This window comes from Woodsholea maritima DSM 17123 (assembly GCF_000382325.1).
GTDB lineage: Bacteria > Pseudomonadota > Alphaproteobacteria > Caulobacterales > Maricaulaceae > Woodsholea > Woodsholea maritima.
Map to the genome: position 1 here is coordinate 966,770 of NZ_KB908056.1, position 189,454 is coordinate 1,156,223.

188 protein-coding genes, 4 tRNA genes and 1 CRISPR repeat array are annotated in these 189,454 nt (G+C 55.5%); of the genes, 80 read left to right on the forward strand and 112 right to left on the reverse strand.

Going from position 1 to position 189,454, the window contains the following annotated elements; all coding sequences use genetic code 11:
* Positions 1-41: 41 nt before the first annotated feature.
* Positions 42-962, forward strand: coding sequence for a LysR family transcriptional regulator (locus H151_RS0104575; RefSeq protein ID WP_019960464.1), 921 nt, complete (start codon positions 42-44; stop codon positions 960-962).
* Positions 963-980: 18 nt separating this feature from the next.
* Here the strand turns inward: H151_RS0104575 and H151_RS0104580 are convergent, their stop codons facing one another.
* Complete coding sequence (locus tag H151_RS0104580; protein ID WP_019960465.1) at positions 981-1,760, reverse strand: SDR family oxidoreductase; 780 nt, start codon at positions 1,758-1,760, stop codon at positions 981-983.
* Positions 1,761-1,930: 170 nt separating this feature from the next.
* Between H151_RS0104580 and H151_RS0104585 the strand changes: the two genes are divergently transcribed.
* The 3 genes from H151_RS0104585 (at position 1,931) to H151_RS0104595 (ending at position 3,935) form a co-directional block, all read left to right on the forward strand.
* Positions 1,931-2,800 (forward strand): isoaspartyl peptidase/L-asparaginase family protein, encoded by an 870-nt coding sequence (locus H151_RS0104585; protein ID WP_019960466.1) that lies wholly within the window; start codon positions 1,931-1,933, stop codon positions 2,798-2,800.
* 83 nt (positions 2,801-2,883) lie between these two features.
* A complete protein-coding gene (locus tag H151_RS0104590) occupies positions 2,884-3,408 on the forward strand; it encodes an RNA methyltransferase (RefSeq protein WP_019960467.1) in 525 nt (174 codons plus the stop codon).
* Positions 3,409-3,431: 23 nt separating this feature from the next.
* Positions 3,432-3,935, forward strand: coding sequence for a hypothetical protein (locus H151_RS0104595; RefSeq protein WP_019960468.1), 504 nt, complete (start codon positions 3,432-3,434; stop codon positions 3,933-3,935).
* Here H151_RS0104595 and H151_RS0104600 read toward each other — a convergent pair.
* From H151_RS0104600 to H151_RS0104645, 10 genes are all read right to left on the reverse strand, one after another.
* Positions 3,925-5,205, reverse strand: a complete 1,281-nt coding sequence (locus tag H151_RS0104600) for a UbiH/UbiF/VisC/COQ6 family ubiquinone biosynthesis hydroxylase (protein WP_019960469.1) — start codon at positions 5,203-5,205, stop codon at positions 3,925-3,927. The two genes, H151_RS0104595 and H151_RS0104600, sit on opposite strands and share 11 nt — an antisense overlap.
* A 69-nt stretch (positions 5,206-5,274) precedes the next feature.
* A complete protein-coding gene (gene xth / locus H151_RS0104605; protein WP_019960470.1) occupies positions 5,275-6,087 on the reverse strand; it encodes an exodeoxyribonuclease III in 813 nt (270 codons plus the stop codon).
* Positions 6,088-6,107: 20 nt separating this feature from the next.
* A complete protein-coding gene (locus H151_RS0104610) occupies positions 6,108-6,731 on the reverse strand; it encodes a hypothetical protein (RefSeq protein ID WP_019960471.1) in 624 nt (207 codons plus the stop codon).
* Between the two features lie 370 nt (positions 6,732-7,101).
* Positions 7,102-7,614, reverse strand: a complete 513-nt coding sequence (locus H151_RS0104615; RefSeq protein ID WP_019960472.1) for an invasion associated locus B family protein — start codon at positions 7,612-7,614, stop codon at positions 7,102-7,104.
* Positions 7,615-7,786: 172 nt separating this feature from the next.
* Positions 7,787-8,119, reverse strand: coding sequence for a gamma-butyrobetaine hydroxylase-like domain-containing protein (locus H151_RS0104620; protein ID WP_019960473.1), 333 nt, complete (start codon positions 8,117-8,119; stop codon positions 7,787-7,789).
* A 3-nt stretch (positions 8,120-8,122) separates the two neighbouring features.
* A complete protein-coding gene (locus H151_RS0104625; protein ID WP_019960474.1) occupies positions 8,123-8,326 on the reverse strand; it encodes a Trm112 family protein in 204 nt (67 codons plus the stop codon).
* Positions 8,323-8,973: an LON peptidase substrate-binding domain-containing protein gene (locus H151_RS0104630; protein WP_019960475.1), complete on the reverse strand. Its 651-nt coding sequence runs from the start codon at positions 8,971-8,973 to the stop codon at positions 8,323-8,325. The genes H151_RS0104625 and H151_RS0104630 overlap by 4 nt, the downstream gene beginning before the upstream one ends.
* A gap of 74 nt (positions 8,974-9,047) precedes the next feature.
* The gene (gene trxA, locus H151_RS0104635; protein ID WP_019960476.1) at positions 9,048-9,968 is read right to left on the reverse strand and encodes a thioredoxin; all 921 of its coding nucleotides are present in this window, start codon (positions 9,966-9,968) and stop codon (positions 9,048-9,050) included.
* A gap of 98 nt (positions 9,969-10,066) precedes the next feature.
* Positions 10,067-10,612, reverse strand: coding sequence for a prolyl-tRNA synthetase associated domain-containing protein (locus tag H151_RS0104640; protein WP_019960477.1), 546 nt, complete (start codon positions 10,610-10,612; stop codon positions 10,067-10,069).
* Positions 10,613-10,656: 44 nt separating this feature from the next.
* Positions 10,657-11,097, reverse strand: a complete 441-nt coding sequence (locus tag H151_RS0104645) for a group III truncated hemoglobin (protein WP_019960478.1) — start codon at positions 11,095-11,097, stop codon at positions 10,657-10,659.
* Positions 11,098-11,322: 225 nt separating this feature from the next.
* Between H151_RS0104645 and H151_RS0104650 the strand changes: the two genes are divergently transcribed.
* Positions 11,323-11,397 (forward strand) — tRNA-Gly (locus H151_RS0104650).
* Between the two features lie 24 nt (positions 11,398-11,421).
* Entirely contained in the window at positions 11,422-11,628 is a 207-nt protein-coding gene (locus H151_RS0104655; protein WP_019960479.1) for a hypothetical protein, read from the forward strand.
* A 23-nt stretch (positions 11,629-11,651) separates the two neighbouring features.
* Here H151_RS0104655 and H151_RS16855 read toward each other — a convergent pair whose 3' ends face one another.
* Complete coding sequence (locus tag H151_RS16855; protein WP_169336704.1) at positions 11,652-12,767, reverse strand: ROK family transcriptional regulator; 1,116 nt, start codon at positions 12,765-12,767, stop codon at positions 11,652-11,654.
* A 194-nt stretch (positions 12,768-12,961) separates the two neighbouring features.
* Here H151_RS16855 and H151_RS0104665 point away from each other — a divergent pair, with 194 nt between their 5' ends.
* From H151_RS0104665 to H151_RS0104695, 7 genes are all read left to right on the forward strand, one after another.
* Positions 12,962-15,595 carry a TonB-dependent receptor gene (locus tag H151_RS0104665; protein WP_169336705.1) on the forward strand — a complete coding sequence of 878 codons (2,634 nt, stop codon included), beginning with the start codon at positions 12,962-12,964 and terminating at the stop codon, positions 15,593-15,595.
* Between the two features lie 134 nt (positions 15,596-15,729).
* Positions 15,730-16,689 (forward strand): glycerophosphodiester phosphodiesterase family protein, encoded by a 960-nt coding sequence (locus H151_RS0104670; RefSeq protein ID WP_169336706.1) that lies wholly within the window; start codon positions 15,730-15,732, stop codon positions 16,687-16,689.
* 165 nt (positions 16,690-16,854) lie between these two features.
* The gene (locus H151_RS0104675) at positions 16,855-17,478 is read left to right on the forward strand and encodes a DsbA family oxidoreductase (protein WP_156823361.1); all 624 of its coding nucleotides are present in this window, start codon (positions 16,855-16,857) and stop codon (positions 17,476-17,478) included.
* A gap of 12 nt (positions 17,479-17,490) precedes the next feature.
* Entirely contained in the window at positions 17,491-17,811 is a 321-nt protein-coding gene (locus H151_RS0104680) for a DMT family transporter (RefSeq protein WP_019960484.1), read from the forward strand.
* Between the two features lie 42 nt (positions 17,812-17,853).
* Entirely contained in the window at positions 17,854-18,240 is a 387-nt protein-coding gene (locus H151_RS0104685; protein WP_019960485.1) for a DMT family transporter, read from the forward strand.
* 91 nt (positions 18,241-18,331) lie between these two features.
* Positions 18,332-18,820, forward strand: coding sequence for a nucleoside deaminase (locus H151_RS0104690; protein ID WP_019960486.1), 489 nt, complete (start codon positions 18,332-18,334; stop codon positions 18,818-18,820).
* A 77-nt stretch (positions 18,821-18,897) separates the two neighbouring features.
* On the forward strand, positions 18,898-19,308 hold the full coding sequence (locus H151_RS0104695; protein WP_019960487.1) for a MarR family winged helix-turn-helix transcriptional regulator: 411 nt from the start codon (positions 18,898-18,900) through the stop codon (positions 19,306-19,308).
* A gap of 1 nt (position 19,309) precedes the next feature.
* Here H151_RS0104695 and H151_RS0104700 read toward each other — a convergent pair whose 3' ends face one another.
* Both H151_RS0104700 and H151_RS0104705 read right to left on the reverse strand, forming a co-directional pair.
* The gene (locus tag H151_RS0104700; protein WP_019960488.1) at positions 19,310-19,882 is read right to left on the reverse strand and encodes a class I SAM-dependent methyltransferase; all 573 of its coding nucleotides are present in this window, start codon (positions 19,880-19,882) and stop codon (positions 19,310-19,312) included.
* Between the two features lie 333 nt (positions 19,883-20,215).
* Positions 20,216-21,436 (reverse strand): aspartyl protease family protein, encoded by a 1,221-nt coding sequence (locus tag H151_RS0104705; protein WP_019960489.1) that lies wholly within the window; start codon positions 21,434-21,436, stop codon positions 20,216-20,218.
* Between the two features lie 155 nt (positions 21,437-21,591).
* Here H151_RS0104705 and H151_RS16860 point away from each other — a divergent pair, with 155 nt between their 5' ends.
* The 4 genes from H151_RS16860 to H151_RS0104725 all read left to right on the forward strand — a co-directional run bounded on the left by H151_RS16860 (position 21,592) and on the right by H151_RS0104725 (position 25,229).
* Positions 21,592-22,014: a MarR family winged helix-turn-helix transcriptional regulator gene (locus H151_RS16860; protein WP_156823362.1), complete on the forward strand. Its 423-nt coding sequence runs from the start codon at positions 21,592-21,594 to the stop codon at positions 22,012-22,014.
* Positions 22,015-22,117: 103 nt separating this feature from the next.
* Entirely contained in the window at positions 22,118-22,543 is a 426-nt protein-coding gene (locus H151_RS0104715; RefSeq protein ID WP_019960491.1) for a hypothetical protein, read from the forward strand.
* A 78-nt stretch (positions 22,544-22,621) separates the two neighbouring features.
* Complete coding sequence (locus H151_RS0104720; RefSeq protein ID WP_019960492.1) at positions 22,622-24,442, forward strand: copper resistance system multicopper oxidase; 1,821 nt, start codon at positions 22,622-22,624, stop codon at positions 24,440-24,442.
* Positions 24,435-25,229, forward strand: coding sequence for a copper resistance protein B (locus tag H151_RS0104725; RefSeq protein ID WP_019960493.1), 795 nt, complete (start codon positions 24,435-24,437; stop codon positions 25,227-25,229). Before H151_RS0104720 ends, H151_RS0104725 begins: the two co-directional genes overlap by 8 nt.
* Before the next feature lie 32 nt (positions 25,230-25,261).
* Here H151_RS0104725 and H151_RS0104730 read toward each other — a convergent pair whose 3' ends face one another.
* Positions 25,262-25,957, reverse strand: a complete 696-nt coding sequence (locus H151_RS0104730; protein ID WP_019960494.1) for a hypothetical protein — start codon at positions 25,955-25,957, stop codon at positions 25,262-25,264.
* A 102-nt stretch (positions 25,958-26,059) separates the two neighbouring features.
* On the opposite strand from H151_RS0104730, the gene H151_RS0104735 reads away from it, so the two are divergent.
* A complete protein-coding gene (locus H151_RS0104735; protein WP_233354511.1) occupies positions 26,060-26,605 on the forward strand; it encodes a MarR family winged helix-turn-helix transcriptional regulator in 546 nt (181 codons plus the stop codon).
* Positions 26,606-26,671: 66 nt separating this feature from the next.
* Here the strand turns inward: H151_RS0104735 and H151_RS0104740 are convergent, their stop codons facing one another.
* Positions 26,672-27,793, reverse strand: coding sequence for an AAA family ATPase (locus H151_RS0104740; RefSeq protein ID WP_019960496.1), 1,122 nt, complete (start codon positions 27,791-27,793; stop codon positions 26,672-26,674).
* 188 nt (positions 27,794-27,981) lie between these two features.
* Here H151_RS0104740 and H151_RS0104745 point away from each other — a divergent pair, with 188 nt between their 5' ends.
* Complete coding sequence (locus H151_RS0104745; protein ID WP_019960497.1) at positions 27,982-28,188, forward strand: hypothetical protein; 207 nt, start codon at positions 27,982-27,984, stop codon at positions 28,186-28,188.
* A gap of 20 nt (positions 28,189-28,208) precedes the next feature.
* Here the strand turns inward: H151_RS0104745 and H151_RS0104750 are convergent, their stop codons facing one another.
* The gene (locus H151_RS0104750) at positions 28,209-28,649 is read right to left on the reverse strand and encodes a hotdog fold thioesterase (protein ID WP_019960498.1); all 441 of its coding nucleotides are present in this window, start codon (positions 28,647-28,649) and stop codon (positions 28,209-28,211) included.
* 553 nt (positions 28,650-29,202) lie between these two features.
* A complete protein-coding gene (locus H151_RS0104755; RefSeq protein WP_019960499.1) occupies positions 29,203-29,898 on the reverse strand; it encodes an SDR family oxidoreductase in 696 nt (231 codons plus the stop codon).
* A 191-nt stretch (positions 29,899-30,089) separates the two neighbouring features.
* On the opposite strand from H151_RS0104755, the gene H151_RS0104760 reads away from it, so the two are divergent.
* Positions 30,090-35,009 carry an NAD-glutamate dehydrogenase gene (locus H151_RS0104760; protein WP_019960500.1) on the forward strand — a complete coding sequence of 1,640 codons (4,920 nt, stop codon included), beginning with the start codon at positions 30,090-30,092 and terminating at the stop codon, positions 35,007-35,009.
* 54 nt (positions 35,010-35,063) lie between these two features.
* Here H151_RS0104760 and H151_RS15470 read toward each other — a convergent pair whose 3' ends face one another.
* The 7 genes from H151_RS15470 to htpX form a co-directional block, all read right to left on the reverse strand.
* Positions 35,064-35,924 (reverse strand): dienelactone hydrolase family protein, encoded by an 861-nt coding sequence (locus H151_RS15470; RefSeq protein WP_019960501.1) that lies wholly within the window; start codon positions 35,922-35,924, stop codon positions 35,064-35,066.
* A gap of 25 nt (positions 35,925-35,949) precedes the next feature.
* On the reverse strand, positions 35,950-37,548 hold the full coding sequence (gene purH / locus H151_RS0104770) for a bifunctional phosphoribosylaminoimidazolecarboxamide formyltransferase/IMP cyclohydrolase (protein ID WP_019960502.1): 1,599 nt from the start codon (positions 37,546-37,548) through the stop codon (positions 35,950-35,952).
* A 49-nt stretch (positions 37,549-37,597) separates the two neighbouring features.
* Positions 37,598-39,514, reverse strand: coding sequence for a UDP-N-acetylglucosamine 4,6-dehydratase family protein (locus tag H151_RS0104775; protein WP_019960503.1), 1,917 nt, complete (start codon positions 39,512-39,514; stop codon positions 37,598-37,600).
* Positions 39,515-39,526: 12 nt separating this feature from the next.
* Positions 39,527-41,275, reverse strand: a complete 1,749-nt coding sequence (locus H151_RS0104780) for a heparinase II/III family protein (protein WP_019960504.1) — start codon at positions 41,273-41,275, stop codon at positions 39,527-39,529.
* A gap of 5 nt (positions 41,276-41,280) precedes the next feature.
* Complete coding sequence (gene rpe, locus H151_RS0104785) at positions 41,281-41,943, reverse strand: ribulose-phosphate 3-epimerase (RefSeq protein WP_019960505.1); 663 nt, start codon at positions 41,941-41,943, stop codon at positions 41,281-41,283.
* Between the two features lie 60 nt (positions 41,944-42,003).
* Complete coding sequence (locus tag H151_RS0104790; protein ID WP_019960506.1) at positions 42,004-43,353, reverse strand: RsmB/NOP family class I SAM-dependent RNA methyltransferase; 1,350 nt, start codon at positions 43,351-43,353, stop codon at positions 42,004-42,006.
* Between the two features lie 85 nt (positions 43,354-43,438).
* On the reverse strand, positions 43,439-44,407 hold the full coding sequence (gene htpX / locus H151_RS0104795; RefSeq protein ID WP_019960507.1) for a zinc metalloprotease HtpX: 969 nt from the start codon (positions 44,405-44,407) through the stop codon (positions 43,439-43,441).
* A 101-nt stretch (positions 44,408-44,508) separates the two neighbouring features.
* On the opposite strand from htpX, the gene H151_RS0104800 reads away from it, so the two are divergent.
* Positions 44,509-44,718 (forward strand): DUF1674 domain-containing protein, encoded by a 210-nt coding sequence (locus tag H151_RS0104800; RefSeq protein ID WP_019960508.1) that lies wholly within the window; start codon positions 44,509-44,511, stop codon positions 44,716-44,718.
* A 198-nt stretch (positions 44,719-44,916) separates the two neighbouring features.
* On the opposite strand, the gene H151_RS0104805 is transcribed toward H151_RS0104800, so the two are convergent.
* The 3 genes from H151_RS0104805 to H151_RS0104815 form a co-directional block, all read right to left on the reverse strand.
* Entirely contained in the window at positions 44,917-46,266 is a 1,350-nt protein-coding gene (locus H151_RS0104805) for a Fic family protein (RefSeq protein ID WP_026353827.1), read from the reverse strand.
* A 105-nt stretch (positions 46,267-46,371) separates the two neighbouring features.
* Complete coding sequence (locus tag H151_RS0104810; RefSeq protein ID WP_019960510.1) at positions 46,372-46,647, reverse strand: DUF2061 domain-containing protein; 276 nt, start codon at positions 46,645-46,647, stop codon at positions 46,372-46,374.
* A 373-nt stretch (positions 46,648-47,020) separates the two neighbouring features.
* A complete protein-coding gene (locus H151_RS0104815; RefSeq protein WP_407703488.1) occupies positions 47,021-49,111 on the reverse strand; it encodes a M3 family metallopeptidase in 2,091 nt (696 codons plus the stop codon).
* Positions 49,112-49,560: 449 nt separating this feature from the next.
* Here H151_RS0104815 and H151_RS0104820 point away from each other — a divergent pair, with 449 nt between their 5' ends.
* The gene (locus H151_RS0104820; protein ID WP_019960512.1) at positions 49,561-51,972 is read left to right on the forward strand and encodes a methyl-accepting chemotaxis protein; all 2,412 of its coding nucleotides are present in this window, start codon (positions 49,561-49,563) and stop codon (positions 51,970-51,972) included.
* A gap of 48 nt (positions 51,973-52,020) precedes the next feature.
* Here H151_RS0104820 and H151_RS0104825 read toward each other — a convergent pair whose 3' ends face one another.
* The 5 genes from H151_RS0104825 to H151_RS0104845 all read right to left on the reverse strand — a co-directional run bounded on the left by H151_RS0104825 (position 52,021) and on the right by H151_RS0104845 (position 55,322).
* The gene (locus H151_RS0104825) at positions 52,021-52,428 is read right to left on the reverse strand and encodes a response regulator (protein WP_156823363.1); all 408 of its coding nucleotides are present in this window, start codon (positions 52,426-52,428) and stop codon (positions 52,021-52,023) included.
* Between the two features lie 58 nt (positions 52,429-52,486).
* Positions 52,487-53,413: a bifunctional methylenetetrahydrofolate dehydrogenase/methenyltetrahydrofolate cyclohydrolase FolD gene (gene folD, locus H151_RS0104830; protein WP_019960514.1), complete on the reverse strand. Its 927-nt coding sequence runs from the start codon at positions 53,411-53,413 to the stop codon at positions 52,487-52,489.
* The gene (locus H151_RS0104835; protein ID WP_019960515.1) at positions 53,410-53,736 is read right to left on the reverse strand and encodes a DUF167 family protein; all 327 of its coding nucleotides are present in this window, start codon (positions 53,734-53,736) and stop codon (positions 53,410-53,412) included. The genes folD and H151_RS0104835 overlap by 4 nt, the downstream gene beginning before the upstream one ends.
* 6 nt (positions 53,737-53,742) lie before the next feature.
* Positions 53,743-54,042, reverse strand: a complete 300-nt coding sequence (locus H151_RS0104840) for a YggT family protein (RefSeq protein ID WP_019960516.1) — start codon at positions 54,040-54,042, stop codon at positions 53,743-53,745.
* Positions 54,043-54,143: 101 nt separating this feature from the next.
* On the reverse strand, positions 54,144-55,322 hold the full coding sequence (locus tag H151_RS0104845; RefSeq protein ID WP_083918418.1) for a sensor histidine kinase: 1,179 nt from the start codon (positions 55,320-55,322) through the stop codon (positions 54,144-54,146).
* A gap of 238 nt (positions 55,323-55,560) precedes the next feature.
* On the opposite strand from H151_RS0104845, the gene H151_RS16865 reads away from it, so the two are divergent.
* Positions 55,561-56,040, forward strand: coding sequence for a flagellar basal body-associated FliL family protein (locus H151_RS16865; protein WP_019960518.1), 480 nt, complete (start codon positions 55,561-55,563; stop codon positions 56,038-56,040).
* Here the strand turns inward: H151_RS16865 and H151_RS0104855 are convergent.
* Positions 56,037-56,315 carry a 4a-hydroxytetrahydrobiopterin dehydratase gene (locus H151_RS0104855; protein ID WP_040758766.1) on the reverse strand — a complete coding sequence of 93 codons (279 nt, stop codon included), beginning with the start codon at positions 56,313-56,315 and terminating at the stop codon, positions 56,037-56,039. The two genes, H151_RS16865 and H151_RS0104855, sit on opposite strands and share 4 nt — an antisense overlap.
* Positions 56,316-56,587: 272 nt before the next feature.
* On the opposite strand from H151_RS0104855, the gene H151_RS0104860 reads away from it, so the two are divergent.
* Complete coding sequence (locus H151_RS0104860; protein WP_156823364.1) at positions 56,588-56,860, forward strand: histidine kinase; 273 nt, start codon at positions 56,588-56,590, stop codon at positions 56,858-56,860.
* Here the strand turns inward: H151_RS0104860 and queG are convergent.
* Genes queG through H151_RS0104875 form a run of 3 tightly spaced genes read right to left on the reverse strand, consistent with a single transcriptional unit; the run spans position 56,857 to position 59,679 of the window.
* Positions 56,857-57,987, reverse strand: a complete 1,131-nt coding sequence (gene queG / locus H151_RS0104865; RefSeq protein WP_019960521.1) for a tRNA epoxyqueuosine(34) reductase QueG — start codon at positions 57,985-57,987, stop codon at positions 56,857-56,859. The two genes, H151_RS0104860 and queG, sit on opposite strands and share 4 nt — an antisense overlap.
* Positions 57,988-57,993: 6 nt before the next feature.
* Positions 57,994-58,671, reverse strand: a complete 678-nt coding sequence (gene fzlA / locus H151_RS0104870) for an FtsZ-binding protein FzlA (RefSeq protein ID WP_019960522.1) — start codon at positions 58,669-58,671, stop codon at positions 57,994-57,996.
* A 42-nt stretch (positions 58,672-58,713) separates the two neighbouring features.
* Positions 58,714-59,679 (reverse strand): cation diffusion facilitator family transporter, encoded by a 966-nt coding sequence (locus tag H151_RS0104875; RefSeq protein WP_019960523.1) that lies wholly within the window; start codon positions 59,677-59,679, stop codon positions 58,714-58,716.
* 114 nt (positions 59,680-59,793) lie between these two features.
* Between H151_RS0104875 and H151_RS0104885 the strand changes: the two genes are divergently transcribed.
* Positions 59,794-60,594: an undecaprenyl-diphosphate phosphatase gene (locus H151_RS0104885; RefSeq protein ID WP_019960525.1), complete on the forward strand. Its 801-nt coding sequence runs from the start codon at positions 59,794-59,796 to the stop codon at positions 60,592-60,594.
* A 42-nt stretch (positions 60,595-60,636) separates the two neighbouring features.
* A complete protein-coding gene (locus tag H151_RS0104890; protein WP_019960526.1) occupies positions 60,637-61,506 on the forward strand; it encodes a CPBP family intramembrane glutamic endopeptidase in 870 nt (289 codons plus the stop codon).
* A 47-nt stretch (positions 61,507-61,553) separates the two neighbouring features.
* On the opposite strand, the gene H151_RS0104895 is transcribed toward H151_RS0104890, so the two are convergent.
* The gene (locus H151_RS0104895) at positions 61,554-62,540 is read right to left on the reverse strand and encodes a complex I NDUFA9 subunit family protein (RefSeq protein WP_019960527.1); all 987 of its coding nucleotides are present in this window, start codon (positions 62,538-62,540) and stop codon (positions 61,554-61,556) included.
* Positions 62,541-62,751: 211 nt separating this feature from the next.
* On the opposite strand from H151_RS0104895, the gene H151_RS0104900 reads away from it, so the two are divergent.
* Positions 62,752-62,838, forward strand: a tRNA-Leu gene (locus H151_RS0104900).
* A gap of 382 nt (positions 62,839-63,220) precedes the next feature.
* Here H151_RS0104900 and H151_RS0104905 read toward each other — a convergent pair.
* The gene (locus H151_RS0104905) at positions 63,221-63,613 is read right to left on the reverse strand and encodes a hypothetical protein (protein ID WP_019960528.1); all 393 of its coding nucleotides are present in this window, start codon (positions 63,611-63,613) and stop codon (positions 63,221-63,223) included.
* A gap of 78 nt (positions 63,614-63,691) precedes the next feature.
* Positions 63,692-64,081, reverse strand: a complete 390-nt coding sequence (locus H151_RS0104910; protein ID WP_019960529.1) for a hypothetical protein — start codon at positions 64,079-64,081, stop codon at positions 63,692-63,694.
* Between the two features lie 202 nt (positions 64,082-64,283).
* On the opposite strand from H151_RS0104910, the gene H151_RS0104915 reads away from it, so the two are divergent.
* From H151_RS0104915 to H151_RS16875, 10 genes are all read left to right on the forward strand, one after another.
* Positions 64,284-64,898, forward strand: a complete 615-nt coding sequence (locus H151_RS0104915; protein WP_026353830.1) for a ribonuclease D — start codon at positions 64,284-64,286, stop codon at positions 64,896-64,898.
* Positions 64,899-64,979: 81 nt separating this feature from the next.
* Positions 64,980-65,705 (forward strand): LPS export ABC transporter periplasmic protein LptC, encoded by a 726-nt coding sequence (gene lptC, locus H151_RS16870; RefSeq protein ID WP_019960531.1) that lies wholly within the window; start codon positions 64,980-64,982, stop codon positions 65,703-65,705.
* Positions 65,702-66,304, forward strand: coding sequence for an LptA/OstA family protein (locus tag H151_RS15485; protein ID WP_019960532.1), 603 nt, complete (start codon positions 65,702-65,704; stop codon positions 66,302-66,304). The genes lptC and H151_RS15485 overlap by 4 nt, the downstream gene beginning before the upstream one ends.
* A 45-nt stretch (positions 66,305-66,349) precedes the next feature.
* The gene (gene lptB / locus H151_RS0104930) at positions 66,350-67,120 is read left to right on the forward strand and encodes an LPS export ABC transporter ATP-binding protein (protein ID WP_019960533.1); all 771 of its coding nucleotides are present in this window, start codon (positions 66,350-66,352) and stop codon (positions 67,118-67,120) included.
* 8 nt (positions 67,121-67,128) lie between these two features.
* Positions 67,129-68,643, forward strand: a complete 1,515-nt coding sequence (gene rpoN / locus H151_RS0104935) for an RNA polymerase factor sigma-54 (protein WP_019960534.1) — start codon at positions 67,129-67,131, stop codon at positions 68,641-68,643.
* A gap of 162 nt (positions 68,644-68,805) precedes the next feature.
* Positions 68,806-69,432 carry a ribosome hibernation-promoting factor, HPF/YfiA family gene (gene hpf, locus H151_RS0104940; protein ID WP_019960535.1) on the forward strand — a complete coding sequence of 209 codons (627 nt, stop codon included), beginning with the start codon at positions 68,806-68,808 and terminating at the stop codon, positions 69,430-69,432.
* Between the two features lie 30 nt (positions 69,433-69,462).
* Entirely contained in the window at positions 69,463-69,933 is a 471-nt protein-coding gene (gene ptsN, locus H151_RS0104945) for a PTS IIA-like nitrogen regulatory protein PtsN (protein WP_019960536.1), read from the forward strand.
* Between the two features lie 94 nt (positions 69,934-70,027).
* Positions 70,028-71,149, forward strand: a complete 1,122-nt coding sequence (locus tag H151_RS0104950; protein WP_019960537.1) for a helix-turn-helix domain-containing protein — start codon at positions 70,028-70,030, stop codon at positions 71,147-71,149.
* A gap of 155 nt (positions 71,150-71,304) precedes the next feature.
* Complete coding sequence (locus H151_RS0104955; RefSeq protein ID WP_019960538.1) at positions 71,305-72,087, forward strand: MipA/OmpV family protein; 783 nt, start codon at positions 71,305-71,307, stop codon at positions 72,085-72,087.
* A 3-nt stretch (positions 72,088-72,090) separates the two neighbouring features.
* Positions 72,091-72,882 carry a CPBP family glutamic-type intramembrane protease gene (locus tag H151_RS16875; protein WP_019960539.1) on the forward strand — a complete coding sequence of 264 codons (792 nt, stop codon included), beginning with the start codon at positions 72,091-72,093 and terminating at the stop codon, positions 72,880-72,882.
* A 40-nt stretch (positions 72,883-72,922) separates the two neighbouring features.
* On the opposite strand, the gene H151_RS0104965 is transcribed toward H151_RS16875, so the two are convergent.
* Both H151_RS0104965 and H151_RS0104970 read right to left on the reverse strand, forming a co-directional pair.
* Positions 72,923-73,180, reverse strand: coding sequence for a DUF1150 family protein (locus H151_RS0104965; RefSeq protein WP_019960540.1), 258 nt, complete (start codon positions 73,178-73,180; stop codon positions 72,923-72,925).
* Between the two features lie 80 nt (positions 73,181-73,260).
* A complete protein-coding gene (locus H151_RS0104970) occupies positions 73,261-74,988 on the reverse strand; it encodes a hypothetical protein (RefSeq protein WP_019960541.1) in 1,728 nt (575 codons plus the stop codon).
* A gap of 146 nt (positions 74,989-75,134) precedes the next feature.
* Here H151_RS0104970 and H151_RS0104975 point away from each other — a divergent pair, with 146 nt between their 5' ends.
* The 4 genes from H151_RS0104975 to H151_RS0104990 all read left to right on the forward strand — a co-directional run bounded on the left by H151_RS0104975 (position 75,135) and on the right by H151_RS0104990 (position 78,219).
* Positions 75,135-75,836 carry a response regulator transcription factor gene (locus H151_RS0104975; RefSeq protein WP_019960542.1) on the forward strand — a complete coding sequence of 234 codons (702 nt, stop codon included), beginning with the start codon at positions 75,135-75,137 and terminating at the stop codon, positions 75,834-75,836.
* Positions 75,805-77,469 (forward strand): stimulus-sensing domain-containing protein, encoded by a 1,665-nt coding sequence (locus tag H151_RS0104980; RefSeq protein WP_019960543.1) that lies wholly within the window; start codon positions 75,805-75,807, stop codon positions 77,467-77,469. Before H151_RS0104975 ends, H151_RS0104980 begins: the two co-directional genes overlap by 32 nt.
* Before the next feature lie 77 nt (positions 77,470-77,546).
* Positions 77,547-77,951, forward strand: a complete 405-nt coding sequence (locus H151_RS0104985) for a PTS sugar transporter subunit IIA (protein WP_019960544.1) — start codon at positions 77,547-77,549, stop codon at positions 77,949-77,951.
* A 4-nt stretch (positions 77,952-77,955) separates the two neighbouring features.
* Positions 77,956-78,219: an HPr family phosphocarrier protein gene (locus H151_RS0104990; protein WP_019960545.1), complete on the forward strand. Its 264-nt coding sequence runs from the start codon at positions 77,956-77,958 to the stop codon at positions 78,217-78,219.
* Between the two features lie 106 nt (positions 78,220-78,325).
* Here H151_RS0104990 and H151_RS0104995 read toward each other — a convergent pair whose 3' ends face one another.
* Positions 78,326-80,746 carry a hypothetical protein gene (locus tag H151_RS0104995; protein ID WP_019960546.1) on the reverse strand — a complete coding sequence of 807 codons (2,421 nt, stop codon included), beginning with the start codon at positions 80,744-80,746 and terminating at the stop codon, positions 78,326-78,328.
* Between the two features lie 306 nt (positions 80,747-81,052).
* Here H151_RS0104995 and ahcY point away from each other — a divergent pair, with 306 nt between their 5' ends.
* Entirely contained in the window at positions 81,053-82,471 is a 1,419-nt protein-coding gene (ahcY, locus tag H151_RS0105000; RefSeq protein WP_019960547.1) for an adenosylhomocysteinase, read from the forward strand.
* A 390-nt stretch (positions 82,472-82,861) separates the two neighbouring features.
* On the opposite strand, the gene H151_RS0105005 is transcribed toward ahcY, so the two are convergent.
* The 4 genes from H151_RS0105005 to polA form a co-directional block, all read right to left on the reverse strand.
* On the reverse strand, positions 82,862-83,353 hold the full coding sequence (locus H151_RS0105005) for a hypothetical protein (protein WP_019960548.1): 492 nt from the start codon (positions 83,351-83,353) through the stop codon (positions 82,862-82,864).
* Between the two features lie 13 nt (positions 83,354-83,366).
* Positions 83,367-83,744 (reverse strand): hypothetical protein, encoded by a 378-nt coding sequence (locus H151_RS0105010; protein WP_019960549.1) that lies wholly within the window; start codon positions 83,742-83,744, stop codon positions 83,367-83,369.
* A 105-nt stretch (positions 83,745-83,849) separates the two neighbouring features.
* Positions 83,850-84,416, reverse strand: coding sequence for an outer membrane protein (locus H151_RS0105015; RefSeq protein WP_019960550.1), 567 nt, complete (start codon positions 84,414-84,416; stop codon positions 83,850-83,852).
* Positions 84,417-84,505: 89 nt separating this feature from the next.
* Positions 84,506-87,280: a DNA polymerase I gene (gene polA, locus H151_RS0105020; RefSeq protein WP_019960551.1), complete on the reverse strand. Its 2,775-nt coding sequence runs from the start codon at positions 87,278-87,280 to the stop codon at positions 84,506-84,508.
* 200 nt (positions 87,281-87,480) lie between these two features.
* Here polA and H151_RS0105025 point away from each other — a divergent pair, with 200 nt between their 5' ends.
* Positions 87,481-87,807, forward strand: a complete 327-nt coding sequence (locus tag H151_RS0105025; protein WP_019960552.1) for a hypothetical protein — start codon at positions 87,481-87,483, stop codon at positions 87,805-87,807.
* A gap of 3 nt (positions 87,808-87,810) precedes the next feature.
* On the opposite strand, the gene H151_RS0105030 is transcribed toward H151_RS0105025, so the two are convergent.
* Both H151_RS0105030 and H151_RS0105035 read right to left on the reverse strand, forming a co-directional pair.
* Positions 87,811-89,316 carry an SLC13 family permease gene (locus H151_RS0105030; protein WP_019960553.1) on the reverse strand — a complete coding sequence of 502 codons (1,506 nt, stop codon included), beginning with the start codon at positions 89,314-89,316 and terminating at the stop codon, positions 87,811-87,813.
* A gap of 23 nt (positions 89,317-89,339) precedes the next feature.
* On the reverse strand, positions 89,340-89,540 hold the full coding sequence (locus H151_RS0105035) for a zinc-finger domain-containing protein (RefSeq protein ID WP_019960554.1): 201 nt from the start codon (positions 89,538-89,540) through the stop codon (positions 89,340-89,342).
* Positions 89,541-89,763: 223 nt separating this feature from the next.
* Between H151_RS0105035 and H151_RS0105040 the strand changes: the two genes are divergently transcribed.
* Positions 89,764-90,732, forward strand: coding sequence for an ABC transporter ATP-binding protein (locus H151_RS0105040; protein ID WP_026353832.1), 969 nt, complete (start codon positions 89,764-89,766; stop codon positions 90,730-90,732).
* A gap of 103 nt (positions 90,733-90,835) precedes the next feature.
* The gene (locus tag H151_RS0105045) at positions 90,836-91,105 is read left to right on the forward strand and encodes a hypothetical protein (RefSeq protein WP_156823365.1); all 270 of its coding nucleotides are present in this window, start codon (positions 90,836-90,838) and stop codon (positions 91,103-91,105) included.
* A gap of 28 nt (positions 91,106-91,133) precedes the next feature.
* Here the strand turns inward: H151_RS0105045 and H151_RS0105050 are convergent, their stop codons facing one another.
* Positions 91,134-91,616 (reverse strand): response regulator, encoded by a 483-nt coding sequence (locus tag H151_RS0105050; RefSeq protein ID WP_019960557.1) that lies wholly within the window; start codon positions 91,614-91,616, stop codon positions 91,134-91,136.
* Between the two features lie 368 nt (positions 91,617-91,984).
* On the opposite strand from H151_RS0105050, the gene H151_RS0105055 reads away from it, so the two are divergent.
* The 6 genes from H151_RS0105055 (at position 91,985) to H151_RS0105080 (ending at position 96,238) form a co-directional block, all read left to right on the forward strand.
* Positions 91,985-92,061: transfer RNA gene (locus tag H151_RS0105055), tRNA-Arg, on the forward strand.
* A gap of 478 nt (positions 92,062-92,539) precedes the next feature.
* On the forward strand, positions 92,540-93,211 hold the full coding sequence (locus H151_RS16880) for a TetR/AcrR family transcriptional regulator (protein WP_156823366.1): 672 nt from the start codon (positions 92,540-92,542) through the stop codon (positions 93,209-93,211).
* Complete coding sequence (locus tag H151_RS0105065; RefSeq protein WP_019960559.1) at positions 93,211-93,687, forward strand: DoxX family membrane protein; 477 nt, start codon at positions 93,211-93,213, stop codon at positions 93,685-93,687. The genes H151_RS16880 and H151_RS0105065 overlap by 1 nt, the downstream gene beginning before the upstream one ends.
* Before the next feature lie 60 nt (positions 93,688-93,747).
* Positions 93,748-94,809, forward strand: coding sequence for a LysR family transcriptional regulator (locus H151_RS0105070; protein ID WP_019960560.1), 1,062 nt, complete (start codon positions 93,748-93,750; stop codon positions 94,807-94,809).
* A gap of 137 nt (positions 94,810-94,946) precedes the next feature.
* Positions 94,947-95,531, forward strand: coding sequence for a TetR/AcrR family transcriptional regulator (locus H151_RS0105075; protein WP_026353833.1), 585 nt, complete (start codon positions 94,947-94,949; stop codon positions 95,529-95,531).
* 137 nt (positions 95,532-95,668) lie between these two features.
* Positions 95,669-96,238: a carboxymuconolactone decarboxylase family protein gene (locus H151_RS0105080; RefSeq protein ID WP_019960562.1), complete on the forward strand. Its 570-nt coding sequence runs from the start codon at positions 95,669-95,671 to the stop codon at positions 96,236-96,238.
* A gap of 182 nt (positions 96,239-96,420) precedes the next feature.
* Here H151_RS0105080 and H151_RS17875 read toward each other — a convergent pair whose 3' ends face one another.
* On the reverse strand, positions 96,421-96,732 hold the full coding sequence (locus H151_RS17875) for an ArsR/SmtB family transcription factor (protein WP_019960563.1): 312 nt from the start codon (positions 96,730-96,732) through the stop codon (positions 96,421-96,423).
* Positions 96,733-96,808: 76 nt separating this feature from the next.
* On the opposite strand from H151_RS17875, the gene H151_RS16885 reads away from it, so the two are divergent.
* The 10 genes from H151_RS16885 to H151_RS0105135 all read left to right on the forward strand — a co-directional run bounded on the left by H151_RS16885 (position 96,809) and on the right by H151_RS0105135 (position 105,898).
* Entirely contained in the window at positions 96,809-97,327 is a 519-nt protein-coding gene (locus H151_RS16885) for a DUF6428 family protein (RefSeq protein ID WP_019960564.1), read from the forward strand.
* A 169-nt stretch (positions 97,328-97,496) separates the two neighbouring features.
* Positions 97,497-98,252 (forward strand): SDR family oxidoreductase, encoded by a 756-nt coding sequence (locus H151_RS0105095; protein WP_019960565.1) that lies wholly within the window; start codon positions 97,497-97,499, stop codon positions 98,250-98,252.
* A 133-nt stretch (positions 98,253-98,385) separates the two neighbouring features.
* Positions 98,386-99,030 (forward strand): DNA oxidative demethylase AlkB, encoded by a 645-nt coding sequence (alkB, locus tag H151_RS0105100; RefSeq protein ID WP_026353834.1) that lies wholly within the window; start codon positions 98,386-98,388, stop codon positions 99,028-99,030.
* A gap of 75 nt (positions 99,031-99,105) precedes the next feature.
* Positions 99,106-100,170 carry a bifunctional DNA-binding transcriptional regulator/O6-methylguanine-DNA methyltransferase Ada gene (gene ada / locus H151_RS0105105; RefSeq protein ID WP_026353835.1) on the forward strand — a complete coding sequence of 355 codons (1,065 nt, stop codon included), beginning with the start codon at positions 99,106-99,108 and terminating at the stop codon, positions 100,168-100,170.
* A complete protein-coding gene (locus H151_RS0105110; RefSeq protein WP_019960568.1) occupies positions 100,167-100,883 on the forward strand; it encodes a 2OG-Fe(II) oxygenase in 717 nt (238 codons plus the stop codon). Before ada ends, H151_RS0105110 begins: the two co-directional genes overlap by 4 nt.
* Positions 100,884-101,050: 167 nt before the next feature.
* Positions 101,051-102,202, forward strand: a complete 1,152-nt coding sequence (locus H151_RS15505; RefSeq protein ID WP_019960569.1) for an MFS transporter — start codon at positions 101,051-101,053, stop codon at positions 102,200-102,202.
* Positions 102,203-102,215: 13 nt separating this feature from the next.
* Positions 102,216-103,109 carry a LysR family transcriptional regulator gene (locus H151_RS0105120; RefSeq protein ID WP_019960570.1) on the forward strand — a complete coding sequence of 298 codons (894 nt, stop codon included), beginning with the start codon at positions 102,216-102,218 and terminating at the stop codon, positions 103,107-103,109.
* 104 nt (positions 103,110-103,213) lie between these two features.
* Positions 103,214-104,407, forward strand: a complete 1,194-nt coding sequence (locus tag H151_RS15510) for an MFS transporter (RefSeq protein WP_019960571.1) — start codon at positions 103,214-103,216, stop codon at positions 104,405-104,407.
* Positions 104,404-105,156 (forward strand): sulfite exporter TauE/SafE family protein, encoded by a 753-nt coding sequence (locus H151_RS0105130; RefSeq protein WP_019960572.1) that lies wholly within the window; start codon positions 104,404-104,406, stop codon positions 105,154-105,156. Before H151_RS15510 ends, H151_RS0105130 begins: the two co-directional genes overlap by 4 nt.
* Positions 105,157-105,349: 193 nt before the next feature.
* Positions 105,350-105,898, forward strand: a complete 549-nt coding sequence (locus H151_RS0105135) for an AAA family ATPase (protein WP_019960573.1) — start codon at positions 105,350-105,352, stop codon at positions 105,896-105,898.
* A gap of 447 nt (positions 105,899-106,345) precedes the next feature.
* Here H151_RS0105135 and H151_RS0105140 read toward each other — a convergent pair whose 3' ends face one another.
* Positions 106,346-107,512 (reverse strand): nitrilase-related carbon-nitrogen hydrolase, encoded by a 1,167-nt coding sequence (locus tag H151_RS0105140; RefSeq protein ID WP_019960574.1) that lies wholly within the window; start codon positions 107,510-107,512, stop codon positions 106,346-106,348.
* Positions 107,513-107,739: 227 nt separating this feature from the next.
* Here H151_RS0105140 and H151_RS0105145 point away from each other — a divergent pair, with 227 nt between their 5' ends.
* On the forward strand, positions 107,740-108,375 hold the full coding sequence (locus H151_RS0105145) for a TetR/AcrR family transcriptional regulator (RefSeq protein WP_019960575.1): 636 nt from the start codon (positions 107,740-107,742) through the stop codon (positions 108,373-108,375).
* Positions 108,376-108,527: 152 nt separating this feature from the next.
* Here the strand turns inward: H151_RS0105145 and H151_RS0105150 are convergent, their stop codons facing one another.
* The 19 genes from H151_RS0105150 to H151_RS0105245 all read right to left on the reverse strand — a co-directional run bounded on the left by H151_RS0105150 (position 108,528) and on the right by H151_RS0105245 (position 125,017).
* Positions 108,528-108,749 (reverse strand): DUF2274 domain-containing protein, encoded by a 222-nt coding sequence (locus H151_RS0105150; protein ID WP_019960576.1) that lies wholly within the window; start codon positions 108,747-108,749, stop codon positions 108,528-108,530.
* Positions 108,746-109,960, reverse strand: coding sequence for a TrbI/VirB10 family protein (locus tag H151_RS0105155; RefSeq protein WP_019960577.1), 1,215 nt, complete (start codon positions 109,958-109,960; stop codon positions 108,746-108,748). Before H151_RS0105155 ends, H151_RS0105150 begins: the two co-directional genes overlap by 4 nt.
* Positions 109,957-110,940, reverse strand: coding sequence for a P-type conjugative transfer protein TrbG (gene trbG, locus H151_RS0105160; protein WP_051088942.1), 984 nt, complete (start codon positions 110,938-110,940; stop codon positions 109,957-109,959). Before trbG ends, H151_RS0105155 begins: the two co-directional genes overlap by 4 nt.
* On the reverse strand, positions 110,937-111,626 hold the full coding sequence (gene trbF / locus H151_RS0105165; protein WP_019960579.1) for a conjugal transfer protein TrbF: 690 nt from the start codon (positions 111,624-111,626) through the stop codon (positions 110,937-110,939). The genes trbG and trbF overlap by 4 nt, the downstream gene beginning before the upstream one ends.
* The gene (gene trbL, locus H151_RS0105170; protein WP_019960580.1) at positions 111,623-112,918 is read right to left on the reverse strand and encodes a P-type conjugative transfer protein TrbL; all 1,296 of its coding nucleotides are present in this window, start codon (positions 112,916-112,918) and stop codon (positions 111,623-111,625) included. Before trbL ends, trbF begins: the two co-directional genes overlap by 4 nt.
* Before the next feature lie 3 nt (positions 112,919-112,921).
* Positions 112,922-113,206, reverse strand: a complete 285-nt coding sequence (trbK-alt, locus tag H151_RS0105175) for a putative entry exclusion protein TrbK-alt (RefSeq protein WP_019960581.1) — start codon at positions 113,204-113,206, stop codon at positions 112,922-112,924.
* Between the two features lie 2 nt (positions 113,207-113,208).
* Complete coding sequence (gene trbJ / locus H151_RS0105180; RefSeq protein ID WP_019960582.1) at positions 113,209-113,979, reverse strand: P-type conjugative transfer protein TrbJ; 771 nt, start codon at positions 113,977-113,979, stop codon at positions 113,209-113,211.
* Positions 113,979-116,432: a conjugal transfer protein TrbE gene (gene trbE / locus H151_RS0105185; protein ID WP_019960583.1), complete on the reverse strand. Its 2,454-nt coding sequence runs from the start codon at positions 116,430-116,432 to the stop codon at positions 113,979-113,981. The genes trbJ and trbE overlap by 1 nt, the downstream gene beginning before the upstream one ends.
* Positions 116,433-116,436: 4 nt before the next feature.
* The gene (locus H151_RS0105190) at positions 116,437-116,706 is read right to left on the reverse strand and encodes a VirB3 family type IV secretion system protein (protein ID WP_019960584.1); all 270 of its coding nucleotides are present in this window, start codon (positions 116,704-116,706) and stop codon (positions 116,437-116,439) included.
* Positions 116,706-116,999: a TrbC/VirB2 family protein gene (locus H151_RS0105195; RefSeq protein ID WP_233354529.1), complete on the reverse strand. Its 294-nt coding sequence runs from the start codon at positions 116,997-116,999 to the stop codon at positions 116,706-116,708. The genes H151_RS0105190 and H151_RS0105195 overlap by 1 nt, the downstream gene beginning before the upstream one ends.
* A gap of 35 nt (positions 117,000-117,034) precedes the next feature.
* On the reverse strand, positions 117,035-118,018 hold the full coding sequence (gene trbB / locus H151_RS0105200; RefSeq protein WP_019960586.1) for a P-type conjugative transfer ATPase TrbB: 984 nt from the start codon (positions 118,016-118,018) through the stop codon (positions 117,035-117,037).
* A gap of 158 nt (positions 118,019-118,176) precedes the next feature.
* Positions 118,177-118,602 carry a ribbon-helix-helix domain-containing protein gene (locus H151_RS0105205; RefSeq protein ID WP_019960587.1) on the reverse strand — a complete coding sequence of 142 codons (426 nt, stop codon included), beginning with the start codon at positions 118,600-118,602 and terminating at the stop codon, positions 118,177-118,179.
* Between the two features lie 11 nt (positions 118,603-118,613).
* Positions 118,614-120,620, reverse strand: a complete 2,007-nt coding sequence (locus H151_RS0105210) for a conjugal transfer protein TraG (RefSeq protein WP_019960588.1) — start codon at positions 120,618-120,620, stop codon at positions 118,614-118,616.
* 23 nt (positions 120,621-120,643) lie between these two features.
* Complete coding sequence (locus H151_RS0105215; RefSeq protein WP_019960589.1) at positions 120,644-122,398, reverse strand: relaxase/mobilization nuclease domain-containing protein; 1,755 nt, start codon at positions 122,396-122,398, stop codon at positions 120,644-120,646.
* A 250-nt stretch (positions 122,399-122,648) separates the two neighbouring features.
* The gene (locus tag H151_RS17310) at positions 122,649-123,284 is read right to left on the reverse strand and encodes a lytic transglycosylase domain-containing protein (RefSeq protein WP_083918428.1); all 636 of its coding nucleotides are present in this window, start codon (positions 123,282-123,284) and stop codon (positions 122,649-122,651) included.
* 3 nt (positions 123,285-123,287) lie between these two features.
* A complete protein-coding gene (locus H151_RS0105230; RefSeq protein WP_019960592.1) occupies positions 123,288-123,800 on the reverse strand; it encodes a S26 family signal peptidase in 513 nt (170 codons plus the stop codon).
* Complete coding sequence (locus H151_RS0105235; protein WP_019960593.1) at positions 123,797-124,255, reverse strand: DUF2840 domain-containing protein; 459 nt, start codon at positions 124,253-124,255, stop codon at positions 123,797-123,799. The genes H151_RS0105230 and H151_RS0105235 overlap by 4 nt, the downstream gene beginning before the upstream one ends.
* A gap of 5 nt (positions 124,256-124,260) precedes the next feature.
* A complete protein-coding gene (locus H151_RS0105240) occupies positions 124,261-124,542 on the reverse strand; it encodes a helix-turn-helix transcriptional regulator (RefSeq protein WP_019960594.1) in 282 nt (93 codons plus the stop codon).
* A gap of 157 nt (positions 124,543-124,699) precedes the next feature.
* Positions 124,700-125,017: an abortive infection family protein gene (locus tag H151_RS0105245; RefSeq protein WP_156823368.1), complete on the reverse strand. Its 318-nt coding sequence runs from the start codon at positions 125,015-125,017 to the stop codon at positions 124,700-124,702.
* Positions 125,018-125,044: 27 nt separating this feature from the next.
* Between H151_RS0105245 and H151_RS0105250 the strand changes: the two genes are divergently transcribed.
* Positions 125,045-125,500: a hypothetical protein gene (locus H151_RS0105250; protein WP_019960596.1), complete on the forward strand. Its 456-nt coding sequence runs from the start codon at positions 125,045-125,047 to the stop codon at positions 125,498-125,500.
* Positions 125,501-125,603: 103 nt separating this feature from the next.
* Here H151_RS0105250 and H151_RS16890 read toward each other — a convergent pair whose 3' ends face one another.
* The 3 genes from H151_RS16890 to H151_RS0105260 all read right to left on the reverse strand — a co-directional run bounded on the left by H151_RS16890 (position 125,604) and on the right by H151_RS0105260 (position 126,723).
* On the reverse strand, positions 125,604-126,230 hold the full coding sequence (locus tag H151_RS16890) for a DUF2285 domain-containing protein (RefSeq protein WP_019960597.1): 627 nt from the start codon (positions 126,228-126,230) through the stop codon (positions 125,604-125,606).
* Positions 126,151-126,318, reverse strand: coding sequence for a transcriptional regulator domain-containing protein (locus tag H151_RS17755; RefSeq protein WP_233354513.1), 168 nt, complete (start codon positions 126,316-126,318; stop codon positions 126,151-126,153). Before H151_RS17755 ends, H151_RS16890 begins: the two co-directional genes overlap by 80 nt.
* Before the next feature lie 135 nt (positions 126,319-126,453).
* Positions 126,454-126,723 carry a DNA -binding domain-containing protein gene (locus H151_RS0105260; protein ID WP_019960598.1) on the reverse strand — a complete coding sequence of 90 codons (270 nt, stop codon included), beginning with the start codon at positions 126,721-126,723 and terminating at the stop codon, positions 126,454-126,456.
* Between the two features lie 168 nt (positions 126,724-126,891).
* Here H151_RS0105260 and H151_RS0105265 point away from each other — a divergent pair, with 168 nt between their 5' ends.
* Entirely contained in the window at positions 126,892-127,113 is a 222-nt protein-coding gene (locus H151_RS0105265) for a helix-turn-helix domain-containing protein (RefSeq protein WP_019960599.1), read from the forward strand.
* Positions 127,114-127,164: 51 nt separating this feature from the next.
* Here the strand turns inward: H151_RS0105265 and H151_RS0105270 are convergent, their stop codons facing one another.
* The 10 genes from H151_RS0105270 to H151_RS0105320 form a co-directional block, all read right to left on the reverse strand.
* Entirely contained in the window at positions 127,165-127,488 is a 324-nt protein-coding gene (locus tag H151_RS0105270) for a DUF736 domain-containing protein (protein ID WP_019960600.1), read from the reverse strand.
* A 514-nt stretch (positions 127,489-128,002) separates the two neighbouring features.
* A complete protein-coding gene (locus tag H151_RS0105280) occupies positions 128,003-128,491 on the reverse strand; it encodes a hypothetical protein (RefSeq protein ID WP_019960602.1) in 489 nt (162 codons plus the stop codon).
* A 130-nt stretch (positions 128,492-128,621) separates the two neighbouring features.
* On the reverse strand, positions 128,622-129,563 hold the full coding sequence (locus H151_RS0105285) for a DUF2493 domain-containing protein (RefSeq protein WP_019960603.1): 942 nt from the start codon (positions 129,561-129,563) through the stop codon (positions 128,622-128,624).
* 295 nt (positions 129,564-129,858) lie between these two features.
* Complete coding sequence (locus tag H151_RS0105290) at positions 129,859-130,941, reverse strand: DUF7146 domain-containing protein (protein ID WP_019960604.1); 1,083 nt, start codon at positions 130,939-130,941, stop codon at positions 129,859-129,861.
* A 196-nt stretch (positions 130,942-131,137) separates the two neighbouring features.
* On the reverse strand, positions 131,138-133,189 hold the full coding sequence (locus H151_RS0105295) for a ParB/RepB/Spo0J family partition protein (RefSeq protein ID WP_019960605.1): 2,052 nt from the start codon (positions 133,187-133,189) through the stop codon (positions 131,138-131,140).
* A 134-nt stretch (positions 133,190-133,323) separates the two neighbouring features.
* Complete coding sequence (locus tag H151_RS0105300) at positions 133,324-134,517, reverse strand: hypothetical protein (RefSeq protein WP_019960606.1); 1,194 nt, start codon at positions 134,515-134,517, stop codon at positions 133,324-133,326.
* A 260-nt stretch (positions 134,518-134,777) separates the two neighbouring features.
* Positions 134,778-136,343: a caspase family protein gene (locus H151_RS15525; RefSeq protein WP_019960607.1), complete on the reverse strand. Its 1,566-nt coding sequence runs from the start codon at positions 136,341-136,343 to the stop codon at positions 134,778-134,780.
* Positions 136,340-137,200, reverse strand: coding sequence for a pPIWI-associating nuclease domain-containing protein (locus tag H151_RS0105310; RefSeq protein WP_026353842.1), 861 nt, complete (start codon positions 137,198-137,200; stop codon positions 136,340-136,342). Before H151_RS0105310 ends, H151_RS15525 begins: the two co-directional genes overlap by 4 nt.
* 60 nt (positions 137,201-137,260) lie before the next feature.
* Entirely contained in the window at positions 137,261-137,872 is a 612-nt protein-coding gene (locus H151_RS0105315) for a hypothetical protein (protein WP_019960609.1), read from the reverse strand.
* The gene (locus H151_RS0105320) at positions 137,869-138,882 is read right to left on the reverse strand and encodes a restriction endonuclease (RefSeq protein WP_040758806.1); all 1,014 of its coding nucleotides are present in this window, start codon (positions 138,880-138,882) and stop codon (positions 137,869-137,871) included. Before H151_RS0105320 ends, H151_RS0105315 begins: the two co-directional genes overlap by 4 nt.
* A gap of 140 nt (positions 138,883-139,022) precedes the next feature.
* On the opposite strand from H151_RS0105320, the gene H151_RS0105325 reads away from it, so the two are divergent.
* From H151_RS0105325 to H151_RS0105340, 4 genes are read left to right on the forward strand one after another with little or no spacing between them, the layout of a single operon-like run.
* Positions 139,023-139,823: a type IV toxin-antitoxin system AbiEi family antitoxin domain-containing protein gene (locus H151_RS0105325; RefSeq protein WP_233354515.1), complete on the forward strand. Its 801-nt coding sequence runs from the start codon at positions 139,023-139,025 to the stop codon at positions 139,821-139,823.
* The gene (locus H151_RS0105330) at positions 139,820-140,698 is read left to right on the forward strand and encodes a nucleotidyl transferase AbiEii/AbiGii toxin family protein (RefSeq protein WP_019960612.1); all 879 of its coding nucleotides are present in this window, start codon (positions 139,820-139,822) and stop codon (positions 140,696-140,698) included. The genes H151_RS0105325 and H151_RS0105330 overlap by 4 nt, the downstream gene beginning before the upstream one ends.
* Before the next feature lie 49 nt (positions 140,699-140,747).
* Positions 140,748-142,514 (forward strand): SIR2 family protein, encoded by a 1,767-nt coding sequence (locus H151_RS0105335; protein ID WP_019960613.1) that lies wholly within the window; start codon positions 140,748-140,750, stop codon positions 142,512-142,514.
* A complete protein-coding gene (locus tag H151_RS0105340) occupies positions 142,511-143,947 on the forward strand; it encodes an argonaute/piwi family protein (RefSeq protein ID WP_019960614.1) in 1,437 nt (478 codons plus the stop codon). Before H151_RS0105335 ends, H151_RS0105340 begins: the two co-directional genes overlap by 4 nt.
* A gap of 79 nt (positions 143,948-144,026) precedes the next feature.
* Here H151_RS0105340 and H151_RS0105345 read toward each other — a convergent pair whose 3' ends face one another.
* Positions 144,027-145,352, reverse strand: a complete 1,326-nt coding sequence (locus H151_RS0105345) for a tyrosine-type recombinase/integrase (protein WP_019960615.1) — start codon at positions 145,350-145,352, stop codon at positions 144,027-144,029.
* 142 nt (positions 145,353-145,494) lie between these two features.
* On the opposite strand from H151_RS0105345, the gene H151_RS17500 reads away from it, so the two are divergent.
* Positions 145,495-145,577, forward strand: a tRNA-OTHER gene (locus H151_RS17500).
* 123 nt (positions 145,578-145,700) lie between these two features.
* Here H151_RS17500 and H151_RS17880 read toward each other — a convergent pair.
* The 6 genes from H151_RS17880 to H151_RS15535 all read right to left on the reverse strand — a co-directional run bounded on the left by H151_RS17880 (position 145,701) and on the right by H151_RS15535 (position 152,482).
* Entirely contained in the window at positions 145,701-145,976 is a 276-nt protein-coding gene (locus tag H151_RS17880) for a helix-turn-helix transcriptional regulator (RefSeq protein WP_019960616.1), read from the reverse strand.
* Positions 145,977-145,987: 11 nt separating this feature from the next.
* Positions 145,988-146,359, reverse strand: coding sequence for a hypothetical protein (locus tag H151_RS0105355; RefSeq protein ID WP_019960617.1), 372 nt, complete (start codon positions 146,357-146,359; stop codon positions 145,988-145,990).
* A gap of 299 nt (positions 146,360-146,658) precedes the next feature.
* Positions 146,659-147,402 (reverse strand): hypothetical protein, encoded by a 744-nt coding sequence (locus tag H151_RS0105360; protein ID WP_156823369.1) that lies wholly within the window; start codon positions 147,400-147,402, stop codon positions 146,659-146,661.
* A 1,324-nt stretch (positions 147,403-148,726) separates the two neighbouring features.
* Entirely contained in the window at positions 148,727-149,098 is a 372-nt protein-coding gene (locus tag H151_RS0105375) for a hypothetical protein (protein WP_026353843.1), read from the reverse strand.
* 1,081 nt (positions 149,099-150,179) lie between these two features.
* Positions 150,180-151,484 carry a tyrosine-type recombinase/integrase gene (locus H151_RS0105390; RefSeq protein WP_019960624.1) on the reverse strand — a complete coding sequence of 435 codons (1,305 nt, stop codon included), beginning with the start codon at positions 151,482-151,484 and terminating at the stop codon, positions 150,180-150,182.
* 131 nt (positions 151,485-151,615) lie between these two features.
* Positions 151,616-152,482 carry a recombinase zinc beta ribbon domain-containing protein gene (locus H151_RS15535; protein ID WP_019960625.1) on the reverse strand — a complete coding sequence of 289 codons (867 nt, stop codon included), beginning with the start codon at positions 152,480-152,482 and terminating at the stop codon, positions 151,616-151,618.
* A 235-nt stretch (positions 152,483-152,717) separates the two neighbouring features.
* On the opposite strand from H151_RS15535, the gene H151_RS17715 reads away from it, so the two are divergent.
* The gene (locus H151_RS17715) at positions 152,718-153,866 is read left to right on the forward strand and encodes an Asp23/Gls24 family envelope stress response protein (RefSeq protein ID WP_019960626.1); all 1,149 of its coding nucleotides are present in this window, start codon (positions 152,718-152,720) and stop codon (positions 153,864-153,866) included.
* Between the two features lie 4 nt (positions 153,867-153,870).
* Here the strand turns inward: H151_RS17715 and H151_RS0105405 are convergent, their stop codons facing one another.
* Positions 153,871-154,713 (reverse strand): hypothetical protein, encoded by an 843-nt coding sequence (locus H151_RS0105405; RefSeq protein ID WP_019960627.1) that lies wholly within the window; start codon positions 154,711-154,713, stop codon positions 153,871-153,873.
* Positions 154,714-154,868: 155 nt separating this feature from the next.
* Between H151_RS0105405 and H151_RS0105415 the strand changes: the two genes are divergently transcribed.
* Positions 154,869-155,240 (forward strand): hypothetical protein, encoded by a 372-nt coding sequence (locus H151_RS0105415; protein WP_019960629.1) that lies wholly within the window; start codon positions 154,869-154,871, stop codon positions 155,238-155,240.
* Positions 155,241-155,253: 13 nt separating this feature from the next.
* Here the strand turns inward: H151_RS0105415 and H151_RS0105420 are convergent, their stop codons facing one another.
* The 3 genes from H151_RS0105420 to H151_RS0105430 form a co-directional block, all read right to left on the reverse strand.
* Entirely contained in the window at positions 155,254-156,867 is a 1,614-nt protein-coding gene (locus H151_RS0105420) for a type IV secretory system conjugative DNA transfer family protein (protein ID WP_083918430.1), read from the reverse strand.
* 74 nt (positions 156,868-156,941) lie between these two features.
* Positions 156,942-157,076, reverse strand: coding sequence for a hypothetical protein (locus tag H151_RS17800; RefSeq protein WP_019960631.1), 135 nt, complete (start codon positions 157,074-157,076; stop codon positions 156,942-156,944).
* 25 nt (positions 157,077-157,101) lie between these two features.
* Entirely contained in the window at positions 157,102-157,392 is a 291-nt protein-coding gene (locus tag H151_RS0105430; protein WP_019960632.1) for a hypothetical protein, read from the reverse strand.
* 168 nt (positions 157,393-157,560) lie between these two features.
* Here H151_RS0105430 and H151_RS0105435 point away from each other — a divergent pair, with 168 nt between their 5' ends.
* On the forward strand, positions 157,561-158,244 hold the full coding sequence (locus H151_RS0105435; RefSeq protein WP_019960633.1) for a hypothetical protein: 684 nt from the start codon (positions 157,561-157,563) through the stop codon (positions 158,242-158,244).
* Here the strand turns inward: H151_RS0105435 and H151_RS0105440 are convergent.
* Positions 158,241-158,612 (reverse strand): hypothetical protein, encoded by a 372-nt coding sequence (locus tag H151_RS0105440; RefSeq protein WP_019960634.1) that lies wholly within the window; start codon positions 158,610-158,612, stop codon positions 158,241-158,243. The genes H151_RS0105435 and H151_RS0105440 overlap by 4 nt on opposite strands.
* A gap of 1 nt (position 158,613) precedes the next feature.
* Positions 158,614-158,904 (reverse strand): hypothetical protein, encoded by a 291-nt coding sequence (locus H151_RS0105445; RefSeq protein WP_019960635.1) that lies wholly within the window; start codon positions 158,902-158,904, stop codon positions 158,614-158,616.
* A 280-nt stretch (positions 158,905-159,184) separates the two neighbouring features.
* Here H151_RS0105445 and H151_RS0105450 point away from each other — a divergent pair, with 280 nt between their 5' ends.
* Positions 159,185-159,730, forward strand: a complete 546-nt coding sequence (locus tag H151_RS0105450) for a recombinase family protein (protein WP_026353844.1) — start codon at positions 159,185-159,187, stop codon at positions 159,728-159,730.
* Between the two features lie 56 nt (positions 159,731-159,786).
* Here the strand turns inward: H151_RS0105450 and H151_RS0105455 are convergent, their stop codons facing one another.
* Both H151_RS0105455 and H151_RS0105465 read right to left on the reverse strand, forming a co-directional pair.
* Positions 159,787-160,572 carry a Hint domain-containing protein gene (locus H151_RS0105455; RefSeq protein WP_019960637.1) on the reverse strand — a complete coding sequence of 262 codons (786 nt, stop codon included), beginning with the start codon at positions 160,570-160,572 and terminating at the stop codon, positions 159,787-159,789.
* Positions 160,573-161,230: 658 nt separating this feature from the next.
* Positions 161,231-165,061, reverse strand: coding sequence for a hypothetical protein (locus H151_RS0105465; RefSeq protein ID WP_019960639.1), 3,831 nt, complete (start codon positions 165,059-165,061; stop codon positions 161,231-161,233).
* A 345-nt stretch (positions 165,062-165,406) separates the two neighbouring features.
* Between H151_RS0105465 and H151_RS0105470 the strand changes: the two genes are divergently transcribed.
* On the forward strand, positions 165,407-165,910 hold the full coding sequence (locus H151_RS0105470) for an antirestriction protein ArdA (RefSeq protein WP_019960640.1): 504 nt from the start codon (positions 165,407-165,409) through the stop codon (positions 165,908-165,910).
* A gap of 577 nt (positions 165,911-166,487) precedes the next feature.
* Here H151_RS0105470 and csx16 read toward each other — a convergent pair.
* Entirely contained in the window at positions 166,488-166,790 is a 303-nt protein-coding gene (csx16, locus tag H151_RS0105475; protein WP_026353845.1) for a CRISPR-associated protein Csx16, read from the reverse strand.
* Positions 166,791-166,859: 69 nt separating this feature from the next.
* Between csx16 and H151_RS0105480 the strand changes: the two genes are divergently transcribed.
* The gene (locus H151_RS0105480; protein WP_019960642.1) at positions 166,860-168,173 is read left to right on the forward strand and encodes a hypothetical protein; all 1,314 of its coding nucleotides are present in this window, start codon (positions 166,860-166,862) and stop codon (positions 168,171-168,173) included.
* A gap of 12 nt (positions 168,174-168,185) precedes the next feature.
* On the opposite strand, the gene cmr6 is transcribed toward H151_RS0105480, so the two are convergent.
* The 6 genes from cmr6 to cmr1 are packed head-to-tail and all read right to left on the reverse strand — an operon-like array spanning position 168,186 to position 175,159.
* The gene (cmr6, locus tag H151_RS0105485) at positions 168,186-168,938 is read right to left on the reverse strand and encodes a type III-B CRISPR module RAMP protein Cmr6 (RefSeq protein ID WP_019960643.1); all 753 of its coding nucleotides are present in this window, start codon (positions 168,936-168,938) and stop codon (positions 168,186-168,188) included.
* A gap of 4 nt (positions 168,939-168,942) precedes the next feature.
* Positions 168,943-169,338: a type III-B CRISPR module-associated protein Cmr5 gene (locus H151_RS0105490; protein ID WP_019960644.1), complete on the reverse strand. Its 396-nt coding sequence runs from the start codon at positions 169,336-169,338 to the stop codon at positions 168,943-168,945.
* Positions 169,335-170,186, reverse strand: coding sequence for a type III-B CRISPR module RAMP protein Cmr4 (gene cmr4, locus H151_RS0105495; protein ID WP_019960645.1), 852 nt, complete (start codon positions 170,184-170,186; stop codon positions 169,335-169,337). Before cmr4 ends, H151_RS0105490 begins: the two co-directional genes overlap by 4 nt.
* A complete protein-coding gene (locus H151_RS0105500; protein ID WP_019960646.1) occupies positions 170,186-171,376 on the reverse strand; it encodes a type III-B CRISPR module-associated Cmr3 family protein in 1,191 nt (396 codons plus the stop codon). The genes cmr4 and H151_RS0105500 overlap by 1 nt, the downstream gene beginning before the upstream one ends.
* The gene (locus H151_RS0105505; protein ID WP_083918434.1) at positions 171,369-173,552 is read right to left on the reverse strand and encodes a Cas10/Cmr2 second palm domain-containing protein; all 2,184 of its coding nucleotides are present in this window, start codon (positions 173,550-173,552) and stop codon (positions 171,369-171,371) included. The genes H151_RS0105500 and H151_RS0105505 overlap by 8 nt, the downstream gene beginning before the upstream one ends.
* Positions 173,549-175,159, reverse strand: coding sequence for a type III-B CRISPR module RAMP protein Cmr1 (gene cmr1, locus H151_RS0105510; protein ID WP_019960648.1), 1,611 nt, complete (start codon positions 175,157-175,159; stop codon positions 173,549-173,551). Before cmr1 ends, H151_RS0105505 begins: the two co-directional genes overlap by 4 nt.
* A 200-nt stretch (positions 175,160-175,359) precedes the next feature.
* A CRISPR array of direct repeats spans positions 175,360-175,746; the repeat unit is 36 nt; unit sequence GTTTTGATCAGCTCTGCTGAAAGATTCGAGCAGAGC.
* A gap of 166 nt (positions 175,747-175,912) precedes the next feature.
* Here cmr1 and cas1 point away from each other — a divergent pair.
* From cas1 to cas6, 3 genes are all read left to right on the forward strand, one after another.
* Entirely contained in the window at positions 175,913-177,874 is a 1,962-nt protein-coding gene (cas1, locus tag H151_RS0105515) for a CRISPR-associated endonuclease Cas1 (RefSeq protein ID WP_019960649.1), read from the forward strand.
* Positions 177,875-177,876: 2 nt separating this feature from the next.
* Positions 177,877-178,158 (forward strand): CRISPR-associated endonuclease Cas2, encoded by a 282-nt coding sequence (gene cas2, locus H151_RS0105520; RefSeq protein WP_019960650.1) that lies wholly within the window; start codon positions 177,877-177,879, stop codon positions 178,156-178,158.
* Positions 178,159-178,235: 77 nt separating this feature from the next.
* Positions 178,236-179,063 (forward strand): CRISPR system precrRNA processing endoribonuclease RAMP protein Cas6, encoded by an 828-nt coding sequence (gene cas6 / locus H151_RS0105525; protein ID WP_019960651.1) that lies wholly within the window; start codon positions 178,236-178,238, stop codon positions 179,061-179,063.
* A gap of 480 nt (positions 179,064-179,543) precedes the next feature.
* On the opposite strand, the gene H151_RS0105530 is transcribed toward cas6, so the two are convergent.
* The 4 genes from H151_RS0105530 to H151_RS0105550 all read right to left on the reverse strand — a co-directional run bounded on the left by H151_RS0105530 (position 179,544) and on the right by H151_RS0105550 (position 184,625).
* Complete coding sequence (locus H151_RS0105530) at positions 179,544-180,866, reverse strand: relaxase/mobilization nuclease domain-containing protein (RefSeq protein ID WP_019960652.1); 1,323 nt, start codon at positions 180,864-180,866, stop codon at positions 179,544-179,546.
* Positions 180,863-181,282: a hypothetical protein gene (locus H151_RS0105535; protein ID WP_019960653.1), complete on the reverse strand. Its 420-nt coding sequence runs from the start codon at positions 181,280-181,282 to the stop codon at positions 180,863-180,865. The genes H151_RS0105530 and H151_RS0105535 overlap by 4 nt, the downstream gene beginning before the upstream one ends.
* Positions 181,283-181,553: 271 nt before the next feature.
* Entirely contained in the window at positions 181,554-183,842 is a 2,289-nt protein-coding gene (locus H151_RS0105545) for an ATP-binding protein (RefSeq protein WP_019960655.1), read from the reverse strand.
* Positions 183,843-184,028: 186 nt separating this feature from the next.
* Positions 184,029-184,625: a TetR/AcrR family transcriptional regulator gene (locus H151_RS0105550; protein WP_169336709.1), complete on the reverse strand. Its 597-nt coding sequence runs from the start codon at positions 184,623-184,625 to the stop codon at positions 184,029-184,031.
* 444 nt (positions 184,626-185,069) lie between these two features.
* On the opposite strand from H151_RS0105550, the gene H151_RS15545 reads away from it, so the two are divergent.
* The gene (locus H151_RS15545; RefSeq protein WP_019960657.1) at positions 185,070-186,722 is read left to right on the forward strand and encodes an alanine/glycine:cation symporter family protein; all 1,653 of its coding nucleotides are present in this window, start codon (positions 185,070-185,072) and stop codon (positions 186,720-186,722) included.
* Between the two features lie 59 nt (positions 186,723-186,781).
* Here H151_RS15545 and H151_RS15550 read toward each other — a convergent pair whose 3' ends face one another.
* Together H151_RS15550 and H151_RS16895 are read right to left on the reverse strand one after the other, a co-directional pair.
* The gene (locus H151_RS15550) at positions 186,782-187,240 is read right to left on the reverse strand and encodes a GNAT family N-acetyltransferase (RefSeq protein ID WP_019960658.1); all 459 of its coding nucleotides are present in this window, start codon (positions 187,238-187,240) and stop codon (positions 186,782-186,784) included.
* Positions 187,233-187,694 (reverse strand): VanZ family protein, encoded by a 462-nt coding sequence (locus H151_RS16895; protein WP_019960659.1) that lies wholly within the window; start codon positions 187,692-187,694, stop codon positions 187,233-187,235. The genes H151_RS15550 and H151_RS16895 overlap by 8 nt, the downstream gene beginning before the upstream one ends.
* On the opposite strand from H151_RS16895, the gene bioB reads away from it, so the two are divergent.
* Entirely contained in the window at positions 187,693-188,691 is a 999-nt protein-coding gene (gene bioB / locus H151_RS0105570; protein ID WP_019960660.1) for a biotin synthase BioB, read from the forward strand. The two genes, H151_RS16895 and bioB, sit on opposite strands and share 2 nt — an antisense overlap.
* Positions 188,692-189,454: the final 763 nt, after the last annotated feature.

Below are 189,454 nucleotides of genomic sequence, written 5' to 3' on the forward strand. Positions count from 1 at the left end.
TTGGGATATATTATTGCTGATGAGCAATAATGGAGTGCGCCATGGCGGCTTGGGATGGCATTGCGGAGTTTCTGTGCGTCGTGGAGACGGGGGGGTTCACCGCGGCGGCTAAGCGCCTGGGGGTCTCGACCTCTCATGTCTCGCGCCAAGTGGCGCAGCTGGAAGACCGGTTGGGCGTGAAACTGTTGGCGCGCTCGACCCGCTTGGTGCGTGTAACCGAAGCCGGCGAGATTTATTTCGCCCGGATGAGCGATATCGCCAGCGCCATGGCCGATGCCGATCAGGTGGTAGCGGGCTTAGAGGCGCATTTAAGGGGTAAAATTCGTGTGTCCGCCGGTGGGGCGATGGCGGAATATTATGTCGCCCCGGCTTTGGCGCAATTTGCCGCCCAAAATCCCGGCGTTGAGATTGAGCTGGATTTTAATGCGCGTAATGTGAATTTGATTGATGAAGGCTTTGATTTCGCAATCCGTTATGGCGTGCTGGCGGAAAATGGCTTGATTGCGCGCAAGCTCTGTACACGCGATATGGTCTGTGCTGCGGCTCCGGCCTATCTGGCGCGCGCTGGGATGCCGCGCCATCCTGATGAGCTGAAGCATCATGCGTGCCTACGCACCAATCAAGCCGTGTGGACCTTTCAAGATATTGAAACCCAAGTCCCTATTGATGTGCGGGTAAAAGGCCCCTGGATCACGAATAACGCCAGCGCGCTGTGCACAGGCGCGATGGCGGGCCTGGGCGTGGTCTATACCCCGCGCGAAAGTTTGCGTGAAGCGCTCGCGGCCGGTGCCCTGACCCCAATCTTAGAGGGTTATGAGGATAAGACCCGTTCCAGCTGGATCGTCTATCCAGAGCGCCGACACATGCCCTTGCGGGTGCGCCGCGCCATTGATCATGTGTTCGATACGGTCAAGGCCGCGAAAGCCATGAAAAAAGCCGCTGAGGCGTCCCCAGCGGCTTAGATCAATGCATAAGTAGCCTTATTTTGGCGGCATGCGCGCACCCGCATCCAGGCGGACGCATTCAGCATTGATATAATCATTGCTGACCATGAAATGGACCAGGTCCGCATATTCCGCGGGCGTGCCAAAGCGGTTGGGATATTGCAGATGCGCGACCAGGCTGGTTTTCACTTCCGGCGGCATTTGTTCGTAAATCGGGGTTTCAAAGAAGCCCGGCAGGATGGTGTTGACGCGAATGCCTTCGCGCGCCAGATCCCGTGCCATCGGTAGGGTCATGGCATAGATGCCGCCCTTGCTGGCCCCATAGGCGACCTGACCCATCTGGCCATCTTGCGCTGCGACGGAGGCGGTGTTGACGATGACGCCGCGCCCCGCGCCTTCAATAGGATCAAGGTGCAACATGCCTTCAGCGGATTTTGCCGCGCAAATGAAAGAGCCTATCAGATTGATATTGATGACTTTTTTGAAGCCTTCAATGCGGTGGCCCATAATCTCTCCGCTTGAGGAGCGACGTGCGGTTTTTTCTGCCCAGCCAATACCGGCGCAATTGACCATGATGCGTTCTTGACCATGGGCGGCGCGCGCAATCTCAAAGCCGGCGGCGACGCTGGCTTCATCAGAGACATCTACCTTGGCGAATGCCCCGCCGATCTCTTTGGCGACGGCCTGGCCGCGCTCTTCATTCAAATCAAACAGGGTGACTTTGGCCCCTTCGGCGGCCAGGCGGCGCGCAGTGCCTTCGCCCAAACCCGATGCACCACCGGTGACAACGGCGGCGATTGAACTGTCTAATTTCATGATGTCCTCCCTTGGGGGTCCAGCCCCTGAAAGGGGCCTTGTCGCTATGGACTTTACTCTATGATGAAGGTGATAGCGCGCCTATCTGATAAAGCAACAGGTCAAACGGTTTTATCCCGATCAGGTTTAGTGTTAGATGCGCACAGCAATTCATCCGTATGGGGGTAAGTATGGCTGAGACACGTCCAACAGCTTTGGTTTTGCATGGCGGAGCCAGCGTGGTCGCGGATAAATCCTATGAGGCGGAGCTGACGCATCTGCGCGAAGTGGCTGAAAAGGGCAAATCCCTGCTGGCCGAAGGCATGAGTGCGCTGGATGTGTGTGTGGAGGTCGTGAAAGACCTTGAAGAGGCCGGGCTTTATGTCGCGGGCAAAGGCTCATCGCCCAATCAGGTCGGTCGGTATGAGCTGGATGCCGCCTTGATGGAAGGTCATACCCGTAAGGCGGGCTCGGTGGCCTCTCTGGTCGGGTATCGCCATCCCATCGCGGTGGCCCAGCGGATGATGATCACCATTCCCCATGTGATGTTGGTGGGTGAGGGCGCAGCCGCCTTCGCCAAAGAACAAGGCATGGAAGAAATCACCGATCCTGAGAGTTATTATACCCCGGCGGCGGTGCCCGATGGGCGTGAAATCGCGGTCGGCACGGTGGGCTGTGTGGCGCTGGATCAGGCCGGGCATTTGGCCGCTGCGACCTCTACCGGTGGCACGATCAATAAGCGCTGGGGCCGGGTTGGCGATAGCCCCTTGATCGGGGCGGGCACCTGGGCCGATAGCCGCATTGCGGTCTCGTGCACCGGTCAGGGCGAGTATTTCATCCGCGCCGTGGCGGCGGCCGATGTGGCCGCGCGGGTGGCGTATGGGGGTGCGTCCCTGGATGTGGCTGTGATTGGCGCGCTGGGCGATGTGAAGCGCCTGGGCGGGGATGGCGGCATGATCGCGGTTGCCCGTGATGGCTCGGTCGTGGCGCGCTTTACTTCGCAAGGCATGAAACGCGCAATCGTCCATCCCAGTGGGAAGATCGAGGTTGGCGTCGCCTAAGTCCTTTTAGGGTTAAAACAGCCCCAAAGCTTGCCACAGGGCGCTTTGCCTATTAAGGCCTCTCACCCCAGAAAGGGAGTTCCATGAGAGGCTATTTTGCAATCGGCGTGGAGGGCATTTCGAAGGCGATGAATCTGGGTGCGATCATGCGCACGGGCCATGCCTTTGGGGCCAGTTTTGTCTTTACCGTCAATGCCGCGCACCATCTGCGTGAGATTAACCGTGCAGACACATCACGCACCCTCAATCACGTGCCTTATTATGATTGGGAAACTTTAGACGATATGGCCCTACCCAAGGGGTGCCAGCTGGTGGGGGTTGAGTTGACCGATGATGCCATCGACCTTCCCACTTTCAAGCATCCCAAGGCGGCGGCCTATGTGCTGGGGCGTGAACGGGGCTCTTTAAGCCCTGAAATGCAAGAGCGTTGCAGTCATATTGTGAAAATTCCCACCAAATTCTGCGTGAATGTCTCGGTGGCGGGCGCCTTGACGCTTTATGATCGTACCATCTGTATGGGCGGGTATCCCAAGCGTCCAATCATGCCCGGTGGTCCGCAAATCGGCGAGCCCCATACCTGGGGTCCGCCCAAACAACGCCGCGCGTAAAGTTTTTAACAAAGGGACATGCGATGAGCTCGCCTTTATGGATCCAGCATATTCATACCCGCTTTAGTGTGAACACACCTAAAGATGATCCCAATCTCACGCGCATGGCGTTGCCCTTTCCCAATGCGCGGATAACGACCAAGACGGCCAAGACCACAATCCTGCATCAGGCGGCCTTCTTTGAAGAGGATGATTTCACCTATCATACGGCCCTGCACCCAAAGGCTGATCCCAGCCAATGGCCGTATCTGGTGATCCGACGTCTGAAAGATACGTTGGAAATCCGCACCAATCGCACCGCGCAATTCATTCCCCCGCGCCCGCGCCTGAAAGACCATGTGGAGATTGTGCCGGAAGGGCAGTTTTTGCGCTTTATCATCAATACCAAAACCGATGATCCCAAGCATCGCGGCCAGGTCTTTGACCAGCACGTCTTTAACATCTTGCTCGACATTGCCCCGCCGCAGGACGATCAAAAGCCCGATGTCTTGATGGATGAGCGCGTCTCGCTCTTTGCTAAACGCTAAGCGGCTCACCGCGCAGTAAGGTGGGAAGATCGCCGGTCTCTCCCCCCGCGGTTCGGGCAAAAAAGCGCCGCGCCAGAGGGATTTGATCGACCATTTGCATGCCCAAACCCCGGCCCAAACGGATCAGGCTGTGATCATTGGAATAGAGCCGGGTGAAGAGATCGGTTCCCGCGACCAAAGCCAGCGAGTCTGTTTTGCGCCAACGCTCATACCGGCTCAAAACGGGTTGAGAGCCGAGATCAAGCCCGGTGCGCTTGGCCTCTACCAAAATGTCCGCCAGCGCTGCGCCATCACGCACGCCCAGATTAAAGCCCTGACCTGCGATGGGGTGAATGGCGCGCGCGGCATCGCCAACCAGCACCAGACGCTCATCAATGAAACGCTCAGCCAGTTTCAGGCCTAAGGGATAGCACCAGCGCGGGCTATCTAAGCTTACTTCACCCAGGAAATCACCAAAGCGGGCGCGCAGCGCCTCGTGAAACGGCTCTATATCCATGGTCTGCAAGGCTTCAGCCGCCTTGGTGCGTTCGGTCCACACCAGGCTGGAGCGATTACCCGGCAAGGGCAAAATCGCAAATGGCCCGCCGGGCATGAAATACTCATAAGCCACGCCCTGATGGGGCTGATCATGCTGGACCGCGCAGACCAGACCAGACTGGCCATAGCTCCAGCCCGTGGTGCGAATGCCCGCCTGATCCCGAAGGGTGGAGTATTTGCCATCACAGGCAATGATGACTTGGGCGCGCAGGACTTTCCCACTGGCCAGATGCAGATCTGCGTGCGAGGCATGCGCGTTCATGTGCAGCGCACGATCAGGCGCGAAGACGCTAAGCTTAGCCTCTTCACTGGCTTTGGCGAGCGCCATCCGGGTATGACGATTTTCCGCCATATAGCCCAAAGGCTCACCGTCATCTTTGGGGTGAATTTCACGCCGATCAAAATGCAGGCAGAAGGGACCAGGCCCGCCGGCTTTCACCCCATCTTCGGGGCGACCATCGACGACCAGAATATCTTCAATGCGCTGGGTGTGGGGTCGCAGATGCACCCCGGCTCCGACCGCATCCAGCATGCGAAATGACGTATAGGCCAGCGCAGAGGAGCGTCCGTCAAAAATCTCTTCCAGCTGGGTATCAATGGGTAGACCATCGGCCACGCCAACGCTGAGACCGGCTTTATGCAGCGCCAGGGCTAGGGTGAGGCCCGCTAAGCCCCCGCCCGCAATCACGACATCGCCTTCGAAATCAGGCTGGAGAGAGGTGTGTGTGCTCATGGGTGCATCATAGCTCAGCAAAGGGCGTCATGTCTTGGGGGTCAATGTGCGTTGGAACGTCGCGAGGACCTAAAGCTGTAGGGTCAAGGTGACGGGCGCATGATCGGAGGGTTTTTCCCAATCCCGGCATGTGTCCCAGATCTGATAGCCCTCACGCCCGCCTTTTAAGGCCGCATCGCGCAAAGGCTCACTGATCCAGATATGATCCAGGCGCCGGCCCCGGTTGGAGGCGCGGAAATCTTTGGAGCGATAGCTCCACCACGTATAGAGCTTTTCTGGTTCTGGGATCAGCGCGCGCGCGGCATCAATAAAGCCACCAGCTTTACGAATACGCTCCAAGCCTTCGGTTTCAATCGGCGTGTGAGAGACCACTTTTAAAAGTTGTTTATGCGACCAGACATCATGTTCATAGGGCGCAATGTTGAGATCACCCACCACCACCATTGGCGTGGGGTTTTTCGCACGATCGGTAAAATAGGCTTCCAAACGCTCCAGGAAATCCAGCTTATGGGCAAAGCGTGGATTAATCTCCGGGTCGGGTTCATCGCCGCCAGCGGGAATATAATAATTCTGGATCTCAATGCCTTTAATTTTCACGCTTTGCGCGCGCGCTTCAGCTTTTGAACAGACCTCGCCATTGGGAAGGGCTTCGATGGGATGGCGTGAAACGGTGGCGACGCCATGCATGCCCTTCTGGCCTGTGACATGGATATGGGTATAGCCCATTTCCGCAAAGGCTTTGACGGGGAATTCCTCGTTACGGCACTTAATTTCCTGCAGGCAGATCACATCGGGATCGGCCATTTTGGCAAAGTCTGCAACTTGCGGCGCACGCAGGCGCACCGAGTTAATATTCCAGGTTGCGATTTTCAGCGTGCTCATGGGCTCAGTCTCTTTATGCGTTAAAGGATATTGTAGGTGGATCCGGCAAGGCCGATGGGCCAGCGCCCGCGCATGAACAGCCGCCAGCGCGCCAGGAAGGGATGGGGTGGGGTATCGTCTTCACGCTCGGCCAGGATGACCAGCATGGCATTATGGGCGGCCTGGATCAGGCCCCCGGCGGCGGCATTGATCAGATGCTCATCATAGATGTCATCATAACTGGCCGCAGCCTCAGCCGCTTCACGCGCCAATTCACCGATTTTGGAGGAGAGATAGGTCGCCGCAGTGTGCAAGGCCTCTTCATCCAGGCGCTCTAAGACCGCTTCGATCAGGCCCGCGCGCAGCATTTCTTCTGCATCCCAGCTGATCGGATCATGGTCGAGCGCTTCGGCCGCATCTCCGGCTTCCTGCCAATCAGAAATCAGGGCGGGATCGGCATGGGGAAAGCCCAGACCGCTGACATAAGCTTCACCCAGGCTGCGCTCACGGGTATCCAAGGGTTCGCCCAAACGGGTGAAAAACGCGCTCTGTCCCAGGCCATCGGCAAAGGCGCGCGCTTTATACAGCAGCGGAATTTCTTCGAGCAGGCGGACAATCATGTCCTCGCCATCGCCGCTCTCATCTGGATCGTCATACATCATCATAGAGAGGCTTTTACCCCCTTTAGCACGAGGGGCCTAGACCAGCTGACAGGCGGGCATGCAATCATTGGCCAGCCTAGCTGCCAACCGTGATTATGCAAGGGTGGATATAAGCGCGCCCAGCAGATGGGGGACTATCTGCTGGGCGCTAAAGCCGCCTTCTTGGATTCGCGCAAGGTGCTGGGAGGGGATTGTTCCAGCACTGGCTCTTAAACTGGACGGTCTGCGGGGGGACGACACCGAACCAGAGCCTGTCGACGGCTTACCCGTGTATTTATGCCACAAGCTTTGGCGGGTCTCAAGAAGAAAAGAAAAAATATTTGATCGTTGTTAAAAAGTCACAACCGAATCGGCTTGACATATACAACCTATTTTATTCGCACAGTCTTTCAACTTCGCGTAAGGAGGCGGTAACCCCGCTGAGCGAGAAGGTGTAGGCCGTTGCTGTACCGCGCTGGGATACAGCTTCTACGCGCATATCAGACCCGCGCCGCATCGCGCTGACCAGGCGGTTTTCTTGCGCAGGTTCTTCGATGAAACTTTCATTTTCCGAGACGAACATCGCGAAACGATCCGAGCCAACGCGCACATTGGGTGGGCTATCGGGACGCAAAGTATAGCCGGCGAAGAAATTGGGTTGCTCTTTGGCGGAATTATTTTTCCAGGTCGAGACCAGGAAATAGACATCGCCATGTTCAACATTTCCGGGGCGCGCATCTGTGGGCCGGGTCAGGGCATAACAGACCATGGCGTCGCCTTCACCGCGGGTGAAGACCATCCAATCATTGAAATCCCCGCGAAATTGCGCCTCCTGGGCCTGGGCGCCGCACGAGAGCGCAAGCAGCAGGGAGCCCGCTGCGAGAAGACCAAGGGGTGAAAATTTCATGATGCGACCTCATTTTGGCTGTAACAGGCACATGCGTTGAGCATGTCGACAAGACCTAGGTTTAACCTTGTCTTCGCGGCAGTTTCAAGGCGTCAGAACGGGTAAATTTTTATCGCGTTAAGTGTGGGCTGAAGCCTATGAATGGGGCCTGAAAATCGGGCTTAGGTCAGATTTAGCCCCGGCTATGATGGGCTTTGAGCAGGGCTTTGCCATTCTCACCCAATTCGCGCAGATAATCCCAGGAATAAATGCCCGATGCATGGCCGTCATCAAAGCCCAGGCGAAGGGCATAGCGCCCGACGCGTTCAGCCTGCGTCACCACAACCTTCGCCTTATCCTTGAGCCATTTTTTTTGACCCGGCCCATGACCTTGAACCTCAGCCGAGGGGCTTTCCAGACGCAGAAGCTCGAAGGGAATGGTGAATCTCTCGCCATCATCAAAATCAATGACGAGGTGTTTTTTACGGCGATAAAAACTCAGGCGCGTGGGCCAGACTTGGGACATGCTTTAATCTTCCAATTCGCGGGCTTCTTCGGGCAGCATGATCGGCACGCCCTCGCGAATAGGATAGGCAAGCTTGGCCCCGCGGGAAATGAGTTCCTGTGACGCACGATCATAGTCCAGGGTTTCACGCGTCACCGGGCAGACCAGGACCTCTAATAATTTCGGGTCCAGATCTTTGGCAGCGGGTTTAGTAGTGGTTTCGTTCATGATTTATATTCCTCAGGCCCGCAGGCATCACTGGTATTGAGGCTTTCTTCCATCAGGCTTAACAGCGTAGCGACCCGTAAAGCCGGATCGGGCGCTTCTAACAAAGCCTGTTTATCTTCGGGGCGGAAGGGGGCCGACATCGCCACCTTGTCCGCGATGGTGGTCAGCGGCGCAGCCTCAACCGCATCCCAGTCGGTTTCTACGCGGTTGGCATCAAAAAACTCACGCAAAGTGGCCATGAAGTGCGCGCGATCAATCTCTGGCGTTAGAGCCATCGGCGCAATGTCATGGGTGAAGTCGTGATAATCGACCCGGGCCTGGCGATAGGGGGTCATCAAGAACATTTCTTCAATGATGCGAAAGCGGATCCCGCCCTGAAGGACGATCAGATAGCGCCCATCTTCACTTTCGGTGAAGGAAATGACCCGGCCTAAAGTGCCGATGGTTTCAAGATGTGGGGCATCGGCGCGTCCACCGGGTTTGGGTTGAATAATCCCCAGCGCGCCATCACCGTCCATGACATCATCGAGCATGTTGAGATAGCGCGGTTCAAACACATTGAGCGGCAACATCTCGCCCGGTAACAGGATGCAGCCTGAAATCGGGAACAGCGGCAGTACGCTCGAAGGGATAAAGGTTTCGCTCATGACCTTAAATCTAGCAAGGCCAAGGGCCCGCGCCTAGGGGCGGGCCGCACCTTCTGCCTAAGGTCTTTTCAGTGTTAAGAGAATAACAGCGAAGAGAGCTTGCGCCGGCCCTGTTTGGCGATCTCAGAGCTTGGACCGGCCGCATCAAACACTTTCAAAAGGAGGAGGCGAGCCTTGCCACCTTCCCATTCGCGATCCAGACTGATCGAGGTGAGTAAATGGTCGCTGGCTTTGGCTAAATCCCCTGCGGCGATATAGGCCCCGGCGAGATCATAGTGATGGCTTGCAGAGTTGGGATCGTCATCCACTGCGCTTTGCGCACTGGCAAGATCAGGCGCATCGGCGACTTCATCTTTCAAGCTTAAAGCGGCGAGCAGGCTGATCACGGCGGGATGTTTTTTCTGCGCTTCAGTGGCGCTGTCTAAAATCTGCTGGGCTTGATCATGATCACCATTGGCGAGATTGACTTTCACCATGCCAACAAAAGCCAGCGGATTTTCAGGATCGGCCTGTAAGACGGTGGCATAATCTTGTGCCGCACCGCCCAGATCGCCTTGAAGCAGGGCCTCATCTGCGCGCGCGATCAAAGCTTCAATGGCTTCTTGGTCCTGCTCACCGGTCAGGCGATTGATGAAATCCTTGATCTGGCTCTCAGGCAGAGCGCCCATGAAACCATCAACGGGCTGGCCATTTTGAAACGCAAAGACGGCCGGGATGGATTGCACGCGCAATTGCCCGGCGATCCCTGGATGTTCATCAATATTGATTTTGACCAGCTTGATCTTGCCTTGGGCGCCCAGCACGGCCTTTTCGATGATCGGGCCAAGCTGGCGGCATGGCCCGCACCAGGGGGCCCAGAAATCCACCAGAACCGGAACCTCTTTCGAAGGCTCGATCACATCTTGCATGAAATCCTGATCACTGCCGTCCTTGACCCAATCGCCTTGGGGGTTGGCTTGGGTGAGCGTAGGTTTGCTTTTATCGCCGAATAACATGGGACATCTCTCTTAAAGATCGAAGGGGCCGGACCATGGCCTTAGGTGGACGTTTTATAGCCGCGATGCAAGTCCAGGCGCGCATTGTGCCGCACGTCTCAAACCTGCGCATCCAGATCCAGCTGGGTGAAGTCTATCACTTCTGGCGTACGCCCCAAGGCCGTGATGAAGGTCAGAAGATCGTCTGGGGACATGGCGGTGGTGGCGTCATTTTTTAAGGGGTGGAAATTCACCCGCTCATACTTCATCAAAGCCGCATCCAGAATGAAGCGTACGCGATGGTTGGGATCATTGATGATGGCATAGGCGGTCACCGAGCCGGGGGTCACGCCCAAACACGCTTCGAGTAAATCCGCATTGCCAAAGGAAAGCCGTCCACACCCCAGCGCGCGGTGAAGGTGTTTCAGGGGGATCTCGCTGGATTGCAGGGCCGAGATCAAAAGAATATTGCCCTTTTTATCCTTCAAAAACAGATTTTTGGAATGCCCGCCGGGCATATCGACCTTGAGATGTTCGCCCTCTTCCACCGTGAAGATCGGGATATGATCATAGGTCGTATGGCGAAGACCTAAGTCATCAAAAAAGCCAAGCAGGGCTTCACGCGATACGGGCGGGGTGGGAAGGGCAGGGATCAGTGTGTTCATAAGACCCGCCTTAGCGTTAAAGCGGGGCTTGGATCAAGCGCGTTTTAAGCCGAATAGACCTTCGCCGGATCATAGAACATGTGCGATTGGAAACTGTGGGCGATGCGCTGGGCGCGCTCCAAGAAAAAGGCTTTGGTTTCTGGGTTGGGCGCAATATCGTCCAAAGTGGCTTCAAACAGGGCTAGCCATTGGGGGAAATGCTCGGGCCGAATGGTTTTGATCTTAACATGGGCGGGCATCGGCCGGCCGGAATATTCCCCGGTTTGTAACGCAATCGCCGCCCAAAACGTTTTCATAGTGTCTAAATGCGGGCCCCACTGATCGCCGATCACAGCATCAAAGATCGGGCCGAGTTCTTGATCGGCGCGGATGCGGGTATAAAAGTCATCCACCAGCTGGGCGATGAAGGCGTGGTCAATCCCCATCGCTTCACAGGCTTGGCGTTGGGCATGACGGGCCGCAAGGGCATGGGGATGGGTTGGCATACTGGCTCCTTGATAATCAGGGTCCCTTGTCATGATTTATGGGAAGGGCGATGGTGAAAAGCGATAGGCCAAGCTGTCGCAAGGGGGCTTTTCTGGCCTCTTCAGGATTAAAAACAAAGGCTTGCAGCTGTGACTGAAAAATCCTGCACCCCGGGTCTTGCCAAAGCGTGCTATTTGCGCGATATACCGCGCCTCTTCGGTGCCCAGCACCGCTACCCATATTGAGCGGGCGTAGCTCAGGGGTAGAGCGTCACCTTGCCAAGGTGAATGTCGTGAGTTCGAATCTCATCGCCCGCTCCATTTTCTCTTATATGTAAATTCAAGATGTTATCGCGCCACAAAGTGCTAGATGCGGTCCTGTTTAACAGCGCGCTCAGCGTTTCACGCTCGTCTTGGCTTAAACACGCTTCGATTTCCGCCTTTATCGCGGGCTTCTATAATGCCAAGGATGAAGCAAGCTTTGAGCAAAAGCGCCTTGAGCTGCGCGATAAATTCGTCCTGCGCATCAGCTATACGCAGCCGATGACGTAGAGCGGGGCAGGGGAACAATATTTTTAAGGGGCTGGGGTGTAAAATCGCGGCTCAAAAGTGAGCGCGCCCGCCCCGATGACGCCGCCCGCATCGCCCAATTCAGAGGCTATAAGGCGAGGTAGAGGCAAGACACCATTATCATGGGCGCAAAATCCCCCGTTTTCGATGCGTGAAATCAAACCATGGACCAAGGGAAGAGGCAGGCGACCGCCGATGATGATCGCTTCGGGATCAAAGGCCCGGGCCAAAACGCTCAGCATTGGCGTCAGTTGTGCGCTGGCCCGGTCTAACCACTTGATAAGGGCGGCATCACTTGTGGGATCAAGGGCTTTTAAGTCTTCGAAATCCTCTACCGGATACCCTTGGGCCTGCAAGGTGCGTAGTAGATCTGCACCTGATGGGCGCGGCGCGTTGAGATCGGGATAGGGCGCGCCAAACGCACCAGCATTCCCATGATGACCGCGAAAAAGACGCCCATTGATCACTAAGCCGCCGCCAATACCATGACCAATATGCAAGAATAAAAAACTTTTGAGGGTTTTGCCTGCCCCAAGAAGAGTTTCTCCCCAGGCAGCGCTGGTGCTGTCATTTTCGATACACACCGGGCGGTTTAAGGCTTCGCTCATGGCCAGCGTAAGGTCGACCCCGGCGAGATTGGGAAAATAAACGGCATTAATAATGCGACGATCTTCGATGAAATCACCGGGTACAGACAGGCCAATGCCGCACAGACGCTTTTTTGACACCCGCAACTTCGCCACGGCCATATCGCTAAAGGCTGAAATCGCTTCGCTGAGTGCTTTTGGGCTGGGCTGGGAGAGGGGGTGAGTTTGGCGCAATTTCAACTGACCCGCCCAGTCAATCAGGCCTATCTCAATATAGTTTTGGGTAAAAGTTGCCCCGATCGCATATGTCGCCTGCGGGCGTAGACGAATAAGGCGGGTCGGCTGTCCTTTGGCCCCTTGCAGCTGGGGTTCTTCCTCGATCAATTCTTTTGCAGCCAGCTCACGCGTGACATTGGTGGCATGGGCGCGCGTAATTCCCAAAGTCTGTGCAATGCCGGCACGCGTTAATCCGCCTTGGCGACGAATAGCGTCTAAGGCAAGGCGTTCATTCTCAGTAAGATCTTGAAAATTCATATATGACATCGAATGCAAGGACGGGCCGGGCGCAGGTTTTAAGCGTGTTCTTAACGCGCAATTTTAGTAAAGCAAGATAATTTAATACGATTAAATCATTTGATTTAATAAAACTGACGCATAAAAGCGCTATCTCCCACAGCCATCGGATGCGCTTGGCGTATCTCTTGACCTTTGGTCCAATGGGGGAAGTTATGAACCGGACTGTAATTATGGGCTCTGTAGCCCTAAGTGTACTGAGCCTTGCCATCGTCAGTGAGAGCCAGGCGCAGGCTCAAACCGAGGCCAATGTGGCCCCAGCCGACACGATCGTGGTGACGGGTGTGCGTTTGCAGAACCAGCGTGCCATGGAGCAAAAGCGCAATGCTGAGCGCATTGTTGATGTTATCACGGCCGATGATGTTGGCTCCTTGCCGGATTATTCAGTCGCTGAGGCTTTGACGCGCATTGCAGGCGTATCTGTTGAAGGGCGCAATGGCGATTCAGAATTTATCGTGGTGCGTGGTTTGCGCTCTGATTTCAATTATCTTTCAATTGATGGCGGTATTGTCCCTTCGACCCGTAATGGTGGCCGAGCAACCCAGACCAGCGTGATCCCATCTTATGTGATTAAAAGTACCGATGTGGTCAAAAGCTTTAGCGCCGATTTAGATGGCAATGCCATTGGTGGCCATGTGAATGTGACAACACGCAGTGCCTTTGACCAAGATGAGACCTATTTTGCCGCACGCGGAGCATTAGGGTATTTTGAAAATAATGATGGTCCTGTTGATCTGGATCAATCCGCCCGTGCGGATTTTGCCTATACTCAGCAATTTGGCTCTCAGGATCAATTTGGTCTTGTTTTATCTGCCAGTTATTTGATGCAGGATTATTATACGTTCTTACCGGGTGGTAATTGGACCGAAAATCAGTTTCAAAATGCTGATGGGTCTTTGGTGAAGTTGGTGGAAGACGCTGAAGCGGGGGCAATCCGCGTTCCTGCAGGAAACCAATTCTATCAGTATAAAAATACGATTGAGCGTTTAGGGGGGTTGGCCAAATTTGAGTGGGCTCCGCGCGAGAATATGTATCTGGCCTTGACCGCCTATCACTTTGAAGAAGACGATTCAGAAGATCGTTGGGCGACCTCAGTCTATCATGACTTCAAACACTTAGATGAGGTCAATGCCACATCTGGCCATGTCACTCAAGGTAAGCTTTATCAAGCTTATTTTGACCAGGGCGATACCAATACCCTCAATAGCGTGTCTTTGACCGGTCATTGGGCGCCGGACAATATTGGTGAGTTCGACCTGATGGTCGTTAAAGCGCATGGCAAGCGTGAAAATCCGTTTAAGGAATACCGCTTCTACGCGACGCAAAATGATTTGGCGTTCTCTTATGATACAACGGGACAATACACGGTTGTAAAATTTGATAATCCAGACGCCTTCACCAATGCAGGACGGTCTTTTGGGTTCAACAACCATCGCAATCGTTTGGATGTGAATGAACAGGATTCATTCCAAGCGCGGTTTGATTTCTCGCGCCATATGGATCAGCCTGGCTTTGGCTTTAAAACGGGTTTGAGTTATCGCACTGATACGCGAACCCAAGATCAGCCTTTCGAGCATGAATACCGCTTGAAGCGGGGTGCACCCAGCTTCACAACTGAGCCATTCTTAAGCGGGTATAGCGCGCGTTCGCAACCTGATCTCTATTCAGGCCTGGCTGTGTCCTATCTCGATCCGAATAGTTTTTTTGAGTATTTCAAAAATAATCAAGATGACTTTGAAGATCGTAAAGACCAAAGCGTTGAATCTTTGAGTTCTCAGTATGAGATCCGCGAGGATATTAGCGCGGGTTATGTGATGGGGCGCTATGAAACGGACTCATTAATCCTTTCTGCAGGCGTGCGTTACGAGGAAACCGAGCTTGAGTCAGCCGGTTACCGTAAAGTTGATGGGGATTATGTTTGGGTCATTGAAGCGGCGAGCTATGGCAAATGGTTGCCATCTGCCCATGCGATTTGGGACTTAAATGAAAACTTCCGCCTGCGTGCTGCGTATAGCCGGAGTTTAGGGCGCGCAGAATATGGGGACTTGGATGTCTTGGGAAGTCAAACCCAAGATGACGCTCAGCAAACCATCTCCATCAGTTCAGGTAATCCACGTCTGTTGCCTCGGATTTCTGATAACTTTGATATTTCAGCTGAGTATTACTTCCCTACCATTGATGGCATGGTGTCAGTAGGGCTGTTCCACAAAGACATCGCCAATGAGATTTTCTCTCGCAAAACTCAGTCAGAGCGCGAAATTGGCGGCGTGACTTACACAGTAACGCAAACGCGTCCGGCCAATGCTAATTCGGCAGAGGTCAAGGGTATTGAATTGGGCTTGTTTTTAAACTCATTCGATTTCATCAATCCGGTTTTAGAAGATGTTGGTATGCATTTGAATTATGCGCATATCGAAAGCCAGTTTGATATTGAGATGAATGATGACAGCTTGCGCACGCTTTACGGTTTGAACCGTCAGCCGCGTAACATCCTCAATGCATCGGTATTCTGGACCCCAGGCGATTTCGAGTTCAAGGCGGCCTATCGCTATACCGACAAGAATTTGATTTCTACTAATGCCTCCTCGCCAACCTATGATGAATTTATCGGCGAGCGTGAAAGTGTGGATGTGCAAGCGCGCTATCGCTTGGGCGCGCAATGGAAAGTCTTCTTGGATCTGCGTAATGTGACCAATGATGGCACCCCGCGCGATCTGTCTTATGGCGTGACCACATGGTCACGTAACTATGGTCGTTCAGCCTGGTTGGGCATGACCTATAAATACTAAGTAGAGACACGATAGCGCCCCTGAACGCTCAGGGGCGCTATTTGACTTTTAGGCCCTTGTGGGCAAATGGGACGTATAAAATGAAAAGCTTGGACAAGATTCTATCTCAGGCCAGACAAGGGCTCAGGGCGGTGATGGCAATGGGTTTGGCCTTGGGGGCCGGGGTCGCAGCATCCGCTCAAACAGGCGATGGGGCCGATCTGATCGCGCGCTTTGCTGAGACCGATCGCGGCGATGTGTTTGTTGTTGCCCATCGTGGATGTTGGTCAGCAGCACCAGAAAACAGCGTGGCAGCTATTGAAGCGTGCGCGCGTATAGGCGTGCGCGCGGTTGAAATTGATGTCCAAATGACCCGTGACGGGCATTTGATTGTGTTCCATGACAGCACGTTGAAGCGTATGACAAATGGCTGGGGCTATATCGCCGACCATACATTAGAAGAGTTACGCGCCCTTCGTCTTTATGAGCGTGATGGATCACCGACCCAGCAATATAACCGCCCCTTCCTGACCGATATGACGATCTCGACGCTGGAAGACGTGCTGGAGGCGGCACGCGGTCACGTCATGATCAATCTGGAAATTAAAACCAACCATGGTGCCAATTTCGAAACCACATTTAACCGCGCTGTTGAAGTGGCCCAGGCCATGGATATGGCCGATCAGGTGTTTTGGAAAATTCCACCGGCTGTACGCGGGGTTTCACAAACCGATATCCCAGCCGATCAAAAATATCAGGCTTTGAAGACTGAAGGTTTGCGCTTTGTGACGCCGATTATTTGGCAGGCCCAAAGATCATTTGAGGATCAGATCGCTGATTTTAACGATGATCGCGTGCATAGCTTTGAAATTGTTGCCCATGACTTGGACTATTGGCCCTTGGGGGCGGATGGCCGCATCGAGGGGGCTGATCAATATCGCTACATGATCGTTGGGGTTTTACCGCGCTGGGGTGCAGGTTTATCCGATGAAATGGCCATGGCCGACCCGGATGCGATTTGGGGGCGGATGGTTGATATGGGGGCTGATCTGATTATGACCGATCGCCCTGAACAATTGGTCAGCTATCTGCAATCGCGTGGATTGCGGCCTTAAGTCCTTCAATAATCGACCTATTGAAGACGCAATCTTTGCCCCGGCCTTTGGTCGGGGTTTTTTTTATCAAGACAGAAGGGGTAATATATTTGTATGCGCAAACAAATTTATTGACTCCAGGCTTAGCGACATTATATGCATGCACATGCAATTAATGAGGTGCCCATGGCTGAGATCAAAATTTATTCTGACTTTGTCTGTCCCTATTGCCTGCTGGCCGAACATGTTGTCAGCGAAGCAATTGGGGAACGTGACATAAAAATTCGCTGGCACGCGTTTGAGCTACGCCCCGAACCTGTGCCCACTTTACGCCCTGAAGATCCCTATCTTCCCACCATATGGGCGCGTTCAGTTTACCCTTTGGCCGATCGCTTGGGTGTTCCTATCCAATTGCCGTCCATCTCCCCCCAACCGCGCACAGCCAAGGCCTTTGAAGTCCTGGTGATGGCTGAGGATCAGGGCCTGGCCCATGCCTTTGCCCTGCGGGTGATGCGCGCCTTTTTTCAAGAGGATCAAGATATCGGCGATGTCGAGATTTTAGCCTCGCTGGGCGATGAGGTCGGGCTTAACGGCGAAGACATTCGCGCGGCCCTGAGCGATGGGCGTTATCGCGCGCGCCATCGCGAGGCCCTTCGCCATGCTAAAGACGATATGGCCATTACATCTGTTCCCACTTTGGTCATTGGCCCGCATGTCTTTCGCGGCACCCCGCCCTTAGACGCTTTAAAGGCCGCGCTCGATGAGCTGGTCGCACAACCCCAAACCCCTGTCATCACAGCTGTTTCATAAAGGAAAACCCCCATGCATTGGTTCTATCTGGCCATCGCCGTCATCTTTGAAATTGCCGTTGCCATTTCTGCAGGTAAAGCCAAAGGCTTTACGAATATTCCCTGGACCATCGCGACCCTGATCAGCGGCGCGATTGCCACCTTCTTTCTCAGCCTGGCCTTGCTGACCTTTGATGTCGGGATTGGCTATGCGCTGTGGACCTCAATTGCGGGTGTCGGGATCGTCATTCTGGGCGCGCTGTTCTTTGGAGAGCGTTTGGAGTGGAAAAAAATGATCGGGATCGCCCTGGTCATTGGCGGTGTTGTGGGCCTGCGTCTCAGCGGTGCGGCTTAACAGTGGTCCTAATCTAATATCATGAACATAAAAGGAAATATGATGTCTACTCAAGGTGAGACGACCCCTTCGACTACGCGCGCCTGGCTTATGCTCTTGCTCGCGGGCGCGTTTGAAATTGGCTATGCGCTGAGCGTGGATGGCAGCGAAGCTTTCACGGTGCTCAGCTGGTCTATCTCGGCGCTGATCTTCTTCCTTCTGACGCTTTATTGTCTCAGCGTGGCGCTGAAAACCATTGATGTTGGCATTGGGTATGCGGTGTGGGCCGGGATTGGCGCGGTGGGCGCGGCCAGTTTTGGCAGTGTGCTGCTCGATCAGCCTCTTACCCTGGTTCAAGCGAGCTGGTTGGCGGTGATCATCTTGGGTGTTGTTTGGCTGAAACTGGCTGACAGCATCAAATGGCCTGGCTCCAAGCCGGTTATTGCCTAGGCCCTTTTTAGGATGGCTTTGGGTGGCGTAAGAGCCGTTATGGCCCGTGATCCAAAGCCATTTCCTCTCCCTCTTAAATAAAGGACACAGCATGTCACAATGCGTTGACCATCACCTGCGCCAGATGATGGCAGAGACCCTTCATTATTGCCGTGATCATGTGAAAAACGGGGGTATCCCGTTCAGTGCTTATATCTTGAATGACGCCGGTGATATTTTGGGCCGCGGGGTAAATCGCGTGCGCGAGCATCATGACCCCACCGCCCATGCAGAGGTCGACGCCATCCGTGATGCGTGCTTTCAACAGGGCGTCCCCTATCTCACTGGTGCGATATTATTGGCCTCGGGTGAGCCCTGCGCGATGTGTTATATGAGTGCGCTTTATGCTGGGGTATCGCGGATTTATTATGCGGTTGATCGCGATGAAGCCGCCGCCCATGGGTTTGATTATCGCGGCGGATATGATCTGTTCGCGAACGATCCGACCCATTGGCGCGCACCACGGGTTGAAAAACTGGTTGTCGACGGCGCGCTTGAACCCTTTCAGGATTTTCATCGTGTTCGGATGCCCTCTCGTTAGGCTTGGGCCTTGCTCACCCGCTTGCATGGGCATACATATATCAAATTCAGAGGTGTTGATTGAAAGACGGCATTGACATGGCGAGTTACGCGCAATCTTGGTTGGGGCTGGTTCGGGTGATCCATCAGGTCGAAGCAGAGCTGGCGCGCGTCATGCAAAGCGCGCACGGCCTGGGCCTATCTGAGTATCGCGCGCTGGCCGCGTTGGCCAAGGCCCCCGATAGCGAATTACGCATGCAGGATCTGGCCACGCATTTACAGCTCAATCAAAGTTCCGTCTCCCGCATGGTTGAGCGCCTGGAGCGTGCAGAGCTAAGCGTGCGTGATGTGTGCCCGGATGATAAGCGCGGCGTCTATACCGTGTTGACGCAAAAAGGGCGCGCGTGCCTGGCCGCCGCTGAAGTGGATTATGAAAAAACCCTGGAAGCGGCGATGAAGGCCCATGGTTGCCAGGCGTGGCTTTCGGTGGCGATGGCCCACGCGCAATGATTTAAGTCTTACGATAGATCATCATATCCATGGTCTCACCGGCAAAACGCTGGGCCGGCTTTAAGTCTTGGGGGCGATAAAGATCGGGGTCGGCGGCTTCAGGGTGGTCTGGGTCGCGTTGCCATAACTCTTCTAGCATGGTCTTTGTGGGTTCAAAGATGACAATGGCTCCGCCCTTTTTCGTGATACGGTAGGCTTCGCTCAGACTAGGTTGACGCTCTTGCTCGGCGATATGATGGAGCACGCCGAAGAAAAATACCGCAGCAAAATAATCATTATCAAAGGGCATCTTCGCCGCATTAAAGCTTTGGAATTCAATTCTATCATCGACTTCCATAAGTCGTGCATCATCACGCCAGGGTTGACGCGCATAGAGCCCATCATCCTCAAGGGGCTCACCTGTCGTGACGCTTAGTCCCTTTTGTGCCAACGCGATTGCGAAATAACCCTTTCCGGTTCCGATATCGAGCACAGCGGTGTTTTTTTCCAGGGCAAGAAGGGCTAAAGCGCGCTCTGCTTCGGCGCGGGTGCGTAGATATTTTGCACCCAAAGCATCGCTGGATAGGGGGGTCATAAGAAGATCCTTTCATAAATGTGCGTGCGCACGCATATGATGGTCGGGCTATGCTTTGTCAAGGGGAGGGAGGCAAAAGGGGCATGAAGGGCGCGCGGCGCGCTGTGTTAGGTCAGAGCTTAGGCGTGCGCGCGTCCGCGCGCATACAGGGGGCAGCGGCTATACTGAAAACCAAAGAGTAAATCAGCCGATCTTGATATCGTCATGGGCTACCCTACGCTTCAGGATGGCGGCGCAGGAAGATCGTAGAAGGGGTGTTAAGACGCAGAGCGAAGTGTGGCTCATAAGCCATGCCCTCGCCCTGGCGCAGGGCAGGACCGGGCTAGCCAAGCCTTAGTTTTGCGCCGGGATCAGCACCGTTTCACGCGTGCCCTCACGCTCTACAATCAACGTGGTTTCGTCGTTCGGATCAAAGTCTTGCGCGAGCCAGCGTGCGGCTTCGCACCGGGCTTCAAAGCTATCGTGCTCAAGCGGGTGATCATTGATGGCGATCACATGATCATGCAGCTTCAATCCAGTTTCGGCGGCGCGGGAGTTGGAAAACAGCTGCACGATCTGGGCTTCTTCGCCGACATAGGCAACGCCAAAGCTGGGCGATGGCGGATCGGCGCGCGGACCATCATGCGCGCTCAAGACCATCGCCCCAGCCGGATAATCCAAGGTGATCTGATAATAATCGAGTAAGCCATAACCGATCAGGCTGGGGGGGATGGATCGGGTTTGCGCCGGTAAAGGCCCCAGATCGGTGTCATCGAGATAGAAGTGTTCTAGGGTCATGCGCACTAAAGGCGTGACATTGCCGCGTCCCCCCGCCGATACCCCTTCATAGCCTTCGCCTAGGCGGACTGATCCGCGCTGAATATCGCCATGGACGGAGGGCGTATCTGCAACACGAGAGAAAAGCGAGATCGCCCGCGCGCTGCCGGTATCGAACAGGGCCTTATCATTCACATCACCAATGCGATAATCCACAATCGGGGCATGGGGATAGCCAAAATCATGTAAGGGGTGCGTCGCCCCCTCCCTGTCAGCCGATTGCGCTTGAAGGGTTAAGATCTGATCGCGGGTGTTGAGTGTCCAGACACTGCCGGGAAGGATTTCAGACCCGATCACCCCGCCCTGAAAGAAGCAATCTCCCATATCTATGTTTGCATAATCATAGATAAACACAGGAACATTTTTAAAAATGGTCTCGCCGAGCTTTAAGGTTTCGACCAGGGCGACATCCATGCGCACCGGGTTGCCATTGGCATCGCGGCCTATGTTTTCGCCGATGATCTCTAGATCCAAAGTCTCGGCAAAGGCGCGGGTCAATATGGTGGGCGAACCGGTATCGAAGATAAATTCTCCGCTCTGGCCCATGATCTCAGCTTGGATGAACAGCTTATTCATGCGGATGTCGAGGGGGAGGATCGTAGGCTCTTCGCCGCGTTCAATTTCAATCGGGGCATTGAAATAGGCTTGCAGATCCTGCTCTTGAGCGTAAAGCTGCCCGCAGAGGGGGAGGCTGATCAGCCCGAAAGTGAGAGCTATAGTGAGCCTTTGAATCTGCATGATGATCGCCCTTTGATCGAGGTTGCGTGTCTAAAATGAATGTAAAAATTTAATTCTTTAATGTAAAGGGCGTATGAAAAGATAAATCGCGCGGTGTGGCTTTGCTGCGTCAGATCCGCTTATATGTGTGCGCACGCAAAATATGGATCTTTGCTATGTCCCAGACCGAAGCCTTGTTCGATGCGATTATTGTTTTGGCCCGCCAGCGCTATCATCTGGCGGAAAAAGCCTTTGGCACGATAGGGCTTAATCATTCAGAAGCGCGGGTATTGAAGCGTCTCTCAGAACGCGGCGGTGAAGCGACGCAAGACACCTTGTCGGCGGATCTTGTGATTGATCGCAGCAATACCGGGCGGGCCTTGAAACGGCTGGAGAGTGCAGGCCTTATCACACGGCGCAAGGATGAGGGCGATAAGCGTACCAATTGGGTGGCGCTCACCGCACAAGGCGAGGACAAGCTCGCTGCCATTGCTGGCGTGCGTCAGGACATGATCAAACAGGTTTTTAAAGATCTGAGTGAAGACGATGCCGCCACGATCATGACGCTTCTGGGGCCTAGCCTTCAAGCGAATGAATAAACGGGCCAAGGCCGTTCGGAGGCCCCCTTGGGTGTTTTCACATTGGGGTGAGGCGGGGCGAGGTCGCCTTGATCGCCTTGCCAGGGTGTGGCTATAAAAGCCGATGTTTCGCCTCTTGCGCCTTACTTTGATGATGGTGCTGGCCCTGATGATTTCAGGGCTTAGCTCTTGGGCGTGTGCTTGCGTCAGTGCGGCCTCGCTGCCCAGCGCACACAGCCATACATCCATCCGCCATCACGGGATGGATGCGGCGATGGCGTGTCATGAGGATGAAGGGGCGTGCGCGCCGCACTCAAAGGCTTGTGCCCATTGTGATAGCGTGATGGGGCCAGGGCCGGGCAGCGGCGAGGTCTTCACTGCCATGTCCGCGCCCAGTGTGAAGTCCCAAGCGGTCAAGGCGCTGGGTATAATCCCAGCGGCGAACGCGCTTCTGCTTGATCTAAAAATCTCCCCTCGACCGCCGGATGAAAGGCGCAGCGCTCTAACACCGGTTTCACCGGTGCGCCTTTATACCCGCCTTTTGAATTAAGCCCGCTCGAAACCTCGTTTCGTGTTTATGGCCCTGGGTAAACCCATGGGCTGGCTTTGTTCATAAAGGTTTTTTGCGATGATCTCTCGACGATCTCTTTTGACATCCGGGTTGGGTGTGGGCGCGAGCTTGCTCGCCACCAGCATGCTTCCGGCCTGGGCGCGCAGCGCCAGCCAGGGCAATCTGGGCCTTCCCCAGCTGACCGGAACTGAGTTTGACCTCACTATAGGGGAGTTTCCCGCTACCATTGGGGGGCGTATTGCGCGCGCCATCGGGGTCAACCAGACCCTGCCTGCGCCGCTTCTTCGCTTTCGTGAGGGCGAGGATATTACCATCAATGTCACCAATACGCTGCGCGAGGATACCTCCCTTCACTGGCATGGCTTGCTGGTACCGTTTCAAATGGATGGTGTGCCCGGGGTGACCTTCCCAGGGATTAAGCCCGGTGAGACCTTTCAATACCGGTTCAACCTAGCCCATAACGGCACGTACTGGTATCACTCTCATTCCGGATTTCAGGAGCCTTTAGGCCTTTATGGGCCGTTGATCATTGATCCGGCGGGTTCAGATCCGGTGGTCTATGACCGCGAATATGTCCTGGTACTGTCTGATTGGAGTTTCGAGCACCCTCGCCGGATTTTTGAAAAGCTAAAGTCGGACGCGGAAAATTATAATTTCCAAAAGCGCACTTTGGCGGACTTCTTAGGTGATGTGCGCCGTGAAGGCTTTGCCGAAACCTTGTCTACCCGCGCGATGTGGGCGGGTATGCGCATGTCCTCGCGTGATATTTCCGATGTCACCGGCTCGACCTATGACTATCTGATCAATGGTCATACCACGGCGGACAATTGGAATGGCGTCATTCAACCGGGCGAGCGGGTGCGCCTGCGCCTGATCAATGCCTCGGCGATGACGATTTTCAATATTCGCATGCCCGGCCTTACCATGACAGTGGTGGCTGCCGATGGCCTTAATGTTCAGCCCTTGGACATTGATGAGTTCCAAATGGGCGTGGCGGAAACCTATGATGTCATCATCACCGTGCCCGATGCGGGCGTTTATGGCTTGGTTGCTGAGGCGGTCGATCGCTCCGGCCAGGTCATGGCGAGTTTCGGGCCCCAGCCCGGCATGCGCGCCAGTGAACCGGACCTACGCCCTGTCCCCAGCCTGACCATGCGCGATATGGGCATGGATCATGGAGACCCTACAGATCACGTCGCCATGGATCACACTTCAATGAGGCATGATGATCCCCATGCCGGTCATGGTGCGCACAATAATCACGTCTCCCCCGCCCCCCTACCGGTCGAGCGCCCCGATCTTAGGCGCGGGCCGGGCATTGCCAATATCGTCTCGCACCCTTTGGCGCGCTTGGATGAACCGGGGATCGGCCTTGAGGATGTGGCGCATCGCACGCTTACCTATGCGGATCTGCGCAGCCTAGAGCCCAGCCCCGATACCCGCCCGCCTGAGCGCGAGATTGAGGTTCATCTCACCAGTAATATGGAGCGCTATATGTGGTCCTTTGATGGGGTAGGCTTTAGCGAGATTACCGCGCCGATCCGCTTTCACCAGGGCGAGCGCGTACGTATGACCTTGGTCAATAATACCATGATGGCCCATCCCATCCATTTGCACGGCATGTTCTTTGATGTCGTGAATGGCGGGGGTGATCATAAACCCAGAAAGCATACCATCATCGTCAAACCCAGTGAAAAGCTGTCGGTGGACATCTCTGCGGACGCAGTCGGCGATTGGGCCTTTCACTGCCACCTCCTCTATCACATGCATGCCGGGATGATGCAGGTCGTTCAGGTGTTACCCCGTGAAACACCGCCCGACCCTCATTCAGCCCATCAGGGCCATCATCACACTCAGAAAGGTGGCCATCATGACTAAGCGCATGAGTATCAGCACAGTTTTTGTGGTTCTGATGGCGGGCAACGCTCAGGCACAGCATCATGACACGGGCGAGACCCTCTGGTCGCAAGCCGATGCCTATTACGACCCGGAAGAGATGGCGAAGGCCCGCGCTGGTGTCCTTCATCATAGCGGCGGTGAAGTCACAGACTTCATCATGGCTGACCGTATGGAGTGGCAATTGGGGGATGAAGGTGGCGGGCTTTGGGATCTTCAGGCCTGGCGCGGCGGGGATCTTCATAAGCTGTGGATCAAAACTGAGGGCGAATATAGCTTTGACCATCAGGCGCTGGAGGAGATGGAGATCCAGGCGCTTTATTCACGCGCCATCCTTGCCTATTTCGATCTTCAGATGGGTTTGCGTTATGATCTGGAACCAAAGGGCAAAACTCATGGCGTTTTGGGCATTCAAGGCCTGATGCCCTATGGATTTGAGGTTGATCTGGCGGGCTTTATCGCTACCAGCGGCGATGTGTCAATGCGGTTTGAAGGCGAGTATGATTTTCGCCTGACCCAGCGTCTGATCGCCCAGCCACGTCTGGAGCTGAGTTGGCAGGGCCAGGATGATCTCTATGCGGGTTTAGGCTCTGGCTTCACCCATACGTCTATTGGGCTCAGGGTGCGCTATGAAATCACGCGCGAATTTGCGCCCTATATCGGGCTCGAATGGCAATCAGATCTTGGCGAGACCCGCGATCTGATCCGGCGTGCGGGGGGCGAGGCTGAAGACACAAAAATCCTGATCGGTCATCGCAGCTGGTATTAAAGGAAAGGGGGCCATTTGGCCCCCTTTTTAGTTTAGTGCTCGGCCATGATAATGCCGGGCAGCGAAAGATCGCCGGAGGCGACATCATGCACACCGGTTACGCAGAGGAGCGGAGCCTCACCGGCCTCATTCACCTGCATTTCTGCAGTAACCGCATCGAAATGCGCGCTTTCACTGTTACTCAACGGCACAGTGATCCGTGCGACCGCGCCGTCTAAAACGGGGCTCATGCCCGGACTATCCAAGGCGATGGGTAGCATGGGGGCGGTGGCCGGTAATAGATCAACACCGGGTGAAACATCACGGACTTTCAAACCTGCACCACAGGCTTCGTCCTGAACCAGTACCGCCCAATGCGAATGCCAATCGGCACCATCATTGGCCGGATCCCCGTCATTGTTTTCATCAAATAAGGGCGTGTCATCAAAATCGGGGTGGGCGGTAATGGCGAGCGCTAAAATCCCGCTATCAGCCTCAAAACCAACCAGATCGGGATTGAGGGAGGTTGGCCAGACATAGGCCGTCACTTTGGCCCCGGTTAATTGACCGATGGCTTGAGGCTTTTGACTGCCGGCAAGCCCCGCCACTTCCATTGCGAATGTGGTCAGGCGTCCATCGGTGCTCGCCGTGGCTTGGGTAATATCAAAGGCGGGATCAAGGGCCTCATTCGCGGGGCTGTTGACGGGGTGAAGGGCTAGGGTGAGGGCGCTAAGAGAGAAGAGAAGCATGATGTAACCTTATATTGTTTCGAGTCGATACTAATTTATCTTTAGCGTCTTCATCGCGCCCTTGCAAGATTGTTTTGACTCGATACTATGCATGTGATGGACATGCCTCTTCTCTCCCTCCTCGAACGTTTGGCGCGGCTGGTGCATAGTGAAAGTCACGCTGCAGGCTTAAAGCCGGTGCAGTGGGATATTTTGCGATTTTTGGCGCAGGCAAATCGCTTTTCGCGCACGCCCAGCGGATTGACAGCCTATCTTGGTCAAACCAAGGGGACGGTATCGCAAAGCCTGAAAGCTCTAGAAGACAAAGGTTTGGTGGAGAAACACCCCCAGCCTGGTGATAAGCGCGGCGTAGATGTGCGTTTATCAACGGCCGGTCGCGCCATGTTGACCCAGGATCCTTTAGCAGCCTTTATGGGCGGTCTGGACGGCTTTGGTCTTGAAGATCGACAAACGCTTGAAGCCCTTTTGAGCCGCTATCTGACAGGGCTTCTTACGGCCCGCCAAGGACGGATGTTTGGCGAATGTCGCCAGTGCCGCTTTTTTCAAGCGAGCGCATCTCAAGGCCCTTATTTTTGTGGCTTGTTGAAGCAGGCTTTAAGTGAGGAGGATAGCCGGGATCGCTGTGTAGAGTTTGAGCTTATTTGTTAATTATGTATATATGCATATTTACGCATAATTAAGAAATTCATTAGCGTAATCAGATCTTTACCAAGGTTAAAAATCCGTTTTCGGGCGATGGCGGATCCAATTCTCAAACAATGGATCGGAGATACGCCATTCCTCTTCCCACTTTTCGACCAGCGCATGGCGTGAAAGCAGTTTGAGCGCTGATTGTAGAGAGGAACTATTGGGTGCGCTTTTGCCGGTGAGATCCTTGATAAAGTCTGCGCCTGCCTGACCATAAAGCTGGGTGACATGATCGGCCAGCATGCGCGCGACCAGGCGTTGGGTTGCGCTCAGGCCCAGCCAAACTTCGCCAAAGCCAAATTCTTCGGATAATTCATCTTGAACCTTCTGCACCGCATCGCGCGGATCCATATCGGGATGCAGCGCGACAGTGGTCAGCCAGCGTTGGAAGAACAGCGGGTTTTGCTCAAAAGTATCAAAGACCTCCATCGCGGTGGGGCGGTCCAGACGCGCTTTGGAGCTTTTGCGGAAGGCCTCGATCTGATGATTGACGAAGCGCTCATCCAGCGCCGGTAATTCGATGGGGCTGGCAAAACGGAAAAAGGGCGCGGCGCGCGCGGTAAACATCCGGCGTAGTCCATCGGGCGAAGACCCGGTGAACAAGGTCGCCAGGCCATCACGGCGTTTATCCAGGCTGGTGCGCAGGGCCGAGATTAAGGGCGCGGAGGCTTTGGACCGAGCAAGCTCTTGAAACTCATCAAACAATAAGAAGGCGGGTTTATCGTCATTGGCGAGCCGCTCACAATATTGATCGAGCAGCAGGAGAAGGCTTTCCGGGGCTTGACCTTTAAGATTGGCAAGATCGACCTCAATCTCACCCGTCCCATCAGGGGTTTTCAGCTTGAATTTCGGCGCAAGATCGGAGGCGGTTGTGCGCAGGCGATCCATCACATTGCCCGTACGCAAAGCGCGATCAAATTCATAAAGCAAAATACCTAAGGGCGAATCAAGCGTCTGCCAGAAACTGACATAGACCACGCGGTGACCTTCTTCACGCGCCAGAGGCCCCAGATCATGGGTTAGAAATTGCGTTTTTCCGGTGCGCCGCGGTCCAAACAGGCTGAGCGCAGAGACAGGCCCATGGGCGAGCAGATCATAGACCTGCCCAGCAAATTCACGGCGCGGATAATGCCAATGTGAACGGCTCATATGCGTGATTATTCCGGACTACATAATTATGTTGACGCGCATAAGTAAGCATAAGCCTGCCCTAAGGTCACGGGAAAACTTAAACTTTAAATCTCACGTGTATAACGCTTACAGCCGAAGATGGAGCAAGCGTAACGTGTTTCAGGCGCCTTTTTGGGCGATAAATCCCCATCCAGAGGGGAAGACGCATGACAAAGCTTTTGAAAGTTGGGGCCATGGGGGTCATTCTTGCTGTGGCGAGTTTAGGTCTAAGCGCGTGTAGCGTGACGATGAAATCCGACATCGACTGGACCGGGCGCACGGGCGAAGACGACGCTGAGATCCAGCCTTCAGAGGATAGCGAAAGCTCACCTCTTGAAGGTCCGGATCAGGCGACGGCTCGCACCAGCTGTTAGTCGGCGTAGGGGCTTAGCGGTTAAGCGCCCGGCGCTTTTAAAGGCACCACCGCCACCGTCAGGCGAGAGACGCAGATCAAGCGCTGAGCCTCATCATGGATCTCGGTCTGCCAGACCTGGCTGGTGCGACCGATATGTAAAGGCCGCGCGGTGCCGATCACCCAACCGGATGCGACCGAGCGCACATGATTGGCGTTAATCTCCTGTCCGACGCAGACCCATTCATTGGTGTCGACCAAGAGGTTTGATCCGACCCCGCCCAGGGATTCTGACAATACCACATTGGCCCCGCCATGCAGCAGGCCATAGGGTTGATGGGTGCGCGCATCCACGGGCATGCGGCCCTTAACATAATCGGGGCCGAGCTCGATAATCTCGATGCCAAGCTGTTTTAAAATGGTCTTGTCTGTTCCTGCATTCAGCGCCTCCAGGCTGGGGCGTACGCGCCAGATGTCATTCATGAGTGTCTCCCGATCAGTATGGCCTTTTGTTCTCGTTTTGTACAGGTACAATTATGATCAATGGCCAAACCATCTGACAGTGTCACAGGACATAGTCAAAAGTCATGGGGCGTATGGCCCGACAAATCTCACGACAGTGTGAAGTGTATGTCAGGGCGCAAAGGATTGGAAAAGCGAAGACCCTTTCCCATATCCCTTTCATCGAAAAGACAATGAGCCGTCCGTCAAGCCTTCGCTGAATGAGACTTCCCGAACAGGCTCGATAAAAAAATGAAGGTTGGACATCATGACGCGCTTTTTTTCTCTCGCCCTTGCTACCATATCCTTGTTGAGCGTGATTGTTCTGGTCTGCCAGAGGCAGAGCGCTCTATTTATCCCCGCCTAGTGCGGTGATGGTATAGTCATAGAAACAGGCCTCAGCGTGCGTCCCCCCAGCCTGCCAAGCGAGGCCTGCAGGTGCCACCGGACCCCCTGTCCCCGTCTGGTGGCACCCTTAAGCGCCCCCTGCCAGCCCCCCTGGCGGGGGGCTTCTTATTGGGGTTTGGGGTAAAGCTTACCAGGATAGGTCTTCACCGCTGACATGGAAGAAGCGACCATTCATGGCCGGGTTCTTCATGGCGCGCGCGATCAGATCAAGCTGGGCATCGACGGCTTCTGTGATGGTCAAAAGTCCGTTGGGTCCGCCCATATCCGTGCGCACCCATCCCGGATGCAATAGGAGAGTGGTTATCCCACGCGGGGTGAGATCAATACTGAGCGATTTTCCGATGGCATTGAGCCCGGCTTTTGAGGCGCGATAGCCATAGTAACCGCCACTCTCATTATCGCGCATAGAGCCCATCCGGCTCGATTGAAGCGCGATGACTTTCATCTCAGAAGCAGCGACTTGATCGGCGAAGGCTTCAACCAGGGCCAAGGGCGCAATAGTGTTGACCATCAATTGATGGACCAGGGTGTCATTCGCCGCAGACCCAAAGCTTTTGGTCTCATCGGGTAAAATACCCGCATTGGCAAACAGAAGATCAATAGGATCTGTGATCTGGGCTTTCAACGCTTTGGCGGCGTTAAGATCCTTCGCATCGTAAGCGTAAATGTTTAAACGCCCATCTTGCGGGTCCAGCGCGCGTAAAGCCTCGGCTTTGTCCGGTTGACGGCAGGCCGCGCTGACGTGCCAGCCGCGTTCCAGCAAGCGCTTGGTGTGTTCTAATCCCAGTCCCCGATTTGCCCCGGTGATCAGCACATGTGACATGAAAGTGTCTCCGTTGATTTATGTCTTAGCCCCCATACTAAGTCACGAATACCGCCTGCCAAGTGAGAAAGACCTGTGACAATCAGCCAGGAAAGCTTGAACGCGCGCGCGACAGGAGTAGGGTGGCGTTACAACCGCTTATCCGCGATCGGTCCGATCGTTTTTCATTTTAAGGTCTAGGAGCAGTTCCCATGGGAGCCGTTGTCAGCGTCGCGCATGCTTATGATCGCGACACCTTCCTGAAATCCGCCACCACACTTGATGCGTTTGCCGACGCCAGTGCGCAAACCACAAGCTTTTTAGAGCAGCTGTTTGAAGATGCTCTGGAAGAGGATATGGGCGATGTGCCCCTGGACGATGCGCTAAAAATCGTAGCTGATTTTTGGCACTATGGTGAACACCGCCCTGGGGATCAGGTTCTGATCCGGGTCCGGAACGCGCAAGGTGCCAAGGGCGAAGCTTTACCGCGCGATGTGCTGGAGATTATCGGCCCTGACCGACCTTTCCTGGTGGATTCGGTCATGGGCGAGGTTGCCGCGCAAGGTCTTGATGTGCGGGCCATGTTCCACCCGATCGTGCGTGTGCGCCGTTCTGAAAGCGGGGACCGGGTTGATGATGGCGGGCGCATTGGCGCGGAATCCATGATTCAGGTTCATTTAGAGCCTTTGGACACGGCCTCGCGTGAGCGTTTGGAAGCGGCTATTCGTGGCGGATTGTCTGATGTGCGTGATGCGGTTGAAGACTGGCGCGATATGCGTGCGCAAATGGACGATGCCATTGCCCATCTGGAAAGCGCGAAAACCGGCGCGGACGAGGATGAGTTGAAAGAGGCGTTGGCCTTCCTCACTTGGCTGCGTGATGATCATTTCGCTTTCATCGGGGCGCGGACTTATATTTTTGACATTGATGGCGAAGGCAAGCTCGTCAAGAAAGAGCCGACTGTATTACCGGATTCAGGGCGTGGTATCTTACGCGATCCGGCCCGTCATGTGCTGCGTGATAGTGCGGAACCGGTCTATCTGGCCCCGGCCTTTGAGGCTTTCTTGAACCAGCCAAGCCCGGTCATTGTGGCTAAGGCCAATATCAAAAGCCGTGTTCACCGCCGCGCCTATCTCGATTATGTCGGTGTGAAACGCTACCGCGAAGACGGTAAGGTGATTGGCGAGACCCGCTTTGTCGGTCTCTTCACCGCCGAAGCCTATGACCAGATGGCGCGTGATGTGCCGCTGATCCGGCGTAAAGTGCGCCGGGTTCTGGAAAAGGCGGCCAAGGTGCCCGGCACCCACTCGGCGAAGAAATTACAAAACATCGTTGAGAATTATCCCCGCGATGAGCTGTTCCAGACCAGCGAAACCGATCTGTTGCAGATGAGCCTTGGGATCTTGCATCTCTATGATCGCCCGCGCACCAAACTCTTCATGCGCCGCGATCAATTTGATCGCTTCATTTCGGCCTTCTTATTCGTGCCGCGTGACCGGTATAATTCCAAGGTTCGCGAACAGGCCGGTGAATTACTGCGCAGTGCCTATAATGGGCGCTTGTCAGCCTTCTATCCCAGCTTTGGGGAAGGCCCGCTGGCACGGGTGCATTTCATCATTGGTCTGGATCCCCACAATCATCCAGAACCTGAAGTGTTGGATCTGGAGCGGCGCATCGTTCAACTGGCGCGCACCTGGGAAGATGATCTGGAGGTCGAAGGGCGTGCGCGCGGCGATCTGGAGCTGTCGCGCGGCATTGCGCGCTATCTCGACGCCTTCACGGCCGGCTATCGCGAACGCTATCTGCCGGTCGAAGCGCTTGATGATATCGCGCGCATGCAGCGCCTTGCGGGCGAGTATACTTTGGATGCACGCGCCTTCCGCCTCAGCGATGATGATGAGAAAACCTTGCGCGTGAAGCTCTATCATACCGGTGAGCCAATTGCGTTATCGAATGTTATGCCGGTGCTGGAGCATTTGGGCCTGCATGTCGCCGCGGAAGCCGGGTATCCGGTACGCCGTGAAAACGGTGATGGCCCGCGTGAAACGGTCTGGATCCATGATTTTGAAATGCGCGCCGACCATGAGGGTCTGCCTGCGATTGAAATTCTGGCCCCGAAACTTGAAGATGCGATCCTGGCGGTTCTTGATAACCGCGCCGAGGATGACGGCTTTAACGCGCTCGTGCTCTCCATTGGGGTGAGCTGGCGTGAAGCGGCCTTCCTGCGCGCGCTGGCGCGCTATCGTGCCCAGTCCGGTATGGATCCGTCGCAAGCGATCCAGGAAGAGGCGCTGGCCCATTATCCCGCGATTGCCCGCCAGTTGCTGGAAATCGCGACGATCAAATTCGACCCTAGCCTGGATCTGGATCTGGATGCACGCCGCGCCAAAGCCAAAGAGATCAGCGATGCTGTTCGTTTGGCCTTGGAAGAGGTGTCCAGCCTTGACCATGACCGGGTGCTGCGCCGGATCTTGCGCCTGTTGGAAGCGACTTTGCGTACCAACTTCTATCAGCGTGATGAGAAGGGCCAGCCTAAGCCTTGGATCTCGTTGAAAATTGCCTCACGCGAGGTGCGTGAACTGCCTGAGCCTAAGCCGTATCGCGAAATCTTTGTCTGGAGCCCGCGCGTCGAAGGTGTGCACATTCGCTTCGGTCCGGTGGCCCGCGGTGGTTTGCGCTGGTCAGATCGCCGCGAAGACTTCCGCACCGAAGTTTTGGGCCTTGTCAAAGCCCAGCAGGTGAAGAACGCCGTGATCGTGCCGGTCGGCTCGAAAGGGGGGTTCTACGCCAAACAGCTTCCAAAAGCGGGAACGCGCGAGGAATGGCTGGCCGAAGGGATTGAAAGCTATAAAACCTTCATTCGCGGCCTGTTAGATATCACCGACAATATCAAGGGCGAAGAGGTTCTGGCTCCGGCGAATGTCGTGCGCTGGGATGATGAAGATCCCTATCTGGTGGTTGCAGCCGATAAAGGCACGGCAACCTTCTCGGACATTGCCAATGGCGTGGCGCAAAACGATTATGATTTCTGGTTGGGCGATGCCTTCGCCTCAGGCGGATCTGCGGGCTATGACCATAAGAAGATGGGCATTACCGCACGCGGGGCCTGGGAATCGGTCAAGCGTCACTTCCGCGAAATGGGTAAGGATATCCAGACCGAAGACTTCACCGTCATCGGTGTGGGCGATATGTCGGGCGATGTGTTCGGCAATGGTATGTTATTGTCCAAGCATATCCGCCTGATCGCGGCCTTTGATCACCGCGATATCTTTATCGATCCGAACCCCGTGGATGTCTTGAAAACCTGGGAAGAGCGCAAGCGCATGTTCGAACTGCCGCGCTCATCCTGGCAGGACTATAATAAAGACCTCATCTCTAAAGGCGGCGGGATTTTCTCGCGCGCGGCCAAAACCATCGGTCTGACGCCAGAAATTAAAGAGCTGACCGGGCTGGCACGTGACAGTGTGTCCCCGAATGAGCTGATGAAGGCGCTGTTGCGCACCGATGTTGAGCTGATGTGGTTCGGCGGGATCGGGACCTATGTCAAAGCCTCCACCCAGCAGCATTGGGAGGTTAGCGACAAGGCCAATGATGCCATCCGCGTGGATGCGGGTGAGCTGGGGGCCAGCGTGGTCGGCGAAGGGGCCAATCTGGGCATGACCCAGGCCGCCCGGATTGAGTTTGAACGCGCAGGCGGCCATGTGAATGCCGACTTTGTGGACAATTCTGCCGGGGTGGATAGCTCTGACCATGAGGTCAATATCAAAATCCTTCTTAACCCCATGGTGCGCGATGGTGCCATGAAGCTGGACGATCGTAATACCTTGCTTGAAAGCATGACGGATACGGTCGCCGATCACGTGCTTGATCATAACTATGATCAGACCCTGGCTTTGACCCTGGCCCAGCGCCATGCCCGCGAAGATATTGATGCTCATGAGCGTATGATGGAGCGCTTGGAGGCTGATGGCCGTCTCAACCGTCAGGTTGAAGGCCTACCCTCTGCCGATGTCATCCGCACCTTGAAAGAAGAGGGCAAAGGCCTGACCCGGCCTGAGATCGCGATTCTTCTAAGCTATGCCAAGATTGCGCTTTTCGATGCCTTGGTGGCGTGTGAAGTGCCCGATGATCCGCACTTCGAACACTCGTTGGTCACCTATTTCCCCAGCCATTTGGCGAAGTTTGAAGACGCCATGCAAGGTCACCGCCTGAAGCGGGAAATCATTGCCACGCGTTTGGCCAATGACATGGTCAATCTGGGCGGGCCGACCTTTGTCCACCGGGCTAAGGAATCCACCGCTGCCGATACGGGCTCGATCGCGCGCGCCTTTGAGGCCGGCCGGCAGATCTTTGAATTTTCTGAATTGACTGAAGCCATCAATGGCTTGGATAACCAGGTCTCAGCAGACGTTCAAAGCACGCTTCATGATGAAGTGATCCGCCTGATGCGTCGCCAGACCTATTGGCTTGCGCGTCGTGGGCTGAGTTCAGGCGATGCGGGCCAAACCTCCATCACCGCGATGATTGAAGCCTATCGTCCCGGCGTTCAGCAATTGAAAGGCCTTGTCCATACGATCATTTCCGATCATGACCGGGCAGGGGTTGAGCAACGCTTCAACGATTATGTCGAGGCCGGAGCACCGGAGGACTTGGCCCGTAAGGTTGCTGAGCTGCGTCCGCTGACTTCGTCCACTGACGTGATTGACCTCGCCAAGAGCCGCGATTGGCCGCTGGAAGCGGTGGCGCGTCTCTATCACGCGGTTGGGGCTCGCTTCAGCTTTGATCGTCTGCGCTGGGCGGGGGGGCAGCTGTCTTCCACCCTGCACTGGGATCGTCTGGCGGTGCGCCGCTTGATCGAAGATCTCTATGCCAGCCAGCAAGCCATTACGCAGGCTGTCATCAACTTTGTTGAGGCCGATGAGACCGGTGAGTTCAAACCGGGCAAAGATCGCTCTGATGTCGATTGGGCGATGGGTGTAGTGCACACTTGGCGGCGTAAAAACCTGGCTGAGGTGGAACGCGCCGATGCCGCTATCGCTGAGATCTCTGGCACGGGCAATTGGACCCTGTCCAAGATCGCGATCCTCTCCACGCAATTGCGTGAACTGGCCCAGATCGCAAGCCTTAGCTAGGCAGACGTGGATACTGAAACTGAAAGCCCCCGCCTTGGCGGGGGTTTTTTGCGTTTAAAGCTTGGCTTTAAGGAAATTCAAAAGTTCCGCCTCGACCGTTTTGGTCATCTCTGGGTCATGGCGCAAATCTGATTTGGGGTGATGGTCGGGCTCATCAAAGCCATGGGTGACGCCAGTGATCATGCGCCAGTGAATATCCGCGCCGGCCTTATATTGGCGTTTGAAGACCGAATTGGACGCAGTTTCATTGGTGACACTATCGCCTTCAATCAAGATGGCTTGAATCGGCAAGGTTTTGGGCCAGTGAAAATGGCGCGAGAGGGCGGGAAAGCCTGAATAGGGATAGAAGGCGAAGACGCCTTTAACGCCCGCCAGCGGGGCGTCTGGCAGGGTTTTAAGGCCATCTGGGGTTAAACCCGCCTCACTCATGCATAGCCCATCTAAAATTGCCCAGGCCCCATGGCTCCAGCCGACCAGAGCGATACGATTTTCATCCAGGCGCGGTTGCGCTTTGGCCCAGTCCATGGCCGCCAACAGATCGGCGACCCGCTCGCGGCCCCATAGTTGAAGACCGGTGCAGACTTTTAGAAGGGCCGCCTCATAGCCAATACCGCGCGGGGCCAAGCTATCAACGATCAGCGCGCCATATCCGGCTGCGCTTAGAATTTGTGCGAAATTCGTCATGGATTGGCGGGCCCCGCCGCAGCCATGCATCAAAATAACGACGGGAAAGGGGCCTTCGCCCTCGGGCCAGTGCATGCGAAAATGCGGCGCGATCCAATTGCGATGATCTATCAGGCTGCGCCTTTGCACATGCAGGCCGCGCATGCGCCGAACCAGGGTCAATCCGACCCCCAGACAGATCACCAGAACGAGGCCCAGCAGTATAAGCAGGAGAGAGAGGGTCCAACTCATACTGCTGAGATACCTCGCTTATGGCTTAGTGTTTGAAGTGGCGCATGCCGGTGAAGACCATGGCGACGCCGGCTTCATCGGCCGCCGCGATGACTTCATCATCGCGGATGGAACCACCGGGTTGAATGACACAGGTCGCCCCGGCTTCAACGGCGGTTTTCAATCCGTCAGAGAAGGGGAAGAAGGCATCCGACGCACACGCAGAGCCAATGGTGCGCGGGGCGTCCCATTGGTTTTCTTGCGCCGTATCGATTGCCTTACGTGCGGCCAAACGCGCGGCTTCCAGGCGGCTGGTTTGACCCATGCCGATCCCGGCGGTTGAACCGCCTTTGGCATAGACAATGGCGTTGGATTTGGTGTGCTTGACCACCGTCCAGGCAAACACCATGTCGGCCCACTCGGTTTCAGTCGGGGCCCGCTTGGTGACGACCTTCATGTCTTCACGGGTCAAACGCCCAATATCGCGTTCCTGGATCAACAAACCGCCCGCGATGGATTTGGCCATCCATCCGGTTTGCGTCGGATCGGCAAGACCGCCGGTCAACATGACACGGACATTTTTCTTGGCCGATAGAATATCCAGCGCCTCATCATCGGCCGCTGGCGCAACCACCACTTCAGAGAAGATTTTCGTGATGGCATCGGCGGTTTCAGCATCAATCGAACGGTTGAGCGCAATAATCCCGCCAAAGGCCGAAACCGGATCAGCCGCGAAGGCACGCTCATAGGCTTTGACGAGTGTCTCACCCACTGCGACGCCACACGGATTGGCGTGCTTGACGATAACGGCCGCAGCTTCTTTTGCGGGGTCAAATTCGCTGACCAGCTCAAAGGCGGCATCGGCGTCGGCCAGATTGTTGTAAGATAGCGGCTTACCCTGGGCCTGACGAGCATGGGCAAGGCCTGGACGACGCTCGGCACTGGCATACAGCGCAGCGCGCTGGTGCGGGTTTTCCCCATAGCGCAGCGGCTCTAACAGCTTACCGCCGACCGCGAAATAGGGCGCAGCACTGTCATCACCCAGCGCGCCATGCAGATAGCTGGAAATTGCCGCATCATAGGCCGCCGTGCGACCAATGGCTTTGGCGGCCAAACGCTGGCGAAGCGCGAAGGGCGTTTTGCCTTCATGCGCGTCCATGGCGTCCAGTACGGCATCCAGATCCTCGCCATCGACGCAGACCGCGACAAAGGCATGGTTTTTCGCCGCTGAGCGGATCATGGCCGGACCGCCGATATCGATGTTTTCGATACAGGTGTCGAGATCCGCGCCGGAGGCCACCGTGTTCTCAAACGGATAAAGATTGACCATCAACAGGTCGATCGCCGGAATGCCATGGGCCTCCATCGCGCTGACATGATCGTCGAGATCACGGCGCGCCAACAGGCCGCCATGGATACGCGGATGGAGGGTTTTGACCCGGCCATCCATCATTTCAGGATAGCCTGTGACCTCGGCAGCGTCTTTGGCGTCTAGGCCTGCGTCTTTGAGCGCTTTTAACGTGCCCCCGGTGGAGACAATCTCAACCCCGGCTTTGGCGAGTCGCTTGGCGCGTTCGATCAGGCCGGTTTTGTCAGAAACGGAGATGAGGGCGCGGCGGATTGCCACGAAATCGGCGTCTGCCATGGACTGGCAACTCCTTCAACAGTGTCCGAAAAGAAGTGCTTTACCAGATCTATCTCTGGGCTGAAAGACGCGGCTGCGTAGAGATGACACCTTGTGGGCGACCCAGATCTAAACAGCGATCAAGTAAAGCGCGGATTTGCCCTTCATCGCGGCGTTGAGCCGCGTTCAAAAGGGCCTCGATAACATCTTCAAGATCCTCTAGGTCCGGTTGATGGCCCTGCACGCGCAAGACCCCTTCGGTTTTCGTTGCGCTGACAGTTTCGAAGGCGTGGGTTAAAGTTTCATGCAGCTTCTCACCGGGCCGTAGGCCGGTGACTTTAATGGCGATGTCTTTACCCGGCTCCATACCGCGTAAACGGATCAGCTGGCGCGCAAGGCGCGCGATGGAAACCGGCTCACCCATGTCGAGGAGATAAAGCGCACCATCTTCGATTTGATCGCGCGCAGACGCCCCGCCAGCTTCCAGAACCAGGCTGGCCGCTTCCTGAATGGTCATGAAATAGCGCGTGATTTCAGGATGGGTGACGGTGACAGGCCCTCCCGCTTCGATTTGTTTTTCAAACAAAGGTACCACAGACCCGGTAGAGGCCAGCACATTACCAAAGCGCACGGCGCACAATTGCGGGCTGTCGACGCGCGCGGCAATCGCACCCAAATACAACTCAGCCACCCGCTTAGTTGCGCCCATGACGCTGGAGGGGTCAACCGCCTTATCGGTGGAGATCAGCACGAAATTCTGACAGTTATGCTTTTGTGCGGCTTCGATGACGTTCATCGTCCCGCCAACATTGGTTAGAACAGCTTCGGCGCTGTTCTGCTCCATCAAGGGGACATGCTTAAGCGCAGCGGCATGCAAGACCACATCGGGTTTCTCATCGCGAAACACCTGCTCCAGGCGGGCTTTATCGCGCACATCGCCTAGGATTGGTGTCCAATAAGGGGCGGCCTCCCAACGGCGCAACTCCATATCGATCTCGTAGAGATGGGACTCGGCCGCATCCAGAAGGATCAGACGCTCTGGATTATGGCGGGCAATTTGGCGGGTTAGTTCGCCCCCGATGGCCCCGCCAGCTCCAGTAACCAGAACGCGTTTACCCTGAACCAGGGCCCGCGCACCTTCATGACAGATAGAGCGTGGAGTACGCGATAACAGATCGGCGGCTTCAACCTGGGTGAAGGCCGCCACACCATCGCCCGTGCGCGCGCGCGACAGGCTGGCGCGGCAACGTCCCGCGATCCGCGCGCATTCGGCAATAAGGTCGCGATCTGGGTGATTATCGGCAAGAACAATGCGCAGGGGCTTGGTTTCATTCGTGCTGAGCCGTTGAATTGTCGTTTCTAAATTACTTAAATCACCGGCCACGGGCAGACCCATCAACGATCGGCCTTCATATTGTCCGCTCAGCTCAATGAGGGCTTTGAAGCGGAAGCGTGGCCCCCCTGGGCGACGACGCTGATCTCTTAAAACCTCGGTTAGGCTTTCTTCAGTGCCCACAAGGACGGCACCTTGGAGGGCGTTATTATCCAGTCTTATGAGGTTGAATAAATCGCCTGAGCGCCAAGCATAAACGACAAGCCGAGGCACCAATAAGAGGACGCTGAGTAAAACTCCAGAAATCAACAGGCTAGAGCGTGGAAAGTCATCTAAGCGATTGGTGAGAAAGAAAATGGGGAGAAAGACAAGATGCGAGACACACGCGGCCTGTAAGACCCGCATAGCATCGCTGAGCGTGGTGTATCGCCACATGCTTTTATGGAGGCCGTATAGCGGAAAGATGGCCGCGCAGACCAGCATGAACAGACCCGCTGCAGACCATTCAACTGTGCCCGGTGGCGTGCCGATCTCTTCAAATTCATAGCGGAGGACGATGCTGATAAACATCGCGGCAAAGCCTGCGAGAAGGTCATAGCCATAAACTCCAATTAAGGAGTGTTGTCTGAGATTGGGCCGTTCAACGCTATTCATCTGCAATCCTATCTACCCCGCAGAGCCGACACGGCCTAGGCGCTGAAAGGCCCATCGGACCCGGTTGGGCGGACGATCACCGGCCCCAAAGGGTTCGGCTTCCCCGCTGACCACCAGCTGTGTTGACCGCAAAGGTTGAGCCCCTTTTGCAAGATAAACAGAGCGTTCTAAACGCACAGGTCCCCCATCGGTTCTAAACCGCCAGCCTTCACCATTGGATAATACTAACAAAGCGCTCATGGAGTCACGCGAAAGTGAGGCCTTAACATCAGGGTGAAGGTGGAAACGAATGGCAAAACTATAGCGCTGTTCGGGATCGGGAGAGGGTCCGTCTTCAACGGGGCGATATAATGCGTCTTCCCCGCGCAAATCCCCGCCATCGGTGGCAAGGAAGAGCCGCCGACGCACAGAGAGGCCGAATTTCTGACGATAGCCATCATGGGTGGCTTCCAGCCAAACGCCCTTATCTTCTTCATTACGCCTTGCTTTTATGGGGTCGGGATTGCGAATGAGGCGGGGGCCCAACATGCGCCGGGCCCAGCCTGGTTCTAAGCTTCTGACGGAGGAAATTTCTTCTAAGGTGAGGGTAGAGTGTGCAGGCGTCGCACGCACAACTTCACGCCATTGGCTGGGTTGATCATCTGACCAGCCGCAATTGACGACGATGCGATGATCGGCGGCAAAAAACTCAAACGCTAATGCCCCGGCATGGGCTGTGACAGAATGGGCGCCTTTGGGGGCTCCGCCTGCATCGAGAATGACGAGAGCCCCATGGGCTTCGGCGCGATGATAGGAGGAATGTGGGGCGACCCCAAAGGGGTTGGCTTTTACCCCAGCGCGCGCCAAAGCTTCGTGTATCGCGCTGGCATCGCTTTGACCGCCGCCATTAAACGCGGCTAGCCCGGTATCCCCGGCCTGGAAGAAGCGAACGAAAGGTGCAAGCCGATCAAGCGTGCGCAGGATATCTTTGTGAAGCGTATATCCGGCTTGTCCGGCGAGATCTTTTAAAATCACCAGCTCGCATAGAACCCGCCCCGCAGTAGCAGGATTGCGATTGCAATGGCCCCCATCGGGCAGGATTTGCGCGTTTAACAGCGCTTGCAGCTGGGTTTCAGCCTTGTTAAGCGCAGCCTCATCCAAACCTAAGGCTAAAGCGGCCATGAGGCTGGTCAGCACAGCAAACAGCTTATCGCTGTCATCTTCCATCAGCTCTAAGGAGCGCAGGATATGGCGCACATGGCGATAGAGGATTTGAAAACGTTGCGCGCGCTGCGAGGCTTCGCCGCCCTCAAAGAGGGGTGAACCGGCACTCAGCCAATAACGAAGCCGGCGCGCGGCGACCTTGGGGGCCCAGGCAAACCAATTCCAACGCCCGAAATGCAGGATCCAGTCATCAAGCAGATTTTGCGCTAAGGCCAAAGCGCCTTCGTCTTTCAGCGCGATAAGATGGGGAAGCCAGCGAAAAGCATGCAAGGATGCGGCAAAGCGTTTGGACGGTGCAGGTTGGGTCCAGGGGCTTTCGCCCTCATGAACGCTGAGATGCTCACCGGCGAGATAGAACTCGCCTTCAATGACCTGCTGGCCGCGCTCTTCACTGGCTGAGTACAGGGCAAGCAGATTGTATTTAAAGCCCTCTGGCACAGGTCCAGACAGGCTGACCATCCGATAGAGCGGGACCGTGTTGGCAAAGTCTGAGAAGTCCTGGCGCACGCGGCGCTGGAAACTGCCCAACAGGTCGACGGTCGAAATCGGTTTGGCCATAGGGCTTATGCGCCTTTAAGGGCTTGGATATTAGCGGCGTAGTCTTGAGGTCCGCCCTTGAAGACGGCAGACCCGGCCACCAGCGCCTTGGCACCGGCGTTAACGCACGCCTTGGCCGTTTGCGGGTTCACCCCGCCATCGACCTCGATCAGGGTGGAAAGCCCGCGCGCATTGATGCGTTCTGCTAAGGTCTCGATTTTGCGTAACTGGTTGTCAATAAAGCTTTGTCCGCCAAAACCAGGATTAACGCTCATAATCAAAACCACATCGAGATCGTCCAACACGAAATCAATAACGTCCAAAGGCGTGGAGGGGTTCAAGGCGGCCCCGGCTTTGATTTTTAAGGCTTTAATGGCTTGAACGGTGCGGTGGAAATGGGGGCCGGCCTCGGGATGGGCGGTGATGATATCGGCCCCGGCCTCAGCAAAGGCTTCTAGATAAGGATCGACCGGCGTGATCATCAAATGCACATCGAAGGGCTTGTCCGACCAGGGCTTTAAGGCTTTGACGACATTGGGCCCGATGGTGATGTTGGGCACGAAATGGCCATCCATCACATCAATATGGATCCAGTCGGCACCGGCGGCGTCGATGGCTTTGACCTCTTCGCCTAAACGCGCAAAATCAGCCGAGAGAATCGAGGGTGAAATCAAGGGAGTGTGGGTCATGGGGCATCGATACCAGTGTGTTAAGGTGCACGCAAGCAACGCCAAACTGTAAATCGGACTTTAGACCGACTTTGTAAGACGAGCGATGAAAAATCCGTCGATCCCCCCATATTCCGACCAATGATCGGGGCGGGTACGTAGCCAGCCGGAGGGGTGCAGCGCCTCGCCCAGGGAGGGATAATCCTCGATCCCAAGGGGCAAGAGTTTGGCGTCGGGTGTCCGGTTCAAAAAGGCCGTGATTTGGTCTTCTCCCTCTTCAGGCTCCATCGAACAGGTGCAATAGATGAGCCGTCCACCGGGTTTTAACAGGGTATAAGCCTGATCCAAGATCCGGGCCTGTACTGCGCTTAAGGTTTCGATATCACTGGGAGATTTTGCCCATATGACTTCAGGGTTTTTGCGCAATGTCCCTGTGGCACTACACGGCGCATCGACTAAGATCGCATCGAAAAGGTGATCATCATGCCATTGGGTGGCATCGGCGGTGACGATCTGGGCGTTCAGCCCCGTGCGCGCCAGATTTTGCTTCACCCGTTCGAGGCGCTTTTTTGAGCGATCAAGCGCGATGACTTCCGCACCCAGGCTGGCAAGTTGCAGGGTTTTACCCCCCGGCGCGGCACACAAATCGGCGATCCGTTCGCCGGGCTGGGGCGCAAGGATTTTTACCGGCAGGGCTGCACCCGCATCCTGGATCCACCAAAGACCCTCTTCAAACCCGTCGAGTTGGGTGACATCGGTGGATTTTGCGCGTCTCAAACTGCCCGTGGGCAGGATCTGCGCGTCCAGCCTTTCGGCCCAATCTTTGAGATCGGCCTCAGGCTTTAAGGTGAAATCGAGCGAGGGTTCTTTGGATCGGGCGGCGATGATGGCGCGGGTGGTCTCCTCACCATAGAAAGTGAGCCAGCGCGTCGCCAACCATTCGGGCAGATCTAACAGCGGATCAGCCTCAGCCAACAAAGCCGGGCCAAATTCCGCAACTTTGCGCAAAACGGCATTGGCGACATTTTTATATTTGCGGGTCAGGGGATCGGTGGCCATCAGGCGCACGCCTGCGTCCACTGCGGCATGGGCGGGTGTTTCTAAGATCAACAGATCACAGCTCGCCAACAGAAAGGTCGCGCGCGTCTTATTGGCATGGTCTGACAGCGGGTGATCTAAAAACTGCTGATAGACATGATCGAGCGTGCCTTTACGCCGGATCGCATGGGCGCACAGGGCACGCGCAAAGCCGCGATCGCGCGGCTCTAACAGATGAAAATCGCTTTGCTGGGCCAGCGCGGTCTCCACCATCTCCCCCGTGCCTAGGACTTGGATCAGGGCATCGAGCGCAATGGCGCGCGCATCACGTGGACGCGGCGGATGGGTGGATTTTGAGCGCGGGGCGGGGCGGTGTTTTGAGGTTTTTGTCATGGGCGTGCTTGTTTAGCACGCCCCGTATGACCCGGCGAGTATCTGATCCAGAAAAAGCGCGCCTAGCCTCAGCCTCTCGCCTCCTTTAGCCCCAGGGGCCGCCAAAATCGCGTTTTGGTTGAGTGCTGGGGCGCCGTGATCCCCATGGACCGTCATCGTCGTTGACAGGCTGGGCACCATCACCAAAGGCGCGCGCCATTTCGTGCAGGCGCGCAATGCGGTTGGCCGTGGAAGGGTGGGTGGAGAAGAGATTGTCTTTTCCCAGGCCATTTAACGGGTTGATGATGAACATGTGCGCGGTGGCAGGGTTGCGCTCTGCCGCTTCATTGATCGTGCCGCGGGCCCGCTGTTCGATTTTCTCTAGGGCAGAGGCGAGCGCCAGGGGATTGCCGCAAATCTCTGCCCCGCCTTTGTCGGCTTCATATTCGCGGGTGCGCGAAATGGCCATTTGCACCAAGCCTGCGGCCATGGGGGCCAGAAACGCAACGAGGATCGCCCCCAGCGCATTGCCATTGCGTTCAGAGCTCGATCCGCCGCCAAACATGGCCGAGAACATGGCAAAATTGGCCAGCATGCCGATGGCCCCGGCGAGCGTTGCTGTGACGGTCATGGTCAGGGTATCGCGATGGCGCACATGGGCCAGCTCGTGAGCCATAACGCCGCGCACTTCTTCACGATTGAGCATCTGTAGCAGACCCGTGGTGGCCGCAACGGCGCCATTTTGCGGATTACGCCCCGTGGCGAAGGCATTGGGTTGATCGGAGTGGATGATATAGATGCGTGGGGCTGGCATGCCCGCGCGCTGGGCCAAATCGGCGGTATCTTGGCCAAAGCGTAGCAGATGGGGATCCGCCTCATCCGGTGTGATCTCCCGCGCATTATGCATGCGCAGTACAATCTTATCGGCGTTCCAATAGGCAAAGACATTCATCATGGCCGCAAGGGCAAAGGCGATCAGCGCGCCCTGGGTGCCGCCGATCAGCGCACCGCAGCCCACGAAGAACGCGGTCAATGCGGCCAGTAATGCAAAGGTACGAAGACCATTTCCCGTCATAGTGTTCCTATCACCCTTTATGACAATCACTGACAAAGCCCCTGTGAGGGGTGCAGCTTTGTCCTATATTTTATGGGAATGGCGAAAGAAGAGTACAAGAGATGTCAGAGATAATTGAAAATTCCAATGCAGAGCCTGAGGCTTCAAGAGAGCTGAGCCCGGCGGCGCAACGCGCCCTGGCCGAAGCCGCTGAGCGCCGCGCCGCACGTGAGGAAGAAGAGCGCGCAACAGAGCTGGGCGGGCGTAAAAATGGCCCTGAACCCACGCGCTATGGCGATTGGGAGAAGAAGGGCATTTTAAGCGACTTTTAAGGCTTTACACAAAAAGGTTAACGCGCTTAGCGTATCAGAATGATACACGCGCTGGGCCTTTTATTGCTGATGACACCGCCTTACCCTGCTCTTGATGAGGGCGGGACGCGCGGGAGTGAGGCGGGTGAGATCGTATGACAATAATAAGAATAACTAGATTTTCTTATTATAAAGAATTAAAAAATATGAATTTACAAGTTACATGAAAGACTTAGTCTCGCTTGAAACTTTATCCAAAAGATTTTGTGTTGCACGATAGTAATTGGTTTTTCCTGATTTGTGTTTCTTTAAGAAATTTAATTCAACTAATTTTTCTAAGTCGGTTCTAGCTGTTATATACACAACATTATGAATATTTTTGTGTTCATTTACTGTTATTGATTGAATTCTATTCTTGGCGATATCATTTAGTAGGCTAGATTGTCTGTGATTTAAAGATGAATCATTGATAATATAATTAAATTGATTTAGTTTTATTCTCTGACTTTCAATATAAGATTTGAGCGAATCAATTGATTGCAACACCATTTTTAATTGATATATAATAAAGTAAGTTAAATCACCTCTGTCGGATTCGGTTTCGATATATGATTTAGCATATTTTATAGGTGCTTCTTTTAAAATTTTAGAAATAGATACATATTCTAAAAGCCAATATTTATGCTTAAGGGCTGACCAGTAAAATAATGCCCGAGCAGTGCGGCCATTTCCATCAACAAACGGATGATCATACCCAATCATGAAGTGTAAAATTATTGATTTAATTATTGGATGAATGAAATTTTTTTCATCGACATTTTGATTGGCGAATTCACACAATTTATTTAACCGCTCAGGCAATTCTGAAGCGCAAGGGGGGATGTGATATATATCGCCACTTATTTCATCAGATACAGTAATATTATCAATTTCGTCCCGAAGTGCGCCGCATTTGCCTGGATTTCTTAAAGTACCTTGAGTAACAACTCTATGAATATCTAGGATAAGATCAATAGTAAGGGGTTCATTTATTCTATTTTTTATTAACCTTAGTGCTAGGTAATTATTTAGCACCATTCTTTCATCATTTGTTCTAGGTGTTTTGTTTTTTTCAATAAGTTCTTTGGCAACTTCGCGGGTTGTTGCTGCGCCTTCCATAGCTGAACTTGAAAAAGGCTCTTCAATAATTGATCTCGCTAGATATATGTTACTATCTTGACGGCTAAGAACATCGCTTTCGATTGCAAGTGTACCGCAAGCGTCTTTATCAATATTGCTGAGTGCGGAGCGTACAAAACTTGGCTCCGTAAATGAGAAAGGATCTGAATTTTTCTGATATAAACTAATGCTGCGACTTGCGCCATGCCTTGCGATACGTAGTGCAGCCCAGTATTCTTGTATGGTCATGCCGGTTGGGGGCTGCCGTCTTTTTAAGTCTTCCCAGTGTAAATATGAACCATTATCGCTATCAATCGTCATTGAAAGAAATTCGTTCATTTTTTCAGGAGATTTCGCAAAATTTTCTTGAATGATTTTGTATGGGTCCGGCGGTGGAGGATATAATCGCATGATTCGTCCTTATAAACGTTAGAAAATCCATATAAAATAGTTGTTTGCATAAAAAATTATGCTGATTTTTCGAAGAACGTTTATAGACTATAATCGTTTTGATGGCTAGATGCTATGCGTGGATTTGTTTGATATATTTCCCCGCGCCCAAATCCGCTCATGACAGGTGTAGGCGACAGTTTGAACCGCGGGCTCAATCAGGCCAATGGCCAGCGCCGCTTTCAGATTGCCGGTCAGCATCCAGGCCACACTCATCGCCACACATAGATGCATGACGCTATAGCTTAGTGTTTTCAAAAAAAGCGAGCTGAACCGTGGAAAGATCAATCCGCGCGGCCCGAAGGGGTTAAACAGCGCTTTGCCCTTTATGTAGGTATGCATAATCAATATCGCTCCCAAGATTGCGCACTTTCATAATGCAAATAAGAATTATTCTCATACAATCAAGGGGCGTGTGTGATTAAGGCAGAATGTGAGGGTGAGGGCCGTGAGGACGAAGGAGGTGAGCTTAGACCGGCGCTGTACGTCGTTGGAGAAGCTGTGGGAAGCCCATGCGCAGTGAGGGAAGTCCTGGGGGCTGCGACGGTTCAGGGGAGCGGCAGAGGAAGGGGAGTGAGGATATCAGAGGACGCACCCACAGACAGCGCGCCCAGGAGCGGGCATAGGGAAGGGGGAAGCTATGAGGCTAGATGCGCCCATGAAAAAAAGCCCCGGCTTTGCAGCCGAGGCTTTTAATCCTTCAGGCTAAGAAGGCTTAGTCTTCTACGCCCTCTGGCACGGGGAAGCCGCGATCGCGCATCAGGGGCGCGATGGTGGCATCACGGCCGCGGAATTCACGATAGGCTTCGGCCGGGTCAATGGCATTGCGCGGTGCGAATAGGAATTCAACCATGCGCGCGGCAACCTCTTTATCGTAGAAACCGCCTTCAGCCTCGACAAAGGCTTCGGTGGCATCTGAGGTTAAGACATCGGCCCACATATAGCCGTAATAACCGGCCGAATAGCCCTCACCGGAGAAGACGTGACCAAAATGCGGTGTACGGTGACGCATCACCAGCTCTTCGGGCATGCCCAATGCGCTCAGCGTTTCACGCTCAAACGCATCTGGATCCACGCCTTCAGGCTCGATCGTATGCAGTTTTAGATCAATGATGGCTGAGGCGAGATATTCGGTCGTGGCAAAGCCCTGATTGAAGGTCGAGGCATTGCGGATGCGTTCAACCAGATCGGCTGGGATCGGCTCACCGGTTTCCACATGCTTGAGATAATTGTCAATCACCGGCTGGGTCAGCAACCAGCGCTCCAGCAATTGCGATTGGAATTCGGTGTAATCGCGTACCCCGCCATTGAGGGTTGGGTAAGCCACGCGCCCTGACAGGAAGTGCAAGGCGTGACCAAATTCGTGGAACAAAGTCTCCGCATCATCGAAAGAGATCAGAACCGGTGCCCCGGCTTCGCCCTTGACGAAATTTGAGTTATTGGTGGCTAGAATAATCTCTTCGCCATCAAAGCTATCATAGCTGCGGAAGGTGTTGGCCCAGGCCCCAGAACGCTTCCCTTGGCGCGCAAACGGGTCGAGATACCAAACGCCAATTACCTCACCGTCTTCTTTATTGCGCACTTCCCAGACGCGTACATCCGGGTGGTAGACCGGCACGGTGCCAGGTTCTAGCGCGACAAAGTCAAACCCAAATAATTCACCGGCGACATAATGCATGGCTTCAACCAGATTATCGAGTTGAAGATATTGCATCACCTCTTCTGAATTGAGGTCATAATCACGCTGGCGGACTTTTTCGGCGTAATAGCGATAATCCCAAGGCGCAATGGTGATGTCCGCGCCTTCGGCGTCGGCAACCTCTTGCATGGCGGCGACTTCTTCATGAACGCGCGCAACCGAGGCTTCCCAGACTGCTTCCATCAAATCCATGGCGCGCTCAGGCGTTTGCGCCATGCGGTTTTCCAAACGCCATTGGGCGTAATTGTCATACCCCAACAGCGCGACGCGCTCATCACGCAGCTCTAAGATCTCCGTGATGATCGCATTGTTATCATGCTCATCGCCATTATCGCCGCGATTATAATAGGTGCGCCAAACCTGTTCGCGCAGATCACGCTCATCAGAATAGGTCAGGAACGGATCCATGGAAGAACGGGTATTGGTGATGGCGTATTCGCCCTCATGGCCGCGTTCAGTTGCCGCAGCCGCCGCCGCCGCCACGACGTTTTCCGGCAAACCGCTTAACTGGTCGGCAGAGATGTACAAGACATAATCTTGTTCATCGGCCAGAACATTGTTGGAGAAGTCGTTATAAAGCTCAGACAAGCGCTCATTGATCGCGGCATAGCGCGCTTTGGCTTCGCCTTCCAAGGTCGCGCCATTGCGGGCGAACCCATCATAGGTCAGTTGAACAAGGCGCTGCTGGTCTGGGCGTAGAGCCTTTACATCTTCACTTTCATAGACGGCGCGCACGCGATTGAAGAGGGCTTCATTCTGCGTGATCTGTGAATTGAACGCGGAAAGTTGGGGCGATAAACGGCCCTGGATCTCGCGAAATTCTGGCGAAGACATATTGGACGACCAAATGCCGTAATAGGTGAAGACCCGGTTCAAATCTTCGCCGGCATGTTCCAACGCGACAATCGTGTTTTCAAACGTCGGTGAGGCGGGATTATTGGCAATGGCGTCAATCTCGGCGAGCTGGCGCTGCATGCCGATTTGAACGGCGCTTTCCAATTGCGACAGATCGGCGTCATCAAAATTAGGCACGCCGCCATAAGGCCCGGTCCATTCTTGCAGAAGGACATTCTCATTGGCCCCTTCTTGGGCGTGGGCGAGGCCCATTCCCGCGAAGCCGATAAGCGCAAGGCTGGCGGTAGAGAGTAGAAAACGACGCATGGTTTCCCCCTTATTATGGTTTCATCTGGGCGGAGGATATAACGTAACTTGCTGGATGGAAAATGAACAAATGCCCACCTTTTGTCGCAGGCCTTGGAGGAGTGCACCAGGGCCTAAGTTTTAACGCATTAATTTCTTTATGAGAAAACATATAGGTCTTGGGGAAAATTAAGAAAGTTGTGAAGTATTCTCAAAAGCATCTTGTAAGGAAATCAAGAAATACGCGAAACTGATAATTTATTAAGTCAATAGATTTCAAGGGCTTAATGTTTAAAAAAGCTATTTCTAAACGCGAAGAACGCTGAAAAACTCGTGCTATCCTAAGGTGAGTCAGAAACGCTTAACTAAAATAAGACACGTTCATCGAATATGTATACTCGAATCTGGAGTTTGGGATGCTTTCTTCCATCTCGATTAGCTGGCGTATCGTTGTTGCCGTCGCTGTTCCCGCCTTGGGATTATTGATCTTCGGATCGATGTTGACGTTGAATTCCTTTCATGATGCGCAGATGACGGCGCGTGTTGAAGGCATTGCCAGTTTTTCCCATAGGGTCGGTGCGTTAGTCCACGAACTGCAAAAGGAACGCGGGATCTCAGCCGGTTTTCTCGGATCTGGCGGTAGTCAGGATTTTACATCTCGCCTTGAACAGCAACGTCGATTAACCGATGAAGAAATCAGCCGCTTTAATACGCAAGTCCAATCTATGAATGTTAACCGCTTTGGCGCGGACTATGCTGCGGGATTAGATGCCGCCCAGCGTTTACTGGGGACTTTGGCGTCTCACCGCCAACGTGTCGACAGCGTTAATATCAGCCTGGATACGTCCAGCTCGCTTTATACAGAAATAATCGACACCTTGTTCACTACGACTTTGGAAGGTGTTGAGGTCGTCAATGACGCCAATTTGGCCAAAGCTTTTATCGCCTTTTTTGATTTGATGAATGCCAAGGAAATGGCGGGGCGCGAACGGGCCTTGGGGGTTAATTTGTTTGCCGCCGGTCTGGTGACGATGGACACCCATACCCGGATGGAAAGTTTGCAAGCCAAGCAAGAAGCCTATCAGCAAGCCTTCAATCATATGGCAGGGGCGCAATGGGCACGTCGGTTTGGAACCGCCATGTCGGCGCGCAGTGCTGGCGCGATGGAATTGGATGCGCTGCGTAATGAGGTGCGCCAGGCCGGTTATGGTGGGGCGTTCTTGGATTCTTCTCCTCAGGCCTGGTTTGACGCCTCAACCCAGCGCTTAGATGCGATGCGTGAATTTGAAGGTGTTTTTGCGAGTTATCTGGCTGAGCAGGCCGCAGCACGCGAGGCCAGACTTAAAACGCGTGCGTTCCAAGCGGCCTTGGCGGCCGGTGCAGGGGCGCTAATCTCTATCACTTTATCGGTTTTCATCATTTTAGGGGTGGTCGGTCCGATCCGGGCGGTAACCTCGAATTTAGATCAGCTGGCTCAAGGTCAAACTGATATCACGATTAAGGGCGCGGAGCGTAAAGACGAAATCGGTCAGCTGTCACGTGCGGCCTTGGTTTTCTTAGATGCCACTAAGGAACGTGAAGAGGCTAATCAGGATAAGGCGCGCTTGGAGCGTCAAGCCATTTCTGACCGCCGCCGGGTGCTGGCCACCATGGCCAGTGAAGTCGAAGAAGCCACCATGTCAGGGGTTGGCGAGGTTACGATGATTGCGGATGATGTCTCGCAACGTAGCCAATCTATGCGTGAAGTTTTGGCCAAGGCGGGTAAAGAGGCGGAAGATGTCAGCCGTCATGCGAAGGAATCGGTTGAGAAAGCTGATCGTGCCTCCTCTCTGGCCTCGCAGATCGTGGAGGCCATCAGTGAGGTGACGGTCCAGATCTCGCGCAGTGATGAGCTGGCGCGCAGTGCGGTCAATCAAGCGAGCGAATCACGCAGCCGCGTTGAAGAATTGCGCGATGCGGCCCGCCAGATCGGTGACTTTGTCGATCTGATTAACGAGCTGGCCGAACAGACAAATCTATTAGCGTTGAACGCCACGATTGAGGCCGCACGCGCCGGTGAAGCCGGAAAGGGCTTTGCGGTTGTCGCCAGTGAGGTGAAGGCTTTGGCGGCCCAGACCAATAAATCCACTGAAGAAATTACCGCGCGGGTACAGGGTATTCAGGACCGCACGATGGGGGCCGTGAAAGCCATTGAGGCCATCTCAACCTCTATCGATTCTTTGAGCGAAGTGACGGCCGCCGTAGCCGCTGCGATGGAAGAACAACGCACCGCCACCGCCAGCTTTACCGAATTTGTTACTGATACCCGCAATGTGGTCAGTGAAGTTGCAGGTCAGATCGCTTCGATTTCACAAACGACCACCGAAGCCGCACGCGAAGCCGATCAAATGGCGGATGCGGTTGTGAAAATGGCGCGAACCTCTGAAGAAGCCTCAATCGCGATCCCCCGCATCGTTCAAGAGGCAACCCGCAAAGCCGACCAAAGGGTCAACCGTCGTTACCTGTCTGATATATTGACGAAAATTGAGTGTGAAGACGGGAAGAAATCAGCTTTGATTGTTGAACTGTCTGTGGGCGGGGCGCGTATGCAAGGGGTGAATATCCCTCAAGGGCATGCTCTGACATTTGAGGTCGATAATAAAATGATTGAAGCCCAATCCATGTGGACCGAAGGCAAAAGTACTGGGATTAGCTTCGCAGAAGAAGCCCTCTCTGAGCGTGATGTTATGCGCTTAACCGGTAAGAAAGAGGGCGAGCATATTGGCGCGAATGAAGATCAAGCACGCAATCAAACTGTGAAAGCTAAAACAGCGCCGAAAGCCGCTTAGCCCCTAGAATTAAAGCAAAAAAGACCGGAGCGATCCGGTCTTTAGCCTTTAGAGGTGAATGACATTATCGGCCGCTTCTAAAACCGATTGCAATAGCTTGTCAGGTTGCTTAGGCCCATGTCCGGCAAAAAATTCGTTCTTATCAAGACATACCACATGTGGGCCAAGGGACGCGGCATCGACATTGGCAGAGCCGGTTAAAACTAGGATTGGCACGCCATTGGCGGCGCTTTCTGTGGCTTGAACGGTTTCGGCTGGGGTAATGGAATCGGGCAGTCGCAGATCGAGAATGATCAGATCATAGGTATTACGCTGCAGGCGTTTAATGCCGTCTTTGAGCGTACGCGCGGCTTCTAATTGCACATCATAAGCGCCTGCTTCGCACAAGGCGTGCTGAAACAACATTGCATCGGCAAAGTCGTCTTCGATATGCAGCACTTTTAGCGCATCGGCCATGAACATATTCTCCGCTTTGTCCAGACATACACGCCTAGAGGTTGGTTTTTCCTTAACCTCAGACAAGTTGTGATGGAAGAGGCAAGTTCGCGCGTTGTGCAGCCGCCATCACAGTATTCTTTAACAACATGGCGATGGTCATCGGCCCGATGCCCCCCGGGACCGGTGTGATGAAGCCAGCATGGGCTTTGGCGTCCTCATAAGCGACATCGCCAACCAACTTGGTTTTACCGTCCCCTTTTTCAGGCGCATCCACGCGATTGATCCCGACATCGAGAACGCAGGCCCCCGGCTTGATCCAATCGCCTTTGACGAGATGGGGTCGGCCTACGGCGGCAACTACGATGTCAGCGGCGCGCACCACGCTGGGCAAATCCTGGGTGCGTGAATGGGCCAGGGTGACAGTGGTGTTTTGTTCTAAGAAGAGAAGGGCTGCGGGTTTACCTACCAGGATAGAACGGCCCAGCACCACAACGGATTTACCGCTGAGATCGCCCAGCGCTTGTTGGGCGAGCCACACTGTGCCTGCGGGCGTGCAGGGGCGAAGGCCCGGGGCCCCCAGCACCAAACGACCCGCATTGGTAGCGGTTAAGCCATCGACGTCTTTGGCGGGATCTATAGCTTCCACAACACGGCGTGCATCCATGTGCGCGGGAAGGGGCATTTGTACCAAAATGCCGTCCACCCCATCATCATCATTGAGGCTGTGGACCAGGGCGATGAGATCATCTTCACTGAGATCGGCAGACTTGCGATATTCTAGTGAGCGCATACCGGCTGCTTCAGTGCGTTTGACTTTATTGCGCACATAGACATGACTAGCCGGATCATCGCCAACCAGAACCACCGCCAGGCAAGGGGCTCGCGTCAAAGCGGGGCTTAAAGCCGCGACAGCCTCTTTCACACTGGCATCAATATGTTCGGCGGCTTTGAGGCCATCAATAACGCTGGCACCGCTGGGCTGGGCAAGAATGAAGGCGCTCATAGGGTCTCTCCCGAACATAGTCGATCTAGGGTCGTGATGAGGACGTCTTGATCTGAAGACGCCATAGATATGAAAAAGGTTTTCACGCGAGCGGTTGAGCCTTGAGTGAGCGTGATCTGGGTTTTGGAAACGCCCAATTGTTTTGACAACAGCTTCTCAACCGCTTGGTTAGCGAGGCCTTTATCCGGTATCGCACGCACCTTGACTTTCAAATGGGCCCGGCCTTGATCGTCTTGGCCTTGGCCCTCAATCTGGTCTTTATTGGCCTTGGGTGTGACCCGCACAAAGAGGCGTATACCCTCATCCAGGCGCTCATAGACCATCTGCTTCTAGATCACCGTCATCAACATCGGAAGGACATAGCCCTTGAGGAAATAAATGATCAAGATCAGCACGAGAGGTGAAAAGTCCATGCCGCCTAAAGGGGGTAAGACCGAGCGAATGGGTCGCACCAAAGGCTCTGTCACCGTGTTGGTGATGCGCCAGATCGCATTTACGACCTGGTTATGCGCATTGACGACATTAAAGGCGATCAGCCAGCTCAAAATGATCCCGACGAAAATGATCAACAATAAGAGATTCAAGATCGGGAAAGCGAAATAGACGATAAGAGCGTCGCCGAGGGACATGGGCAGATCCAACCTGTGTTGTGGTGTTTTGCGTCTTGTAGCGGTCAGAGGGGGGCTTAGGCAAGCCTTTGCGCCTGATACTCATCCCGGCCTGTGACGGTTTAATGATCGTAATCGCGTAAAGGCAAGGTAAAGCAGAACTGCGCGCCGTCTTTAAAATCGGTATCCAGCCAGATTTTTCCGCCATGGCTCTCGATGATTTGCTTACAAAACGCTAGGCCTACACCATTGCCCTCGACCTTGTTGGACAGGCGTTTGAGCATTTCAAAAATCCGCTCGGCAAATTCTGGCGCTATACCGACACCATTATCGCGCACGCGAACCTCTATATGATCATCATCCACGCGCACGGAGGTGATGTGAATTTTCGTCTCTTCTCGCTCAGAATATTTAATCGAATTATTGATCAAATTACTAAAAAGTTGAGTAATTAAAACGCGATCGACGTGGGGCTGCGCGATGTCATCAGCCGTGATGGTGATTTTTTTAGCCCAAAACTCACGCTCATATTGATCTTTGATGTCATTGATAATGGCGTTGAGGTCAGTACGCTCAGGATTGGGCGGTTCTTGAGAGAGGCGCGCATAATCGAGCATCACCCTGATAAGGCTCTGCATGCGCTCAACACTGCCTTGGATCTTTTCAAGATACATCTGACCTTGATCGGAAAGTTTTTCCTTTTCTTCCTGTTCAAGCAGTTGCGAGAACATGGAGATGTGGCGCAAGGGCGCTTGAAGATCATGGGATACGGTCGCGGCAAAATGCTCTAGCGCATCGTTGGAGCGTGACAGGGCTAAAGTGCGCCTTTTGACCCGATTTTCTAATTCCTGAGTAAGCTGATTGAGCTTCACCTCGGCGTCTTGGCGAGTTTTGATCTCTTCGGCGAGCGCTTTATTCGTTTCACGTAGATTTTCACTTGAAGGTAAGGCGAGTAATTTTGGCAAAAGCGGCCAAAGCAAAATCGCGGTTGCTAAGGAAATCAAAGCCGTAATGGCTTTGATGATACCTTGAGCCATATAATCTGGATGCCAGATCGTCCATATTGCAAAGACATGCGTGATCCCGCACGAAACGATGAACATAACGAACATCCAGATCACTGGGCGATAAACCAGATCCGGACGTTTCATGGTGAAAATAGCTAGAACGGCGGGAATGGAAAAATAACTCAGACCAATGACAGCGTCGGAGATGACATGGGTCCACAAAATCTCCGGCGACCAGAGAAAACACATGCCGTGGGGCATGAACATGGAATGGCTCATCTCTTGGGTAGGCATTCGGTTTTAGCCTTCGGGCTCAATTGAAAGATTGACTATCGGCTGTCTCGTGAGTGTATTCAACAGAATTCGGTTAAAAAGTTTAAAATCAAACTCTCGTTTCAAGTTCAATATTTTAGAGATGGGGTCAATGACAAAACTAAGCGTGAGCTTCGTTTAGAAAGACTTGAAATATTGCGCCGTGATTTTTGTGCCCGTGCGAACGAGTTTTTTACGTCTTAGGTTTAAACCGGGGCGTATGACCCAATGGCTTCGACACCTCACCGCTGTTATCTCCATTCTCGCCTTAGCGTGGACGAGCCCCGCTTTTGCCTCGCCGCCGCCCGATGCCCATGGGGGCGGGGATGATCATGGTGAAGCCCCTGCGGAAGATGGCGATGTGCGTACGCGCCGGATCACGTCTAATCCGGCTTTTGTCGCCTTGCCGCCCTTGATTTCCAGCATTCAAAATCAACGCCGTTTAAGCGGTACGATGCATATCGAGCTGGGCCTGGATGTGCCGGATAATGCGCTGCGCCAAAAGGTGCAGGCGCGTTTGCCACGCCTTCGCGATGCCTATATGACGGTGCTCGCCAATTATACCGGCGTCACTTACCAATATGGCGAAGTGCCAAACGCCAGCTATGTATCACGCCAGTTACAGCGCGCCACGGATCACACCCTGGGGGAGCGCGGCGCGACTGTGGTTCTGGGCATGATTGTAATTTACGACCGCTAAGCGATCGCATCCATGAACTGCGCCATTTCGGTGTCCAGCGTGGTGACTCCATTGGCATCATGGGTGGTCAATAACACTTTGACTTTATTATAGACATTGAACCATTCAGGATGGTGGTTCATCTGTTCAGCCTTTAATGCCACCCGGTTCATAAAGGCCCAGGCTTCGCTGAAATCTTTAAACTCGAAGGTTTTTTCAATGGCATCTTGATGTTCAGCCATGACCCATCCGGTCAGGCGGCTGACAGCGGTTTCGGCACCAATTTTTTCGCCCATTTTCGTCTCCATCTCTATCCTCTCCTTGGACCAAGACTAACGCGTCCGGTCAAGCCTTCGATCCCATTTCCCTTCAGGTTAAGCGGCCTAAGAGAGCGTTTGGCAACTCTTTCAAAGCGCACGCCACGATTAAGGCTGTGCGTGTGGGCCGGGTCGATGAACGTCTGGACATTTTAAAGGTCGCATAAGGGTCTAGCGGGTCTGATCAGGTTTCAATCATCCTTAAGACACTTGGGTATAGGCTGGGTCTAGTTTGGATGATGGAGGTCATGATGACCCGTTTTCTCGTTTCTGAGGCTAATCCCGGCGGGCGTAAGCTGGAAGATGTCTTGATGGATATTCGTGCGGATGTGTTGCTGCGCTGTACGAAAATCTCTGACGATCACCGCCCTGAAGCCTTGCACGTCCTGGCCAATAATATGCAAGTCCTGCAGCATTTGACGGCCGCGATTGAGCTGGCCATGGACTCCACCCATACCCTGGATAAGGCTTTTGGGCCTTCACAATCGGGGTTGGGCGGACCGCCGCGCATTGGTCACGACTAAATCAGATCCCATTCTTCGCGAACCGCGCTGTCGGCTTCGCCCTCATAGTGGCGCGCCTTTAAGGTGTGCGCATAGGCCTGATCGAGCTGGGCGATAGCCCAAACCGCGCTCAGGCGGATAGATGCGGCACCATCGCTTAGATGACGTTCGGCGGCGGGGATCAAGCCCGGTTCAGCGCTATTACCGATGGCGATCAAGACATTGCGGATAAAGCGCTCACGCCCGATGCGTTTGACGGGCGAGCCGCGAAACACTTCGCGAAAACCAGCCTCATCCAGATCGCTTAAATCCGCCAGCAGCGCGCCTTTCAGCTCCGGGCGCGGATGGAAGGCGCTTTCTTGAGCGGTTTGGGCGAATTTATTCCACGGGCAGATTGCCAGACAATCATCACAGCCATAGATGCGATTACCCATCAAGGGGCGCAGTGCGCGATCAATCGCGCCTTTATGCTCAATGGTGAGGTAGGAGATACAACGCCGCGCATCCAGCTCATAAGGGTTCACGAAGGCCTTGGTGGGGCAGATATCCAGGCATTTGCGGCAAGATCCGCAATGATCCACCTCAGGTTCATCAGGGGTCAGTTTGGCAGCGGTCAGCATGACGCCTAAGAACAACCACGAGCCAAATTCCCGGCTCACCACATTGGTATGCTTTCCTTGCCAGCCAATGCCGGCCTTATGGGCCAGCGGTTTTTCCATCAAGGGCGCGGTATCGACAAAGACCTTCACATCATGGCCCGTGCTCTGGGCATACCCGCGTGCGATCTGCTTCAGGCGCTTTTTCATCACATCGTGATAATCGGCGTTTTGCGCATAGACGGAGATGACGCCTTCTTGGCGGCGCTCCAACAGCGGCAAGGGATTATGCTGCGGTCCATAATTCAGGGCAAGAACCAGGGCCGAGCGGGCCTCTGCCCACATATGGGTGGGATGTTGGCGGCGATAGAGGGTGTCTTCCATCCATTGCATTTGCCCGAAATAACCCTTGGCGACAAAGTCCGCTAAGTGATCTGCCGCCGCCCAGGCCTCATCCACACGGCAGATGCGCGCCGCGCTAAAGCCCAGCGCCAGGCTTTCCGCTTTCAATCGGGCTTCATCCCAGGGCGGTTCGGGGGGGCGTTTCGCCATCAGTCTTTAAAAATCTAAATCGCTATACCATTTGGCGGCCGGAACCCCGGGGAGGCGGTCTTCCAACAGCGAGCGGAAGGCCGGACGGCACTTTATCCGCTCATACCAGGCTTTGACCTGTGGCACATGATCCCAGGGCACATCGCCGAGATAATCTATCACAGACAAGTGCGCGGCGGCGCAAATATCAGCCAAAGTATAGCGATCGCCCGCCAGGCCATCGCGTTCGCCCAGCAGGGTCTCGAAATAATCGAGATGCCAGCGCAGATAATCGCGCGCCAGGCGCAAATTTGCCGGATCGGGCGCGCCATCACCGGACATGCGCTTTTCCAGCTTTTCAGCTAACAAAAGCGCATTGACCTCTTGGTCGAATTTCAAATCCATCCATTGCATCAGGCGGCGCACTTCGGCGCGATCACTAGGCGATTTGGGCAGCAGAACCGGCTCGGTAAAGGTCTCTTCAAGATAGCCCAGAATGGCGGGGGCTTCGACCAAGGTGATCGGCCCGCGTGTGTCTTCTTCGATCAGGACGGGCGGCAGGCTTGCCGGGTTCAAAGTGTGGATCGGATCGGCCTCATCCCAGGGCTTGCACGCAATCATCTCGAACGCCAAACGCTTTTCGGCGAGCACAATGCGGCATTGCCGCGAACCGGGATGAAGGGGCCAATGGTGAAGCGTTCTCATGAACCAAACTCTAGACTGCTTCGCGCTGAGAATTAAGCGGCTTTATGCGCTCTCTGAACCTGTTTGCTGATCAAAAAGGTCGTTACCATGGGGCTCGGCATGGCCGCGCGGATCAGGGTGGATCAAGATGTCGGCAGCCGGGAAGGCGCTCATGATCCGCTTTTCTGCAGCGACGATGATTTTATGCGCTTCATCCAAGGTGAGGGTAGGGTCCAGATCCATGTGAATTTGAATATGCACAAAAGGTCCGGCGGCGCGGGTTCTTAGATTGTGAACGCCCAGAACCTGCGCATCCTCACGGGCCAGTCTTAAGATCGCTTCGCGTTCCTCATCGGGTAATTCCTTGTCCATCAAATGGTCGGCGGCCCCGGTGATCACGTCCCAGGCGGTTTTAAACAGCCATAAGGCCACCAGAAGACCAATGATGGGGTCAGCGCGGGTAAAGCCTAACAGCCCGGCCCCGATCAGGCCGACCATCACGGCGAGGTTAGAGCCCAAATCGGCCATATAGTGTGCGCGGTCGCCACTGACGGCCAGTGAGTGGCTTTTCTTCAAGGCCTGGGTCTGTGCCCAGACCAGGCCCAAGGTCATAACAATGGACAGGACCATCACACCCAGCGCAATCAAGCCATGCTGGATGGGCTCAGGATTGATCAGGCGCTTTCCTGATTCATAGACCAGATAGGCCGCCGATCCAGCGACGAGCAAGCCTTGCAGAAAGCTCGCCATCGCTTCGGCCTTGCCATGGCCATGACGGTGTTCTTCATCGGCGGGGGTCGCGGCATAGCGCACAGCGAAGAAGGCGGTCAAAGACGCGGCCAGGTCCAGCGCAGAATCGGCGAGCGAGGCCAGCATGGCAACCGAGCCCGAAAGCCACCAGGCCCCGATCTTGGCCACCACCAAGATGGAGGCAACGATCACCGACAGCCGCGTGGCATGGGCGGAGATTTTTTGTGCCTCTTGCGGGGCGACCCGGCCTGGGCCGGCCTCTAATCCATCATGGGCCATGGGTCATTCAACTTTTTAAGGGGCCAGCTGGCCTTGGGGCTTGGCGAAAATCAGGCTTTCGATCATGGTGGCCCCCGGCGTTGGGGTGTCAGCGTTCAGGCAAAGGGGGGCCAAATGGGCCTTATTCATCTCATTATTTTGGCCATCGTCCAAGGTATTACCGAATTTCTGCCGATTTCCTCTTCTGCCCACCTGATCTTGGCCCCACAAGTCTCTGGCGCAGCCGATCAAGGCCCCTTGATTGATGTCATGGCCCATCTGGGGTCTCTGTTTGCGGTTTTGGTCTATTTCCGTAAAGATATTATGGACATAGCGGGCGGAAAATTGGCGCTGCTTCAAGGGCGTATGACCCCGGGCGGTCGATTGGCCCTGATGGTGGGTCTATCCACCCCGCCGGTCCTGATTTTCGGCGCAGGGCTCTATATGTCCGGACTTGTTGACGCTATGCGCTCACCTCTGGTGATTGCCATTTCAACCTTGGTGTTTGCCGGGCCGTTATGGCTGGCCGATCATTTTGGCAAGCAGACTAAAACGACTGAAACCATGACTTGGTGGGATGCGGCCTTGTTGGGCTTGGCGCAGATGTTCGCCTTGATCCCGGGGGCCAGCCGCTCTGGGGTGACGATGACGGCGGGCCGCGCGCTGGGTCTTAATCGTCAAGAAGCTGCGCGTTTTTCCATGCTGATGGCCATTCCGGTGATTGCGGCCTTTGGCCTTCTCGCATTTCTGGAATTGGCCAGCGGTCATGCGCCGGGCGCAAGCTTGCGTGATGGTTTGATCGTGGCGGTATTGTCCTTTGTGACGGCTCTTATTTCGATCGCGCTCTTGATGCGCTTCGTGGGTAAAATCGGCTTCCTGCCTTTCGTCGCATATCGGGTCATTTTGGCGATTTTAATCTTCATTTTCTTGATTTAGCCATGATCCTCCCGCATGGCTTCATGCATGCGGGAGGGATTCATGAAGATCGCATTATTTTTATTGATTAGCTTTGCGTGGAGCTGGACCGTTTTTGGCCTGTTCCATCAGAGTGGCGGTTTAGAAGGCCAGAGCGCACTTGCCATGCCGATCATGTTTGTGGCCATGTTGGGCCCGGCCTTAGGCGCGATCTTATGCACGCTGGTGTTTGATCGCGCGCGCTGGGGCACAGCTTTGGGCTTTAGCGGGTTTGGCCGGAGCCGGGTCTTGATCTGGATCGTGCTGGCCTGGGTGATGGCTATTGTTTTGGTGGCAGGGTCCATTGCACTAACGGGGGGGCTGGCCCCTGGCGGATTTCAAGATCCGGTGGCGAGCTTTGTGGCTCAGCTTCAGGCTTTGGCCCCGGATGAGCCGTTGCCGATGGACCCGGCGCTGTTATTGGCCTTGCAATTGGGGTTGGGCCTGCCGATTGGCATTGCGGCCAATACCGTCTTATTGACGATCAGCGAGGAGTTGGGCTGGCGCGGCTGGCTGCAACCGCGCCTGATGGGGCTTGGCTTTTGGCCGATGTGCCTGGTGACGGGTGTGATCTGGGGGCTCTGGCATGCCCCGATTATCTTGATGGGGTATAATTTTCCCGGTCTGGGCGTTGGCGGTGTTGGGGCGATGATCGTCTTTACCGTCATGACAACACCTTATGTTGCCTTAGCTGCGGAGCGCGGCGGCGTTTGGGCGGCGGGGGCCTTTCATGGCGCGATCAATGCGCTGGCGGGGCTCAGCGTTTTATTTCTGGCATCCACGGATTGGCCCTGGAATGGTCTATTGGGGATTGGCGGATTTGGCGTGATGGCTGTGGGTTTACCGCTGATCTGGCTATATCGCCGGGCCAAGCCGCTCTCCATGAGGGCATAAAAAAGGGCCCCGTCGGGCCCTTTTCGTTTTGGGTTTTGGACGCGATTTTATTCGTCCTGAAGGGGCATGGGCTCAGCAAACTGGCCGCCTTCGCGATAGGGCACCAGATAAGCTGGAACGATGGATTCCATCGTTTCAGGCTTGATGCCCAAATCGCTGAGTTGACCGATTGAAACATCATCCTTGTTGACGACATTGTCAGATTTCAACAGCTTGACCTGATCGCTGGTGATCAGCGGCTTGACGAAGGGTAAAGCGCCCAGAATGTCAAAAACCTGACCCAATATCCCTGCGGCAAAGAAGGGAAGCGGGATCAAGAAGCGCTTGCGATAGGTCACCTCCAGAATGAATTCCAGAATTTCTTTGAAGGTGTAGACGCGCGGTCCGCCCAGCTCAAAAGTGCGTCCTTGGGCTTTATCATCTTCGAAGGCGGCCAGAACAGCCCCAGCCACATCGCCCGCGAACACCGGTTGGAAACGGGTCTTGCCGCCGCCGATCAAAGGCAGGGCTGGAACGAAGCGTGCCAGGCTCGCGAACATGTTGAAGAAATCATCGCCCGGCCCGAACACGACCGAGGGGCGCAGGATTGTCGCGGTGGGGATCGCGGCCTTCACCGCGGCTTCACCGGCGGCTTTGGTCTGGGCGTATTTTGACGCGCTTTGATCATCCGCACCGATCGCAGAGATCTGAATGAAGCGGGTAATGCCCTGGGCGGCGGCTTTTTCAGCGACGATTTTTGCGCCTTGGGCCTGAAGTGAACGGAAGGTCTGGCGCCCGCCCTCGTGCAGAATACCGACCAGGTTTACAACGCCGTGCGCGCCGTCTAAGGCGCGCTCAATCGAGGCGGGATTGCGCAAATTGGCTTGCACCAGTTGGATCTGACCGACAACGCCCATGGGCTTTAGCACATTGGCCAGATGCGGGCGGCGCGTGGCAACGCGCACACGGTAGCCAGCCTTCGCCAAGGCTCGCACAACATAACGGCCGATAAAGCCAGACCCACCAAAAACGGTAATCATCTCATCGCGCAGCATGGTTACGCCTTTTCCTGCTTCATGAAGGGGCTCCGGTTTAGGATATAAGCCGGATCTTTAACGACGGGTATGCCCTTAATAGATTAAAAAGGGGATAGATCAAAATTCAACGCGCATGTCTATCACCCATAAAAGCGACATGCAGTTTTCACGCAGTTGACCAATTGACTCTCATTCGCGAAGGCCATATCAGTCCCCCCCTCATCTGTTTGCCCAGATGGCGGAATTGGTAGACGCGCTAGCTTCAGGTGCTAGTGCCCGTAAGGGCGTGGAAGTTCGAGTCTTCTTCTGGGCACCATTATCTCCTTAGTCCCCGCTCCGCTCGACCCGCGTTTGTCGCCGATATCGGCGTTGGGGTCGATGCTCACATGGGACGCGCTTAAGGCTGTTGGCGTCGAGCCAAGCCCTAAGATGGGCACCATTTTTTTCTCTATATGATTATAAGATCCTCGCTGACGCTGCGGGCGGACAGTCGTCCTAGCGAACCTGCGGTTCGGTTTATTATCCTCGCTGACGCTGCGGGCGGACAGTCGTCCTAGCGAACCTTTGGGTTCGAATTGTGTAATTGCTTATATTGGACGCGTAGGTGTTTTTTCTTGTCATCCCGGAGAAGCGAAGCGCACATCCGGGATCTATTGAGCGTGCAATGAAAGAGCATAGATCCCGATCAAGGCGACGCTTCAGCGCCCTCGTAACCAGGACAACGCCTTGTCTTCATCATAGAAAATGCCATAGCGCAAATCATCATGAAAGCTGACGGTGCGCAGCAAAACCTCTTGGGCGAGGTGTCGATCCTCGCTCAAAAGATGGGCAAAGCGGACCTGTTCGGCCAGTTCGCTATAGATGCGTCCGGCTTCGGAAATGAACATGCTGGCGGTGAAAATCGCATCGGCATGACGAAAATCAATCAGAACGCGTTGAACGCCATATTCCCAGACAGTTTCGAGCAGCGAATCACACGAATGCGCCAAGAGGCGTGCATCAACTTCACCCCACCAGTTTTGCCGCACTATGCCATCTTTATAAAGATAGCTGGTGTCGATCGTGCCGGGTTTGGGCGGTGCTTGAATCATTGAGGCCCCTCAGCCAAAGCGTACCTATGCTTACGCGCGAATGAGGGGATAATCAAGCGCGCAAAGGTTGAAGCTGACTTATGAGCCAGTCAGCCATGTGCGCGCATTTTCCAGATTATTGAAATGACGCAAGCGAATAGCGAGTGGGAAGCATATCGATTCAAGAGCTGAAAAATGCACCGGTGCGGGACGATCTCCTGTGAATAACGCCAAACGTGCAATATTCACGCGCTCAAATGCGGTCTCCAAGATTTCGATGATGTCTTCAATCTGATAGGAGGGATCCGCACAGGATGTATCGACTAACAACCGATCAACTAAATAGGTTTCGGTCAATTTAACCATGTCATCGCAGGCATTTTGCATGTCTGCCGCTTTAATCGTGCCGCGAAAGGCCGCATGAAGCAGATGATGCTCGCGGTCATAGGTAAAGTGCGCCAAGCCAGTGGGAGTTGTCAGTTCGGTCATGGGAAGAAATACGCTTACCTGATTCACGAAATGGGCGTGCAGCTATGCTTCAATTGTTCATAAAGTAAAAGGGTTGGGTACAGCAAAATAGCTATGCGTTTGGGGTGGGACTGGCTATGGGGCATGGTGTAATTGACACGGGGCGTTAAGCCCATCACAGATATGCGCTAAAAATTAAGACTGAAGCATGAAAGGTCATCCCATGAGTGTGCACTTGCATAAAGGCGATTTGCCCGGATCTATTGACTGGGGCACGTGTGTCGCGGTGGACACCGAAACCCAAGGGTTGTCCTTGGTGCGCGATGGTTTGTGTGTGGTTCAGCTGTCTATCGGTGATGGGAATGCGCATGTGGTGCAGTTGGATCGCAACAGCTATGACTGTCCGAATTTAAAAGCGCTCTTTGGCGATGAAGCGATTGAGAAAATCTTCCACTTTGCGCGTTTTGATGTGGCGATGATCCAGAAATATTTGGGTGTCGATGTGAGAACGGTCTTTTGCACCAAAATCGCCTCGAAATTAGTGCGCACCTATACTGATCGCCATGGTTTGAAAGATGTGGCGCGCGAAGTGGCCGGTGTTGAGTTGTCTAAACAACAACAAAGCTCTGATTGGGCAGCCGAAACTTTGAGCGACGCGCAATTGGAATACGCGGCCTCGGATGTGCTTTATTTGCATAAAATTCGCGAAGGTCTCAGCGCGATGTTGATCCGCGAAGGGCGTATGGACTTGGCGCGTGCATGTTTTGACTTTTTATCAAGCCGGGCCGAGCTGGATTTGTTAGGTTGGGGCGAAACTGATATTTTTGCGCATTCTTAATCGGTCTTGCCTTGAAAAGGCCTGCCTTGCGGGTCAAACCTAAAGTAAGTCTCAAGTGCTTGAAATAGGAGTAGCCTCGCGGTGTCGCATCCCGGTTCATCCTCAGTCGTGGCCTTTGATCGGGATGGTCTGATCGGTTCGATGACGCGTCGTCATCGCTCTTTAAGGGCTGCGCGTTTACGCAGTCTCTGGGTTCGCCGCGCGCGCTGGGCGATTGTGGCGGCGATAGTTTTGATTGGCGGACATTTAGCCTATCAGATTTTTATCGCGGGTCAGGCACACGGTCCGGCTTTGCCGCCTGCGCCGGTGAATGCCTCTGATAGGATTATCAATCCGCGCTTTACCGGGCGTGATGAAAAGGGCGTACCTTTTTTGGTGACGGCGCAAAATGCGGTGCGCTTGCCGGGGTCTTTAGATCCGGTCGCGCAATTGAGCCAACCGATTTTCGTCTATGGTGAGCGGGTTAATGGCACAAGCAAGGACGGCTCTGAAGCGCGCGCGCGCCAGGGCGTTTATGATGCCAGAACGCGGGTGTTGATCCTCCGCCAGGATGTCGCTTTGGAGACACAATCCGGTTATAGCTTTGAAACCAACGCGGCCGATGTTCATCTCAATGAAAGCCGGGTTGAGGGCAACCAATATGTCTTTGGGCGTGCGCCCTGGGGTTTGATCAAGGCGGGGGGTTTTGAAGCCTTTGAGCAAGAAAATCGCATTGTTTTTAACAATGGGGTCAGAACCCGCCTATATGTAAATAATTCTGGTGCGCCGCAGGAGCGTCCAAAAAGTCAAGAGGGCCAAGAGCCATGAGTTTGATGACCGTTATTGCCAGTGCGCTCTTGGCAAGTCATGTCGCCGCGCAAGCCACGCCTGAGGCCACACCCAAGCGGGTGCCTTTGGATGTGTCGGCGGAACGTGTTGAAGTGCTCGATCCCGATGGCATTGCGGTTTATACTGGTAATGTCAACGCGTTACGCGGTCCTGCACGCCTTCGTGCCGATCGCGTGGAGGTTCATTTCCAGCCCAGTGATAATGGTGGCATGGGCGAGGTGACACGCATTGTGGCACGCGGCGATGTTTTTTATGTGACGGCTGAAGAGGTCGCGCGCGGTGATGAGGGCGAATATGACATCGCCACCGATACCATTGTTCTGACCGGCGATGTTGTCCTCACTCAGGGCTGTAACGTGTCGACGGGTCATCGCCTGACCGCGCGCGTTGAATCCGGTTACTCTCAGCTCGAAGGCAATGATCGCCGCGCGGGCCGGGTTCGTACAATTTTTTATAATGATGATAGCCAAGAAGGTGAGGCCGCGCCGCGTCCACAAAACCCTGAAGGCTGTGATCAACCTGTGGTTCCCGGTGGGGAGCCCCCAGCGTTTGATGATGCGCCCGCCAGCGAAGGCTAAGCTTTCGTCCGTCTTTTCACGAAATTTTAGGCACAATGGTGTTCTATGACCCAGACAGTCCCTCACTTTCAACGGGCTGAGCCCTCGACGTCCACGCAAACCGGCTTGGTGGTTGAGCATATCGGCAAAGCCTATCGTGGGCGTGTGGTCGTCAAGGAAGTGTCCTTGAGCCTGAAGCGCGGCGAGGTGGCCGGACTGTTAGGACCGAACGGGGCGGGTAAAACCACCTGTTTCTATATGATCACCGGGCTGATTTCAGCCGATTATGGACGCATTATGCTCGACGGCGAGGACATCACACGCCTACCCATGTACCAGCGCGCGCGCTTGGGCATTGGGTATTTGCCGCAGGAAGCCTCGATCTTCCGCGGTCTGAGCGTGTATGAAAATGTCGAGGCCGTGGCCGAGATTTCTGAGCGTGATCGCACCAAGCGCGCCCAATTGGTTAATGAGCTGCTGCATGAGTTGCGCATTGATCATTTACGCGATGCGCCCGCGATGGCGTTGTCGGGCGGGGAGCGTCGGCGCGCCGAGATTGCGCGCGCTTTGGCCGCTCAGCCGAGTTTTATGCTGCTTGATGAGCCGTTCGCGGGGATTGATCCGGTAGCGATCAATGATATCCGCGATTTGATTTTGTTTCTGAAAAGCCGCGGGATTGGCATTTTGATCACCGATCACAATGTGCGCGAGACTTTGGACATTACCGATCGCGCGACCATCATTCACCAGGGTGAGGTTCTGTTCGAAGGCGCGCCGGACGATGTCCGCGCCAATGCCGATGTGCGTCGGGTCTATCTCGGCGAGCGATTCCACTAGGAGAGGTAATGGCCGGGCTGAATCAAAAACTTGAGATCCGCCAAGGCCAGGGCCTCGTCATGACGCCCCAATTGCAGCAAGCGATTAAGCTGCTGCAATTGAACAATCTCGAACTGTCTGCCTATGTCGAAGAAGAGCTGGAGCGCAATCCTCTGCTAGAGCGCGATGAGCGCGAAGGCCAGGAAAGCGTCAGTGAGGCCGCCGAGCGCGAAGGCGCAGAGGCGCGCGCTGAGCGTGAAGAAGTCAGCTTTGATAGCCCCGCTCAGGCCGAAGATTCCCTCGATGCGGACCGTGAGACGCTGTATGACGATTCCAAAGCCGATATGGCGGGCGGTGCGGGCGATAGCTATGGCGCAGGCTCGACCGACTGGTCCAAAACCGGCAAAGGCGGTTCCCTAAGCGGGGAAGACTATGACGCGGCCGCCAATTCCAGCCGCGACAAAACCCTACGCGAACATCTTCATGACCAATTGGCCGATATCGCCTTTGATGTGCGCGATCGCCTGGTCGCGGCGCATCTGATCGACTTGGCCGATGATGATGGTTATATGCGCGCCGATCTGGATGAGACGGCAGAGAAGCTGGGCATTACCCGTTCTGAAGTTGAAGAAGTGCTCTGCCGCTTGCAACAGCTTGAACCGGCCGGGGTCATGGCGTGCTCGCTACAAGAATGTTTGGCGCTGCAGCTGAAAGAGAAAAATCGCCTTGATCCGGCGATGGCCGCCTTGATTGATCATCTGGTGATCCTGGCCAAGCATGATTATGTGCGCCTTCGTGAAATTTGCGGCGTTGATCAAGAAGACCTGGAAGACATGATTGCGGAATTGCGCGCGCTGACGCCCAAGCCAGGTCTGGCCTTCGGCAGCGATAATACCCGCGCGATTGAGCCGGATGTGTTTGTGCGCGAGCGTCCAGATTATGGCTGGGCGGTGGAGCTCAATACCGATACCTTGCCGCGGGTTCTGGTGAATAATCAGTATTTTGCCGAGATTTCTACCGCCGCGCGTTCGGATGAGGAAAAAGTCTTCATCTCAGAATGTTCGCAAAATGCCTCTTGGCTGGTCAAAAGCCTGGAACAACGCGCGCGCACGATTTTGAAAGTCGCCAGTGAGATTGTGCGCCAGCAAGATGCGTTTCTGGCCAAGGGCGTGGCTTGGCTGCGGCCTTTGAATTTGAAAACCGTCGCGGACGCTGTGGGCATGCATGAGTCTACCGTCAGCCGTGTGACCTCTAACAAATATGTCGCCACGCCGCGCGGCCTGTTTGAGATGAAATATTTCTTTACCTCGTCCATTGCCTCTGCCGATGGCGGCGAAGCCTATTCGGCTGAGGCTGTGCGCTATCGCATCAAGGCGATGATTGAATGCGAAACAATTGATGATGTCTTGTCGGATGATAAAATTGTTGAGCGTTTATTGAGTGATGGCATTGATATTGCCCGGCGCACGGTGGCCAAATATCGTGAGGCGATGAATATTCCGTCCTCGGTGCAAAGACGGCGCATCTTAAAGCGATCTGCATAAAGATTAAATCTGAGATTTCATTGGCTTTTAACGCTGTCACACGATTGACACCAATCTTATACTCTCGCTAGGCTCTAATAGTCCTCTTATATCAAGAGGCCCTAAGCATTGCTCTCGGGATTGAGCATTCAATTCTCGGCGCTTAGCCAAAATGGAGCTGCCATGCATATTCAATTCGTTTCCAAAGGCATTGATGTCTCTCCTGCGCTGCGTGAACGCATCGAAGCGCGCATCGAGGAGGGGGTTGCCAAATATTTCAACCGCCCCGGTGAGGCCTATATCGTGGCCACCCGTGAGGGCTCGGGGTTCAAGGTGGATTGTTCGCTTCACCTGCCCTCTGGGGCCTTCCTTCAAGCGCATGATACGGCCAATGACGCCTATGCGGCCGCTGAAGGGGCAGTGATCCATCTGGAGAAACGATTACGGCGCTATAAACGTCGCCTGAAAGATCACCATACCGAAACCAAGGCGGAATTGCCGGCTGAAGAAACCCCGATCCTTATTCTGCGCGATGAACGCGAGTCCTATGCGGCCTATGAGGATGAGGCAGGCGATCACGGCGCAAATGGGTCCAAGGGTGTGGACGAACCGATCATCGTTGCTGAAAAAGTCGGCGAGCTAAAGACGATGACTGTAGGTTTTGCAGTGCTCGAAATGGGTCTGGTAGATGCCCCTTTCTTGTTGTTTCGTAACGCAGCTCACGGCGGGCTCAATGTTGTTTACCGTCGTCCAGATGGACATGTGGGGTGGATTGATCCCTCAAGGGGGGCTAAAGACAGCGCGGCATAGAGGGTCGATGACCCGTAACAAAGGCGCGTTATGAGCTTAAGTGAACTCATTCCACAAGGCGGCGTGGTCGCAGATCTTCCTGCGACCTCGCGTAAGCAAGTCCTGCATTCCATGGCCGATCTGGCCGAGCGTGTCTATGGCACGCCGGCCCGTCCGGTCCTCGAAGCGGTGATGGAGCGTGAGCGCTTGGGCTCAACCGGGATTGGGGATGGTGTCGCCATCCCCCATGCCCGCACCAGTCATGTTGACCGGGTCTGCGGGGTGTTTGCCCGCTTAAAGCATCCGGTGGATTTTGACTCCGTCGACAGTCGTCCTGCCGATTTGATTTTCCTGCTGCTGGCCCCTGAAGATGCGGGCGCAGAGCATTTGAAGGCGCTGGCCAAAATCTCGCGTCTTTTCCGTCGTCAGGACTTTCGTCAGGCCCTGCGCGCTGCGCCCAGTGCCGATGCCATCCAAGCCCTCCTTCATGAAAGCGATGCGCAAAGCAGTAATGCGGCTTAATCGGCGATCTTTTTTAAGACGCTGATGATTGTCCTTTGCGCCAATTGCCGCCATTGTAGCGCTCTCTGGCCGGGGGTAAGAGGATAGGGCTCACATGGCGGACACTGTGATCATCGTGATCGCGGCAATGGCGTTTGCGATCGGCCTGTTTAGCGCCCTACAATTGGCCTTGCGTCATTCCTGGGCCAGTTCCCCGACCCTGCCCTTAGCGATTTTCCTTATTCTGTGCGCGCTGTCGGCGGGCGGGACGATTTTGGGCCCGATGGGCACTTATACCCAAATGCCCTGGTTGATCGGTTTGATTTGGGTAACGTCCCTCTTCTATGGTCCCGCGATTTTGGCCTATGTGCGTGCGATGACCACAACCCCCGATCAGGTCTGGACCTTGAAGCGGGTGGGGATGCTGTCCGCGCCGGCGATCCTTGCAGCCCTGTTGGCGAGTGTATTTTTCATCTTACCGGCCCAAACCCAGCTGGGCATTTATAATGGCCAATCCCAAGGTGCCGTCGCTTGGCTGGAGCTGGGCTTTATTGCGCTGTTCTTGATCGTCACCTTAGGCTATCTGGGTGAAGCCTTTCGGGCCCTGTCGCGTCATATGCGCCATGTGCGTGAGGTGTTTTCCAATATCGAAGATCGCACGCTCAATTGGCTACGCTGGCTGTTGATTGTTATGCTGTTGGCCTGGGCCTGGGGCATGATTAAATCCGCGATCGGCTTTAATGCCGATCAGGCTGCGGGTTTAGATATTGCCGGTGGGGTGATGGAGCTGGTTTGGATCGGGGCGGTGGGCTTGTTTGGCACCTGGCAGCGTCCGATTTTCACCGGTGAAACGGCGATTGAAAGCGAAGCGGGGGTGGCGGAGAAATATGCGCGCTCCTCTCTGCCCGATGAGCGTCAACATGAAATCGCTCAGAAACTGGATCGGATCATGCGTGCCGAGACCCTCTATCGCGATCCCTTACTGTCGCTGTCGACTTTGGCGCGCCGTTTAGGCGTCAGCGCCAATCATCTCTCCCAGACGCTTAATGATCATCTAGGCGTGAGCTTTTTTGATTATATCAATCGGCTGCGGGTTGAGGAGGCGCTCACCGAGATCCGCGAGAGCGAGGCCTCCTTGTTGACCATTGCCTATGGGGTGGGATTTAACTCGCGCTCGACCTTTAATGCCGCGGTCAAGAAGCATACCGGTAAAGCGCCGAGTGCATTTCGGCAATAACGGTTTTTCATAATTATTTCAGACCATTAAGCGTGTGATCCTATCGGTTCGGACACGCGGTTCTGTCCGATTGGACCCATCCGGACGACGCAGATGTCTTGGCCACGCTACACCCTGGCTATCGCTTGATAACAGGTATGGAAAGACACACGCTCATGACCTCTTCCTTCATTCCCTTCGTCACTATGTTGGGTTTTGCGCTTTGCTCGACAAGCGCTTTGGCGCAGGCCGAGCCCGCATCCGAACGCACCTTGTTGCTCGGGGCGGGGGCTTATGTCAGTACGAACCCTTATACCGGGGCCGATGATACGGTTGAAACCGGGCTGTTGCCCTTCTTCGTCTATAAGACGGATCGGTTTAATATTGACCTTTCTGGGCTGAGTGTTACGGCCTTTGAGGTCAATGGCTTCACCCTTGAAGGCCGCTTGAGCCCACGATATCTGCTGGTTGATCCGGGCGAGATTCAGGCCTTTAAAACCCTTAAGCGTGATATCGGCCTGGATGCCGGGATCAAAGTCACCCGAACTATGGGCGGGTTTGAGTTCAGCGCGGAATATCTTCATGACGTGGTGGGCGAGACCAAGGGCGGCGAAGCCAATCTGGTTGCCGCCTATGGTTTTAGCCCAATGGAGCGCATGACCGTGGGGGTTGCGGGCACGCTGTCTTGGAAAGACAGTGAGCTGGCCACCTGGCTCTATGGTATCCGCCGCGAGGATGGGCTGAGCTATCGCTATGAATTTGGTGACACGCCGAACACGCCTTCTAAGGGGGTATTCGTACCCAGCCTGGGCGTGCAAATGCGCTATCAACTCACCGAGCGTTTGAGCGTGTTCACCGCCGCTCAGGTGGAGATCTATAATTCCGACATCACCGATAGTCCCTTGATGAAGGAAGACTATAGCGCCAGCGGTTTTATCAGCCTGGTTCGGCAGTTCTAAGCCATGGCAGTACAAGTCTATAAAGATGAGGATGATGAGGGGGCGGGCGCGTTCTGGCGCGATACCGCCGTCATCCTCGGGTTATGGCTAAGCGTTGTCATACCCATGACCGTGCTGGCCTGGGGCGTGGCCCCCCGCCTGATGCAGCCTGATGACCCCTTGAAAGGGTTAACCTTTTGGACATTGATTGTGGTGGGGATGGCCTGGCAAATGGTCGTGTCTATCCTGGTCTTGCGGTGTGAGGGCGTGGCCTTGACCTGGCCATCGTTAAAAGATCGGTTGTGGCTTGGCGCACCGATCTGGCGTCCAACGGGGCAAAAAGTGTGGATCGCGTTGCTTGTGATCCCGGTCTTTGTTGTCATCGGCCTTATCGGGGATGAGGGGGTCACGCATCTCTTTGATCAAAGCGCTCTGGCCCAGACGTTAAGGGCGATCACGCCCAGCTATGCGATGATTGAAAATCTGGACCAACCGGCCGCGTTCGGGCGCTGGGATATTCTGGGCCTGGTTCTGGTCTCAAGTCTCTTCAATTACATTCTGGGCGAAGCGTTTTTCTTTCACGGTATACTCTTACCGCGTATGGAAAAGGCCTGGGGGCGTTGGGCGTGGCTGGGCAATGGCCTGTTGTTTACGGGCTATCATGTCCATAAATTTTGGATGCTGCCGGGCCTACTGATCAGCTGTTTATGTTACAGCCTGCCCTCGCAAATCTTTCGTTCAAACTGGTTTGCCCTTGTGATCCACGGGATTGAAGGGCTCTTTTTGGTGGTTGCTGTCCTTATGGTCATCACCTGACATCCACTTAAAGCCCCCGGCGTGCCGGGGGCTTTCTTTTTTAGTGGACGCTGACAGGATGAGCGCCGTTCTGGCGTGAGACCGCAAAGGCCAAATCGCGGTCAGAAAAGATCGCCACCCGTTCTCCATCTTCATTATGAACCGCATAGAGCGCAGCATGATCGCCCAGCGCATCCAGCTGGGCGTTAATTTCACTTTGCGTGATTTCATCACGCACGTCATCCACAGTAATCTGGCGAACATAGACTAAAGGTTCGCCGTCCAAGACCGTCTCTGTATGATCTGTATTAAGGCTCATGGTCTAAACCCTCCTTCGTCGTTAGATAAAACGTGGGCGCTTATCAAGAGACCTGCAAGGGGGGGCGCTGTAGGATCGTTTTACATCCCGCTGGCCGATTTTGACCCGATAGGGGGCGTATCCGTACCCACGCCTAAGAGAAGTCCCTGTATTTCCGTCAACTTACCTGCATCGCGCTTACTGGCCTCGGCCGCTTCTTTACGACCTTCCGGCGATGAGAGAATGCGCATAGCCCGCATGTGGGCGTCATGAATACATCCGGGCTTGGGCAGGACGCCGCCCGCAGCCAGTTTCAAAAGGGCAGCCGCCTGATCCAGGGCTGGACGTCCAGACCCTGTGATTCGTTTATAAATCTCACTCTCTTCAATAATGTTAAGACCGGTCTGATCACACAAGACACAGATCTCTTGAACATCTTTACTCTCAAAGGTCGAACGCTCGGTGCGAATTTGTAGAGCTGTTAACTGTGACAAGCGTTCTAACGGCTGACCCGGCCCGCGCAGGAACCAGGACTGGGTCTGTTGGCTTTTCAACGTCGCGCGCACATAGGTGGCAAGCTTTTGCTTGTTTTCTTCACCGACAATATTGTCTTCGACTTTGAGAAGCAGTTGGATTTGCTCACACGGATTATCACTGCGTGAAATCAAATCTTGAATGAAATCCGGGGCCAAAATCCGCGCGGAGCGGTGGGTGAAGGCTTCGACCAGGCTCATCGGATCAAGATCGGGCCCGGACACCGCGATCAGGCGCTGGGCCAAATCGCGCGCCAATTGGATCTCTGCTAGCACATTAGAGGGCTTAAATCGACGCGGTGCGCGCAATTGTTTCAAGATCCGCCGGGCAATCTCGGCGTGGCTTTCCGGCAGGGTTTTGGCTTTGAACCGGGTGGCCAAGCGTTTGGCAAAGTCTGGCGCGCGCACCAGCAAATCGTGATTGGCCTGACCTTCATAAATCGTGGTCAGGCGCAGAACTTCTTCCCCCAAATCCGGGGTTTCCCCGACGACATGGTTCAGCGCACGATCGAAGGACAAGACATCCGCCAAAAACGCATCGGTTTGCTTGGCGGCGAATTTGGCCGCCTCGGCATCGCTGGGCAGATCGTCCAGGAAATCGAGCAGCATTTCCGCCTTTTTCCCCATGGTGTGGGCTTTGGACAGGCGATGGCAAATCTCGGCGCGCATCATTTTTTCCGACGCGCCTTTTGCAAAGACTTGTTCGCTGAGATCGCGGAAGGTATCAGCCTTGATCAGCTTGCCTTTGCGCGCATCGGCTTCGGCGCTAACCTGCTTGATCGATTTTTCGGCCAGGTCTGTCAGGATGCGCACATAATCATGGACGGAACCATCGCCGGCCTGGGCCCGCGCGACGGCGACTTTCTGCACGGCTTGTTGCAGATCAAAGTCAGAAGAATCAAGCTTTTGCGCTAGGTCAGAACGGAAAAACAGCTCCATCGGCGCGATTTCATGACGCTCCAGCCAAGGGGCCAAAACCCGGCGCAAGGTTTCACGCGCACTAGGGCCTAAAAGATCATCGGGGCTTTGGCAGGGAATTTCAGCTTCTTTAGGCGCTTCTTTTTTTTCTTTAAAATCTTCTATGCCTTCGGTGAAGATTGTAATCTTATTGAAAACCCGGCCCTTATCGTCGAATTTTTCGCGGGTGACACGCACGCTGCCCTGTGGCATTTTCTTTAAAAGTTTCTTGGCCATATCGACCGCGCGATGGCGATCGTGCAGCGCTTCGGCCAGGACCCAGCTCGCCTTCTTATTCTTCTTAAAGAAGACCTCGTAGTGAACATCCTCACTCGCCATGCGTGTGGGCACCCTTAAAGTTTCTTAAGACTTCAACAGCAGTTGGAGCCTTAATCTTGCCTAACCCGAAAATTATTGCGAAGTCTAAGCCGCTTAAGGTTAAAAAATACCCTGCCCTTGGTGGAAAAGAGTTTGGAGCCTTGTACATGACCACGATTGCACTCGTCGATGATGATGAAAACATCCTGACATCGGTCTCGATTTTTCTGGAGGGCGAAGGCTTTAACGTCCGCACCTTCACCGATGGGGCCTCGGCGCTGCCGGTTTTGACCGAAAGCCCGCCCGATTTGGCGATTTTTGACATCAAGATGCCGCGCATGGATGGTTTGGAGCTGTTACGCCGGGTGCGTCAAAGCTCCAACCTGCCGGTCATTTTTCTGACCTCGAAAGATGATGAGTTTGATGAGGCGCTGGGTCTTGATCTGGGCGCAGATGATTATATCGCCAAGCCCTTCTCCCAACAATTGCTGGCTAAACGCGTGAAGGCGGTTTTGCGCCGCACCCAAGGCAGCACTTTGGATGCCAATGGCGAAAGCAATGATTTAAAGCCCGTGATCCGTGGCAAGCTGACCCTGGATCCCAATCGCCATGCGTGCAGCTGGGAAGGTCATCCGGTGCGTTTGACGGTCACAGAATTTTTAATTCTTCAGGCCTTGGCCACGCGTCCGGGCTATGTCAAAAGCCGCGATAATTTGATGGATGCGGCCTATGATGACCAGGTTTATGTCGATGATCGTACGATCGATTCGCATATCAAACGGGTTCGTAAAAAATTCCGCCAGGTGGATAACACCTTTGATGGCATAGAGACCTTATATGGCGTCGGATACCGGTACAAAGAGGTTTAAGGCGCTGCGCCGGATTTGGGCCCATAGCGTGAAACGCTTGCGGCCCAACCTCTTTTCCCGGCTCAATCTGATCATTATCGGGATCAATTTCGCGGCCTTGACGATTCTGGTGATCGGTATTTTTGCCATTACCGAGAACCGGCGCGGCCTGGTGGATGCCAAGATTGAATCTTTGCATGCCCAGGCGGATATCATCGTCAATGTGATTGCCGAGACCGCCGTACAAGGCGTGCCTCAGCCGCGCATGGATTCAGATATTGCCCGTGAAGTGCTCTCACGCCTTTACGTGCCTGAAGAAACCCGCGCCCTGATCTATGATCGCCATGGCATTCTGGTGGCCGATAGTCATTTGATTGCCGGGCGGGTCGGTATCGAAACCCTCCCGCCCTTGGAAGACGAAGCCCGCCTGGATGCGGTGCAAAGCAGTGCGTGGTCAAATTTGACCCGGCGTGTGCGTGCACTGGTGCTGTCGCCTCAACAACGCCAAGGCCTGGCGCGCACGATCCGCGATGAGGTGGAATTGGCGCTGACCAGTGGTGAGGTTGTTTCTGGCGTGCGTCACGGCGATGAGGGCGAGCGCGTTGTTTCCGTCACCTTGCCGATCCAGCCGGTTCAAGCCGTGGTGGGGGCGGTGGTCTATGAATCCTATGATCTGGATACACTGATCGCGACGGAGCGCCGCGCGATCCTGCCCTATATCATCTTTGCTGCGATCGTCAGCCTGGCGCTAGCGATCTGGCTGACGGTCTATATTGGGGGGCCAGTGCGACGCCTGGCCGATGCGGCGCGTATGGCACGCCTGGCCGGTGGGGGGCGCGTGGCGATGCCGCGTATGCCGGGACGCAAGGATGAAATCGGCGATCTGGCACGCGCCTATGCGGCCATGACCGATACGCTGTATGACCGCCTGGATGCGATTGAAAGCTTTGCCGCCGATGTTTCCCACGAGATTAAAAACCCGCTGACCTCTATTCGTTCAGCCGCAGAAGTGCTGCCAAAGGCCAAGGATGATGAGCGCCGCGACCGGCTGATCAAAGTCATCCAGCATGATGTCCATCGCCTGGACCGGTTGATTACCGACATCTCCAACGCATCGCGCCTGGATGCGCAATTGGCCCGTGAAAGCTTGAGAAGCGTCAATCTGGCGGCGATCTTGCGCGACATGGTCGCGCTTTATGCGCAAAGGGATGATCCTAAATCCATCACGGTCAGTGCCACTGATCTGCCCGAGGTCATGGGGGTCAATGCCCATGCGGATCCGTTAAGCCGGGTCTTTACCAATCTGATCGACAATGCCATCACCTTTTCGCCAGACCAGGGGGTGATTGCCTTGGCCGCCAAGCGCGACACGCAAAAAGGCCGTCAGGTTTGGGTCATTACGGTGAGTGATGACGGCCCCGGTATTCCGGCGGATAATCTTGATACCGTATTTGAGCGCTTCTATACCCAGCGTCCTCAAGGGGCCGCCTTTGGTAAGCATTCCGGGCTTGGCCTGGCGATTGCGCGCCAGATTGTCACCGCCCATGGTGGTCAAATCTTTGCCAAAAACCGTGATCCGGCGCAGGATGGACGCACGGGCGCGATATTTACCGTCATCCTGCCCTTTACCCCCTGGTCTCCTGAAACAGCATAAAGCGCAGGAAAGGGCTTCGCACGAGCACAAAACTGCGCTTAGATAGCCTTTACTGGTTTTCTAGTGGGGCAAACTGAATGATCGGCATTGTTGTCGTCACGCATGGCCGTTTGGCCGATGAATTAGTCGCCGCGACTGAGCATGTGGTCGGACCGTTGGATGCGTGCGCGCCCATTTCAATCGGGCCTGATGATGATATCGAAAAACGCCGCGATGATATTCGCGATGCCGTAAAAGCCGCAGACATGGGTCAGGGCGTTATTATCCTGACCGATATGTTTGGCGGTACGCCGTCCAATCTGGCGATTTCTCTTCTCGAAAAGGGTAAGGTCGAGGTTTTGGCGGGGGTTAATCTACCCATGATGATCAAGCTGGCCGAAGCGCGCTCCAGCCAGACTTTGGATGCGCTGGCGGGCAGTGCCAGCGATGCGGGCCGGCGTTATATCGCAGTGGCCTCAGAAATCCTTGACGGGGTGAACTGATTTTATGCGCCGGGTCACCATCTGCAATCGTAAAGGGCTTCATGCGCGCGCGGCGGCGAAATTTGTCGCCTGTGCCCAAAGCTTCGATGCAGAAGTGCTGGTCGCGAAAGATAATGAAAAGGTTCAGGCTGATTCCATTATGGAATTGCTGATGCTGTCAGCCAGCCAGGGCACGGAGATTGAGATCGAAGCTCATGGCCAGGACGCCGAACCGGCCATAAGCGCCTTGTGTGAATTGGTTGAGGCGGGTTTTCACGAGGTGGATTAAACCCTCATACATGCCTACAGTTCAAAACAAGAAGCCCTCGTCGGCGACGAGGGCTTCTTGTTTATCACCAGGGGCTGATCCTATGCATAAACTCTAAGCGAGCGCCTTAGGACTTAGGGGCCTTTGGCATCGGGGGTTTCGCCACCGATGGGCGCAAGAACGGGATCACATTGGCCGGGAAGCCGCGGCGGACTTTTTTTGGCGTTTCGGCTTGCAGCTCTGGCGCGTCCGCATCATCACTTTCAAGGCTGTCAGATGGGGCTTCAACCTCACCCTGGCGGAGGATTTTAGGCGGCAGATCATCATCACCGTCAACGGTGCTGGCGTCGGTTTCGTCGGCTTCACCAGCAGGCTCTTCGCTTATCGCAGCGGCGTCATGGGCATCATCATCATGGCTCAAGTGAGCGTGATGCGCGGGCTCATTCTCATCATTATGGCTCACGCTGTCGGCGTTTTGCGCCTTAGCAGGCTGGGCCTCAGCACGGTCTTCACGGGCTTCGTCTTCAAGTTCTTCGTCCTGATTGGCCTCATCAGTGCCATCAGCCTCTTCTAGAGCCGCGAGGATCGCGTCGCCATCGTGTGACCCCTCATTGAGAAGTTGCGGCGCGTCTTCGTTGTCAGCACTCTCTAAGGCGGGTCCAGTTTGCGCGGTTTGATGCGCATCGCCAACGGCCTGGGGGGCTTGGGTTTGGGCCTCGTCTTCGCTTTGATCCGACGCATCGTCTTGTGTCTCAGCGGCGATGACGGCGTGATCGCCCTGATCACCCTCAGTCAGATCCGCAGGCTCGTCTTGATCGCCAGCCAGGGCATCATCCTGGGCCTGCGCTCTAACAGGGAGCTCGGCGTCGGCTTGAGCGTCATCGCCTTCATCCGCGACTTCAGGCGCTGCGGCAATGATCGCCTCAACACTGACGTCCTCATCTGAGTTGAACTGAGGCTGAGCCGGTGTGGCACCCACGGGGGTCAAGGCCGGTGCTTCATCCTCATGAGCGTCGACAGCGTGCGCTGCAGGGGTTTTTGCCGCCTCTTGCGCGTCTCTATCAGCCGCGCTTTCGTCGCTGGCTGTGATCGCGTTATCACCCGCTTCGTCATCCGCATTGAGACGGGGGCTTTGCTCGATCTCGATAATGGCCAGCGTGATCTCTTCTTCAGTCTCGCGGGTCAGCGCACCAGCGGCCACGACAGGCGCTTCGTCTGAAGTGTCTTCGGTGTGCTCGTGGTCATCGTGCTCTGTAACAACCAAGGCATCTTCATCGCCGTCGACGTTCAAATGGGTGTCGTCGTGGGCCTCACCGTCCAGCGTTTCGGCCCCTACGGTCATTTCATGGCGCGCTTCGCGCTCAGCCTGGCGCTCATCTTCGTGTGAAGGAGTTTCATCATGGGCTTCAATCGCGCTTTGCGCGTCATCATTATCAGAGTTCAACGCAGCCATGGGCGGGGGTGGAGGCAGGGTGATAGCCCGTGCATTGTCAGGGTCTTCGGTGCGCGCGGCCACACGGCCCTGATCAGTGTGCTTGAGCGTCTCTTCAACGCTGGGAAGATCATCACTGGGCAGATCGTCATTGGGCAGATCATCGTCGTTTTGCGGAGCCTGTGCGGGTTGGTCTTCAGGCGCGCTGTGAGGCGCGACCGGGGCGACACGATCAATGGGGGTCTGAACCAATTCTTCAACCGGATGCTGAAGTAAATGGTCTGACAGGCGCGCAATGCGTGCTTCCAACCGCATACCATCGCGTACGCGATTGATCAGACCGCCGATGGCGAAGAAGAGCGCCGTAGCGCCCAACCCGATCAGGGCTGGGATTTGCGGGGCTTCCACACCACCCAGCGCAAGACCGCCCAAGCCGATAAGGCCAATAAAGCTTGGGATCCACAAGAGGCGCCATGAGCGCGCAGAGAAGCAAATCAGTGTGCCGATGAGCCAGATCGCGCTGGCCACGATCGTCATTTCCTGGCCTGCCAGTTGCGGGACCAAGGTCGTCAATCGCTCCAAGAAGGGAATAGAGGCAAGAGATTGGCCGAAGGTGGCCAATTCCGGCATGGCGGCTACGGCAAATGCAAAAATATCAAAGGCAGAAATACCGTTCATGGTGCCGCGCGGCAAAAATTCACTCGCCAGGCCATGGAGGGACGGCCAAACAAAGAGCAAGGCGGCCGCAAATAGCGCAAACATGGACAATGCCCAGTTTACATTGCGCGCCACCCCGGCGCGCGAGAGGATCGCAGCCGTGGCAGGCTGGGTGCGGGCCCATTTTTGTTGATCATAATGCGCAACAGCAACCGGGCGCGAGCGTTTGGCCGGGCCAGGCTGAAGGCGTAGGACGGCAACCTGATCACCCGCGCCTAAGTCCAGCTTCTGTTCGGGATCGAGACGTACCACATGGCGCGCGCCTTCTATGTCTTGAATACGGCGTTCATCAGCGCGCGCGCGGGGATCTGAGCCCACAACTTGACCGGGAGCGGCGTAAAAATCGAGCTGCTTATGGCCAAATTTCAAGCTGGCATGAGCCGTGGGTAGCATCGGCATGTGAACATTCCCCCTCAAGATGTCTCAGGCGCTATCTGGAAAAGGTTAACCTTTCCAGGCTGATAAATGTAGTGTCTTTATCTGCCTCGTCCCTCGTTGAGACAGATTAGTCATTTCTTAAGACCTGTATACAGGATTAGGGCCACGTTAAGAAACATTCTTCTTGCATCGCGTACAAGAATTTCACAAAACCGCCATGGTTCGCAGGATTTGAAATTATATAAAGACTTCTTTATATGGTTCTGCCATATCACCCTGAATGTCCGTCCGGACCCATATTCCTGCCCCGTAAAAAAAGGCTCTATCATGACCCTCCTCGCAACGACGACCCCTGGTAAAGACTATTATGTAAAAGACATTTCCCTGTCCGGCTGGGGCCGTACAGAGATTGAAATGGCTGAGATTGAAATGCCGGGCCTGATGGCACTGCGCGAGGAATATGGCGCAGAGCAGCCTTTAAAGGGTGCACGCATCGCCGGGTCTTTGCATATGACGATTCAAACCGCGGTTTTGATCGAAACCCTGGTGGCGCTGGGTGCGGAAGTGCGCTGGGCCTCATGCAATATCTTCTCAACGCAAGATCACGCCGCTGCTGCGATTGCCGAGGCCGGTATTCCGGTCTTCGCCTATAAGGGTGAAAATCTGCGCGAATACTGGGAATATTGCGATGCGATCTTCCATTGGGCGGGCGGCGAAACCGCAAATATGATTTTGGACGATGGCGGTGATGCCACCATGTATTTGCAATTGGGTGAGCGCGCGGAGGCTGATCCGTCTTTCCTGGGCGAGCCGAAATCGGAAGAAGAAAAGCATCTGTTCGAGACGATCAAGCGCCGTATTGAAATGTCTCCGGGCTGGTTTGCCAAAGCCAAGGCTGCGATCAAGGGCGTGTCTGAAGAGACAACGACCGGCGTGATGCGTCTTTATCAAATGGCGAAACGCAATGAGCTGGCCTTCCCCGCGATCAACGTCAATGACAGCGTGACCAAGTCGAAGTTCGACAACCGTTATGGTTGCCGTGAAAGCTTGGTCGATGCGATCCGTCGCGGTACTGATGTCATGATGGCCGGTAAAAAGGCGCTTGTTCTGGGCTATGGCGATGTGGGTAAAGGCTCAGCGGAATCGCTACGCGGTGCGGGTGCACGCGTTTTCGTTGCTGAGGTTGATCCGATCTGCGCGCTGCAAGCGTGCATGGATGGCTTTGAAGTTGTCACCATTGATGATGTGGTCAGTGATATGGACATCTTCGTCACCGCGACCGGCAATAAAGACGTCATCGCCGTCGATCACATGCGCAAGATGAAGCATATGGCCATCGTTTCTAACATTGGTCACTTCGATAACGAGATCCAAGTCGAGGCGCTGCGCAATTTCCAATGGACCAATGTGAAGCCGCAGGTTGATTTGGTAGAATTCCCAGAAGGCCATAAAATCATTCTGCTTTCAGAAGGCCGCTTGGTGAATTTGGGCAATGCCACCGGTCACCCTTCCTTCGTGATGTCATGTTCTTTCACCAACCAGACCTTGGCCCAGATCGAGCTTTGGACCCGCGGTGATCAGTATGAAAATAAGGTCTATATCCTGCCCAAGCATTTGGATGAAAAGGTCGCCGCGCTGCACCTGCCGAAGCTGAATGCGAAACTTTCCAAGTTGAGCGCCGAACAAGCCGATTATATCGGTGTTGAAGTGGAAGGTCCGTTCAAGGCCGAGCATTACCGCTACTAGGGCTTACAGCCTTTCTTGTGAACAACCCCGCAGGGCTTGGCCTTGCGGGGTTTTTCTTTTTTCGCGTAGGGCGTAGAAAAGTTAAGCGGGCATTAACCCAAACGCGAAGAATGATTCTAATGAAGAGTCGAGCTTTAGTGTCATACAAACTGAACGAATTTGACCTATATAGCGTTCGCAGGTTAAATGACTGGCCTTGTTCGTGGTGATAGCGTGTTTTTTAGAGCCCAAAATCGAGAAGAAGCGGTCTTCAACACACCTGCCGGTCAGGTGAAAGGGCATCGTCATGTCAATCCCGATGGCTCTAAAGGCGGCTGGGTCCCGGTCGATTATCAAGTCCCTGAAGGGGTTTATATTGATAATCGCGTGTCAATCTGGCCGGGGGTGACGCTACCCACGGGTGTGACAGTAATAGGCCCGGCTCTGATCACTCCGAACACACACATCATATTTGGCTGAGGCGCTGGCCTCTATGACCAGCACTGCGCCCAGGATCCAAAGGATCACAGGGATGATGAGGCCGACCCAAAATTTAATCACGCCTCCCATATGCAACAGGTTTTGCGCTTCGATATAGCGCCCTTCATCGGTTGGCCCTTTTAAGGGTTGGTCGATCTCTGGCGGAGTGTGGGCGGCTCGCTTTTTGACCTGATAGTGGTCTTGCAGCTCCATCAGGCTCAGGCTGAGGATAAGGGATGTCATGCCCGCGAGGATCCAGGCGGAGAGGGCTTTCGCGCTGAGCGCGAGCCCCAGGACGGTGGGGTTTTGAATATAGCTATCCTCAAATCGGATCAGGCAAAGCGTGATAAAGCCGATATAGAGCAATAGGGCCAAAGCCCAACGCAAAGGCAGTTTAGAGAGGATCTCTTTCAAGATCTCCATCTCAAAATCTCCATCATAGGGCCTCCGCGCGCTCTTCATGGGTTTTATGGATTAAAATGCGCCGGCCCTGGCAATTATTCAGATAAGCATATTGTAGAACTTTCAGGCCCTTACGGCTCTTGCGCTTGGCGATATGCTTCCAATAATAATTTTCGGTGTGGCGCACGATCACGGCACCGGAAAAGCCTTTTATGGGTTTACCCTCATCAAGCAGGCAAGAAAAAGAGAGGCCGGTGCGTGCTTCCGGCTCCAGAAAGACATTTTGGAAATATAACGGGTCAAGGGTGAAGCCCGCCGCGCTATGGGCTCTATAGCGCCCAATCACGCGGTTATAGACCTGGTTGGGGCAGGGCGTGACGGCAAAAATCAAGGTTTGAGCGCTAAACGTCATGAGACTCTCAATTCAAAGGGTGAATCGGGAATACCAAGATTGGTCTAAGCGCTCAATCCTTTTCGTTTTAGGGTTGTGGCGCAGAGGGGTGCGCGTGTTTAGCTCTTAAAACCGATAGGCGAGATCAAGATGACCGCGAAGGGCGCGATCATCGCGGTCATAATCTTGATAAATCCCGCGAACCCGCAGGGACCAGGGCGTTGTGAAGGCACGCTCATAGCCCAGCCCGATGCGCCAGCCGCCTTCGGTATCGTTATAGGATCCGGTGAGTTGATCGGGATATTCGGTTTTATACTTCGTCCAGCCATAACCCAAGCTGGCAAAGTAAAGATTTTGGCCATAGGCCCGGCCCAGATGCGCATCCAGGCCATAGCTATGCTCGGCCTCAACTGTAATCTCGGCGGTGCGCAGGGTGAAACGCTCATCGGCGGTTTCGGTATGCGCAAAGGCTTCCCCGCCTAAGACCCAATTGTCTGAAACAAGGGCGCGATAGCCGATAAAGCCACCAAAGGTGAATCCAGAGGCGTTATCATCAAGACCTTCCAGGTCATAGGAGGCTGCGCCCAGGCTGGCCCCCGCATAGGGACCGTCAAAGGCCGTTAAATCCTGGGCGCTAGCGAGCGTTGACGCGCCAAAAAAGGCGCAGGTGGCGAGGAGAAATTGTCTGATCATGGATCGACCCCTTATCATGAGTTTGCATTCACGACTTAGGGGTGAGTTGAATTCAGGTCAAGCTAAATTCTTTTTACAAACTTTACTTCCTAATGCGCCTCACCCCAGGTTTGGCCCGTACCGGTTTCGACGACGAGGGGGACGGAAATATCCTGGGCAGGTAGGGGTGCATTTTCCATCACGCGCTTGACGGTTTTGATCAAGGTGTCTGCTTCGTCCACGGGTGCTTCGAACACCAATTCATCGTGAACTTGTAACAACATGCGCGATTTCAGCCCGGCATTGTCCAAGGCGGCGGGCATGGCGATCATGGCGCGCCGGATAATGTCGGCGGCGGTGCCTTGGATCGGGGCGTTGATCGCCTGGCGCTCAGCGAATTGGCGGATGGAGCCGTTTTTATCCTTGATGCCCGGCAGATGGATGCGTCGGCCAAAAATCGTCTCGACATAGCCCTGATCTTTGGCTTCGGCCTTTTTGGCCTCCATATAATCGGCGATGCCGGGGAATTTCTTGAAATAGCTCTCGATATAGGCCTTGGCTTCATCGCGCCCGATATTGAGATTATTTGCCAGACCGAAGGCCGAAATGCCATAGATAATGCCGAAATTGATCGCCTTGGCTTTACGCCGTGTCGCGCCATCCATATCGGCCAGCGCGACGCCAAACATTTCACTGGCGGTCAAGGCGTGAATATCGACGCCGTCATGGAAGGCCTGTTTTAAGGCACCCACATCGGCGATATGGGCCAGCAGGCGCAGCTCGATCTGGGAATAGTCGGCCGCGACCAGGATATGATCCTTTTCCGCGATGAAGGCTTCACGGATTTTGCGCCCTTCCTCGGTCCGGATCGGGATATTCTGCAAATTGGGCTCAGAACTGGAAAGGCGCCCCGTCGACGTCGCCGCGAGGGAGAAGCTGGTATGGACGCGGCCCGTCGCCGGATTGATCGCCTCTTTCAAGGCGTCCGAATAGGTCGATTTCAGCTTGGCAAATTGGCGATAATCCATCAAAGCCTGGGGCAGATCATGGCCTTGCGCGGCCAGCTCTTCCAACACTTTGACATCGGTCGACCAGGCCCCGGTTTTGGTTTTCTTACCCCCCGGCAGACCCATTTCCCCGAACAAGACATCGCCGATTTGTTTGGGGCTGGCGAGATTGAAGGGATGGCCCGCAATGTCATGGGCTTTATCTTCGGCTTCGGCCATTTTCTGTGCGAAATCAGACGATAAGCGCGAGAGCTGGGCCACATCGACCTTGATCCCGGCCAGCTCCATCGTGCTCAAAACCTGGGGCATGGCCCGTTCCAGGCTTTCATAAACCTGGGTTTTACCTTGCTGGCTAAGGCGCGGGGCAAGCAGCGCATAGAGCCGCAAGGTGACATCGGCATCTTCAGCGGCATATTCGGTGGCGGTTTTGAGATCCACCTCGCCAAAGGTTTTCTGCGACTTGCCCGTGCCGCATACCTCTTTGAAGCTCATCGGCTTATGGCCCAGATGCAGCTCGGACAGCTCATCCATGCCATGATTGTGAAGGCCCCCTTCCAGGACATAGCTGATCAGCATGGTGTCATGATAGGGCGCAACCTTGACGCCATAACGGGCAAAGACCGAGAGGTCGTATTTGAAATTCTGCCCGACTTTCAAGACCGAAGGATCTTCAAGCAGCGGCTTTAACAAGGCAAGGGCGCGATCGCGATCAATCTGGGTGGGACGCCCACCGCCATCGGCCAGATCGCCGCCCAAATGATCGAGCGGAATATAACAGGCCTTACCGGGCGCAGTGGCCAGCGAAATACCGACGAGGCCCGCGCTTGTCGCCGATAAGGCATCGGTTTCGGTATCGACCGCAATGATATGGGCCGCTTTCGCCGCTGCGATCCAGGTTTCTAACGCGGCTTCATCCTGAACGGTCTCATAGGCGCTGCGATCAATCGGGGCTTCGGGGTTATCGGCCTCAACCGGGGCGTCATCGCCCAGCATGTCCTGAACCCGGCGGGTCAGCGTGCGAAACTCCATCGCTTTCATGAAGGGCAGCAGATTGTCGGGATGGGGATCGGCCGCGCCGAATGCCTCTAATCCCTCACTTAAAGGGACATCTTGCTTTAAGGTGACGAGCTGGCGTGAAACGCGCGCATCCTCGGCATGCTCCATCAGTTTTTCGCGGCGTTTGGGCTGTTTAATCTCATCCAGGTGCGATAACAGGCCCTCCAGATCGCCATAGGTCTCGATCAATTGCGCGGCGGTCTTAATGCCAATTCCTGGTACGCCGGGCACATTATCTACGCTATCGCCGGCCAGCGATTGCACATCAATCACTCGGTTTGGGCCGACGCCGAATTTCTCACGCACCTCATCGGGGCCAGAGCGCTTATTCTTCATGGTGTCCAGCAAGGTGATGCGATCATCGACCAATTGCATCAAGTCTTTATCGGAAGACACAATCGTGACGCGCGCGCCCTGGGCACGGGCCTGACAGGCATAGGTCGCGATGATGTCATCGGCCTCATACCCCTCCAACTCAATACACGGCAGGTCAAAGGCGCGGGTCGCTTCGCGGATCAGGGCAAATTGCGGAACCAGATCTTCTGGGGCGGGCGGGCGATTGGCCTTATAGGCGGGATAAATTTCATTGCGAAACGTGTCGCCCTTGGCGTCAAAAATCACCGCGAGATGGCTAGGCTCGTCCGCGCCTTTGAGGTCTTCCAACAGCTTCCAGAGCATATTGCAAAACCCTTGTACCGCACCGACGGGCGTGCCGTCAGAGCGCGTCAGTGGCGGTAGTGCATGGTAAGCCCGGAAAATATACCCTGACCCATCAACCAGATAGACGTGAGCTTTGTCATCAATCGCGCGGGTGACGGCCATGAGAAGTCCTTATATCGTAAATAGCGGCGGGCGAGTTTGGCGTTAACTTAGTGTGCTTGGCCGGGCGCGGGCAATGGCCAAGCTGAGCGCTGGTGACACTTTGCCTGACAAAAGATCAACGCATGGGGCGGTTTGCCGCGCGCTTGTCATGATTTGTTTTTAAGGTGGGAAAAATTGAGGTCAAAAGAGGGGATAGACCGATGGAAAACGCATTAGAGACGCTGGGCCTGATCACCAGCTTGATGATTGGCGGCCATGCGGTCGATTGCGAAGCGGTCAGCTTCCTTCCCAGCGAAGGCGCGAGCGCCAGCGTGGTCTGTCAGAACGCTGATCCAGAAGATTATGCGCTCTTACGCAGCCTCAATCGCAGCTTTGCCCAAAACACGGTGAGCTTTGAGGTGCCCGGCCAAGTCGGGACGCCGGGCGAAACGGTTGCGCTTCAGTCCTGCATCCTCTCCATCTTGCAGCCGGGCGATGTCAAGGGCCAGATGAGCGCGCAATTTGCTCAATTTGACTGCACGGGGTGAGTCTTAAAAGACCAAGGGGCCGATGACGCTGACGATCACAGCAATGATCGGGGCAGCGACCAGATTGATGCGCAGGCCCGCGCGGATCATCTGGCCCATCGTGACTTCTCCGCTGGCATAGACAATCGCATTGGGTGCGGTGGCAACCGGCAACATAAAGGCACAGCTGGCCGAGATGGCCACGGTCACAATTAAGATCTCCGCCGGTACGCCAGCGGCCCCTGCCAAAGCGCCCAGCACCGGCAAGAAGGCCGACACGGTGGCGACATTGCTGGTTAGCTCCGTCAGGAAGACGACGATCACGGCGAGGATAAAGACCAGCACAGGCATGGGAAGCGCGCTGAAGAGGGTGAGGTTGGAGCCCAGCCAATCGGCAAGCCCGGTTGATTGCAAGGCGGCGGCCAGCGATAGCCCGCCACCAAAGAGGATCAGCACATTCCAGGGTAAGCGCGCGGTCGAGGCCCAGTCCATCAGGGGTAAAACCCCCCATGTGGGCTTGTCTTGCGTTTTGGCCCCCGCTGGGATCAGGAAGATCATCAGCGCGCCCAGCATGGCAATCTGGGCATTGGAGACGCTGAAGGTGACCCCCAGGGAGAGGATTTGAGAGAGCTGACCCAGCAGATCATTCCAGATCGGCTGGCCCATCCACAAAACCGCGATAAAGCCAAAGGTCAGCGCCATGCGCCATTCTGGGGTTGAGATTGGCCCCAGGGCGTCACGCTCGGCCAGAATAATGGCGTGACCGGCGGGATTGTTTTCCGCCTTGGGCAGGGTGAAGACCATGCGGGTCAGGATAAACCAGATGGCCGGGACGATCAGGGCTGTACACGGAATCCCGATCAGCATCCAGGTCGGAAAATCAATCGTGCGCTGGAAGGTGTTTTCCAGATAGGCCATGCCAATCAGATTGGTTGGCGTTCCGACCGGCGTCGCGACACCCCCGATGGAGCAGGCATAGGCAATTCCCAACGCGAGTGCGGGCGCGATCAGGCGCGCTGAAATGCCTTTCTTATCGAGGGCTTCGGCCACTTTCATGGCGATGGGGATCATCATCAAGGTCGTGGCGGTGTTGGAGATCCACATGGAAAGCGCCGCCGAAGCCACCATAAAGCCCAAGACCATCGCGCCGGGGCGCGCACCAAAGGCGGCCACGATATTCAGCGCAATGCGTGCGTGCAAATTCCAGCGCTCAATCCCTAAGGCGAGGATAAACCCGCCCAGCAACAACATCACCGTGGGGGAGGCATAGGGCGAGGCGACCGCTCGCATGGAGGTCAGGCCTAAAAGCGGGAAAATCGCGAGCGGGATCAGGGCCGTGGCCGCGATGGGAATGGCTTCGCTGGCCCACCAGACGGCCATCAAAACGCCAAGGGATGCCACCAGCCAGGCTTCGCGGCTAACTCCCTCGGGCAGGGGGATAAGCTGGATAGAAAGGGCGAGGATCAGGCCGATAAGCAGCGGCCAGGGCCGCATCACCGAAGCCGTCTTGGGAGGCGTGCTATCGGCCATAATCGCTCCTAAGATGTATAGATTTAGGCGTTTGGATCGTGCGCCGAGCCGCGCATGACAAAGCGGCGATCGCAATAGGGGCATTCAACGAAATCTTCGCCGCCCATTTCTAAAAACACTCGTGGATGGCCCAGCGCGCTGTCATCGCCGTCACATTTGACGCGATGGCTGTCAACAATCACGATTTCAGGTTCAGGCGCAGATGGGGTGGCCAAGGTAGACATGAAGGCATCGTCCTAAAAGTTAAACCGGTCAAAGCTTAAGGCGTCGCTGTCGTGACATGCGGCGCGTGTTAATTCCCGATGGAAAAAACTAGACGTCGCCGATCATGCTTCCTAAGTAACAGTGAAATGTCTTTACGGTGTCTGGCCCATGCGCGTCAACATGGCGGGTATGTGTTGGCTTGGCCCGCTGCGCACCGATCCGCCCTTAGACTACGAGGCTCTAATGTCCCCTGACGCCCGCTCCCGCCTGGTGCCTGAATTTGCTTTAGAGGCTTGTAGCCTTAAAAAAACCTATCCCGGCTCCAAAAAACGCGAGCCAAAGCAGGCGCTTAAGGGTGTTGATCTGAAAGTCCGAACCGGTTCGATTTTTGGTCTCTTGGGGCCAAATGGGGCTGGGAAGTCCACCTTCATCAATATCTTTGCCGGTCTGGTCAAGAAAACCGAAGGCGAGGCTAAAATCTGGGGCATGAATATTGATACTCATCCGCGCCAGGCCCGCGCCGCGATTGGGATTGTGCCTCAGGAAATCAATATGGATGTGTTTTTCACACCCTATGAGACTTTGGAATTGATCGCTGGATTTTATGGCGTCCCTAAATCAGAGCGCCGCTCAGATGAGATCTTGGCGGCCGTCGGCCTCACCGATAAGCGCAATGCCTATGTGCGTGGGCTCTCGGGCGGCATGAAGCGCCGTCTCTTGGTTGCCAAAGCCTTGGTTCATAATCCACCGATCTTGGTGCTCGATGAGCCGACCGCCGGGGTGGATATCGAGCTACGCCGCCAGATGTGGGAGTATGTGGTGGAGCTGAATAAGCGCGGCACGACGATTGTGCTGACCACCCATTATCTCGAAGAAGCTCAAGAGCTGTGCGATGATATCGCCATCATTGATCAGGGCCAGGTTGTGGCCTGTGAGCCTAAAGACGAGCTTTTAAAGCGTGTTGACCGCAAAACCTTGGTGATTGAGCCGGTCGTGCCTTTGAGTGAAGTGCCCGCAGGGTTTGAAGACTTTGATGCGGAAATTCGCGATGGTGCCTTGGCGATCACCTATCGCTTCGGTCATGCCTCTGTCGCGCACATGATCGAACGCTTTAATGCATCCGGCGCGCGCATTCAGGATTTACGCACCGAAGAAGCCAATCTGGAAGATGTCTTCTTGTCCCTCACCTATAATCGCGCGAATGCCGGCTAGGTCGATTTTGACAGGTTAACATTCGAAAACCCTTCTAGCGTGAGTTTGCTTATGGTAAACTCAATTCATGATGATTTTTTTCAGACACTTAGGTGCCATTACTTTGGCTGCGCTGTTTTTTGCGGCGTGCCTGTTTGCGCTCTCTATCCTGAAGCCGGTCTCGCAAGGGGCATGGGTGCTTTTTGTCATACTTGCCATTGTCGGTGCGGTTTTTAGCGTTGTGATTTATCGCGTTTTGATCGGCAGTCATCTCGATCGCGAACGTCACGATTATGTGGCGGAGGGGCTCGCTCCAGGGATCGCAACGCGCCGGCTCCGCGGCGATGATGGCACAGATCAGCAGGGCGGCGATGATGGTCCGCCGACGGACTAAAGCCTGGCTTGGTAAGGACTAAGCGGGACTAAGCGGCCGGTTGATGGTGTTGGGCGTTGTCGCTCGATCGGGCCGATGTAGGCGTTGTAGAGAGCTGAGTGGCATGCATGAGCGTGCTGATGGTTTCTAACAAACGCTTATATGCGCCTAGTGTATCCGGTTTTTCCATGCGACAGGCAACGCCGGGTCGATCAAGATCGCGGCGCGGATTTGAGCTATCCCCGGACAGCACGATCACAATAGTGTCTTTTAACCGGGGATGGTCGACCATCAGGTCTAACAGTGCCTCACCATCGCCATCGCCTAAGCGTAGGTCCAGCAAGACGCAGGCGGGTGCTGGGGTGTCAAAATTGCGCTTCAGCCGCGCAAAATAGGACTCTGCGGTTGAATAGTTTTTCAACCGCTTAAACGTCATTTCAGGTAGATTCTGCGCGAAAATAGTTTCAGACACCAAGGCGTCTGCATCATCATCTTCGATGAGTAAAAGCGTACCACGCGCATTTACATCCATGAGGCGCCCCATTCGCTGAAATCATATAGTGAACGATAGGGCCCTGCCTAGCCTATGGCAAGAAAAAAACGAATGACGCGAACTTTATCTTAAGTTTACCCCAATTCGGTACGGATTTGAAGGTATAATTGAGCAGCTTCTCAGGATTGCCACACTGGCTTGAGCCTTGTAAGAAAGATCCCTCTTCACGCACCCATAGCTCAGCTGGATAGAGCGTTGCCCTCCGAAGGCAGATGTCAAGTCTGGCGATGGCAAAAGGTGTTGGAAGAAAGAAGTGACTAAACAACGGTTTGGGTGAATGTCGGGTTCGCCCTTTAGACCGACGAAAATCTCGCGTAAGCATGGCGTAAGCATCTCGCGAACGGTATGCACCCGTAGCTCAGCTGGATAGAGCGTCGCCCTCCGAAGGCGAAGGCCACAGGTTCGAATCCTGTCGGGTGCGCCATTTACCCATATTTATCAATATCATACTCTGCCACGCAGATTGCATACTCGTGCCTTTATTCCTTGGGAGCCGGTAGAAAGAAGCCGGCGACACCGTAACCCAACATTTTTGTATCTTTGTCTCTGCGGATGGGATTGATCTGAAGCTTTAGTCATCAGAGCTCGGCGCTGAGTTTGTACTTGGCAACGAGTAAAATGTCCTCATCGGCACCGGCGCTTCGGGCAATTGGCTGCCTTGGTTGGAAACACAATCGTGCAGGCTTCCACCTTAACGGCCGAGTATTCGTCGAGTGCTCAATGGCCTCACCACTCTTCTATCATCAGCGACCGCATCATATTCGATCGACATTCACCAGCCTCAAAGATCACCACTTTCGCGCGTATCCTGATTCATATGCGATTAGCCCGTTGCTATTTTCGTACTGAATAGTTACATTAATGCCATCCTATTCGCATATCCAGTACGCGAGGGCGATCACGTGTCCGAGAAGCCTAGCGACGCTGCGGCGTCTTCAATCAAACGTGGGCGCGGCCGGCCGCCATCTATTGATCAGCAGAGTGCGCTTGCTGGCGCGATGGATGTGTTCTGGAAACATGGATATGACGGCGCATCACTGGACAGCCTCGTCGCAGCCGCTGGGGCGTCAAGGCCTGGTCTTTATCGGACGTTCAAGGACAAGAAAACGCTCTTTCTCAGAACGCTCCAAACATACGAAGACACGATAACCGCCGAGGCTTTGCAAGCCTTCGAGGACGAGGCGGATCTGACTCGTGCCGTCCGCGCCTTTCTTTTGGTGTCGGCGATGAACAACACTTCTGCCGCACACCCTTCGGGGTGCCTTCTGGTCTGTTGCGCAACAACCGCCGCTGAAGAAATGGCGGATGTTCAGCAGATCATCGCGCAGTCCTTCACAATGCTGGAAGCGAAGATCGCCGCGCGCTTTGCAACCGCCATCATCAAGGGCGAGCTTGCAAGTGCACCATCGCCGAAGGTGCGTGCGCGGCTCCTTCTGGATTTCATGGCAGGTCAGGCCGTCAGGGCGCGTGCAGGTGCGTGTTTCGATGCGTTGGTTGAAGACGTGGAGGCGCGCGTGGCGACAGTGTTGATGCAGCCGTACGGATGTTCCGACGATCAAGGGAGCAACGGTTGATGCTAGCGGAGACCCTGATCGTGTTTGGCCTTCGGTTCATACTGGTCGCTGTGTTTCTGTTCAGCGCCTTTTACGTAGTTGTCGATTTCAAGGGCATGAAAGCGTATGTGAAATCCATCCGCGTGCAGGATGGGACCGCATCGGCAATGGCGGGCGGCGCCTTGCTGCTGAAGGTCCTTGCATCCTTGGCAGTTGTTACCGGAATGGCGGACCGATTGGGCGCGATCGCCCTGACCGGTTTCTGCGTGATCACCGCACTGTTTTACAAACGATTTTGGGATTTAGGTGACTTTGCTTTCCGCGCCGACAGCAAGGCGATGCCGGTTTTCTGGGATTTCCTAAAGAACGTTTCGCTTGCCGCAGCCTTCATCCTGATCGCCTTTGGGGGCGATGTGGAAAGTCTGAGGGAGGGACTGAGCGCATTTGTCGAGAATCCGCTTTCCTCAACGCATCCTTACGAATGGCGTAAAGAATGAAGAAGCGCCCTTCACCCACCGGCTTTCGGGCGGATAGATATCAATTGATGGAAGCCGTCGATGGTTTCGCATGGCGACTTCCCCGTTGCCACGCTCAGCCTGTCACGCGGAAGTGGCGGCGGAAAACCTGTCGCTATGAAAGAGATTAGTTTAGTTCATATTGTCCGGCAGGTAGATGTTCGGGACCTGGAGGTGCTTCTGACTGTCGCAGAGGAATGCAGCTTCAGAAAGGCCGGGAAACACTTGGAAATTGGCCAATCGGCGGTATCGAGACGAGTTCAGAAGCTTGAAAATCTGCTTGGTGTTTCGCTCTTCGAGCGGCAGCCAACAGGCGCACGTTTGACAGCTGCAGGAAGCGAGTTCGTCGACTGTGCGAGCACGATCTATGACAATCTGAAAGCCGGCGTGACACGCGCTCAGTCTAATGCCATCGCGGGTGATGGAGAACTTCGCATCGGCACGATGTTCTCGCTCTCCAACGGATCGCAACGCGCGTTGATAGAGGCCTTCGCCAAATCCCACCCCGCCGTGCATCTGAGTTTTGTCGAATGTGGGCGGCGCCAAATGATGACGATGTTGGGACACCGTGAAATCGACGCCGTCATAGCAATCGGAGCCTCTCCTTGTCAGACCAGTGACCATTTGGTTCTGGCTTATACGCCGGTCTATTTGGCTGTCGCAGGCAACAGCTCATTAGCTTCAGTTGGCCGACTAAGGTGGGCGGATGTAGTGAATGAGAAGTTCGTCGTTAGCGCCCGAGATTCCGGGTCAGAACTCCACGACTACATCGTCCGTCAGGTGACTGAATTCGGGCGCGGGGTCTCAATTACACGACATCATATATGTCGCGAGGGTATCATGAACCTGGTTGGCTTGGGATTTGGCGTGACGCTCGTTTGTGACCACGCACTTGGAGCCAGATATCCAAACGTCTCACTGGCGCCAATTGGTCATGAAGAAGAGTGCGTACCCTTATCACTGAGCTGGCGCCCGGAAAACGACAACCCCGCGCTTCGCAGATTTATTGGTCTGGCGCGGCGACAAGCAAGGCAGAATTGCGCGTCTTGTTGCGGCACCAAATCTCCAGATCATATTGAAAATACAGCTTCCATTTTGACTTAATAGACAAGTGTTTTCAGGCAATTTTGTGGACAGTTTGCCTCGGCCGAGAACGACTGCCTTAAGAGCCTTGACGATGGTGTTATCGACCCAAGAAGTGCGGCTTGACTCATTTATGAATGATGGTGCATAAATGAGTCATGGTAAATTCAGGACGCCCTCGAAGCTTTGACAAGGACGTCGCGCTTGACGCGGCGATGCAGGCATTCTGGCAGGGCGGGTTTGACGGCACCACCTATACCGATCTGGAGAAGGCGACCGGGCTGCATCGGCAAAGCTTGTCCTATGTGTTCGGGGAGAAGATCAGCCTCTTTCGCCTGGCCATGGCGCATTACATCGACAAGCGCGTTGAAAAGGCTGCGGCACTGCTCGCCCGTGATCTGCCCGTGATGCAGAACGTGCGGGCTGTATTTGACGCATGGGAAGCGGATGTGTCCTCGGGCGGCGGACGCGGATGCCTTTTGGTGCGCACCACGGCTGAACTTGGCGACAATCCGGAAATGCAAGACGTGCTACGGCGCGGCGATGCTTGCCTAATGAACGCCTTCACCCAGGCTTTCCGGCGCGCTCAGGACAATAACGAGTTAACGACCGCACTACCGTCCGAGGCGCTTGCCCGGTTGGCGGTTTCCGCCGGTCAGGGCGCCATGCTGCAAGCGGTGGCGCGACGCGACCCCGGCATTTCGCGCACCGCGCATGACGCGTTTCTCTCTCTTCTGACATAACAAGAAAAGGCTCCAAGCGAGACACGAAAGTCTCACGTCCAATTTATGAATAGGCAGACATAAATAGCTCTGTTCCAAGGCTCAGCTTTCGCGCTCGGCCTGTCGAACCCAGAACCACCATCAAAAGGACCTCTCACATGAGTGTATTCACGCTTCACACTGTCGACACCGCGCCTGCGGCGGCAAAAGGCATGCTGGAACAATCCATCAAGGATTATGGCATGTTGCCGGGCCTCTATCAGGTCATGGCGTCCTCGCCTGAACTGCTGGCCTCCTACTACAAACTACATGAAATGTTTGAACAAACGGCGCTCTCGGTGGACGAGCGCAATGTCGTGTGGATGACGATCAATGTGGAAAATCGCTGCCACTATTGCGTGCCGGCGCATACGGCGATCGCCAAGTCACAAGGGGTTGACGACGCCATCGTCAATGCGCTTCGAGAGGAGCGTCCACTTGACGATCCGCGCCTGGAGGTGTTGCGCCAGTTCACGCTGATCCTAGTGCGCAAAAACGGCAATCCGTCGCCTGCGGAGGTTCAAACCTTCCTGGATGCCGGTTTCGAGCCGCGCGCGATCTTGGACGTCCTTGTTGGCCTGGCGCAGAAAGTACTGTCCAACTACACTAACCATTTGGCCGACACACCGCTTGACGAACCGTTCAAACCATTTGCTTGGACGCCTAGCAAAGCCCGCGCCGCGGAATAAGGAAAATGGTACAGCGCCACCTTCGGCGCTGTACCACTCCTTCAAAAAGGGTCTTTGTTCACCGGGTCGAAATAGTGGATTGACATGAGCACGCCTCATTGATCGTACCGACGGCTGTTTGAGATACCGAAACAGGGACGACGCACCGAATTGAAGCCCTCTACCCCGAGACCTCCCAGAGTTCAGGAACAACAGGCGCGGAGCTTCGGGCTTTTGTTGCAGCAATCGTCTAGCAAGAATGTCACCAAGCCCCCGAGCCGTACAAAATCCACCGTGTAGATAAGGCTGCGCGATTGCCGTTCACGCTGAATAAGTCCGGCTTCCGTCAGTCCTGCAAGGTGAAACGAAGTTCGTGATGGGCTGGCACCCACTTTCTCAGCGATTTCAGTAGCGCTAAGCCCTTCGGGTCCGGACGCGACCAAAATCCGGATAATCCTCAACCGATCCGCATTCGAAAGCGCCTGAAAGACCGTCGCAGCCTCCTCCTCCTTCATATTTCAACACCTCTTGAATTATTCTTTGACCCATGCGAAGTTAATTCAAGATTCATTGAAATGAAAGAGTGTAACAATGACCCTTGCAGATCTTCTATCCGAATTGAAAGCACTCCACGCCGATTCCGCCCTGGTGTTCGAGGCTAACGGGGAACCAATCGGCGCCAGCTACCATGTGACGGAATTACGGCATTCTGAATCGACCGGGATCGATTGTGGCGGAACTGTCGAGAGGTGGTCGGAGGCGCGGCTCCAGCTACTAGACGGCGCCGGCGATGCCCATATGCGGGTCGGAAAATTTGTCGGAATTTTGGAACAAAGCCTCACCAGGCTTTCTGCGCTTGCGGATGGCTCTGTCATGGTCGAATTCGCCCCGAAAAACGTCGGGCTACAGCTTATGGAATTAGGCCAACCAATCGCCAGAGACAAAAGCGTTTTTATCACACTTCGTGCCACCGCAGCGGTCTGCAAACCGGCACACAGGGCCCAATCGTCGGGCGCCGCCACGAGCGGCTGCTGTGAGGGAACAACGGCAATGGGTGCGTGTTGCGCACCTGCAGCGGATGGAATGCAGAGAGATGCTTGCTGCGCATGATCATTGTGGTCGAACGATCTCTGTTGAGCCTGCTTTTTATTCTCGGCCGGGCCGTGACATTTCGAGAAGAGGATCCAGCGCCTGGGCAAAAACATCCACCGCAAGAACCGGAGTGTTCGGCGCGTCGGTTCCTGCGATATCTCCTGCATCGCAATGCAGGAGATACACGATGGAATTGAAAGACAAGACGATCATCATTACCGGCGCGAGCAGCGGCATCGGCGCTGCGGCGGCCTTGCTCTTCGCTGAAGAGGGAGCGAATGTCGTTCTGGGCGCGCGGCGCAAGGCCGAGCTGGAGGCGCTCGCCGATCAAATCAGGCAGAACGGTGGCAATGCCGCTGTCCTCGCCGGTGACGTTACGGATGAGGACTATTCTCAGGCCCTGGTCGATATGGCGGAGAGCGAGTTCGGCGGTCTTGACGGCGCCTTCAACAATGCAGGCATCGTCGGCGAGATGGTATCTGTTCCCAAGATGGACAATGCCAACTGGCACAATGTCATCGCCACCAATCTGACAAGCGCATATTTCAACGCCAAGTATCAGATCCCGGCGATGGAAAAGCGGGGCGGCGGGTCGATCGTCTTCACATCGTCCTTCGTGGGCTTCTCGAATTCCGGGATGCCGGGCATGGCCGCCTATGCGGCGTCGAAAGCAGGTGTGATCGGCATGACGTTATCTCTCGCCGGCGAGCACGGACCGAACGGGATCCGTGTCAATGCGCTTCTGCCCGGCAGCATCAAGACCGCCATGTCGGGTGACGATCCTGAGATACATAAATTCTTGGATAGTCTGCACCCGCTGAAACGGATGGGGGAAGCAAAAGAGATCGCCCAGTCGGCTCTGTTCCTGCTGTCCGATCGCGCCAGCTTCGTAACCGGCAGCCATGTCAATGCCGATGGCGGCATTTCCAGTCGTCTGGTGTAAGCGCCTGGCTGGCACAGAAAGAGCCGGGGGTTCTTCGCCCCCCCGGCTCATTACTTAAATGCGCAAGAAACGGGCTGCTTGGATGTTGGCGCGGGAGTTAAGATCCGAGGGTCGTCTGCGGGAAACCAAATCCATGCAAGAGAGCTTCTTTGATTTCCTTCCCAAGCCGACGGTGATCCTGGCTGAAGGGGCCGTCCTGCTTCCGGGTTTTGCACTGGGTTTAGGCGCCGATATCCTATCATTTCTGAATTCCATTCAAGCGGCCTCACCCTTTCGCCACATGATCACGCCGGGCGGGCACAGGATGTCCGTCGCGATGACCAATTGCGGCAAGTTTGGCTGGGTTTCGGATAAGACTGGCTATCGGTACGACCCGGTTGATCCGCTGTCCAACCGGTCCTGGCCCGAGATGCCAGCCTCGTTTCTCAAGATTGCGACAGAGGCGGCGGTGGCTGCGGGATATTCGGGGTTCCAGCCGGATGCGTGTCTCATAAACCGCTATCTGCCCGGTTCGAAACTGTCATTGCATCAGGACCGCAACGAAGCCGATTTCACTCAGCCGATTGTCTCTGTCTCGCTTGGTCTGCCCGCCAGTTTCCTATTCGGGGGCTTAAAGCGGAAAGATGCAGTGAAAAAATACACCTTGGAACATGGCGATGTTGTCGTTTGGGGCGGGCCGTCGAGGCTTTGCTACCATGGCGTCAACACCCTGAAAACAGGTGAGCATCCAGCGTTCGGTAAACAACGGATCAATCTGACCTTCCGCAAAGTGGTTTGATCACAAGAACCGGAGTTTTTGGAACAGGCTCGGGCGCTAGATTGGGCCATGACACAAATCTTGGAAGACCATGGCATGAAACACGAACCTGATAAGTCACAGAACGCTGCCAGATGGCAGGCGGTTCTGGCGCGCGATGCAAGCTCATTGCCCCCATTCATCTACGCGGTGAAGACCACCGGCGTTTACTGTCGGCCGGACTGCCCCTCGCGGCGCCCGAATGAAAAAAATGTTGAGTTTTTCGACAGTTCCGTCGAGGCGCAGGAGGCAGGCTATCGCGCTTGCAAACGCTGCAAGCCAGACGAAACGGCACCCGATGTGGTTATGGCCGCAAAAATTGCAGCCACCTGCCGGGCCATCGAAGAAGCCGAAGAAGAGCCAGGTCTGGAGGCGCTCGCAAAGTCATGCGGCCTCAGCGTGTTTCATTTTCATCGACTGTTCAAAGCCCAGACGGGCGTGACGCCGAAAGCCTATGCGCGGGCGCATCGTATGCAAAAGGTTAGAAAGAGCTTGAACGGCGACGCACCCTCCGTCACCTCCGCGATGTATGACGCTGGTTTCAGCTCCAGCAGCCGCTTTTATGAGATTGCAACACAAGCCCTTGGGATGAGCCCTTCAACTTACAAGAATGGCGGGCAGAACATGCGTATCCTGTTCGCTGTGGGTGAGTGTTCGTTGGGATCGGTACTGGTGGCCTGCAGCCAAAAAGGCGTTTGCGCCATCCTACTCGGTGACACCGCCGAGAAATTGCTGGACGATCTTCAATCCATGTTTCCGCAAGCCGAGCTTATTGGCGGTGATGAAGCCTTTGAGGCGCTTGTCGCGCGGGTCGTGGGTTTTGTTGATGCTCCCCGGCTCGGTCTCGATCTGCCGCTCGATATTCAGGGTACGGCGTTTCAGGAGCGGGTCTGGCAGGCCCTTCGCGATATTCCCGCGGGGCAAACCGCAAGCTATCGCGAAATTGCCGAGACGATCGGCGCACCAACGTCTTTCCGAGCCGTTGCGCAAGCCTGCGGCGCCAATGCCCTCGCGGTGGCCATTCCATGTCACCGGGTGGTTCGTTCAGATGGCGGGCTATCCGGTTATCGTTGGGGTATCGAGCGCAAGCGGGCGCTGCTTGAACTGGAGCAAACGGCATGACAATCGCACAGATTGAATCCCGTATCGACGAGATCGACGCGGATGCTCTGAAAAATGATCTGGGATCGTTCGGATGTGCTTTGGTCCCGTCGCTCCTAAGCAAAGAGGCGTGTGCCGAGATTGCAGCGCTCTATCCAGAAGATGAGAAATTTCGGAGCCGGATTCACATGGCTCGGCATGGGTTCGGAAAGGGCGAATACAAGTATTTCGACTACCCTCTCCCGGCTGTCGTCGCGACGGTGCGCGAAAAAATCTATCCGCTCCTGGTCCCGATCGCCAATGATTGGAACGAGCGGATGGGGATCGACACCCGTTTCCCGGAAGTGCACCGCGCCTATCTGGAGCAATGCCACAATGCGGGGCAGCTCAGGCCCACACCATTGTTGCTGCAATATGTCGAGGGGGATTTCAACTGTCTGCACCAGGACGTCTATGGTGATTTGTTGTTCCCGCTGCAAATGGCAGTGCTGCTTTCCCAACCCGGCAAGGATTTCGCTGGTGGAGAGTTCGTTCTGACCGAACAGCGGCCCAGGATGCAGAGCCGCGCCGAGGTAATGCCCTTACGGCAGGGAGACGCCGTCATTTTCGCCGTGCGCAACCGGCCCGTCAAAGGAACGAAGGGCACTTATCGCGTCAACATGCGTCACGGCGTCAGCCGCCTGCGCAGCGGCATGCGGCACACATTGGGTATTATTTTTCACGATGCAAACTGAATGCTGATCCCGGCAGCAGGGGTGACGATGCCAGCGGCTCCATAAGGTCCGGCGGAGCCGCCAACCCATACCGCCAATCCTGAAATTCCATTGCCGGTTCCACACCGAAATGCGTCCGCTCGCCTACGTCAACTCATTGCTGGCCAACTTGCAAGAAAGATCAACACATGCCCTTCAGCGTATTCGTTCTCGCATTCGGAGCATTCTCCCTTATCACGACCGAGTTCGGCATCATCGGGATATTGCCTCAGTTGGCCGAAGCGTTCGATGTATCGATTAGCGCGGCCGGGTGGCTTCTCGGCGGGTTTGCATTGACCATTGCGATCACCGGCCCCTGGATGACGTTGGCGTTTTCAAGATTTGACCGCAAGCTGAGCCTTTCCCTAGTGCTCGCCATTTTTGCCGGTTCCAACCTTCTGTCATTGTTCTGTGAAAGCTTTGGCTGGCTGCTGTTTTTTCGTATCCTTCCCGCTTTCTTCCATCCGGTCTTTTGGTCGTTCGCCATGGCGGCCGCAAGCTCAACCGTCGCGGAAGAAGATAGTGGTAAGGCGGTTTCCGTCATCTTTGCGGGATTGAGCGCCGGGACGGTCCTTGGCGTGCCCATGGTGTCGTTTGTATCCGTATCACACGGATGGCAGGCCGGCTTCATCCTGTTTGCGGGCCTGAACAGCGTCGCCCTGATCGCCCTTCTTCTGTTTGTGCCGTCATTTGCCGCCACTCGTCGGCTGACGTTTCGCACTCAAATCTGGGTGCTCAAAAAGCTCAAGCTCTGGTGGAGCCTGGCGGTGCTGTTTTTGATCATGGCGTCGACATTCTGCATCTATAGCTACTTCGCGGAATATCTCGCCGTCGCTGGCGGAATGGAAGGATCGATGATCGGGTTGATGCTTTTTATTTTCGGCGCCGCCGGGTTTCTGGGCACACTTGCCGCCGGCCGCTTTGTCGACAAACATCTGAACCGGCTGGTAACCGGGTTCGTGTTGATCCTCTGCCTGACCTTTGCACTGATCTATGGGCTAGCCCATGTCACCCCTGCGGTTGTCGTTTTGATCATAATTTGGGGCACGGTGCACTCGACCGGTTTTTTGCTGGGACAACAACTGGTCAATGGCTCTGCGTCCGAGGCGCCGGAATTCGCCAATAGCCTCTTCATCTCTTTGGGCAATGCCGGTCTGACCGTCGGGACGTTCATCGGAGGTGTGACAATTGCCGAAACCGGCGCTCGGACGCTGCCATTGGCCAGCATCGTTCTTCTAGCCTTAACCGCTACGGTATACTTAGCAAAGCCTCGAGATACACAAGGTGGAACCGACAGATAAGTATGGACTGGCGATGCAGACATCCGATTTGGAAACCTTCGTGACAGTGGCCGAAGAGATGAGCTTCGCTGGCGCGTCCGAACGGCTAAAGATATCGGCATCGGCGGTCAGTAAGCGGATCAACAGGCTCGAGGCTCACCTTGGTGTAAAGCTCTTACAAAGAACAACCAGATCGCTCATGTTGACGGAGGCAGGAGCGCGATATCTAGCCGAGGCGCGATTGTCCGTCATTCATGCAAACCGGGCCCTGGATGCGGCAACCAGCTTGCAGTCGCAACCGCAGGGTACGTTGCGCGTTCATGCGCCGATGAGTTTTGGAAAACTGCACCTGTCCAATCTCATGCCGGAGTTTCTTAAGCGCTATCCATCGATCACTCTGGACCTTTCGCTCAGCGACGATACGCCCGACCTTCTGTCTCGGGGGCTCGATGTCGCCTTCACGGCACGCCCGGTGCAGGCCGAGTCTTATATCGCCCGCAAGCTTCTCGAACTCGGTAGCATAGTTTGTGCATCGCCGGCCTATTGCGAAGAGAAGGGAGTGCCGGACGATCCGGCAGGTCTGGCCGCGCACAACTGCCTGATCTATACGCACCGCCACAACAAGGACGTTTGGTCCTTTGCTAAAGATGACAGCAATATCGAGGTTCCCGTCAGCGGCAATTTCAGATCCGATAGTGGCGAGGTCGTAAGGGACGCCGCTCTACAGGGTCTCGGGATCGCCCGCTTGCCAAATTTCATAGCGGACAACGACATTGCGGCAGGCCGTCTTGTCGAAGTGCTGGCTGATTATACCATGCCCTCCCGCCCGCTTTACGCCCTCTATCCCGACCGAAAGCTGATGCCGAAGAAGCTCAAGGTCTTTCTAGACTTCATCGCGAAATATCTGACTGTTGATCTACCGGTCTAAATTCCGGACATGCAGGACATAAAGTTCTTCCGTTATTCCGACTAGTTCAGAACCTGAACATCCCCAAAATACCTCAATCCGTCCAATCGGCTTGAAGGTGAAAAATGTCACGTGCGAAAGATATATCGGGACTGGAGTTTATCGCTCTGAACGCAATGCTTATGGCTCTGGTGGCGCTGGCCATCAATATGATCCTCCCAGCGTTCTCGCACATGACCGGACACTTTAACCTGCCCGATCCGAACAGGATTGGTCTGGCAGTTGCCTTGCTTTACATCGGGCTCGCATTCGGACAGATCCTGTTCGGCGCTTGGTCGGACAGTATCGGACGAAAGTTGTCGTTAAACATCGGCTTGCTCATTTTTTTGGGCGGAGCCCTACTGTCGTATTTTAGCAGCTCGTTCTGGGGGTTCATTGCGGGGCAAGTTATTCAGGGCGTCGGCTTGGGCGCGCCACGCGTGGTTACGGTTGCCATTGTCCGTGACCGTTATGAAGGTGCGATGATGGCGCGAACCATGTCCTTTATCATGGTCATTTTTGCGCTTGTTCCAACAGTGTCGCCCTATCTTGGCCAGGGCGTCATACGATTGGCTGGATGGCGTGCCCTCTTTGTCTTGTTCGGGGTGGGAGCGCTGACAATGCTCATATGGCTCAACACGAGATTAGTGGAAACGCACCCCACAGATGCGCGCACGCCGCTGTCGTTCCAGCGTCTCGTGTTCAATTTCGGCACCGTACTCAGAAACGGTCCTGCGATGCTGTACGCCGGTGCGCTCGGTGTCGTGTCTGGTGCATTTATTGCCTATCTCAACATGTCGCAGCAATTGTTCGAGGTGCAACATGGCCTCGGGTCCCGCTACCCGCTGTTCTTCGCGCTGATGTCACTCAGCCTGGCCTTGGCGTCATTTCTCAACGGGCGTCTGGTGGTGAGACTTGGTGTCGAACGCTTAGCCACGATCGGCGTTGTCGTTATGTGTTCTTCCTCAGTTGTCATGGCCGCCGCGACACTTGCGATGGGGCGCAAGGAATCCTTGACCGAGCTCAGCCTTTATCTTGCGATTATGTTATTCTGCTTTGGCCTTCTCGTCAGTAATCTGAACGCGCTTGCGATGCGCTCGCTAGGCGCAGTCGCTGGAACCGGGGCGTCTGTGGTGGGGGCTGTCACCACCTTTGTATCCGTACCTCTGGCGATATTGATCGGCAGCTTTTATAGCGGTTCCAGTGTTCCGCTTGTCCTCGCTTTCGCGGGCTTCTCCGCGATCAGTTTTTGTCTGGTCAAATTGGCGGACCGATTGTGAGCGCATGGCAAACCAGTAGTTCTGTCTCGGTTCTCTTGCTAATTGCCTTGGCATTTGCAGTAGCAGGAATTGTCAAGGGCGGCGTTGGTCTCGGGCTTCCACCGATCGCCATGGCGATCCTTGTTCTTGCAATGCCGCCGGTCGAAGCGGCGTCCCTTTTGGTCGTTCCGTCGCTACTGACAAATCTCTGGCAGGCGGTCAGCGGGACAGCCCTTCTGAGCCTCCTGCGACGGTTTTGGCCTCTTTTGGTGGTAGCGGCTCTTGTGACCGTCCTCGGCACGGGTTGGCTTGCGCATGGAAACGGTGATGCCGCGATCACTTTACTTGGCGTGGTGCTGATCTTGTACGCGGCCAGCGCCTTGCGGAAAATGGCAGTCAAAATCCGCTCAGATACCCAACGATGGCTCGGGCCCGTGATTGGCGGGCTGACGGGTGCTGCCACGGCCGCCACAGGCGTGTCATCCGTGCCGGTCGTTCCTTACCTCCAGTCACTGGATCTCAATCAGAACGAGCTCATTCAGGTCATGGGGATGTCGTTTACGGTTTCGACAATTTCTTTGGCGATCAACTTATCCATTTCGCATCACGCTCCAGCAGTGTTCAGCCTCGCATCGCTCGTCGCTGTGATATGTGCGTTCGGAGGGATGTGGGTCGGCGCGATTATTCGGCGGCGAACCAACCCGACTTTATTCCGAACCACCTTTCTCTGGGTGCTATTTTGCCTCGGGATTTATCTTGTGCTGCGGTAGGCGCAGCCGTTGCAGCCCAACCTTGCGCCTGTGATGAAAAGGCGTCGCGTATACACCGCTTGCGTTCTGGGCGCGCAAAAAATAGCAGGTGTGGGATTATAAAGCATCTCATCTTCCCACCGCTATTTCCAAATGGGTTCAAACACGGCGGACAATAACACTATTTGTACGCGCAAATGCTAGAAGAGAGTAAATGCAGAACAATTCCGAGAGGTATCACGTTATATTGTCCGGCTGTTCCGGTGGTGGAAAATCAACGCTGCTCGCCGAGTTACAAAGGCGGGGTTATGAGACAGTAGAGGAACCCGGAAGAAGGATCGTTGCAGAAGAAATACTCCGTGGGGGACGGGCACTTCCCTGGGTTGATCTGGAGGCATTCGCGCGGCGCGCTATCGAGATGGCCGCTTCAGATCATGAGCGCGTTAAAAATGCGAGGGGATTAGTTTTCTATGATCGCGGGCTTGTCGATGCGGCGGTTGCATTGGAACATGCGACTGGGATTCCCGTCTCCAGAACGCTCAACAAGCAGCCGCGCTTCCATCAGCAAGTCTTTCTGGTGCCACCCTGGCCAGAAATTTACCGAACTGACGGCGAAAGACATCAAGATTTCGAGGAAGGTGTTCGCGAATACCAACGTTTGCTCAACGCCTTCCGTAAACTTCAATACACAACAACCATTTTGCCGAAAGTCGATGTCAAGGAACGAGCTCAACTCGTTCTGACTTCACTTTTATCGCGTTGAGCATGAAGAATGTAGACGAAAGGCATTGGTTGCAGCCTCAGTTTCTGCGGCCGCTCATTTTCTGAAACTGCAGGGTTCGTGTTTTCGATCAGAATTCGGCGAGTAGGTGCAATTTGCCGGACAAGGCAAGTGGTCATAGATGGTATGCAAATCGGTTTTCCAATTTGGCGGCCAATTTTCGACTGCGTACCACCAGGGATAGTATGCCTCGATTTTAATTCGTCGGGGCGCATTGAGGGTGATCAAGGACGGAAAGTATAAAGAACAAGGTCGTTCACAAACGACCTAGTCCAAACAACAAATGTTCTGCTTTCGAACTTCAGACACGATTTAATCTCAATAGCAGTGATCAACAATCCCCTTCCGGCGGTAAACTAAGAAAACCGGCCTGCTCCATACCAGTTCGAAAGTATGGAGCAGGATTCCCAACGCTTCCATTTCGTTCACTTATTCCAGTTCAATCTGTGCCAAAATTAGCTCCGGATCTACATCATTGATTTCGGCAGCGACATGAAGCGCGTCAAGGTTTCTTGTGTCGAGTTGTTGCCGCTCCGGCCCCGCAATTCGCCAGCCGCCCATACCGGGCTTGCGCACGAGAACCTGGACAAGATCGGGACGAGCGTAATGGCCGAATGTATCGAGGATGGCAGCTCGTGTCTTCCGCATCCAGGCGGGGCAATCTGCATAGATGATACCTGGTGCATTGATGAGCGGCTCGGTCATTGCCATCCCCATCGGGTTGAAAACTGTACTGCCGCCATTGGAATGGTTGAAGTTCCTGAAATCCGGATCGCCTTTGGCCAGAGGTTGATCGTCTGGGATATCTGCGGGGTCAAGATAGGTACAGGCCATGGCTACAAACGCGCCAGACTCAATTGCATAGGATCGAGAGAGAGGAACACCTATAAAATTGCTCTGGTCTTGATCGTCTTCGACAAGTGTTGGTCCCTTGTTGAGGTGAAAGGATCCATGCCAGACAGAAACATGAAAATCTTCACGTTGGGCGATGAGGGCGGCGCGCAGAGGCGTCATCGAGTGTTCGCCACAGATCAAGATCCCAATATTACCGATATCCGTAGGGAAAACTTTCAGATCGTTTGCATCTCCCATGCCCCAAAACATTTTTTCCTGAAAAGTGGGCATGATTTTTCTATGGGTGCCAGTATGCTTTCCGCTGGGCTCAAACAACATTACGGAGCTAAAAATCTGGTCTGACTCCACCCGTGGGTCCATCTCATTGCAACCTATCGCTACATAAACCCCCGCTTTTAGAGCAGCCGCGCCGAGGCGTTCCGTGTCTTCTGTGCCAGCCATGATGGCGGCGTCATGCCAGTCGGCATAGGCTTGGCGAAACCTAGCTCCATCGGTATTCCAGCCGGGAGACCAGTAGGGATATCCGGCAAGCCAATTCTCCGGGAAAACCACAAGCTGGGCACCGTTTTGGCCTGCTTCCAAGATTGCCTCGCAAGCTATTTCAAGCGTTCCGTCCCGATCCAGGTAAGGATGCGATTTCTGAACGATCGCAATTTTGACGGTATCGTTCCCACCCAAAATACGTTTTCGATTGGATTGCCGTGAGACGATCCTTGGCGGGCTGTTCAGAACCGGTGACATCGTTGATTCTCCATCTTAATTGAGTGAAATGCAGCAACACTTGGCGGCGCTACACAGGTCGAAACGAATGCATTGAAGCCGCGAACAAACCTCGCTGGACTTTGACTTGTTGAGCAATTGTGGCCGTGAAGCCTTCGTGCTTGGTACGATATCGTACCGTTGACAGATACGATATGGTACCGTACCAGTCAAGCGCCCACTCAGGGGAGGTATCAGGGAGGCAAAAAATGGCGCGATCGTTCGATGCTCCACGCGCGGTTGGCAAAGCGGACAAGAGAGGCGAAATCCTTGCCGTTGCGACCGATATCTTTCTAAACGAGGGATATGGTCGCGCCAGCATGGATCAGGTTCACGCCAGGATCGGAGGTTCAAAGCGGACGCTGTACAACCATTTTCGCAACAAGGAATCGCTGTTCGAAGCAATCATCTTCGACGTGTCAAACCGCGTGCTTACCGCCCTGAGTCCCACCCTGGACAACAAGGATTTGTCGGACGCGCTTCTCAAGATGGGTATCGATTATCTGAATGTCCTGCTGTCTCCTGAAGGTCTTGCGCTTTACCGCGCCATGATCTCCGAGGCGCAGCATTTTCCCGGACTCGCACGGGCGTTCTTTGAAAACGGCCCAGGTCGCGCCAGTCGGCATCTTGCCGCCTTCTTCCGCGAACAGAAATATCAAGGTGCGATCGAGATCGACGATCCGCAGGTCGTTGCCGAGCAATTCCTGGGTGCAGTGCGCGGCGATGTCCATCTCACCGCTACTTTAGGGGTCAGAAAGCCGTCCAAGGAACATGTCGAAGCCGCAGTTTCGCAGGTGGTCGATACCTTCGTGCGCGGAATCGTGCTGACTTCCGGGAAGACCTGAATATCGCTATTTCTTCACCTCCTCGAGTGAAGAAGGTTTCGCCAGTCTGGATTTGACCGTAGGTGTCTAACAACTAAAATATTGAAACTCATCCACCCGTGGGAAGTGTCTATAGCCTTGGTGCGTGATAAAATATTGCGCGAGAGAGTGTACTATGAAGCGGTTCGACGTGCCTTGGCAAACCCGCGATCGGTCGCCATGAACCGCTCGATCATCGGTACGATAAGTTTCACCGGTTCCTTCACTTGCTGTCCGGTCTCACGCCCCAGGACTTCGGCGTAAGCGATGAGATCACGATGGACGGATGCAGGCAGTTCGACGGTCACCTTTAGCGGTTTGTCATCGGCGAGCGGGCCGAGTTTCAGCTTGGTCATTGATAGCCTCTTTGCGGTTCGAGGATGAGATCGCGGGTTACGACGACGCGGACGGGGAAGCCGGGCCGGATGGTCAGCGTCGGCGGCACGGCGAGTTGACGGCGGACGATCTCGTCACCGGCGCGGCCGACAGTATCCTGTGTGCCTTCGCGGATGGCGCGGGCGATACCGCTGTCATTATCAGCACCCAATTCCGCACCGATATTGAGGATCGTTGCGAGGCCGGCGGCAAGGAACAATCTGCCCCAGTGGTGATCGACACGATCCTCGAGCCCAGCATAACCGGCTGTATCGGCACCCGGCTGGCGCTCGAGAACGATGGAGCGGCCGTTTGGAAGGATCAATCGCGTCCAGACCAGCAGCGCCCGCCGCTGTCCGAAGGCGACACGGCTGTCATATTCGCCGAGGAGACGCGAGCCCTGCGGGATCAAGAGATAGCGTCCGCTTGGACTGTCATAGACGTGGGAGGTGACCTGGGCGGTGACCTGCCCGGGCAGGTCTGAACGCAAGCCCGTGATGAGTGCCGCCGGGATCACGGTGCCGGCCTGGATGACATAGGGGCTCGGCGGACTTGTCAGACGGTCAGTGCTAGTCGTACGCTGATCGATGTCGCGCCCCAAGAACGCTTCGTGCCTATCGGTCGCGTCGTTCGGCGCCGTTTCGGCCGAGACGGGAAAAAGGTTTCCGTTGCTCGTTGGCGCTGTTGCACTCGGCGGACGGGTGTCACCGCGCACGACTGTGTTCGCCTCGGCGAAGAGTTGGCTGAGGCGGGCCGCCTCCTGCTCCTGAAGCCGCCGCTGCTCTTCGGGATCAACCGCTGGGCCACTGGCGGTCACCGCAGGTACGGGCTGACCACGTTCGCGGGCGCTCAGAATCGGGCGGCCGAGTTCGCCGGGCAGCGGCGGTCCGAGTTGCGGGATACTGCCATAGTCGCGCGGAAGACGGGTCAGCCCTTCGGCCTCCTGGACACGCTCAGTCGAGAACAGTTCGTCCGGTCCGTCGATTGCTCCGCGGTCCTGCAGCGCGAAGATGAGGATCGCGGCGAGCCCCAGCCCGCCACCGGTGGTGAGAACGGTGATGGCCTTGCGGGACAGGCGCATGACGCGGGGCGGATCGGCGCGTAGCCGGAGCTCTTCGGCGATGTCGCTTTCAGAACGCGGCTTCTCCGTCTGACCATGCCTGACCCGGCCTTGTTGGGGTTCATCTGTCATTTGGACTCTCCGTTTTGGCGCCGAGGCGCAATCGGCCCGCGCCGCACACCATCGGCGCGGACGATGCGCACCGTCTGCTGGTTCCTGCCGCCGAGGCGCAGTTCGGCCGCTGCGAACAGCCGGTCGACGATGAGCACGTTGCGGTGGACGCGGGTGTTGGCGATCTCAGTCCCGCCATCGGCGCCTATGACGAAGAGCGGCGGCATGTCGCCCTGCACGATCCCGCGTGGGAAGGCGATGTAGACCCGGCGTCCATCATCGAACACGGATCTTGGCCGCCAGGGTGGCCGGTCGCCCTCGATGGCGTATCGATAACGCCGCTGGGCGTTCGAGGGGATTTCGGGCCGGGTCACCGCCGGTGGCCAGGTCACACCTGCGACGCGCGGATAGGCCCAGGCAACGGATGGCATGTAGGTTTCCTCGTCCGAACGCAGCTCGACGAGATAGGTGCGCCGGTCGGTGTTGATGACGAGATTGGTGGTGATCTCGGGCCGGGTCGGCTTGACCAGGATATGGACGCGCTCGGTGCGCCCGCTGCCGCTGCGGGTGTCGCCGATGATCCAGCGGGCGGTATCGCCGGCGGCGATCGGTCCCTCGCCGATCAGCCGTTCGCCGGGCTCCAGAGCGATGTCGGTGATCTGTCCCGGGGCGGCGTAGACCTGATAGAGCGCGCCCTCGCTCCACGGGAAGATTTGGATGGCGTTGAAGTAGCCCTCGCGGCGCGGTTCGACGCGGGCTGCGGCGTTAGCGTTGACGACACGCGCTTCGGGCGTCCGTGCATTCTCGCCGCCGCGTGAGGGCGTCCAGGCCGGCGGCGTATGGACCGGTCGCGGCGGTTGTTCCACGACCGGAGGTGGCGGTGCAGGCAGCGATGGTACGTCCTCGTCGTAGGTGATCTCGGGAGGCCGGAAGGTGGCGCAGCCCGCGAGAGATAGGCCCATGAGAACGGCAAGCGGTAGGTTCAGGGTTCTGGGGTTCATTCCGGCATCTCCCGCGACCAGTTGATGGCATGAACGAAGACGCCGAGGGGGTTCTTCCTGAGCCGTTCCGCTGTGCGGGGCGGCTGGAGGGCCACGGTCAGGATCGCAGTCCAGCGTTCAGTTGCCGCGAGTTGACCGTTGGCATAGCGCCGTTCGATCCAGGCAACGCGGAAACTGTTTTCCGATGCTCGAATTACGCTGGAGATTTCGACGGCGACCTGGGTTTCACCGACTCTGGCGAACGGATCATTGACGCGGGCATAGTCATTAAGCGCGAGCGCACCGCGATCGGTGGTGAAGTCGTAAGCCCTGAGCCAGTTCTCGCGCAGCACGATCGGGTCCGCAGGCACCTGCCGGACATTCTCTACGAACCGCGCGAGGTGGAAGGCGATCTGTGGATCGGTCGGCCGGTAATCCGCGGTGGCGGGCGCGACGGCCTGCGCGGCGCCGAGACGGTCGACTTCCACGACATAGGGGACGACCGTGCCCTGCGTAGATTGCCAGACGAGCGCTGCGCCAAGCCCGCCGGTCATTAGCAGGCAACCGAAGGCCATCAGGCGCCAGTTCCTCGCCTGAACGCGGGCAGAGCCGACGCGCTCGTCCCAAACCTGGGCCGCCTTCTGGTAGGGGGTGACCGGTTCGGGCGTTTTGCCGTAGTGCACGCTGGGGCGTTTGAAGAGTCTCATGGTTTCTCCGAGAGGCTGACCGACGTCCCGCCGCCGCCATGGTCTCCGGATCGGATCACATGGGCGGTCGTGGCGACGCCGTGGTGGAGGGATTGCTGTCGCTTGAGCTTTTGCGCCCAGGCTGGCGGGCCATCATTGACAGGCGAAGAGGACGCGGTTCCGCCGGTGACCGAGCCGCCGGTCACCCCGAAGGCCGCGCGCGATCCGGTGCGATAGCTGTCCTTCATGGACTGGCTCATGCGCCGGAGCGGACTTGCGGCGGCGCTCATACCGGCCTTACCGACACTCGCCATTCCACCGGCGACGCCTGCCGCACCGCCACCTGCAGCCGTATGTCCAACCTTGTAGGCTGTAGACGCGCCGCCTGCGATCGAAGCGCCGCCGCGTGCGCCTGCACCGACTGCGGACGCGGCCATCTTGCCGCCCGCCAAACCACCGACAACCATGCCGCCGGCGGCGAGGCCGGTGCCAACTGCTGCGCCCGCACCGAGCTGCGGCCCGCCGGAGACGATGCCGTTAGCGATACCCGGACCGAAGATGCCGAGCGCGAGCAGCGAGAGTGCCGCGAGCACGATGGCCATGGCGTCCTCGATCGTCGGCTCGCCGGTAAAATCCGCCGTGAAGGTGCCGAAGATTGTCGAACCGATGCCGACGATGACGGCGAGCACCAACACCTTGACGCCGGCCGAGATGACCAGACCGAGCACGCGCTCGGCCATGAAGGCGGTCTTATTGAAGAGCCCGAAGGGGACGAGGATGAAGCCCGCAAGCGTCGCCAGCTTGAACTCGATCAGCGTGACGAAGAGCTGGATGGCGAGGATGAAGAAGGAGAGCAGCACGATCACCCAGGCGAAGAGCAAGATCGCGATCTGGATGAAATTGTCGAAGAAGGAAACGAAGCCCATGAGGTCGCCCACTGACTCAAGCAGCGGCCGTCCGGCCTCGAGCCCGACCTCGGCGATACGGCCGGGCTGCAAAAGCTCACCGGGGCTCAACGAACCGCCGGAGGCGATCAGCCCGAGCCCGGCGAAACTCTCGAAGACGATCCGGGCGAGTTGGTTCCAGTTGCCGATGATGTAGGCGAAGATCCCGACGAAGAGCGTCTTCTTGACGAGCCGCGCGATGATGTCGTCATCCGCGCCCCAGGCCCAGAAGAGCGCGGCCAGCGTCACGTCGATGGCGATGAGCGTGGTCGCGAGGAAGGCGACGTCGCCGCCGAGCAGCCCGAACCCGCTGTCGATATAGCGGGTGAAGACGTCCAGGAACCGGTCGATGACACCGACGCCTCCCATGGCCTATTCCTCTTCTCGGCCAGACCTGGAACCGCCGGGCGCGAAGAAACGCCGGCGGTTCTCGGCCCAGGCCTCGCGACAGACGGTCTCGGTCGCGACCTCCTTGACGGCCAGCGCACGGCAACGCCGGAGCGTGGCGCGCAGCGGATCGTCGGCGGATTCTGACACCGACGCGGGCGTCTGCTCCGGGGCGACTGCGTCACGGAACTCGAAGGCGGCGGCAAGCACGGCGAGGCCGCCGAGGCCGAAGGCGATGTGTCGCAGGATATGATCGGGACCGGTTGCCATGGTCAGTTGCTGAACATACGCACGGTGGTCGGACGGTAGCCGCTACCGTAGTCGAGGAAGCGGTCGAGGTTCTCGCGCGCCTGTGCTTCGGCTGAGGCCACGCGTGCGGCCTCCAGAGCCTGGGCGCGGTTCGATGCGGCGATGGCGGCGGTGAGATCCGCGATCTGGCTCGACTGCAGCGCCAGCAACTGGTTGCCCGCCTGGGCCGCCTGAAGGGCGCCAGTCGCACCCTGGCTGCGGGCGACGAGCGCCTGCATCTGCGAGCGGGCACTCTCGATGTTGCCGACGACACCAGCCTGGATGCGGAGCGCGTCCTCGAAGCCGGCGACAGAATTCTCCCAACGCTCGCGCGCATTGCCGACCATCGTGTCGAAATCGCCGGACGCGGCGGCCGTCCCGTACTGGTCAGTAAAGGCGCGTTCGATGTCGGCGACATCGTGGGCGATGCGCTGCGCCTCATTCAGGAGTTGCTGTGTGCGTTGCACCGAAGCCTGCAACTCGGCAAGCGATGAGAATGGCAGGCTGGCTAGATTGCGCGCCTGATTCATCAGCATCTGCGCTTGATTCTGGAGCTGGGTGATCTGGTTGTTGATCTGCTCCAGCGCGCGGGCGGCCTGCAGGATGTTCTGGGCGTGGTTGGTCGGATCGTAAACAATCCGGCCGAACAGGGCGTGCGCGGGTTGGGCCATCATCGGTCCGAGTGCGATCGGCGCTGCCAGCAGCGTCGCCGCCAGGAGCTGTGCGGGAAGAGAGCGCTTACGAAGCGGTTTCATTAGGTGTTCTCCTTTGTTTCGGTGGGGATTGTCGGGGTGATGGTGTCGCCGAGCAGTTCGACCGCCCAATCGAGACCGCGGCGTCTCAGCCAGGCAGTGGCGAAGCCTGCGCGGCCGTGTTCGGCCAGCGTCTCGGCTATGGCGGCCTGGTCGGATTTCGATGAGGTGGCGGTGAAGGCGAGCGCGACCTCGCCGAGCCCCAGATCGAAGAGCCGGTTGCCGCGCCGGGACTGGCAGTAATAGTCGCGCTTGGGCGTCGCCCTGGCGACGATCTCGATCTGGCGGTCGTTGAGCCCGAAACGGCGATAGATGGCGGCGATCTGCGGTTCGAAGGCGCGTTCGTTGGGCAGAAAGATGCGCGTCGGGCAGCTCTCGACGATCGCGGGTGCGATGTTCGATCCGTCGATGTCGGCGAGCGACTGGGTGGCGAAGATCACGCTCGCATTCTTCTTGCGGAGCGTTTTCAACCATTCGCGGAGCTGGCCGCCGAAGGTCTGGTCATCGAGCACCAGCCAACCCTCGTCGACGATGATGAGGCTGGGCCGTCCGTCGAGTCTGCCTTCGATACGGTGAAACAAATAGGCGAGCACGGCTGGCGTTGCGGCGGACCCGATCAGCCCCTCGGTTTCGAAAGCCTGGACATCGGCCGTGCCGAGTTCTTCTCGTTCGGAGTCGAGGAGACGGCCGAACGGACCACCGAGGCAGAACGGCGCGATCGCGCGTTTGAGTTCATTCGATTGCAGCAGCACAGACAGTCCGGTCAGGGTCCGCTCTTCGACCGGTGCGGAAGCAAGAGAGGTCAGCGCCGACCAGAGATGGTCGCGGGCGGCCGGGTCGATGGAAATGCCTTCGCGGGCGAGCAGCCCGGATAGCCAATCCTGCGCCCAGGTGCGTTCGGCCGCGTCATCTATGCGCGCGAGAGGCTGGAGCTGGACGGTGGCTTCATCCTCGGAGAGGGCGAGACCGAGATCCTCCCAGTCTCCGCCCATCGCGATCGTGGCGCAGCGGATCGAGCCGCCGAAGTCGAAGGCGAAGATCTGTGCTCCTTCGTATCGGCGGAACTGGAGGGCCATCAGGGCCAGCAGGACCGACTTGCCTGATCCGGTCGGTCCGACGATCAGTGTGTGGCCGACGTCGCCAACATGGGTGGAGAAGCGGAACGGGGTCGCGCCCTCCGTCTCGGCATAGAAAAGCGGGGGACCATCAAGATGATCGTTGCGCACTGGCCCGGCCCAGACAGCGGAGATCGGAACCATATGGGCGAGGTTGAGTGTCGAGACCGGCGGCTGGCGGACATTGGCGTAGAGGTGACCGGGCAATGAGCCGAGCCAGGCCTCGATCGCGTTGAGGGTCTCAGGGATAGCCGTGAAGTCGCGACCCTGGACGATCTTCTCCGCGGCCTTGAGTTTCGCGTCAGCGGTGCGCTCGTCCTCGTCCCAGACCGTGATCGTTGCGGTGACATAGGCGGCGCCCACCATGTCCGTCCCGAGTTCCTGCAGTGCTTCGTCGGCATCGGCCGCCTTGTTGGCGGCGTCGGAATCCAGAAGTGTCGAGGCCTCGTTGGTCATCACCTCCTTGAGGATCGCCGCGACGGACTTCCTCTTGGCGAACCATTGGCGGCGGATCCGCGTGAAGAGCTTCGTGGCGTCGGTCTTGTCGAGGCAGATCGCGCGTGTCGCCCACCGATACTCGAAGGCCTGTCCGTTCAATTCGTCGAGCAGACCGGGCCAGGTAGCGGTCGGGAAACCGACGATGGAGAGTGTCTTGATGTAGGCGTCCCCAAGCCGAGGTGCGAGGCCGCCGATGAGGGCGGTGTCCGCGAGCAGCGCATCAAGATGCATCGGCGTCTCTGGTACGCGTACGCGCTGGCGACGCGACGAGATCGTCGAATGGAGATATGTGAGCGTCTCGGCATCGGAGAGCCAGGCCGCTTCGGGCATGAAGCCGTCGAAAAGGTCGAGCAGGCGGTCGGTGCGCGAGACGAAACTTGCAAGATGCTCGCGCGGATCGATGCCGGTCTCGGCCGCGCCCTCATAGAGCCATCGCCCGGCGCGGCTCGCCTCGTCGGCGGGCGGCATCCAGACGAGCGTCAGGAAATACTGGCTCTCAAAATGGCATCCGGCCTCCTCGAACTGTGCCCTGCGCTCCGCATCCACCAGTGCCGAAACGGGATCGAGGAACTGGGACATGGGATAGGCGCGTGCCGGGACGCGCTGCGCCTCGACGAACACCGCCCAACCGGAACCGAGGCGTCTCAGCGCATTGTTGAGCCGGCCAGCGGTCGCAACCAGCTCCGCGGGTGTTGAGGAATCGAGGTCGGGACCACGGAACCGCGCCGTGCGCTGCAGGCAGCCGTCCTTGTTGAGCACGACGCCCTCGTCGATCAGTGCCGCCCAGGGCAGATAGTCTGCCAGCAAGGCCGTCTTGGAGCGATATTCGGCGAGCCGCATCATCGTCTCACACCCCCAGCCAGATCGGGTAGCGCAGGTGACGCCGCGCGACATCGACGATCTGCGCATCGCGCTTCGCGGCCCAGACGGCGAGGAGATGGCCGATCAGCCAGAAGAGGATGCCCACGAGCCACAAGCGCAGACCCAACCCGATGGCGGCGGCGAGCGTGCCGTTGGCGATGGCGACCGCGCGTGGTGCGCCGCCGAGCAGGATCGGTTCGCTCAGCGCCCGATGGACGGGCGCATAGAAGCCGGGAATGTCGTCGCCGTCGCGCATCACACCAGCGCCCCGCCACCGAAGGAGAAGAAGGAAAGGAAGAAGCTCGACGCGGCGAACGCGATGGAGAGCCCGAAGACGATCTGCACGAGGCGCCGGAATCCTCCCGACGTGTCGCCAAAGGCGAGCGTCAGGCCAGTGATGATAATGATGATGACGGCGACGATCTTGGCGACCGGTCCCTCGATCGATTCGAGGATCGATTGCAGCGGCGCTTCCCAGGGCATGCCGGACCCTGCCGCATGGGCGGGATCAGCCGCGATAACGAGGCCGAGGAAGAGAGCGCCGGCGATCTGCGGCCAGCGCGGGTGGATGGGCAATAGACGGATCACGATGTGTCTCCTTCGGAGTTGCTGAGAATAGGTTCGAGGGCGTAGTCACCTGTGGCATCGAGGCCGGTGACGCGCGCGAGTTCCGCGAGCCGGCGGTCGGGTCCTCGCCCTGAGAGCACGGCGATGATGTCGATCGTGTCGGCGACGAGCGCACGCGGGACCGTGACGACGGCCTCCTGAATCAGTTGTTCGAGGCGGCGCAGCGCACCGATCGCCGTGCCGGCGTGGATGGTGCCAATCCCGCCGGGATGGCCGGTGCCCCAGGCCTTAAGAAGATCGAGCGCTTCGGGGCCGCGCACCTCACCGATGGGGATGCGGTCGGGGCGCAATCGCAACGATGAGCGGACGAGGTCGGAGAGCGTCGCAATTCCATCCTTGGTGCGCAGCGCCACGAGGTTCGGCGTCAGGCATTGGAGTTCGCGGGTGTCCTCGATCAGCACCACGCGGTCTGAGCTCTTGGCGACTTCGGCAAGAAGCGCATTGGTCAGCGTGGTCTTGCCGGTCGATGTGCCGCCCGCGACGAGGATATTGGCGCGCATGGCGATTGCTTCGCGCAATGCTTCGGCGGCGTCCGCATCTATGGTGTTCGCGCGGACATAGTCGTCGAGGGTGAAGACGGCGACAGCGGGTTTGCGGATCGCGAAGGTGGGTGCAGCAACAACAGGTGGCAGCAGCCCCTCAAACCGCTCTCCTGTCCCGGGAAGTTCGGCCGAGACGCGAGGGGCTCCCGAATGGACCTCGGCGCCGACATGATGCGCGACCAGCCGGACGATCCGCTCGCCATCGACGGCGGAAAGCTGTTCTCCGGTATCCGCCAGTCCTTCGCTGAGCCGATCCACCCAGAGTCGTCCGTCCGGGTTGAGCATGACTTCAACGACAGTGGTATCCTCGAGCCAGGCAGTGACGTGTTGGCCGAGTGCCGTACGAAGCATGCGGGAGCCGCGCTGGATCGCTTCTGTCTGGAAAGGTTGGACGGTCATTCACGGCCCCGCATTTGGTTACGAGGCACATCAAGAAGACCTTAATTCGATCAGCGGCAACAGTGTTGAGGGCGTAGTAGGGCTGTGGCGGGCAAAGGCAGGTGAATGAGAAGACCGGTCAATTCTACAGAGCAGTCGATAGTGGCATGCCTAGTGGATCATCGCGGAGATCGGTCGATTCTCCCGATATCCTCCGAAACCTCTTTCGACAACGTGTTCCCCTTCGACAGCCGCCGGCCGAGTGTCTCGACAAAACCTTCGTAGCGTTCGCGCCCCTTGGCATGGGCGGCATCACGCATGGTGTCCGGCAGCGGTGGGGTGGTGGTTAGCCAGAACTTGACGAAGAGGGCCAGTGCCTCATTGCCGATGGACACATCCCGCTCGAGCCGCTCAATGGCACGAGTCAGTCGGTCGAGGCGGCGCACGATCGCTGCTTCATGCTGCTCAGCGGCGTCGGGCGAGAGGTAGGAGGCAAGCGCCGCCTCGACGATAGCCGATTTGGAGACCCGGCGACGCGCAGCGAGCGCGTCCAGTTCCGGCGAGAGCGCTGGATCAAAGTAGACGTTCAACCTATCCTTCCTCATTCTGGCCCCTCCTAGAGCTCGATCCCATCGTCGGGATCGAGCGCCGCCTGACGGGCGACACCGCGGAACCGTCCCTGCAGTTCCTTGGCCCGCAGCGCCTCGTCGTCAGTTTCCTCGTCGAGTGCAGCAAATTCGTGGCGCACTGGCGTCGTTTCCGGTGCGATTTCTTCGTGCTCGGGCAAATCAGGCTCGCGGCGCACACCCCCGTCACTGTCCTCGTCGCTCTGTGATTTTTTGGCCGCGGGTGCGGGGGCCTCAATTGGCGGGCGATTGGTCCAATCGTCTGTGTCATTGTCCTCGCCTGCCTCTCTCTTCGAAGATTTCGCCTCCGGTGGCGCGATGATCCGCACCTTGAACTGCGAGTCAGAGTAATAGCGCGCCTTCTTCGCCCGGATCGGCGGCACTCCGGAGACGAGCACGACCTCATCGTCCGCCGGAAGCTGCATGATCTCGCCGGGGGTGAGCAGCGGTCGGGCTGTTTCTTGCCGCGAAACCATGAGATGACCCAGCCAGGGCGACAGCCGGTGGCCGGCATAGTTCTTCATGGCCCGCATTTCGGTGGCAGTGCCGAGCGCGTCGGACACGCGCTTTGCCGTGCGCTCGTCATTGGTGGCGAACGCGACCCGGACGTGGCAATTGTCGAGGATGGCGTTGTTCTGGCCGTAGGCTTTCTCGATCTGGTTCAGCGACTGAGCGATCAGGAACGCCTTGAGGCCGTAGCCAGCCATGAAGGCGAGTTGGCTCTCGAAGAAGTCCAGTCGGCCGAGCGCCGGGAACTCGTCAAGCATGAACAAGAGCCTGTGCCTGCGGTTCGGCGCATTCAGTTCCTCTGTCAGCCTGCGGCCGACCTGATTGAGCACCAGCCTGACGAGAGGCTTGGTTCGTGAGATATCCGAGGGTGGCACGACGATGTAGAGCGTCGTCGGCCTCGCGCCCTCGACGAGATCTTGTATGAGCCAGTCACACTGACTGGTGACTTTCGCGACCACGGGGTCGCGATACAGCCCGAGGAAACTCATCGCCGTTGATAGAACTCCGGAGCGTTCGTTCTCGGATTTATTCAAGAGTTCCCGCGCGGCCTGCGCGACGACGGGATGGGGCCGGTCGCCCAGATGCGGCGTGCGCATCATGGCGGTCAGCGTCGCGGCGATCGGTCGGCGTGGATCGGACAGAAAAGCGGCGACGCCGGCGAGCGTCTTGTCGGCTTCCGCATAGAGCACGTGCAGGATCGCGCCGACGAGCAGCGAATGGCTGGTCTTCTCCCAGTGGTTCCGCCGTTCCAGCAGTCCTTCGGGGTCGACCAGGATGTCGGCGACGTTCTGGACGTCGCGCACCTCGCCATCGCCGCGCCGGACTTCCAGCAGCGGATTGTAGCGAGCCGAGTTCGGGTCGGTCGGATCGAACAGCAACACGCGCGAGTAACGCGACCGCCATCCGGCAGTGAGCTGCCAGTTCTCACCCTTGATGTCGTGCACGATGGCGGAACCTGGCCAGGTCAGGAGCGAGGGCACCACCAAACCGACGCCTTTGCCGGATCGCGTCGGCGCGAAGCAGAGCACGTGCTCTGGACCGTCGTGACGGAGATACTGGTTTTCGAATCGACCTAGCACGACACCGTCGGGTGACAGCAACCCGCTGGCGGTGACGTCCTTGCGGCCTGCCCAGCGAGCCGAGCCGTAGGTGGTAACGTCGCGCGCTTCGCGGGCGCGCAGGACCGAGAGGAAGATCGCGACACCCATCGCGGCGATCCCGCCGGAACCGGCGATGATCGCGCCCTCGACAAAGACGCGGGGCGCGTAGGCGTCGTAGAAATACCACCAGACGAAGAAATCCCAGGGCGGGTAGATCGGCCAGCCGAAGAGTTCGGTCATGGGTGCGCCAAGTTGCGGCTGGAATCCGAGCCGCCAGGCGGTCCACTGCGTGGCCGCCCAGACGAAGAGAAGCGCGACGGCGGACACGATGATGATCTGGCCCCAGAGGATCGCGGTGGCGGGTGACTGGCGAGGGTCTTGCGTCATCGTTTCGCGTTCATCCTTTTGATTCAGATCCCGAGGCCGCGACTGCGGCCGAGCGTCCAGTCCACACCGCCGCCCGGTGTCATGGTTCCGGTGACGGTCTGGCCGAGGTGCCTTTCGAGTTGGGGTTTCCAGGGTACGAGTTCGAAGCCCATGCCGTCGTCGATCATGGCGAAGCGGCCCGAGGCGAGATCGAGGCGCTGACGGTAGGTGCCAGCGACGGTCTCGCCCTCCGTCGAGACTCTGCGTGGTAGGCCGGTCTCTGCGGCAAGCTTCGTTGCGGCGGCATCGAGTTCGCGCCTGCGAAGTGTCGCCAACAGGTCGCGGGCAAACGTGATGCGCGGACCTTGCCGCGTCGCCAGGCCCTCGGCGACGAGATGATCGGCCCGCCGTCCGAGTGCATCGTGGACCTCCGCGCCGAACCCGTTCCCGCTCAAGGGCGCGCTGTCCTTCGCCAGTTGCAGACGATCGAGCCAGGTTGCGCCATCGGCATCGACCTGTGCGGCGAGCGAGAGATCGGACCGGCCAACCAGAGACAGTCGTACCGTACTGCCATCACGTGGTGTCCAACTCCGCGTCTCGACGATCCCGCCGGTGGGTGTATCGCCGGTTTGGTCCAGGTCGGGGAAGCGCAGGTGATGGACCCGCCCGTCGACGCCGTCGATGACGGCATAGGCTTCACCCGTCAGTTCATCATGGAGCCCGCGATCGGCAAGCCGTCCGAGGATCGGTTCGGCCGGAGTGCTCTCTACCGCGAAGTCCGAAAGCGATCGCGCGGAGCCGTCCGCCAGGGCGCGGTGCATGGTTTTGATGATGTCGCCCCGGTCGCCGAGTTCGCGCAGTGTGCGTTCCATGCCGGGTTTCAGTTCCCAGACGGCAGGCGTCAACCTGTCCGCAAGGCCTAGTCGTTCCAGCGTCTGTGCACGTCCCATCAATCGCTGGCGAATTTCTGGATTGGACGGTTCCGGTGCGCCGGGTCTTAGATCAACGGCGCCGCCGCTTTCATCGGCAAGCGCGCGCAGGGCGCGATCAAGCCCGGTCCAGCGCTCGGCGTCGATCTCCGCATCAAGACCTGCCGCTATCTCATGTTGGGTGCGGGGCCCCAGTTCGAGCCCGACCAGTTCCTCTGCGCGGGCGCGGAAGCCGCGGCCGATATGGTCGCGCGAGATGACGAGGTCTTTGCCGTCGTCGGTTTTGCCGCGCAAGAGGACGTGGACATGAGGGTTGTCGGTGTTCCAATGATCGACGGCGACCCAATCGAGATCGGTTCCGAGATCGCGTGTGGCCTTGTCCATGAGGTCCCGGGTAAAAGCACGGAGGTCTTCCATTGACCCTGCGTCTTCCGGCGAGACGATGAAGCGGAAGTGGTGTCGGTCGTCCTCGCAGCGTTCCGCGAAGGCGCGTTCGTCAGCGTCACCGTCGCGATCGAACATGGCGGCATCGCACCCTTCCCGGGCGACGCCGTCGCGTTTCAGATAGGAGATGTGCTTGGCGAGTGGCGCCGAACGGTAGCGTGCCCCGCGGTGGCGAACGACACGGGCCTTGACGATGACACGACGTTTGGTTCGTGAAAGGCTGCGCGCCGTTGCCGCGAACCGCCCGCGACCGAAGGTCGAGGTCGAGCCGGTGCGCCTCGCGCCATTGAACCGGTAGCCGGTGTGGCCGGCCTTTTTCGCGGCGCGCATGACCTCGCCGACGAAGCTCTGCGCCTTGCGCCCGCGCGGTCCACGGTCGCGGATACGCCCAGGTGTGATACGCAGATCGTCATCGTGGGCGCTCATACCTTTTGCCCGCTGAAAAGAAGAGTGGCACGGTAAAAGGCCTTGGATATCAAAGTGTAAGCGCCATACATGGCACTGCGCGACCCCGTGCGGCGTATAAAAAACCCAAAAACAACAACCACATAGCGCGCATCGGTGCCGCGCCTTTTATCTCGCCATCCTTTCGTTGTTGACACCTTCACCGTCTGCTCTCCCGTCAAACCCGCGAAAGAGCACGCCAGCACGCGCCATGCTGCGAAACACGCTATCATCAGTCGTCTGCCCTGTTTTGGAGCCCGACGAACAGCGGCGCTTCACGCCAGTCGGATGTATTCGGCCGTCCGTCACCTTGCGATGGCGATACGAAGGACGCGTCGATCAGCGGCGCCAGCGATGCGAGATAGGCGCGGGTTTCGCGCGGCAGAGGGCGTTCGGTAGCGAGGTGCTGAGCGTAACGTTCCGGACCGGCATTATACGCCGCGAGGAAGCCGGGCGCGCCGAACCGATCATACATGGCGCGGATATAGGCCGCGCCCGCCAGGATGTTGTCGCGCGGGTCGAACGGATCGTTACCGAGTCCGTGCTGTGTACGCAGTTCGGCCCAGGTCGCGGGCATGATCTGCATCAGGCCTATCGCGCCGGCGCGGCTAACCGCACGGTGATTGCCCGCGCTCTCGGCCTGCATGACGACGCGAATCCAGCGTTCCGGGATGCGGAAGCGCGCCGCCGCTTGTGCCACGAACATGTCGATCGAAGACAGTCGGACTGCTGCGGGTCGGTCATCCATCATACGTTGCGACGGTTCCGCAAATGCCGGAACCGGTGCGCCGTCGATGGCGATCATGAGCAGCACCATCGTCATGCGAGCGACAGAAGACTGACGGCCGGAAAGGGGAAGGATGGACATTGCTCAGTCCTCCCTGGTCCAGACCGGAACTGCCCGGCCAATGATTGTGTCGGCGTCGAGTGGTCCGAAATACCGCCCGTCGAGGCTGGCCGGTTCGCGCCTATTGAGGAAAAAGACTTCGCCTTCGCGCAGCACCCGACAGCCGCTCCAGACCGGCAATGGACGACCGTTCCGATCAGTCGTCCGTGCCGTCGCCACACGCGCGCCATCGATGGTGATCGTGATGCCGAAACGGCAAAATTCGGCGCCCGGTAGGCCGGCGATCTGCTTCAGCAGGGGTGCGTCACGACCGAGATATCCACGCGCGACGAGCCAGTTCGACAGTTCTTCGGGTGGGCGCACGACGGCGAGGTCACCGACCCGCGGATCGCGCAACGGCGTCACGAAATAGACGCCGACAGGAACGCTTGCCGATGCGTTCCAGATGAGGATCGGATCACTGCGTACGGCCGCCGAAGCGCCGATCAGACAAAGCGCCACACCAGCGAGGAAGAGTGTTCGGCGTGCACGGGTCATGTCTCGATCTCCCGACGTTTGAGCCAGGCGGCATGTCGTGCTTTCGTGTAAGGGCGCGGTGTCAGACCGGCGGTCAGCCGATGATGGACATGTCGCCAATGATCCGGGCAGACCTCCTCAGGCGCGATGTCCAGCGCTTCGATGCGGTCGATGATGGTGAGCACCGCCTCGACCTTCGGCCAACCGGAGATATGCAAAAGGCTCTCGCCACCGGGCGCAACGCAAGGGACGGTCGCGTAGGCCTCGCCGCGACCGACGGCGCGCAGGATATCGATCCGGCTCTCGACCGTGCCATAGTCACTGGCCGTCCAGCGGACGAAGGCAAAGATTGCGCCGGGATCGAATCCGACTGTACGGCGGCTGCGGCTCTGGATCGTTTCCTGGACGATGTGACCGAAGCGAATCCAGCGCTCGACCCGTCCTTCGATCCACAAGAATTCGACGGTGGTGCGCATCCCGCTCACCGGCGCTTGTCGCTATAGGCGGGCGAGACCGCCGCATGGCGCTTGGCGGGCAATACCGTGTCGCCGGTATCGTCCGAGGTCGAGTTCTTCTCGCCCCGGCTGACCCAGGTCTGCAGGTCCTCGACCGAATAGACGACGCGCCCGCCGATCTTGGAATATTTGGGGCCGGTGCCGTAAGTGCGATGTTTCTCCAGGGTGCGGCCGGAAAGACCGAGAAAACGGGCGGCTTCGGGGGTTCTCAAGTAGCGCGGCGGTAGGCCTGCGTTGGGATCGGGCATAGGGTAGCGCCTCCGGTTGCTCTGCCAGGCCGCGACCTGCGGCGGGCTGTCGGAGGCGAGGAAAGCGAAGAAATGCCGTCAGGGGGGATGGCGAAGATGGGACAAGGAAAACGCTACCCCTCAAAGGGCGTATAGGAAGCTGAGGATAGCTTGCTGATCAGAACGGGAAATCGTCGGCTGGATCAGCCGCCGGAGCCTGGCGTTCCGCCTCCAGCCGCTCGATGAAAGCGAGTGAGGCGAGCACACAGTCGATAATGAATTGCGCCTCGGAGACGGTGAGAAGCTCGTTATCGTGCGCGAAGGACCGCTTGTTGCGCGCCTCGTTCAGCCCCTCGAAGAGCTTATGCTGGACACGGAGAGTTGGCAGCGCGAACGCGCTCACAGCGCCTTCATCACGCAGAGCCTTGCCATAAGCGCCGAAAATGGCGTGCAGCGGCGTCTTCGCATCGACGGGCTGCTTGCGCGATGAAAGCAAGTCGCGGAACCGTTTGACACAGTAGGTATGCACGCGGTCGAGCGCGACGTCGGGCTTTTCGGCGACGAGGTCGGCAGCAATCGAAGCGCGGAGCTTGGGAAGTGTCGTGTCGCCGGAAAAGTCCTTGAACGCGTCGTCGAGCTTCAGCGTCGATACGTTCTCCAGCTCGGCGGCAAACTGTTCAAGCCAGGATTTGAGGCGGGCTTCTTCGGCCTCCTTGGTTTCGACATATCCGGAGAGCCCGCACCTATAGGCCCAGAGCGCGCGAAGAACCTGCGCGACGAGCCGCGGCTCTGCGACCTCGACGAAACCCCGCAGCGTCTTGCCCTTGCTCGCGCCCTCAACTTGAAATCACGCCTGAAAGATGTCGAAGCCGAAGCGCTCTTCGAACCATTCGGCCATCGTCCTGTCGGAAAAGTCGAGAACATAGCCGCCACCGCTATGGAATATCTGATCGAAGACTGCGCGCTGGTGGGTAAGTAGACGACGCGTCCGACCGAGTATCTTTACGGCGCTTGAATCGAGGTTTTGAGGAGGCTGTGTCATGGCGAGAACATAACGAAAACTTCGCGATGTTCACAGTTCTCTATCGATGTTTGCCCTGCAAAAGCCGTCGATATCCTTTGTCGATCATCCGGCGCCCGTAGCCGGCGAGGCGCGCGATTTGTGATTTGAGTGCGTGCGTTTTCCACGGTTCTTCCGACACACGCCGCTCGCCGAAAAAGGCGATGGCGATCATGCGGTAGGTCGCACCCTGACGCAGTCCGTCGACGGTTCTGAGTGCATGTTTCAATCGCTGGCGGCGTTGGCGGGTCAGCGGATGTTCAACCGACAGTCCATGGAGATGACGATAGAGTCTGTCGGCGGCTGCGAGATGGACTGTCCAGGCGTCGTCAAAAGGCACGACGACGCCGATGTCGGCGTCAGCCGCGGAGCTTTTGGCGACAAGTTGAGAGCCGTTATCGAGCTTGAGCCAGATGAACTCGGAATCAGTAGCGTGGGCGACGACCGGGAGTTTCCCGATATGCGAGGCCTGATTTCCGAAATGGCGTGCGGGAGCGATCAGATTGACGATCGCCGGCGCATCTGCGGGGTTCCAGAAGACGGGCGCGGTGGGCGGATCACGCGCCGGATCAACCGCGAAATCGAAGGCCCCAAGCGGCGCATGCGCTATCGTCCTGCCTTGCGGCATAATCGGATCGGTAGCTTTCATTCCGTCTCAAACATTCCCAGGCCAGGCCCGAAAGGTCGAGATCGTCAAAATGATCGTAGATACGATTGTCGAGCCAATCCTTGGACATGGCCGTCCTCCTCAAAGACTAGCCCCCGCAGACAGATGACGTTTTTCGCGTTGGATGATTCCGCCGGAAGTTGAGTTTGGCTAGTGATTGGACGCGCATAGGGTGATCCGGTATGCGCATCGCAAGTCCGATAAGCTACGGTAGGCCGTGCTTGAGAATCTCGCGATAGCCCTGTTCGGTCATCCAGCGGGCACGGCTGAGATGACTGTCGTGCACACGCTGGGCACGTTCGGGTTCGGCCGTGGCGTCTATTCCGAACAGCACGGACGACACTTCTTCCAGCGTCGCGCCGGCGCTCTCGGCGTCCAGCAGGCGCATATAGAGTTTCAAGTGATCGCGGTCGTATACCGTCAAAACCGCCTCGTCCGGTGGAGCGTCGGCGATTTGCGTCTGCGTGGTCGTCATGGTTGGTCCTGTCGCACAAGCGTTGATGTTAATGAACTAGAAAGCATATCGCCCGCAACTACCGGTGGGTTGAAATCGCTGATCTCCGACAGGCTGGTGACGTTGGCGCTAGCGTCCGCGTATTATAGTGCGTCGCATCAAAATACGCGATCCGCATTTATCGTGCGGATGGATATCAAGGAAATTTTTGGAAGAAATCTCAGAATTTATCGCACGAAACGCGATCTCAGCCAGGGTGCACTGGCTGCGAAGATGGGCGTCGACCGTGCGCATGTGTCGGCGATGGAGCGGGGCCAGCAAAACGTGACCATCGTCACGCTCTGGCACGTCGCACTGGCGCTCGATGTGAAACCGGCTGCACTGCTGGAAGACGAAGACGAGAAGCAGTAACCCGGAGAAAAGCCCTGCCCGGGTGAACGGGCGGGGCTTGCTGTTGATCGCTCAGTCGCCGTTGCGGCGGTTGGGGCGGGACCAGATGAGGCTGTAGCCTTCGCCGTCTTCGTCGTCGAAGAGGTTGGCATAGATCGGAGCGGTGAAGCTCGGATCGTCCAGCTTGAGGCCGAGATACACGCGGCCCTCGTTCGACTGTTTGGACCAGGCTGCTCCGATTTCGGCGCGACCGACCAGGACGCGGTGGCTGGGAGCGTTCTCGCTGGTCTGGCTCGTCTCCGGGACGATGCGGACGTTCTTGGCCTGGACGTTAAGGGTGACGATTTCGCCGGCGTATTCGTTGCCGGACTTTTTAAAGGTGCCGATGGTAGCCATTTTCAGTTCTCCTTTAGGTTTTCGAGCCCGCGCCCGTCGCGGCCTCGATGGTGATCGCAAGGCCGGGGCGATCCGCCGACGCAGCCGTCAGGCCCGCAACGCCAGTGGAGGACGGCGCGGACGGAAGTTTCTTGTGCCCGCGAGGAATGGGCGCGAGCCCAGGGGAAGAAAGTTCCGGACGCACCGTTGCGGACAAGGCGGTCGAGGCGTCAGCCGATCCCGGCCAGATCAAGCCATGAGAGGCCGTAACGGACGCGGATGACGAGGCGTCGGAGAAGAACTGAAGGCTGCCTGTCGCGACCGGCAAGACCCCGGCACCCATGATCGCGCGAAGACAGGCGCTGTCGAACGATCAGGATCGTTTGCGCCGAGTCGGCGATAGCAGTTGCATGTCGTGAGAACGGACGCGGGACAGAACTAAAACTGGTGACGTACGGTCCGAATGACTGAGCTCGGTCAGTTATCCCGTGAAGCGTCGATGGCTTAGAGCATAGTTTCCCGACCATGCGGCATGTCATCGGTCTCGCACAAGATCTTGTTGGTCGTTGGCCGTGCGGTTTTCACCGCGTTCCGTCGTTGTCGTAGGCGGCGATTCTTCCGGTCCTGACAGCGCCGCAACGCGCACCCATGCGGTGATACCGATGACCAAAGCGCCAATGCTGCCAAAGGCCAGCGACCAGTTCTCGCTCGCGCTACCGATCTCGGATAATCCCCTGATCGCGTGGAAACCGGCGACGCCAGCTGGAATCGCGTAGAACGCATCGATCGCCAGCCTGATCGGAATAGATCGAACCGTGGCGAAGGCGATCTGTCCCAGGATCAGCGTCGCAGCGCCCGACAGGAACGCGGCGATGATGGCCGCGAGGACGCCTGCCTCTCTCTCATAAACATAGAAACCGACCGTCATCGCGACGAAGAAGGGCAGCGCATAGACGGCCAGCGTGAAAAGCACGTAGACGATGGCACCAAGGCCGAGAATGCTCAAGATGGTGGAAAGTAACATGGGCGGTCTCCTTTGAGGATACGCACCTCCACCACCGCCACGGCGCTGTCGCAGCATAGCGAAGTAAGACCCGCGCCGGAATGCGCCGGCGCAGGATCAGGTGATGCGATTGGCGGATCAGGTTGCGAGCTCAAGCCCGCATCTGCTTGCGGAAATCAAAGGCCGTGATGCCGAGCTTCTTCGCCTTGTCGGCAAAATTGTCCTGGATACCGGTGCCAGGAAAGAGGATGACCCCGATAGGCAGGACATTGAGGATCGCATCGTTACGTTTGAACGGGGCGGCCTTGCCGTGACGCGTCCAGTCTGGCTTGAAGGCGACCTGCGGCACCTTGCGGGTTTCGGCCCATTTGGCGGCGATCAGTTCGGCGCCCTTTGGTGAGCCGCCATGCAGCAGCACCATGTCGGTATGTTTGGCGTGGACTTTGTCGAGCGTGTCCCAGATCAGACGGTGATCGTTGAAGTCCAGCCCGCCGGTGAAGGCGATCTTAGGGCCTTGCGGTAGGCAGACTTTGGCATCGGCCCAATTCTTAGCGACCAGAAAATCCCGGCTGTCGATCATCGCCGAGGTGAGGTTGCGATGGTTTACCCGCGATCCCGAACGCGCCGACCAGGGCGAGCCCGTCAGTCGGAGATAGTGCTCGGCGGCGGTGTCGCGATAGACCTCCATGCAATCACGCCGTTCGATCAGCGATTGGCCGATGGTGATCAGGCGTTCAAGTTCCACGGCTTTGACCTCGCTGCCGTCCTGCTCGCGTTGGCCGCACTTTTGCGCCTGCTCGTTATCGTCGAGCTTGCGCTCGATCCGGTCGGTGGCGCGGTGGAATATGTTGACCGTCGACCAGAGAAGTTCGTCGAGGTCGTGATCGAGCATCGTGTCGGCCATGGTGGCGACGAGAGCATCGAAGATGTCGGCGACGGCACCCTCGATCTGGCGGTCTTCTGGCACCTCGCGCGGGTCGGGTTCACCCTCGGGCGGACGATGGCCGAAGAGCTGGAGTTCGTTGCAGATCGTGTCGGTCGGCGATGTGCCGTGATGCGGTTTGCCATCAATGTCGTCGGGATCGGTGAACATGGTGTGCTCCTTGGTCGGGGGACCGCGACCGCCGCGGCCTTCGTGGCGACGAAAGACGGCGGACGGGACGGACCTGCACCCGGAGCGTGAGCGCAGGGCCGAAGCGTCAGCGGAGGATGGCGGAGCCCGGTTCTTTTGCTTCGCGATGGAACGGCCCGCAGGGCTGACGGAAAAGAACCGAGCGCAGCCATTGCCGGACCGGCCCGCTTGCCGTTCTGTCGTCCTCTCGAAGAAGGCCGAGGTCGAGGCTCTCTCCGGCGGGACGGCATGCCCAATCCGATCTCGTCGACGATGCTCAGCCTCGCAGCGCCTCTCTCCCGGCTGATCCCGCCGCAAACAGGAAGCGGTCGACATCCTCCGGCGCGATCTGCACACGCACGTTCTGCCGCAGCACGTCGATGCCGCGCCGTCGCAGATCCTCGTTGAAGTCGCCGAGGAGGGGTGACAGCGGGATTGCCTCGATGCCGACTGCGCTCGCCCGATCGACTAGGCTCTCCATCGCGCCCGTGCCGGCCGGATCGTCGTCGCAAGCGATATAAAGTCGGCGCAGGGTGTCGGGGAACAGGATCGCGGCGAGATGAGCGGCTGAGAGCGCGGCCGCCATCGGCATATTCGGCAAGACGAGCTTCAGCGACTGCACGGTCTCGATACCTTCGCCCGCCGCCATGATGTCGCGCGCAACCCCGAAGCGGACCGCATGGCCGAGCAGATGGCCTATCGCGCGGCGCGGCGTGTCGATCGGCGCTTTACCGAGCGTCGCCTCGGAGAATCCGTTCGGATCGAGCCAGGTTCGATGCGCGCCGGTGATCGTCCCGTCGAGATCGGTCACCGCAGCGATCAATGCGGGCCAGGCCTCGGTGGGACTATGCTCGTTGGGCCGATAGTAGCAGCTTGGATGGAATCTCAGGCTGCTGGTCTCGTGTAGTGCCGTAATTCCGCGTTCCCGCAGATACGCTTCGGCGAGAGTGCCCGAAATGGGCTTTGCCATGGCGAACAGCCGCCGGGCCGCCTCGGGCGAGCCGGTCGACGCCGGCGCGGATTGGCGTTTCGCGGTATAGTCAGGTTCGGGCTGCGGCAGGCTGAGGAAGCGTCGTGCCTCGGTCGCCACGTCGGCAAAGTCGATCAGCCCACAGCTTTCCTGGATGATGTCAAGCAGGTCGCCATGCTCGCCGGTGGCGGCGTCGGTCCACTTACCCGCCGCACCTTTGCCCGAGTCCGGACCCTTGAGCCGAACATACATCGACCGGCCGGGCGTGTTCCGCACATCGCCGATCATCCAGTAGCGCCCTTCACGGCGACCGTTGTCGAGATAGTACCGGCAGACCGCCTCGGCATTGCGTGCGAGACGATGCGCCAGGTCTGATACTTTGTTTGCCATGCAAGCCTCTTCATCTCATCGCCACGAAAAAGGGCCCGCCGTTTCCGACGAGCCCTTCGGTTGCGAGGAAACCAGGGGGATGTGCTCTCTCGCGACACGGCCGCAGTGGGGAAGGCTTCCGCGGCCCGTCCATATTGAGCTGACAACGGCGTTTCGGCCATCGACCGGCAGCCGCCGTGCGCCAGTCTTTGTACGATCACTCGGCAGCTTCGAGGGCCGTCTGATGTTCGCTCGGTTCGCTTTCATCGCCGTGCGCCGACAAGTTCTCGTCGACGATCTCGAACTCCGGTTCATCGGGCTGCTCGATCAGCGGCGGCGTGCGCAACGGCTCAGGCAGCCAGCCCGTACCCGCCAGCAGTTCCTCGGCGGCTTCGACCATGTCGGGCTTCTTGAACCCGGCCATCCGGTCGGCGTCCTTGTCGCCCTTCGCTTCGCGCACCGCGGCGGCGATCTGCGCCTTGGTCACGCGCCCGAGATAGCTCTGAGCGGTCGGCAACCAGCCTGCCTTCGCCATGTCGAGGCCCAGCGTCGCGGCCAGCACGTCCGCATGGGCGATCTGGCGCGGCTTGCGATAGTGCGGTTCTTGCACCGCATTGACCGTCATCGCCACGCAGTGCGCGAAGAGTGCGTCCCGGCTGTCGCTGTCCCATTCGGTGAGCGCATCCCAAAGCTCTCCGGGTTCCTTCGGCAGGTTGCTCGTCCAAGTCTCGATACCGAGATCGATCGACTGCACGTAGGGCATCTCTGCGAGACCTTCAGCTTGCGCTCCGAACTGCATACTCTTCGGTGTGATCTCGATGCAGCTGTCCTGGCCGTAATGGTAGAAGAGCTGCAGCACCATCGCGTGCAGGCAGGCGAGCATCGCCAGTTGCGGATCATTGGCCAACGCGTTGCGCAGCGCCATCGTGCGGTGGACGGTCAGATCGCAGACAAGACGATCCGACAGCGGCTTGGTGCTGTCATCGTCCTCTTCCGCATCCAGATCGGTGGCTTGGCCAATGCCATTTACGGCTTCATCATCCGTGTTCGGATGGACTTGATCGCCTTCGGAACCGTCGTCGCACTCAATAGCGGGTTCGTCCTGGGGCCGGACATAGCCGCGCTCGACGCGCAGACGACCAGAGCCGTCGATACTGACGAAGGCGCCCGCGATGGCGTAGTCCTCCGGCTCGAACCGGATCGGACGATTCTGGAGAGCTTCCATGGCCGTCTCGATCTCGCCGAGCCGTTCGTCGACCTCTTCGGGAAGCTCGTCTGCTTCGGCATACTCTTCTTCGAGTTTGTCATATTCGGCCTTGAGTGCGGCGTAGGTCGCGTCTTCCTCATCGCTCATGCGCTCGGCTTCGCCGCGAATGCGCCGCAGATCGTAGATGTGGCCGTAGGGAAAGTCGGTCGCGACCTCGATCCAGTGCCAGCCTTCGGTGCGAATGGCTTCGGCTTCTTCGTTCAGCTTCTCGGCGACCATGGTCTCGAGCAGGGCGGCATCCTGCAGCCAGCCGCCATCATCGGTCTGGAAGAGGTCGCGTAGCACCTCACCACCCGCTTCGACGTAATTGTCGACCCCGACAAATTGCGCCCGCCGGTCCGAAGCGCGGACGGCGCCTTCGGTCAGCATGCGTCGGATTTCATAAGGCTGCTTCGAATAGTGCTGCTTGAGCGCCTCCCAGACCTGTTCCTGGCGCTCGTGGTCGGGATTGACCGTGAAGGCCATGAGCTGGTCGAGGGTCATCTCCTCTTGCGTATAGGCCTCCAGCAGTGTCGTCGAGACGGCGGCCAGCTTGAGGCGCTGTTTGACGACATTGACCGACACGAAGAAGGCCGCGGCGATCTCTTCCTCGGACTTGCCCTTCTCGCGCATGGCTTGGAAGGCGCGAAACTGGTCGAGCGGATGCAGCGGCGCGCGCTGGATATTCTCGGCGAGGCTGTCCTCTTCCGCCAGACCATCGATGCGCACGATGCAGGGCACCGGCGCCGTCTTGTTGAGGCGACGCTGCTTCACGAGAAGTTCGAGCGCGCGGTAGCGTCGCCCGCCGGCCGGGATTTCGAACATGCCGGTTTCCACGCCGTCGTCGTCGAGGACCGGCCGGACCGTGATCGAGGACAGGAGCGTGCGCCGGGCGATGTCCTCGGCGAGCTCTTCGATCGAGACGCCGGCCTTGACCTTCCGGACGTTGGACTGGCTGAGCACGAGCTTGTTGAAGGGGATGTCGCGCGAGGCGCTGAGGGTGATCTTCTTGGACTTTGTCATGGGATTTCTCCGCGACGGGCGGTCACGAGGCTCTCTCTGACCTCCAGACCCGTCACGAAAACCACGGCCCACCTCTTCCTCTTGAAGGAGATGGACCGTGGACGGAGGGTTGGGAAAAAGCGGAACGGCAACGCCTAGGCGGCGGCCTCCAGCAGCTTCTTGGCACGGGTCTCCATGGTGAGCCGCGCATCCTGCTGGTGCTTCGAGCGGGCGACAGCGGTAATGCCCTGGACGAAGTCGAAGATGCTCTCGGGCGGGCGGCCTTCCTCGGCGAGGACCGTCTCGACGATCTTGTCGGTTTCCGCCTTCGAGAAGCCGCGCTTTCTCAGGAAGTCGGTGCGGTCCTCATCGCTGTGCGCGACGATCCGTTCGCGTGCGGAGCGAATGCCCTGAATAAAGGGTTGCGGCGAGGAATCGGCAAAGTTCGCCAGCGCCGGTGCCGCCTCGTGCGCGAACCGGTTGGCGGCGTATTTCGAATGCCGGATGGTAATCCCCTGGAAGTCTTCGACGCCCCAGAGATTTCGGTTCTGACAGACGGCGCGGAGATAGAAGCTCGCGATGCCCAGCGTTTTCGCACCCACTTCCGAGTTCCAACAATAGAACCCTCGGAAGAAGAGATCGGGTGAGCCGTCGGGTAGCGTACCGGCCTCGATCGGATTCAGGTCGTCGACCAGGAAGAGGAAGACGTCGCGGTCTGAGGCGTAGAGTGTGGTCGTGTCCTTGGTGACGTCGACCATCGGGTTGTAGACGCCGCTAGACCAGTCGAGCACACCCGGCACCTTCCAGCGCGTGTCGCCAATGCCGTCGCCTGCGATACGCTGCACGGCGGAGACCAGTTCATGGTCGTAGATGCGGCCATAGTTCGGGCCGGTCACGGCGCGCAGTTCCATGCGTCCGTTCGCGACTTCCATCGTCTTGACCTGCTCAGCGCGGTGATTGGTGAGACCGTATTGCAGGTTGATACCGGCGAGCGGTGCCGGGAGTTGACGCATATAGGCCGCCGGTGAGCCCACGAGGCTCGCAAGTTGGCCGAAGCTCCAATGGGTCGGCGCGACCAGCGCCTCGGCGTCGGGCAGGACGAGCGCGAGCTTCTCCGGATCGTCGCGATGGGCTTCGACACGGATCGCCGCGCTCTCGACCGTCCGCGCCTTGCTCCGAGCGGCACGGCCCTTCACCGAGGCGTAAAGGTCCGAGAGGGAGAGATACTTCTCGTCGTCGGGCCGGGAAAACCATTCGGACGACACGCGCCCATTATGCCCGCCGCGGGACACATCCACCTTGTAGCCGCCGCTCTCGGGGCGGCCGTTCATGATCTCAATCGCTGTCATGGCTGTTCTCCAGGACGGGCGGTCCGAGAGCCTCTCTCTCGACCTCCAAACCCGTCACGGCGACAGCCACACCTCTCTTACTCTACAGGGGGCGTTGCGGGGTCTCCCCGCAGAAGGGGTCGGGCGAGACTACAGGCTCGACCGCAGGGGAAGGCTTTCCCCTCATGGTTAAATCCAGCTTGCGTCAAGACCCTCCAAAGGCAGGCCGACAGATAGGTCAAAGCGACGGAAGCCTGGGTCATCGCTGGCTTTTTTGTCCCTCAAACACGCTGCGAGTCGTCCAAAAGATACTTGATTGGTTTTTGAGGAGCGCCAAGTGCGATTGGGGTTGCCAACTCCAATATGTCCAGGAAACTGGTCTTGCGCTCTGCGCATATACTTATCTGCCCGCGAGCAAGGTCGAACTCTAATCGACCTTTCTCCGGAAAATAGTACGTTGCCTGTTGCTTCCGCTCCGATTCATCTAGCGTTCCGCCATATTCCAGTTCAACGTCCTCAAGACGTCGAACAACGGAATCAAAATCTGGACCGCGTCCGCGAATACGGCAGACAACACGATCAAATTTGATGCCAAAAATTTCGTCGATGTTCTCGAGGTTTTTCTCAGAGCCGTTGCGCACTGACAAACAGCGTATGATTTGAATCTCCGCGGGGTCGTCAGGTGTTTGCCTAACTTCAATCCAATATCGGAAATGTTCGGTGTCCAATGTGTCGTCACCGGTTCCTATGTCATCCCGCCGCAACCGGAAGACGCGTTTCGCCTCTTTGTAATAATCCTCGATTTCCTCGGCGATCTCTTCGTCAAGCAGGCCGCGTGCAAATTCTGCGCTGCTCGCATTCACGTTGTCGGGCACGAAGTGTCCCTTTGCGCGAGAGAAACCCGGCAGTCTGTTATAAGCGCGCGTTTCTATATGGCTGAAAAATATGGCGTCCGGCTTGAACGATAAGCCCGTAAAGTCATTTTCGGGCGGAACCGGTTCCTCTTCCTCTCTTACCTGGCATATCGCGAAGCGGTTTGTTGCTGACGTGCGTGCGAGTGGGATCTGCTGTGCCGCTATAGACATGTTTTTCGTTATGTACCGGCGGACCGATGTGCCGAGATAATCTCTGAGCGAAGCGTCGGTAATGACTGAATACGCATCAATCGCGTCTGGCGCCTTGCCGCTTAGCGCATGCACGAGGTGGTACGACCAAACGCCGTGACCAAGCCCGGCATGGCTGTAGGACTTTTGTCCTGGCGTGCAGGACAGGAATACACCCACATATTGGTCAACTTTCACGAAATCCTTGAACTCGGTCTCGCTCATAATCGAAACCACGCTGCGGCTGCTAAACTGTTCTTCAAGATCCTCAGCGCAGGCATCAATGAATGCAAGGAGCCGGTGGCATTCGCTCTTCTCAACGGGATCAAAAAGTAGGTCGCGCAGATTCAGGCACGTTGCGGACAAATTGTGACCGTTGCTATCCCAGACGGTGATCAGGTTTGAGATTCCATTGTGGAAGCCGTGTCCAACATAATAGAAAATCAATAGGTCGTCTGGTCCTGTCGCGTGGATCGCCTCCTTTACACCATCTCGCACGCTCATGTTCGTTGCCATGCTATCGATCAACTCGATGCGGTGTATGTCGTTGTCGGGAAACATTTGATCGAGGGCCGCAGAGAAAGCGTCGGCGTCGGCCTTGGCATAATCGACACCAGGGATCTGGCCGGTTTTTCGCGGCTGATACTCTTCAATGGCAATAATGACGGCTGTCACGTGTCCATCGTTCGAGAGAAGGCTTGACGGCTCTTCTGAAACATCTGTTTTTTTGGGTATCTTGGTCATTCGAAGAAGCTGCTATTGTCTACTTGGAGAGTGACATCATTGGGCTGTATCTCCATCGGTTTCGCCGGATTAGATAAGATCACCGCGTGGTATGGATAGGAGTCGTCCTGGCGAAATCCGATGTCGTTTCGCACATCAGAGTTGGAGCCATATTGCAATTCGACCTCAACCTGCCCGGTGATGGCGTATTCGATTTTGGTTGCCGTCAGGGACTTCACTTCGACGGTGTCAATGTAGTGCCCGTCAACTGTTGTGTGTGTCGATAGCTCATCGAGTTCCTGGATAGTCTCTGAGATTAGGTTCTCGAAGAGGGCGTTGTGCATAACACCGGCGGTCGCGCGAACAATCTCCTCCCGCCCGGCTGCAGCGGCATGAAGAAGGTCGAGCAGGCTCTCAAATACCTCATGGATCATTTGGCGGACAACAGATCCCTTGCGTACGATTGTTTCGGAGCGAACATGAGTGGATTTGTTCAGCGCTTCGAAGGCGTCCAAAAGTGGTTTCGTGAAGTCTGTCATCTCAAGCTTGAGCACATCTTTGACGAAATCCTCCGGAAGCCCTGCATGGACGATGTAATGTGCCTTTTGACGTCGAGTGACGGTCTTGGTGTCTTTGGCTTGGACAAACCAAACACACTCTCGCACGGCGTCGTCCGGCGCGAGACTATGCAGAATGTGGCCGGTGACTTCGCGTAGCCCGCTCGCGACTAGGTTTCCTCTGATCGGATTTTTCTTGTCTCGGGCGACCCGCATGACTCCTTTGATGAGCTTCATTAAAAACCCATCGTCCGGGAAAAATCCCACTAGGTCGGCTTGCAATTCCGCGATGTCGTTCCAATCAGTTTTTTGCTTAGCCAATTTAGTTGCGTCTCTTTCGATCAAGTTTATGGGTGCCGCTTCTGAACTCTTGATGATTTATCAGTATTTCTCGAAACTGGGATTGTAAAACTGGTCAGCAAACTCGCCCAGTATTGAGCGAGCTTCTCTTACAGCACTTTGAGCGAGCGGGCTGGCGATGTCGTCTAGTGATCGATCAGTCGTCGCAATTGCCCCGATGACCCGTAGCAATGTGGCGAAGGACTCTCGAATTAAATCAAGGATGTATGGCTCACACCACAAGTCACCATATTCCCGTTTTCGCAGTTCGCCGTGCCATCTTGGATTTCGGCTGAACACCAGAGACTTTTCCATTTTGAATGAGACGCCGTGTGCGATGTTGTGACGAATGATGAACCCGGAACGTGTCGCCTTCGACCAAGTTTGCAGAAAGGTGCGAACATCGTCTTCAGGCACAGTTTCAGCGTACTTTTCCAACATCGAAATCAAGTTGGTTATCGGTTTTGAGTCTGTTTTTGGACGAATCCCCTTTGGTTCAATTTTCTCTAAGATCCAGATCGCACGCTCAAGGTGGTGTTCAATGTTTCCAGCATGAACGATGATAGAGGCGACCTTTGGCGCGGTGACCTCGTCCAGACCAAGCGTTTTGTCCATCAGGGACGCTCGGCCATACTGCTTGGTAGGTTGCTTCATGACTTTGTTGCGCTTCGAGGTGTTGGGTTACCGCCGGGCTTCGGGACGAAGTCGGGCCAGGTATGCGGTTGTTGATGGAGGATGATGTGTACGACCTTCTGTTCTAAGGCGCGTTCTAGAGCGCGCCGGAAATTGGTCATGTTGCTGACGACCGCGTCGCGTCTAATGGCATGGCGCCAGTTGATTGCTTCGCCTTGCGGTAAGGTCCAATGCAGGAGGTGTGTCAGCGCCATGTGGCCGAACATCATGCCGTCATCAGTACCGGCGACGAAGCGAAGGTCGATGTGTGTGTCGCTGTGGGATTGCTGTTCGGATAGATCCCACGTTGTGAAAAGCGTCGTGACGTCCGGGTCTAGATTATCCGCTGTCTCTCCGCCGGAGATCATAAAGCCCACCTCGTCGATCCTCATTTTCCATTGCTCAGTTACAGTACCTTCGGATTCCTCTCGGTCGACGAGTGCTTCTTTTTTGCAGCGGAAACGCAGACCCGCACCGGAGGCGATCTTGTAAGCGACGTCGCCTGCAAGGACACCGAGTAGGTTCTCTTTCATGGCGTCGCCGAACGTGATGTTGAAGTTTGTCTGAGCCTTGGTGAGGTGCTGGATTTCGAAGAGCACCCAGATGCCGTGGTGTTTCCAGGCGATGAGTAGGGGCATCTTGACGAGCTGCGCGTATGCGCGGAGCCGATCAAGATATCGCGGGGTAAAGGAAAGCGTTTGCTTCGTCTTTGACTTCACTTCGATGAGGACGGGGCCAGAATGTTCAAACTCGGCCAACAAGTCGGGAACTTGATAGAGGTCGCGCGAGCTTGATGGCGCTTGATGCTGGTCGAGCTTATGAAGGAGACGCGCCTTGCCGAGCCAGCTGCAGATGGCCGTAAACTCGTCTTCGGCGGGCAGGCCTTGGTCTAGCCGCTTGACCTTGTCAGCGACTTTCTTCGGGTCGTCATCCCAGCCAAGCTCTGAGAGAACCTCTTGAATCAACCGATCGCTATCGTCTGTCTCCGTCATACACGCACCTAGAATCATATTCATAAATCCGCTTTGAATGCGGAATTAGCCATATTGAGCTTGCCCAAACGGTAATATCATAATAGAAAATCGGTGTGTAGAGCGGATTTTGGAATATGATACCTCAGCGCACCTCTAGTTTGGCGACCTATGTTGAAGAGCTCGCATCCAGCGGTCGAACCTGTTTCACCCGCGAGAACGCAGTAGAGGCGTTAGGGGTTAGCCATGGAGCGTTTCTCGATGCGGCCGCGCGCCTCAAAAAGCGGGGTCACATCTTCGCGCCGCGCCGAGGTTTCTACGTCATTACGCCCACACGGTATTTGAAGTGGGGTGCACCGCCACCAACCTGGTACATCGATGCTATGATGAAGGATGCGGGGCGACCTTACTATGTGGCGCTCCTGAAAGCCGCGGAGCTCCATGGGGCAGCTCATCAAGCGGTCATGGAGTTCCAGGTCGTCACCGACCGGCAGTGGAAACCCATCCGGGCCGGACGTTCAAAACTCGCCTTCTATTTCCGCAAGGACATTGAACGGGTCGGACAAGGCGTCGAGCAACGAAAGACCGACACGGGTTCGATGCGGGTGTCGTCGCCAGCGCTCACCGCGTTGGATTTGATACGCTATCCGCATGCGAGCGGTGGTGTTGATCATGCGGCAAGCGTTCTCAATGAGCTTGCCGCCCATATTGACCCGCTGCAGTTTGATGCACTGGCGCCGAGCTTTGAGCGGTCTGTCGTCCAACGCCTCGGTTATATTCTCGAGTATCTGGGACATGACGAGATTGCATCCTGCTTGGAGAAGCATATCCGGAACGGCAATGTGCCATGGGTCGAGCTTGATCCTGGAGAAGCAAATGCAATCACCGCCTACGATGAGCAAGAGCGAAACGCACGCTGGCACATCATTGTCCGCCGCCCAATTGAGGTTGATGAACAATGATCCCCGAAACCAACATCACAGCTTGGAGCTTGATCGCGCCATGGGCCGAACCGAGGCAAGTCGAGCAGGATCTGATTATCTCTCGCGCGCTCGTCGAGATCTTCAATCATGATCTTCTGGGAACTGAACTGAGGTTCCGAGGGGGCACAGCCCTCAACAAGATCATCTTCCCGGAGCCGTTGCGCTATTCGGAGGATATTGATCTCGTCCGCACAACGGCAGGACCAATCGGCCCCATCCTTGATGCCATGCGAGACGTGTTGGAGCCTTGGTTGGGACAAGCGAATTTTGCGTCGAGCCAGGTCGCGCCGAAGCTGCGTTTTCGCGTTCCGGCTGAGGATGATCCCGAAGCGCAGATCCGGTTAAAGGTAGAGATCAACATCGCTGAGATCGACGCTTTCGACCCGCCGGTTTCGATCCCATACGCTGTCGAGAACCCGTGGTTCACAGGAAACACGACCATCGCATCCTTCTCCCCGGAAGAACTGCTGTCGACAAAACTGCGTGCCTTGTTGCAACGCGACAAAGGGCGCGATCTTTTTGATCTCGACCATGCGTTAGATGCGCTTCCCGAACTCAATCTCGATCGGGTTGTTGAGTTGTTTGTCCGATATCTTGACCAACAGGGTCAGGCTATCTCGCGGGCAGAGGCTGAGCAGCGGATGCTGGCGAAGTTCGCACGCCCGGATTTGCTCGGGGATATTCGCGCATTGCTGACCCCTGATCGTGCAGAATCGCTGGATGCCGCTGCCGGTCGAGCAGCGTTTCTCAGGGTATTCACAAATGTGATTGCTTTAATCCCCGGGGATAGGTGGGCACGTACTGATGAACTGGCTGAGACCTTGGGTTTGCTTGAAATCAGTGGGGTGAACTGATGTCCGTGCGTGTCTATGTTTGCTTCGATATTGTATTAGGCAGGATATTATGAACCAAGCTGAGTTTGCGCGAATATTTTGCGAGCGCCCCGAAAGCTTCGCATGGTTTCTTGGGGCGGGCGCGTCGCGTAATGCGAATCTTCCGACTGCGGAAGATATCATCACAGACTTGAAGCGACGGTATTATTGCAGTGAAGAAAACCAAAACTTCTCAACAAAAGATCTACAGAACGACGCGGTAAGGGCGCAAATTGAAGGCTATTTGCGTTCACGCGGATTTCCAGAGCGCTGGTCTTCCGAAGAATACACGACATATTTTGAGACGATTTTCGGCGAAGATCGCGAGCGTCAGCGGAACTATATCTCTAGTATTCTGTCAGAAGACCGTGTCAGGTTAGCAGTAGGAAACCGCGTTTTTGGCGCTTTGTTGGCGGGCGGATTGTGCCGCATGGCGTTCACGACCAATTTTGACCCGGTTGTCGAAAAGGCCGTTGCGGAAATATCCGGGAAGCCTTTGTCAGCCTATCACCTTGAGGGCGCTCACAACGTTGTATCGGCGCTCAACAACGAGCAGTTCCCTATCTACTGCAAACTGCATGGAGATTTTCAGTACGACAGCATCAAAAATCTGTCGTCAGATTTGGCAACACAGAACGCTCAGCTGTCCCAATGCATGACAATGGCGGGGGCGCGGTTCGGCTTTGTGGTCGCCGGATACTCTGGCCGAGACGAGAGCGTGATGGCTCTGTTCGACGCCATATTGAAAGCACCCAACCCGTTTCCACACGGACTCTACTGGATGAAGATGCGGGGCTCGACGCCGATTGACAGCGTCGCATCGCTTATGGAGAGCGCGAAGGCTGCCGGGGTTCGCGCAGAGTTCGTGGACATTGAGACTTACGACACAGTTATGCTTCGGTTGTGGCGCAATCTTCCCAATCAGCCAGATGGCATGGATGCGAAGGTACGAAAAGGGCGAGCGGGGATTGTTCAAATCTCGGTGCCGGAACCGAAGGGTGGTAAGCCACTTCTGCGGTTCAATGGTCTGCCAATGACCAAAGTCCCAACGACATGCGCCGAGGTAAAGTCAAAGACCGCCTCAAACTGGGAAGCGATTGCAGACTTAAAGCGAAAGCCGGAAACAAGTGCGGTTCTCACATTTGATGGCAAGGCCCTGGCCTGGGGTGGGCAGCAGGACATAGAAGACACATTTGGTGCAGACTTTCTTGAGAAGAGTGAAGTAACGTTCGATCCCGACTGGCGAGCGGGCTCACGGCTTCACATTAAGAACTTTCTCGAAGAGGGACTGGCGCGGGCGATCTGCCGGGTGCGGCCGCTCCTTCAGCGGCGGCAGGGGTCGGGGGTCTCTTTGATCGTTGATCATAAAGCGCTGGATGTTGGCATCCTGGAGGATTTGCACCGCGAGACCGGCAAGGTGACCGGATCCGTGCCGGGTCTGTCCCTACCGGCTACTGAGGAGCATGAGGCAGTTCACCAAGTTCACTTCGCTGAGGCGGTGCATATGTCGCTTGGCTATGCGGACAATCGGCTTTGGCTGCTTCTGAAACCTGATGTCTGGATATGGCCAAGATTTGCGCGGCAGCATGCAACGAACTTTTTGGACAAGCGTAAGGCTGACCGACGCAATGACAAACATGATCGGTTGCTTTCGGCTTGGATCGGAATCCTATCGGACCATGCGGGCAGAGATGTCGAAGTGACCTTCTCGCCGTTTGATGGCGATACGGGATTTGCAAACCCAGTATTCGGATTCTCGACGCAGACAGGTTTTGCGATGAAGAGGGGCAGGACATGACTGATGCGCTTCCGGCATATTCAATCGCTCCAGAACCAGAGCTAATTTTTCATGGTGGTCGGACGGACCGGCACCCTCTGCGCGGTCTCATAAATCACGGCCCCTTCAGTCTCAGGTTCGGGGCACCTTCGGTGGTTCGGTTCGCTGTTGTTGCTCCACAAGCCGACTTAGCGCGGATCGATGGGTTGGTCCGGGAACTGGGCTCACCGGCGAAGCCGAAAGAGGCGCCGGCCTATTATCCTGAGTATCCAGGCTTCGAAGAGCTCATGCGCACGCCGATTGCTGATGTTGATGACGCGATGCGTTTTGCGCTGCCCGATGAGTTGGATCAGCTTGCGGCTGCGCGCGATAAGATGGGCTTGGCGCGGGCTTTGTTGAACGAGGTGATCAAGCTCCGTGCAGATCGTCAAAGGTTTGATGTCGCGCTAGTTTACTTGCCACGCGCTTGGAGCGATTGTTTTGAGGGTGAAAGCTTCAACCTTCATCACTTCATCAAAGCTTATTGCGCGCCGACCGGTATTCCGATCCAGATATTGAATCAGGAAAGCTTCGATCGATCGTGCAGGGCCAATGTGATGTGGGGTTTGTCTGTTGCGCTATTTGCCAAAGCCCGTGGCGAGCCTTGGAAACTGACGGGGCTTGATCCCCAGGAAGCCTTTATTGGCATCAGCTACGCGACACGCCGAAAAAATGACGGCAGCGGCCAAGAATACACGACCTGTTGCAGCCAGGTGTTTGATCCTGATGGAACGGGATTTCAGTTTGTGGCCTACGATGCCAAGGAGTTCACTGAGGATCGCCGTCACAATCCGTATCTTTCGTATTTCGAGATGCAGTCGGTTCTGGCGAAGAGCCTGCATGTCTATCAATCGGGCCATGTCGGTCGGACGCCCAAGAAAATTACGATCCACAAAAACACCGAATTCAAAGAGGAGGAGATTGAAGCGGCGCTCGATAGCTTCAATGAGGGTACGGAGGTCGAACTGGTGCAGATCGTCCAATCTACCGATTGGACGGGTTTACGATATACTCCTGGAAAGCCGGCACAGTACGGCAATCCTGCTGAGAAGCCCAAGCCCTACAATTACCCAGTCGAACGGGGCACTTACGTGCCAGTCTCGTCGTCTGAGGCCCTCGCTTGGTCGCAAGGTAGTGTTCTAGGCGTTCAACTGCAAAATTCACGCTACAACGTCTACAAGGAGGGTGCTCTCAAACCAACGCCGTCGCCACTCTTGCTGCGCCGCTTCTCTGGAGATGGCGGCTGGCATGAAACTGTCAGCGGTATCCTCGCGCTGACCAAAATGGATTGGAACAACAATACACTCTATAAGAAACTGCCGGTGACGATGGTGTATTCGGGCCGTTTCGCAGAGATCATTCAGCAAAACCCTGAGCTTGTCGACCAAGTGTTCGATTTCCGGTGCTTCATGTGAAGCCGTCAGATTTGGCGGTTAGTGCAATATTAGCTGTCAAATATGATGGCTAGCGCCCATAAGCAGCGCCTGCGAGCTCTCACTGCGTTAATGGTTTCGCTTCGATCAGCATGTCGTTGATTGCGCTCCGTCGTGTCTGTCGATCAAGCGTGTATGTGTTTCGCCTGAATTCCACCCCTTCGAGAAGCGCCTTCACGTAGCCCGACACAGTGTCGGCGGCCATGATCAAGGTCGAGTCCAGCGTGTGGACGTACTTGCTCGTGACCGAGCCTTTGGCGTGCCCTATGAGCGCGGCAATGGTGATTTCGGTGAAGCCAAGATCGTTAGCGATGCTTGCGAAGCTGTGCCGCAGAACGTGGGGCGTCACATCCCAAAGCGGCGTGTCGGTGAAGAGCTTCTTCCAGCTCTGGGGGAAGTTTCCGACGGCGTTGTCCTCGCCCTGGCCGGGAAAGACGAACGTCCCATCCCGTTGAAGGCGGGCGGCTTCAAGATAATCGATGACCGGAAGACCGACGGGGCGAACAGATGCGCCTTCCTTGCTGTCCTTCATTCGAAGGCAGCTGCCCTCGATATCAACTTCACTCCACCGCAGACCGATGATTTCGCCACGCCTGCAGCCGGTCAAAGCGATGAGGCGGAGGATCTCTGCGTGGATTCCATAATGGCTGTCATTCTGGACTTCCTTTAGGATGCCGCCCAGCGTCCGGTACTCGGCTTCGCTCAGGCGCCTGTCACGCACCTTGTATCGCGGCTTCTTCAGGCCGTGCGTCGGGTTCTGATCGATGATCCCCGCCTCGATCCCGTAGGTGAAGATGCCGCCGAGAAGGCCCATGGTGCGGATGGCCGTGCCGCGGCCGCCGCGCACGATCGCCTTGCCGCGCAGTTTCTCGGTTTTCATCACGACACGCGTCTTCCCGGCAATGATATCCTTCATGAGGTTGTTCATGTCGGGCTTTGTGATGTCCTTTATCCTCCGCGTACCGAGCAAAGGGATGATGTGCCGGCGGATACGGCCGACATCGGTCGCGACCGTGGTGGCCTTCTTGGGGCGGCCACCTTTCCCGAGAACGAGACCTGCTTCCATATCGGCGATGTACTGCTCGCACAGTTCCCGAACGGTCACCGCGCGACGCTCTTCCTCCCGCTCGGCTGCGGGATCATCGCCCTGGGCGACGTCACCCAATCGGACTTTCGCCTCGCGGCGGGCAGTTTCCGGGGTCCACACTCCGTGCAACCCGATCGCATAGCGGCGTGACCGTCCTCGAGCGCGATACTGAATGACGTAGCTTCGCTTGCCTGACGGAAAGACCCGAAGTCCAAAGCCGGGCAGTTCATCGTCCCAGATGATGTAGTCCTTGGTCTGCGGCTCGGCGCCGTCTACGGTTCGTTTCGTGATCTTCGCCATCGTCTCGGTCCCTGTCGGACCCGGATTTCGCGTAAGCACCACGTAAGCACTTGGGAGCAAATTCCGGGGTTGTCGCGGGATAGAGTCTTCGGAGCGTCGATTTAGAAAGTCTATGAAAAACAATGTTTTATCGTGCTCTGGCGTACCCTATCGTGCAATTCGGATAGGCTCTTAAACCAGCTCCGAAGGCAAAGGTCTCAGGTTCGAATCCTGATGGGTGCGCCATTTAAACTCCCTTGAACATTGAAGAAATTCCTGTGGCCTCCGAAGTGCTTTTTGGCTCACTTCGAGAAATCCCAATCATATCCCAATCCCGTCTGAGCGTCGCTCTATCCAGTTTTGCATGGCTTAGCCTCTCATGGCGCGGACTTCTGCGGGGTTGAAGTGGGCTGAATTCTGCATCCACTGATCAACTTCGCTCAGCTTGAACCTGAGAAAGCGTTCCTTTCCGTAGGTGGGGAAGGGCATCTTGCCGTGTTGTCTCCATTTTCTAAGGGTGGCCAGAGTAACCCCGATGAAGTCTGCGACCTGGTTCATATCAACATAGCGTTCCAGACCCGCGCCCGCCTCTGAGTGAAAGACGGGCCTGGGGGTACGGGGTAAAGAGGCTTCCTTGTTTATCATTGATCAGCCTCTCACAAATTTCCGTCAAAATTTTCTTCCGGTAAATCTGTGGGCGTCCGGCCTTTGGCCCAGCCGTCTTCTACTCTGAGGTTGGCCGCGCTGAGGTTGAGCCGGTTCTGATCGCGATAGCGCACACGCTCGCCTTGGCCAGCTCCGGTGACCAAGCGGGCTATGGAAACATTCTGGCCCAGGTGGGTTCGATCCGCCGTGTTCACATAGGCATTGCCGCTCGCCCAAGACAGGTACCAGCTTCCGTTGAAGCCCTTCTCGATCAAGCTGTGGTAATCATCTCTGTCGATGGTGGCGTATTGGCTGCCTGAATTACTCAGCGGTACGCCATAGGTCTGTGCGTCAATAATAAAAGGTTGGGGTGTTTTCTTCATGGTCTCTATTCATGGTGAAACCGCTCGCAAACCTGGGGCCTGCGGGCGTGTGTATTGTTAAGGGATGTTTGAAATGAGGGGGTGGCCTTACCCTTGATGGTGGGGCTTGGCGGGAGGCTTTATGGCCTTAGACGTTTTGGGCGCATCCCCGGTTGTTTGGGGGCGGCGGTCTGGATTGGCCTTGTATTAAAGGCGATCTCAGCCGTTTCGTCGTTACGAAGGCCATTTTCGGACACTTCAGTCTCTTTGGTCGTCCGTTTGGACGCCTAAGCCTCCAAAGTCATGCTTTAATTGAACAATTAGAACCCGTACTCGTCCTTGACCCAAGGCACACCAAGGCGTTCCAAAGTCCCCTTCAGCGTCAATCCAAGGCTCTCGCGTTGGTCTTTATCCAGCTCAGGTGCAATGGCTTGGATTTGGTTGGCATGGTGTTGGGCTTTATTCGCCAAAGTTTTCTGATGGTGATCTTGCAATCCACCGGCTCCATTCTCAGGTTCACTATTCTTCTTACGCATGGCCGCAGCAACACTGGGGAAGTCCTGTCTCATCCAATCATTGAGCGTGGACTTCTTCAGGCCCGGGAGCTCCTTGGCAATCTCACGGTAAGACTTCAGTCCACTCTTGCCTTTGCGGTGTCGCTTCGCTTTCACATAGGCTCTGAAGACCTCCCGTCTCTCCTTAGCGGACAAGGCTAGCCGCGTTTCCCAATTGGCTTCTCCCGAGGCCAGCTTAGCTTCTTGAGGTGTTTTGACATGGCTGAGGACTTCAACAAGGGTTCGGGTAATCCCGGCCTTGGACAGCGCCAAGTATCTATGGTGTCCATCGATCAAGACGAAAGCCTTGGACAGCTTAGCCACTTTCAGCGGGGCAAAGGGACTACCGCGGCCTTTGTTAAAGGCGTGGGTATTTGCAACCTCGGTCAGCCTATCGACTTGTCCGGGGTGGATTTGTTGGCGACAGGCTAGCTCAAAGTCCACTGCAATTTCATTGAGCCCGAGTTCATCCGGGCCTTCATTGAACCGGGTTTCATTACAGGGTGTCATCTCACAATACTCTCCTTTCATTGTGGGTTTCGTCTTTGCTCATGGCTTGCTTTGATCGGCGCATGAGCGGGGTGCATCATACACACCAACGCTCGCCCATGGTCATCCATGGGTTGTCATCGGCGTTATGGGTGTGTATGAATGGTGTTGTTAAAGGGCCTATCAATCGGCCCCTCAGAGATCACGTTACATCGCATAGCCCCTGAGGGCTCTGTGGTGTTTTCCTGTGCGAATTAAGTGCTTAGGCTAGGTCTGCCTGTGTCGACCCCACAGCGCTTATCAGCGAGCGCTCACGGGGCGTCTTCGGATATCCCATCGACAGCTTTCCATCCTGTGGGTATCCCTTGGCGACCATCGAGGCCAAAGATAACCGGGGACGGCTCTCTTCCCATATACGGGCCTTTTTGGCTATGCGTGCCTGCATAATTCCCTAGAATCTCCGGTCAGGCTTAAGGATTCCACAGGCCCAAAGACCCCTACCGGCCTCTGTGGCTTTCCATCGCCTCTGAAGCCTCCTTCACTCTTGCTCACTGTGTGTGTCAAACGGGCCTGTGATCGACGGTCACAATTGCCGTCCAACGGTCACACTTTGGCTGTCTCTTGTCTCTGCAGATTGGTTCGTGAAGTCCTGGCAAAGAGCGGGTCAGGAGCGGGCTTTCGATGGGGGTGTGTTTCTTCCCATATACGGCGGGTCTTGATTTTGTCTTTAATTATGGATAGTTAGCAAATGCCAACGAACTGCCCTTCCCAAGGCCCCCAAAGTTGGCTTAAGTCCAACCATTCAAACGATAATTATCGCTCAATAACCGCTATCACTGATCATCGTAAATGGGGCCGCTATCGCAGATCAAAGGCCCGCACAAGGCCTCTTTGGGGAGCCCGATAGAGCCCACAGCTTGTCGCTGAGAGATGGTGCTATCGATCATCGCTAACGGCCTAGGGTCAACCCTCGGCCTGAGGGGGCCATACAGCGCCCAAAGCCTGCCTCCGCCTTCCAAGACCTGTCCGCAAGAGCGTGGGCACAAGGGGCGGCGATAGTGCCACCCCAAGCGCTCAAAAGAGGAAGAAGATTATGATGGATGTCTATCTTCTTCTTCGTCTTGTCGAAGTGTTGTGTCTCATGGTGATCGCGTATGATCACCTAAGTCGCCACCTGGACAAGTAACGAAGCGGGTGGGTCTTGTTAGCCGCAAGGTCCACCTGCCTTAAGACTTAGCATAGAAACCTATCAGCATCTATAGTGTCCATAGAATCTATAGTATCTTATGTGTGACCGGGGGTCTCCCCTCTCCATATAGTGCGGGTTTTGGATTCCCCAGACAATTCAGCCCCTTAGCAATCCGCCGAATCTGGGCATTTTCGGGGGCTTACCCTTGAAGCCGAACGCATTCAATTGGTTCTTAATGTGTTGTTTTAATTCAGCTTCCATCGCCTTAGCTTTGGCTTTCTTCACGGCCTTGTCCTGATCGAGCGCCATCTGCTCAACCCAGTAGCCCACAGCCCCAGCTACTGCGTCCAGGCGGTCATCGTGGACCAAGGCTGCTGAGGAAGACAGCGCTTGTCGGGAGGGCTGTGCGTTATTCCCGTCAACAAACGAGTGATTGCGACAGATCCCTTCAGCGTAAAGGCTCGCCAGGGCGCAAAGACCACCTTCGCCATACTGAAGGCCTTCTCTGGGCGCATCAAGGCTGATCAAAGTCGTTCGCAAATATCTTCGACGTTAGAGCGATCTAGCCCATCGAGATTTAAAATCTCGCTCGGTGAGAGGTTTCAACATGGGGGCTTAGGCCGACACCAAAAAAACGTCGTCTCACTTGTTCGTCAATATATTGAAGACTTTGAGGAATTTGGCTTGGTCGCTTTTAAAGCGCTGCCAAGACCGAAGGGAAAGCACGGCGGAGATAGGACGCAGATTGCCTGCCTCACAGAGCCCCGCTAGTCCCTTTGCTTTTCATGGCGACCAATAAACGATGGACCAGTGCCCACCCTTCTTTGGTGAGCTTACAGCGCTTCTTGCGCGTATCGTCTTTATCACGGACCAACACAATGAGCCTCAGAGGCGGAAAAGCTCCTCTGGGTCTTTTCGTCCCGTTGCTTCTATTGGCTTTGCGTCGATACCCCAAATTGCTCATGATGGTAGACATGTGCGCAGTGGTGGTCCCTGTGTTCTTTGCGACTTCGCTAAGATAAGGGTGCCGTCTATGGATCAGCTCCGCCTCAGCCAGGGTGAGCAAGACCATGAGATAAGAGGCGGGAAAGGCCTTCTCTACGGCCATAATCTCTCTGATCGCTGAGCGCAAAGACCCAAGGTGTCCTAAGCTTGATATTTCGGGTGTTGTCATTACGATGGTCTGTGCTTGTGATAGCCACACACACAAGAAAGGCCAGGGCTTTGTTTCTCAGGCGCGGCCCCGGCCCTCTTTAAGGTCTATCCGATTGCGTTACTTGGTGATGATGGCTAGGAATGGGCCAACGCGCACGTCCCTAGATTTTTCTTCATCCAGTGTCTCGATAAGCTTGTGGGGCTTCGGTTCGTCATACCGGGGCTCCCATAAGACCACGAATTTATCGGGGACGGTGGGCTGTGAATAAGCAAAGACGCAGCCTCTACCGTTAAGCTCAAATTTGCCGAAAGGCGTTCCAAAGATTAGCATGTTCTTGTCCTTTGATTGATCGATAGTGTTTAAGTTGGTGGTCAGTCTTTGTATCTGTCAGGTTGTCTCCTTTATTCTGTTGATTGCCTCAGTGGGACCGGCGGCTCTTTGGTCCCTTGCGGCTTAACTTTGGCCTCTGAGGGGAACGACATTGCTCTCTTTGGTGTTTTCATTGTGGACGATATTTAAGAGCCACTGTCCCCAAGCTTCTAAGGCTTGTCTTTTCTGGGGCAGGTAGTCGTTCTTGTCATATGTGCGCGTTAGCTTGTTCCCCACTGCGTGGTTCAATACGGCTTCGCCAATATCGAAGGGCATGGCGATCTTCTCTGGGTGGGTTATGGTTGTCCGGCCTGTGCGCCTTAGATCGTGTACAGTTAGGCCGATGATCCCGAGGGCTTCGCAGTCCCGCGCAAAGGCCCGGGTGAGGGCGTCGCGTCTGATCGTGCCTCCAAAGCGTCCTTGGAAAGGTCCGATGCTGAGCTTCCCGGTTTTGTCTCTGGCCTCTGTGAGGATCTTCACAGCGGCTTTTGAGAGAGGGACGACTGCACTGCGTCTTTCTTTCTTGCGTTCGCGGGCGATGTTCCAGGTCGTCTCGGTTAGGTCGATCTCATCCCAACACATTCCAGCCACCTCATCTCCGCGTTGAAGGGTTAGGGCTGCAATCTGTAAGGCTGAGGCGCTGGGCCATCCTTGCTGCCTGCCTTTGTTCTTTCGGTGTTCCCAGTGGAGCCAGAGCTTACGAAGTTCTTCATCGGTTGCTATGCGCTCGCGGCTCTCTTCTTTATATTTCTTGATGTCTCTAGCTTTGTTGGTCTCGATCCATTCTCTTTCCACCCCGTGGTTCAGGACTTGGCGTATGTATTTCAGGCAATCATTGGCTGCTGCATTCCCGTTCTTACCCTGGGTGCTTGCGCTGCGTCTGATGGCTTCGAGGGCTTCGGTGACCGTCGAGCGTTTAATGTCTTCGACAGCTATCTTTCCAAGATTTGGGAGGATGTTCTTCGAGAGGTGTTGCTTCTCCTTGGCTAAGGTGCTCAGGGCTTTCTCACGGCGCTGCTCAGAATAAGTTAAATAGGCTTCTGCAAGCGCCTCAAAGCTTCTCGCTCTCTTTATCTCGCCTTGGGTCTTTTGATTCCGGCGTTCTTGAACGGGGTCCATGCCTTCGCTTTGAACCTCTGAGCGCTTACGTGCCGCGAGTTGTCGCGCTTCGAGCGGGATTAAGCCGGGGTATTCGCCAAGGACGGCTTCTGAGTTCTTACCGTCGCGGGTTACATATCGCACGCCGAAGGTCTTCTTACCGCTTGGTCGCACCATGAGATAGAAGCCTGATTGGTCGGCATCGTTAATCCGGTACTGCTTGTCTTCTGGCTTGGCCTCCTCGACAGCGCGGTTTGTCAGTCTAATTTTTCGCGTGGCCGTCCGGGGCATTTGTCACAGAATCCCAATCATATCCCAATCAATATGTCCCAAACAGTATCATTAAATCCCAATTGGTATCAAGAGTGGTGTTCTGCAATTTGTTTTAAAGTATTGAAATAAAGCAAAAAAACAACGGATCGCTAGAAAATGAATAATCTAAGCAATTGCCCTCCGAAGGCAAAGGTCTCAGGTTCGAATCCTGATGGGTGCGCCATTTCACATTTATGCATTTCAGAACCCATTAAAGCCTTGAAGGGCAATGATAAATCGGGGTTCGAAAATCCATTTTCCCGGCAGTATCGGGGGTGAGAGGAGAATGCTATTTTCATGAGCATTCGGCGTTGCACTAAATCACCGGAATCCCATAATTTCCAAGGGTTTGAGAGAAATGCCATTGGGGTTCGAAAAGCGTTTTCAAAGCTTTTCTTGGGTGTGCGGATGAAATTGGCTTGCTCAAGCAAGCTGGCTTTCTTCTCTTCCAGGGCGCGAATGCGAGACTCGTAAGCTTTGATTACGCTATCGCTAGTCGCATCCACAATCCGGTCAACGAGCGCGCCGATCTGCTTTTCCAGTTTGGCCGCTTCGCTCTGGACACTGCGAGCCATAGCTTCGGCGCTGGCGATGCGATAATCCCAGATTTTGGCAAACATCGCGCGCGCAACGTTAAAGAGGGCTTCCGTTGGCCGTAAGGCCTTCACCAGGGCCTCAAAATCCTTTTCAAGAACATCACGTCGAATTGATTTGCGCCGAGAAGAACAGCCCTTTTTGAAGCACTCATAGTAGGGGTGCTTCTTGCCTGTTTTGCTGGTCGACCAGCTTGCAGTAAGCGGGTGACCACAAGAGGCGCAAGCCACAAGAACACGCAAGATAAAATCTTCCTGTATATCAGCCCGTGCAGGCGCGCGAGCCTTGTCGTTGAGCCGCTCTTGAATGCGCTCGAAGGTGGTGTAGTCAATCAGGCCTTCATGCTGACCTTTGCGCAGATGCCTGGCAGGTTTTTTTATCATTCCGTGGCACAGCCGCTGGACGTCGAAGACGGGGAGTACTGCGCATGACTCCCGATGCCACCCGTTACCGCTTCACCGTCGAGCACTGAAGCAGGCGGACGACTGGCGATAAGGCTTCTGCCTTGCCTGCCGCGCTCCGCGCGGATGCTGCGAAGCCCATGCGACTAATGCGGCGAACATGCCATCTAGGCCCGCACAGAATCGCCATTGCCTGACTCTTTTTGGAGGGGGCGCAATGATGTTTGCGGAAGGCTTTTCTGACTTTGTCTGCGAAGGCGACAGCATCAGCTACATTGCTGGTTTCGAGATCACCGCACGCATTGTGCGTGACGATTGTCCTGACGCTCCCGACGAGCGGCAGGACGGATTCTGGCACTTGCCTTACAAGGACGCGCTGGGATTCATTGGCCCCGGTCCAAACCGCTGTTCCTCTCAAGCATCATTGTCTATAGTGAGCACGTTAGCTAAGGTTTCTGGTGGGGATATGCTTCAACAAAAACGAGATGTTTCACAATGCCGCATTGAGGCTAAATCGCCTGAGTTGCGGCCAAGGACTTCAAACCCGTCGAGCTATCAATGCGAAGATGAGAGCGATAAGCCGATTGGGTGTTTCGTTGCTGTTGTCGTGGCCATTGGCGGCTTCATCTTTATGGCGAATTCGGATCTTCCTGATGATATGAGCGGGTGGTTTTGGCTTGTGCCAATTGGCGGCGGCATTTGGGCTGGGTTGGCCCTTATATCCTTCATTCGTGATAAACGCGGCAAACTTGCTGTTCTTTCGGAAAATCGAAATGTCGAAATCTCGAATGCGCGAGCCCGTGAAAATGCCGTGAAAGAAGCCATCTCTAAAGCGGACCGCGTTCGACAACAATACCAAGCGGCGTTCAGAGATTTAGAATCCATTAAGGCGGCGTTGCGATCTGTAGACGCATGTATTGTACGCGCCGAACAAGAATACCGGCAGAATGCGTTTTCTCCCTTCTGGGACGAAATTGAAAATGCGGTTCAAACTCTTTCGAAATATGGAGATGAAGTTAAAGCGCTTGGGCAGTCTGCGAGCTATTATGCCCTAACCCTTCAGGGAGAGACCCATGATTTTCCACCATATCCGATCTCAGAGTCTATGATCCCAGATGCAATGGTTACCGCGGAAGATCTGAGGCGCGTAATTCGTCTCGGCCATACGAATTACGAATTCGCCTCGATCTGGGAGCAGCGCAAAAATCGTGAGGTCATGATTGCCGGCTTTAACTGCGTGGCGGACGCTGTAAACGGCATTGAGGGGCTTGTGCTGGAGGCAGTTCGATCCTGCGAAGGCAACATTTTGGCCGCGCTTCGAAAAATGCAAAGTAGTCTACAACATAGAAATATCAGTGGCGTTTAAAAAATCAGCCGCTGCCTTCGATTAGAACTAGCCGATCTCCCGGTTCTACTCTATCGCCGTCATTTTTTTTCACGCTTCCAATCACGCCGCCCGAGTATGCCTGAACATACCAGTTTTCGATGAAATAGTCTTTCGAATTTTCTGAGTTGCGAAGATGGTCTGGAATTACGAATCCGATTTTCCCGGTTCTACACGCGGTGCCTTTTTCAAATCGCTTAGCACCATGTTCGTTCGGTAGGACATGAAGAACACCCGGCGAGCCATGCCACACTATCCAATCTATTTGACGCCCATCGACGACATTGCCATCGACGGGTCGACCATAAGACTTCAAGTCTTCGGCCAAATAACTAAGGCGCATCAGGCGCTGCCGCGTTCTTTCAATATCGCCTGACTGGTCGCGCTCTTTCCGGTTTGCGATTGACATGAGCGTGCGCGAGAATGCGCCTGGTCGCCGTTCATTCAGGTCAAAGCAGCGTAGGGTCATTTTGGTCGCTGCAGGGCCGTAATCTTTTAAACTAAGAGAAAAGAACGCATCATTCTGTCTAAACACAACGCCTCCTTCCAGTGAGCATTGAATGACGGTTGCTCGGTGATCTGGCGTGATCTGACCTCGACCAAATCGGCTCGGCAGCTGTTCGGTCGTCGATCTCGATCCATGGCCGAAAAACCAATTGTGAAAATACTCTATTTGTTGAACTGCGATCCAAACATCGCGAATTGAGACTTGCGATAGCAATTCCGCCTGATATGCGAAAGACTCGCCATTTTCCTTTCTCTCGACATAGGCTTGGACCCAGTGCTTTCCTTCGGGGCTTGTCGGTAAGTTTGGATCAAAGGTTCTCATCTTATCTCCGCAATCGGTGCACAGTGAAAGTGTTGAAAGTTCCTTTAGGCCATGATTAGCATACCGCTAATCGTTTCTGCAATCATAGTAACGATCAGACCTGCTCGAAGAAACAAGGCGGTAAGGTCTATGTCGAGCTTCGCCATAATGGCACCATGACCTTCCATAAAGGCTATTTTGTTCAGGCCGAGGCGCGACGGCTGGAGAAGGCGAAGACCGGCCACAGCGAGAGCCTCGTCGCGCCCGTTAAACCGGTAATGTCCGACCGCTGGCGGAATACATTTCCCTGCATCGCCACGGCGCGGTGCAATGCCAACGCCTATCACCTTTGCGAAATCTTTGCCTTCTTGCTTGCCATGTCGGACGAGGAAGTCATGGAGGTTCTGGCCTTCACCATGTCCGAGCCGCTGGAGTGGTCCGGTGATGAGGCTTCCCCCCGGCTGGCGCGCTCAAATGCTGCACGCGCTTTGCCTGCTTCTAAATCCATTCGAGCTGGGCCGCCCGGCAGATTTGATGCATTCTCATGAGAATAGCTGCGGGTCATGCGTAACCCTCCACGTAAGTCCAATATCCATCCGCATATTGCGGCAGGTGGGCATAGCGCTCCGGAACCCGTTCACGGATGATTCGGCGCGAGGCCGACCCGAACATCTGTTTAACCCGTACCGATCCGGCTGGCGGGTGAAATGGGTTAGGATGATAGCGCCCGGCCATAAAGCGCTGTTCGTAATAAGGTGCGCGTTCCGCGTAGAGCGGATGGGGAAGGCCATCGGCGAAAATGTAAGCCTGGTCCCCTGGCGTGTTCAAAACCTCATCAGGGGTTCGCAGGGCGCGTTGCTGTTTGGAACGGATCGTCTCTACCTGCCCATAATGTGCAGCCTCAATAACCGAAGAGATCAGATCACCGCCCGAGAGAATGTTTTGAATGGCTTGCTGTTTTGCGATACTCGCGCGCGCTTGCGAAAATTCATCATCATATTGGATTGTTTGCGTTCCTAGCATGCGGCTCAGCACAGTGGCCGAGGTCAGATCGCGCACAGCGAAGTACACACGGCAGGCCGCGCTGGCCGTGATCTCCACATCCGCATTAGGGCCGATGGCCTTCATCTGGTCAGTAGACTGGAACACCGCCACCGGGCGAATGCCAATACCTGCGCCAATACTGAAGAGCTGTCTGATCAGCGGATAGCCTGAGAGCTGGGCCGCTTCATCGATGAACCAGGTCTGGCGCGGTGCACTCGGTGCCGACTTCTTCTCAAAATACAGACGCGAGGTGATGGTCTTGATGATGGGTGCCCATTGGCGCAGCAGATGGGCTGGCGGCATCAAATACAAATGATGCGGCGTGCGTGAGCGCGTCAGTTCCGCCAAATCAAAATCAAAGGGCGGAGAAACGGACTCCATCAGCACCGGGTCAGCCAGCGCGGCGAAGGACTTAAACAGTTCGCCGAATACGCCAGCCATGCCGCCTCCGCTATCGCGCTCTCGCCAGGCCGCTATCTCTTCCTCAATTCGGCGCGCGATAGCGTATTTGGATTCCGACATCTCAAAGGCAAAATCGAGATAGGCATTGCCGCCTGCCGGGATCGTGTTGATGAACTCATACAGGCGCGGAAAGGTCAGGACGCCATCATGTTCGGTAATGGCGAGGCCACCGCCGACAAGGATTTCCTGCATCCGTTCTTCGAAATAAACCGCCTGCGCAGCGCCGCTGGACGGAGCGAAGTTCCGAAACGTCTCCTGCATATTGCTGACCAGATTCGGACAATCCCGGCGCAGGTGGCCCAGTGGATTTATTCTTGATGTGGGGGCACCATTCAGGCGCTGCGGGTTCCAGGCGATACAGGCTTTGGGTGGCTGGGTTTGTTTTTGGCTGATCGCGTAAAGTTCGCCCTTGGGGTCCAAAATGACCGCCGTACCGCCATACCCGCCCTCGCAGATCGAGTATGCTAAAAGATCGCGTAGCTTGCCGCCGCGCGCGCCCGCCGTCACCAGAACCCCGCCGGGGCCGTTCCAATACACGGGCCGCCCCTCGATAAAGCCAACAGAGATCGACTCCGGCGTCTTGTCGAACATTCCGGCGCGCCGCACATCGTCTTGGTTCGCGAATGCCGCTGAACCAAAGCGGTAGATCTCATTGTCCTGCGGATGTATGCTCCGCCTCCTTCATTCAACGCTGACAAAGAATAAGGCCGAGCAGCTTTCGCCGCCCGGCCTCTTGGAAATCCCTAACCGGAGAATGATCCGATCAGAGCCAGCACAATGAACACGACAACAGCTGCCCCTCCCACAGCTTCCCAATCGATGACTTTTTTCGTGACGCGAAACGTACCGCGACGGACTTCCTTATCTTTAGTGAACATAGCAGTTCTCCCTTTCTATTTGGATTTAGCGAAGCAAGTTGCGGAAGTAGCGGACCGTTCCGCCGCTCAGCAGGAGTTTCAGAATGACGGTGCTGGTGAGGCCGATGACGGCTACGGTCAGGAGCCACCACAGGATCCCAATCCCGAAATCAAAGCCGTAGTGATCCCGCGCGAAGGCCTGCACGGCCTCGACACTTGATCCGTAGGCAAATGGCGTGGCGAAGAAGGTGATCACCACCGAGCCAATTGCGGAGAACCAGTTGGACGCTTCCGCGAGAAAGTCCTTCTGGCCTCGCCCGTTGTTCATTGTCTGCATAACGAACCTCGATTGCTTGCGGCTGCGTGTTTGCGAGCCGTTTGAGTGTTATCGGATGGTTTGTTCGCTGGTCCGGGGGAAACGGCGAATAGATTCGAAAAAACGCCTGTTAACGAATTGCTAAGATAAAAAGTATATAATTTTCAGTAGTTTGAAATGTGAGGGAATTTGAAGTCAAAGAATGAAACAGATTTAGCCGATTATCAGGATGAACTGGCCGAGCGCTCTACGGGCAAGATACGACGGTTCTTCGTTGATGGCGAACATACACCCGGATCAAAGGCGCAACGGGAGAAAGAGGCCAGCAATAGTGTCACGCTGACTGCGTTGCAGCTTGCGATGCAAGATCCCGCCTATGCCGCCGCCTATCAAGCCGTTTGGGATACTTATGAACGCGTACAAAATGCCCTTGATGAAGCAATCTTGGACAACGCCGAAGAGCTGGAGCGTCTGGAGGCGGAGGCCGCCCGTCTTGATGACGGCACGGTGATCTTTATGCGCCCGGATGGCAGCGCGGAAACGCGCGATGGGCGGATCATTCCGCCATCGGCTTTGATCGGGGTTGCAATACCTGAGGATGCGACAACGATTGAAGAATATCGCATTGCAATGCAGCGCAGTGCAGAACTGGCCGACATCCAGACCGAGATCATCGATCCTGCCAGAGACAGGATCAATGATCAGGATAATCCCTTAAGCGTCGAGGAGTTGCAGAACTTTTCGGATGAGATAAACCGCGTCGCCGCTCATATCAGTGGATCATCAGAGTTCAGTATTTCACAAAACCGAAGTTCTGATGACCCTTTGTTACCGCTCGGTGAACCGCAGTTATCTAGCGGCCCTTCTCCTTAGTTGTAATCTATGCGAAGTTGCGGGCATTCGCGTCTTGCGAGAGCTAATACAACCGTCGGCGGGACGTGATCAGGAAACCTTTCCAAATTAGCAATGACAGTAGCATAGTGTTGTTGTTCATTCTCAAAATACCAAGCTGCTACACAATCAGAAGCATTCTGATCGCGTAAGGCAATGCCACTTGCCAATCCAAGCACTAATCCGTGCAACCAAACACTGCGCTCATTTTCAGCCATTCTTAAAATATTACGATTCGTAAAGCGCTCCGGCTCTACATCTGTGTCTTGCGCCGGTGCGGGGGGTGTGAACAGGGCTGTGGCCATTAAAGCGGCGTTCATTGCGATGAGCAGAGTTTTGAGGGTGGCCATTTTACGCTCCCATGTTGTTGAAAAACCAAAGCACGCGCCCGGCGATGAGCAAGAGCGCCAGCGCCAGAAAGGCGACATGGAACACAACGCGTAAGGTCAGCGCCCCAATCCAGCCCGTCGCCGCGCCCAAGAGCGCCCCGGCCAGGGCCCCGGCCCAAAACCCGATTTCGGGATCAGCATCCCCGGCGGTGTCGCCCCATAAGAAGCCCGCAAAGGCCCCGATCCAGGTCATGGCCCCCGTCAGGGTGGTCTTTTTCTGGGATGATTGCTGTGGTGATGATGACTGGCTCATGCGGGCGCTCCCCCTTTGGCATGAAAACCCCGCGCTCCGGCTAAGAGGCGATTGAGACAGGGTACGCATACGCATGTATGGCTAAGTGTCTCAAAAACCTTCCAAAAAGAGATTGTCTCTGCTATGGTCAACCCATCATTGAGATCGCCTGATCCGGCGTCATTACAGGCCGGATTATCGTCCGTTTTGCACCCGTCCCGTAAAGGAAGGGATTAGAGACGATAAAATGCGCGCTCAGTGCGGTTTTACGCTTATCACCGGACACGGAAAGGAGGCCGCCATGCGGATCGGCTATGCGCGCGTTTCAACGCATGATCAATCGCTTAATCTTCAGCGCGATGCGCTGGTGGCGGCGCAGTGTGATCAGGTGTTTGAAGACCATGGTATATCGGGGGCCTGTCTGGACCGCCCGGCCTATAACCAGATGATGAAGGCCTTAAATGCCGGTGATGAGCTGGTGGTGTGGCGGCTCGACCGTCTGGCGCGCAGCGTGTTTGATCTCATTGATACTTTGCACACGATGAAGGCGCGCGGGATTGTTTTTCGTTCGATCTGTGAGGGGATGGATACCGGCTCCCCCTTTGGCGAGACGGTTTTTGTGGTCGCCAGCGCCTTTGCGGCGCTTGAGCGCTCTATCTTGATCGAACGCACCCGCGCCGGGATCGATGCGGCCAAGGCCAGGGGCGTGAAGTTTGGCCGCCGCCCGGCCCTGAATGGGGAGGCCTTGTGCGAGGCGCTTTTCCTCAAGGAACAAGGCATGACCACCCCCGCCATTGCGCGTTATCTCGGCGTGGGCCGCTCTACGCTCTATCGGTATTTTGTGTAGCTCATTCGTGATCGCAACGCGGGGGCAACGAATTCGCGAAGTGCGGTCTGCATCTTTTAAGGGCATTTCTCATTGTGAACTAAAAAGCCGCCGGCAAAGAGATTGCGGTGCTCGGTCTCAACTTTGTAAAAAACTCCATCGGAATCAATTTCATCCACATTATATACCGAAACTATGTCAAGATTACAGTCGAACAAGATATCGCCAACACTTATAAACTTCGCGGGAACCCAGCCCTTCATCCCAACGTAAACCAAATGGTCTGGCGTTAGGGACAAGTGTTTGTTTACAACAATTGACTGGGAACCTTGATGTTTAGTTTTGTTCAAAATGGTACAATTGTCCAAAGACGCTCCATTAAATGACAACACTTTATCGCCGACCTCAATGTCGGACGCCAATACAGTCCCATGTGGGGTGTGTAGTTCTGTTTTTTCGAAAATACAGCCTTTATCAACTCCAATACCTGTAATTTTCTGCCGCTTGGCAATTATCTCTTCTAGAGCAACTTCCTTGATGCCAAAATCGTAACTTTGGTGGCGTTCAGATTTCTCAGAAAACGAACGCAAGAGGGAGATGGCATGATCTCGGGAATATGACGCGGCGACGCAAATATGCTTGCGGGTAATGGAGGTATCGATCTCCATTATGTTTATTTTATCCAGCTGGCCGATGAGACCTATTAGGCCAGACTCTATATTTCTCTTGATTGCTCTATACTCTATTTCCAGTTGGCTTCGTTTTGAATTTTCATTAAAATACGTGTATACAGCAAAGGCTGCTGAAAAAGCAGAGATTACCCATCCTGCTATTCCGAACATATCTGAGAGATTAATCTGCATCCGTCACTCCATCTGGAGTGCATTTTTAACGCATGGACATTCTTGTAGACAAGTCAATTTTGAGTTAAGTTAGTCGCTAATGTTTCACCGCATTTCGATCAGGACCGATCGAATAATATCTCGTGATGCAAGGAGTGCGTTGTAGTACAACGCCGTCCTTGGCAAGGGGACCCGTTAGCACGTCCCCGTTGCATCCCCCCGGCGGTGGCTTGATTATCTCTGATCCCGTTTCGCACTCCTGGCACCGGGTTTGCGCCTGTCATCATGACTGATGGTGCGCATGCCGGTGGGGAGGCTCAGGTGGGACCGATCAATCAAGCCAGTAAACGCGCGCGCGTTTAATCCGCGCTTATGGGAGCCTCCATGCTCCCCTAAGAACCCCATGGCGATGTCATCGAGACACATTCTGTGGGACGCTTTCAGCGCGACCAATTCTTGGGGACCAACCCTGCGCGGATTGGATGACGATCAGGTCTTTCGCGACCCAATACCCCCGACCAGCCTCTCGCCGCTGGACCACTCGCCAGAGCGGGAGAATGACCTCTCCCCTCCGACACCTCCCCATGTCTGAACGTGCAGTCGTTCGATCACAGATCAGATGAGCTTCCGCGCTCCGGCGCTCGCCCGATACCCTCATGGCCATGTCATTTAGTTCCCGCTACCAATCAAATCGTTCATCCCGTTCTCTTCTTTGCAGTGTTTCCCGCTCCCGAGTTTTCGCGATTTCCTGCTCAAATCGAGCTCTCGCGGCACGGGCAGTGCTGGCTATTACTGGAGCTTCTCGCTGCACTAACGCATCGAACAGTGGAAGACGCGATTCCATAAGCTCAGCACGCGAACCATGCCACGCCATCGGCATTATGCGTTCAAAAAACTGGTGAATAATGGTTGCAGGGTTCGGTGCTGCGAGGAGAATTTCGAGCGCCATTGGCGACCATTCTACAGACGCGTCATCCTCTGATTGTCTCCAGGGTCTTGTAATTGAGCCAAGAAGGTCAAACCTTCGGCTTGGATTCTCATTTGCCCAGCTGATCACCACTTCACTATCAATCAAGTTAATTGGGGAGAAAGATTTATCCCGGTAACTCTCGAAAATACGGTTTCGACCATATAGCGGTTTGTCTTCGTCTGCGCGCTCGACGAGGATGTTCAAAACCGGCAGTGGGAAATGTTTGGCGAGATATTCAATAAGCCTTGGATAGTCCCAACCGTAAACGTGGCCTTTGTCCATCGCTTCTAGAAGTCGTTCGCAGATTATCTTAGCGATCGGTTCGTCTAAGCCGGGACGCAGCGCTGCTTCACAAAGCGATTTAATTTCGAAGTCGTTCGTTTGGCCGCGATTTTCGAAACGAATTTGACGGAGAAGTTTTCGAGCTGCAGCTCGTTCACCCTCTGCCGGAGGTTCTTCGCCTTTGGTCCCTCGCCAGAGGTGGAGGTGAAATACGTGAAGTGCTGCAGCAAATCCCTGTTCGCGTCTTGGAAGCAAAGTAGCAAGCTGATCGAGCCGCTCCACATTTAGGGCGCTACGCGCTGGCCAATATGCCAAATGCTCATACCCATATACCGGGATGTCTGGTTGATTGAGTGACGAAATAATGCGAGCCCAACCTCTATCGCTTAGGGAAACTGAACACTGCAGCGGCAAGAAAAACTTGCGAAGCTCTTGGCTAGCGAAAACACGATCTAAAAACGCTTCAACCAAAGAAGGGTTTTTGTTCTCTAAGCCCTCAAGGAAGCCAGTTGCGATACGCAGGCTATAGTTTCGCTCCTCACCTAGATTCCTCAGCGCGTCTTCGATAGTGCTCCAAGCTGTTTCTGGATTTTTATGCGATTTGGCTAAGCCTTTCCCGAGGCTGGAAACGCGGGCGGAGGTGCTTCTCACAAGCGTACCGACATGGGCGCTAAACTCAGCATCAGATTGGGCAAGCTCAGCACCGATTGCCGCGCAAACATGTTCGATCCGCGCGTGCGCCCGTTCGTACTTGTCTACGTCGCTGGCATCTGAATCGACATCGATTTCTGCCAAATCCAATGAGGACCCGCGATCCGGCAGAACATAGACCGCGATCCGGTGCGCGAGATCCTTCGGTTCCAGTATATTGGCGAGATCTGAGTATCGCTTAGCTAGTTCTTCATATCCTCCGGACATTGCCTCCTTCGCCACGGAAGAAACAGTACTCCATCCTTCAGGCCAAGAATGCTCTGTAGCAATGTGCTCCGCTAGCGGGATGATCTCGTCGGCAAGCCCGCGCCGAGCGAGGTCAAGAAAGTGACTAGCGAAGATGCTCTTAAGCTGTTCCGTTGGTACTAACCGATTGTCCAACAAGTCCTTGAACAGAAAGAGGGCGGAAGCATACCAGTGGTGCACGTCCTGGCCCGTGCTTGGCTGCCATCCAAAATCACGCTTCCGCGCACCAAATTCGAAATTGCTCAGCGAGCTAAATTGTTCGGTTCTGAGCATCGCCTCAAGCCCGCAGATCACCAGCGTTACAGCTTTCTGATCCCCAACTTTTGCAAGCTTTGCCAAGAGCCCGGCTCTCTGTGTCGCTGTTGCATGTGTCCCGGAAAGATAAAGATGGAATAGTGACACAAAATCATCGTGCGTGGTGCTCATATTATTGTTTTTGCTTAACGATATCGTTTCGCAAAGTAGGGTTATTGCTGCTTCAAACGTATCGGGTTCATATGCAAGGGCACGAAGTAGACGTTTTGTCTCTTGCTTCGCGGGATTGGGCAGCGCCTCAAGAGAGCCAAGGCGAGTACGTGTAGCTGAAATGTTAGCGAGTACTTGCTTCGGGTCCACGGGCGCAACATTGTCGAGAAAAATTAATTCGCATTGTGACAGTCGTTCGATGTGGTGCAGCCATCCATCGCTGCTGAGAAAGCTTGCCACTATCTCACGCGCTTCGGGGCTTTCATGTAGAAACCCAAGACGCCGTGAAAACGAAAGCAATAGGCGATCACCAGCATTCCGTAGAAGCTTGTCGACGATCATCGTTGGCGGACGGTCCTGGAGAAACTCTTTAGCGAGCTTGTGAGCTAGCGCGTGTGGGAGCAGCGCTCTCCATTTTCCCCTAGATTGAACGAGCTTCCGGCGCTTCAGCTCGGAGACGTGCCCATAGAACTCCTCGACACTCTGACCGGCAAGGTCGGCGAGTAATGGTAGTTCGGCGTTATCTCCCTCCAGAGTTGATCCGTCGAAGGAGTAGACCAAGGACATTGCCTTAGCGGCTAGAAGCAGCGCAGGGCTTTCATCTTTTTTCTGTATGAATAGCCGCTTGAATAACTCACTATCTGACAAATTAGTCAGTGACTCGCCGCTCTTCGCAGTCTCCGCGAGCGCAATCGCAACACGGGCATTCCCCTCGGAGAACGAGGCAATAGTACGAATGTCAGGCTTTGAGAGCTGAGAATATCGCCGCTCTAAGATGTGCTCGAGGACATCAGGTGATGACGGTTCAAGCTTAAAGACATCTGTGTTTTCAGGCTCGTCGTCTGAGATATCATACTCAATCGTCAGGACCCTGACGCCGCTTTCAGTCTGTCTAAGCCTGGCGGCAAGTTTGCGGTGTAGCTCCACACCACAATTATCAACGATGAGTACGCATTCCTGTTTTAACCCAATTAAACGCCCCAAAAGTTCAAGCGGCGTTGGGTCTGGGCCGTCTGACAGGTCCGTATAGATAGCTTTGGACCGTTGGAGTGCGTCATCGCCAATCCTGTCATCAAATAGAGCTTGCGCGAATCTGGTTTTCCCGACCCCGGATAAGCCTACCAGACGGACTGTGCCACTAGCTTTCTTAAGGGTGCTGCGCACGTGTTGAATTCCCGCCCTTGCATCCAAGCCACTTGTATCTTTGAGCTGCACACCGACAAGGCGAATGTGGTCATCAATGATGTATTCAGCCGAAGCCTCTTCTGGCGTGCTCGACCAATCATCAAATGGACGCCAGCCGTTAAGCGGCTCGCCAATTTTCTTCCTAACCCAAGGAACTAGACCAGGATGATGGTTCACCCAGCGTGCCAGCCGATTCTGATCGTAGAAGTCTAGAAATAGATCGGCCGCTTCGGGAGTATCGGATATGGCCGCCGCCATAGCCTTTCTACGACTGCTCAGCATTATATCGGAGCAGTTATCCTGGGAACTAACAATGATGTATGAGCCGCCTTCTTTTCCGAGGTTCTTTATGGAATCCCGCAGAGTATCCGACGGTCGCATTTCCCGATTGATATCCGCACCCGCGAACTTCTCGGCCTTGACCTGATAGCCGGTTTGTCGTCGCGGGATGTAACCTTCGGGACTTAAGCTGTCGGGCAACGACGCCCTTACATCAATTCCACCATCTTGCGCGCGCTGATCGCCGCCAAACGTAATGGAAGAGGCATCTGCTCCATGACGAATGGCTTCTTGCTCAGCCAGGAGGCCAACTAGAGTCCGCGCATCTGCGTCGTTCAATCTTCTAATATGATCCGTCGTAATTTCGAACATACTTTAAAGCGTCACTTATTCTCTGGGAACAATCTAGGTGCTTACTGTTGGGTAAGTTTATCGAGCAAAGCTAGGCGAAGGAGGATGTCGCGTTTCAACAACATTGAGTTAATTTTGCGCGTTGAGCAGTCAGTTAGCCTAGCCATATTGGCTTAGTTACTCGGCAGTTCTCAACGATAGAGTGCAGCATGTCTCCCTGCTTTAAAATTCCCGCAAAGTAGCGGTTGTCATGCCGGTCACAATAGTCCTTCCGCGCCACGGCCTTAAGGCCCCGTGAAGGCTATTGTGTCCGCCATTTAAGATCATCCGCTGTTCCTTTTTGCGTTCAAAGCAAAGGAGGAACACATGACCAACATTTATCACGCTACACCTTACGATATTTCAGCAACGGGCTTTTACTTCAGCACTTACGAAGATTATCTCGAAAAATTCGCATCTCACCGCAATGAATATGGTGATCCGGTCGAGGAATATGAAATCCAGTTCATCGACGGCGATAATTATGAGGTTTTTTCAGCCATCGGTGTCAATCAGGCCAATCTCAAGCTTTGGTTCGAAGCGTTCGAGGCTCTGGACGAAGATGATGCCGTCAAGGTGATTTATTTGGCCGATCACTTGGGCTGTACACCCAGTGAGGTTTTGGGCCATCTTGATGATGTTTATCTTTTTGAGGGTACGGCGCTCGAATATGCCGAGCGTTATATCGAGGATACCGGGCTCTTAAGCGAAATCCCAGAACATTTGCGTTATTACTTTGATACCGAAGCCTTCGCGCGGGACATGGTCCTGGGCGGTGACATCACTGAGGTTGAAATCATGGGTCAAAAATGGGTTGCGTGTCCCCATTGACACGCCTTGCACGATACAATGCCTCACCGCTCACGCTCCGGCCCCGGAGCGGGGCGGTTTTTGTTTATGCCATGAAGACGCTCCTTGGCTGTTGGGCGTTGGCGCAAGCGGCTTAGCGCCTCTTGATGTCTTGCGGAGATGCCGGGCGGTGCGTGGGGTTTAGCGGCCCTGTCAAAGACGGGTTTGGCTGAAGCCTGAGCCTGAGTGTTTTTGCGCAAGGTTTCATAGCGCTGGCGCTGTGCTTGCTGTCATTGATCATGCGATAAAGTGCGGGGATCGCATGCCGCGCTGTCCATCAGCCCCGCGCGGCATTTCCTTACCATGCTTTCAGTATAGCCCGCGCGAAACCTCGCGCAGCATAGGGTGAATATAAGAACGCTGAACGGCTTTCATCTGCTCATTACAAGTACAGTCAATCATTAGATAGATTTAAAAAGCAATGGGTTTGTGTGAAAAATATATTAAGTTCTAACATAATAACTTCTATTTGAATAATGTAGGGTGTAAAAATAAACAGCCTGGGTTAGCTTATTGAACTTTTATTATAATTTATATGTAGTGTATTGCGAGTAAAAAACTAGTTCTCATTGTATATGTATTTAGAAACGTAATATTCAACAAGTTTTGCTCCTGATATTTCCATTTGCTCGGCAGTAAGCTCTGTGCCTCTTAAGTCTGGGGCAAGGTTCATATCTATTGAAAACAAGCGGGCACCCTTAGCGCAAATTTCAGCGGCTAGACTGAGTGGAAAATTACCAGCGATTATGTAGCCGGGTATTATGTCGATTTCAAACAGGCTTGATATGATTTTAAATTCAGGATGATGACGCATCATCCAGTCGATAGCCCCGTGATGGCGAGAGGAAAAATATTTGACCATTTCGACCTCTGAGTGCATTGAATAGCCTGCTAACAGGGATAATAGCATAGTTTTTAGGGAGGCAGTTAGGTGTGGTATTATATTAGTTTTATCGTTATCGTATTGTTGGTATCGCTTTTGGGTGGACTTGTTTCTTTTATTGCGGATCTACTTCCAGAGACTATTAATTCTGTAATTTACAAATGGTGTTTTATTATTGCTACGCCCTTAATAGCGGCCGGAGCTTTTTGGTTAAATGATTATTTTTTAAATGAAAAGTCGTTTCCAACTCCTTACCGGAGCCTTAAGAGCTGGGCCAAAGGGTTTGTTCAAGTGTTACTTGTTTTATGCTTTCTAGTTATTTTGGAGGCGCAGGAAGAACCTATCAGTAATGTTGTCACGGGGATCATAGAAAATAAGGGCCCATGGCTTGTTGTTTGTGTCACGTTTGTGGCTGTTTTTTTTGCACTGGTTTTTATTGGGGCTATTGCAGTCCTTGCTAAGCTTGCTTCCAAATTGCATTTTCGACCTTGGGCAACCATTGCTAAATACAAATCTTTCCTAAATAATGATACCAAAAAATACTGTAAGCGCAAAGATAAAATATATTCTAAATTTCAACGGCCGGAATTAATCATTGCTCTATCAAAACTTGAGCCCTGTGAAAACGACCAAGATAAGTTTATACTTCGTAACGGAAGAAAGCCTTTAAATCTTGATGAAGTAATAGAGGCTTTTAAAGCTGTGATTGAAAATAAAAAAGGTATCGAAAGTTGCATAATAGGTGGAAATAATAACACGGATTCGGATGACCCTGCTATAGGGTATTGGGAAAATATTCCAGACCCACTTAGCCAATGTGCATGGTTGCAGCCGCTTCGGGCTATAGAAGCACACTTATTTGTTCCGGGCAGCACGCCTGAAAACCCTAGAGTCCAGCTTAAAAGAATCCATGTCTTGATGAGTCAAGAATCTAAAGCCCAGTTCGAAAGTTTTCGAAAAATAGTCGAGGCTTGGTTGAGCAGTTTAGAGGGTTCAAATGATAACAATAAAATTAAAATAAATCTTTGCGCGTACTTCTGCGGAGATGAGGGGGGGGATGAGGGGGGTGAAGCCTTCCCTCCTGAAAAGGTCCGCCAACGCATTCGAGAAATAATCAATGCAGATAGTAAATACGGTATCAAATACTATTTCAGAGAAATTATTGGGCGCCCAGACTCCGGTCAATTTTGTATCGATGTAACAGGGGGCACAAAACCAGTTGTTATCGGTGCGCTCTCGGCTGCTCTGGAAGGTGACGCCGTTGTCAGCTATGTTGAGTCAGGGTCCAGTGTAGATGGAAATACCGGGCGTAAGATTTGGTTTTATACAGATCTACGCGCTGAAACCCCCAACACGATTTAAGGCTTTCTATGTTTAGGGGGCTTGGGTTAACACGCCATATCCACGGCTTGTTTTGGCCCCCACTCCGAGATATTCAACAGCCTGTGTCAGTGTATTTATCGCATTGTTACTGGCATCATAATCGCCGGGAACGCCGATCAATGTGCGGAACATTGTTCCCGCCGCAATCACGGGGAATGTGATGGGTATAGGGTTCTGCCAATCACCTGGCCAGGCATTTTGGTTATACCAATCGGGATAGTGGGGGTTGAGAATATCTATCTCGATATGGGGTGGGGCGGTTGGAATAGCGTCGAAGAAAACCCATTCGCCTTTGCTTTTTTGTGAGCCGAAAGGGGATGAGGAAGTATCCTGCGGGTTTGGGGATTGCGGCTCCTCACCCGTCGGTTTTGTGGTGTAATTATACCAAGTCTTGCAAACCCCTTTCAACGATGATCCTGGAATATAGGGCACACCCAGCGTTCGATGCCACAGTAGGCCAAATGCATCATATGCAGACGCGATGCCTGTACCTATAAGAAGCGGGCTTTCTAATTTAAGATCAAGAATGTGAAGCTTTACTGTTTTAGCAAGCGTAGCTAAGCGCTTGGCATGGTTCGTAAGTTGTTTGGCATTGCCGTAAGCCCCCGCCTCTATCCATTGTTTGGCATCTGGGCCGTTGGTAGGCTTTGACGCGTCTGGGAAAATGTTAGTGTAGGTCGCATCTGGGGCCTTCTCAAACTTCAGCCCTGCATTGCCAGTGAACCTTTTTTTGAGGTAAGACATCGCATTAGGCCTCAGAAGTCGAAAGAGTATTTAATAGGGCCAGGCTGAGGGGTTTGAAACTATCCAAATAAAGTAAACTTTCACGTGTCAAAATTGAAAGTGTTCGAGAATTTATTTGCTCATTGCTGAAGAGGTGTTCGAGCAGGTTTTCTGGCGTTAATCCCGTGATGAAGCCGGGGCAATTCTCATGCGTAAGCCAATTTGAAAGCGCAGGTTCAACAGCTTGGTCTTCTAACATTTTCATGCGTGCGAGGGATAAACGCAGACCATTTTGAATAATACCTGCAGCCGCGCCTTTAATCTTACTTTCCACTTCGTTTCTTGGGAGATTTGCATTTTCTGCAAGCGTCTTTGCTTGTGCAAATGCGTGTCCATGGCGAAGACTAGCGACATCCGTCATTGCGCGACCTCCTCAGCCTGCTCATTGGCTAACAGAGTAAGTTGGACCCAGCCTTGACCAACAGTCTCATCGCCACCCACTTGTAAATAGTTGAAACCGGATGGCCAATCGACCGGTTCTGAGGTGCGCGATTGAAGACCGCTATATAAAACGGTGTCGGTAGGTAGGGTTTCTTCATACCAAAGATTTTTAGAGACTTTTGTCTCTTCGTGCAGTTCATTGCGGGCCCGTACGGGTAAGCCTTGGCGTGCAAAATGGGTGAAATCTTCATCGCTCAGGATCAGAAGTTTTTCGACGATTTGACAATGTTCATTCTCTGGTAAAAGCATTTTCAGCGCCTGTATCCATGCGCTTAACTTCACACGTTCGATCTTGAAGCTAAATTCTTCGAGATAGACCGTATTATCTCCTGGGTTGTCATTTTCTTGCTCGGCCATTTGTGTTGAGCCTGGCGTGATGAGAGGTATTATTAGAGATTCGGTCTTTGCGGCTTCGCCAAGATTAAAGCGGTTCAGGTCTCGCTTGAAACGGTTCAGCAAGAAGGGGCTAGTTGCCCAATAATATGGACGCGTTAGGGACCGTAAGGGAAGAAGGATCAAGCGGGCATCGCTGAACAAAATTTGCCCCGCTTTATTTTTTTCTCCAAATACAGCTTTGAAGTCTGGAGAGTTTTTACTTGTTGGCCATTGTGCGCGAAAGGCCCCTTTAATAGATGAGCCAGGTATGAAAGGCATACCTGACGCCTCGCGTGCAACGGGGAGATCAATCACAGATGCAGATTGCCCCACCCCTGGGTGAAGCTCTGTCTCTGCTAGCATGCCGATAAGCGTAGACTTAAATTCGGGCATTACTTATCCTGTTCATTCTTTCTCTCTAAATTCCAGGTCCCAAGGGCAAAGCCGCCGAAACCATGCCTTTTATCAAGGTCTTGACCCAGACCTATCGGAATTTGGTCTAATAGATCAGAGACATCATTCTTTTCGTTAGCGATACCGAATAGGACCGTACCTGCCGGCAATGCGGGGACAGAGGCGGTCGAACCGTTATCATCCTGTCCCCCGATACGCTCGATCCCATGTGTGGACAGCGTGACAAGTTTGCCAGGCAAATTAAGCGCCTTGAATAACCCGTTGCCATTCAGTTTTGTCTCTTGTAAGGGCAGGGGCGTAAGTAGGACGACGCTGTAGCGCCCCTCCTTCATCTTATTGACAGCTTTCTCGGACATGCGTTTAATTTTAGTGACGGGATCGATATTGGCTTCCAGTGTCTCAATATTCGCCAGGCGGCTTTCACCCCCAAGCGGATGCAGGCCTGAGACCTCATCCCAATTATGCTTAGGCTTTGACATCTGCCAGCGCATAACGAGTGATATCTCCTTGCCGGGGCGTAGATGGCTGGCTGAGTACAGCATGCCTTTAGCAGCGGTCCCTGTTTTTGGGTTGATCTCAAGGCCTACACGATGCTCGCGGTGGATGAAAGCACCGGGGGAGCGCAAGCTTTGTGTTTTTGGAACTTCTTCCGCCTTAAGATAAGCCGCAAGACCCTCAAAACTCAGCCAAAAGCCATGTGCGGATTTAAAGGTTTCGGGGTTTTTATCCCGGACCTGACACAAATGCTCTAGGCCGAGATCAGTTTTGAAACCCGTCTTAATCGGGTCCGCACGAGTTGTTTCCGCCACATTGAGGCCGTTCATTTTTACGGCCAGCGCATGGGGGGCTGGTATCCAATACTTAACGATGGAGCCTTCCTTAGACGAAACAAAGGGCCCGCAAGCGCTCAGGCAGCCAAGATCTTTCAGGCCATTGCCTAGATCAGTAAAAGCGTTTGCGTCTTTAGAATCCCAGCGGCTGATACCGTCCCACCCTGCGGCGCGGGCATAAGCCGCGCGCAAGGCCCCAAAAACGCTTGATGGCAAGGGTGGAAAGATGGAGCGAACTTGCGATAAGCCTTCATCATCTTGATTGAAGGGCTGGCCAGAGCCAAACATCCAAGTATCAACGGCCGATAACTTGTGCAGGCGCAATACATCATCAGGCATCGGCGTGGGCCTCCGCAGTCAATGCTTTGTGTTGCATTTCACTGTTCAGGGTGTTGAGTAAGCGCAGGAACCCCGGTTGAAGCGGCAGTTCCTCCCAAGCGACGTTCTTTCCATTCGCCTTAGCCCGCATCAAGGCGATGATAGCGTTGGCAGACTTGATATCGTCTTCACCAAGGTTCGAGCGTCTGCCTTGCCAATACAGGGCTATGCACGCTAATTCCTGGTCTGAAACTTTGCTAGTAAGCTTTAAATTGGTGTCGTTTTGTGTCCAAAACTCACGCGCTTCATCCATATTGTTCAGCATCCAGGGGGTAAGGCCCGAAGCGAGTTTATAAAGTGCGCCCTGATCGGCTCTGATGCCTGCTGAAGCTGCAGGGCTGGTCAGATATTCGCTTAGGGATTGCAGCGCTGTTGCAACACTCGCACCGTGCGCGCCGTTTGTTGTTCGCTGCCAAGGTGTCGACCATAGGACATCGCCGCCCCCGGACCGCAAAAGACCAAAAGTGACGGCGTCGCGTCCGGTCGTGTCTTTGGACCATTGATTAAGCAATGTCTCGTTTGCAAACTCGATAGCCCAACGTAAATTTGTGCGCCGATGAACAAGAGCAATACCCGCAGACAGGGTTGCCTCTTGCTCACAACCCTTAAAAGCCTCCTGCCATATAGCCCGCGCGGTTTGCGCGCATTGCAGGACATCATCAATGGCGCACATTGCCAAAAGATCATCACCGCCGGAATAAATCAAAGTGGCATTCAAGTCGCGAAAAGCGCTTCCGACGGATTGGCTATAGATACTGAGCCTTTGAGAGATATCTTCTGGGTTAACTCGCATATGCTCACCAATGCGATCACCGTCCATCGCCAGGATTGCGTAATAATTGGAAGGGCCAGCGCCCATTTTTTTGGTCAGTGTTTTCAGCGCTGTCGTGGCAGATTGAATGGCATCCTGTCCCCCTCGTATTGTGGACACAGGTATTTGCATCAAATCTTCTTCGTAAAACAGCGTGCCATCGCGCTGAGCGATATCTCCAGCTTCCGAGGGGAGTTGATTTAACCGCGGGACTTCAAGGGCGGCTGCCGCTTCAGCGTGCGCAAGGGCTGGGCCAATTTTATCTTGGGTCGTTGCATTGGCGAGCCTTTTTACCGTTTCCGGTGCGATCTCGCAGGCATGCTGTAACCAGGGGGCGGCGGCCACCATGCTGGTGGAGGGCCAAAACGCAATGGAGCGTTGAACGGTGGTTGTTTCTTGCACATGCTGGCTTTCGCCCCCCGGGACCCAGCCTATGACCGCTTTTAGTGTTTTTGCAGGCAGGATAGGAAATAGACGGCGAATAAGTGCAATGGGCGATAACATTTCGCCCTCACGCAGATCAAGAATGCCAAGGCTCGCATTCCCATAGCGCACTTCTGCAATGCGTGCCCTTAAGGCTTTCCAGAAGGCATCTTGATCTTGTCTTGCGCGGCTGTTTTCAACGCCAGAAGCTTCTTGAAGCCCGGGTATCAGCATGCATTGCCGGCCCGGCTCGGCGCTGAGCGCGCTTGTCCAGCGTGCGCTTTTACGCATGTCCAACCAGTTGACATCAAACCCGTCTTCAGGCCGCGTACCCATGGCCCAATAGACTTGCCAAAAGCTGGACGGGGCGTCTTGTGTGCCCACTTGACGATCCCACACACTGCGCGCGCGTTCTTTGAGGGTGTCATTGGGTAGAGGTTCTAGAAAAACATTCCAAACGGCCTCTGCCAGAGCGTACCAGCGCGATTCAACATTCTTTGTCAGCTGTGCGGGGTCGACATTATGGTCCGCTTCCAGCAGGGCGCGAAAATGATTGGGCAAGGTGGGACGCCAGCTATTCCGGCTGCCCTCGCCAATAATGTCGCGATACATGTCGTCAAGAATGACACCCTCCTTACAGGATGGATTGTCGGTGGACGCGACAAGACATGGAAAGGTAAGTATCTTGTGGGGGGTGGCTGTGTTTTCGGTTATTTCCGCCAACTCGGCCATGACCGTACCGGAAAGCCAGGATAACAGGAATGATCCGGCCCATAGATCACGCGTTCGCCGACTTTGATGAATAAAGCTTTGAACCGGGCCGATGTGAAAATGCAAAACTGTCAGTTGATCTGGAGCTGAACCCTGAAAGGGTAGGAGCCTTTTGATCCAGGACGTGATCATGGCTGGGGCTCCGAAACAGGCTGAGGGCTCTCTGGCGCGCAGACTTTTATAGTGTATCCCTCGAAAATTTTATCATGAAGCTCACTTCGGACGTTATTAGGGGGAGTTTGAAGAAAGTTGAGATAGTCTTGGGCGGGATTTTCGTCCGTTGAAGGCAAGCGTAGCGCAACGCTGGTCATATCTTTTGCAGACACACCAATTTGGTATGCCTCAGGCAGGAAGCGCGCGTGAAGGTTCAAAATTACGATAAGGATTTGATTGTTTTCCAAACGCTTGATCGAAAACAATAACGGGCTTGCCCGCCTTTTGGCGTTATTGTCCGTGTCAGTTGCGTTTAAAATTACGGAGAAAAGCGAGCCCGTTGAGCGCGAAGAAAATTGCAAGGGCAATCCAAACCCGACCCGGCAGGGAGGTGGTGTGTTCGCGACATTCTCATTTGTCAAGATTTTTTTACGCTCTGACTGGGATGCTGTAGATTGTGCCTGGTTAATGTCATCAAACCATGTGCTGTCCTGTGAATATGTTCCAAGACTGTTTAGGCCGCCAACCTTGTGCACACCGCTGTGACGACCTCTAAAACCTTTACCACGATGCCAGACAAAACTTTGTCCGAGGCGATTATGCGTATCTGCGATTGGATCCCCCTGCGAAGGGACTAAAGCCGCGAGTTGTGAGAAATCGCTAACGGTGTTGGTTTGCGTAATCGGGATGTCGGGGGGGCGGGTTAACAGCGCGAGGCGAGAAGACTGGCTAAAGGCCGAGTATTCTGGGTGTGCGCCACGGCTATACTTTTTAAAAAAAGCCTCAATGTCTTCCACTTTGAGCGCCTTGAGGGTGTTCAGGCGCGTTTCAATCGCACACTGCGATCCGCTGGCTTGACTTAGCTGTGGCTGCCATGACCACGCGTCGAGTTGAATAGAGCCGAATCCGCGCCGCGAGCGACTGCCCAGACCGCCAAACAGGCAAAGGGCCTCAAACGCGTCGAGCAGCCCTGGGGCGCCTGTGTCTGTCTGCGGTGAGAGCAAAAGCGCTTCAAGCTTGGGCGCTATAAGGTTAACCATAAAAGTCTGATTATGAAGAAGCGCGGGGCGTAAATCGCGAAACTTCCCTATTGAGGTCTGTTGCTGTGAGTTCTCGCGCTCCCTCACAAATCCCGCCAGGCCCAATCCCGCCATGTAGATAAGACCGCTGCCAGACGTCGCATAATTGCCTGCGGCGGAACGGTGGAAAACACTCGCGCCGTTGGACGTGTACATGGAGTATCCAGCTAATGTTGTCCCCCCGCGTTCGGCAGAGCGGTTGACTGGGGTGTTTTGGGCTGTGACTTGGGTGTGTTTGAGCCGGTCAGGGTGTGAAAGGCGTATGCGAAACGGAGATTGCCCGGCGGTGCTGCCAAAGGTCTGCGCTTCCCAATATTGAAGCAATTTTCGCGCATCCGCATCATTATGAGGTTCTTGGCCTGAGGTGAGCCGCGACCAGGCCAGGGCCTGCCACCAAAAGCGTAAGGCCCCGACCAGCGAGGGCGCACGCAGCGCAGCGCCTTTCGGGTTGGCCCCGCTTATGAACATCGGTGTGATGATCTTCAATGTCAGGTTCAGTTGCTGCATCTTTTCCCCATCCCGGCGTGCACGTTAAATGTGCATTTTGCGGCTTTCAAGGGAAAATTAACGCGAAAGGCAGGTCAGCTCTGCTGAAAGAGTCGAGCAGAGCTCTTCGCTTTATCGGGAGTATGAGACTACTCGAGTTTTGATCAGCTCTGCCGAACAGAGCCTTAATAACTTCGGAGAGTCTTGCGAAACCGGGTAAAGTTTTGATCAGCTCTGCTGAAAGATTCGAGCAGAGCATATAAAAAAATCGAAGATTGCGATTTGACACAAAGTTTTGATCAGCTCTGCAGAAAGATTCGAGCAGAGCTTTCGTCACCGAATTGATGGTCCTGCAATCGAGCGGTTTTGATCAGCTCTGCTGAAAGATTCGAGCAGAGCCCATAAGCAAGACTCTCCACGACAAGGGCATCAGTTTTGATCAGCTCTGCTGAAAGATTCGAGCAGAGCTGATGCAATTTACCGATAACATCGCCCAACAGCGTTTTGATCAGCTCTGCTGAAAGATTCGAGCAGAGCGCCATCACAATGCTGGAATCTCAAGCAGCGGAGAAGTTTTGATCAGCTCTGCTGAAAGATTCGAGCAGAGCCTACCCCCTTCTACATCATTGACAAGATGTGACATTCAGCTCCATGATCTACAGGCTTAGGCTCATAATAAGCGCCAAAGGGCTGAGGTGGACATAAATCCCGATCTGGAATGATTTTAAATTCATATAATCAATGTTTTGACCTAATTCTACAGGCCTTTCTCAGATGATGCGACTTGAAGCCTGCCTCACGGTAAAAAGCCTGATGACGGCCTGGAAAAAGGTTTATGCCAATCAGGGCGGTCCCGGGGGGGATGGGCAAACGCTCGCTCAATTCCAGCGCACAGTGTTATTGCATCTGCATCGTCTGGGCGATGACGTGCGGGCTGGTCTTTATATGCCCGGTCCGCATCGGGTGGTCTCCATTCCCAAGCGGGCGGGGGGCTGGCGGAGCTTGTCGATACCTTGCGTACGCGACCGGGTGCTGCAAACGGCGGTGGCGCAGCGTTTGCAACCAATTTTAGAGCCAGAGTTTGAGCCCGAGAGTTATGGCTATCGCCCGGGCCGCTCGGTGGCGCAGGCGATCGCGCGTGTCGCGACCTTGCGTCGTCAGGGTTTTCGCTGGACGGTCGATGCCGATATTGAGCGCTTTTTTGACTGTGTTCCCCATGGCCCCTTGCTGGAGCGTTTGCGCCCTTTCCTGGGTGATCCGGGATTGGTGGGCCTGGTTGAGATGTGGCTGGCGGGCGCAGGCCCGCACGGGCGCGGTCTGCCCCAAGGCTCGCCGATCTCGCCCTTGCTGGCCAATCTCTATCTGGATGATGTCGATGAGGGGTTGAAATCCACCCATACCCGGCTGGTGCGCTTCGCCGATGATTTCGTCATTCTGACCCGAAATGAAGATGAGGCCCTACAGGCGCTGGAGCGCGCACGGGGCCTGCTTGATAAGTTGGGATTATCCTTAAACCTTGAAAAGACCCGCATCGTGCCGTTTGAAGGGGGGCTGGACTTTCTGGGCCGGAAATTTGTCCGCGCCTTGGTGGTCGATGATGTGTATGAGGATGAAGGGGAGGCTTTGGCGGCGGGTGAACCGGCGCGCACGCACGCGCGAGCGATGCCGGGGGAGGATGCCCTCGATCTGGCGAGCCTGGAAGCGGGGGCCGACACATCGCGTGCGCCGCGATTGCGTGTGCTCTACCTCCTCGAAAAAGGTCATGTTCTGGGCACTCATAACTCAAGCTTCACGGTGCGCAATGCGCAGGGCGATCCGGTCAGCACTTTGCCCACGACCAGGGTGGACCGGATTGAGGTCGGCTCACAGGCGCGCATCGCCGATGAGGCCATTCGCCTGGCTCTGGATGAAGATGTTGAAATGCGCTGGATCAATGGCCGCGGACAGACCGAAGGTTATCTATCGCGCCCAGAACGCGGTCATGGCGCGCTTCACCTGGCGCAGCTGCGCCTTTATGACAACGCTGAGGCGCGCCTGGCGGCGGCGCGTATCCTGGTGGAGGGACGGCTACGCAATCAGCGTGCGCTATTGCGCCGATTGAACCGGCGCCGAAAGCGGCCTTTCATTGCGGAGCGGGCCAAGCAGATTGGCGGGGTCTTGAAATATTTACCCGAAGCGCAAACGATTGAGGCCTTGATGGGACGTGAGGGGCAGGCGGGCGCTCTCTACTGGCCCGCCCTGGGGGCCTGCCTGGAGCATGGCTGGACCTTCACGCAGCGTGTGCGCCGACCCCCGCCTGATCCGGTTAATCTTGTGCTTTCCTATCTGGCGTCACTGCTATGTCGTGATATTGCCAGCCTGGCTGCACGCCAGGGACTTCATGTTGGGATCGGGGCGCTTCATGCTGTGCAAGACGAGCCACGCGACACCCTGGCCTTTGATCTGGCCGAGGAGTTTCGTGCGCCTTTGGTCGAGGGTCTGTGTATCTGGATGTTGAATACGCGAACCCTGGGGCATCAAATGTTTCACACCCGTGAGGATGGCCAGGTCTATGCCCATGGCGAGGGTATCAAGACTATTTTGCGGTCATGGGAGAATTGGCTGGACCGTCCTGTGCGCTCGCCGCGATCCGGGCAAGACGTGCTCTGGCGCGGCCTGATCGAGGAGCAAATTCTTTGCTGGCGTGATCATGTTTCTGGCAAGTCTGTCTATCAGCCCTATCGCATGGAATATTAGTCATGGCTGACCCGTTATTCGTATTTGCCTATGATATTTCTCAAGATCGGGTCCGGCGCCGGGTTGCTGGCCTTCTCGAGGCTGAGGCTGTTCGCGTGCAGGGCAGTGTGTTTGAGGCGCGACTGTCAAAGTCTCGGGCGAAAGCACTTGGCCAGCGTATCGCAATCGAGCTGGAGCGGGGGGATACGCTGCGGGTTTATTGTCTGAGCCAACGTGATCTTAAAAGCAGTTTTCAATGGGGCGGTGCACCTATGGCAGAAGCCCAGGACTTCTACATATTGTGAACCGTTGTGAGCACAACACTTTTGCGCCCAAGGCGGCAGACTTGTTGGAGAGATGCCGTAGGACGCCTATCGTTTCGATGCCCCTTGGTGAGCTTGCATCGGTATGGCGCTATTGCGACATTCGCATCACTGTAGAACGACCGGCCGGATTTGATACGGGGCCAGGCCTGGGGGGGCGTATTCGCGGAGCCTTGGGCGCGCGATTACAAGAAGCGGGCGTTGATTGTCTGCGAAGCCGGGCTGCATTCGAGCTTTTATTTGGCGATTATGCCCCGCCGCCCGTGCGCCCTTTCAACCTTCATGTCGCGTCGAACTTTAAACATATTCATATACTTGTGCGCTTGCATGGCTGTGTGGTGGGCTTATCGCAAGTCGTGCGCGATGCGCTTCATGGGGCCTTCAATCTAGGGATTGCAGATAGCCAGAACCGCGGTCGTAGACGGTATCTGCCGATCCTCGAACACACACTGGACCAGCGCGAGTGTATTGAGGTGCCTGATTTGAGTGAAGCGGGTTGGATGTGGTTGGTCTTTCGCGGGCCCGTGACGTTACTGAATGAGCGCGCCGGGGTTTTATCGGGGGAGGGTTTGGCGCGCAGTTTATGGGCGCGCATTTCAAGCCTTGCGCTTTGGCAGGATGTTCAACTGATTGGGGATGATGGCGCATTGTGTGAACGCGCAGCAAAGCTGCGTTGGGAGGATCGTTATATAAGGCAAACCTACTGGGTGCGTTATTCCTCGAAACAAGCGCACCTTCCTATCGAGATGCATGGCTTTCAGGGTAGCTTGGGCGTTGCGGGGGCCTTAGGTGAGCTGGCGAGCCTGCTTGCGTTTGGCGCTATTGTGCAGGCCGGAGCGCGAACAGCATTTGGCTTCGGGGCGTATGACTGGTTTTGGAGCCATTAATCGGCACATCCGAAGTATATTGATTATGATCTGATCGATAATGTTTTGTCGCGGTCAATATTGGCAATATGACGGGATTGACCAGTGTCAACTTTACCTGAACGCTATTGAAAAGGCCTCGCGCTTTATATCCGCGCTCGCGTGTGTGAGTCTAAACGTGCTGGAAATGAATATCTTACTCTTCGAGACACCCAGATACAATATGGCATAAGTCTATAATCATTATGCTGCTGGTTTCATTCTTAAAGCGAGTCGGAAAAATATATCTCTTTCATATGCTAAGCCTGAAGAATTTCATTGCTACTCGCATGGCTCTTGGCTGGCGGCATTCTTCGGGGCTCTGCCCCAGCCCGCGCAAGGCATCCAAACGTCTCCACCCCGCAGAGCGGCGCGGACCCTCGTTCGGAGCCTCCTTGCGCGCGCTTCCCCGTTCTTAGTTTGCTTGGCATGGGCTGCAGGGATACCTGCAGCCCCTTTCGTTTATGGGCTGAGGTCGGGACCATTGCGGTTGCTCTGGCGACCCTGTTGGCGGTTTCCGGGTTCTTGTGCACGTCGGCGTTCCATGAACGCCCGGCGGCGCTCTTCACGAGCATCTTTGCGCATTTGCTCATAGCTATGTTGTTGTTGGCGCAGCGCTTCTTTCTGTTGAGCCGCGCGGGCGTGGTCTTCCTGTCTGCGCTCAGCGAGGCGGCGGCGCTCTTCCAGCTGATGGAAGATAAGCGCGTCCTTTTCCTGCCGGTCGCGCTTCATGGCTTCATAGGCTTCACGCTCATTCTGTTCCCGAATGCGGCGGCTCTCGCCGCGCAAGACGTCCCAGAGACCGCGTAGCCCCGGACGAAAGCGGGCCTGCCTCAGGTGCGCTTCCTCTCGCTGGCGCACCTCGATTGCGGCTTCCAGCTCCATGCGCGTCTGTTTCTGGCGCGCTGTGAGCGCTCGGCGCTCCTGATCGAACGCATTCCTTCGCTTGGTTTCCTTTGCCCGGCGCTCCGCTTCCATGCGCTGCAGCGCCGGGGTCATCTCCGCAGCGATCCGCGCCTTCGTCGCGCTCACATCCGCGAGCCCGGTTTCAGGACCGACGCGCTCGCGCACATCTTTTGTTTTCACGCCAGCCCATTTCGGCAGCGAGTAGATCTCTCCATTCGTATCGACCGCCACGAAGCCGCGGCGATCACCGCGGGCGAGGCGGTATCCGCGCTCCTCCAGCGCCGCGAGTAGAGCTGGCCGCGAATCCGAAACCGTCCAGGCATCGTGGAGCGCGGCCTTGATAGCGCGCGGGTCCTTGCCCTGGCGCTGGGCCTGCTGCCATTGATCATGTGAGAAATTACGCGGATCGCGCGCCGCGCTGTCCACCAGCCCGCGCGGCATCTCCCAACCATGTTCACGGTACAGCTCGCGAGAGACCTCGCGCAGCTTGTGGTGGGTGTGGGACAGCTGGACGGCCTTCATCTCTTCGGCATTGATCCGGCTCCATACCGCGTGCGCGTGCCGCCGCCCGTCCTTCTCATGGAAGACAATGGCGCGCGGCTGGCCGGTTAGACCGAGCCGCTCTTCCGTCCGGTCAATTGCGGCTTCAAACACTTCGGTCGAAACGCGCTCATGTTTTGGCGGGTTGAGGCTCAGCGAGAACAGGAACTGCTTGCAGCGCGTCCCCCGGCTGATGGCGTAAGCTTCATTGAGAGCGCCGGGCAGGTCGTCCGAGGCGAAGCCACGCAATTCATGGACCTGCACATGGTCATTCTCCTCTTTGAGGAGATGGAGCGCCAGATCACGCGCCCCGGCGCGTTGGTTGCCATGCAGGATCATCGATCCGCCTCTGGCTTGAGGCCCAGCGCGGAGATCAATGCATCCCGCATGGCGCGAATGTCGGCGCAGGCCGCCTTCAGCTCGTCATCCAGCTCCGGCCCGACGGGAAGGCTTCCAAGATGCGCGGCCTTGGCGATCTGGTTTATGTTTGAGGACAGGCGCGACTGGCCCAGAACGCTTAACGCTTGAGCCAGCGCTTTCTTGTCCTGCCCCGGCTTGCGCTGGTGCAGCGTGCGGGGTGTAGCGTTATCTCCAAAAAGCTGTTTCCGGATAAATGCGCCCAGCGGCCTATCGCCCGCCATGCGGTCCAGCATCGCACGCTCTTCAAACGTCAGGCGGAGCGAGAAGGGGGCAGGCGTTTTTCCCACCTTGCCGGTTGCTTTATCGAACTGTCCTGAGACCGTGGAACCGCTCATAGTTTCGGCTCCTCAAAATCAATGTCGGCGTGCTTTAGCTGATGGTCCCAGTCCTCAAGAATTTCAAACAGCGCGTTCGAAGATTCTCCTTCGAGGCGCGCCATTTTTACTTGTTCTCCTTCGCGTCCGCTCAGTCGATCCTCGCTCACGCTGCGGGCGGGCGGTCGCCCTTGCGAAACCTGCGGGTTCGAAGTGGGCCCGCCAAGGCGCGCCATTTCCTTATACCTGCGCTGAGCTGGTTGGGGGCAGTAGCTTGTTCAAGCTCCTAGTCCTAATGCGGTTGCACGATAGGCAATAAGAAATGGAAAGTCGTTCCACGCCCTTCGACGGTGTCGAAAGTTACGCTACCGTGGAAGGCCTCAATCAACGTTTTCGTGATATGAAGGCCCAACCCGCTGCTGCCGTTCTGGTTTGAGTGTGAACTATCCGCTTGGGTGAAGCGATCAAAGACCTTGTCACGAAAAGCCTTGGGGATGCCCGGCCCGTTATCGCTGACTGAAATTCTTACATGATGCTGGCCGCTGAGTTTAACGCGAATTGTCACGCTCTCACCGCTTGGAGAAAATTTTGCGGCATTTGAAAGCAAGTTCAACAAGGCCTGATTGAAACGATTGGGATCAAGATGTACCCATGCTGTTTCCACTTCAGTTTCTAGGTGAAAGTGAACGCCATAGGTTTGCGCTAAGCCTAAATGATGCTCGACGCATTCTTTAACTAAAGGAATGATATTGACGTCCTCGCAATTATACGCAAGGCGACCAGAAGACATCTTCTCGACATCTAAGATATCATTCACGAGGTGTGATAGCTTTCTACAGCTGTTATGCGCGCTCTCTAAGAGACTATAATCATTTGGAGGCATAATTTCCCTAGAGTTCAACATAAGAGACTCTATAGATTTAAATATATTGCTCAAAGGTGCTCGAATTTCAATATTAACTTTTGAAATAAGATCGTTTTTTATAATGTCTATTTGTTTGCGATCAGATATGTCCCGAGCGGTTAGGCAGAATAGCTCATCCTGTGGCGTAATGATTTCGCTTATAATAATGTCAGCAGGAAAAATAGTGTTATTAGCACGCTGTGCGATAGTTTCAGTATTTTTTCCAATGATCTCATAAGTATTTTGCATTAATGAAGCATTGATATTATCTGTGTTATAACTGATTAAATTTGGAAAGAGTTCGTGAATGAGTTTGTGTGAAATCTGATCTCTGGAGAGTTGAAATAATATTTCACAAGAGCCGTTAGAATAAGAAATTTCACCTTTGTGGTTGAATACAAGAATGGCTTCGGAAATATTTTCTAATATTGAGCGGTTTTTTGCCTCTCTTTCTTCAAGTTCTCGGACTAATTTCTGGAATGTTTGTGCGAGTATTCCTATTTCATCCTTTTGATCTAGGGGTAAGTTTAAGTCATTCGCGAAAATGGGTGTTTGCGTGCTTTGGGCTTGGCGATAGCGGCGCATTTCTTTTGAGATGACCAAAAGGGGTGTCGTCAAAAAATGCGCGAGGGCGAAGGCGATGGACGTCATTAGAATAGAAGCAATGCATATAGTTAGTATGCTTTCGTATTTAATTGAATTTGCATGTTGAGTTGCTTCTTTTTGATCAATTTGAGTTATTATATCTATATATGAGTTTTGTATGCTTGGATTTAGCCAGTATCTTATTTTATAGTTTATCGTGTCCTGGATTGAAAAACTTGTATCCTCAGGATGGGCAATAGCGTAGGTTATAGCAGGATCAGGGTCATAGACATTGTTCAATGTGTATTGTGAAGAAATGATGGAGCGACTGTATCCATCAAATATAAAATAATCGCCTGTGTTATTTGAAATTATGGTATCCACATTCGGTGATATATCTAATATTTGATCTTGAATTAAAGTATCATAATTGGCATTGATAACAATCATGCCAAATAGTTCAACATTTTCATTAAATATCGGAACGATAATGCGAATTGTTGGTGTTAGGCTTGGGTCTATTCTGCCATTTTCTCGGTTAAATGTAACTTCGGAGTAATATAGCTCCCCGGGGTTGAGCTTCATTCCTTCTTGAAAGTAAGGTTCATTTTGCTTGCGTTGCAGGTGATCTGGCGAAACGCGTTCAAAGCCCCTTTGGTTAGCATTGACCCGAACAATTTCCCGTCCGCGATCATCAATCCCGACATAACGCATTTGGGTGTAATAGGGGCGCGTCTCCATCATCGCGATAAAGATCGTTTCTAAGCGTGTGCGCCACAATTCCAGGGATGAGCCATCAAGCGGGTCGGCTCCACCGGCGCGGATTGTGCGGATAACCCCCTGGATCGGGGGGGTATGGGAGACGATAATCGCATCGGTATGCATATTGCGGAAGGCTTCGCCTAATCGCGTCGAGATGATTTCGGTTTGCCGGCCAAGATTGTCTACGGCTAAGCTATAGGTAACCTGGGTTACACGTTTGTAGGCAAGCAGACCCACTGCACTGGCGCTGACAAACGCGATTAAGGTCGCGAGGGCGATCAGGCGGGTCCGCAAAGAGTATGGCTTCAGCAAACTCAATAAATCACGCATTGGCTCTAGCGAGGTAACGGGGTGCGCAAGTGGGCTTACACACTGCTCTTCAAGTGGCTTTGATTAGTAACGCGAAGTGTTTAGATGCAGTTACGCTTAAAGCCGGCTGGTTTGAGGGTGAAGCCGGGTAAACGTAGCGGGCAAGGAAGCGCTCGCCTATTCCCACACCTATGGGGTTATGCGTATCTAGACAGTCTCGGGTGAGATTAGGTCTAGTTCGTTTTTCCGTCTCTGGCGCCAGCGCTCCATAGAGAAAAAAGTTACGCAGCGTTCAAAGATCTGCGGATCATTCATACCTTGGGCCAAAATCATGGCTCCGGCTAAAAGGGCCAGGGTTCTAAGCGCTCCATCGCGTCGGCTTGCACTGGCGGCATGGGGGTCCATTCGCGTCAGGCCCTCTTCCATCCAGTCGGCAAGGCTTTGGTTGAAGTTTTGAATATGAACAACGATGTCATCGGGCAGGGTCTTAATTTCGCTATTTAGGCGTAGACACAAGCAAACTCGACCCTCTTTGATCAGCATATCGCTAAAGACTTGTGCGAGGCGTTGGATGGGGTCACGATCGGTGGCTGGGCCAAGTTTTGTGAAAAAATCCTGGCGGTAACGCTTAATCACTTCAATCGCGAGGTCTGTTTTCGTTGCGTAATGGTAATGCACAGCAGCAGTGCGGACATTCACACCGTCGGCGACATCGCGGATCGTGAAGCCATTAAAACCCTTATCGCATAAAAGGGCTTCGGTTTTAACCAAGATGGCCTCGGCTTTCGATGGACGGGTGGCCACACTTACCTCCGATTGCATATGCATTATAGTCTGGGCATAGGCAAATGTGGTGTAATTATAATTAACGAGACGTGATATTCCGGGTTTATCGCTTACGTCTATATTTCTATGAGGCTTTATTGAGCGCGTTTCATCCTGGTGCCCAGGTTGTGGTGGGGGGATATACGAAGGGTCGGGGTTAGATGCTTTCGCCTGTGTCGTGGGGTGAAGCGGTTATATTTTATCGAATTTCTACAGTTGGGGGGCAAAGGGTAAAGAAAAAGAGGGGTGATCTTATTCAAGTTCTTGAAATTAAATAGAAATAAAGACTTCCTTATGATTGATTCTTGTAAAATTTTACCTTTAATTCATGTCGCCTTCGCAGGTGCACAACACATAAAGGCTTTTTCTTTTCCTCTGTCTCAGTAATCATGCCCCCAAAGGTTATCGATCGGGGGATACCGAATGCAGAATTTCTATGACTTGGTGACGCAGGTCAGTGATTTCCTTTGGAGCGGACCAATGGTGGTTCTGCTTTTAGGGACTGGTCTTTACTTTATGATCCGCTTGAAGTTCCGGCCGATTTTACGGCTCTTCCCAGCGATGGGCGAGCTGTGGGCTGGGCGCAAGGCTGGAGATGGCGCGGCCGGGGCGATTTCGCCGTGGCAGGCGTTATCGACGGCGCTTTCGGGTCAGGTCGGCACAGGGAATTTGGCGGGTGTGGCAACCGCGATTTCTCTGGGTGGTCCTGGCGCGGTGTTCTGGATGTGGATGACGGCTCTGGTGGGCATGGCTGCGGCCTATGCCGAATCGAGCTTGGCTGTGCGTTATCGTGAAACCCACCCAGATGGGCGCGTACACGGCGGTCCGATGTATTACATCAAGAACGGGCTGGGCAAATGGTGGACTTGGCTTGGCATTCTGTTTGCCATCGGTACGCTGTTTTCAGCGTTGGCCACCGGTAACATGGTTCAATCGAACTCGATCACTCAGGCGATGACAGAGGCCTCGGCCGGTGTTGCGCGCTCTGCACCCTGTTTCACCACTGTGGGGCGCACCGCAGTCACGATTGAGGGCCAACCTCAGCTGGTGTTCGCCAGCGGGTGTGACATCGCAGAGGCTGGCAATAATGGTGTTGTAACTGCTCATCTAGATGATGGTACGTCGATTGATGTTGCGGGCACGGATTTCACGGTGGTTCTGGCCAATTGGGTGCCGGGCATCATCATTGCCGTTGCGGTCTTCATCGTGATCATTGGCGGGATCCAATCTATTGGGTCGTTTGCCGGTAAGGTCGTGCCTTTTATGGCTTTGGTCTACGTCGTTGCGGCGGGGGTCATTCTGGCTTTGAATGCTTCGCATTTGCCATCGGCTTTCATGCAAATTTTCCATGACGCCTTTACCGGGTCCGCGGCGACGGGGGGCTTCTTGGGCTCATCCATCATGATTGCGATGCGCTTTGGTGTGGAGCGGGGCCTGTTCTCAAACGAGGCCGGTCAGGGCTCTACGGCGATTGCGCACGCGGCCTCTAAAACCGATAGTCCAGTGCGCCAGGGCGAGATCGCCATGGTCGGGACTTTTATTGACACCATCGTCATCTGTACGATTACGGCTTTGGTGATTTTGGTGGTTCAGGGTGCTTACCCTCATGGGGCCGAAACCGTGGATTATGCCTGGATGTCTCAGCTGGAGGCCTCGGAGGTTACGACTGCGGTCTTCCGTGAGAGCCATATTCCGGCCGGTGGCTTCCTGATTGCGATCTGCTTGACGCTGTTTGCCTTCACCACCATTTTGGGCTGGTCATATTACGCTGAGCAGGCTTTGACCTATCTGGTGGGCGATTGGGCGACCAAGCCTTTCCGCTTCATCTGGGTGATTATGGTCTTCTTCGGCGCGTTGCAGCAGGTAGACTTCATCTGGATGCTGGGCGGTATCGCCAATGCCGCGATGGCTGCGCCGAACTTAATCGCGATCTTGATGCTATCGGGTGTCGTGGTGGCTTACACCAAGAAAGCCGATAAAGACGGCCAAGGCGCGACACCGGCCGGTGTTGATGAAAAGCCAGCTATAAAAAGTAGCTCTCCTGACGATTTGGCAGAAGATGATCTAGATAAATAGATCTCGCTCTTTTGCCTGAATTTAAAACCCTCCCCATCTGGGGAGGGTTTTTTCTTGACCTAGCATTTGCGTTCCAAGTGAAGCAGAGGGTAGGGTCGGCCTTGATCATCAAGATCGGATCGGCCGATCACCTCAAAGCCGCTCTGAAGATAGAAAGCTGTACTGCCTGGGTTTTGCTCATTCACATCCACGCGGAGCGCCTGGTCGCCGACCCGCTCTTGAGCCACGTTTATGAAGCGCCGGCCAAGGCCCAGGCGGAACACATCAGGATGCAGGAAAAGCGCATCAATCATTGTTTCGCTCATCCCCATAAAACCGACAAGTGTGCCGCTTTCATCCTTGGCGACGATCAAGTCAGCATCTGGAAAATAGGCCCGGCGCAGGATGTCAGATAGATCAATGAAGTCCTTAGCCTTGAGGAAATCATGGGTCGCACGCACACTTTCGGCCCAGATGGTATGCAGGCGCTCTAAAATCTCAGGGCTACGCTCTGGGGGAAGATCAAAAAGTTCAAACATTAGACATTTTCGTCTTCAGTAAATAAGTCAAGGGGATAGCTAGAATAAGACCGAGAATAAGACCGATGAAGTCGGCCAGCACATCGAACAAAGAAAAGGTCCGACCGGTAAAGCGCTGAGCGAGCTCAATAGCCAAGCCATAGCCGAGCCCTAATATGATGATTTTCCACATCGCCAGCTTGGGAAAGGCGAGCTGAGCGGTGAGCGCCAGCACGCAGAACGCGGCAATATGGTTGATTTTGTCCGCGCCCCAGACATCGAGGTGGGCCCTGGCCGTGGGTTCTAGGGCCAACGCGGTGATGATCAGAACTTCAAAGAGCAAAAGGATTTGTAACCCCGTACGCAAGGGCGACTGAGCGTGAACAGCCCTCAAGGCTTGCTCTCTCCAGCCAGGCTTTTTACCTTGCGCCGCATCGACGCTTCGGCCTTCTTTGACATGAGGATCATTCTGCATGAGCGACCTATTGCGCGACCTGGACCTGTTAGCAAGCCCACGTTTTAACTGGAGCCGGGCTGAGGCTGAAGCGATTTATACCGCCCCTTTTGCGGATTTGATCTTCGCCGCGCAAAGTGTTCATCGCCAGTTTCATCAGCCCAATGCGGTGCAGAAATCGCAATTGCTTTCGATCAAAACCGGGGGCTGCGCCGAAGACTGTGGTTATTGCAATCAATCCGCGCATTTCGATACGGGGCTGAAAGCCAGCAAGTTGATGCCCGTAGACGAGGTGCTGGACGCCGCCCAGAAGGCCAAGGAAGGCGGGGCGAGCCGGTTCTGCATGGGCGCGGCCTGGCGCTCTTTAAAGGCGCGCGATGAAGACGCGATCTGCGAGATGATCACCGGGGTCAAGGATTTAGGCCTGGAAACCTGCATGACTTTGGGCATGCTCGAAGACGGTCAGGCGCAGAAACTCAAAGCCGCGGGCCTTGATTATTACAATCATAATCTGGACACCTCGCCTGAATATTATGAGAAAGTCATCACGACGCGGACCTATCAGGATCGCTTAGAGACGCTCAATAAGGTACGCGATGCCGGGATCAATATCTGCTGCGGCGGCATTATCGGCATGGGTGAAAGCCGTGAAGACCGCATTGGTCTGTTAGTGGAGCTGGCAAGCCTTGAACCGCACCCTGAAAGTGTACCAATGAACCATTTGGTGCCAGTGGGCGGGACGCCTCTACAAAATGTCGAGCCACTTGATGGCCTGGAATTCGTGCGCGCCATTGCCACCGCACGCTTGATGATGCCGCGCTCTGTCGTGCGCCTGTCGGCGGGCCGTGAAGGGATGAGCGGTGAGCTGCAGGCGCTCTGCTTCTTGGCGGGTGCCGGCTCGATCTTTGTCGGTGAAGAGCTTCTGACGACGCCCAACCCGGCCCTTCGTGAAGATCACCACATGTTCGCCCAGCTGGGCTTGGAGCCTATGGCTGCGCCGTCTTTCCCAGCGGAGTAGGGCTTTAAAGTCAATGCTTTCTCCTTCAGTCTGCAACACCTGAAGGGGGGCTTGGAGTATGGACCCCGGCTCAAGGCCGGGGACGCGTGCCGCGTCGGCCACGAGAAAGCCAGTAAAGTCCTCCCCTGCTTTAGCGGGGGAGGTGGCCTGAACGGCCGGAGGGGGCGTTTGTGAGAAAGTGTAGCGCCTGCCCCCTCAGTCAGCTTCGCTGACAGCTCCCCCGTAAACAGGGGAGCACAGGCCCTCAAGTGGGCGGCATCATAGAGGTGCGCGCCCGCAGCGCGAGCGAGGATAGTTAAAGAAAAACTGTCACCCCAAACTTGATTTGGGGTCCATGCCGGATGGGTCGAGCAAGGTTCTGATCGTGCAGATTATACGGCAAGCTTACGGCATGGATGCCAGATCAAGCCTGGCATGACACCCTAGCCTAAACCCTGTCATTCCGGACTTGATCCGGGATCTATGTGCTTTGATGGCAATCTCAATAGATCCCGGGTCATGCTTTGTTGTGCGCTACCGCCTATCGGCTACTTGAGCGCTAACGCTTGCCCGGGATTGTTTGTTGTCGGTGGTGTTAGGGTAAAGGGGAAGCTGCGACCCTTAACCCGCAGCTTCAGCGTCAGGCGACCGTCCCGGGGTTGGGTTTTCACCCGCTGTCATCATGGCTCCCTGACGCTTCCCTTTTCCCGCTTGGAGAGTTGATTGGGCCTCTGGCTGACACCCACGCCCGCAAACAATCCGAAGCACGTCAAGGATAGCACAG

Bases quoted from the DNA above. Each gene is read 5' to 3' on its own strand.
- H151_RS0104885 (WP_019960525.1), top strand. From the start codon at position 59,794: ATGGGCCTTATTCATCTCATTATTTTGGCCATCGTCCAAGGTATTACC.
- H151_RS15470 (WP_019960501.1), bottom strand. From the start codon at position 35,924: ATGAGTTGGACCCTCTCTCTCCTGCTTATACTGCTGGGCCTCGTTCTG.
- H151_RS0105260 (WP_019960598.1), bottom strand. From the start codon at position 126,723: ATGACGACCACGCAGACGCAAATCGCCGACGCTCCACCGGACGAGGCG.
- H151_RS0104685 (WP_019960485.1), top strand. From the start codon at position 17,854: ATGTCTACTCAAGGTGAGACGACCCCTTCGACTACGCGCGCCTGGCTT.
- H151_RS0104820 (WP_019960512.1), top strand. From the start codon at position 49,561: ATGCTTTCTTCCATCTCGATTAGCTGGCGTATCGTTGTTGCCGTCGCT.
- trbK-alt (WP_019960581.1), bottom strand. From the start codon at position 113,206: ATGGCAACCGGTCCCGATCATATCCTGCGACACATCGCCTTCGGCCTC.
- H151_RS0104725 (WP_019960493.1), top strand. From the start codon at position 24,435: ATGACTAAGCGCATGAGTATCAGCACAGTTTTTGTGGTTCTGATGGCG.
- H151_RS0105005 (WP_019960548.1), bottom strand. From the start codon at position 83,353: ATGGAGATCTTGAAAGAGATCCTCTCTAAACTGCCTTTGCGTTGGGCT.
- H151_RS0104740 (WP_019960496.1), bottom strand. From the start codon at position 27,793: ATGAGCCGTTCACATTGGCATTATCCGCGCCGTGAATTTGCTGGGCAG.
- H151_RS0105235 (WP_019960593.1), bottom strand. From the start codon at position 124,255: ATGCGCACCACCGTCGAATTCTTGTGGATCGAAGGACGGGTCGAGCGC.
- H151_RS0104640 (WP_019960477.1), bottom strand. From the start codon at position 10,612: ATGAACACACTGATCCCTGCCCTTCCCACCCCGCCCGTATCGCGTGAA.
- H151_RS0105285 (WP_019960603.1), bottom strand. From the start codon at position 129,563: ATGTTCACCGATCCCGACGACATTGATGGCAAACCGCATCACGGCACA.
- H151_RS0105035 (WP_019960554.1), bottom strand. From the start codon at position 89,540: ATGTCTACCTTGGCCACCCCATCTGCGCCTGAACCTGAAATCGTGATT.
- H151_RS0104595 (WP_019960468.1), top strand. From the start codon at position 3,432: ATGAGCTCGCCTTTATGGATCCAGCATATTCATACCCGCTTTAGTGTG.
- H151_RS16865 (WP_019960518.1), top strand. From the start codon at position 55,561: ATGACCCAATGGCTTCGACACCTCACCGCTGTTATCTCCATTCTCGCC.
- H151_RS0104895 (WP_019960527.1), bottom strand. From the start codon at position 62,540: ATGCTGCGCGATGAGATGATTACCGTTTTTGGTGGGTCTGGCTTTATC.
- H151_RS0104630 (WP_019960475.1), bottom strand. From the start codon at position 8,973: ATGAGCGAAACCTTTATCCCTTCGAGCGTACTGCCGCTGTTCCCGATT.
- H151_RS0105150 (WP_019960576.1), bottom strand. From the start codon at position 108,749: ATGACCAAGCTGAAACTCGGCCCGCTCGCCGATGACAAACCGCTAAAG.
- H151_RS0104755 (WP_019960499.1), bottom strand. From the start codon at position 29,898: ATGTCACATGTGCTGATCACCGGGGCAAATCGGGGACTGGGATTAGAA.
- H151_RS0105270 (WP_019960600.1), bottom strand. From the start codon at position 127,488: ATGGCTACCATCGGCACCTTTAAAAAGTCCGGCAACGAATACGCCGGC.
- hpf (WP_019960535.1), top strand. From the start codon at position 68,806: ATGCATATTCAATTCGTTTCCAAAGGCATTGATGTCTCTCCTGCGCTG.
- H151_RS16875 (WP_019960539.1), top strand. From the start codon at position 72,091: ATGGCAGTACAAGTCTATAAAGATGAGGATGATGAGGGGGCGGGCGCG.
- H151_RS0104840 (WP_019960516.1), bottom strand. From the start codon at position 54,042: ATGTCCCTCGGCGACGCTCTTATCGTCTATTTCGCTTTCCCGATCTTG.
- queG (WP_019960521.1), bottom strand. From the start codon at position 57,987: ATGGCGAAACGCCCCCCCGAACCGCCCTGGGATGAAGCCCGATTGAAA.
- H151_RS0104910 (WP_019960529.1), bottom strand. From the start codon at position 64,081: ATGACCGAACTGACAACTCCCACTGGCTTGGCGCACTTTACCTATGAC.
- rpe (WP_019960505.1), bottom strand. From the start codon at position 41,943: ATGACCCACACTCCCTTGATTTCACCCTCGATTCTCTCGGCTGATTTT.
- cas6 (WP_019960651.1), top strand. From the start codon at position 178,236: ATGCCCCTTGGTGAGCTTGCATCGGTATGGCGCTATTGCGACATTCGC.
- H151_RS16890 (WP_019960597.1), bottom strand. From the start codon at position 126,230: ATGAAAGCTACCGATCCGATTATGCCGCAAGGCAGGACGATAGCGCAT.
- H151_RS0105530 (WP_019960652.1), bottom strand. From the start codon at position 180,866: ATGATCCTGCATGGCAACCAACGCGCCGGGGCGCGTGATCTGGCGCTC.
- H151_RS0104750 (WP_019960498.1), bottom strand. From the start codon at position 28,649: ATGAATGACATCTGGCGCGTACGCCCCAGCCTGGAGGCGCTGAATGCA.
- H151_RS17875 (WP_019960563.1), bottom strand. From the start codon at position 96,732: ATGAAGGAGGAGGAGGCTGCGACGGTCTTTCAGGCGCTTTCGAATGCG.
- H151_RS0104810 (WP_019960510.1), bottom strand. From the start codon at position 46,647: ATGCATACCTACATAAAGGGCAAAGCGCTGTTTAACCCCTTCGGGCCG.
- H151_RS0105335 (WP_019960613.1), top strand. From the start codon at position 140,748: ATGAACCAAGCTGAGTTTGCGCGAATATTTTGCGAGCGCCCCGAAAGC.
- H151_RS16860 (WP_156823362.1), top strand. From the start codon at position 21,592: ATGTCCCAGACCGAAGCCTTGTTCGATGCGATTATTGTTTTGGCCCGC.
- polA (WP_019960551.1), bottom strand. From the start codon at position 87,280: ATGGCCGTCACCCGCGCGATTGATGACAAAGCTCACGTCTATCTGGTT.
- trbG (WP_051088942.1), bottom strand. From the start codon at position 110,940: ATGAACCCCAGAACCCTGAACCTACCGCTTGCCGTTCTCATGGGCCTA.
- H151_RS0104645 (WP_019960478.1), bottom strand. From the start codon at position 11,097: ATGCCAACCCATCCCCATGCCCTTGCGGCCCGTCATGCCCAACGCCAA.
- H151_RS0104610 (WP_019960471.1), bottom strand. From the start codon at position 6,731: ATGATGATGTATGACGATCCAGATGAGAGCGGCGATGGCGAGGACATG.
- H151_RS15525 (WP_019960607.1), bottom strand. From the start codon at position 136,343: ATGACCAAGATACCCAAAAAAACAGATGTTTCAGAAGAGCCGTCAAGC.
- H151_RS15505 (WP_019960569.1), top strand. From the start codon at position 101,051: ATGCCCTTCAGCGTATTCGTTCTCGCATTCGGAGCATTCTCCCTTATC.
- H151_RS0105315 (WP_019960609.1), bottom strand. From the start codon at position 137,872: ATGAAGCAACCTACCAAGCAGTATGGCCGAGCGTCCCTGATGGACAAA.
- H151_RS0104955 (WP_019960538.1), top strand. From the start codon at position 71,305: ATGACCTCTTCCTTCATTCCCTTCGTCACTATGTTGGGTTTTGCGCTT.
- csx16 (WP_026353845.1), bottom strand. From the start codon at position 166,790: ATGGTCAAATATTTTTCCTCTCGCCATCACGGGGCTATCGACTGGATG.
- H151_RS0105070 (WP_019960560.1), top strand. From the start codon at position 93,748: ATGGTTTCGCATGGCGACTTCCCCGTTGCCACGCTCAGCCTGTCACGC.
- cmr6 (WP_019960643.1), bottom strand. From the start codon at position 168,938: ATGTCTTACCTCAAAAAAAGGTTCACTGGCAATGCAGGGCTGAAGTTT.
- H151_RS0105145 (WP_019960575.1), top strand. From the start codon at position 107,740: ATGGCGCGATCGTTCGATGCTCCACGCGCGGTTGGCAAAGCGGACAAG.
- H151_RS0105140 (WP_019960574.1), bottom strand. From the start codon at position 107,512: ATGTCACCGGTTCTGAACAGCCCGCCAAGGATCGTCTCACGGCAATCC.
- H151_RS0105190 (WP_019960584.1), bottom strand. From the start codon at position 116,706: ATGCGCGACGGCGACGACATTCCCGGCTTCTATGCGCCCGTCCATCGG.
- H151_RS0105300 (WP_019960606.1), bottom strand. From the start codon at position 134,517: ATGACAGCGATTGAGATCATGAACGGCCGCCCCGAGAGCGGCGGCTAC.
- H151_RS0104665 (WP_169336705.1), top strand. From the start codon at position 12,962: ATGAACCGGACTGTAATTATGGGCTCTGTAGCCCTAAGTGTACTGAGC.
- H151_RS0104735 (WP_233354511.1), top strand. From the start codon at position 26,060: ATGCCTCTTCTCTCCCTCCTCGAACGTTTGGCGCGGCTGGTGCATAGT.
- H151_RS16895 (WP_019960659.1), bottom strand. From the start codon at position 187,694: ATGCAGAATGATCCTCATGTCAAAGAAGGCCGAAGCGTCGATGCGGCG.
- H151_RS0105110 (WP_019960568.1), top strand. From the start codon at position 100,167: ATGACAATCGCACAGATTGAATCCCGTATCGACGAGATCGACGCGGAT.
- trbL (WP_019960580.1), bottom strand. From the start codon at position 112,918: ATGGGAGGCGTCGGTGTCATCGACCGGTTCCTGGACGTCTTCACCCGC.
- H151_RS0104655 (WP_019960479.1), top strand. From the start codon at position 11,422: ATGTTATCGCGCCACAAAGTGCTAGATGCGGTCCTGTTTAACAGCGCG.
- H151_RS0104690 (WP_019960486.1), top strand. From the start codon at position 18,332: ATGTCACAATGCGTTGACCATCACCTGCGCCAGATGATGGCAGAGACC.
- H151_RS0104800 (WP_019960508.1), top strand. From the start codon at position 44,509: ATGTCAGAGATAATTGAAAATTCCAATGCAGAGCCTGAGGCTTCAAGA.
- H151_RS15550 (WP_019960658.1), bottom strand. From the start codon at position 187,240: ATGTTTGAACTTTTTGATCTTCCCCCAGAGCGTAGCCCTGAGATTTTA.
- H151_RS0105430 (WP_019960632.1), bottom strand. From the start codon at position 157,392: ATGCAGACAATGAACAACGGGCGAGGCCAGAAGGACTTTCTCGCGGAA.
- H151_RS0104720 (WP_019960492.1), top strand. From the start codon at position 22,622: ATGATCTCTCGACGATCTCTTTTGACATCCGGGTTGGGTGTGGGCGCG.
- trbF (WP_019960579.1), bottom strand. From the start codon at position 111,626: ATGAGACTCTTCAAACGCCCCAGCGTGCACTACGGCAAAACGCCCGAA.
- H151_RS0104915 (WP_026353830.1), top strand. From the start codon at position 64,284: ATGAGTGTGCACTTGCATAAAGGCGATTTGCCCGGATCTATTGACTGG.
- H151_RS17310 (WP_083918428.1), bottom strand. From the start codon at position 123,284: ATGTCCATCCTTCCCCTTTCCGGCCGTCAGTCTTCTGTCGCTCGCATG.
- H151_RS0104590 (WP_019960467.1), top strand. From the start codon at position 2,884: ATGAGAGGCTATTTTGCAATCGGCGTGGAGGGCATTTCGAAGGCGATG.
- H151_RS0104670 (WP_169336706.1), top strand. From the start codon at position 15,730: ATGGCAATGGGTTTGGCCTTGGGGGCCGGGGTCGCAGCATCCGCTCAA.
- H151_RS0105015 (WP_019960550.1), bottom strand. From the start codon at position 84,416: ATGATCAGACAATTTCTCCTCGCCACCTGCGCCTTTTTTGGCGCGTCA.
- cas2 (WP_019960650.1), top strand. From the start codon at position 177,877: ATGGCTGACCCGTTATTCGTATTTGCCTATGATATTTCTCAAGATCGG.
- ahcY (WP_019960547.1), top strand. From the start codon at position 81,053: ATGACCCTCCTCGCAACGACGACCCCTGGTAAAGACTATTATGTAAAA.
- H151_RS0105535 (WP_019960653.1), bottom strand. From the start codon at position 181,282: ATGAGCGGTTCCACGGTCTCAGGACAGTTCGATAAAGCAACCGGCAAG.
- H151_RS17715 (WP_019960626.1), top strand. From the start codon at position 152,718: ATGATGTTTGCGGAAGGCTTTTCTGACTTTGTCTGCGAAGGCGACAGC.
- H151_RS0105230 (WP_019960592.1), bottom strand. From the start codon at position 123,800: ATGACCCGTGCACGCCGAACACTCTTCCTCGCTGGTGTGGCGCTTTGT.
- H151_RS0104675 (WP_156823361.1), top strand. From the start codon at position 16,855: ATGGCTGAGATCAAAATTTATTCTGACTTTGTCTGTCCCTATTGCCTG.
- H151_RS0105490 (WP_019960644.1), bottom strand. From the start codon at position 169,338: ATGACGGATGTCGCTAGTCTTCGCCATGGACACGCATTTGCACAAGCA.
- purH (WP_019960502.1), bottom strand. From the start codon at position 37,548: ATGGCAGACGCCGATTTCGTGGCAATCCGCCGCGCCCTCATCTCCGTT.
- trbB (WP_019960586.1), bottom strand. From the start codon at position 118,018: ATGACCGTCCAACCTTTCCAGACAGAAGCGATCCAGCGCGGCTCCCGC.
- H151_RS0104790 (WP_019960506.1), bottom strand. From the start codon at position 43,353: ATGACAAAAACCTCAAAACACCGCCCCGCCCCGCGCTCAAAATCCACC.
- H151_RS0105250 (WP_019960596.1), top strand. From the start codon at position 125,045: ATGCACGCGGTCGAGCGCGACGTCGGGCTTTTCGGCGACGAGGTCGGC.
- H151_RS0104730 (WP_019960494.1), bottom strand. From the start codon at position 25,957: ATGCTTCTCTTCTCTCTTAGCGCCCTCACCCTAGCCCTTCACCCCGTC.
- H151_RS0104860 (WP_156823364.1), top strand. From the start codon at position 56,588: ATGACCCGTTTTCTCGTTTCTGAGGCTAATCCCGGCGGGCGTAAGCTG.
- H151_RS0104780 (WP_019960504.1), bottom strand. From the start codon at position 41,275: ATGGCCAAACCGATTTCGACCGTCGACCTGTTGGGCAGTTTCCAGCGC.
- htpX (WP_019960507.1), bottom strand. From the start codon at position 44,407: ATGACGGGAAATGGTCTTCGTACCTTTGCATTACTGGCCGCATTGACC.
- trxA (WP_019960476.1), bottom strand. From the start codon at position 9,968: ATGTTATTCGGCGATAAAAGCAAACCTACGCTCACCCAAGCCAACCCC.
- H151_RS0105295 (WP_019960605.1), bottom strand. From the start codon at position 133,189: ATGACAAAGTCCAAGAAGATCACCCTCAGCGCCTCGCGCGACATCCCC.
- H151_RS0105360 (WP_156823369.1), bottom strand. From the start codon at position 147,402: ATGACACCCTGTAATGAAACCCGGTTCAATGAAGGCCCGGATGAACTC.
- H151_RS0105445 (WP_019960635.1), bottom strand. From the start codon at position 158,904: ATGAGCCAGTCATCATCACCACAGCAATCATCCCAGAAAAAGACCACC.
- H151_RS0105330 (WP_019960612.1), top strand. From the start codon at position 139,820: ATGATCCCCGAAACCAACATCACAGCTTGGAGCTTGATCGCGCCATGG.
- H151_RS0104805 (WP_026353827.1), bottom strand. From the start codon at position 46,266: ATGCGATTATATCCTCCACCGCCGGACCCATACAAAATCATTCAAGAA.
- H151_RS0105320 (WP_040758806.1), bottom strand. From the start codon at position 138,882: ATGACGGAGACAGACGATAGCGATCGGTTGATTCAAGAGGTTCTCTCA.
- H151_RS0104875 (WP_019960523.1), bottom strand. From the start codon at position 59,679: ATGGCCCATGATGGATTAGAGGCCGGCCCAGGCCGGGTCGCCCCGCAA.
- H151_RS0105080 (WP_019960562.1), top strand. From the start codon at position 95,669: ATGAGTGTATTCACGCTTCACACTGTCGACACCGCGCCTGCGGCGGCA.
- H151_RS0104835 (WP_019960515.1), bottom strand. From the start codon at position 53,736: ATGGTCTATGAGCGCCTGGATGAGGGTATACGCCTCTTTGTGCGGGTC.
- H151_RS0104580 (WP_019960465.1), bottom strand. From the start codon at position 1,760: ATGAAATTAGACAGTTCAATCGCCGCCGTTGTCACCGGTGGTGCATCG.
- H151_RS0104825 (WP_156823363.1), bottom strand. From the start codon at position 52,428: ATGGCCGATGCGCTAAAAGTGCTGCATATCGAAGACGACTTTGCCGAT.
- H151_RS0104975 (WP_019960542.1), top strand. From the start codon at position 75,135: ATGACCACGATTGCACTCGTCGATGATGATGAAAACATCCTGACATCG.
- H151_RS0105135 (WP_019960573.1), top strand. From the start codon at position 105,350: ATGCAGAACAATTCCGAGAGGTATCACGTTATATTGTCCGGCTGTTCC.
- H151_RS15535 (WP_019960625.1), bottom strand. From the start codon at position 152,482: ATGATAAAAAAACCTGCCAGGCATCTGCGCAAAGGTCAGCATGAAGGC.
- trbJ (WP_019960582.1), bottom strand. From the start codon at position 113,979: ATGAAACCGCTTCGTAAGCGCTCTCTTCCCGCACAGCTCCTGGCGGCG.
- folD (WP_019960514.1), bottom strand. From the start codon at position 53,413: ATGAGCGCCTTCATTCTTGCCCAGCCCAGCGGTGCCAGCGTTATTGAT.
- H151_RS0105450 (WP_026353844.1), top strand. From the start codon at position 159,185: ATGCGGATCGGCTATGCGCGCGTTTCAACGCATGATCAATCGCTTAAT.
- H151_RS0105050 (WP_019960557.1), bottom strand. From the start codon at position 91,616: ATGGATGTAAATGCGCGTGGTACGCTTTTACTCATCGAAGATGATGAT.
- H151_RS0104700 (WP_019960488.1), bottom strand. From the start codon at position 19,882: ATGACCCCCCTATCCAGCGATGCTTTGGGTGCAAAATATCTACGCACC.
- H151_RS0105345 (WP_019960615.1), bottom strand. From the start codon at position 145,352: ATGGCGAAGATCACGAAACGAACCGTAGACGGCGCCGAGCCGCAGACC.
- H151_RS0105545 (WP_019960655.1), bottom strand. From the start codon at position 183,842: ATGCGTGATTTATTGAGTTTGCTGAAGCCATACTCTTTGCGGACCCGC.
- fzlA (WP_019960522.1), bottom strand. From the start codon at position 58,671: ATGAGAACGCTTCACCATTGGCCCCTTCATCCCGGTTCGCGGCAATGC.
- H151_RS0104680 (WP_019960484.1), top strand. From the start codon at position 17,491: ATGCATTGGTTCTATCTGGCCATCGCCGTCATCTTTGAAATTGCCGTT.
- H151_RS0104845 (WP_083918418.1), bottom strand. From the start codon at position 55,322: ATGCCTACCCAAGAGATGAGCCATTCCATGTTCATGCCCCACGGCATG.
- H151_RS0104985 (WP_019960544.1), top strand. From the start codon at position 77,547: ATGATCGGCATTGTTGTCGTCACGCATGGCCGTTTGGCCGATGAATTA.
- H151_RS0105095 (WP_019960565.1), top strand. From the start codon at position 97,497: ATGGAATTGAAAGACAAGACGATCATCATTACCGGCGCGAGCAGCGGC.
- H151_RS17880 (WP_019960616.1), bottom strand. From the start codon at position 145,976: ATGATAAACAAGGAAGCCTCTTTACCCCGTACCCCCAGGCCCGTCTTT.
- H151_RS0105065 (WP_019960559.1), top strand. From the start codon at position 93,211: ATGCTAGCGGAGACCCTGATCGTGTTTGGCCTTCGGTTCATACTGGTC.
- ada (WP_026353835.1), top strand. From the start codon at position 99,106: ATGAAACACGAACCTGATAAGTCACAGAACGCTGCCAGATGGCAGGCG.
- H151_RS0104745 (WP_019960497.1), top strand. From the start codon at position 27,982: ATGACAAAGCTTTTGAAAGTTGGGGCCATGGGGGTCATTCTTGCTGTG.
- H151_RS0104775 (WP_019960503.1), bottom strand. From the start codon at position 39,514: ATGAATAGCGTTGAACGGCCCAATCTCAGACAACACTCCTTAATTGGA.
- H151_RS0104950 (WP_019960537.1), top strand. From the start codon at position 70,028: ATGGCGGACACTGTGATCATCGTGATCGCGGCAATGGCGTTTGCGATC.
- H151_RS0104905 (WP_019960528.1), bottom strand. From the start codon at position 63,613: ATGATTCAAGCACCGCCCAAACCCGGCACGATCGACACCAGCTATCTT.
- H151_RS0105025 (WP_019960552.1), top strand. From the start codon at position 87,481: ATGGAAAACGCATTAGAGACGCTGGGCCTGATCACCAGCTTGATGATT.
- H151_RS0105280 (WP_019960602.1), bottom strand. From the start codon at position 128,491: ATGTTACTTTCCACCATCTTGAGCATTCTCGGCCTTGGTGCCATCGTC.
- H151_RS0105010 (WP_019960549.1), bottom strand. From the start codon at position 83,744: ATGACGTTTAGCGCTCAAACCTTGATTTTTGCCGTCACGCCCTGCCCC.
- H151_RS0104695 (WP_019960487.1), top strand. From the start codon at position 18,898: ATGGCGAGTTACGCGCAATCTTGGTTGGGGCTGGTTCGGGTGATCCAT.
- H151_RS16855 (WP_169336704.1), bottom strand. From the start codon at position 12,767: ATGAATTTTCAAGATCTTACTGAGAATGAACGCCTTGCCTTAGACGCT.
- H151_RS0105215 (WP_019960589.1), bottom strand. From the start codon at position 122,398: ATGAGCGCCCACGATGACGATCTGCGTATCACACCTGGGCGTATCCGC.
- H151_RS0105355 (WP_019960617.1), bottom strand. From the start codon at position 146,359: ATGAAGAAAACACCCCAACCTTTTATTATTGACGCACAGACCTATGGC.
- H151_RS0105455 (WP_019960637.1), bottom strand. From the start codon at position 160,572: ATGCAGATTAATCTCTCAGATATGTTCGGAATAGCAGGATGGGTAATC.
- H151_RS0105240 (WP_019960594.1), bottom strand. From the start codon at position 124,542: ATGCCCGATCCCAACGCAGGCCTACCGCCGCGCTACTTGAGAACCCCC.
- rpoN (WP_019960534.1), top strand. From the start codon at position 67,129: ATGGCCGGGCTGAATCAAAAACTTGAGATCCGCCAAGGCCAGGGCCTC.
- bioB (WP_019960660.1), top strand. From the start codon at position 187,693: ATGAGCGACCTATTGCGCGACCTGGACCTGTTAGCAAGCCCACGTTTT.
- H151_RS0105340 (WP_019960614.1), top strand. From the start codon at position 142,511: ATGACTGATGCGCTTCCGGCATATTCAATCGCTCCAGAACCAGAGCTA.
- H151_RS17800 (WP_019960631.1), bottom strand. From the start codon at position 157,076: ATGTTCACTAAAGATAAGGAAGTCCGTCGCGGTACGTTTCGCGTCACG.
- H151_RS0104890 (WP_019960526.1), top strand. From the start codon at position 60,637: ATGAAGATCGCATTATTTTTATTGATTAGCTTTGCGTGGAGCTGGACC.
- H151_RS0105290 (WP_019960604.1), bottom strand. From the start codon at position 130,941: ATGGCAAACAAAGTATCAGACCTGGCGCATCGTCTCGCACGCAATGCC.
- cas1 (WP_019960649.1), top strand. From the start codon at position 175,913: ATGATGCGACTTGAAGCCTGCCTCACGGTAAAAAGCCTGATGACGGCC.
- H151_RS0105465 (WP_019960639.1), bottom strand. From the start codon at position 165,061: ATGTTCGAAATTACGACGGATCATATTAGAAGATTGAACGACGCAGAT.
- H151_RS0105210 (WP_019960588.1), bottom strand. From the start codon at position 120,620: ATGACGCAAGACCCTCGCCAGTCACCCGCCACCGCGATCCTCTGGGGC.
- H151_RS0104965 (WP_019960540.1), bottom strand. From the start codon at position 73,180: ATGAGCCTTAATACAGATCATACAGAGACGGTCTTGGACGGCGAACCT.
- H151_RS0104760 (WP_019960500.1), top strand. From the start codon at position 30,090: ATGGGAGCCGTTGTCAGCGTCGCGCATGCTTATGATCGCGACACCTTC.
- H151_RS0105505 (WP_083918434.1), bottom strand. From the start codon at position 173,552: ATGATCACGTCCTGGATCAAAAGGCTCCTACCCTTTCAGGGTTCAGCT.
- H151_RS15510 (WP_019960571.1), top strand. From the start codon at position 103,214: ATGTCACGTGCGAAAGATATATCGGGACTGGAGTTTATCGCTCTGAAC.
- H151_RS0104585 (WP_019960466.1), top strand. From the start codon at position 1,931: ATGGCTGAGACACGTCCAACAGCTTTGGTTTTGCATGGCGGAGCCAGC.
- H151_RS0104600 (WP_019960469.1), bottom strand. From the start codon at position 5,205: ATGAGCACACACACCTCTCTCCAGCCTGATTTCGAAGGCGATGTCGTG.
- alkB (WP_026353834.1), top strand. From the start codon at position 98,386: ATGCAAGAGAGCTTCTTTGATTTCCTTCCCAAGCCGACGGTGATCCTG.
- H151_RS0105030 (WP_019960553.1), bottom strand. From the start codon at position 89,316: ATGGCCGATAGCACGCCTCCCAAGACGGCTTCGGTGATGCGGCCCTGG.
- H151_RS0104620 (WP_019960473.1), bottom strand. From the start codon at position 8,119: ATGTCCCAAGTCTGGCCCACGCGCCTGAGTTTTTATCGCCGTAAAAAA.
- H151_RS0105040 (WP_026353832.1), top strand. From the start codon at position 89,764: ATGTCCCCTGACGCCCGCTCCCGCCTGGTGCCTGAATTTGCTTTAGAG.
- xth (WP_019960470.1), bottom strand. From the start codon at position 6,087: ATGAGCACGCTGAAAATCGCAACCTGGAATATTAACTCGGTGCGCCTG.
- cmr4 (WP_019960645.1), bottom strand. From the start codon at position 170,186: ATGCCCGAATTTAAGTCTACGCTTATCGGCATGCTAGCAGAGACAGAG.
- H151_RS0104715 (WP_019960491.1), top strand. From the start codon at position 22,118: ATGTTTCGCCTCTTGCGCCTTACTTTGATGATGGTGCTGGCCCTGATG.
- H151_RS0104815 (WP_407703488.1), bottom strand. From the start codon at position 49,111: ATGGGCCTCGCCCACGCCCAAGAAGGGGCCAATGAGAATGTCCTTCTG.
- H151_RS0105265 (WP_019960599.1), top strand. From the start codon at position 126,892: ATGGATATCAAGGAAATTTTTGGAAGAAATCTCAGAATTTATCGCACG.
- H151_RS0104970 (WP_019960541.1), bottom strand. From the start codon at position 74,988: ATGGCGAGTGAGGATGTTCACTACGAGGTCTTCTTTAAGAAGAATAAG.
- trbE (WP_019960583.1), bottom strand. From the start codon at position 116,432: ATGATGCGGCTCGCCGAATATCGCTCCAAGACGGCCTTGCTGGCAGAC.
- H151_RS0104995 (WP_019960546.1), bottom strand. From the start codon at position 80,746: ATGCCGATGCTACCCACGGCTCATGCCAGCTTGAAATTTGGCCATAAG.
- H151_RS0104705 (WP_019960489.1), bottom strand. From the start codon at position 21,436: ATGCAGATTCAAAGGCTCACTATAGCTCTCACTTTCGGGCTGATCAGC.
- H151_RS0104855 (WP_040758766.1), bottom strand. From the start codon at position 56,315: ATGGGCGAAAAAATTGGTGCCGAAACCGCTGTCAGCCGCCTGACCGGA.
- H151_RS0105205 (WP_019960587.1), bottom strand. From the start codon at position 118,602: ATGAGGAAGGATAGGTTGAACGTCTACTTTGATCCAGCGCTCTCGCCG.
- lptB (WP_019960533.1), top strand. From the start codon at position 66,350: ATGACCCAGACAGTCCCTCACTTTCAACGGGCTGAGCCCTCGACGTCC.
- H151_RS0105075 (WP_026353833.1), top strand. From the start codon at position 94,947: ATGGTAAATTCAGGACGCCCTCGAAGCTTTGACAAGGACGTCGCGCTT.
- H151_RS0105155 (WP_019960577.1), bottom strand. From the start codon at position 109,960: ATGACAGATGAACCCCAACAAGGCCGGGTCAGGCATGGTCAGACGGAG.
- H151_RS0104615 (WP_019960472.1), bottom strand. From the start codon at position 7,614: ATGAAATTTTCACCCCTTGGTCTTCTCGCAGCGGGCTCCCTGCTGCTT.
- H151_RS17755 (WP_233354513.1), bottom strand. From the start codon at position 126,318: ATGTCCAAGGATTGGCTCGACAATCGTATCTACGATCATTTTGACGAT.
- H151_RS15545 (WP_019960657.1), top strand. From the start codon at position 185,070: ATGCAGAATTTCTATGACTTGGTGACGCAGGTCAGTGATTTCCTTTGG.
- cmr1 (WP_019960648.1), bottom strand. From the start codon at position 175,159: ATGCAGCAACTGAACCTGACATTGAAGATCATCACACCGATGTTCATA.
- H151_RS0105390 (WP_019960624.1), bottom strand. From the start codon at position 151,484: ATGCCCCGGACGGCCACGCGAAAAATTAGACTGACAAACCGCGCTGTC.
- H151_RS0105415 (WP_019960629.1), top strand. From the start codon at position 154,869: ATGACCTTCCATAAAGGCTATTTTGTTCAGGCCGAGGCGCGACGGCTG.
- H151_RS0104980 (WP_019960543.1), top strand. From the start codon at position 75,805: ATGGCGTCGGATACCGGTACAAAGAGGTTTAAGGCGCTGCGCCGGATT.
- H151_RS0104625 (WP_019960474.1), bottom strand. From the start codon at position 8,326: ATGAACGAAACCACTACTAAACCCGCTGCCAAAGATCTGGACCCGAAA.
- H151_RS0105500 (WP_019960646.1), bottom strand. From the start codon at position 171,376: ATGCCTGATGATGTATTGCGCCTGCACAAGTTATCGGCCGTTGATACT.
- H151_RS0105120 (WP_019960570.1), top strand. From the start codon at position 102,216: ATGCAGACATCCGATTTGGAAACCTTCGTGACAGTGGCCGAAGAGATG.
- ptsN (WP_019960536.1), top strand. From the start codon at position 69,463: ATGAGCTTAAGTGAACTCATTCCACAAGGCGGCGTGGTCGCAGATCTT.
- H151_RS0105470 (WP_019960640.1), top strand. From the start codon at position 165,407: ATGACCAACATTTATCACGCTACACCTTACGATATTTCAGCAACGGGC.
- H151_RS0104575 (WP_019960464.1), top strand. From the start codon at position 42: ATGGCGGCTTGGGATGGCATTGCGGAGTTTCTGTGCGTCGTGGAGACG.
- H151_RS0105440 (WP_019960634.1), bottom strand. From the start codon at position 158,612: ATGGCCACCCTCAAAACTCTGCTCATCGCAATGAACGCCGCTTTAATG.
- H151_RS0105405 (WP_019960627.1), bottom strand. From the start codon at position 154,713: ATGAGAACCTTTGATCCAAACTTACCGACAAGCCCCGAAGGAAAGCAC.
- H151_RS15485 (WP_019960532.1), top strand. From the start codon at position 65,702: ATGAGTTTGATGACCGTTATTGCCAGTGCGCTCTTGGCAAGTCATGTC.
- H151_RS16885 (WP_019960564.1), top strand. From the start codon at position 96,809: ATGACCCTTGCAGATCTTCTATCCGAATTGAAAGCACTCCACGCCGAT.
- H151_RS0104990 (WP_019960545.1), top strand. From the start codon at position 77,956: ATGCGCCGGGTCACCATCTGCAATCGTAAAGGGCTTCATGCGCGCGCG.